Origin of the sequence: Methanofollis tationis (assembly GCF_013377755.1) — an archaeon.
GTDB classification, from domain to species: domain Archaea; phylum Halobacteriota; class Methanomicrobia; order Methanomicrobiales; family Methanofollaceae; genus Methanofollis; species Methanofollis tationis.
Genome location: NZ_JABXWR010000001.1, coordinates 2,002,549 through 2,217,927, shown reverse-complemented (window position 1 = coordinate 2,217,927; position 215,379 = coordinate 2,002,549). Strand labels below are relative to the sequence as shown.

Genomic DNA, 215,379 nt, shown 5'->3' with positions numbered 1-215,379 from the left:
TATCATCATCTCCGCGACCGGATCGCCTCCACCGGATCCTGCCGTGCGGCAATCAGTGCCGGGTAGAGGCCGGAGAGAACAGATAGTCCGACCGCCGCCCCTGCTCCGAAGATGAGGAGAGGCAGGGTCACCAGCGTGATGCCGGTCGTCGAGATCCCGGCAAAGCTCTCACCCAGGGCGGCGACGATGAAGGGTTTGCCGACGGCATCGATCAACCATGCGAAGGCGATCCCGAGGGCATCGCCCAGGATGCCGCCGATGAGCCCGATCACCGCGCACTCCAGGAGGATCAGGGTGAGCACCTCCCGCTGCGAGGCGCCGACCGCCATGGCGATCCCGATCTCGTGCCGCCGCTCAAAGACCGAGGTGACCATCGTGGTCATGATCATCAGGGCCCCGACGACCAGGGAGACCGCCGCAAAAAAGGCGAGCACAACGACGACCATATCCATCAGGCGGTTCACCGACTCGATCTCCTCGAACGAACCGGTCGCCGAGAGGCCGAGGCTCTCGATTCGGTCGACGAGGGGGAATACTGCGGCAGGCGTCGCCGCCCTGACCAGGAGGCCGTCATAGTGCCCCTCACGCTCCCGCACTGCGCCGACAAACGAGATATCGCCGACAACTGCAGTATCAAAGGCGTCGCCGCGCTCCCTCATCACGCCGACCGGCACCAGGACGATCTTCCGGTCCTCCGGAGAACCGGTGTCGGCGTACGCCCGCACCAGCACCGTCATCGGTTCGCCGAGGCGCACCCCCTCGTAGCGCCTGAGGGTGTCCCAGATATCAGCGCCCAGCACGACCTCGTTCGTCCCGGGAGAAAATACCCGCCCCTGTGCATATGAGGGCGAAAGGACGGCGGAGAAGCCATCTGCACCGATGCCGGTCACCGCCAGATAGGTCTGCCGTTCTGAGGCAAAACTGTCCCTCACCAGAGGTGCGGCAGCGTCGACGCCCGGCGATCCTGCGATCGCCTGGACGCGGGCCCCGGTGACGAGGTGCATCGCCTCGCCCCCTCCACCTGCAGAGACCTCGACGAGGGTGAGATCAGACTGCGCCTCGATTGCCCCGATCGCCTGCGCCCTGATCCCCTCGCCGAGGGAGACGGTCCCGATGACGGCGGCGATCCCGACGGCGATGCCGATGATGGTCAGGACAGCCCGCATCCGCTTTCTGGTCACCTGCCTGGCCGCATAGGAGAGGAAGTCGAGGAGTTTCACGCCACCACCTCCCCATCGCGCATCTCGATCGTCCGGTCGGCCTCTGCCCCGACCTCGGGGTCATGGGTGACGATGAGGAAGGTGGTGCCGCGCTCCCTGTTGATCTGGCGGAGGAGTTCGATCACGCCGGCGCTCGTCCTGGTATCCAGGTTCCCTGTCGGTTCGTCTGCCAGGATCACCGGCGGATCGGCGATGAGGGCCCGGGCGATCGCCACCCGCTGCTGCTCCCCGCCGCTCATCTGCCGCGGGTAATGGTCTGCCCGGTCGGCGAGCCCGACGTCCTCGAGGAGGGTAAGGGCCCTCCTGGTCCGCTCGCCCGGATCCTGGTAGTTGAAGAGGAGGGGGAAGGCGACGTTTTCGAGTGCCGTCAGCGAGGGGAGCAGGTTGAAGTCCTGAAAGACAAAACCGAGCGTCTGCCTCCTGAGCGCAACGAGAGCGTTTCCATCGGCATAATCGACCTCGACCCCGGCGATCCTGACCGTGCCCTCGTCCGGGCGGTCCAGACCGCCCAGGATGTTGAGGAGCGTGCTCTTCCCGCTCCCGCTCCTGCCGAAGAGAGCGACGAACTCCCCGCGGTCGACCGTCAGGTTCACGCCGCGCAGCGCCTCCACGGCCGGGGGGTAGCGCCTCCAGACGCCGCGCACCTCGATGGCACCGTTCATGATGCGTACCTCACCTCCAGGACGGCGTTGGAGAGGAGCAGATAGTCGCCGTTGTCGGTGAGTTCGGCGACATTGCCCGATGGGCGGAGCCATACCGTCACATCCCGGCGGTCGGTGCCCACCTGTCTCGCCTCGTCGGCATCCAGCACATCGGTCCAGGTCTTCCCGTTGGCCGTGGGAAAGATGATGTCCAGGATCGCCTGGATAAAGGACGGGAGGCCGGAATCGCCGCCCCTGTTGAAAGAAAGGGCGTTTTTCTCCGGAACCTCCGTGGAGGTATACCCGCCCGAAGGGGCTGCGATGAAGAGTTCTGCCGAGGCGACGCGCCCCCTATCGATCGGTTCGTCAAACGTCATGACGGCGGTCGCCATCGCGGGCGTGATGCCGTAGGCGGCATAGAGCAGGTCGGCGCCCTCCAGCACCTGGATCGTCGCTTCGGTTGCGCCCGCCTCCGTGTAGACGAGGAGGATGGCGGCGCCCTGGAGCACAAAGGTGGCATTGGTGGCGGCGGTGTTCGTTGCGGTGAGCGTGAACGGCTCCAGCCCAGAAACGCCGGTATCGAAGGCGTCTACACCGGAGAAAAAGTCATTTTTCGAGACAAAGCCCTTGGAGTCGAGATAGCGCGCGGTGGACTCGAGGGATGCGCCATCGATCGAGACGGCGATCGAGGGGTACACGGCCGCCTGCCCCTGTTTGCTCCACGACCAGTAGAGATAGAGGCGGCCAAACTCGACGGCGGCGCCGTCGGGGAGGAGGGGATCGAACCTGACGGCATAGGTTTCTCCGGGCTCAAGGGTGCCTGAATAGGTGCTGTTCCCCTGGGAGGAGAGATAGCCCCCGTGCAGGGTGCCCGCATAGACGGGGACGAGAGGCCGGTCCCCCGCATAGGTGGCGGCCGCAGGCGCCGCAAGCAGGAGAAGGAGCACCAGGAGGGCCGGACTACAGGAACGCATATTCTCCCTCCCGGATATTGTCGGCCGGGTTCTGGTCCTTCTCGCCCCGGGGGATCGATGCGACGACGCGGATGGTGTGCGTCCCCTCCGCTGCCTGTATGGGTATGTCAAGGCGCTGCACCCCCCCTGCAGCCAGTCCATCGTCAAAGGGGATCACCGTCGCCTTCTCCCCGTCGATGAACACCGAGACCGAGAACGGGGCGGCGTCGCTGCCGCCGGTGTTGCTGATGGTGACAGGGAGGGTATAGCCGGCAAGGCTGCCTGCAGCGCATGCCGGGGCGATGGTACAGGCGGCAAGGACCAGGGCGACCATGATGAAGGCGGCGATCGAACGTTTCGATCGACCTGCGGCAAGGGCGCCGATGCCCATCGCCGCAAGGGCGGCGGTGAGGGGAAGCGGCGAGGCGGTCGGGGCAGGCGCATCGCCCGAGCGCACCGGGGCCCCGACTGAGACGACGATGTCAGGGAGCGATCCCACGGTGATCGTCCGGCTCAGGGCATTGTCTCCGGCATTCCGGTCGCCGGGCGCATCCACCCGGACGCCGATCTCGTGGACGCCTTCGACCGCGGGCCATTGGGCGGTGGCGGTCTGAACGCCGCTTGCCGCAGGCGTGAGGCGATCCGTCGCCACGGGCGCGCCGTCGACGCTCCAGGTGACGGTCATCGCCGACGGTCTGGTGCCGCGGTTATCGATCCGAACCGAGAGACGGGCGGTCTCGCCGGCATAGGCGCCGCTCACCGTGAGATCGCGGAGGGAGATATCGGGTGCGGCGATGCCGTTCCGGGGGCGGAGGACGAGAGCGGCAAAGACCGGGTGGATATAATCCTCGCCCTCGGGATCAGATCCGGTCGTCGAGATCGATCCGTCGCCGTCGGTGTCCCGCCCGCGCTCGAAGGTGAGCAGGTTGTCGCCGCCGAGATATGCCGTCACGTCGAAGGTCTCGGCATCGGTGTAGCGCGTCGGAATCCCGGCGCCACCTTCGGCGTTGAAAGAGCGTTCGTCCCCGATATCACCGGCGACGCCAGCGTCATGGCCGTTGAAGACGACATAGTCGGGCTGGCCCTGGTTCGTCGCCAGCAGAACAACGGTGAGGCGTGCCTCGTCCACACGGTCGGGGACACCACCGAACGCAACAGAGGCCGAATCTTTTCTGGTCTGGAGGGTGCCGGCCCACCCTTCGCCATGGAGGTTCTCATTTCCTTCGGCGATCACATACCGCGTGAGGGGCCGCGTCCGGTCCTCCACCGCCGCAACAACGCCGGCGGCATAGATCCGGCCATCAAGCCTGTTCCCCTGCACCCCCCGGGACGTCGTGATGGTGATGGTATTCTCGCCCCTGGCAAGGAGAGGGGTGATCTCGCGGGCAATCCAGTGCACACCGTGCCCGGAAACATATACCTCTTCGCCGACATCCCCCTTTCCTCCGAGGGCGATACGTTCTGCAGCATGGCCATTCACCGCGATCTCAGCCCAGCCGGTGTACATCTCATTGCCCCCCCAGACCCCGCAGAAAGTGCGCGCGTACGAAGGGGTGGCGTTCAGGGTGAAGGTGACTGTGAGAGGCGGGTTGGAGAGACCGTACAAGCCATAGGTAACAATATCGCCGTGGATCTCTCCCTGCGCGACCACCTCGAGAGGAATCCCTTCAAAGTCATAGTGGGCCGTGACGGCCGGGATCGACAGAGCACAGACCATTATGCAGAGGAAGAGCATGCGGCACCCGGTGTAATGCATGTGGCATGATGGGCAGCATAAGGTGTTATGCATTTCGCCATTCGTAGAATAAAAAAAGATGAAGGGTTAAGAAGATCATATTTGATATTTGCACAGGATATAAGGATGAGGCGATTGGTGCTCTCATTCAGATCTGATTGGACGTGCGTTCAAAGAGCCGCATACTGCTTTTGAATGAGCCACATCCCCCCTTCTTCCAGATAGTTGTCGAGCAGTACGTTCTGGACCAGTTCCCATCCATCCAGCTCCGTGTCCTCACGTTCAGTCGGGAAATAGAGCCACATATGCTCTTTTCCGACCCTGAAGAGACAGAAACGTCGCCCTTCTTTGTAGAAGGTGATAAGACCTTTCCCGGTTCTTGAAAGCGGCGGGGTCAGGGGATCGTAGCCGATAGCGAACGAAACGTTCTCCCCGAGTGCAAGCGTCCGGTTAAGGAGCGCGGTTGCCACCTGCCGGTAGACCCTGGACTCCGGGAGGATGAGATCATGCTCGAAATCTGCCGGATCCCTGGATTGGATGCCAGCCGAATGTGCCTCATGAAAATCGAGCAGGCGCTCGATCAGATCAGATAAGGATTCGCCGCCCTTTACAAGAGCCATGAGACGCTCATATTCCGTCTCCCTCAGAGTAAGGGCCCTCATTCCCGCATTACTCCCGGGATGGAGTGTTTCAATTGTACCTGTCATGACTTCCCCCTGGCACCATACGATGCCTGATCATCCATCGCCCCGAGGTAATAAAAAAGTTTCTATTAGTATTACTATAGCAGATTATTACAAAAAAAAGATAAAATTAAATTAGTAAATTTATCCTGAATTATGCATACTTGTTTTCAGACTCCACTGATAACCCCTGTTCATACCTGACAATCGCACCTATCCCCCCGGCTGTCAGGTCGGAAATCCGGTAATACCTGCCCCCCGCATGCTCGGCGATCGTGCGGCCAAAACCCAATGAAAGCGGAACAATAGACGGGGAAGAGGTTTCTGTATCGATCACGACCGTCCTGATCCCGCGCTCGCCCAGGAGAGCAGACGCCCGCACCACCTCCTCCCTGATCGATCCGCCAGACCCGGTGTTTGGGCGGCAGTCGCTGATCAGCACGAGCAGGGGGACGAGATCGGGATTTTTCCTCTGTTCGGAAAGGAGTACCTCCAGCCCCTTCAAGAGACCCGCGGCAAGCGGCGTCCTTCCTCCGGTCGGTATCCCGGCAAGACACAGCGCGGCGCGATCGAGGGCGTGGGTCATCGGGAGAACCAGATCGGCGCCGCTCCCCCTGAAGGCCACCAGACCGACGCGGTCGCGATGGATATATGAATCAGATATCAGGGAGAGAACGGCGCCCTTCGCACTCTCCATCCGTCGCTCGGTTCCCATCGATCCGCTTGCATCCACGACAAAGAGCGCACCCACCGGGGCGCTCCCGCGCCTGACCTTCTGCCGCAGGTCCCCGGGCTCGACCGCAAGGGCGAGGGCGCCCCGGTCTCGCCGGCGCTGGTGCGGCGCCGCCGCCCGCACCGTCCCCACAAGGTCCAGATCCTCCCTCCCCTGACGGACCGAGACCGACCGGCCGCCTCTCCGTGTCATCACGGGTTTGCGCCGGCCTGACGCCTTCCTGATCACACGGTCGGGCTCTGCCGGCCTGATCGCGCCGGGGTCTACGGCATCTCCTGGCGAGAAGACCTGCTCCCTCTCCTTCCCTGTGCGACCGGACGTGCCGTCTCCATCACTCCCCCCTGAGGAAGGGCTGTCATCTGGTTCGTTATCGCCGCCCCCGTCTTCACGGATATCGTCGCCACCGATGAGGGAGTCCAGTGTTTCGGGATCGAGTTTCGGCTCCTCGAAGGGACGTTTTCGCATCCGGTGCGGGATGGCGAGGGCCATCGCCCGCTTCACGTCCTCCGCCAGGACTTCGTCCCGTCCTTCGAGGGCCGCGATCGTTCGCGCCGTTCTGATCACCGTCAGTTCGGCCCGGTGCGTCATGACCCCGAGAGAGAGGCACGCCGCAACGACCTGCCTGGTCAGGTCGCGGCCGATGGTCACGCCGGGAAGCAGGGCACGGGCACGGACCACTGCCCTGCGGAGGCGCTCCTGCTCGGGCTCCCACACCTCCAGAAAACGATCAGGATCCGCCTCAAAGGCGCCGACCGTCTCGACGACCCGCATCCTCTCCTCGAGATCGGTGATGCCGCCGACCGTCACCTGGAGGCCAAAGCGGTCGAGGAGTTGCGGGCGGAGTTCTCCTTCTTCAGGATTCATCGTCCCGATCAGGATGAACCGCGCCGGGTGGGCGAGGGAGATCCCCTCGCGCTCGACGATATTGATGCCGGTCACGGCGGCGTCGAGGAGGATGTCCACGACATGATCGTCAAGGAGGTTCACCTCGTCGATGTACAGGATCCCCCGGTTTGCGGCGGCGAGAACACCGGGTTCAAGGGCACAGATCCCCTCCCTGATCGCCCGCTCCACGTCCACCGTCCCGACGACGCGGTCCTCGGTCGAGCCGAGGGGGAGGGTGACGACACGGACGCGCCGCCGATCGCGCTCGAGGATCCCGCCCTGCTCATAGCGTTCCCGGCAGCGGTCGCACTGCAATTCGGGATCGTCAGGGCTGCAGCCGAAAGAGCAGCCTGAAACGACCTCGATCTCCGGGAGCAGGTCAGCAAGCGCCCGCGCTGCCGTCGATTTTGCAGTGCCCTTCTCCCCCCTGATCAGCACGCCGCCGATGGCAGGGTTCACGGCGTTGAGAAGGAGGGCGAGTTTCATCTCGTCCTGCCCGATGATCGCAGAGAAAGGGAGAGTCTTCCGTTTCAGAGGGTTATTTCCAGTCATTTTTTTCTCCATTCGTCAAGGTCGGCGAGGGAGATTGCATGGATCGCGCCGCCCTGCACCTCCCCGCCGCTTCCCATCGAGTCCTCCATCCAGCCTTCCGCCTCAAGGTATGCCTCTTTCAGCCCGTCGATCACGTCGCCGTCAGGCTTCCAGAGGCCGCGCCCGTAGGCCTCAAGAAGCCGCCGCCCGATCTCTTCGAACGCCCAGGGATTTTCCTCCTCAAAGAACCGCTTCATGTCCGGATCGAGTACGAACGTGCGCGTGATCTCGTCAAAGATCCGGTCGTCGACCTCGCCGGTCGTCGCTTCCCAACCATAGACCGTGCCGACGCGGCGGGCGATGTCCCCGGCCCCCTTGTAGCCGTGGCGCCGCATCCCCTCGATCCACTTCGGGTTGAGGAGTTTTGTCCTGGTGACCCGCCTGACCTCGTCGGCCAGGCTCCGGATCGCCACGCGGTCGGCGTCACGGGTATCGCCGTAATATGCCGGCACATCCCTCCCGCCGATGGCGCGGGCTGCCGCGGTCAGGCCGCCATGGGTCCCGAAGTAGCAGCAGCAGCCGAGGAGATCGTACTCGTCCGTTGCGGTCTTGTTGAATGTCATGGCGACGGAAGAAAGCTGGCTGGACAGCCCTTCTTCAGAGGCGGCGCCGTAGCGTCCCCGCCCGTAGGCATAGCCATTCCATCGCAGAAAGACATCCGCAATCTCGGCCTCGTCCTTCCACGCCGAGGCATATACCGCAAGCGAGACCCCGTTGCCATAGGTCCCGGGCCTGCTCCCGAAGATGCGGTCGGTGCTTCCCGATGCACGGGTATGTTTGCGCACGTAGTTCGTATCGAGCGGTTCGTCGAGATCTGCGACGGCCCGGATGGCGTCGTCGATCAGCTCGATGCAGGAGTAGAAGTTGTCCCGGAGAATCCCGCTGGTCCGGATCGTCACGTCGATGCGCGGCCGGCCCAGGTCCTCGACCTGGACGATCCTGAAGGACCGCACTCTCCCCTCCTGCCAGACCGGTTCGCACCCGATCAGGGCGAGCACCTGGGCGCACTGTTCGCCGTCGGCCCACATGATGTCAGAGGCCATCCAGTACATGGCGACGTTCTCGGGATACGCCCCCTCCTCCTCCAGGTACCGGGCAAGGAGGAGGTCGGCAAGCCGTGATCCGACCCGCCATGCCGCCGGCGTCGGGACACGGAAGGGATCGAGCGAGTAGAAGTTCCGGCCGGTGGGCAGGACCTCAGGGCGCCCCCGCGTGACAAGACCAGAGGGGCCGGGACTGACAAAACCGCCGTCCAGCCCGTGGAGGAGGCTCCCGATCTCATCTGAGGCATCGATCCGGGACGAGAGGTCGCGGACCGTTTCCACGACCGCATCAAGGGAAACATCGGTATTTTTCAGCCTATCGCCAAGCGCGATCCGCGCCGCTTCGACCGGGCCATCCCCATCGAGAAGGGCGGCGACGAAGTTCAGGGACGCAACGTCGAGATCACGGCGGACAGGGGTATCGGCGGTTTCGGGATCGACGCCGGCCATCAGAGAGACCGCCGCCAGGAGGTCACCACCGTGGCGCATGATGGCGGCGATGTACGACGCCTTCTCCCTGCCCGCCGGCATCTCGCCGAAGATGTGCATCCCGTCCGGGATCCTGGTGTCGTAGGTGGCCGTCAGGAGGTCTTCGGCTGCGGCGACAATATCCTCAAAGGGGCAATCTCCCATCTTCCCCCCGGAACACCCGATCTCTTCGGCCAGGCCGGAGGAGGTGATCAACTCCCTGATCGTATGGGTGAGGGCATGGGCACGGGCGCCGTCGCTCCCCTCCGCCCTCCGGTAATCGGCGATCTGGATCTCCAGTTCTTTCAGCGGCCCGTAAAGCCCGCTTTCCACCATCGCCGCCTGGGCATGGTCGACGAGGGTGGCGCAGGCCCGCCTCTTTGCGGCCGTTCCTTCGGGCGGGTTGTCGGCGTTGTAGATGTAAAGGTGCGGCACCCGCCCGATGGCGATGTCCGGATAGCACGAGCAGGAGGGTGCGACGCTCTTTCCAGGAAGGAACTCGAGGTTGCCGTGGGTGCCGACGTGGACGATGGCATCGGCGCCGAACTCTTCTTCGAGCCACCGGTAGGTGGCGAGGTACTGGTGCGTGGGCGGGATCTCAGGATCGTGCAGGATGCGGCAGACGGTGCCGTCGCACCGGCTTCCGGCGCAGCCGCGCTTGGGCTGGACGCAGACGACGGCGTTTCCAAAGCGCACGCCAGTGACGACGATCCGCCCCTCGTGGACCATGGCGGGCGGCACGCCCTCTTTTCCGCCCGGGGGTTCGCCCCAGGCGTCGTTGACCGCCTGCCTGACGTCGTCCGGCAGGGTGGAAAACCAGCGCATGTACCGCTCCACCTCGATCAGGTCGAGCGCACCTCCCTTCTCCACGATCTCGCCAACCGCCGTCCACCTGAACTCGGCAATCGCCTTGCGATCGAGGATCGTCCGGATCAGGTCTTCTCCGTCGGCCGGGGGAGTAACTGCATAGCCGGCAGCGGCCATTGCCCTGAGGACTCGCGCCACGCTCTCCAGGGTATCGAGATGGGCGCCGGCCCCGACGCCTCCCTCGACCGAACTGCAGGGCTTGTTATGGAGGATGAACCCTACCTTCCGTTCAGACGGCGGTGTGCTCCTGAGCCGCATCCAGGCCCTGAGGCGGTCGGCAACGCGCTGGATCCGGTCAGGGAGGGGAAAGTGAACACCTGTTTCCCCGGCAACAGCAACCCCCACCGGAAGCATCTCGATCATCCCCTGGAACTCAGGGAGGGCGACGCACCATCCCACTTCGTCGCTCCCCATGCCGTCCCTGGACGAAAGCCACTCCTCTTCGGTGGTGTGATACAGGATCAGGGGATGGACGACCGGGCAGTCGAGGGCAGCGAGGCGCGCCATATAGGCATCTGCATCGGAGGCATGGATGAACGACCTGGCCTCGACAAGTGCGTCGATGCCGCCTCCAAAATACCTCTCAATGACCGCTGCTGATGAGAGGGCGCCGGTCTCCTGGTCGCCGGTCCCAAAGCAGAAGACCGGCACGATGTCGCAGTCCTGTTCGAACTCCCGGATCAGGGCGTCGACCACGGCCGTATCCCCGGTGAGCCAGGCGGTCCTGGAAAAGAGCAGGCCGACCGACCGGAGGTGCCGGCGCGGTCGCCATGCACGGTAGTCGCCGGTCGACGTGAACGGGGTCTGGGCGTCCGGGTGGTAGATCCCCTCCCAGAGGGTCGGCTGCGGTGGTCCGTAGGGACGATCGATTCCGAGCAGTTCATGCACCGCATATGCGAGCATATTCCTGATATTTTCCCGCCCGCCAAAGAGATAGTATACGTTCAGCGTGGCGACGACTCCGAGCGGGGCGGTCGAAGCGTCCCAGAAGGCGTCGTTATAGCCGAAGGTTGCCACAGTAGCCCCCGCGGAGATGCCATCCATCACCTCATCCCACCAGGGTTCGCTCGAGGGATGGACGAGCACAAGATCAGCCTTGCAAAGGGTGCGCCCGCATTCCTCCCTCAGCAAAGGACGCTCTTTGAGATCATGAACGGCCCACACCCTCAGTTCCAGTCCAAGTTCAGCTGCTGCCTCCTGAAAGAGAGGGAGTTCATTCCCCCATGCCATTACCGCAACCGTACCATTCGTCATAATCCGATCTCACGCAGATCCGTTGCACCAGCGACGCCGCCTGTCGGGCACGGATTCACACTAAAAAGGATTCAATATGTTAAATGTATTACCTATTTCAAAAAAGTATTACTCATCGGACTTGAAAATCACACGACGAGAGGAGAGAGAGGCAGCACCGCCCTTACATCAGGTTCGAAAAAATATGAGCGGCCATGACCCAGGCACCTCAGAGATCGAACCGGCACACCGTATCCCGGTCAGGCAGGACGGTGACGTCATCGCGAGTCTGCGACGTACCCCCGAAGAGTACTTTGAGATCATAGGTTCCGATCCGCATGTACCTGAAAGTATGCGGGGTCACCTTGCCGGTATCCTTCCCGTGCAGATAGATCATCGCACCTTCAGATTTGCTGGTGATTGTCAGGGATCCGTACGGGTAACTCTCCAGGACAAAGGAGAGGGCGGCGTCTTCGAGAGGGGTGAGATCGTCTGTGAGGAGAACCCGCTGCTCGGTGGAGATGTAACCAGGAGAGGATACGGAGATCAGATGCGGACCGTCCGAGAGGTGCTCAATCGTGTAGGGCGTCGCATAACCGGTGTCAAAACCGTCGACAAAGATCCCGGCGCCTGCTGGGCTGGATGTCACCCTGACCGAGGCGGTGGCCGGGGCCGGATCGCCGAGCACATATTCCGCCTCACAATCGATAAAGTCAGATATTGTAAAGGAGTAGTATCCAGTATCGTCGTGAACAGAGACGAATGAAGAGACACCCCATACCTCGACCGTCGCCGGAATCTTCTGGTTAAAGCGCTTTCCGTTCACCGACACCTCGGCCTTATCGAATCTTTCGGACTTCAGAGTCACCGAACGAGGATAGCACTGCTCCTGGTTGAAAACAACGCGGGTCACCATGCCCGACTCGACAAGGCATTTTTTCGTCGAAACGGAAAAGTCGACCCAGCCATTCTTCACGCTCACCGTATGGATACCGGGTTTGATGCCGGAGACTACCTGGGGCGTCTTCCACTGGAGCGTCCTGCCGTCGATCACGATCGTCGCACCGTCGGGCTTTGAGTCGACGAAGATGCTCCCGGTGCCGTCATAGGCCTCGATCTCAACAAGACCGTCTGAAAGGGTGTGCGATCCGGTCGAGAGATCGACCGTGAGGGTCTGTTCGCCTGAGAGGGAAAGGGGCTTATCAAAGCGGGCAGACGATCCGTCAGGAGAGAGGGAGACGGTGTGGGTACCTGAAGACAGAGCGGAAAGGGTTGCGGGTGTCGTCCTCCCGGTGTACTTGCCGTCGAGGGAGATCAGGGCGCCGGCGGGTTCGGAGAGAATGGCCAGGTCCGCTGTTGTCGGGGATGAGTCATCTTCACCGGTCTCCGGGACGGTTTCGACCTCGGGCGACCGGGTGTCGTCAGACATCGGGGGCGCCTCCTCCGGTTCTGCCGGGGTTTCCTCGACGCGTGCGCCGAAAATTCCGAAAATGCCCGACCAAAGGGATGCGATCCAGTTGTCCTCCGCAATGGGGGACTGGATTTCTGGGGAGACGTTGCCGCCAATCGTTTCGCCGGATCCGGCAGCGGCGCCAGGGACCAGGAGGAAGATCAGCAGGATACCTATGACCGGAAAAAAGAGTCGATCGCAGAGGCCATGTACATAGTTCATCATATCATCTCCGTGTGATGGAAGGGTCTTTTTTGTATCTCTGAAGAATGTGCCAACAGTATTATTACTGATATATAAATCATTCTGCATACGTTGCCACGAGTGAACAGACAGGGAAACCGGTGCAGGGGAGGGGCCCTGGCTCATAACGGCACCGCTCAGAAAACAGCGATCACGATCAGGATCGTGATCACCTTCGCCGCCATGCTCGCCAGGTAGGTCTTTGCAATAATTCCCGGCGCTTCTCTCCCGAAGAGGGAGAGGTACAATGGGGCCGAGTACTTGATGTAGATCATCGTGATCACCACCATCGATCCGGCGATCAGGGTGATCAGCGCCTGCTCTGTCGAAAGGACTCCTGCCGTCATGAGCGACCCCACCACGGCGTAACCAGCCGAGAAGTGGAGGGCCTGCGCAACGATCGCCGCAATGCTCTCACCGGGAACATCGATAAACCCGAGGAACGGCGCAAATAGAGCGGCGACCACGTCAACCACGCCCATCGCATAGAGAGCGAAGAACAGAAGGGTGGCGACGACGGTGATCGGGACGACGCGTTTGAGAGAGGAAACGGCCTTTACAGCCCCGGCTCTCAGGGTCCTGCGGTCGAAGTTAATCTGGGACGGTTCTCCCTCTTCTCGAAGAGCGCCGGGAGTTTTCCCCCTGAACACTTTGAGCCATATTACCGCTCCGGCAGTCTGGATGAGGGTGGAAAGAAGGTTCAGGCCCGTATAGATCCCGCCGATCACCGGGCCGAGAAGAACGACTGCAGTCGGGAGCTGGACCCGGAAGAGCGATTCGCCAAGGACAGCCGGAAAGGTGCCCATCAGGAGGGTCGGGACCACTTCGTCCCGCCCGACGCGGCCGTCGTGATAGAAGGCGGCGAGCATGGATTTTCCGGCGGTTGCGTCGGCGACCATGGCGACGAGGGCGAGGGACGAGCCTGAGGAGATCCCGGATACCCGGGAGATCGGATAGGAGAGGAACCGAAGCCGCGAGATGACGCCGGTCTCGGTGATGACGTTTGCGAGGACGATCCCGATGGTGATGAGGGCGACCGCCCTTACAAGATAGCCTGCTGCCGCCATTGCCGAGAGGGCGTCGGTCAATCTCACCGTCCCCGCCGGTAGCGCCCCATCGCCGCCACAAAGGCGTCGGCGAAGTCACCGGTCAGATAGGCGTGGCTGTAGCCGCCGAGGGTCGCATGCTCGGAGAGACCGTCTTTTCCGTCCACGATCCCCTTCCCCCGCCCGAGGTTCAGGGCGAAGCGGGCGTCGGCGGCGGTCTCGACCGAGGAGTAGTGGAACTCATGCCCCCTGAAGGAGAGGCCGGTCGGAAGGAGCGGCGATGCCCCCGTGCTCCGGGCGTCCACGTAGCCGAGTGCCTGGAAGCGCCCGTGCATACCGGCCTCGCCGGGCAGGACGCCGGCCATCCGGTAGTCTCCGTCCTCACAGGAGAGGTGCTCGCAGAGGTAGAGAAGGCCGCCGCACTCGGCATAGACCGGCAGTCCGTCCGCGGCGGCCGCCCTGATCTCGCGGGTGCAGGGGGAGTGGGAGAGCGCCCCGGCATGGAGTTCGGGATAGCCCCCGCCGAGATAGAGGCCGTCGACGTCGGGAAGAGCGTCGGTGAGAGGCGAGAAGGGGACGATCTCTGCCCCGGCCCGACCGAGGAGGTCGAGGTTGTCCTGGTAATAGAAGCAGAAGGCGGTGTCGAGGGCGACGCCGAGGCGGACGGAAGGCTGCTGCTCCTGCCGCACCGGCGCGAGGGCAGCGGACGGCGACGACGATGCCGATCCGATCAGGGCATCGAGGTCGCAGTGCTCGGCACAGACCTCCCCGAAGGCGGCCATGCTCGCCTCGCCGGCCATTGCAAGCCCGAGGTGGCGGCTTCCGACGCTCTTATCCCGCTCGGTCGGCACCCACCCGAGGGCAGGAATGGAGAGATATTTTTCGATCATCTGCCGGTGCCGCGGGCTCCCGACGCGGTTGAAGATCACCCCGGCAAAGCGGACGGCCGGGTCGAAGGCAGTGTAGCCCCCGACGAGCGCATGGGCGCTCCTCGACATCCCCTTGATGTCGGCGACAAGGACCACCGGGGCGTCCAGGATCTTTGCCACATGCGCCGTGCTCCCGGTCTCCTCGCCCTCAAGACCATCGTACATCCCCATCACGCCTTCGACGACGGCGATGTCCGCACCTGCCGAGGCCGAGATGAAGGTCCTGACCACGCCGTCTGTACCCATCATATAGGGATCGAGGTTTCTCGACGGGCGGCCGCAGATGGCGGTGTGATGGGAAGGATCGATGAAGTCGGGACCGACCTTGAAGGGCTGGACGACAAGACCCCGCGCCCGCAGCGCCGCCATGACGCCGCTGGCGATGGTGGTCTTGCCGCAGCCCGAGTGGGTGCCTGCGATGACGATTGCCGGGATCATCGGTCGAGTGTTGGTTGGCAGAATGGATGAAGATTGGGCTTGGGTGGGCGAGGAAACTATAGAGACACCATATAAACCATAATGGCATTTTTTAACGGAAAAAATTTCTTAGCATACCGGTATTTAATAAAAACCAACACAAAAAATTCGAAATAACTATATGGCAATATTGTTAATGTGCCTGTGTGTATAGCGGTTTCCCGGACCCCTCCATCCAGGGTGGGGGAGGCCAGCGTCCGCTCTTCTGGGTCGGCGTGGACCTGAACACCGCCGGTCATATCGCCGTTGCAGCCGAACCTGCAACCGGCGAGGTGCGATGCTTCGGCAGAAGTCTGGAGTCCCTCAGGAGGGGCGTCGAGCGGGCTGGATCGAAAAGAGGGCTGCACCGGAAAAAACAGAAGAAGATGATTCTCAGGGTGATCAGGGAGCAGAACCACGCCATCAGCACCGGGATCGTCGAGTTCGCCAGGGATACAGGGGCCGGGATCAGGATGGAGCGCCTCTTTGGAAGACGGCATTGCAACGAGATCTCAGCAGACAACCCCGAGACCTGGCTCTTCTATACCCTCCAGAAAGCGGTCGTGAAAAGGGCGGAGATGAAAGGGATCACGGTCGAGTTCGTGAACCCGACCGGCACCTCGAAGCGGTGCTCCCGGTGCGGCGAGATGGGAATCAGGCAGCGGAAGTACTTTTTCTGCCCCTCGTGCGGCTATGAAGCGCATGCCGACGTGAATGCCGCCCTGAATATCGCCGGCATCGCCCCAGCCGTGCAGAGAAAAGAGCAGGCAGGGAAAAAAGCGGCGAGGAGAGCGATCGCACCGGCAGGGAACGAATGGTTCTATTATGTGCCGGCGGGCCCGTTCCCCGGTGCATGCGACTGAGCCATCGATCAAAATCGACCTGAAACCACAACGAAAAGCCCGCTCCGGGGCACCGGCGGCGCTCCCGCCGTCCCGAGGGCGATCCGTTCCTGTGGGTAGCCAAGGTCCTCGCAGACGGCGATCCGCACCTCAGGGGTCAGGGCCGCCGCAAGGTCGGGGACCGAGAAGGCCGGGTCGGCGATGAGAAAGACGACCTTCCCGCGCGAGACCTCCAGGGCGGCGTCGGCGATCGCCGCCGCGTGGTCCTTCCCATGGGCGGTGACAACCGCACCGCGGATCAGCGAGACCCCCAGGCGGGCGAAGGCGACCTGCATCGAGGAGATGCCCGGGACGACCTCGCCCCCGAGATAGCCGAGCCCCGCGAGCATGGGGTCGCCGGTCGAGAGGACGACGGTGTCGGCAGGGAGTGAGCGGAGGCGTTTGTAATCGGTGATCTCGTGCACCGCCGTTCCCTCGCGGATATAGGGGCGGGCGAGGTCGATGGCGCGATCTGATCCATAGATGACCGCCGCCCCGGCGATCGCCGCTGCCGCCGCCGCCGTGATCATGCCGGGGCCGCAGCCCACGCCGACGATCTTCACCCCGAGTCCCCCATAACGCCGCCGTCCCTGTCCACGATCACGACCCTGACACCAGGGTGATCGGCCCTGAAGCGCGCAAACGCCCGCTCCATGATCCCTGGCCACACAGGTGTCGCCGTCAGTTCCTCGACGGTGCCGCACCCGGTACCTTCGAGGACGCCGGGGTCGATGAACTTCATCACCAGCCCGGGCAGGGCGCAGATCACCGCCTCTCCCCCGACCTCGTCGAGGGCGCGCCCGAGGTTCACCCCGACGAGCACGGCCTCGTGGTCAGGGAAGAGGAGACGGGAGTAACGCAGCCCGATCCTCCCGGTGGTGAGCACCACCCGCTCTGCCCCCCTGATCCGCTCGAAGGCCGATTCTGAGAGGTGATCGTCCCAGGGCTCGACGAGCCCGGTGGAACCCAGGACCGAGATCCCGCCCTCGATCCCGATACGGGGGTTGAGGGTCTTCCCGGCGATCGCCGCCCCCTCAGGAATGGAGAGGCGCACCCGCACGCCCGAAAGCCCGACCGCCGCCATCGCCCCCCTGATCCCCTGCAGGATCGATTGCATCGCCGTCCCGCTGATCGCCGCCTCACCGGCGCGATACCGCGGTGTGTCCCTGGCGAAACGCCCGATCCCCTCGCCAGCCTCAAAGGTGAGACCGGCAGGGGCACGTTCAGCAGTTGCCACGAAGAGCAGGCCGGCCGTGACGTCGGAGGGATAGTCGCCGGCGTCTTTTCTCGCCGACCCGGTGCCGTCCCTCCCCTCTGCCGGGACCGTGAAGACAAGCCCGCAGGGGAGCGTGACGGCGACCGCCGAGACCGGCCCTTTCAGGGAGAGCACCGCCGCCGTTGCCGCCGCGGCGGCCGTTGTTCCCGTGGTAAAGCCGCGGCGGAGCACCGCCCCCGAGGCGGTGAGCACCCCGAGCCCCGAGGCGACGAGGTCAAGCCCATCCGGGCTCGCGCACCGCGCCGTCCACGCTTCAGGATAGACAAAACCGGTGACCGGATCGACGATCGCCTCACGCCGCACGCTGTTGCTCCACGAATATCGTGACGATCTCGTTCATCGCCGCCACCGCGGGCGGCGTCCCCCCCCGCGTCCCCTGCGTGGTGATCGAGGTGATCTCGAGCCCCCTGAGTTCCTCCTTCGACTCGGCGGCGTTCACGAAGCCGACCGCCATCCCGATCACGAGCGCCGGGCGCACCCCTTCCCTGATCATCGTGCAGAGGGAGAGCAGGGAGGAGGGGGCGTTGCCGATCACGACGATCGAGCCCTCCAGGCGGTCGCGCAGGGCGAGAAAACCCGCAGAGGAACGGGTGATCCCGCGCTCGGCCGAGATATCGGCCCCGAAATCGAGGGCGCAGAGCACCTCTGAGGTGTGCTCGTTTTTCCTGATCCCCATCTGCACCATATGGATGTCGGTGACGATCGGCGCCCCCCGCTCGAGGGCCTCAAGCCCGGCGGCGACGGCGTCGCCCCTGAACCTGACCAGATCGGCCATCACGAAGTCGCCGACGGCGATCGCGCACCGCTGCCTGATCCGGTCTTCGACCGTCCTATCGCCGATCACCTGCCTGGCAAGGGCGCGGCTCGTCCGCGAGATCTGATACCCCTCCGGGGTGTCGGCGCCGGGATCAATATACATATTTCCTCCTGTATCCTCTCGGCGTAAGCATTCCGCCGTTTTTCGTCGGGAACGTCTCTTTTCCGCCGACAAAGACCACCGTGTGCATATCGACCGCCGAGGTGTCGGCGGCGAGGGCGCCCAGGGTGGTGACCGACGTCGCCTCTCCCTCCCGGCAGGCGTTCCGCACGAGCCCGACCGGGGTCTCTGGCGCAGCGTGGCGGAGGGCGATCGCGAGGGCGCGGGAGAGGTTCTCAGGTCTGCCGCGGCTCTTCGGGTTGTACAGCGCCACCGGCACGCCCATCGCGAAGGCGCAGTCGAGGCGGTGCTCGATCTCCTCCCAGGGCGTGAGCAGGTCAGAGAGGGAGAGGGTCACGTGGTCGCCGGTGAGCGGCGACCCGAGCAGTGAAGCCCCGGCACAGGCGGCGGTGACGCCGGGGACCACCTCGACCTCCACCGCATCGCCCGAGCGCTCCAGCACTTCAAGGACGATCCCGGCCATCCCGTAGACGCCGGGATCGCCGCCGCTCACCATGGCGACCCGATGCTCACGGGCGAGGTCGATGCACCGGCGTGCACGATCGACCTCCTTTCCCATCGAGCTCCTGATCACCGTTTTTCCCTCGAGGAGCGATCCGAGCTGTTCAAGATAAAAGGCGTTTCCGATGACATACTCGGCCTCCCGGATCGCCTCGGCGGCCCGCCCGGTCATCCAGGCGGCCCCGCCCGGCCCGGTGCCCACAATAAAGAGTTTCCCTGATTTATCGTCCGATTGCAACGGTAACATCCCCATAGACACGTTTTTTCAGCACCAGTTCGCGCCGCTGCGCAAGGGCGAGGACCGCCGGTTCGGCGACCCCGGAAAGCCCGATAAGCCCGGCCCGCGAGGGCGAGGGCGGCGCCTCCTGGTTCAGGACGGCATCGGGCAGGAAGACCAGCACCCCGCCGAGGTCCGCGACCGCCCGGGTCAGACCCTCTTCGTCCCGTTTCTTCTCTGTCGTCGCATAGACGAGCACATCGTCCGCCGCGATCCCGGCTTCTTCGAGCGCCGACCTGACGGCAGAGACGACGGCGTCAGCAGAAACGCCGCGCCGGCAGCCGACACCGACGACGTAGCCCCCGCCGCGGGCGAGCACCGAGACCGCCGGACCGGCCACCACCACGGCCGGGCCGCCCACCGTATAGACCGGCACATCGCCGTCGAGCATGGCGACGTTCACCGGGAGGGTGGAGGTGGGGTTTATGACCTGCGTCCCGGTGGCGGCGGCGATCCCCTCCACACACGGGCGTCCCAGCGCCTCGGTCGCCGTCGAGATCACGGCCACCGCCCCGGTGGCAGAGGCGATCTCGCGGGCGAGATCGTTTGCGCCGTGGTGGCCCCCGACAAGAGGGACGGCAAAACCGAGGCCGGGGCTCACCACGACCACCGGGGGATCGCGCCACTTGGAGGTGAGGAGGGGGGCGATGGCGCGCACGGCGATCCCGGCGGACATCAGGGCGACGACCCGGTCGTAGCCCTCGAACGCCCGTTCAAAGACGCCGGGGGCATAGGGGAGATACTCCCCGCCCACGGCCGCCGCAAGCCGCTCTGCATCCCCGGCAAAACGCCGGAGGGAAATCACCGCCGTCTTCATCCGTAGAGGTCCGAATTGACATAGCCCGATCTGGCGGCGTCCACCACCCCGCCGATGATGATCAGGGCCGAGCGTTCGATCCCGGCGGCCCGCGCCTTTGCGGCGATATCGGCGACCGTGCCGACGACCACCTTCTGGTCAGGCCAGGTGGCGTGGTAGACGACGGCGGCCGGCGTCTCCGGCGGGCACTCGGCCTTCGCCACCACTGCCTCCAGGTGCTCGGTGCCGAGGAAGACGACCATCGTGGCGCCGGAGCGGGAAAACTCGGCAATCATGTCCTTCTCCAGGGTCGCTCCGGCCGGGCGGGTGACGATCACCGATTCAGATACGCCCCTGAGGGTGAACTGCGTCTTCAGCGCCGCGGCGGCGCCGAACATCGAGGAGACACCGGGCACCACCTCGACGGCGATCCCGTCGCGCTCAAGTTCGGCGATCTGCTCGACGATCGCCCCGTACAGCGAGGGATCGCCGGAGTGGAGGCGCACCACGCGCTTTCCCGCCAGTGCGGCCTCGCGCATGAGCGCCACCATCTCGGGGAGCTTCATCCCCCAGGAATCGTACTTCTCCTGGGCCGGGGACCGGGCGACAAGATCGGGGTTCACGAGCGACCCTGCATAGATGAGCAGGTCGGCCCGCATCAGGAGATCATTGCCCTTCACCGTGATCAGATCGGGATCGCCCGGACCTGCACCGACAAAATATATCGTATTCATGCGTTTTTCCTCGCAAACAGCACGCTGAAATAACTGCTCTCTTCAGGAAGGTCGTCACCGCGGCAGATCCGCTCCCCCTCCATGTACATCCGCTCGACGAGGACGAACTCGTCGAAACCCTCCTCCCTGAGACGTTCGGCCGTCTCTTTCGGCCGCTTCACCTTCAGGAGAAGACGCGACGACTCAGGCGAGCCGTCGCTCACCCCGACGCCCCCGGCAAGGGAGACGCCGGCGGCCGAGGCAAAGGCGGTGATCGCCGATATCCCGGGCACCGTGGCGCAGGCGATATCGGGGTGGCGAGCGGTGAGCACGGCCGTCAGGCGGGAGAAGGTGCCGTAGAAGTTCGGGTCGCCAAGGATGCAGAATACAGAGAGGCCGGATCGGGCGTGCGGGGCGATCCTCTCGGCGTTCTCCTCGATGCACCTGGCAATATAATCCTCATCGTCGGTCATCGGAAAAGAGAGCACCTGCACGTCGGTGCGGTACGGGGCGATGATCGCAGCCGCCACCCGCCCGGGGACAAAAACCGCATCGGCCTCCTTGATCAGCCGCACCGCACGCACGGTCAGGAGTTCGGGATCGCCGGGACCGATGCCCACGCCGACGAGCATTCAGGCCACCTCCCCGATGACAAGCCAGACCGGGTTTGCCGGGGTCATCATCAGCCCGCTCCCGAGACGGCGGGAACGGGCGACCTGGAGCGAGACGACCTCCTCAAAGATACCGAGGCGCTGCATCGTCTCCACCGCACGGTGGAGGGTGCCGAGAAGGACGCAGTCGACGACGATCCGCCCCCTCACCTCGTCGGCGAGAACACCGAGCACCGCCTCGAGGTCCCGCGACCCGCCGACGAAGGCGGCATCGATCGGGCCTGCACCCCTGAGGACATCGGCCGCTTCGCCGCAGACGACCTGGATGTTCCGGGCAAGAGCCACTCTCGCGGCCTCTTTCGTGCATGCAGCCGCTTCAGGCCGGCGGTCCACGGCAATCACCCGGCCGGCCGTGCGTGCGGCGGCCACCGCGATCTTCCCGGTCCCGCAGCCGACGTCGGCGACGGTGCACCCGTCTCTCAGGCGGAGGTGCCAGAGCGCCACCGCCGCAACCTCATCCTGTGTCGGGCCGCCAGAAAGTCCCTTCTCCATGTAGGTAAAGGTGACCTGCCACGGCTAATTAACTCTTGTTTTTCTGAACGCGTTTAAGAAGGTATTACTACTCACCTGCATCACCATAGTATATGCGTGACCCTGAGCTGGAGATCCTCGCCGCCCTCGACACCGCGCCCTCCCATGTGTACGGGCTGAAGTTCCGCCTCGAAGAGCGCGATCTCCACAAAAGTCACAGCGATCTCTACAAAATGATCAATTCCCTCGAACGAAAGGGGCTTGTCTCCTATGTCAGGGAACCGAGCGGGATCGGACCGGAAAGAAAAGTATACTCTGTTACGGATGCCGGCCGGGAAGCCCTGCTCGACGCCCGCAAACGCGGGATCGGGCTGATCATCGAAGACTATTACCGTTTCATCGCCGCCGCCTTTCAGGATCTGATGGTGACCGAGTTCGAGAGCGAACGCCCGCTCGAGCGGATCGCACTCCTCACCGACCCCTTCAGAGGCGAGCAGGCGGCCCTCTTCGCTGCGGCGACCGCCGACCTGACCGGCGATATCCCTGAGCGCTTGCTCGTCAGCAGTGAAGGAACAACAAAGGAAGGATTTCTTCCCGTTGCCACCAGGCAGGAGCGCCTCCCCTTCAGGGATCAGACCTTCGATCTGGTCATCGCCCCGGCCCTTGCCGGGGCCGACCTTGGGGTGGTCCTGCCCGAGATCGCGCGGGTCCTCGCCCCGGATGCGCAGCTCGTCACGTTCCTGCCGCTCACCAGGGAGATGGCCGAGGCCTCCCTCATCGGCGGTTTTCTCCTGAGAGAGATCGCCACGCTCTCCCCGGAGATGCAGATCTGGCGGCAGGTCGATTTCCTCAGGGAGCTCGACGCTCACTTCGATGTCATGAGCGTCAACTATCTGGAGTTCTCCCTCATATTCTGCCGGCCGAAAGATGCTGGCCTCTAAAAAAGGGTACGGGCGTTCGCCCCCATCTCACGCCCCGGAATATTTCTCTGAAAAAACGATATCGTCAAGGTCTTTCTTCGCGGCCAGGGTGACCTCCTTCGGGTAGCCTGCCGGCACCAGGGAGACGAGGGTGTAGTCCTCAGGGACGCCGAGGAGCATGCGGACGGCGTCAGCATACTCTTTCTTCTCCCCGGCAACCCAGCAGGAGCCGACGCCGTAGGCCCAGAGGCCAAGGATCAGCTGGGTCGTGGCGGCCGAGCAGTCTTCAAGATAATATTTTGCGTCTCTTTTCCCGAAGACCGCAAAGCAGATCGGTGCGCCGGCGATGAACCGTCCGTGATCGGCGAGAGCGGCGATCCGGGAGAGCGTCTCCTTCTTCGTGACGACACCGAAAAGCCACGGCTGCTCGTTCCTTGCCGACGGGGCGAGGTGGGCGCAGTCGAGTGCGTTCCTGACAATCTTCTCATCGATCGGATCCTCTTTGTAGCTCCTGATCGAGTGGCGCGTCCTGATGATGGTAAGCCCAAGATTCGGACCAATATGCATGCTCCTCTCTGGGAAGGGAAAGAGGATAATAGTTGCGAAGGATGGGAAACGACATCCCCCGGCCCGGGGTTCCGGCGTCCATACGATGAAAAATAAGCCCGAAAAAAGAGATCAGAATGAAAAAAGACCGCCAAGCCATCCGATAAAGTTCGAGAAGCCCATTGGAATGATCACCGTCGGATCGATCCCGAGGATCGGCGAGATGAAGGCGAAGTACGCGATCGTCCCCAGGGTCGAACCCACATTCGCAAGCGCCGCCACCAGCACGACCCGAAAGATCGGCACCTTCCGCATCTGGGAGAAGTCTTCTGCATCCATGATCCGCTGGAAGTCCGAAGCCGAGGGCTTTCTGACCTTCGCCTCCACGGCGGCCGCAAACCATCCGGCCGCCATCAGGGGGTTGAGAGAGGTGAGCCATGCCACCGCAAAGGCCGTCGCCGCCGAGAGAGGGTGGCCGCCCGCCGCAAGGGTGAAGATCCCCGCAAGCACGCCGTTGATCAGCACCCAGTACAGGATCGCCCAGCCGAGCACCTCAAAGCCGACCCCGGAAAACGCCAGGGATATGATGAGGAACGCAAACAGGGCGATAAAGGCGCCGCCGACGATCGTACTCCAGGGATAACTTCTGGGCCGGGCGACGAGGTCGGCCTCGGGCGGGAGGAGTTCAGGGGAACTGAGATAGCGTTCGACGCCCCTGACATGGCCGGCGCCGATCACTGCCATCACCCGGTCGTAGCGGCCGGAGAGGTCGAGGATACGGCGGGCAAGATAGGCATCCCGCTCGTCGATGAGTGCCCGCGCCCCGTTCGGCGAGAACTTCCTGAACTCGTCGAGGGCCGCCGAGACGACGTCCTGCCTGGTGAGGGCGTCGATGTCGATCTCATCGCCCTCGACACCGCCCACCGAGAGGGCAAGTGCATAGACCATCTTCGCCTTCTCCCAGAGGCTCATCCCCTCCCAGAAACGGGCAAGGGTGATCCTGATATCCCGGTCGATCAGGGCCAGGGGCAGGCCGCGCCCCTCGACCTCCTCGATCGCCGCCACCATCTCGGCGCCGGGTTCGACGCCGACGTCCATGCCGATCTTTCGCTGGAGATAGGCAAGGGTCCACTGAAACAGGAGTTGCGAGAAGTTGCCGGTCTTCAGGACGTCTTCGACCTTCGGTGGGGCCTGTTCGTGCCTGAGGGCGTTGTAGCGTCCGGGATCGAGTTCGACGCCGACGATGCCGGGCTGAAACTCCTCGATTGCCGCCCTGACCTCGGCAACGCTCTTTTCTGAGACATGCGCCGTCCCGACAAGTCTGATCTCACCCATGGACCGGCCAGACCCCCTCGGAATCGACGACGGCACAGATCCCGGCCGGCACGGCCGTCGACGCCAGCACCTTCCTGATCCCCTCTTCTTCGGCCTCTTCGGCCTCCTGTCGCCCGATGAGGAGAGCGGCGAGCAGGCGGGCCTCTTCCCGGCTCATCTCGCCGCCGAGCCCGGGGCACTCGAAAACGGCCAGACGGTCGCCGTCGAGCATGAAGGGATAGGTGCGGCAGATCCAGGGGCGCGCTCCGTAAACGGTGCACCGCCCCTCCCGGAGGAAGAGACAGCGGCCTCCCTCCCGCCTGAGAGACCAGTCAAAGGTGTACCTGGCCCCGTCTTCCCCCTCGATAAAATCAGGATAGGGTTCGGCAACGCCGTCGAAGGTACGCCCGGCCGCATCGGCCACAGCCCTCGCCTCGGCCGGGGTAACCATGACGAGATTCGAGCCCGGCGATACCTCGCTGCAGCAGGCGCCGCACCCGGTGCAACGAAAACCGGTCGCCATGATCTCGTCAGCGAGAGCGTCTAGAGTCCGCATATCCTCTCGAAGTTGCGGAAGACGAGGTCGCCGTTCTCGGTATGGCTCACTTCGGGATGCCACTGCACCCCGTACAGCCGCTCTTCCGGGCGCCCCATCGCCTCGACCGGGCAGATCTCGGAGACGGCATAGACCGAGAAACCGGCCGGCACCGCCTTCACCTCGTCGGCATGCGAAGCCCAGACCCGGATCTGTTCCGGGTAACCGGCAAGGATCTCGCTCTCCTGTGCGATCCGAACACAGACTCCGCCGTAACCGCCGTGCGATCCCGGCCCGACCGCGCCGCCCCGCGCCGTGGCGATGATATGGAGGCCAAGGCAGATGCCGAGCACCGGCAGCCCGAGGTCAAGGTATTCGGCGCAGTTGCCGGCGCGCTCAAGGGACGGCCCGCCCCCCAGGATGATCCCGCGGCACCCGTCCGCAACCTCTGACGGGGGGGTGGTGTTCGGGACCATCTTCACCTCGATCTCCATATCCCGGAGTTTGCGGTGGATAAGGTGGTTGAATTGCCCATGGTTGTTCACGACAAAAATGGGAAGCATTAAAAAAAGTATGGTAGTGTCAGGGTAATAGCCTTTGTCAGCGGAACGAGAGTACCGTCGAGAGGATCGCCGACCTGATCTCCTCCTCGCTGCGGCCCATGAGGCGGGCAAGGAACATGGCGCCGCCAGCACCCATCCCTTCCTTCACCTCGCCCTCGCAGTAGCGCGCAAGCCCGGCATCGCCGATGGTGCCGAAGCCCGGGTCCACATAATAGGCCCGCGCCCCGACCGCGGCCGCCACCGCCTCGAAGTTCGCCGAGGGGTCAGCGCGCACGTACGCCGTGGTGACGAGCGGGGCCATCTCTTTCCCCAGCCCCTTTAAGATGGCATCGACGGCGAGCATCTGGGTGCCGCCCGCCAGCACCACCTCACCGGAAAAGGCGCTTACAATCCCGGCGGCGACCGGCATCATCGGATCGCCGCCGATACGCACCACGTCGAGGGGATCGGTGATCCCGGCATCATCCACGCGGCCCTGCACCGCCCGGCAGACCTCCTCCTTCAGCGCAACCGGGTTGTTCACGAAACTGCTCGAGACCCGGGCGTCGTAGCCGAGGGCGCGCAGCACGCAGAGGGCCGTCGTCGTCCCGCCGGGGACGCACTCCGCGAGCACCAGCAGATCAGCGCACCGCGAGAGGTGACGGCCGACCCCTTCGCCGGCGGCAAAGAGCGCCCGCGCCTTCGGCACCGCATCGGTCTCGCGGGGGTCGGCGCCGGGTTCGCCATAGACGTCCAGGCAGGGGACGGTCGGGCGGTTGTACATCCCGGCGTTGATGAAGACCGGATCGATCCCGCAGAGGGTCGTCATCGAGCGGGTGATCACCGCCGGCGTCGGGCAGTTCGTCGGGGTGTTGGGCTTATAGCCCATCGAGTGGATCGCCCCCTTCGTGATCAGTTCGGCGTCCAGGATCGGGGTGAAGACCGTACGTGCGGGGGTAGATCCGGCCCCGGAGATGCCCGGGACCATCGAGAGGGCGGTGTTTCCGAGGACGGCCGCAAAGAGCGGCCGCTTGAAGTCGAACGAGGGATTGTCGGAGAGAAATGCCATATCAATGTATATAGAGGATAGACCCAAAAAATTTCCTTATGTTTGAGATCGAGGAGCGGCTCGAAAAAAAAGGGATCACGACCGACGCCATCGTCGAGGCCGGGATGGCCCTGTATGTGCCCCACGGCATGAGCCCCGAGGCGGCGCGGGAACGGCTGCGGGAGCGGATCGCCGCCTCGTACCTGGACCCGAACATCTCGTCACTCCTCCTCGGCGCCGTTCTCCTCGAAGAAGAACTCTATGACCGCAGGAAGAACTCGGAGATCGCCGACGACCCGGTCTTTCTCCTCTCAGACGAGATCATCGGCATGGCGATCGCCGAGATTATCGGCGGGATCTACGCCCGTTTCGAGTTCACCAGGTACGACCAGAAAAAACCCGGCATCCTGGGCGAACTCGGGCCCTTCCTGGACGACGCCGTCGCCGGACTGATCGCAGGGAATACATCGAGGCTGTACTCGGAATGTTTCTCGAACCTGTAAGAGCGCTGTTGCAGTTCTGCACCGTCCTCCCCCTTGGACGGCCGGCAGATTTCGACGCCTTCGCCAGGCACACCTGGCTCTACCCGCTGGCCGGGTGGGTCACCGGCGGCGTCGCGGCAGCCGTCGCCCTCCTCCTTTCCGGCCACCCCGGCATTGCTGCCGCCGCAGCCGTCGCCGCCGCGATCATCGTCTCCGGAGGAAACCACTTCGACGGCCTCCTCGACCTCGGGGACGGACTGATGGCCCATGGGAGCAGGGAAAAACGGATTGCGGCCCTGACCGACCGCCAGATCGGTGCCGGGGGGGTCGCCGGCGGCATCCTCATAACGATGCTTGCAGTCGTCGGCCTCGGGGAGGTGTGGAGCGTCGCCCTCGCCGTCCTGACCGCAGAGGTCTGCGCAAAACTTGCCATGGCAGGGATCACCGCGCTTGGCGCGCCGTTCCACGACGGGATCCACGCCTATCTCCACGGTTTTTCCCGGCCGCATTTTATCCTGCTCGCACTGCTGCCCGTCCTTCCGCTCCTTCTGCTCATATCGCCGTTCGCTCTGGGAAAAGCGATTGCTGCCACCGGCATCGTCGTCCTCATCCTGCTGGGAACCGCCCGCCATCTCTTTGGCGGGGTGAACGGGGACGTGGCCGGGGCGTCAAACGAGATCGTCAGGGCCGCCGTCATCATCGCTCTCGTCCTCTAGGCGCATACACCTTTTTATCATCCAGCCGTAGTGTATGGTGATGATGCATGGAAGGCCCATTCATACGCGCGGCGGTGTGATCACCGAAATCGATCCGGATTTCTGTGCCATTCGTCTCCGCCTGCCGGCAGGGATTCTTCCGGTCGAAAAGATGACCGGCATTGTGGAGATAGCAAAAAAATACGGCTGCGAGGAGGTGCATCTTACTACCCGCCAGACGATGGAGATTCCGCACGTCGATCCATCCAGGCTTGAGGAGATCGTTCAGGATCTCGAAGCGAACGGCACGCCGCTCGGTTCGGAACACGAGGAGGTGGTCAATATCATCGCCTGCCCCGGAACGGCGCAGTGCAAGTACGCCAATATCGAAACCTTCACACTGGCAAAAAAGATCGATGAGCGGGTCTTCGGCAAAGAGACCCCCATACGGGTGAGGATATCGATATCGGGCTGCCCGAACGCCTGTACAAGCCCGATTCTCAACGAGATCGGGGTCATCGGCCGCATCCGTCCTGTACGGATCCAGGGCATGTGCACCGGCTGCGGCACCTGTGCCGAGTACTGCAGGGAAAAGGCGATCACCATTAAGAACGGGATCTCCGAACTGATCCCTGAGCGGTGCGTCCAGTGCGGCATCTGCGTCCAGTCCTGCCCCTTCAACCTGCTGAAGTCCGAGCACCGCCACTACCTGATCACCGTCGGCGGGAGGCGGGGGCGCCATCCGGCACAGGGACGGGAACTCGTGACTGTCGAGAGAGAAGAAGACGTGGTGGAAGTCATCGACCGGATCGTCTACTGGATCTACAGAACCGCATGGAGCGGGCGGCACCTCGCCGACCAGCTCGACGAGATCGACTTCGAAGCCTTCAGAAAAAAGATCAGGGAAGAGTTCAGCGCCGGTACATAGAGGCAAAACCGATGCCCGCATCGTCCGAGCACTCGATTGAATCCCCGTCCCGCACAAGGGAGTTGAACATCATGGCGGCGTTGAGGAGACTCTCGTCAATCCCGGCCCCGCCGCGTGCGCCTTTCATTGCCTGCTGCTGGGGAGAGGGGAGCACCCTTTTTCCCACCCGCACGCCGGCACAGTGCTTGCAATAGGCGCAGTGGCTGTGCACCGAGACCTCTCCCTGTGCGCAGGCGACGGTGACCCTGTCTTTCTCAGTATTGCGATGAAATTCCAGTGTTTTCATAGGTCACTGAGTGTTTGTACGATCAGACATTTGAGCATGTCGATACTCTTCGATAAACCCTCCATTGCACAGAGAAGAGGCGTATCGAAATGATTTATATAGATCGATGCCCAATATATGATACTCGCTTCAATCCGACTGTGTATGCAGTCTCATATTTGAGTGGAGGACTATCAATGGCAACCGAAAAACCACACCTGAACCTTGCTGTCATCGGGCACATCGACCATGGGAAGTCGACCACCGTCGGCCGCCTGATGTTCGAGACAGGAGCTGTACCGCCCCATATCATTGAGAACTACAGGAAGGAGGCCGAGTCCAAGGGCAAGGGTTCCTTCGAGTTTGCATGGGTCATGGACAGCCTGAAAGAGGAGCGCGAGCGCGGTATCACCATCGATATCGCCCACAAGCGGTTCGACACGGCAAAGTACTACTTTACCGTCGTAGACTGCCCGGGTCACCGTGACTTCGTCAAGAACATGATCACCGGTGCCTCCCAGGCAGATGCAGCACTCCTCGTTGTCGCCGCTCCCGACGGCGTCATGGAACAGACGAAGGAGCACGTCTTCCTCTCCAGGACCCTCGGCATCACGCAGCTGATCGTCGGCATCAACAAGATGGACGCCGCCGACTACTCCGAGAAGCGCTACAACGAGGTCAAGGAGCAGCTCTCGCAGCTTCTGAAGATGGTCGGCTTCAAGCCCTCCGAAGTCCCGTTCATCCCGATGTCCTCGTTCGCGGGCGTCAACATCTCGAAGAAGTCGCCGGAAACCCCATGGTACACCGGCCCGACCGTCCTCGAGGCCCTCGACCTCCTGAAGGAGCCCGAGAAGCCGACGACCCTGCCGTTCCGTCTCCCGATCCAGGACGTCTACTCGATCTCCGGCGTCGGCACCGTGCCCGTCGGCCGTATCGAGACCGGCGTCATGAAGAAGGGTATGAAGGTCGCCTTCATGCCGGCAAACGTCAACGGCGAAGTCAAGTCGATTGAGATGCACCACGAGGAAGTCCCCGAGGCGCTGCCCGGCGACAACGTCGGCTTCAACGTCCGTGGCGTCGGCAAGAACGATATCCGCCGTGGCGATGTCTGCGGTCCGGTTGAGCTTCCGCCGACCGTTGCCGAGGAGTTCACCGCACAGATCGTCGTGCTCCACCACCCGAGCGCGATCACCGTCGGCTACACCCCGGTCTTCCACTGCCACACGTCCCAGATCGCCTGCACCTTCACCGAACTCGTGAAGAAGCTCGATCCGCGCACCGGTCAGGTCAAGGAAGAGAACCCGACCTTCCTCAAGACTGGCGATGCGGCGATCGTCAAGATCCGCCCGACCCGCCCGATGGTCATTGAGAAGATCAAGGAGATCCCGCAGCTCGGTCGCTTCGCGATCCGTGATATGGGCGCAACCATTGCAGCCGGCATGTGCATCGACATCCAGGCAAAGCAGATGAGATAAGTTTGTTGTTGAGGTGAAGGTCTATGCAAAAAGCCAGAATACGCCTTTCGGGGACAGATTACGACAAAGTCGAGATGGTCTGTGACAGGATACGGGAGATTGCAGAGCGGACAGGCGTCAATCTGGCAGGGCCTATCCCCATCCCGACAAAGAGGCTTGTTGTCCCGGTCAGAAAAAGCCCTGACGGCGAGGGGACCGCAACCTGGGATCGCTGGCAGATGCGCGTGCACAAGCGGCTCATCGACATCGACGCTGACGAGCGTGCTCTCAGACAGCTGATGCGTATTCAGGTGCCGAAAGATATCGGCATCGAGATCGTGCTGGAGAGTTGATGCTGTGAGCGGCAGTTTGGCCGCCGGATTTGCCATTCGAATCCAAAGATCTCTCTCAACAGAGAGACTTTTTTTTTGTATCCTTATCCTCGCGGCGGTCCTGCGGTTCGCATTCCTGGATTTAAAACTCTTTCACCACGACGAGGCGATCCACGCCTGGTTCTCGTACAAACTCCTGACCACCGGCGTCTATGTCTATGACCCCTCATTCCACGGCCCGCTGCTCTACTATGTAACGGCCGGAATGTTTGCCCTCCTGGGCGACTCCGACCTTGTCGGCCGGATCGTTCCCGCATTCCTCGGCACCCTCGTCGTCGCGCTCGTCTATCCCCTCTACCGCCTCGGCTACCTCGACAACAGACAGGCCCTGGTCGCCGCATTCTTCCTTGCTATCTCGCCGAACCTGGTCTATTTCTCGCGGTTTCTCAGAAACGACATCTTTATTCTGTTTCTGACCTTTGTCCTCCTCCTCGCCCTGATCCTGTACCTGGAGAGAGGACAGGCCAGATATGCCATGATCGCAGCGGCGGCGGCGGGGCTCGGCCTCTCGTGCAAGGAGAACATGCCGATCGTGCTCGGAATTTTCGGGCTCTATATCATCTATCTCCTCTGGACGGGGAAGGTCCGTCTCCCCCTGTACTGGAAACGCCACCTCGCCCTCGGCATCCTGGTCGCAGCCGGAATCATCGTCATCTTCTACTCGTCCTTCGGCGTCCACCCCGACCGGGTGCTCACCTTCATCCCGGACGCCATCGCCCACTGGTGGGAGATGCACGAGCAGCAACGGCTTGGCGGGCCGTTTTACTTCTACGTTCTCCTCCTCCTCCTCTACGAGCTCCCGATCTTCGTCCTCGCCATCGCCGGAACGGTCCAGTTCCTCATCGCGGGACGAAAGACGGCGAGCGCTGCCGTCCGCAGCATGCACGAGATCGTCGAGATCTCGCTGCAGCAGATCCGGAGCGTTCTGCCGGCCCCGCCATCCTTCGATAAAAAAGAAGAATTTTTCCGTTTCTGCATCGTCTGGATGGCCCTTTCGATGGCGGCATATGCATATATCGGCGAGAAAGTGCCGTGGCTCCTGATCCACCAGCTCCTGCCCATGGTCTTTGTCGCCGTCTACGCGATGACAGAGAAGAAGACCGTCATCGCAATCGTCTCAAGCATCTTTCTGGTCCTTGCCCTCTGGCATGTCGCCTATGTGCCTGCCGATGTGAACGAGCCGATCATGCAGGTCCAGAACTCCGAGGATATGCGGGAGGTGATGGCGCTGATCGACGGTTCGAACGCCGTTGCCATCGCATCCGACCGCTACTGGCCGCTGCCGTGGTACTACCGCGGCGACCGATCGGCGAACCTGAGTTATTTCGGCAAGAAGATCGACGAGGGGAGCATCGCGGCAGGAAAATACGATCTGGTCATCGCCTCAGACGAGGACAGTTATCCCTCCCTCCCGGGCTACGAGAAGCGGACCTACAACCTCAACTACTGGTTCTCGTGGTACGACAACAAGGACCGCATCCTCCAGTATTATTTCCTCAGGGACGGGAAGATGGGCAATATGAAGATCGACGTCTTCGTGCCCGAACGGGCTTCTGCCTGAAGGTCCCTCCTGGATCTTTTTTTCGGTTTTGATTTGCCCCTCTGGAGTGGAGATGCGGGTCTGTGGGGCGGCAGGTGTTGCGGGGGTGTCTGCTCTGGATTTCCGGAGCCCTTACGTTCTCGGCGGGAAGATGTGGAACTATCCCTGTGGGTGGAGTGGACACCGCCCGGGGGCTCTTACCCCCGGGCCCCCGCGCGAGGATTGCCCCGGATGTGCGGGGGCAGGGAGGGCAGAGCATCTGTTGATGGATAAACATGGGGATGGGCATCCTGCGACGGGGAAAGAGAAGGGTCACGCACGTCGGGATCCTGGTGGTGCCTTCCCGGTCCAATCGCATGCGGGGGTCCGGGGGCAGCGCCCACGGCAGGCAGCGAGGGGAAAGCGTGGACCGGTACGCCCGGATGTGGAGAGAACCTGAACATGGCATGCCGGGGACTGACCGCAGGGAGGGGATCATGTCGGAATTACCCACATGAAACAGCGAAGAGCCGAAAAAAAACCTGAAAAAAAGAGATGGCGGAAAAAACCGCCAGAAAAGCCGACTGGACTGGTGAAGATTATCCTAATTCATCCCAGCGTTTCCTGTTTCTCAGATAGATGATGCCGCCGATGATCAGCACGATCACAATGCCCGCACCGATATAGAGCGGGAGCGAGCCGAGATTCAGGGAGAAGCCTTCGCCGATCTCCTCGCGGACCTGGGTGGCAAGGGTCAGGGTGGACTGCGCCTTCTGATTCGCATCGGCCCCCTTGATCCGGGCCGCATCATAGTTCTTCGCGTTCATCTGGTCATTGGCCAGGGAGAGGGACTGGGCGGCAAGGTCACGCTGGGTCTTGAGGTTCATCACCCGCTGGTCGGTTCCCATGCTCCTGTTGACCTCGAAATAGGTGATGATCCCGTCGATCTGGTTGATCGCCGACTGGGCGTCGTTGATCTCTTTCTGCGCCTCTGCCTGTACAAGAGCAGTTTCAGCAGCGTCCATCGCAGTCTGGGCGACCGTCAGGTCGGCCTTCGCCGCCGCAAAGTCTGACGTGGACGAAGCACGGTTGATCGCCGCCTTCGCCTCGTCGTACTTCGTCTGCGCCGCCGTCGTGTCGACGCCTGAAACGAGTTTCTCGTCGATACTCGCCTTCAGGGCGGTGAGACGGGTCTGGGCGGTGGCGATGTTCGCCTGGACGTCCTGCGGGTTCACGACCGTCCGCTTGATCGAGTACGTGCTGCCTTCAACGGCCACACCGTTGCTGTCGAGCTCCTGAATGCTCATAATGGTCTTACTCGAGGTCGCCGTCACCGTTGGGGCATATCCCTTCAGGGTGACCTTCACGACCAGATTGAGGCCTGACTTATAACTGAGTTCAAAACCGGGAATGGTCATGCGCATGTTCTTGACCGTACGGGGACTATCGCTGCCGATCCCGTCAATCTGGATATCACGGGTCCACTGAGGATCATTCAGTTCTGTGTAGAACTCCAGCTGGTTTTTATCCGGAAATGTCTGTTCAGTTCCTGTGAGCGTCAACGTAACGAGAACGGTCACAGGTTCGCCCGGCGATATGTCGCCGCTCGATGGGCTCACCGTGGGGGTGGTCGAAAGTTTGTAGTTCACCGCGGCCGATGCTGCCTGGACCAGACAGAAGACGGCGAGCAGTCCCATAAGTACCTTGATTGCTGATCTCATATGCCCTCACTCAAATAACGGATCGATATCCTGGTCGTCAAACATCGAAGCGCGCTTTTCCTTCGACCTGATGACATCTTCTTTTGTTTCTTTCGCAATTTCAAAGAGTTCGCGCACCCTCGGCGCCTCAGCGATCGTCGCAAGCACGACCACGGCCGCAATATAGTTGCTGTCCACCGGATAATCGCCGCCGCGGACCTCAACTCCTGCGATGTTCTCTTCGACCCAGCTTTTCGCCTTTTCAACGCCTTTCCGGTCCATCTCGTTCGGGTTGCCGGCGACGAGGACGAGCGCACGCTCTGCAGTCGAGTAGTCGCAGGGAAGCGTAAGACGGCCGAGCATGGCGCGGCGGACGAGGGCGATCACCTTTGCAGACTTGTCCTCGCCCATCAGCACTTCTTCCGCCTTCTCTTTCTTTGAAAAAGAGTCTTTCAGACCACCGAAAAAACCGCGTTTTTGCTTCGTCCTCTCGCTCACGACCTCGGTGACGGCATAGCCGACACTCGATATGCCGCCGCCGCGGAGGGTATTGATGATCTCCGAAGAATCGACGACCATCTCGCCGACGCCGGCCTTGCTGACCTCGCCTGCCCTGAAAAGGACGCCGAAACGCCTGACGATCTCGTCGTTTAACCGGGAGTAGGCGGTCTTGACGCTCTCGCCCTCGTTCTTCCAGGCCGAATTGTCGAAGACAAATACGTTGTCGGCCTCATTGACAAGGGTGGACAGGCTGCGGGCGGCATTGTAGGTGTACAGCCGTCCCTCCTCGGGGGCGGGAAGGAGACCGAGCACATAGACCGGCTCGCGGTAGATCCTCTTCAGGTGGCGTGCAAGCACCGGGGAACCGCCGGAGCCCGTCCCGCCACCGAGACCTGCCACAATCACAAAGGCATCCACGTCATGGGTACCGCGGGTATCGATCGAATTGATGATCGAATCGATCTCGTCCGCGGCGATCCGGGCGCCGGTGACGTTGTCGGTTCCCACGCCATGACCTTTGACCACAGTCTGGCCGATAAGTATGCGATCTTTGAGTTCGATGTTTTTGAGCCCCATAAGGTCGGTGCGGGCGGTATTGACAACGATCCCCCTGAAACTGTTCATCCCGGACTTTTTGTCCTGCTCGATGAACATGTCGACAACCTTACCGCCAGCCTGGCCGAATCCTATGAAAAATACTCTCATTCAGTTACACCATCCAGTCGGCTACCATAAATGCAAGAACGCTCGTTGCTGGTATCTAGCTAATAGTAGAGTTCTCATAAGAGTTCAAAAACTTTCTTATGCGCTTTGGATGATACACACTATTGCAGATTATGGATATTTGTATCATAGGGGGTGGCCTCACCGGCCTTGCCGCCGCTCTCCCCCTCACAGAAACCGCCGGGGTCACAATATTCGAGAGCAGACCCCTTCTTGGCGGGTGTCTCGCCTCCTACAAACGGGATGACTACTGGATCGAACGCTACTACCACCACTGTTTCGCCGGTGACGAACGCCTCTTTTCCCTGATCAGGGATCTCGGTCTCTCCGACCGCTTCGAATGGCTCAGCGGCTCGACCGGCTACTATGTAGACGGGACGATCCACCCGCTGACCAGCCCGATCGAGATCCTCCGCTACCCTCACCTCTCCCTCGCCGACAAGGTCCGCCTCGGGCTGCTGACCCTGCGGGCGAAACGGCTGGACCTTGCAGCGCTGGACGCGGTGCCGGCATCGGAGTATATCAGGAAGAACCTGGGCGAGAGCGTGTACGCCTCGTTTTTCGAACCGCTGCTGCGGAGCAAGTTCGGTGACCGGCGCGACGAGGTCTCGGCGGCGTGGCTCATCTCCAGGATCGCCATCCGCTCAGACCGGGGAGTTGAGGGCGAACGCCTCGGCTATATGAGGGGCGGGTGGCACGAACTTGTCGACGGGATGGCAGAGGAGGCGCAGAAGAGAGGCGCCGCCATCGAGACCGGAACATCGGTCACGGCGATCAGGCGCACCGGAGACGGGTGGGAGGTGAACGGTCAGCGTTTTGACGCCGTCCTCGCCACCATACCACCGCAGGAGATCGGCAGACTCAGCGGCATGGGGGGGTTCGCAGAGATCCCGTACCAGGGTGCGGCCTGCATGACGATCGGGCTCGACCGGGACGTCACCAACGGCATATACTGGTTGAACATGAAAGACCCCGCCCCGTACGGCGCCGTCGTCGCCCACACGAATTTTGCGCCGCGTGAGCGCTACGGCGAGGAGGTCGTCTACCTCGCCTCGTATTTCGGGGAGAAACCGGCACCCAACCTGAAAGAGACGATGCTCTCTGACTTCTGCAGGCGCTTCTCCGTCCCGAAGACCGCCGTCCACTGGAGCGAACTCGCCGTGGAGCGTTTCGCCGGACCGGTCTATACCACCGGCTTCGCCGGCATCATCCCGGCCTACGAGGAGCACGGGCTGTACCTTGCCGGGATGTTCTCCCGCCCGAACTACCCGGAGCGGTCGATGGAAGGATCGATTGCCGCCGGACAGGAGGTGGCGGCACGGATCACGGGAGCGGTGCAATGAACGGCGTCTCGGTGATCCTCCCGGTCTACAACGACCGCACCGCCCTTGAAGAGGCGATCCCGGCGTCCATCGCCGCCCTCGCAGCGATCACGGAAACCTTCGAGGTGATCGTCGCCGAGGACGGGAGCACCGACGGGAGCGCCGAATACGTGCAGGAGTGGCACGAGAAAGACCCCCGCGTCGTCCTCCTCCACGCCGACGAGAGGCTCGGCCGGGGTCGGGCCCTCAACAGGGCGATCGCCGCGGCGAGGTACGGGATCGTCTGCTATTACGACGTCGATCTCGCCACCGATCTCGCCCACCTGCCCGAACTCGTCGGGGCGATCCGGGACGGGGCCGATATCGCCACGGGATCGCGGCTGATGCCCGACTCCAACATCGTCAGGAGCGGCGGGCGGGAGATCGCCAGCCGCGGCTACAACTTCCTGGTGCGCACGATCCTCGGGAGCAGGCTCTACGACCACCAGTGCGGGTTCAAAGGGTTCAGGAGAGAGCGTATCCTCGACCTGATACCGGAGATCCGGGCCCCGCACTGGTTCTGGGACACCGAGTCGCTGGTGCGCGGGCAGCGGAAGGGCTACCGGATCGCCGAGTTTCCGGTGGTCTGGCGGCAGGGGCCGGGCACGACCGTCCGGTTCAAGGACATATTCTCTATGGGCTCGCAGATCCTGTGGCTCTGGTGGCAGATCCATGTGGCGAAAAGTTAGCGCCGTCGTCATTCCGACCCTGATCGCCTGCGGGATCCTGGCGTACATGCTCTGGCGGGTCTGGGACGACCTGGTGATCACCCTCGTCCATGCCGATCCCCTGTACCTCGCCGTCGCCGTCCTGGTCTGCGCCATCGCCTGGATCATGCGGGGATGGCGGTACCGGTCTATTCTGGGCGGCCTCGCCGTCAGAATCGCCCTCGTCTTCTCCACAGCCTGCATCCTCCTCTCGCAGACGGCAAACCTGATCGTCCCGGCCCGCCTCGGCGACCTGGTCAGGATCTTCATCCTCAAGCACGAGGACCTGGCGACCTACTCGCAGGGCGTCTCCTCTCTCGTCGTCGAGCGGATCTTCGACGTGGTGACGATCGCCCTCCTCGGCCTTGTGGCGCTCCCGTTCGTTATCGAAACCCCCGAATGGTTTCTGCCCCTCATCGCCGTCCCGATCGTCGGCGGGGCGGTCTTCGCCGCTTTCCTCCTCCTGATGGGCGACCGCCATTCCGAGAACAGGTATCTCGGCATCGTCTACGGCATGCTCGCCGAGATCAGGGCGGCCTCCTTGAACGCGAGGGCCCTGCTCGTGCTCGGGGCCTCCTCGATCGCGATCTGGCTTGCGGACATCCTGGTCTGCGCCGTCGTGGTCCTGATGTTCGGCGAGAGCATCCCCTTCATGGTCGTCGTGCTCGCCATCGTCATCGGCAATCTGGTCAAGGCCGTACCGATCACCCCGGGCGGTGTCGGCACCTACGAATTCGCCCTCGCCATTACCTTCGAGCTCGCCGGCACGGCCCCGGCGACGGCCACCGTGATCGCCGTCGTCGACCACCTGATCAAGAACCTGGTCACTCTCGTCGGCGGGATCGGATCCCTCTACTACTTCGGCGACTGGTCGGTACACCTGATGAAGCGCTCGTTCCACGAGGGGCTCTCCAGGGAGGAACTGCGTGAGCCCTGAGGCGCAGGTCCTCATGGTCGTCTCCTGGATCGTCCTGATCAAGGCGATCCAGTGCGCCCTCTGGCCGCGCCTCACCACGGTGCTCGGGGAGTTCGCCTACCCGGCGGCATACCCGCTCTCCATCCTCCTCTTCGGGGCCGCATCCTGGTACCTCGCCCTCCTCCACCTCCCGGTGCAGGCCGCCCTCCTGCCCTTTGCCGCCCTGGCGGCATACGCACTCTGGCGGCGCGAATACACCGTCGAGGAGTTCAAACGATTCGCACACTGGGACGCCGTCTTCCTCGTCTTTTTCACCTCGATGCTCCTCTTCCGCTTCGTCAACCCGACGATCTCGTTTGCCGAGAAGTTCATGGACCACGCCTTTCTCGCCTCTATCATGCGCGAACCGGTCGTCCCCCCCCTCGACCCCTGGTTTGCCGGGGGAACCCTCGATATCTATTACTATATGGGATACTGGACGCCTGGAGCGCTCGGGATCACGGCCGGGGTGCCGTCCTCCGTCGTCTTCAACCTCGGTCTCCCCACCGTGCTCGGGGCGGCGGCCGTCATGGCCTATGCGACCGGGCGCCTGCTCGTCCCGAAGGCCGCATGGATCCCCCTCCTCATCTTTCCCCTGGTAAACCCGGCCTTCCTGTGGGAGGCGCTCTCCGGTACGCCGATGCAGACCCTCCTCTGGAACAGCACCCGCGTCATCGACGGAACGATCAACGAGTACACCATGTTCTCCTTCCTCTGGGGCGACCTGCACCCGCATGTCCTGGGGATCTTCGGCCAGTTCCTCCTCATCTTCCTCCTCTGCTATGCCCTGACAAGGTGGGAAGGGCTCGGCCGAAACGCCAGGATCGGTCTTGTCGCCTGCACCGCCGTCAGCCTGGGCTCGATACCACCGATCAACTCATGGGACGTCCTCCTCTACGCCCCCCTTGTCGTTGTTGCAGGGCTCCTGATCTGGCGGCGGCACGGCGATCCGCTCTTCCTCGTCGCCGTCCCGCCCCTCTCGATCGCCCTGTACGCCCCCTATTACCTCCAGTTCGCCGGCGCGGGGGTCGAAGGGGCAGGCCTTGTGACCGCACCCACCGATCCCGTCCAGTTCCTCCTCGTCCACGGCTTTTTCCTCGCCGTGCTCTATGCCGCCTCTGCCCGCGACGTCCTCGCCCGCCCCTGGCTCCTCGGTGCGCCGGCGATCCTCGGCCTGGCCGGATACGTCGCCGCAGGGATCGCCGCCCTGCCGCTCGCGGCGATCCTCTCGCGCCGCCGCCTCTCGCCGATCGACCTCCTCTGCGCCGCCGGCCTCGTGATCGTCATCATCTGCGAATTCTTCTACCTGAAGGACAACATGGGAGGCGTGTATTACCGGCTGAACTCTGTCTTCAAGTGCTACTCGGTCGCCTGGATCCTCCTCGGGACCGGCGTGCTGCTGATGCTCGGCGAGCGGATCGCCGGGACCGGTCTGGTCGACCGGGTCGCAGGGAAAAGGAAACACGCCCTTGCAGCCGTCGCCGCTCTTGCCCTCTTAATCGCCCCCCTTGCGATCGACCTCGACTTCGGCTACGCCTCGCGCTCCCTGGACGGCCTTGCCTGGCTCCAGACGCAGCACCCTGGCGACGCCGCCGCCATTGCGTGGCTCCAGGCAGAGGAGGGGAGCCTCATTCTCGTCGAGGCGGTCGGCGGCGACTACACCCATGCCGGCCGCGTCTCGGCCTTCACCGGCATCCCGACAGTCCTCGGCCAGCCATTCCACGAACAGATGTGGCGGAGCGATTGGGACGCGATATCCAAACGTAAAGCGGACGTGCAGGCGATATACGAGAACCCTACAGAGTGTCTTGCCCTCATGGAAAAATACGGCGCCACCATCCTTTACGTCGGCGACCTCGAAGAGGAGACCTACCAGATCAACCTCCCGGCGGACGGGCTCATGCCGGTGTACAATGCCGCCGGGGTTACGGTCTATGAGCGCACCTGAGGAAGGTTTATCAGTTTTCCTGTAGATTTCATATGGCTACTCAATCACAACTGATGATTGATGAAGGAGAGGCTACGCTCCTGAATGAGGTGAATCATGGCAAAGGTATACGTAACATTTGAAGTTCCGGAAGAGATCCAGAACAAAGCGCTTGAATCGCTCGAAATCGCCCGCGACACCGGCAAGATCAAGAAGGGTTCCAACGAGGCCACCAAGTGCATCGAGCGCGGCACCGCCCAGCTCGTCCTGATCGGCGCCGATGTCCAGCCTGAAGAGATTGTGATGCACCTTGCACCCCTGTGCGAGGAGAAGAAAATCCCGTACATCTTCATCAGCAAGCAGAACGAGATCGGCGCGGCAAGCGGCCTGAACGTGGGATCAGCTGCAGCAGCAATCGTCAAGCCCGGCAAGGCAAAGGAACTCGTCGAAGAGGTTGCCAAGCAGGTCGGCGAACTGAGGGCCTGAGGGGGTTTTCCAGATGGCAGACGGAACACCCGCAGAGGTCATTGAGGTCATCGGCAGCACCGGGATGCACGGCGAAGCCATGCAGGTGAAGTGCCGGGTCCTTGAGGGTAACAACAAGGGCCGGATCATCACCCGCAACACCGTCGGCCCCATCCGCGAGGGCGACATCCTGATGCTCCTCGAGACCGAGCGCGAAGCGAAGAAACTTTCGAGGCGGTAAAGAGAATGGTTGAGACCTACAAGTGCAGCTTCTGCGGCGAGATGATCGAGCCCGGTACAGGGAAGCTCTTCGTCCGCAAGGACGGCGCGCTCTTCTACTTCTGCTCGACGAAGTGCCAGAAGAACTACAAGCTCAAGCGTGTCCCCCGCCGGGTCACCTGGACCGAAGCTGGCCGCAAGGCCCTCGGGAAGGAGTGAGCCTGATGGACCGGACCTTTGTGATGATCAAGCCCGACGGTGTCCAGCGCGGCATCATCGGGGCTGTCATCTCCCGCCTTGAGGCAAAAGGCCTCAAGCTCGTGGCGGCAAACCTCACCATGATCTCCGAGGAGAAGGTGATGGAGCACTATGCCGAGCATGTTGCAAAGCCGTTCTTCCCCTCGCTCAAGGAGTATATCATGTCCGGCCCGGTGGTCGCCATGGTCTGGGAGGGCAAGGGCTCGGTCGCCATCGTGCGGAAACTCGTGGGTGCCACGAACCCCGCCGACGCCGCTCCGGGAACGATCAGGGGCGACATGGCAATGGAGACCGGCAAGAACGTGATCCACGCTTCGGACTCAGACGAGAGTGCCGCGCGCGAGATCGCCATCCACTTTGCAGACGCTGAATTCGTCGCCTATGCGCGGCTCGACGAACCGGCCCTGTACGAGTGAATCGTCGGGGATAACCCCGGACTTTTTTTCCTGCCTCGAAAGGCATTAACCAGAAGAAGACCTAAAAAGTCTGCATGAATGGCGAACTGCTGAGTTTCGTCCTGCTGAGCATCACCTCCATCCTCATCATCACCAACCCGCTCGCAGCGACGCTGCTCTTCGTTTCCCTGACCGAGGCGATGGAGCACGCCCAGCGCATGGCAGTCGCCGCAATTGCCTGCAAATACGCCCTGGTCATCCTGCTCACCTTTGCGATCGCCGGGGGCGTGATCCTCCAGCTCTTCGGGATCACCCTCGAGGCCTTCAGGATTGCCGGCGGCCTCCTCCTCTTCGGGATCGGCATGGAGATGGTCTATGCGAAGACCTCCAGGACGAAGATCTCGGCGACCGAGAAGTACGAGAGCCAGGATACCGACGAGGTGGCGGTGATGCCCCTCGCCGTTCCGATGATCGCCGGGCCCGGTGCGATCACGACGGTGATCGTGCTCACCAACGAGGCGACCACCATTCACCCGGCGGCGGTCGCCGTCGTCATCGCCGCCATCGCCCTTGCGATCGGGGTCACGTACCTGATGTTCTCCCGCTCGGAGATGATCGTAGGGCGGATCGGTCACCGCGAGTACCGCGCCGTTAACAGGCTGATGGGTATGATGCTCATCGCCATCGCCGTCCAGTTCATCATCGTCGGGGTCAAGACGGCTTTCCCGATGCTGGCAGGAGCAGGATTGTGAGGGTCTGCTGCTATGGGATGGCGCCGCCCGTCTCGGTCGAGAGTGGGCTGAGAGAGGCAGAAGAGGCCGCGGCTGCTGCGGCGGCGGAGGGCGCCGACCTCATTCTCTTCCCCGAGCAGTTCGCCACCGGCTGGAACCCGGCGACGGCGCGGCCTGACCCTGCCATCCTCCCGGCGATCTGCCGCATCGCCGCCGAGTACGGGATCTGGGTCGTGGGCTCCTGCTGGAGGGGCGCACCGCCTCCTCTGAACCTGACCTGTGCCGCCGGCCCGGACGGGAGAGTGCAGGCGACCTATGCGAAGATCCATCTCTTCTCGCCCGGCGGCGAGGGCCTGACCTGCACCCCGGGCACAGAACCGGCGGTCTTCGACGCCGGCGGGCTTCGGTTCGCCCTGGCCGTCTGCTACGACCTCCGGTTCCCGGAACTCTTCGTCCATTATGCGGCGTGCGGCGCCGATTGCATTCTCGTCCCGGCGGCGTGGCCGGCAGAGCGCCTCGACCAGTGGGAACTGCTGCTCCGCGGGCGCGCCCTGGACACCGAGTGCTATATTGCCGGGGCGAACGCATGGGGGCGCTCATGCATCGCCGGGCCTGACGGCAGCCTCCGGGGAAAAACAGATCATGGCCATCTCATCGGCGAGATCCGCAAAGACGAGGTGCTGAAAATGCGCGCCGTCCTCCCGGTCCTGCATGACCGGCGGCCCGACCTCTATACAAGATGGAGGAACGCCTGTGAACGGTGACGAGCACCTTTCCATCAGCCTTGCGACCGCCGCCGTCGTGCTGGTGCCGTGGGTCTCCGTCCTGCCGCCAGAATGGCTGGTCGCCGCCCTTTTCGGGGTTTTTATCGGGGCGCTCGCCCCTGATGCCGACGCCAACGACTCGGCGATCTTTCATACCCGCATTCCCGGCGGGAAGGGAAAACGGCTCATCTTCCTGCCGTTCTTCGGCTATGCCATCCGCTACCTGGTCTACTACCCGATCTCCCTCCCCTTCATCGCCCTGCTCGGTGAACGCGGGATGCCCCGCCACCGCGGCGTCCTCCACTCGGCGATCGGGATCGTCCTGATGACCCTCGTCCTCGGTGCCTATGCATGGGCGATCGGGACGATCGGCCTTCGTATTCCCTGGGACATAGGCTATACCGTCTTCCTCCTCGGTTTCCTGGGGGGGGCGGTCGGCCACCTCCTCGAGGACTCGTGCACGCGCAGCGGCGTGGCATGGCTCTTCCCCCTCTCAGGACACCGGACGCACGGCGGGATCATCACCGGCAGCGGCGACCCCAGACCGACAATCTACGCCGCCGTGATGGCCGTTGCCGCCGGCGGGCTCTTTGCCGCCGGTAACGTTGAGGCCGTCCCCGCCGCTCTCTTTCCCTATGCCGGTATCGCCGTTGCCGCCGCCCTCTGGGTCATCTTCCTCCTCGCCGCCCGCCCCCGGCGGTAGGTTCACGAATTTTCATCTACCACAAGGACCAATATCACCCTATGTACCATCTCGCGTGCATCCACTGCGGTGCCGAATACGCGCCCGGCGAGATCATCTATACCTGCCCGAAGTGCGGGCACCTGCTCACCGTCGACTATGATCTAGACGCCATCAACGTGTCGAGAGAGGCATGGAACCGCCGCCCGATCTCGGTCTGGCGCTATCGTGAAATCCTGCCGGTCACCATACCTCCGGTCACCCTCCAGGAGGGCGGCACGCCCCTCTACCACCTCGAACGCCTCGGGGCCGAGATGGGGCTGCCGCACCTCTATGCAAAGCATGAGGGAATGAACCCGACCGGTTCGTTCAAGGACCGCGGGATGACCGTCGGCGTCTCAATGGCCGTCCAGCTCGGGATGAAGAGCGTGGCATGCGCCAGCACCGGTAACACCTCGGCAAGCCTTGCCGCCTATGCGGCAAAAGGCGGGATCCCTGCGGTCGTTCTCCTCCCGGCGGGCAAGGTCGCCCTCGGCAAGGTCGCCCAGGCCCTGATGCACGGCGCAAAGGTGATCGCCGTCAGGGGCAACTTCGACCGCTCCCTCGAGATGGTCAGGGACCTCTGCCTGAAGCACGGGATCTATCTCCTGAACTCGGTGAACCCGTACCGGCTCGAAGGCCAGAAGACGATCGGTTTCGAGGCAGTCGACCAGCTCGGCGACGTCCCCGACCGCCTGGTGCTGCCGGTGGGCAACGCGGGCAACATCTCGGCCGTGTACAAGGGACTGCGGGAACTTGAAACCCTGGGGTTCATCGACCGCCTCCCGATGATGACCGGGATCCAGGCGGCAGGATCGCAGCCGCTGGTGCAGGCGATCCAGGGGAGCCTCCCCGCGGTCGTGCCCGAGGCGAACCCGGAGACGGTGGCGACCGCCATCCGGATCGGCGCACCGGTCAACGGCGAGAAAGCGCTGATCGCCATCAGGAAGACCGGCGGCACCGCGGCCTCGGTGACCGACGAGGAGATCCTGGCGATGCAGCGCGACCTTGCACAGAAGGAAGGGATCGGTGTCGAGCCCGCATCGGCCGCATCGGTTGCCGGCATCAGAAAGCTGGTTGAAGAAGGGCGGATCGACCGGGACGAGCGGATCGTCTGCGTGGTGACCGGCCACCTTCTCAAAGACCCGGAAACAGTGATCAGACAATGTCCACCTCCGATCGAGATCGACGCTACCGAGCAGGCATTGCTCTCTGTGCTGCACTTGTCCTCCTGACGGTGCAGGCCGCAGCCTATAACGCAACGGTGACCGTACTGCCGGGAGGGGAGGCCTATATCGGTGAGGTCACCCTCACCGACGCAGAGGAGTACGCCTTCTGGGAGGCCGGGATGCTCGGCGAGCGGTTGCCCCTCACGGTGAAAAACGTCACCGTCTCAGGCGAATGCGGCGATAACTGCAGTTATACCCAGAAAGACCGGAACACCATCGCCTTTGAGAGGGGGAACGTCACGGTCAGTTACGAGGCCGAGATCGTTTTGAAAAATCTCCAGGTCCTCCTTGAAGAGCCGTCGGCGATCGCCGTCACCCTCCCTGAGGGGCTCAACGTGCAAAACCCCCTCCTCGGCCGGGTAAGCGAGGGGGGGACAATCTCACAGGAAGACAACGCCACCGTGATCCGCTGGGACGGGACCAGGTTTGTGGAGGTCCGCTTCTATGATTCTGGCCAGGAGCGCCTCCTCCTGATCTTCGGGGCTGTCTGGTTCACCGTGGCGGCGGTGCTGCTCGTCCCGTTCCTGCTGATGCGGCGAAAATCAGGGCAGTAACCCCTGTCACTCCTCTTTTCCACGCCCGTTGGCAGCAGGTTGCCCCGGCAGGGGTTTGTTTGATTTCCCGTACGTTCCCGCAACGCCCTCCTCGCGCCGGGGGTTGCACCCCCGGACCCCCGCGCAGGATTGCCCCTGGATGCGCGGGGAAAGGTAGGACTGAGAACCTGCCGATGACAAATGATGGATGGGTGTGTCGGGGCGCTTTTGTGGGTTTCTGTCCCTGTCCTGGTTTTATCCCTCATAGAGGCGGATTGCCCTATCAGCAAAAAACACCTGAATGGACGGTCTTTTGTCTGCGAATGTTGTGGGCATTCGCTTCATGCCGTTCTGATCGGTGCTCGGAACATCGAGGCCAGAGCACGCACCTACAGGTGTACCCAGGAGGTGTAGGGGTACAGTCAACCACCTGGACAAGAACTATCGACAGGATAGAGTCTCAAGCCCGGGCCTTCAGGCCGGGGTAGTTGACGGGAGGATCTATTAACAACCTCGCCGGAGAGCGTTCAGGCGTTCTCGACCAGTCTCGGGAGGAGCAGTTCAGCAGAGATGTTCTAACCATTTTTTTCAAGATATTTCCAGATCCACCGCTCGACATCATCAACATCATGCTGATAATCTGCAACTTCGATCAAAAATTTCCCTTTTTCTCTCTGTGGGGCACCGATATGAAATCCCCACTCTTCTCGAAGAAGAGCATCCACAACGACAAAGGCAGTGCGCTTATTTCCATTCTGGAAAGGATGCCGAACCGCTATTGCATAAAGGATCCACGCTGCGCGGTGTACTGAATCGGCCATGGTGTCAAATTTCGCTTCATAGTCTAAGAAAAAATCGATTGAACCAAATACTCCGTAATCCCTCACAACTCCCGCGGCGCCTCGATCCTCTGGTAGATCGCTTTTGTGGATTATCTCTGCCTGTATGAAGATAATGTGCCGCGCAAGAGGGCTGAGTTTTTCCGGGGTGTTCATGGTGCCAGCAAAACATCATTCGATTTTTTAAACGTTCACGCCATTTTTTCGTCGATTTGAACTCTGACGCTTTCTTTGTCTTCAAATATGTTATTTTTTTGGCTTTGTAGAATCGCATATGAGTCCAGGAAGGGGACGCAAGCATATCCCATGAAATGTTTTTCATGGTAATCCTATTCTGGCGTGTTTGAACCGGGGGACTGCTGCCCCCGGACCCCCGCGCAGGATAGGTGGGGATACGGCACGCTCCCTCCCCGGATATGCTGTTTGCTCTTCCCGGGGCCCATCCGCTCCAATGGGGTGAAGCCCCCGGCAAACAAGAGGGGGAAGGTGGGGGGATCCGCACTCTCTCCCTGCGATTACAGGAGATACGTCAAACACGGTAAGAGGGATTCTACAAAGCCATTTTAGATGGAAATTATCGGTTCTGAAATGCACGGCATCAATATATACACGTATAGATACTAATAGTAGGTAATTACCTCTTCGGGGTGTGTGATGGTGATGACTCCCAGCACCAATAGTGATATAATGCCCTACAATCTCCCTGCGTCGCGTCGGTCGAAAGGCGCATTTATGGATGACACTCTTACTCAATCCGAGCGGAAGGCAATCGCCGACTCTATCGAAGAGAACCGCGAGGCCCTTGAGATAATGGCAACACATTAGATCCAACCATTTTTTGGCTCTGTAGGAGTCCTCAATTCTCTTCGCCTTCCACAATCCTCGCGCCGGGGGTTCTGCCCCGGACCCTGCACAGGTTTTAGGGGTTTCTGCCACAATCGCAGGTCTGTGGGGGGCAGCCGGCCCCCGGGGTGGTGTCTGCTCTGGTTTTTCTGGAACCCTCGCGTTCTCAGCGCGAGGATGTGGAAAATAGATCGGTGGGTGAAGCGGACACCACCCGGGGGTTGCACCCCCGGATCCCTGCATGCGATTGCCCCTGGATGTGCGGGTGATCGGCCAAGCGGTCTGGTTCTCGATGAGATATTCTGGATGGTCGTGCAGGAGGGTTTTGTGGGTTCCTGTCCCAATCGCAGGTCTGCAGGGGCAGCCAGCCCCCCGGCAGGTGTCCACTCTGGTTTTCAGGAACCCTCACGTGCTCAGCGCGAGGGTGTGGAATGAGCTCTGATGGGTGGAGCGGACACCGCCCGTACCTTCAGGCGTTCTCGGGGGGGAGCGTCTGGCGAAAAAAAACGTATCCGGGTGGCCGCCCTTATTTCTTCAGGGCGATATCGATCCCGAACTTTTTGGCGTTGCGGTCGGCGATCGCCTGGATCTTGGCGATCTCTTCCTCGTTCCGACCGGGCCTGAAGAGGTGGCGGAAACGCTTCTGGGCCTTGAGGTACTCCTCGACCGGTTTCCTGTTCACGATCTTCTTTGCCTTCTCCAGTTCGCCGTCCACGATCTCGTAGTTCACCCAGAGCCCGGTCTCGACGGCAAGTCTGCCGAGCGCCATCGTATCGGCCCCGTCAAAGCCCCAGCCTGTGCAGCACGGGGTATGGACCTGGATATAGCACGGCCCCTCGGTGTTCACCGCCCGTTCGACCTTCTTCACGAGATCGTTGGGGTAGGCGATCGAAGCGGTGGCGACATAGGGCGAACCGTGGGCCACCAGGATCGCCGGCAGGTCCTTCTTCGGCCGGGCATTCCCGGTCGAGCACTTTCCGGCCGGGCTCGTCGTGGTGTCGGCGTCGTAGGGCGTCGCACCCGAGCGCTGGATGCCGGTGTTCATGTAGGCCTCGTTGTCGTAGCAGATGTAGGTGATATTGTGCCCGCGCTCGAAGGCGCCGGAGATGCAGAGCATCCCGATATCGAAGGTGGCTCCGTCGCCGCAGATGCAGATGACGTGCTCGTCGCGCCCCTGCCTTTTGAGGGATGCCTCGATCCCCGATGCCACCGCGGCGGCGTTCTCGAAGAGGGAATGGATCCAGGGCACCTTCCAGGCGGTCTCCGGGTAGGGCGTGGAGAAGACCTCCATGCACCCGGTCGAGGCCACGACGATCGTGTTCTCGCCAGAGCCCTTCATGATCAGCCGCGCCGCGAGGGCCGGGCCGCATCCTCCGCAGGCGCGGTGGCCCGCATCAAAGAGTTCAGAGGAATTTTCGGCCATTTCAGAGCACCTCCGTTCTCAGCCCGTAAAACATATCGCCAGTCCCCTTTTCAGCGAGATCGACGATCTTCGCGATGTCTCTCTTCCTGATGTCGCGCCCACCGAGCGCAACGATATAGTCGAGCACCGGGATGCCGCTGCCGTAGAGGGCGTCCTTCACCTCAAGGGCCACGGCGCCCTTCTGCCCGAGCGAGATGTTCTTGTCGAGAACCGCGACGGTGCTCGCCCCCTTCAGGGCGGCGGCGACCTCTTCCGCCGGGAAGGGGCGGAAGGAGCGGATCTTCAGGAGGCCGACACGCTTTCCGTCGGCACGCATCTCGTCGATCGCATCCTTCACCGTGCCGCAGATCGAGCCCATGGCAACGAGGGCGGTGTCCGCATCCTCGAGCCGGTAGCCCTCGACGGCGCCGGTGTAGTCCCTGCCGAACTGATCGGCAAATGCACGGGCAGCCTCGACATACACATCGCGCGCCCGCTGCATCGCACGGTCCACCTCGTACCTGAACTCCATGTAATAATCAGGGGTGGCATACATCCCCATGCTGATTGGATTTTTCGCATCCAGGTGCTGGTACGGCTTGAAGGCGGGGAGATAGGCATCCACCTCCGCCTGGGTAGGCATATCGACCGGTTCGTAGGTGTGGGTCAGAATAAAGCCGTCGAAGCAGACGAAGGCGGGCAGAAGCACCCTGTGGTCTTCGGCCACCCGGTAGGTGATGAAATGGAGGTCAGATACCTCCTGAATATCTTCGGCGTAGTACTGCAGCCATCCTGCGTCACGGAGGGATATCGAGTCCTGCTGATCGTTCCAGATACTCAGCGGCGCTCCCATGGCCCGGTTTGCGATCGTCATGACGATGGGAAGGCGCATGCCGGCGGCGTTGAAGCAGACCTCGAACATCAGGGCGAGGCCCTGGGAGGTGGTCGCCGAATAGGTCCTCGAACCGGCGGCGCTCGCGCCGACACATCCGGAAAGGGCGGAGAACTCGCTCTCCACACAGATGTATTCGGCGTCCAGCTCGCAGTCGGCGACCATGCTGGCGAGGGCCTCGACGATATGGGTCTGGGGGGTGATCGGGTATGCGGAGATCACCTGCGGGCGGCAGAGTTTCACCGCTTCAGCGACAGCGTGAGACCCTTCGACAATTTTCATCATAGTTATTTCTCCTCCTGCACCATCTCGATGTCATCGGCCGGGCACTCTTTCGCACAGAGGCCGCAGCCCTTGCAGTAGTCAAGATCAGGGACGAAAAAGCCGTCTTTATCTTCTTTCACGCACCCTTCGGGACATATGGTCTCGCAGAGCCCGCACTTCGTGCAGGTCTCGTGCTTGAAGACCGGCTTGAAGACCCGCCACGATCCGGTCTTGTTGTCCCGCGCCCGTCCGGGGGCAGCAGAGCATCCCACGTTGAGCGCCATTCAGGCCTCACCCCTGACAAGGTTGTAGGCGTGCACAGCCGCTTTTACGTTCTTCTCCCCGAGCGATCCCGGGAAGCGGGCTCTCAGGGCTTTTTCCAGTGCAGGCAGCTCGATCTCACCGGTTGCGGCCGCAAAGGCCCCCATCAGCGTCGTATTCGTGATCGGGACGCCAAGGATCTCGAGGGCGATTTTGGTGGCGTCGAGGGCGATCAGTCTCACGCCTTCAGGAACAGCGGCAGTGATGGACTTTTCGGTGTTGACGATGGCGATGCCGCCCTGCTTCATCCCGCCGAAGACATTGACGTCCCTGATTAAGGTGCTGTCCTGGACGATGATGTAGTCGGGTTCGTACACCTGGCTTCGCAGGCGTATCTTCTCGTCGCTGAACCGGACGAACGCCTGCACGGGGGCACCGCGTCGTTCGACTCCAAATGCAGGAAAAGCCTGCGAATAGACGCCGCCCTCAAACGCAGCAACGGCGATCAGTTCGGCAGCAGTGACAGAGCCCTGTCCGCCCCTGCCATGGATGCGTAACTCTCTCAATCAGAATACCCCACATAATTTATCATGATGAATCGTTAAGAACATTGTGCCAGGAACAATCCTTTGAGATTCCTGAAATAAAACGGATATTACTCGTCATTACGCCAGAATTAGGATTGTCCGGTTTCTAAATTGTCCTGATCTATCTTTAGTCTTGTGGAGATCATAGGTCAAGGGGAAGACCAAGGATCGGTTCACCGATTAAAAAAACGTCCCGTGCGATCCTGGCCAGCCCCTGTGCCGCACACCACTCGTCATAGACGGCAACCTTCCGCCTGAGCAGCCCCTCCACCTCGCCGGCGACGACCGGCGCCTTCGATCCGGCCAGAGCGACCTTCGCCTCCGGGTTTAACAGGAGCATGGCGGCGCACTCCATCGCCGCAAACATCGCGATCGTCCGGTCCTGCTCGGCGGACGGGAGGGTGTGGGCGACCCCGGCATGGAGGAAGGCATCGTTCGCCGTCTGGAGACCGGCGTCGATCCGGCGGATCGCATCTACGTCCAGCGCCCCGTGCTGCGTGCCCGGGGCGAAGATGCAGGCGTCGAAGGCGCCGACAATTCTTCCCCCGGAGACCAGGGTCGTCACGGTGTTCGAGGAGATGTCCGAGACCACCACATCAGGGCCCAGGTCGTGGCAGGCCTCGTAGGCGATCCCGATCTTTTCAGGGCTGGTCTGGTGGGAGTATGCCTTGAACCTGGGATCGGTCGGCGATCCCCGGTGGATCCCCGGGATCACCACGGCCGGCAGGCCGCTCCTCGCGATCTCGTCGTAGACGCGGGTGCCGCCCCCGATATGCTTGCCCGCGCCCTCCCGCGAGACGACGCCGCGGTTCGCCACCTTTCCGATACCGGTGATCGCCGCGATCCCGTCGCCCATCGAGTAGCAGACTGCAATCCCCTCGATCTCCTCGAGGGGGCAGAGGCGTTCGAGGTCGCCGACGGCAAACTCCCGCGCCGCCTCGCGTGATATCTTGAAATGCCCTTCCTCAGACGAAAAGCGCATGGCCGTCGTGCCATGATCGATCCCGATGAACATACCAGTATTCCTATAGCATTGGAAGGCTATTCAATGGTAATGTTCTGCATTGTCACAGGCGGTGCCGGGTTCATCGGCTCGCATACCGTGGACGCCCTCGTCGCACGCGGCGACGAGGTGGCGGTCATCGACAACCTCAGCGCTGGAACCCCCGACAATATCGCCGCGCACCTGAAATCCGGGAAAGCGCGGCTCATTCAGGCCGACCTCCTCGACGACGGCTGGCAGTCGGTCTTTGCCGGGGCCGACCGGGTGTACCACATCGCCGCCGACCCTGACGTGCGGGGGAGCGCACAGGCGCCGGGCGCACAGGTCAGGAACAACATCGTGGCGACCCAGCGGGTGCTCGACGCCATGCGAGAGCACGGCGTTCCCGAGATTGTCTTCACCTCCACCTCCACCGTCTACGGCGAGGCGGCGACCATACCGACCCCGGAGGACTATACCCCCATGCTCCCGATCTCGGTCTACGGGGCGTCGAAACTCGCCTGCGAGGCGCTGATCTCGGCTTACGCCCACTCGTTCGGCATGACCGCCTGGATCTTCAGGTTCGCCAACATCATCGGCGAGCGCAGCGGCCACGGCGTGATCACCGATTTCATCAGGAAACTCCAGGCGAACCCGGCCGAACTCGAGATCCTGGGCGACGGTCGGCAGACCAAGTCCTATCTTGACGTCAGGGCGTGCGTCGCCGGTTTTGAGTACGCCGTGGCGCACTCCCGCGAGACGGTCAACACCTTCAATATCGGCTCTGAGGACTGGATCGACGTCGTCGCCATCGCCGACATCATCGCGGCAGAGATGGGGCTCTCGGGCGTGAAATACCGGTTCACCGGGGGCGCGCGCGGCTGGGTCGGGGACGTCCCGAGAATGCAGCTCTCGGTCGGGCGGATGAAGACGCTGGGCTGGACGCCGGCGATCGGCTCGGAAGAGAGCGTCAGAAAGACCGTCCGCGCCATGCTGCAGGGATGATATGGACCTGATCGCAACAACCCTCCTGGCCGTCCAGAGCGCCCTGCCGTTCTGGGAGTCGCGATATGCGATCCCCCTCGCCATACAGGGGGGCTACCCGCCGCCAGCGGCGTTTGCCGTCGGATTCGTGAGCAACCTCGCCGTCGTCGTCGTGCTCCTCCTCCTGCTGGAGCCGGTTTCGGACTTCCTGAGCGCGCACTCGAAAATTTTTGCGCGCTTCTTCGACTGGCTCTTCACCCGGACGCGCCGGCACACCGAGCGTTTCGAGCGCTGGGGGGCGCTGGCCCTCGTCCCCTTCGTTGCCGTGCCCATCCCGGTGACCGGGTCGTGGACCGCCTGCGCGGCGGCGTTCGTCTTCGGGATCCGCTTCCGCTATGCCCTCCCCGCGATCGCCGCCGGGATGATCGTTGCCATCACCATCACTACCATTACCATGCTCGGGATCACCATTATACAGGGAATACCTGGAGGATACCCATGAAATACATCGTCGTTCTCGGGGACGGGATGGCCGACGAGCCCATTGAGGAACTCGGCGGAAAAACGCCCCTTGAATATGCAGATACCCCCAATATGGACCGGGTGGCGCGGGAAGGAGCCTGCGGTCTTTTGCGCACGGTAAAAGACGTCTACGAGCCTGGCAGCGACGTCGCCAACCTCTCGGTGCTCGGCTACGATCCCGGCACCTGCTATACGGGCCGGGGCCCCCTCGAAGCCGCCAGCATGGGCATCGACCTCGCCCCGACCGACTATGCGTATCGCTTCAACCTGGTCACGGTGCGCGGCGGCGTGATGGAGGACTTCAACGCCGGGCACATCACCAGCGAGGAAGGAGCGGCGCTCATCGCCTCCCTGGAGGGGAAGGTGCCGGGCGTTGAGTTTCACCCGGGCATCTCGTACCGGAACCTGATGGTCGTCCACGGCGCAAAGGGGTCGGTGACCACCCCGCCCCACGATATCGTCGGGCAGGAGACGGTGCCGCACCTTCCCGAAGGTCCGGACGCCCCCCTGCTCTCCCGGTGCATGGAGGCGGCTACGGCGGCCTTCGCCGACCACCCGGTAAACCGGGCGCGCATCGCCGCAGGAAAACTCCCGGCCACGACGATATGGCCGTGGAGCGGAGGGGAGCGCCCGTCCATCCCCGCGTTCCATGAGCGCTGGGGGCTCTCAGGCGGGATGATCTCGGCGGTCGACCTCCTCAACGGCATCGCCCGCTACGCCGGGATGGAGGTGATCCATGTGCCCGGCGCCACCGGTTTCCTGGACACCGACTACGCCGCAAAGGCTCGCTGTGCTCTGGAGGCGATCGAGCGTCTCGACTTCGTCTACATCCACGTCGAGGCGCCGGACGAGGCCGGGCATATGGGGAGCGTGGAGGAGAAGGTGCGGGCGATCGAGGGGGTCGACGGGATCGTCGGCACGATCCTGGACCACTTCGACGGGACGGTGGCCGTCCTCCCCGACCACCCGACCCCGATCAGGCTGAAGACCCATACCCGCGACCCGGTGCCGTTCGCGATCCGCGGCCGGGCGCGGGACGATACCGTCGCCTACTCAGAGCGGGCGGCGGCGAACGGCGCCTTCGGTCTGGTCGAGGGGCCGGATTTCCTCTCCCTCCTCTTCGGGAAGAAACCCTTCGAACAGAAGGAATAACAAAAAACTCTTTTTAAAAGCGGTTGCGGCATCAGCACCCTGCTTCATCACTGATCAGTGGGGGTAACTCTCATCATCTGCCGCAGTGAACCCGGTATGGTTCCAGAGAATAGTATATTGGTGAGCCCCGGTAATTATTGTTCGTAACTGCCACCAGAGAGAAGACCATGGCACCATTCAGCATCGCCAGCACGATCCGGGAGATCGAGAGAGAGGTAGGCACCCTCTCACCGATGCAGAAGATCCTGCTCGGAACAGACGGATCCGTGACCGCCATCCTGGAAAACGTGCTCGGATGCCGGGTAGAAGTCGCCACCCTCCTGCAACGGATCGTCCCGGCAGACGAGAAGGTTGCGGCAGACCTCGACATCCCTGAAGGTGAAGAGGTCAACCACCGCATCGTGACCCTGAACAACGGCGATACCGGGGAAACACTCATGTACGCCGTCTCAGATACGCCGCTCAGCAGGCTCGACCCGGCGTTCAGGCAGGACCTCATGCGGGCCGACATCCCGATCGGCCGGATCATGCAGATGCACCGGATCGAGGCGCGCAGAGAACTCAAGGAGGCCGGCGTCGTCGTCGCCGATACCGAACTCAGCCGGATATTCGGGATATACCGCCACGAACCCCTCCTCTCCCGGAAATACCAGATCATCAACCGGGGAAAACCTCTCATCGCCATCAACGAGACCTTCCCGTACGGGACGTTTGCCGACGATACCCGGGTGATCGTGGAGGCCCCGGCGCGGATCCACATGACCCTGATCGATATGAACGGGAGTTCGGGGCGCGTCGACGGGGGGATCGGGATCTCTCTCGAAGAGCCGACGATCGTGCTTGAGGCGAGGCGGAGCGAGGAGATCGCGGTCCACGGCGATCAAGAGAGTGCGGAGACGGTAAAAAAGACGGCCGGGCAGGTGCTCCCGGCGATGGGCGTGAACGGGGGCGCCGAGATCACCCTGCGACACACATATCCCAGGCATGCCGGCCTCGGGAGCGGCACCCAGCTCGCCCTCGCCACCGCCCGGGCGCTTGCCGAACTCTACCGGCGGCCCGCACCCGGCAGCGCGCCCCCCTGCACAAGAGAGATTGCAGCCCTCGCCGGGCGTGGCGGCACATCGGGGATCGGGACGGCGGCCTTTGAGTCGGGCGGGTTTGTCCTTGACGGCGGGCACAGTTTCGGGGCGTCGGGAGAGAAAAATGACTTCAGGCCATCGGCGGCGTCCCGCGGGATCAGGCCGGCGCCGGTGGTGCTCAGGCACGCCTTCCCGACAGACTGGCAGATCCTCCTTGCCACCCCGACGGTCGGCGCCGGGGTCAGCGGGCAGCAGGAGAAGCACATCTTCAGGGACCACTGCCCGGTCCCCCTCGGGGAGGTGCAGGCGCTCTGTCATACGATCCTGATGCAGATGCTGCCCGGGATCGTCGATCACGACCTCGACCTCTTCGGGTCCGCGGTGAACACGATCCAGGAGATCGGGTTCAAACGCGTCGAGCACAGCCTCCAGCCGCCCCTGACACAGGAACTGATTGCGGCGCTGAGGAGCACAGACGCCGCATGCGTGGGCCTGAGCTCCTTCGGGCCGACGGTCTATGCGATCGGCGACACCGGGATGATCGAGGCCGAGCACGCCGCAAAGGAGGCGATGGGAGGGTGTGGAGGGACGACGGTCCTCACCCGCGCGCGCAACCGCGGGGCAGAGATCCGGACGGCATAAGCGAGATCTGGGTCCGGTCGAAGACCCGGTCTGAAACCCGGACCTGATTTCCCCTGAGAACCATCCCTGCAGCGTTCACCCGGATGTCCGCAATCCGGTTCCCGGAAGAGTATCCAGCGCATATTAGATATCAGACCACCATCTATCTGTGATCATGACGCCGACAAAAAAGACACTCACTCTGGGTATCACCGTCAACCTGGACAACTACGAGAATATCCGCCTTGAGATCACGGGCGAGGTCAGTTCGCCCGAGGAAGCCGACGACCTCGCGGGCTTCCTCGACGCCACCCTTGCCCGCCTCGGGCGCGGCGACGAGGCGACGGCAGAACGTGTGGACACCTATCGAAAACGGGTGTTCTCGATGAAGGCCACAGAAAAACATCCCGAACCCGGGGTGCAGACGGTGCTGACGCCTGTTGCGGTGGAAGCGCCCCAAGAACCCGTGAAGAAGCCCGTACCGGAACCGGCCGTTGCAAAAGAACAGCAAGAGCCGGCCCGGGCAGCGGCAGAACCCAAACCCGTGACGACGCCCGGCCCTGCGGCGGCAATGGCAAAACCTCTCGCCCATGCACCGGAGACACCGGCGAAAAAGGCGCCTGAACCTGCTGCAGCGGCACCGGACCTCTGCGAGGAGTGCAAAGCCGCCGTGACAAAGACCCAGAAGCAGATGAGCCAGCTCTTCCTGAACCGGACGCTCTGCAAGGCCTGCATGGACCGGCTGACCCACCAGAGGTGAGACAGCGGCGCAGGAGAGGCACGGCGTCCAATATAATATATAGGCCCGGCACGAGGGATCAATAATGAAACGGGACCTGCTCATGTGGGACGAAACGCTCTTTCGAGACCCCGAGGTGTTTGAAATCGACTACGTCCCTGAGCAGTTCGACTACCGCGAGACCCAGATGCGGGAGCTCGCCTTCCAGATCAAACCCGGCCTGCGAGGCGGCCGCCCCCTGAACACGATCTGCAGGGGGCTTCCCGGCACCGGCAAGACGACGAGCGTGCGCAAACTCTTCACCCAGATCGAGGAGGCCACCAGAAAACTCATTCCGGTGTACATCAACTGCCAGATCGACAACACCAAGTTCGCCATCTTTGCCCAGATCTATCATAAACTCTCGGGTCATCTCCCGCCGACCTCGGGCACCTCGTTCAAGCAGATCTTCGACGCCATCTGCCGGATCCTCCTGAAGGAGGAGGCAGTCCTCCTCGTCGCCCTCGACGACGCCAACTATCTCCTCTATGAAAACGAGATCAACCGGGTGCTCTACGCACTCCTCAGGGCGCACGAGTCCTATCCGGGCACCAGGATCGGGGTGATCACGATCATCTCCGATCTGAGCGTCGACCTCTCGCGTGAGGTCGACCCGAGGGTCGCCTCGGTCTTTCGGCCGACCGAGATCTATTTCCCACCCTATTCGGCAGACGAGGTCAGGCACATCCTCACCGAGCGGGTGCTCACCGGCCTCTACCCTGGCGTGCTCCCTGATACAATGCTCGACCTCGTCACCGAGCAGACCATGAAGAGCGGCGACCTGCGGGTCGGGCTTGACCTGCTGAAGAGGGCGGCTTTAAACGCCGAAAAGGATGCACGCCGGCGGATCGAGGAGGACGATGTCTGCCGCGCATACCAGATCTCGAAGTACCTCCACCTCACCTTCACCCTGCGGACCCTGAAAACCGAGGAGAAAAATCTGCTCAGGACAATCGCCACAATGAGCGTCGGCGGCGGTGAGATGAACGCCGGCGAGGTCTATAAGCATGCAAAACAGGAAGCAAAACTCGGTTACACCCGTTTCCACGAGATCGTCAAGAAGCTTGACGCAATAAGGCTGATAAATCTCGATTACCGGGAAGGACGGGGCCGGACACGGGTGATCACGCTCAGGTACGAGCCGCAGCGCGTCCTCGAACTGCTGGACTGAGCGATCGATTGGCAAGTCTTATCTATTCTCTTTGCGTTGTTTATGTGAACGGTGATATTTCCATGCTGAGCGTGAACGAACAGGCCCTTGATATATTTAACGACATCTTCGAATATCCTGAAGACTACAATGCCGCCGCCCACGAACTGGACAACGGTGCGCGGATCGTCGATGCGGGTGTAAGCGTAGAAGGTGGATACCGGGCAGGACGCGTCTTCACAGACATCTGCCTCGGCGGTCTCGCCGAGATCAACTTCACCATGGGGCAGATCAAGGGGGTTCCGATGCCTTTCATCGAGGTCTCCACCGATTTCCCGGCGATCGCCTGCCTCGGCGCCCAGAAAGCCGGCTGGACCGTCAAGGTCGGCAACTACTTTGCGATGGGGTCGGGACCGGCACGCGCCCTCTCCCTCAAGCCGAAGCACACCTATGAGGTGATCGGCTACGAGGACGAGTGCGATACGGCCGTGATCTGCCTGGAGAGCGACCACCTCCCGAACGGCGAGGTCATGCAGAAGATCGCCGAGTCCTGCAAGGTGGACGTTGCCAACACCTGCGCCATCGTCGCCCCGACCTCCTCGATCGTCGGGTCCATCCAGGTCGCCGGCCGCTGTGTCGAGACCGCCGTCTACAAACTGAACGAACTCGGGTTCGATACCAGAAAGATCATCTCCGGCTTCGGCACCGCCCCGATTCCGCCGGTCCGCGGCCCCAAGCTCGCCATGGGTGTCACCAACGACGCCACCATCTACCACGGCCAGATCTCCCTGACGATGAAGGCGCCCGAGATCAAGGACTACCTCGATAAGATTCCGTCCTGCACGTCGCAGGGCTACGGCAAGCCCTTCAACGAGATCTTCAAGGAAGCGGGCTACGACTTCTACAAGATCGACACCTCGCTCTTCTCGCCGGCAGAAGTGATCATCAACGAGCTCTCCGAGGGTGTCATCTACCGCGTCGGCGGCGTGAACCCCGAGGTGACCCTGAAGTCCTTCGGGCTTCAGTGAATACGTTTTTTTTGGAGAATTGAGAGGGGGAGGGAATGATCCTCCCCGCGATTATCTGACCCAGTCGATCTCGGGTTCGCGCCGCGGCGGTTTTTCAGGGATCTCCTTCGGGTAGCCCAGGACGATCGGCGCCACGATCATCCACCCCTCAGGCACCTTCAGGGCCTTCATCAGCTCCGGGTTGCCTGAGACCGGGCCCGCAGCCCCGATCCAGCAGCTCCCGACTCCCAGTGCATGGGCGGCGAGCATCATGGTTCCGGCGCAGAGCGTGCAATCATAGGTGCTGAAACGGTTTTTCTCGTCCCCGAGAACGAGGACCAGGACGGCCGCACCATAGAAGATGTTGAAATCCCTGGAAGCGAGCAGTTTTTTCTGCTCTACCGCTTCGGGAGCGGTCATATCCTTCAGGTTGAGGAGCAGGATTGGTTTGCAGTAGTCGGAGATCTGCTTCATGAGGTCGTGGTCGCGGACGACGACAAAACGCCACGGCTGGAGGCCGAGCGTTGTCGGAGCATGGATCCCCGCATGGATGATCGAGAGCACGGTCTCATCGTCAAGGTAGCGGCCCTCATAGGCACGGATGCTCCGCCTCCCCATGATGGCGTCCAGGACTTCTTCGGCATGTGGTGGCATAGGAACGCCTTCTTGTACACCGGCATAATAAAGGTTCGTCAGGGTCAGGGCAGAGGACAGGGGGCGCCCGGCACATGGATTGATGAGGTGCGGCGTCGATTACCGGGTACAGAGGTCGAAGCATCATGTCCGAAGAGATTACCATTGGAAAGGAGTTCAAACCGGCCCCCCGGTTCAGGGCCTATTACTTCCTTTCTCTGATCATCGTCATCGTGTTTCTGGTCGCCTTTGCGATCCTCCCGACCATTTTCGCCGGCGCCCCCCTCCCGGTGATACTCGCGATCGCCCTCGGGATCTCGGCGATCGCCGTCTTTGTCGGCGCATGGATCCCGATGTACTACCAGAGCATCCTCTACCACCTGACGCCGACCGAGATGACCTGGCGGCGGGGGGTCTGGTTCAGGCAGACCGGGATCGTGCCCTACAACCGGATCACAAACGTCGATATCATCCAGGGGCCGGTGATGCGCTATTTCGGCATCTCTGACCTCCGCATCCAGACCGCCGGCTACTCGGCGCAGCCGCAGGCCGAGATCAAACTGATGGGCATCGAGGAGCCCGAGCCCCTCAGGGAACTGATCATGGCCCAGGTGAGGGGACGAGCGCCGGTGGCGGCGGCGACCGGCGGCGCGGAGACGTCCGGGGAGGAAGGCGACGTGATCGCGGAACTGCGGGCGATCAGGCACCTGCTCGAAGGTATGGCCGGGGAAAAACGCTAGCGGCATCGGGTGATCGCCGCCCCCTCCCCTGCTGCGGGGCGGTGCAATCAGAGTGTTCCAGCCCTGCCGGAGAGAGAAGCAGGAGGGCAACAGAGATATATGATCCAAGGTGCAACAATAAACGGTATTTCGGGGCTTGTGGTCTAGTCGGTTATGACGTCGCCCTTACACGGCGAAGATCTCCGGTTCGAACCCGGACAGGCCCATGGGTTTTTGCCCCTGTTTTGAGAAATCGTGAATAAAACAGGATTTATTCCGGTTTTAGCACTCATGATAAGAGATTCGATAAATCGGGAAGCATTCTCGACCGATCCCTGCAAACATCCATCCGCTTCCAGAGAGAGCGTGATGCATCCCGTAACCGATTTGCGCCAGTATATCTTTTCGTTCGCCATTTTATGGGTTCAAATCTCCAATTTCCTCCTGTGGTCACAACTGGCCATTTGCAGCCGCACTTCACGTTCGGAACGGCCGCAGCCTGCACAGAACTACCGGTTAATATACTCCCGATGCCATACGTACATGAGAGACGGTACACACAGATGATGGAAGTCGAGTATCAGCCGACCAGCCTCAAGGATGTCCTCATCGAGATGAAGGACATCTCCGAGCTGATGGTTGACCTTGCCTATTCTGCGATCCTCTTCGAGAGCCGGGAGATCGCCGGCGAAATCGAGAACCTTGAAGAGATCATGAACCGCCACACCTACCAGGCGCGCATCTCCGGGATGCTCGGTGCCAGAAGGGTCGAAGAGGCGGAATCGATGAGCGGGCTCCTGCAGATCGCCGAGTCGGCGGAACGGATCGCCAACTCGGCCACCGAGATCGCACGGATCATCAGGAAAGGTGCAAAGTTCCCGCAAAAACTGCGCGAAGCCCTTCCCGAGGCCGAAGAGGTGACAGTGCGGATCGAGGTCGCCCCTCACGCCCTGCTCGACGGAACAACCCTCGGCGAGGTGAAACTCCAGAGCCGGTCCGGGATGCGGGTGATCGCGATCCGGCGCGGAAACGGCTGGATCTACGATCCCGACAAACGCTCCGTGATCAAAGGCGGGGACATCCTCCTTGCAAAGGGGATCGGTGCCGGCGTGGCTCCGCTCCATACGATGGCCGGAGCCACCCCCGAGCCCCACCGCGAATGGGCGCGGGCCGGGTGCGTCGACGATCTCGACCGGGCCGTCGCCCTGATGATCGAGATGAAGAACCTCTCGGAACTCGCCGTCGGTCTCGCCTACACCGCCCTCCTCTTCACCAACGAAGACCTTGCACGGGAGGTCAGAGCGCTTGAAGGGCGGATGGAGGATATGCGCTACCAGTTCGACCTCTGGGTCCTGGAAGCGGCAAAACGCATCGAGAACGTGGAATACCTCAGGGGCCTCCTCCACCTCTCCTCATTCGCAGAGACGATCGCAGAAGCGGCGTCTGCGATCGCCGACGTCCTCCTCCGCGATATCGAGATCCCCCCGGTGTTCAGGATGATTGTTCGGGAGTCCGACGAGATCATCACCCGTTTCGAGGTGGAAGAAGGATCGGCGCTTGCGAACCGAAGCCTGAAAGAGATGTCCCTCGCCACCGTCACCGGCATGGTCGTGCTTGCGATCAGGCGCGGCGGAGAGCGCTGGACGTACAGGCCGGGCAGAGACGAGCGCCTCTTCGCCGGCGACCTCATCGTCGCGAAGGGGCGTCGGGACGGCGAAGAGCAACTCGCAACCCTCTGCTCGGGTAAAAATACATAAGCATTATCATTCAAGAGAGTACGAAGATGGCGAATCAAGAAGATACGATAATCTATTCCCTCGGCCCTAACTGCGGGATCGGGGAGGTCGAAGAAGGGAAAACCTATGCAGGGACCGTTCAGGGCTTTGCAAACTTCGGAACCTTCGTCCAGTTGAACGCCCGGCTCAAGGGACTGATCCACAAGAGCAACATGGTTCAGGAGCACCAGGAGCGCGAGCAGATCTTTGTAAAGGTCATCAATATCAGGAACAACGGGAACATTGACCTTGCAGAGGTCCTGCCCCGGGTGTACCGGCTCGAGACTGTCACCAGGCGGGTCCATGTGACAAAAATGGGCGATCTCTCATCGCAGGTCGGCAGGAGCGTCACCCTCGAAGCCTCGGTCGCCCAGATCAAGCAGACGAGCGGGCCGACGATCTTCACCCTCGTCGATGAGTCCGGGAGCGGCAACGCCGCCGCCTTTATCGAGGCCGGCGTCCGGGCATATCCCGAGATCGAACTCGGGAGCACCGTGATGGTCAGCGGAGAGGTGATGCGCCGGCAGAACCAGCTCCAGATCGAGGTCAGCTCGATGGAGGCGCTCACCGGCGAGGACGCACAGAGAGTGCACGACCGGATCGAGACAGCCCTCGACGCGCGCGCCGAACCCGAGGATATCCCGCTCCTGATCGAGAGCGACGTCCTCGACCGCCTGCGCCCCGCGATGCGGAAAGTTGCAAAGATGATCAGGCGGGCCGTCTTCGAGGCGCAGCCGATCATCCTCCGCCACCATGCAGACGCCGACGGCATCTCGGCCGCCGTCGCCGTCGAGCAGGCGGTGATCTCCCTGATGCGCCAGGAAGGCGACGACCTGGACACCGCCTACTATCTCTTCAAGCGCTCCCCCTCAAAGGCGCCCTTCTATGAGATCGAGGACATCACCCGCGACCTCGACTTCGCCCTGAAGGACCACGAGCGGTTCGGGCAGAAGATGCCGCTGATCGTCCTGATGGACAACGGCTCCACCGAGGAGGACCTCCCCTCGATGAAGATGGCCCAGATCTATAGCCTCCCGATGATCGTCGTCGACCACCACCACCCGGACGCAATCGTCGACGACTACGTGATCGCCCATGTCAACCCCTACCACGTCGGCGGGGATTTCGGGGTCACGGCCGGCATGCTCGGGACCGAGGTGGCGCGGCTGATCAACCCGAAGGTCAGCGACGCAATCAGGCACCTGCCAGCCGTCGCGGGCGTCGGCGACCGGAGCGAGGCGCCCGAACGGCAGCGCTATCTCGACCTCATCGCAGAGGATTATTCCGAGCAGGAATGCAAGGACATCGCCCTTGCCCTGGACTACGAGCAGTTCTGGCTCAGGTTCAACGACGGCAGGGAACTGATCAAGGACATCCTCAATCTCAAGGGGAACCGCGACCTCCATAAGAACCTCATCGGCCTCCTGGTCGAATCGGCGAACGCGGCAATCGAAGAGCAGATGGCGGCGTCCATGCCCCATGTGGTCGAGGAGCGGCTCCCGAACGGGGCATATCTCTTCAGGATCGACGTGGAGATCTTCGCCCACCGCTTCACCTTCCCCCCGCCGGGCAAGACCTCGGGCGAGATCCACGACCGGCTCTGCCGGCAGCACCCGGGAGAACCGGTGGTCACTCTCGGTTTTGGCCCGGACTTTGCAGTGCTCCGCTCCCGCGGCGTGCTCATGAACATCCCGCGGATGGTCCGCGAACTCCATGACGAGATCACCGGCGGCGGCATCAGCGGCGGCGGTCACCTGGTCGTCGGCTCGATCAAGTTCGTCGAGGGTATGCGCGAAGCCTCCCTCAACGGCCTTATCGAGAAGATCGGGCAGGCCCCGGTCGAATAAGGCACCCGGAATCCATACCATCAATCTCTTTTTCTCTGATTTTGCGAAAGGCATAAGTTTTCCAAACCGCATGGGTAGGATCATTATGGAGCGAAGACTGGATCATACAGGGACAGGCATATGCGTGCTCTGCTGCCTTGCACTGCTGCTCTTTGCGGCACTTGCCGCTCCGGTTTCGGCACGGGGCGCCACCATTTCCGATGTCCTGCCGGGCGACACGATATTCGTCTATGAGGAGGGACTCGATATCACCGCCCTGCAGAATACCGCGACCGGCAACCCGGTCACTGCCCTCAGGCGTTTCACCGACGACGACGTCACAAAAGGGATCGTCAACGAGATCCCGGTGGCGGACGATACGAACCTTGACGTGCTGGACGCCTCGGTCAGGGGGTACACCGGGCTGTATTATGCCTACAGCCAGGCGGACGGCCTGACGACAAAGAGCGTCACCGTGCGTTATCCAGAAGTGAGCATCGAGGCGGTGCTCGCAAACCCGTATCATGCCGAGAGGATCGAAGGGATTACGATACCTGTCGGAACGTCGATCGCGATCAAGGTCGTCTCGCCGTTCGTGGGGAGTGATTATGTCGCTGGAGCGACCCATGCCTCCGTCGATATTGTCGTCACGACGCCGGGCGGCGCCGAGATGACCGCCTTCGGCGGGGCGAACCTTGCAAACCTTCCGGTCACGGCCCAGCAGTTCTACACCGACGACCTCGCCGCCCCGATCGTCCTCGACCGCCTTGAAGAGGGCACATACAGGGTGCAGGCGCGGTGGCGTTCTCCGCAGAGTTTTGCCGACTCCGCAGAGGACTCGAATGTAATCACGTTCTTTGTGGGCGACCGGATAGGAGTGGACGTCACGGTGACGCCGGCGACGACGGAGACCACAGCGCCACCGACGACGGCACCCCCTGCACCGACGGCCACGACACCGCCGGTGACGACCGCAACCACGGCCCTGCCGACCGCCACGGAGACCACAGCGCCGCCGACGACGGCACCGACGACGCAGGCGGCCGGGACAGCGCTCCTGCCCCTGATCGGTGCGGCGGCTGCACTCCTCCTGGTGTTGAGGCGGAAATAACACCTTTTTCAGAGCAAACCTGCCTGACCCCCGACCTGCGTCGCCGATAAACCAGAAATCAGTGTTCCCCTTCAGCGCGACTCAGGCCCGGACGCACGCATCCCCTCCTCGATCCATCTCCATGCCTCCTGGCGGTGTTCGGGCCTGAAGAACCTGACATCGGTGCTGGAGAAGAGGAAGAACGCCGGCTGAACAGAGAGCAGACGAGCCTCCCATTCCTCCCCACCGACGATCGCCTCACGCTCGACCGAGGAAACCTTGATGTCCTGAATGAGGTCGTCGGCCATCGCTCCGAAGTCTTCCCCCTTGAAATCGACGATATCGACCAGCACACGGACGGTGCCGTAGCGTTCGATCGCCAGGTCGATCGCCGGCATGAACACCTGCATGTAGTCCTCATCGGTGACGTCGCCGCTGATCAAAAACCCGATGACGCCTCCCGTGCTTTCCGGCAGTATCTCTATCATCTTCCCCACCCCGTGCCTGTCCTTCCCGACAGATGACTGAGAGTAAGGAGATCGTCCTGATAAATAGGTTGCCGGTTCCTGCCAGGGTCCACCGTCCCGGGCCCGGAGAGCACGACCGCGAAGACGGGGAGCACCGGCATCACCGGCATGATGGTCATGGGCGGAAGATCTCCGGATGGAGCGCCGCAAAGATCCCGGCACCGAAGATGAATCCTGCAGATACGCGTGGCGCCGACCGAAAAGGGCTTGATGCGAACGCCCGCAACGCCCCGCTCCAACCCGCATGCCCCCGCGAGTTAATCCCCAAAGAATGCCTATGGTACCATAAGGGTGCGACAGAGCATGAAAAAAACCATCATCACCGTCGTAGGCAAAGATGCAGTCGGGATCATTGCGAAGGTCTGCACATACCTGGCAGACAATCAGGTCAATGTTGAAGATATTTCCCAGACTATCGTGCAGGGCTATTTTAACATGATGATGATCGTCGATACCAGCGGGTCTTCCAGACCTTTTGGCGAGATGGTACGTGAACTTGAGAACCTCGGCGACGAAATCGGCGTAAAAATCAGATGCCAGCATGAAGACATTTTTACGAAAATGCACCGTATCTGAGGGGAATTCCGATGGTCACCCTATTTGAGGTAAATGAAACAAACAAGATGATCGAGCAGGAAAAACTTGATGTCCGTACGATTACTCTGGGCATCAGCCTTCTTGACTGCTGCGACGCTGATCTGGACATCTTGAACCAGAACATCTATGATAAAATCACCTGTGTAGCAAAGGATCTGGTCTCCACCGGCAGGGACATTGAACGTGAATATGGCATTCCCATCGTCAACAAACGCATCTCCGTCACCCCGATAGCACTGGTGGGTGGAAGGGCCTGCACGTGCCCCGAGGACTTTGTGGCGATTGCCAGGACCCTGGATAAGGCCGCCAGAGCGACGCAGGTGAATTTTCTGGGAGGCTACTCTGCTCTCGTATCCAAAGGCATGACCAGGACCGATGAAAATCTCATCCGCTCCATTCCCATGGCCCTCTCTTCCACGGAACGGGTATGCAGTTCCGTAAATATCGGCTCCACCAGGACCGGGATCAACATGGACGCCGTCAAATTGATGGGTGAGATTGTTAAGGAGACTGCAGAGGCGACAAAAGAACACAACTCCCTGGGCTGTGCAAAACTGGTCGTCTTCTGCAACGCTCCCGACGACAATCCATTCATGGCCGGTGCCTTTCACGGCGTGACCGAAGCAGATGCCGTGATCAACGTGGGGGTCAGCGGCCCCGGGGTTGTCAAGCATGCCCTTGAGGGAGTCAGGGGCGAGAACTTTGAAGTCCTCTGCGAGACCGTGAAGAAAACGGCCTTTAAAGTCACCCGGGTCGGGCAGCTGGTGGCCCAGGAAGCCTCGGAGAGGCTCGGGGTTCCTTTCGGGATCGTCGATCTCTCTCTGGCGCCGACGCCCTCGGTGGGCGACAGTGTGGCAGAAATTTTAGAGGAGATGGGCCTGGAATCTACAGGCGCTCCGGGGACCACCGCTGCCCTTGCCCTGTTGAACGACCAGGTAAAGAAAGGGGGCGTCATGGCAAGTTCCTTCGTCGGCGGACTCAGTGGCGCCTTTATCCCGGTCAGCGAGGACCAGGGCATGATCGATGCGGTAAACCGCGGGGCCCTGACGCTTGAAAAACTTGAGGCGATGACCTGCGTATGCTCGGTCGGCCTGGATATGATCGCCATCCCCGGAAACACGTCCGCCGCCACGATCTCCGGCATCATCGCCGATGAAGCGGCGATCGGCATGGTGAACCAGAAGACAACCGCCGTCCGCCTGATCCCGGTAATAGGAAAAGATGTCGGCGATACGGTGGAGTTCGGAGGGCTGTTAGGGCATGCACCGGTTCAGCGGGTAAACACATTTGGGTGTGAAGATTTCATCAACCGTGGCGGCAGGATACCTGCACCGATTCATAGTTTCAGGAACTGAGAATCAGGGGTTTTGGTCAGATGAAGGTTGAAACCCTCATACCGAGTTTGATATCTCCCCTTTAATCGCAGGGAGGGAGCGCGTATCCCCCGCCTTCCCCCTCCTGCCTGCCGGGGGCAGCAGTTCCCCGGCGCAGGCACGCCAGAATAGGATTTCCATGAAAAACATTTCATGGGGTATGCTTGTGTCCCCTTCCCGGACTCATGTGCGATTCAACAGAACCAAGGCGCGGATATTTTCCGACCGGGCCGGAAGATCGCCCGCCACCGCTTTTCCGTCATCCCCGACGGGATCGAATGCCCCGTAATGACGGAGCAAGGATTTCCACGCCCCAGAGATAATATTTTGGCTTCACGAACGCCTCTCAATCGCCCTTTCGCCATCGAACCGACCGGGCACTGGCATACCCGAACACTCGCGCAGACAAACCGGCAGTCAAAACAAAGACTATATATAATAATCGACTATTACATCTAACACGCCGAGGATTCGAGATGGTCGATAAAAAAAGTATCCGGGATAAGTACAACGATACCCAGAGCCGGATTGTATATTATCTCAAAAACGGCATACAGCGAGGCAAACACTATTTCAAATCGAAATATATTGCCAACGATCTCGGTCTTTCGTCAAAGGAGGTCGGGACGAACCTCGCCATACTCGCTGAAATCTGCGAGGAGCTCGAGATCACCCGCTGGAGTTATTCAAACTCCACCACCTGGCTGGTCAGCCCGCGAGCGGCATAATTATTATATCACCCTTCGATTTTTAAGTATGGAAAAGATCATATCGTTCGATTCTGAGATCGAGTTTGTCGCCAGGATCAATGAGGTCAAGGACTGTCTGATGCAGCAGGGACCGGAAGGTTCGAGCAACGAAGACCCTGGAAAGCTCTGGTTCAATATCGATGTGCCAAAGGGTCACGGCTTCAAGGCCGGCGATCGGGTACGGATCACCGTTGAAAAGATCTGAAAGGTAGGATCCTTTCGCTCCCTCTTTTGCGCACCAACCGATCGGCCCATTCCCATAAAAGACAGCAACAGAATCATATTCACGATTGCGCCACCAAGATCTAAAAAATCATAGAGAAACTATGAAATAGGGCGGCATCACACTATCTGATAATGGGAGAGGGGAAACTCAAACTCTGTGTCTTCGGCACCTTCAACGCCGGCAAATCCAGTTTCGTCCAGGCGCTCGATCCCCACACGCGGCATATCGAAGCGAACTGCCCGGGCGGAACCACGACGGTCGCCCTTGATTTCGGCAGGGTAAAGATCGGAGAGCAGATGGTCTACCTCTTCGGAACCCCCGGCCAGGAACGCTACGAATTCGTCCGCCATATCCTTGCGCGTGGGATGGACGGTGCGATCATCATCGTGGATTCAACGGCCGCGCCCGATGATATGACCAGAAAACTCCTGGCCTGGCTGAAAGACCAGAGCGTGCCGGTGGCCCTCATGCTGAACAAATGCGACCTTCCCGGCTCCTCCCCCTCCCGTTTTGCGCATGAGATCGGGGATGCCGCCGTCCACCTCATTTCAGCGAAAAACGGCGAGAACGTGCATGAAGCGCTCTCATCATTCGTGGGCACCATTGTAGGGTGAAAACCCGGCGAAAACCAAATAGTATATCTTTTCTGAGACGTCACCATTGATTTGATGGCGACCAAAGGGACTGCAGTTTTTCCCACGATTCTCTGCCTCTGTATGCTGACCTGTACCGGGGGCTGCACGGGCATCGGTTTTGGAGAGGTGACCTATAGCAGCGGGCAACTTGAGGTCATGGTGGACAACACCGGCGAACCCGAGGAGGCGACGCTGCAGGTGACCATCTTCAGGACGGACAATTTCACCCAGACCGGGGTGGCGAACTTTGCAGAGGTGGTGACCTTCCAGCGGGGGTCAAACACGTTCACCTTCCCGGTTGACCTCGAACCCGGCACCTATAAGCTCTACCTCTATATCTCGAAGGGGAGTGCCAGAACCGTTTCGGTGATCAGGGACATCACGGTGTAGACAATGCAGAGAATGATAGAGGCGGCGCGGGGGCGCATCCCGGCCGACACCACATACACCGGGGGGGTCCTCTTCAACCCCTTCACCTGTTCGTGGGAGGAGACCGCATTTGCCGTCAGGGACGGGATCGTTGTCGGCCCGGGGGAATACGAAGCAGAAAAAACGGTCGACCTCGGCGGCGCCAGGGTCGTCCCCGGCCTCATCGACGCCCATGTCCATATCGAAAGTTCGCTCCTCACCCCGTGCGAGTATGCACGCTGCGTCGTTCCGCACGGGACGACGACGGTGATCGTCGATCCCCACGAGATCGCCAACGTCTCGGGAAAAGAGGGAATAGAGTTCATCCTCGCCGAAGGGAGCAGATCAGGCATGTCCATCCTCGTCACCCTCCCCTCATGCGTCCCGGCCACGCCGCCTGACAGGGGGGGGCTGTCCTCTCTGCAGACGACCTCCTCTCCTTCGCAGGGAGAAAAGAGATCGTCGGCCTCGGCGAGATGATGAACGTCCCCGGCGTCCTGGGCGGCGACCCTGAGGTCTGGAAGAAACTCGGCATCTTCCCGGTCAGGGACGGGCACGCCCCGCTCCTCACCGGAAAAGACCTCAACGCCTACGTGCTATCAGGGCTGCAGAGCGATCACGAATGCACCTCCTACACCGAAGCCGCGGAGAAACTGCGCCTCGGCATGTACATCATGATGCGGGAGGGCTCGACCGAGCGGAACCTTGCGGCCCTCGCCCCGCTGCTGACGCCGTGCACGGCGTCGCGCTGCTGCCTTGCCACTGACGACCGGCACGCCGATACGCTTGCCCGCGAGGGGCATATCGACGGATGCATCAGGAAACTGGTGGGCTACGGCGTCCCGCTCGAACTCGCCCTGCGTGCGGCGACCCTGACGGCTGCAGAGCGCTTCCGTCTGTCCGACAGGGGAGCGATCGCACCCGGGCGGCGGGCCGATTTCTGCGTGCTTGCAGGAGGCGACGAGTTCAGGGTGAAGGAGACCTATATCCTCGGCCGCCGCTACACGGACCCGGGCTACCGGGAGGCCGCCTGTCCGAAGCCGCAGATCACCTGTCGCCTGCCCGGGCCCGAAGACCTCGCCCTGCACGGGACGGGGACGGCACGGGTGATCGGGCTGGTGGAAGGCCAGATCGTCACCGAGACGCTCTCCATCCAGGCGGACGCGGCCGCGATCCCCGACCTTGAGAGGGATATCCTCAAAGTGACGGTCTGCGACCGCTACCGCGGCGAGGGGGCGGGTGTCGGACTGGCCCACGGGTTCGGCCTGAAAGAAGGAGCCCTTGCCGCAAGCGTCTCCCACGATGCCCACAACATTGTGGCGGTCGGCGTCTCGGACGCGGCGATCATCGCCGCCATCGGCGAGGTGATCAGGAACCGGGGGGCGATGGTGGCAGTATCACAGGCCGGGACGACCGTTCTTCCCCTGCCATGCGGCGGGCTGATGGCGACGGCGCCGTATGGTGAGGTCGTCGCCGCGCTCGACCGCCTTGCAGAGCAGACACGTTCGATGGGGGCAATCGAGAACCCATTCATGTACCTCTCGTTTCTGGCTCTCACCGTGATCCCGCACCTGCGCATCACGCCCCGCGGCGTCTTTGACGGCGACGCCTTTACCGACGTCCCCCTCTTTCAGGAAGAGCCATGAACGACGAGCATATCATCGAGGCGATAGGAAAGACGCGGGTCGTCGTGCGGGACGGGCAGGTCGTCGAGGTCGGCGACCCCCTGATCCGCGCCTGCCCCCTGGCCGAGCGCTTCGGCAGACCGGTGCGGGAGATGACGAAAGAGGCGATCCGGGAGAACATCGAGGAGCGGATCCGCTCGTTCGGGATGTGCACCCCTGACCGCCAGGTGCTTGCCGGCCCGGATTTTGTCCTGTTCGGGGCCTCCGAGTTGCTCTCCTGCGCCATACGCAGGGGTCTGCTCGACTGTGCCGTCATCGCCTGCGACGGCGCCGGCACGCTGGTCGCACAGAACCCGGCGCTCGTCCAGGGCATCGGCGGGAGAATGTCCGGTCTGGTGAAGACCTCGCCGATCCCCTGGGTAATCAGGCGGATCGAGGCGAACGGCGGCCTCGTCCTCGACCCGGCGACGGCGGCGATCGACCAGGTGGGAGGCGTGGCCTTCGCCCGCACCCTGGGGTGCGCCAGGGCGGCGGTCACGGTCGCCAGCCCTGGCGACGCAGAGAGAATCCGCCGCCTCTTCCCGGAGACCCTCATCGTCGGCGTCCACACCACCGGTCTCACGGCAGAGGAGGCGGAACGTCTCGTCGCCGTCGCCGATATCGTCACCGTCTGCGCATCCCGGCACCTCCGCGAGGCGGCCGGAACGGTGGCGCTCCTCCAGGGCGGGGCCGCGATCCCGGTCTTTGCCCTGACGCAACAGGGCAAGGAGATCATTCTTGAAAAGATCCGGGAGACCGACGCCCCGGTGTTTATCAAAGCAGAGCGGCTCCCGGTCGCCGGGAAACGCGAACCCGAACCCCTCATCTGATCTTTTTTTGTGTTGAACACGTCCGATCGCCGTTGAAAGGGCTTTCCCTGGAGACAGAGCAATCATTTCTTCAAAAAAAATTGTTTCTCATCCGGCAGGAGAGTGCCGGTTCAGCACCAGAGGTGCGATTTCTCTTCGACGATCTCCGACCGCGCCTGCCTGTCGCGTCTGCGAAAAACCATTGATACCCTGTCCCTTCCTGATGCCACCCACCAGAGGATAGAACAGAATGGTTCAACCCATTTCCTGTCGTGTTTAATCAATAGAGCAAAGGCATTATGGAAATATATAACCTCAAAGGTCTATTTTTTCTTCGGGTGCTGGAAACGGCATCCACACACGAACCAGAGGGATCACCTGAACAAAACGAGAAAGTGTCCTCAGGAGAGCGCCGCACGATACTCAAAACAGGTGGGCCTGATCTGAAGACAGGTCCCTGAACCGTTATGAGTATAAAATCTGCCTCCTCAACAACGGGAGGAGAAGGGAAGGAAGGATACCGCCTCATTCACCCTCCTCCCATCAAGCGTCGGGGACCTGCGGGCCGGATCGTACGCACCGCCAGAGGTCAGGTGCAAAGGACGTCCTGATAATGCCGTCGCAGGCCTGTTTCAGAGGATATGCTCACCTCTTGAGTTTTAATTCGTATTCCCAACGATTTTAAAAGACAACCTGGAGAAAAGAGGGAAAAACCGTGCAAAAACTGAAAGACGAACTCTCACAATCACGGACTGCCTTTTTCGAGGAGGTGCGCACTCTCCATGAAGCAGATGTGCTGTCGCAACCGGTACCCTCCGCGGGTGAGGAGGCACCGGCCGATGCAATCCTCGCTGCACTGGCGTTGGTGCCGGGGTATGCACACCGCTCCTGCGAAGAGACCTCTGCATCCGGCTAAAAAAAAGAGGAGGACAGGGGTGAGATTGGTCAGGTACGATATCTGCGGCATGACGCATACCGGCCAGAAAGGCCGGAACGAAGATGCGTACACCGTGATAGAGATCGCCGACGCATCTCTTCTCGCCGTCGCCGACGGGGTGGGCGGGGAGGTGCACGGCGACCGGGCGGCGCAGATTGCGATCGAGAGTGTCACCGCCGCCTTCACCGGGACATACCGGCGGGGGATGGAAAGGGGGGAGATCAGGGATCTTCTGGCGTCCGCCTTTGCCGAAGCTGACCTCAGGATCAGGGAGGCGGCGAAGAGCGAGGGAAGAATGGGAACGACCCTTGTCGCCGCCATCGTCACAAACCGCTGCGCCGTGATCGCAAACTGCGGAGACAGCCGGGCGTTTGTCACCGGGAACGGTCTGAGGTTTAAGACGCGGGAACACACGTTGGTACAGATGCTGCTCGAACTGGGATCCATCGACGCCGCAGAGGCGAGGCACCACCCCCTCAGGAACGTGATCGTCCATGCGCTCGGCATCACTATGACGGTCGACCTCTATGAAGAGGATCTCCGGCCAGGAGAGATCCTGGTCCTCTGTAGCGACGGCCTTCCAGACGAAGCGGCCCGGGAGATCCTCTCTTCGGGGGCTGAGAGGAGGAGCGAGGAGATCGCGCGGGAACTCCTGCAGGGGGGCCTCGCCAGATCAGACGACGACGTGACTGTTGTCGTCTTGAAAGAATAGATCTATTTTATCTTGCAGGGGTGAAGGGGGCAGAGCGAGAAGACCCCGCCCTTTAGGCCGGGGTAGTTCACGTGATCAGCGCCAGCCAGGCCAGGAGCAGGGCGACGATCGCCGGCTGGTGGACGAGATAGATCAGGAGCGAGTTTCGTCCCATTATGCAGACGATCTCAGACCCGGCCAGATTGAACGCAGGCAGGAAAAATCGCCGTTTGCCGCCGGGATAGAGGAGGAAACCGGCACCCATCCCGATCAGCGCAACCCCGAGCCAGGGGGCCAGCGGCACATAGTCCACGCTGTAAAAGACAGCCGGATGGATGCCGAGGGGCACGAGCCAGTACGGTCCGGTCACCCTGTCGAGAGGAAGGGCCGCAAGCGCGATCCCTGCCCCCAGGAGAAGGTTCCACCTCCCGAACCTGAGGAAGATGGGGGCGAGGATGATCGCCGTCCCGATGAGGTGGAGGATCCCGAATACGATGAACCCGTCGCCGATGAAGAGCCAGGTGGCGATGGTGGCGAGCAGCCCGAACGCGAAGATCTTCCCCCCCCGCCATCCATAGTCCAGCCAGAGAGAGAGGCCGGTTTCCCGGTCTTTTCGTCTGGCATAGCTGATCGGCAGGGACAGACCGGCAAGGGCGATGAAGAGGGTGGCGGTGGCAAGGGCAAATAATCGCCAGAACCCGCCCAGCACATCGATCGCCGCGACCCCGAAGAAGGCGAGATCGAAGAGGAGATGGTAGACAAGCATCATGATGATGGCGACGCCCCGCAGGAAGTCGATCTCCCGAAAACGCTGCCGGGAAGTATGGGTGGAGAGAAGGCCCCGCAACGGTGTCGAGAGAGAGAAGATATCCCTGTTCATCCGATTTCTACCCCGTGATGTCCCTTCTGCTGCCCTTTCATTGTCTGCCTGCCATTCCTGATACTTCTTAGGAGAGGATGGGCATCAACATATCTGCACACGGACATGGTCAGGTCCGTGGTCCTGAGCGCCAGCCGGACAACACAAATCCCTCATAAACACGGAAGAGAAACAGGGCGGCGCCTGAGGCAGAAGATCAGGCGATCGGAAGCAGGGTGAGGGCGGCGCCTACGACCAGCGGGACGACAAGGTTGTCGTCTATCGGGGAGATCAGTTCGGCGACGGCGGCGACGGCGGAGGCGGTCAGGGCGGCGACCGGCCCGGTGAACGTCAGGAGGACCGCACACAGGACGGCGAAACCGGAGAGTGATCCTTCAAGCGTCCTGCCGTTCACAATCCGGTGCCTGCCGAAGCGGATGCCTGCAGCGGTGGCGACAGCGTCGAGGAGGGCAAGGGAGAGGACGGCGACGAACGCCACGTCTGGCCTGAAGATGATCGAGCAGAAGAGCGCACTCGCCACAAAATAAAACGAACCTTTTCCCGGGAAGGCGCCGTCCCTCTCGAAGGCGCCGTCCCTCTCGAAGGCGCCGACCAGTTCGGCGATGATCGGGACATACCATCCTTTCAGGTGCGCTTCAAGACAGACGAGACCGCCGAGGAGACCGGCGGCGTAGATCATCGGGGCCATCCGGGGATCAGGGATGAGGAGGACGGCTGCAATGGCGGTGCCGAAGATGAGATGGACGGCCTGGCGCCCGTATTCATCCATGCGTGCTGATGGTATGCGATAGGATAATAGCCCTGCGGTTTTCCCTCTTCGAAGGATTAATCCATCTGCTGACGAAAATGAAGGGCATGGACAGTGAGACCTACGAGGAAGTCGTCTGCAGGCATTGCGACGGTGCCGGATGCACGTATTGCGATAAAAAAGGTCGGGTGTCTGCCAGAAAACCGGCCTGCCTCTGCAAGAGGTGCGGCGGCGACGGCTGCATCTATTGCGGATATACCGGATGGGCAGACGTCAAAGGAAAATATGAGCAGTGATCCTCATCTCTTTCTGAGGGCGAAGAGGATCAGGGGAATAAAGGCGGCAGGGAGGGGGGAGGCCGACGCGGGCGTGGTTGCCGGGGTGGAGGGCACCGTTGTCTCCACAGTCGTCAGCGGGATCAGGTCGGCGCTGATCTCCGTCGTACCGCTCCCATTTACCACCGCCGCGCCCGACCAGGGTTCATAACCGCTTGCGTTGACGCCGACCCGATATTCGCCCGGCCCAAGCCCCTTCAGGGTCAGAGGGGCGGCGCCGATCTCTTCTCCGTTCACCGCAACCCGGGCACCGTCCACCGATGCGTCGATCGTCAGCGTTCCCCCGGTGTCAGGGGTGAGACCGGGGCTGCGAAGACTGATCCCGACCGTGCCGTACACGGCATTGCGTGCGCCGAGGGCTCCCCTCGCCGCCGGCGTGTCAGAGGCGTACAGGGTGTACGCGCCAGGGTCAAGGGCGAGTCCGGCGGTCTTCCAGCGGTAGTTCCAGCGGTTGTCGTCGCCGGTGGAGACGACGGTGAAGGATGATTTCGACCCGGTCGCGACCGGAGAGAGGCGGTCAAGGCTGACGCCGCCGGCGGCGAGGTTCGGCCCGGTGAGGAAGAGATATACGTCGCCGCCCCCGGTCGAGGTCCCCGAAAGCGGGATGTCTTCACCGAGTACGGCCTCGATCGTCGCTGCGGAGACCGCCGGAGCCCCGAGGAGAAAGAGGGCGACGATCGCCCATACCGTGCACCTGAACAGAGGACACCATCTCATGTCCGGAAAATATATGCCGATACCATGATAAAGCCCCGGTTTTTGCTCCCGGAGGGATCGCCCGGCCCCGCACACCGGGGGGTGACCTGATCCAGACAGCATTATATAGTACGCGGTGCCCATCCACCCCTGGAGACGTCCTATGCAAAAAGCACGGCGATACATCTGCAAGTACTGTGGGTATATCTACTCGCCCCTGCGGGGTGAGCCGCACCGCGGTATACCGGCCGGAACAGAGTTTGAAGATCTGCCCGACGATTATATCTGCCCGGTCTGCGGCGCTACAGGAAAAGGGCCAATCGGAACCTGGGGGTTCGAGTTATGGGAGCCGACCCGTTTTGTCTGCAAGATCTGCGGCTACGTGTATGACGAAAAACGGGGAGAACCCCACCGCGGCATACCTCCGGGAACGAAATTCGACGACCTTGCCGAGGATTACACCTGCCCGGTCTGCGGCCTGGACCCAACGATCACCGAACATTACGGAAAAGTAGGGAAGAGTCAGTTCGAACCACTGGAGTACTGACTTCTATTCAGGTTTGTGAAGACGACCCTGTCGATGATCTCCACAAACCTCCTCGATTCGGTATCACCCATTCCCACATCGCCATTTTCTTCGATTCTCAGGTCGACATCGCCATCGGCAAACTCCGCAATGACAAGGAGGCGACCGGCGACCGGTTCCCCAAAAATATTTCTCAACTCCTCGTTTTTATTCAGGTCCTCGATGATCTGTGCAAGGGCGTCCATTCTGATGCCCACCCGCTTCACACTTCCCCCCTGTCAACGCACTCACGTGGTGACCTGACGGCATATTGTAATACTGATATATAAAATAGGAGGGGACCCCCAGGTACTTTTTCTCTGCCGACCACCCCGCAGGTCTCCTGCGGGATGAAAAAGAGGGGATGAGAGCATATCCCGGGAAAAGCCGAAAAATTCTCAAAGCCGATCTGAAATGGACGGGATATCTCATAGAACCCATTAAGACGAAAAAAGGGATATTCCTGCAATATCATGAGCATTTTAACAAAAAACATTGAGAATCCACAGAATAAACATCAGTAAGAATATATGCCGCAAGATCCTAGGTAGTGTTTCAGATCTTCTGTAATTCGTCTGAGCCCTGTCTCCTTGTTTGATCATTCCCCCTCCATCGTCAAATATCTTCTGCCGGTCACCCACTCCTCATTGATGTCCATCAGGATGGATCCTGCCAGCCTGAGGAGTGACTCTTCATTGGGAAAGGCCCCTACAACTTTGGTTCTCCGTTTCAGTTCCTTGTTGACTCTTTCCATCATGTTCGTCGTTCGGATCCGCTTTGCGTGCTCTTTCGGGAACGCCGTGTAACTCATAAGTCCCGGGATGAATCTCTCGATCGTATTGGCCGCTTTCCGATATCCTCGTTCGTTCAGATCGTCTGCAAGCTCCTGCAGTCTCTCCTCGTCCCCATATGCCTCCTTCAAGGACTCAGCAACTTCTTTCTGATGTTTCCGTGGAATATTCTTTAAAACCGCCCGGGTGCAATGGACCGAGCACATCTGCCACGATGCGCCGAGGAAGGCGGCTTCCGCCGCCTTCTGGATCCCGGCATGACCATCTGAGACAACCATCTTGACACCCACCAATCCTCGTTCTTTGAGGTCTTCGAACAATCCCGACCAGAACATCTCATTTTCACAATCAGTGATTCTAGCTCCCAGGATTTCCCGGTAGCCATCCATTCGAACACCGGCGATCACCAGAAGAGCTTTGGTGATGTACCGTGGTCCCTCTCTGACTTTGTAGTACGAAGCATCCACAAAGAGATAGGGAATCTCCTGTTCAATCGGCCTCTGAAGGAATGCATGGACCTGTTCATCGAGGTCCTTTGCTATCCTGGATACTGAAGCAGGAGAGAGTTGTTCGATGCCAAAATGAGCAACAATCTCCTGGATCCGGCGGGTTGAGACTCCCTGAAGGTAGGATTCAAAGATAGCATTCTCAAGAGCCTTCTCAACCCGGGAATAGCGTCCAAATACCTGTGTTTCGAAGGGAAATTCTCGGAACTGCGGTTTCTGGAGGATCGTTTCTCCATATCGGGTTTTCAGAGATCGCTTCTTGTAGCCGTTTCGGTGAGCCTTCCGCGCATCGGTTCGTTCATACTGCTCGGCTCCCGCCTGGTGGAGGGCTTCGAGCAGCATCACCTGGTTGAGGAACCAGGTGATGAGGGTCTTCATGCCATTCTCATTATCGGAAAGATAATCTTCGATTAACGCTAAGGGATCCATGGCCCTGTTTCTCCTTTCTGCAAATCTAGGTTGGATTCAGGGCCAAATTATTTTTACAGAAGATTCGTTACACTGTCAGATCCTACCGGTGATCGGCACATGAAAATAAAAATGATGATGTATCAAGATTCGATGGACGACTGGTACAACGGAGAGTTCAGGGAGTGCGTACGCAATGTCAATCTCTACCGGGCCGTCGCACTGAAACTGAACACGGTTCAAGAAACCCATCTGGAAATCAGGGATCTCTGAAGAGCAGATATCCCGCACCGCCGGCATTCTATTTTATCGCTGCCGGCATGACACTGCCTTTTTCTGAAAGTTTTGCCAGAACGATTATAGCGGCGCACCGGAGGCGATCGGCACACCTGTATCCAGAGCCGATCAATCACACTGACCCCCCCTCAAGGTCGCTGATCCCCGACCTGGCTCGTACAGGCGAGTGCCCGGGTGATTATCCGGGCAATCTCGACGGTCCCGATTCGCATCCCGAGCCGATCCAGATCCCCTGCCCTGAGCAGTTGTCCGGGCCCGGGCAGCCGGCCCGCTTTCAGGGCGAGCAGGATGTCGCGTTCAGCCTCCATCTGAGGAAACGCTGCCATGACCTCTGCGGTATAAGCACCGGGATCGTCCATGTGGCTGAGGAGGAGGCGCACGCTCTCGAACGCCGGGACGATCCCGTCGCCGACGATGGGGTAGACGCACCCGATCGCCTCGCCGACCCCCCATATCTTTCTGTCAGGGGAGACAAAGGGCAGGGCGCCCGAAGGCGCTGTAACCCGCAGAAGACTCCGGCACCTGCAGATGGGCAGACCGATTGCATCTTCGAGGAGATGACACCCCTGCAGAAGGGAAGCCGGGTCCGTCAGGTGGCTGATGCAGCCGATGTGGCGAAGATTGCAGCCTATGGGAAAGGACCAGGCATATCCCCCGTTCACATACCTGACCATGGGGACGGACTGAAGGGCCGGCGAGACCTGTACGCGCACCTGCACGCACTGACCGAGGCAGTCTTGAGGTACCGGCGGCAGAAAAGCCCGCGCCGTCCCGGTCGCATCGATGAGGCGGTCGTAGCGCGATGGATCAGGCGACCCCGCAATGACCGTAATGCCGCTCTGCAAATCGCGGATCAGGCGGGGCTTGTCGATCGTCATCAGCGCGGCCTGGACCTCATGGTCCTCGAAGCGCACCGAGGAGAAGCGTTCGAGAATATAGGCCTGATAATCGAGTCCGGCGGCGGCAAGGAGCGGGGCTATCCCGGCCGTCGTCATCCAGGCGCACGGGGCGATCCCGCAGGGGTTTGGATGCGGCAGATCATAGAGATCGATCTCGTAGCCTTCGGCAAGAAGGAGCCGGGCGCAATAACTCCCGGCTACACCTGCACCGGCAATTGCTACCTTCATCAGATTGTGGAATAGATACATCTGGTTATCAACATTGCGCCCGGAAGATGCAACGCCCACGCACGGGTCAGAGGCTGAAAAAGAAACGCAATAAGCAGACTCGGGGCGTGAAATCGGGACAACCCGCGTGAAAGAGCGATGAACCAGAAATATGCTCTCCGCCTTGCGGAAAAACATCACAAAAGTATGCGAGGGAGGCGATTCGAACGCCCGAACACCTGCGTGACAAGGCCCTCAACCTTGCGCCTTTGACCTAGCTCGGCAACCCTCGCCTGTTACCCTATAAACAATGATATACTGGTTAAATAATCTATCGCTCGATCCGGCCTCAGGATGCCCCTCGTCCAGGATCAGAGAGGAAAAAGCCCGGGATAGGGGCAGGTTTCAGACGCCAGAGCGCACACGAGCAGAACCCCAGGATTAATATGCACCACAGATGTACATTCTGGCAGATATGTGGGCAACACTCATGCGGGAATTCTCCGATTCGCCCGCTCAGAGCAGGGTGGTTCGTTTTCTCCTTGAAAACGGTTTCGGGGTCTCACCTGAAGGCAAAATCACCTGCAACGGCATAGAAATACCGGCCACCCATATCGCCCGCGCCATCAAGATTGACCGCAGGGTTGTGGACGCCACGGCACGGCGGATCACGTCCATGGAGGAGACGGGCGACATCTTCGCGCGCATGAGGGCCACCCCCGACCTCTCAGAGGTGGCCGGATACCTCAACCTCACGGTCATCACCATCATCCCGAACGATGCCCAGCAAAAAGGGATCGTCGGAGCGGCGGTCAGGGTGCTCTCCAGGCACGACCTTGCGATCAGGCAGATCTTCGTCACCGACCCCTACTTCGCCGAAGAGCCCAGACTGGTCATCATCCTGGACGAGTCACTGCCTACCGGCGTGCTCGAAGAGTTGCGGGCCCTCCCACAGGTAAAACAGCTGATCATCTGAGGTGGCGGAGGGGTTCGAGGTCGAGGCCGAGCCTGAACGCCCGCACCAGATATTTTCTTCCAAGGGCGATCGAGCGGTCCCACCGCTCTTCGGGAGTGATCTCCCGCGTCCCTTTTACCAGATTGTCGGCATGGGCGACAATCCTCTCCTCGAGGCGTTCTGGCATGGCGTCAACCGGAGGAAGGCCAAGAAGCGCGGATTCCTCAAGGGTCAGGCCGGCGCCGAGGTGCCGGCCGACGATGCGAACAACCCCGTCGGGGCACCCCATCGCCGCCGCCAGATCGGCCCCGACGCCGGCATGGCCAGGGGCATGCGTCTCTGAACGCCCGAGGTCGTGGAGCATCGCCCCTGCTTCGAGCAGACGCCGGTCAACGACCGATGAACGCGCATACGCCCGGGTCGCCCCGGCCACGGTCAGGCAATGGGCGATCACTCCCTGATCGCAGCCTGCTTCTTTGAGAACACGCTCATACATGCCCGGTAGATTTCCGTATCGCCTCGATCCTCCGTTTGAGCGCGCCGAGAAGCATCTCATTATCGAAGTGCTTCAGGGGCTGTCCGCACCGGGGACAGGCGAAATCGGTGGCGAACACGTCATTGAAGGTGAAGATGCCGCACTCATCGCAGATGAAGAAATCGTTCTCCTCTTCGTATTTCTCCCTCTTCACCAGGAGTTCGAGGACGTGCTCAAGTTCCTCTTTCAGCACCGGATATACCTGATCGGTCCTCAGCATCCAGAGATAGGTCAGCCATCCAGTGTCGGGATCTTTGATACGCCGGTATTCGGCAAGCCTCCTCTCGTAAAGCGTATATAACGTATGCCGAACAGAGTTGAGGTTGATGCCGGTTTTTTCCGCAAGTTCCTCATCGGAAAACTCCCCTTCGGGCGGGAACCGTTCCATGAGGTTGATTCCCTCGTTTCCGATCAGACGGAGAAGATAGGCCCGGATCGCCGGGTCTGCCAGCATCTCGTCTTTGCCAACCATCACGAGATATATGTACGGACGCGTGTTATAATTCTATCCAGCATGGCGCAGGCGGCAGCGCGGTCCGGGCCCTGCCCGTAGACGCTGACCACGGCGCCCCCTTCTTCTATCTCGGTGCCGGGCCAGGGAATATCAGCGCAGATATCAGAGAGGCGAGAAAGATCTGCATGCACGGTGAGGTCGCGGTCGGCAAAGAGTATTGTCCGTGCGCACACCTGCCCGGCCCGAGGCCTGGCGGCGGGAAGCACGCCTGTGCAGGCGTCGACATGCAGGCCGAATATGCTCTGCCCGGTTGCCGCCTCCACGGTGTCGAGGGTGCCCTGAAACCGCGGGTTGATCTCGATCGCCCATGCATCGTCGCTGGCGACGAAGTCCACCCCGACCGAACCGACACAGCCGCTGAGGGCCACCGCACGCTCGGCGATATCGGCCATGCGTGCCGAGAGGGGGTGGTCGAACGGGGTGATCGAGCCGGAGAAACCGTATGCCCTATCCCCCTCCCCGCCCCGCAGGATCTGCTCGTTGACGGCGACAGCCACCGCCCGGCGCCCGTCTGCGATGCAGGAGACGCTTGCGGGCGTGCCGGCGACGCATTCCTGCACCAGATAGGGGACGTCGGGCCACTCCTCTTCCCAGGCCCGCAGGTCTTCCTCCGACGACGCCACCCGGTTCCGCCATCCGCCGGCGCCGCGGCGCGGCTTGACCATCGCCGGGTAGGCCCCGGCCCGGCACGCCGGCACCGGGATCGCATTTTCCTCGAAGAACCGCTGGATCTCGTATTTGTCCAGGAACCTGGCCGAGACCTCAGGCGGAGTGCCGGCCCTGCGAACCGGGACGGTCATGCCCTCGGCCCCTGATGTGGCGACAAACCAGTCGATGCTGCGGCCGGCAGAGATCTCCTCGACCAGATCGGGGACCTCGTCGAGTTCGTCAAAACGGCGGTGCTCGCGTGCGTCCCGGCAGAGGTCCTGGTCACAGAAATGGTCGACAGCGTATACCTCGTAGCCGGCTTTTTTTGCAGAACTGACCACATGCCTGGTCGCAAAACCCGCGACAAGCACCCGACCCTTCACAGCTCGATCACCCGCTTCCCGACCTTACAGGGCTCGACACGGATCTTCGCGTCAGGGAAGTCTTGCTCGATCTCCCTGCCCATGAACAGGCGGTCGAGGAATACGGCCAGGCTCGAGATCTCGGAGTGGGGCTGGTTTGTGACCGAGACATTATAGTCGACCATGCCGTAGACGTCGCCGGGGACCTTCTCGGCGCCGACGATGATGAGCAGGTCTTCGGGGCGCTCCCGCACCGCGGCGACGACCTCACCGACCTCAAGCCCGTACATCGTGAGATGGGCGACGATCCCGCCGCGCTCTTTCCACTCCCTGATGCACTTCTTCCATTTCACATCGTTTTCAACAAAGAAGTTCCCGCCCCAGCGTTCCACGACGTCGCCGATGGATGCGACGACGCCGGTGTCGTTTGCGGCCAGGTACATGCCGTTCGCACCCAGTGCCCGCGCCGTGAGCCCGACATGGGTGGTGACCCGCTGATCCCGCTCAGGCCGGTGGCCGAGTCTGAGGATACATACTTTCCTCATCTGTTCTCTCCCTTCCGTGCATAGTCAGGTATTTTTATGACGCCGTTCTCGATCTCCAGGGTGGTGCCGACGCCGTGCCTGATCTGGCACGTGAGAATCGACTCCTCGATCGAGAGGGTGCGGAGATCGTCTCCTCTCTGTTCGATCAGGAGATATGAAGTGAGTCTCCGAACAGAAGATTCGACTGCCGCCGCATCGCCGCCCATATAATCGATCAGGGCGGGAAGGGTCGCAGCCCTGTTCCAGGCGATTGCATGATAGACCGCCCAGTCGAATTCTTCGGTTTTCACACCCAGATCTGTGCCGGGAGCCACAATATACTTTTGTACCCGGAGAGAACATCATGTTTCAATGACCGATTATGAGCGCCTTGCGGCGATAGCGGACGATCTTCTTGAGCGGGCCGATGAAGACGACACGCGCCTCGCCCGCCTCCTTGAGGGCATCGACCCGGAGGTGAGGGCAGAACTCCTCACGTCCGACCTCCTCAACGCCTATCAGGTCTATTACTACTATTTCAGGGAAGATCCCGGGGAACTCCCCGCGGAACGGCTCATGCTCACGCCCGCCTCAGAGACCCTGCGCGGGGTGCTCCTGGACGAGGTCGAACTCTTCAGCCTCGTCTTCCTCTGCGAAAAGGGCAGGGCCGAGATCGTCGTCACCGACGGGGAGCAGGAATACAGGCGGTTCTCCGGGAAAAATGCCAGGACCGCAGCGGAAAACTACGTCCTCGAAAACCTGGCATGATCAGGGTTCGCCGCGCGTGATCAGGGAGGGGTCGACGCTCGCCCCGGCGATCGGCGGGAGGTCGCCCCACGTCATGACCGCTTCCCCGATGATCGCGAGCGCTCCCATAACGCCGGTGCCCTCAAGGGCGGCGAAAGGCTCCTCCGCACCGGGCAGGAGGGAGTTGCAGAGGGCGGTCGCCCATGCGTCGGCGAGCGAGACGTCACGGGAGAAGATGCAGACGGCGTCTGCAACCCCGAAGGAGATGGAAGGGCCGACCGTCGCCGACGAGGTGCAGATGCCCAGGATCTCCTCCTGCGGCCTGACAAGAAAGGCGAGCCTGTCCGAGAACGGCGAGGCCCCGGCATGGATCCCGACCCGCACCTCCCGGTCGGAGAAGAGGGCGATGTCCCCGCCGTTGTCCACGACCCCGAACGATGCCCCGGCATCCTGCATCGCTTCGGCCCCGGCCCACGCAATCGTCCCGGCGACGGCCGCCATCGGCCCGACGCCGGCAGACACGGACGCCGCCCCCATCCTCTGCACCGTCCGGCTCCCGGCCGGCGGGTCGTAGGACTCGAAGGTGACCCCGAAGTAGGGGTCTTTGAAGAGGAAGGCTTCGAGGCCATGGCGGGCGGCGAGCATGCCTGCCTTCGCCGCCTCGATATGGGCCTGATCGTCGGCAAGGATCGTCGTGATCGTCTGTTTGTGCTCGAAGTGCTCGCGGATCATTCCCTGCCCCGGCAAAAAAGAATTATTTCTGGAGGGAGAGCGCCCCATGCGGGCAGGCCTGAATGCACCTGCCGCAGAGAACGCAGCGCGGCTTGTCGAGGCTGAGTTTCCAGTTTTCATCGAAGGAGAAGACGTCCTGCGGGCAGATCGATATACAGGCGCCGCAGTCCACGCACTCGTTCTCGTCATGGATGATCGCATCCTTCAGGACGCTGACCGTCGCCCCGAGGTCCCGCATCTTCATGCAGACAATGCGCGCGCTCTCGTCAGGGACGTCGATGAGGACGTCACCCTCGCTCGGTTCGATCCGCGCCCGTTCGACATTGATCAGCACACCGGTATCCATCACCACCCGGGCGATGATCGGTTCCCTCACCTTTTTGCGCGAGAACGAGACCATCAGTTTCATGCCTTCCACCTCCCGCCAAGGAGTTTGCCGAGGTTGATGGCCGTGAGCATCCCGATGACATGGTTCTGCGGATCAACGACCGGCAGGGCGCTGATGTTGTGACGCTCCAGTTTCTGGGCAGCGATATCTACCGCCTCCTCGGGGGTCGTGCGCACGACCTTCCTGGTCATGATGTCCCGCACGCAGAGCCGTTCGCCAGGCCGCGCCACCGCCTTGGTGACGTCGTAGGTGGTCACGATCCCGACCAGGCGGCGGTCGCCGTCCAGGATCGGGAGATGGTTTGTCTCGCCCCTGAGGAGTTTAAGGGCCGCCTCGGTGATCGGTTCGTCCTCGGTGATGCAGACGACCTTCGCCTCCATCACCTCCCGCACCCGCGGCACGAGTTTGGTCTCGCGCATCGGGCGCGTCCGCCTGGAGGCCTCCACCCGGCGGGTCGGGAGAGAGAGTGCGATCGATCCCATCTCCACCCAGCCCTTCAGGGCCTCGGCGACCTGCCGCGCCTTGCGGTAACTCGAAAGCGAGGATGTCCGCACCTCCTCGCCGTTGAGTTCGATCCGGCCGCTCTTCAGTTCGGCGTAGGTGACGCGCCTGAGCGTCGGGCGGTCGCGGGAAGGCACGCCATAGTCGACGACGCCGGTCGTCAGGTCCTCGTCGCGTACGGCCGTGCTCCGCACGACCGTCAGATCGGTCACCGGCAGGGGAATGCCGAGACCGACGTACATCGTCACGCCGTAGCCCTGGAAGGTTGCGGCCCTGATATAGTCCGGGCTCATATGGGTGAGGTCCCCGGTCGTCATCAGGGTGGCGAACCCGGTGGCCGGGGACGACTGCGTGCCTTCGCCGACGACCATCCCCTGCGCCCCACCGAGAAAGATCGGGACGCCGCTCCCGATCACATGGTAGGTCGGGTCGTTTGCAAGCGGGGATAAGGCCCCGGCGCCCGAGTACGAGACGTTCCCGCAGTTCGGGAGGAGGGTGCCCATATAGGTGTGGAGGACGCGGTCGGTGGAGTTGGCCGCCGCATTGTAGCACTGGTATGCATTTCTGGGATTCAGCATCGTGGCGGTGTTGAGGTCTTCGAGGAGGAGGTTCGTGGTGACGGTCCGCAACGGGTAGCAGTCGGTGCCTCGCGATATTGCCCGCAGCTCGACCGAGCGGCCGGAAATGAGGTCCTCGATCACATGCGCCCCGCCATAGCGGTCGCCCTGTGTCGTCGACTGCTGGGTTGCGCCGAGATAGGCGTCGACCGCCGCAATGCCGGCATAGGCCTCGACGTCATTGAGCCAGACCCTCTCCATCCGTATCGGGGGATCCGCGTGACCGAAGTTAAAAAAGGCGCCTGAAGAGCACATGGCGCCGAAGGTACCGGTGGTGACGACATCCACCTCTCTCAGCGCCGCCTCCTCGCCCAGTTCGGCGACGATGTCAGGCATCTCCTCGGCCGTGACAACGCGCGCATTGCCATCGCGTATTCTTATATTGATCTCGTCTATGGATTTCTCCATAGTGGTGTATTTATCCCGCATATTTATAGGTCTTTCTTATTACTCAAAGTAATACGTGCCTTCATTAGCGGAGAGCGAGACCTGTGAATATGCACATTGCAGACCTGATCGCCCACCTCGAGGGGATCGCCCCTCCGGAACTCGCCGAAGAGTATGACACCGGCAGGATCGGACTCATCATCGAAGGCCGGGAGGAGGTCGAGACCGTCTGCTGCGCCCTCGACGCCACACCAGCCGTTGCTCGCGCCGCCGTCCGCATGGGGGCCGGACTCCTCGTCGTCCACCACACGCCCCTCTGGGAGCCGCTGACCGCGATCACCGGGCGTGCCGCGGCGGTCCTCCGCCCCCTCTTTGCCGGGGAGGTCAATCTCTATGTGATGCACACGAACTTCGACCGCGCCCCGGGCGGGGTGAACGACACCCTTGCCGATATCCTCGGCCTGGTCGATCCGGTGCCGATGACGAACGGGCTTGTCGGCAGGTGCACCGCAGGGCTCGACGAGATGGCGGCACGGATCGGCGGCAACGTGCGGGTCTGGGGAGAGATCGAAGACCCCGACCGTCTCGCCGTCGTCGGCGGGAGCGGGTTCGACCCTGCGCTGATCGCAGAAGCGGTCTCCCTCGGTGCCGACGCCTTCCTCTCGGCAGAACTGAAGCACCATGTGGCCCGGGCATCCCCTCTCCCCTGCATCGAGTCGACGCACTACGCTCTCGAAGCCCCGGCGATGCAGGCGCTCGCCGAACGGTCAGGGTGGGAGTACATCGAAGACCTGCCGGCGGTCCGCACGATCACATGAAGGAACTATTTGACCGGATCGGAAGGGAAGATCTTACTCCTTCCCTCAGGGAAGCGATCCTCAGGGCGTACCGCGACCGGGGGCGAAAAGCCCTGGCCGCCGTGGACGCCGGGGCGGTAAGGCGATACCTCGATTTTTTCGTGGTCCGCGGGCGGACGGCGGAGTACGTCGTCGAGGACGATTTCTGCACCTGCAAGGACTTCACCTACCGCGGGGGGTGCTGCTGGCATATCCTTGCCGTCAGGATCGCTCTCGCATCAGACCGCTTTGAACGGCGGGAGGAGTGGTATATCGATCGCCTGAGGAAAGAGGGTATCACAACAAACAATATAATGAACAATTCCGAATAATAGATTATTAAGACGTGGTTTTGAATGCTCGAAGAAGAGTATCAACTTGAATATTTCAAATCCCAGGGACTGGTTCGGAAGGTCTGCAGCAAGTGCGGGGCGGCGTACTGGACACGCGACCCGTCCAGAGAGACCTGCGGGGACGCACCCTGCGAGCCGTACTCCTTTATTGCAAACCCGGTCTTCGCCCCGCACTCCCTGGATGAGATGAGGGAGGCCTATCTTTCGTTTTTCGAGCGGCACGGCCACACGCGGATCGAACGCTACCCGGTCGTCGCACGCTGGCGCGACGATATTTACCTGACCATCGCCTCGATCGCCGACTTCCAGCCCTTCGTGACGAACGGCCTTGTGCCGCCGCCGGCAAACCCCCTGACCATCTCGCAGCCGTGTATCAGGCTCAACGACCTCGACTCGGTGGGACGGTCAGGCCGGCACCTGACCCTCTTCGAGATGATGGCCCATCACGCCTTCAACTCGCCGGGTGAGGATATCTACTGGAAAGACCGGACCGTCGAACTCTGCGACGAGTTCCTCAGTTCGATCGGGGCCGACTTGAATAAGGTCACCTACAAGGAGCACCCCTGGATGGGCGGCGGCAACGCCGGCCCCTCGGTGGAGGTGCTGATCGGTGGCCTCGAGGTGGCAACCCTCGTCTTCATGAGCCTGACCAGGGTGCCAAACGACCAGGAACCGGTCGAGCTCGAGGGCGTTCTTTATTATCCGATGAAGATGCGGATTGTCGACACCGGTTACGGGCTTGAACGGCTCACCTGGGCCTCGAAAGGCTCTCCGACCATCTACGACGCAGTCTTCCCCGAGATGGTCAGCCGCCTGATGCACGCCGCGGGCCTCGAGCACCTCCTGGACAACAAGGAGTTCACGAAGATCCTCGGGCTCAACGCCAGGTTCGCCGGTCTCATGGACATCAGCGGCCCCAACCTCTTCCAGCTCCGCCGGAAGGTGGCGGCGGCGATCGACGTCCCGCAGGAGAAACTCGACAAACTGATCACCCCGATCGAGAAGATCTACGCCATCGCCGACCACACCCGCTGCCTTGCCTATATGCTCGGCGACTGCGTCGTGCCCTCCAATGTGCGGGAAGGATACCTCGCCCGCCTCGTCCTGCGCCGGACCCTGCGGATGATGGCCGACCTCGACCTCAAGGACAACCTTGCCGACCTGGTCGAGATGCAGATGCGGATCATCGGCACCGACTCCTTCGAGCAGAGCATCGCCGGCGTGCGCGAGATCATCGACCGCGAGGTGGAGAAGTACGCCGCAACCCTCGCCCGCGGGGCGCGGATCGTGCAGCGGATCGCCCGCACCTACAAGAAGAAGAGCGAGCGCATCCCCCTGCAGGAGGTCGTCACCCTGTACGACTCCCACGGCATCCCGCCCGAGATGGTGAAGGATATCGCCGCACAGGAAGGGGCGGTCGTCGAGATCCCGGACAACTTCTACTCGCAGATCGCCGACCTGCACTCCGAGAACCTCCCGGAGAAGGCGGCCGAGGACCCGCTCGCAAAGTACCGCGAGCGGATCGCCGGTCTCCCGGCAACGAAGAAGGCCTACTACGATCAGCCGGCCGAGGTCGAGTTCGAGGCGATGGTCATCGACTACTTCGACGGTTGCGCCGTCCTCGACCAGACGCTCTTCTACCCCGAAGGCGGCGGTCAGCCTGCCGACACCGGCACACTCGTCACCACCGAGACGATGGTCAGGGTCGAGGACACGATCAAGCTCGGCGAGGTGATCCTCCACCGCGTGAAGGGCGGCACCCTCAAGCGGGGCGACCGGGTGAAGGGGATCGTCGACGAGGAGCGGCGCTGGTCCTTAATGCGCCACCACACGGCGACGCACCTGATCCTCCGCGCCTCAAAGGAGGTGCTCGGCGCCCATATCCATCAGGCCGGCGCCCAGAAGGGGAGCGAGAGCGCCCGTATCGATATCAGGCACTTCAAGCACATCACCCCTGAGGAGATGAAACGGATCGAGATCAGGGCGAACCAGATGGTGATGGAGAACACCCCGGTCTATGTCAACTGGGAGAACCGCACGAAGGCCGAACAGAAGTACGGCTTCGGGCTCTACCAGGGCGGCGTACCGCCGGGCCGGCAGATCCGGGTCGTGCAGGTCGCAGGCGACATCGAGGCATGCGCCGGAACCCACTGCCGCTCCACCGGCGAGATAGGCCCGATTGCCCTGCTCAAAGTCGAGCATATCCAGGACGGGATCGAACGCCTGGAGTTCTCGGCCGGGATTGCGGCGATCACCGCGATGCAGCACCTCAAGGAACTCATCGCCGTATCGGCCGAGACCCTCTCGGTCCAGCAGGAGAACCTGCCCGCGAGCGTGAACCGGTTCTTCACCGAGTGGAAAGAGCAGAGGAAAGAGATCGAGCGCCTCCAGCAGAAGGTCGTCGACCTCGAGGTCCAGCAACTGGTCGCCGAGGAGATCGGCGGCTTTGGTGTCGTGATCAGGGAGGTCGACCTCCCGCCGCAGGAACTCGTCGCCCTCGCCTCACGGATCTCTGAAGGCGGCGACATTGCGCTGCTCGCCGGGGGAAGAGAGCGCGTCCACGCCGTGATGGCCTCGCCGGTCGAGAGCCTGAACGCCGTCGAGGTGATCAGGGAGGTCTGTGAAGTTCTTGGCGGAAAAGGCGGCGGAAAACCACAGATTGCACAGGGCGGCGGCCCTGAGGTCGGGCGGATCGGAGAAGCCCTCGCCCGCGGCCGCGCCCTCATCGAGTCGAACCTGAATGGCTGAAGAGATCGTGGTGATGGAGCCCGGCGACGAGCGGGCGCAGCGGATCGCAAAGGCGATGGCGAGCCAGACGGCAAGCGATATCCTGTCTGCCCTCAGGGACGCACCCCTGAGCGCGGCCGAGATCGCCGACCGCCTCGCGATCCCCCTCACCACCCTGAAGTATCATGTCGAGAACCTGGCCGACGCCGGCCTGATCGAGATCGTCAGGACAAAGTGGAGCTCGAAGGGGCGGGAGGTGAAGGTCTACGGCCTCACCTCACGGCTGATCATCGTCACGCCGCCGGTGAAGGATATCAGGGCGATCCTGCTCAAGTATGCATCGCTCTTCGCGGTCGTCATCTTTGCGAGCATCGTTGTCGCGATGATCCTGCCCCTTCTCGGCGGGGTGCCGGCGGAGGAGCCGCGGATGATGGCCTTCGATGCAAAGGGTGCCGGTGCCCCTGAGGCCACGGCCGCCGTCCCGTCGGTCGCCCTCGATGCGGTCACCGCCTTCTTCCTGGGCGGGAGCACCGTGGTGCTGGCGCTGATGGTCTACGAGGTCTATCTCTATTTCACCTATTACCGGCGGAGAAGAGCGAGGGACTGATGCGGGGGAGACGACTCTTTCTCCTGCATTATATACTCCTGAAAAACCAGAATTCTATTTTTTTGCCCTTCGCCCTTTCACGCGGGTGAACCCCGGAGGGATCGTGCAGACCCCACAAAACCGCGACAGGGTGAACCATACAAAACCAAAAATAATCTGCGCGCCATAATAAGATTGCAGGAGTGAAACGCCGGGGCAAAACCAGATCGCAGCGTATGGGGGGGATGCACATGATGGAAAAGAGCAGATGGACCAGAGATCAGCCGTCAGATCATGGCCATAACAGAACCGGCGGCAAAAAAAGCCTGACCTTCAGGCGTCGGGGGATCATTCTGGCATGTGCAGTGCTATGTGCCGGAGTGTTTCTGACCCTGACCGTTCAGGCCGGAACCATCGCAGGCGACCGGGAGGTTTCTCTTCATGATGAGCCCCTCCTCAAAACGCCTGATCTCCCGGGCAACAGACAGCATATGATCAACCCCGTACATCCCGGGGCCGCAGGTGAACCGATCTCCCGGGATCGCCCTGCAGTATCAGACGCCGTCTTTGAGGGAACGGATCAGAAAAGACCCGTTTCGATCGCCTGGCAGAGGTGTCTCGGGGGTTCGGACGATGACCGGGCAAAATCCATCAGGCAGACGACCGACGGCGGTTACATCCTCGTCGGGGAGACCGGGTCCACCGACGGCGATGTGATCGGGCATCACGGCGGCACCGATGTGTGGGTGGTGAAACTGGATGCCACCGGAGCGATAGAGTGGGAGAGATGCCTCGGCGGAAGCGATCAGGACACCGCCTCCAGCATCCAGCAGACCGACGATACGGGTTACATCATTGCGGCGACCACCAGGTCCACTGACGGCGATGTGATCGGGCATCACGGCGGCACCAGCCCGGGCGGTATCACCGAACGTGACGGATGGGTGATAAAACTCAACACCACAGGTGCGATAGAATGGCAGCGGTGCCTCGGCGGGACCGGCGACGACAGAGCCGAATATGTACAGCAGACGGCTGAGGGCGGATATATTATTGCAGGATACGCAGCGTCATCAGATGGGGATCTGACCGGATTGTCGTCTGATACCTGCTGGGTGCTGAAGATTGGCCCTGAAGGGGGGATAGAGTGGCAGAATCTCTTCGGCGCCTTCATGTTCAACACATGCGTACAGCAGACAAAAGACGGGGAGTATGTCATATGCGGGTGGACGGCACTCGGGACACACGGTATGTTCGACGGATACGTGCTGAACCTCACTGCCGCCGGTGCCGCCCGGTGGCAACGCGATATCGGGGGGATCCGCAGGGATTATGCCTACAGCATCAGGCAGACCGGCGATGGCGGATACATCCTTGCAGGGTCCACCACATCTGAAGACCTGGAAGGATATCATGGAGATCCTGAACTCGACTCTCTGCCGGACGGGATGGCGGTCAAACTCAGTGCCACCGGCGCGGTAGATTGGCTGAGATGCCTCGGGGGTTCTGGCGATGACAGGTGTTCCAGCGTGGAGCTGACCGACGAAGGCGGGTATATCCTTGCCGGGAGCACCGCATCAAACGACGGCGACGCAAGCGGCAACCACGGCGGCTATGACATCTGGATGGTAAAGATGGACGCCGGTGGCGGGATCGAATGGCAGCGGTGCCTCGGGGGATCGGCGGATGAGCGTGCCGGCAGCGCAGAGCAGACGGCGGACGGCGGGTATATCATCGCCGGGAGCACCGCATCAAACGACGGCGACGTGAGCGGCAACCACGGCGGCCATGACATCTGGGTGGTGAAACTGGAGAGCAACGGCCCGGTTTCCGGCCCGCTGGCCTTTCCAGGGCAGGGAGATCCGCCCACCGACCCGGACGGCGACGGGCTGTACGAGGACGTCGACGGAAACGGCCTGATCGAATTCAATGACGTCATCGTCTACTACGAAAACATGCCATTCATCAGGGAACACCAGCCCCTTGCGGCCTTCGACTATGACGGCAGCGGGATGATCGGCTACAACGACGTGGTCACGCTGTACCAGATGTTGTGAGGACCATGGGGGACAGGCCGCCCATGCCATAGCGCCAGAAAAGATGAGGTTCAGATCAGGTCGATATAATTTTTCAGCAGGCGCAGCCCCACCGCCCCGCTCTTTTCCGGGTGGAACTGCACCCCATAGACCGACCCGTTCCGCACCGACGAGGCAAAGGGGCAGATGTATTCTGTCGTGGTCATCGTATGCGCCGGCGCCGCCGAGGCATAGTAGGAGTGGACGAAATAGACGTACGAGCCGTCCGCAATCCCCTCGAAGAGCGGTTCGCCCTCCCGGACCTCGAGGGTGTTCCAGCCCATGTGCGGGACTTTCATTCCGGGCACCCGCGGGAACCGACGGACATCGCCCGGGATCAGCCCGAGGCCGGCCTGGAGCCCGCCCTCGTCAGAACTCTCCATGAGCATCTGCATCCCGAGACAGATCCCGAGCACCGGAACCTCCCGCGCCGCCGCCCGCACCGTGCCCTCAAGGGGGCCGAGCATCCCCATGCCGTCGCGAAAGGCCCCCACGCCCGGAAGGACCAGGGCGTCTGCTGCGGCGATCGCGGAGGTGTCGGCCGAGACCACCGCACGGGCGCCGGCCTTCTCCAGGCCGCGCAGCACGCTGCGGAGGTTTCCAAGCCCGTAATCAATTATAACTATCGTCTTCATCTGATCCCGATCCTCTTCTTCTCCAGCCGTCGTCACTGATCCATTCTTCGGGAAGGCCGTGCTCCCCCTGCCATGAGCGCAGCCTCGCCTCCCAATCCTTCCAGAGGTCAGGATATGCCGCCCGGATCCGTTTCAGCACCGCGCGGTCGCTGGACGGACACATAAAGCATCCGATCCGATCGAGCCCTTCGGTGTAGAGACAGTTATAGGGGGCTCCCTCCCTGAAGATGTAGAGCCAGACGTGCAGGGCCGTCCAGTGCTGGATCGGGGCGGCCGAGATCTGGTTGCCGACGACCCGGTTCCGCCATATTCTCGGGCTGTTTTTTCTGGAGAGCGACTCGTACTTCCGCTGGCCGATGAAGGAGAGCGATTCGCCCCACCGCTCGGCAATGATCTTACTGACCGGCAGGAGCTTTGCGACGCTGCAGCACCAGCGCGCGTCCACCGCCGGAGGGCCTTCTTTTCTGAAGTGCTCCCAGAACGTGTCGCCGGTCTCGGCCCGCACCACCTCGAGGCCGTAGCGCGCCGCCACGTCCCTCACATTCGCATCGGTCTCCGGGAACTCAAGGCCGGTATCGGCGTAGAGGATCGGGACCGGCCCCATCTCCCTGAGCACCAGAAGGAGCGTCGCCAGACTGTCCTTGCCCCCGGAGTACGAGACGTTCACCGGGAGATGGGTGTGGCTCGCCCGGACGTTCCTGATGAAATCGAGCGATGCGCCTTCATACGTGTCCAGGATCTGTCTGTTGGCGGCGACAGCGTCGTCCCATGATGCAGTTCCCGGGACTGCATCGGCCGGTGCGGCTTTACGCGTCCTGACGATGGCCCCCCGCGTCATCGTCCTCGCCTCTGCAGCGTCCACTTTCGCCCTGCCGACGCCGATGCACTCTCCGCTCTTCGAGAGGATGAACACCTCGTCGCCAGGCCGGACGGCGTCCTCGATCTCGACGAGGCCGGGGGCGAGGAGGCTTGAACCCTCCCGGATTGAGGGCACGGCGCCGTCGTCGGCGACGACATACCGCTTTGTCGGGACAAGATAGCGGGCGGCGGCCGGCCGCGGGAGAGGCTCCCATTCGCCTTTTTCCGGGAGATACCGGATCGCCGCAACAATGGCGCCGCCAAGAACGATCTCCTCCATCCTGTCGATCTCGGGCACCTTGTTCAGGACGGCGAGATGCCCTTTTGGGATGAGGGGGGCGCCGAAGTGGTCGGTGAAGATCTCGTTGACGAGATCGATGTCCGCCCTGAACGCTGGGCGTGCGTCGCCCGGCGGGGTGACGGCGACCGGACGTGTATCTGATCCGCAGGCGCATGTTGTGCCGAGAACGGGAGTGTGGCAGGTATCGCACCAGTTCAGATGTATTTTTCCCAGATATGACGGACGCATTGGCAGTACTGTTTGACGGAGCAGGTCAAAAAGATCGGGGTATGTACAGACGGCAGGTGTGAAAAGGGGGGGGTACGACGCCGGCAGGATCGGCCTTAGGGCGAGCGATGCAAAATCCGCCCCGCGGGCGGTCATGATGGGCGCCGCTTTCGCATGGTTAATAAACCAATAATTATCATGGATTATCATGAGGGATTTGGGTGAATGAACTAATATTCCTGATAGCGTTTCCAACGATAATCGCATTCATCCTGTTATTGTTGTCTAATAACCGGATTAGATATGCAATCGTTGCACTCGCCGCACTTGTCATCTCTGCGGCGTCCATCTATCTTCTCGCAACCTCATATGCGCGGGGCACGGTCTATTACACCGTTCCCTTCGAGCCCGCGAGTCAGATGATGTTCGCCATCGAGATGGGGATCGCACTCCTGCTTCTCTGGCTCGGGATCAGGTTCAAACAATATATCGCCGTTCTCCTGGTGCTTGCGCAGTCGGCACTGATAGTTTACTACGAGTTTGCGATGAGCCATGGGATGGACCCGGTCAAAAACCTCTTTTTCGACCAGTTCTCCATCATCATGGCGATGATCATCGGGATCATCGGCAGCCTCATCGCCGTCTACGCCGTCAGCTACATGCAGACCTACCACGGCCACCACCCCGAGGTTCGGGACCGGCGGCGGTTCTTCTTCTTCGTGACGTTCATCTTCCTTGCGGCGATGTTCGGCCTCGTCTTCTCGAACAACCTGTTGTGGGTCTTTTTCTTCTGGGAGATCACGACGCTGGCGTCGTTCCTTCTCATCGGCTACGCCGAGAGTGAGGAGGCGACGAACAACGCCTTCCTTGCCCTGAAGATGAACCTGCTCGGAGGGATCGCCTTCGCCGGAGCCATTCTCTACCTCGCCTCGGCCGATCCCGCCGGCGGTCTGCTCGAACTCGACGCCCTCATTGCCTCGGGCCAGGCAATGGCAATCGTCCCTGCCGTGCTGATCAGCTTTGCGGGGCTGACGAAAGCCGCACAGATGCCCTTTTCCGGATGGCTTGTCGGGGCGATGGTCGCCCCGACGCCGGTCTCGGCCCTCCTGCACTCGAGCACGATGGTCAAGGCCGGTGTGTACATCATCGTCCGGTTCGCTCCCGTACTTGCCGGCAGTCTCGCCGGGATCTCGATCGCAATGGTCGGCGCCGTCACGTTCCTCGTGGCGTCCGGGATCGCAATCTCCCAGAGCAATGCAAAGAAAGTGCTGGCATACTCGACGATTGCAAACCTCGGGCTGATCGTCGCCTGCGCGGGCGTCGGCACCTACAAACTCGTCTGGGCCGCGATCCTCCTGATCATCTTCCACGCCATTGCAAAATCCCTCCTCTTCCTCTGCGTCGGGACGGTGGAGCACCGCACCGGGAGCCGGGACATCGAGGACATGGACGGACTCATCGTCCGCATGCCGCGGCTTGCCGCCATGATGTTCGTCGGCATCGCCGGCATGTTCCTCGCCCCGTTCGGCATGCTCATATCGAAGTGGGCGGCGATTGAGGGCTTCATCGATGCACCCTTCGGCCTGATCTTCGTCACCATCCTCGCCTTCGGCGGTGCCTTGACGGTCTTCTTCTGGTCGAAGTGGATGGGCAAGATCATCTCGGTCACCCCGTACGGCGAGAAGATCGAGGGAACGATCTCGCGTCAGAAGTGGGTCGTGCTCACCACCCTCACGGCGCTGACCGTGCTCGCCGCACTCTTCTTCCCGCTCATCTCATCAGGGCTCATCGAGCCCTATCTTCTCGGCACCTTCGGCGAGACGGCGCGGCTTGCGCAGGACAACATCATCATCATGGTCCTGATGATCTCGCTCCTGCTGATACTGCCTTTCTCCCTCCCGTTCTACGCAAAGGGAGGAAAAAAGATGCCCGCATACATGTGTGGACGGCCGGTGACGACCGACCTGAAGTTTGCCGGTTCTGCCGGCATTGAGCGGACGATGACAACGCGGAACTACTACTTCACCGAGTACTTCGGCGAGGGCAGACTCCTGCGCGTGGCAAACCCGCTCTGCATCCTGCTGATCCTGCTTGCAGGGGCGATCCTGGCGGGGGCGATCCTGTGACCTCGGTCGTCATGGCAATCGTCTACCTGATCCTCGCCCCGGTCCTGGGCGGGCTGATCGCCGGGATCGACCGGAAGCTCACCGCACGGATGCAGGGGAGGGTCGGTCCGCCGATCCTCCAGCCCTTCTACGACGTGGCAAAGCTCTTCGAGAAGGAGGACGTCACCGTCACCCCCTCGCAGAACTTCTACATCCTCTCGTACCTGGTCTTCATGGCCGTGACAGGCGCCCTCTTCTTTGCCGGAGAGGACCTGCTGCTCTTGATCTTCGCCTTTACCCTGGCCCACATCTTCATCGTGCTCGGGGCATACGCCGCCTACTCGCCGTACAGCTATGTCGGGGCCGAACGGGAGCTGATCACCCTGATGGCCTATGAGCCGATGATCATCCTCACCGCAATCGGGCTCTATCTGGTGACCGGAAGCTTCTATGTGGAGACGATCGCCACATCGCAGGTGCCGGTGATCCTCTACCTGCCAGGCGTCTTCCTGGGCTTCCTGACGGTGCTGACGATCAAACTGAGAAAATCGCCCTTCGACATCTCGACCTCGCACCACGCCCACCAGGAACTGGTGAAGGGATTGACCACGGAGTTTTCCGGGGCGACCCTGGCGAAGATCGAGATCGCCCACTGGTACGAGACGGTGGTGCTCCTCGGGATTGTGTACCTCTTCTTCGGGTTCAACCCACTGCTGGGGCTCGCCGTCATCGTTGTCGCCTACATTCTGGAGATCTTCATCGACAACACCTTCTCGAGAATGAAGTGGCAGATGACCATGAAGAGCGGATGGGGTTCTGCCGCAATACTCGGGTTCCTTAACCTCGTCGTCCTTTATTACTTCTATCTGGGGGTGTGAAACAATGGCATATCTGAAAAAATCACCATGGCTTCTCCATTATGACGCCTCAAGTTGCAATGGCTGTGATATCGAGGTGCTTGCCTGTCTCACCCCGCTGTACGACGTGGAGCGATTCGGGATCATCAACACCGGCAACCCGAAACACGCCGATGTCTTCGTGATCACCGGCGGGGTCAACGAGATGAACCGTGAGGTGGTGAAAAACATCTACGAGCAGATGCCCGACCCGAAAGTCGTCGTCGCCGTGGGCATCTGCGCTGCCACGGGCGGCGTCTTCAGGGAGTGCTACAACATCGCCGGGGGCGTCGACGAGGTGATCCCGGTGGACGTCTATGTGCCGGGCTGCGCCGCGCGCCCCGAGTCGATCATCGACGGGATCGTGAAGGCACTCGGGATTCTTGAGGAAAAACGAGCGAAAATGAAGGGACAGGAGGGATCGGCATGATAGAAGACGAACCGATAACGACGATCGACCAGGGCGACCTGCTTGCACGGGTCAGGACATACCGCGAGGGGGGTTTCCGCCTGGTCCAGGTCAGCTGCACAAAAATCGAAGATACCTTCGAGATAACCTACTGTTTCGACAAAGACAACCGTTTCGAGAGCCTGCGCATCACCGTCCCGGTCGGGACGACGCTCCCGAGCATCTCAGGGATCTACTGGGGGGCGTTCATCTACGAGAACGAGATGCACGACTTTTTCGGGGTCGAAGTCACCGGGATAAACGTCGATTACAAGGGGAACCTGCTGAAGACGGCGAAAAAGTACCCGTTCAGCAACGTCACCTTCAGGGGGGAGGTCACATGTCAAAAGAAATAGTCATGCCCTTTGGCCCACAGCACCCGGTCCTTCCTGAACCGATCCATCTCGACCTCGTCATCGAGGACGAGAAGGTAAAGGAGGCCCTGCCCTCCATCGGGTATATCCACCGCGGTCTTGAAACCCTGGTCGAGAAGAGAGAGTTTCCCGAATACGTCTATATCGCCGAACGGATCTGCGGGATCTGCAGTTTCATCCACGGCGCCACCTACTGCCAGGGCGTCGAGACGGTGATGAACGTGGAGGTGCCCGAACGCGCCCTCTACCTCCGGACGATCTGGTCTGAGTACTCCAGGATCCATTCCCACCTCCTCTGGCTCGGGCTTTTCGCCGACGGCATGGGGTTCGAGAACCTCTTCATGGACGCCTGGCGGCTGCGCGAGTATATCCTGGACGACCTCGAGGCGACCACCGGCGGCCGGGTGATCCAGGGAAGCTGCAAGGTGGGCGGCGTCCGCCGGGACATCGACGCCGAGAAACTCGACGAGATGTCAAACGGCCTGAACGGGTTCAGGAAAGAGCTCGCCGATATGACGAACGTCTTTTTGAACGATTCCTCGGTGAAGTCCAGGCTGAAGAACGTCGGCATCCTCTCAAAAGAGGACGCCTATGCCGATGGGGCGGTCGGCCCGGTGCTCAGGGCGAGCGGGGTCGCTTCAGACGCCCGGATGCTCGGCTACGCCGCCTATGACCGCCTCCATTTCACGCCGGTGGTCGAAGACGGCTGCGACTGCTATGCACGCTGCGCTGTGCGGGCGAAGGAGATGCACGCCTCGATCGATATCATCAAAGAGGCGATCCAGAAGATCCCGGACGGCCCGATCGAGGTGAAGGTGACCGGAAAGCCCGACGGCGAGTACTTCGCCAGGGCCGAGCAGCCCCGCGGCGAGGTGGTCCACTATGTGAAGGGGAACGGCACGCGCAACCTCGTCCGACACCGGGTGCGCACCCCGACGATCACGAACATCCCGCCGATGGTGAAGATGCTCGCGGGCTGCGAACTCGCCGACGTCCCGATCATCGTGCTCTCGATCGACCCGTGCATCGGCTGCTGCGAGAGGTGATCTGAGAATGGCATACTTTGAGATGGCAAAAACGGTGCTGAAATCGGTCATCCACGGACCGTCCACCATCCGCTACCCGGCACAGCCCGCGAAGATCACCCCGATCTCGCGGGGCCACGTGACGATCGATCCGTCGCAGTGCATCTCCTGCGGGATGTGCATGCGCAAGTGCCCGTCGGACGCAATCTGCGTCTCGCGCGAGGAGAAGACCTGGGAGATCGATCTGCTCCGCTGCCACGTCTGCAACTGCTGCGTGGAGGTCTGCCCGGTGCACTGCCTCACGATGGAGACGCAGTACTCCTCTGCGGTCACGGTCCACGAGGGGCGGGTGCTGGTGAAGATCACCTACGTGAAGCCCGAGCGGCCCGCGAAGCCCGAAGCCGGTCCGAAGGAATCGGCCGGGTCTTCGTGAGCGGTCCCTTCACCTATTTTTCACTGTTTTTCCGGTCAGCCGGTGCCCGCGGCCCTGGATGATCAACCATATATGAACTCACCGCACACCTATATGCCGTGAAAACGGCGATACTGGGCGGCGGGCTGACCGGGGTGACGCTTGCCCGGGGCTTGCACGAGCGGGGGGAGAACGTGGTCGTCCTGGAGGCGGAACCCGAGTACGGCGGGCTCTGCCGCTCGAAACGAAGTGAGGGGTTCACCTTCGACACCGGCGGTTCGCACATCATCTTCTCCCGCGACGCCGCCGTGCTCTCCTTCATGAAGGAGGTGCTCGGCGAGAACCGCACCGAGCGGGACCGTCTGACCAAGATCTTCTACAAGGGGCGCTATGTCAAATACCCGTTTGAAAACGGTCTTTCCGACCTGCCAAAAGAGGATCTCTTCTTCTGCATCAACGAGTTCGTCAAAAACCTGATCGCGGTCGAGAAAGGGGCTGTTGCACCGCCGGAAAACTTCAGGGACTGGATCGTCGCCACCTTTGGAGCGGGGATTGCCGGGTGCTATATGATCCCGTACAACCGGAAGATCTGGAAGTTCCCGCCTGAAGAGATGTCGGCGCACTGGATGGAAGGGCGGGTCCCGATGCCGCCGGTCGAGGACGTGATCAGGTCGGCGATCGGGATCGAAACCGAGGGCTACACCCACCAGTCGGTCTTCTCGTACCCGCAGAGCGGCGGGATCGAGGCGCTCGTGCAGGCGATCGCCGCCCCGGTCGAGGATGCGATCAGGACCGGCTTCGTCGTCCGCTCGGTGCGGCGGCGGGAGGACGGCAAGTGGGTGATCGGCGACGGGAACGAAGAGATCGTCGCCGACCGGTGCGTCGCCACCATTCCCCTGCAGGCCCTTCTCCCCTGCCTCGAAGAGGTGCCGGCGGAGGTGGCCGCGGCGTGTGCGGCGCTGAAATACAACGCGGTCGCCTGTGTCTGCATCGGGATCAGGGGAGCGACAAAGCCGTATTCCTGGGTGTACGTCCCACAGGAGGAGATCGGGCTCTTCAACCGCATCTCGTTTCCCTCGGGCTACAGCGACGGCAACGCCCCTGCCGGGTGCTCCTCGGTCCTCGCCGAGATCACCTACCGGGAGGGCGACGAGGCGGCACAGATGAGCGACGACGCCCTCGTCGAACACACGGTCGAAGGGCTCATGAAGATGGAGGTGATCGCCTCCCCCGACGATGTCGTCTACGCCGCAGTCGAGCGGCAGCGATACGCCTACGTCATCTACGACCTTGCCTACCTGGAGAACATCAGGGTCATCAGAGAGTTTGTCGAGGGGACCGGGATCGACCTCCTGGGCCGTTTCGCCGAGTTCGAGTACCTGAACATGGACGGGTGCATCCGCCACGTCCTCGACTATCTCGGAGAGAGAAGATGAAGGTGAACTTTTTCGTCGAGGATATGCTTTTTTTCAAGTATATCGGGTGCGCCACCCTGGCCCGGATGCTCGCCGGAAAACTCGCCGAGAACGCGGACCTGGACCTCGCCTGGAACGCTCACGGCTACGATTACGATGTGGTCCACTACCACACCTTCGGACCCCTGGCCCTGGCGAACAAGAAGTACAGCCGCGGCGTCAAGGTGCTCACCGCCCACTCCACCCCCCGCCTCAACAACGGCAACCTCGCCTTCTCTGATACGGTGAACCGCCTCTATCCAGGGATCTACCGGGGCTTTGACCACATCATCACGATCTCCGACCCGAACGACCAGGAGGTGCGCGAGATGGCGCCCGATGTGCCGGTGACCCTCATTCCAAACGGCGTAAACCGGGACCGCTTCAGGCCTGACCCGGAAAAACGCGCCGCATTCCGCAGGGAACACGGCATCGGCGACGAGGAGATGGTGGTGCTCACGGTGGCGCAGCAGACGCCGCGGAAAGGGATCTATGATTTCATCGCCCTTTCAAAGGAGCACCCGGACATCACATTCGTCTGGGTGGGAGGGTTCCCGTACGGCTCCTTCTCCAAGGACTACAGACGGATCGAAGAGGAGAAGAAGGGGTGCGGCAGGAACGTCATCTTCACCGGATTTGTCAGGGACATCACGGCGGCCTACTGCAGCGCCGACCTTTTCTTCATGCCGTCGTTTGCCGAGGGCCTGCCGATGGTCATCCTTGAATCGATGGCGACCGGCGTCCCCGTCCTCGCCCGCAGGATACCGGAGTTCGTCGAGAACTTCGAGGGCGCCGCCCTCTTCTTCGACGACCTTGAGGAGGCCGGGGCGGTCGTCGAGGACGAAACCGTCATCAGGCGGCACGCCGCCGTATCGCGCCCCTTCACCGATCGTTTCGACATCGGGAGGGTGGCCGACCTCCATGTGAATCTCTATAAGGAGTTGATACCGTGATCTCGGTGATTGTGCCGACCTACAACGAGGAGGAGAGCATCGCCTCCTGCCTCGAATCCCTCTGCAACCAGACCATCCCCAGGGGCGCCTACGAGATCATCGTCGTGGACGGGAACTCGAAGGACCGGACACGCGAGATCGCCGCGAACTATGCCGATCAGGTCTTTGTCCAGACGAGCAAAAAGGTCGGCGGGGCGAGAAACGACGGTGCCGTCGCGGCGAAGGGTGAGATCATCGCCACCACCGATGCCGACTGTTACCTCCCGCCTGACTGGCTGGAGCGGATCGAGCAGACCTTTGCCGACCACCCCGACGCCGTCCAGGTCTACGGCCTCGTCTTCCCGAAGGAGAAGGGGATCAAGAATAAGGTCTCCCTCTGGCTTGCAAACTTCTTCTCGCGCATCGGCTACCTGACGAACACGATCTACTATACCCTCGGCTGCAACACCGCCTTTCGGCGGGACGCCTTCATGGCGATCGGGATGTACCACACCATCGACGCCGGCGACGACCTGGAGATCGCACGGCGGGCGCGGAAGGCCGGAAAGGTCGTGCTCGTTCCTGCCCTGAAGGTCGGGTTTTCCATGCGCCGCTACGAGCAGTTCGGCACGCTCAAGTCCCTCTGGGAGTGGGTGTATATCGTGGTGAAGGGCGGCGAGTCTGAGAAGTACTCGTATTCAAAGCGCGAATACAAGTGAAGGGTGCCACGCCCGCACCCCTTCACCTTTTTTGGGTGAGAGGTTTTCTCCAGATATCCCGGAGGGATCGCCTTCCCTCACGCGAAGGTGCACATCCCAAAACCCACCCCTATCCCCGCACACCCCATTCAAAACGCAAACAGTGTCGTCTGCACATCCCTCTCCTCGAACACCAGATACCCGGCCGCCCTGTGTGCAACACCGCACCGCCGCAGGTCGGCGCCCGAGTGGAGCGGCCTTCTCCGGCGGGCATCCAGGATCCGCCTGGCGCCCTCCGGCCCGATCCCGGGCACCCGGAGGAGGTCGGCGTACGGGGCGGCGTTGACGTCGACCGGCGGCATCTCCCGTGCAAGGAGAATCTTCGGGTCGGCGTCCGTAAGAAAACCGTCGCCGTCCAGCACGTCGGCCACGCCGTCGGCGCGCCAGCCGTACGCTCGCACCAGGGCGTCGACCTGGTAGAGCCGGTTCTGGCGCCAGAGCGGGGCGGGCGGGCGGCCCTGCAGAGGCGTGCCGGTGAGGGGGGTGAACGCCGAGTAATACACCCTGGCCGTGCCGAGGCGGCGGTACTGCCGCTCCATGCACGTGAGGATCTCGGCGTCGCTTTCCCCGGCCGCCCCGACAACGACCTGGGTGGTATGCCGTCCCGGCATCGCATCGGCGATCCATGCCTGCCGTTTTTCGATGTCCTGCCGGTAGTCCTTGACGCCGGCGACCTCGGAGAGCCGCGAGGCCGAGGGCGCCTCCAGGTTGATCGAGATCCGGTCGGCCAGCCGTGCCGCCTCGGCGATGTCGGCCCGCGCGGCGCCGGGGAGGACCTTTAAGTGGAGGTAGCCGGTAAACCCGCTCGTTCTCAGGATCTCGCCGGTCTCCAGGATCCCGGCCATCGTTTCGTCCACGTCACGGGGGATACCTGAGGAGAGGAATAACCCGTCGGCCCGGCCCTCGCGGTGCATCGTCAGAAAGGCCCGGGCGAGGTCGGCCGGGGCAAGGGCGTATGCCTCCCGTTTTGTCCTGACCGCGCAGTAGGCGCAGTCGAACGAGCACTTCCCGCAGAGGAGGACCTTGAGCAGGCGGCCGCACCGGGCGCGAACCGGGCGTTCAGAGCGCGGGCTCATGTCGAAGCCGGCCGCTTCGGTGAGCACCGCAAGGGTTTCTCCCAGGGACATATCGATCCTCTGTGGCCAGAGAAGGGAGATAAGAGGGCGCCGTGCAGCGTGAAAGTGAGAGGATATATGTGGCCGGGGGCGGTACGTACACCCATGACTGCGGAATACGATGCAGTACAGACCGTCGCCTCCTTAATGGCCCTCTCCGCACGGACGGCGCCGAAGGGGAAGGGCGTCGACACCATCCGCGTGGAGGTGGTCAGCGGCTCCGACCTGGCACGGCTCGCCGATGCGATGCGCACCTACGGGGAAGCGCACACACTCGGCTTTTTCTCAAGGGACGCGAAAGGCGTCGAGCAATCAGATGCCTGCGTCCTGATCGGGTGCCGGGGCCGGGAGGTGGCCGGGATCAACTGCGGCGGATGCGGGTATCAGACCTGCGCCGGGATGACGGCTGCGGTGGCTGGCGCACCCGAAGGCGGCGCCGCCCCCTTCAAAGGCCCCAACTGCGTGATCAGGATGGCAGATCTCGGCATCGCCGTCGGTTCGGCGGCGCGGACCGCCGCCATCCACAACGTCGACAACCGGATCCTCTACTCAGGCGGGGTCGGCGCCCTCTCCCTCGGCATGATGGAGGATTGCAGCGTGGTCTATGCGATTCCACTCAAAGCGTCCGGGAAAAATATCTTCTTTGACCGCACATAGGAACAGACCATGCCAACGATGATGATCAGGGGCGGGGACCTCGACCTCGTCGAGTACGAGTTCGAACCCTTCGCCGCAGGCGAGGGGATCCGTCCCCTGGATATCGGGAGGGAAGTGATCCCGAGGCCGCAGGCCGGCGTCTTCACCGTGCAGGCCCCGGCCAGGATCCACGCCACCGTCCTGGACATGAACAGGTTCGCTCCAGGTCAGCCCGGCGGCGGCGGGTTCGGGTTTGCCGTGAAGGTCTACTGCACGGCGAGCGCAGAATGCACCGACGGAAGCGTCGCAATCGATTATGACCGCGTGCCGATCGTCAGGCATATCGTCGAGGCGTTCAGGGCGACGGTGGGATACGGGGGCGGGTTCCACATCGTCGCCCGGGACCACCAGTACAAGCACGTCGGCCTCGGTTCGACCGGGACGATCCTCCTCTCGGTCTGCCACGCGATGAACGCCGCCCTCGGATCCCCCCTCACCGCCGAGGAACTCCGCATCCTCGTCGGCAGAAATTTCGTGGAGGAGACGGCCGACGACCGGGTCGCCTTCGGGTTCGAGACCGGCGTCGGCCCGGCCGCCAGCACCTACGGCGGGTTTGTCGTGCTGGGCGACGACCTCAGCCTCGCCTACCGTCACCCCTTTGCCGGGGACAAGAACGTCTTTATCATCATCCCGGCAAGCGAGATCTCCTCGTCAGGGACGTCGGAGTTTAACGTCCTGATGAACCGGGCGCGCGACCTCGACTACCGCGACCGCCCGCTCAAGGCCTACATGGTCCTGATGGACCTGATCCCGGCGATAGAGGCGGGCAACCTCAAACGAGCCGGAGAAGTGATGTGGGAGATCGAGTTTAGGGGCTCGAAACGGGCCGAGATCGAGCACCACAGCTTTGCGATCTATACCATGATGAGCGGCCTGCGGGACGCCGGGATCGAATTCGTGGGCATGAGTTCGGTCGGGCCGTCGATTGCAGTGATCACGGAGAAAACCGAGGAAGAGGTCAGAGCGATTGCAAAACGTCTCGGGCTTTCGATCGCCCTCGCCACCGCCGTCGACAACGAGGGGATCAGGATCACGGGCCCGTGAGATCTCACGTCACCGTCACACGTTTTCCAGGTCGAACACCCACCTGCTGACGGCCGGGGCAATGTTTCCGAACCGGCGGCAGCGGCGATGGGAAACGCCCCGTACGCAGGAATTATAGAGACCGCCGCTGCATGGGGGGGATGCGCAGGACTATATACCGCCATCGCCTCTCTCCTGCATGGTCAGGGTGAGATCTGCGGCGCGGGTGCTGGATACGAGAGGGACCTTCGAGCGGGCCGGTTCTATCGCGAGGAACACCCGGGAAGAACAGGAACGGACGTTCGTGAAGCCAGGGCGGTGACCGCGATGAAGTGCATCCACAGAGCCATACTCCTTCTCTGCCTCGCCGCACCGCTCCTTGCGGCGGGATGCGTCTCCGGGGGAGGCGACGGCGTGACGGTCGTCGAGTATCACCGCACCGGCGGGATCGCCGGTTTCGACGAACGCCTGGTGATCTACGAGAACGGGACGGCGACCGTTTCCAGGGACGGAACCTTCACGACCTTCTCTCCGGATCCGCAGGCCCTCGCCAGGGTCCGCGCCATCGTTGCGTCTGAAGCCTTCAGGTCCCTTGAAGAATCGTATCTGCCGCAGCAGCAGGGCTATGACCTCATCTCCTATGAAGTGACGGCAGGGGGAAAGGGCGTGCAGGCGGAGGACGGAGCGGTCCCGGCGGCACTGGAGCCGCTGATCACCGAACTTAACGAGATCATCCGGGAGAGCACGGCGCCCTGACCCTTTTTTCCTTCATCCTGCATACTCGCCGGATAGAAAGGCGATCGGCGGTTTTGGGCAAAAACTCCTCGCCCTGCAGTCCGGGCCGAATGGTTAATGGCTGCCCAAAGACCATAATATATAACCACCCATATGATGCGGTCAGACGAGATCATGAGAACCGAGCAGACGCCGGTCGTCCTGGTGCACGGATGGAAGAGTCATCCGGGCATCTGGAACCTCCTCACCCCGCAGCTTGAGCGTGCATCCATACCGTGCTGGAACTTCGACCATACCTCCATGGGTGATACCCCACCGGCAGCGATCGCTCTGGCCCTGCAGGAGTTCATCCGAACGATGCGGGATGAAAACGCATATTCCGGACCGATCGACGTCGTATGCCACTCCGTAGGGACGTGTATCGCCCGGTACCTCCTCGAAGTCCTCGACGGCCGGAAGCGGGAGGAGCAGGTCAGGCACCTGATCGGGATCGGGCCGCCGAACAACGGTTCAGCTCTGGCCGAACTCTTCAACGATCCGGTCTATGGGCCGCAGATCCTCGATCAGCTCGCCGGCGTCTTTGTGCCGCGGCGATACGATCCGGCAGACGACGTCATCGCCCAGGAGGTCAGGCCGGGAAGCCGGACGATGGCCGCCCTGCGGTCTGCGGGCGTCCGCCAGGACGTGGCGTACCGGTTCATCCTGAGCGCCAACCTCACCGCCACCCCTGATCTCTTCCCCTGTTTTGACGGAAAAACCTGGGAGCGCTCAGTAGATGGAGGATGGCAGATGACCTATGCAGGAGACGGGATCGTGCCGCATACCGATTCGTACCTGCCCGGCGCGGGCATCGAGATCCTGCCGGCCGAACCGGCGGCGCTGAGGTGCAACCCCGATCACTATGGCCATATCAGGCTGCCGCGGAACGCCGAGGTGGTGGACCGGGTGATGGCGCACCTTCTGGGCTCTCCCTGAAATTTTTCGGGAGAGGCTCACGCGAAGCCGCAAAAAACGCGAAGGTGCCGGGGTTAACGCCGTAAAAGGGCAAAAGCCCGGAAAAAAGATCAGGGGGTGGCGGCGAGGGTCCGCGACACCTTCGGGATCTCGGCGACATTCTCAAGCGTCTCGACCGAACCGTCAGGGAAGGTAACGGTGGTTACCGCCGGGGAGAAATCGGCCTGGACAAGGGGAGCAAACCAGTAACTGTTCAATGCCTGCTCTGCATCACGCAGGTCGATGGCAGGTGTCGTATAAGTCGTCTCGTTCCCGGACCGCGATATCTTCGCGAAATGTTCGACCCTGAAGGAGGCCGCGTGATCGTCCAGGGCCACCGACTCGACACTCTGGCCTGAAAAGGTCTCAAGTGCTTTTTTAAACTCGTCAGAGGGATCGGCGATCTTGAAAAAGACTGCAATCCGTTCAATCCACGAGAGGGTGTAGTCGAAGGTGACGATCGCCGCTCCGTTCTCATCGATCACCATATCCAGCCTGTCTGCGGTGAACGCTCCTGCAGGCAGAGCAAGGCCGGCGACGAGGAGCAGCACAACCCCGATGCGAACCCATATGTCCATACTCTCAACTCCAGATATACATCTGGCTTTCCTCATATAAACATACTGAACAGGATGCCTGTCCACCAGAAATATAGAAAATATATTTATATTAGAATTGTCATCGGTGGTGATGATGGGCTATCCGAAGAAACACTTCGCCGCCGCAGGGCTGATGGGGTGGCTTTTTATGATCATTTTTTTTCTGATCTTCATAAGAAGCATCGATCTCACCATCTTCCTCCTGCTCGTTTCCCTGGGGCTGTTCGTACTCATAGAGGTACTCGACACGTCCTTCGCCAAACCCTCCCATATCATGTATCTTAAATACTGGGTCGCTGTCGGGCTGGTGTTTTTCGTCACCGTCATCGTCGATAAAGTGGTGAGGGTCGCTCAGGCATGAAGAGGAGACACATGCAATGGGTTCTGGCAGGGGTATCCCTGGCGATCATCCTCATCTGCGGGAGCATGATCACTTCGCCGATACTGTACTCGGCCGAAAACGCCTCTCTCACGGCGCATCATGCCGATCCGTCCCTCATCTCCAGAACGGCGGAGAACAGGGCAGGATCGGTCGTGCCTGCCATGGACAACCTGATCGAGAGCACGGGAACGATTGTTCTGAACATTAAAAACAAGGATTTTAAAGCGGCCCAGACCGAGCTGGAAGCCTATATGGCCGCCTCAAGGTCCTTCAACAGCCTCATCGTCAACCTGGACCTTTCCGAGAGCGAGATCGGGGAGTTCGTGGATATCAACAGGGAGAACATTGAATCCCTTTCCACCCTCTTTGAGGAGAGCAAACGCTTTGAGGAGATCTCCAGCCTTGAGGTGGTATACCGGGACGAGGAGAACCCTGAAGCGCTCTATTCAGTTGCCTACGAGGGAGAAGCGCTCAGGATGAAGATGAATGAGGCGTATCAGCGCTACGCCGCACAGCAGTCGCCCCTTCAGAGTGTGAGCAGCCGCTACGGCCTCTCCACCGCCTCATACAACCAGAGCGTGACCGATTTTGCCGCGGTCGTCGGCGAAACCGACGCCGCACAGGAGAGCAGGCTGGATGCAATCCCGAAAAACGATGTCTTTCCTCTCACCCTCGGCATAGAGCCGACCACCGCCACCTTCGGCGATCAGATCCTGATCGCGGGGACGCTGTACCGGAGCCCGGGGCAGGAGGTCGGGATCTATATCGACAGCCGCCTGTGGGGAACGACGTTCACCGATATCAACGGCAGATATACGGCCTATTATCCGGTAACGGCGATTGGCACGGGAAAACACCTGATCTATACCTCCCGGGGCAGAAGGTACTCAGATGTGATCGAGTTCACTATCGTGCCGGCGCCGGCCGCCCTGACACTCGAGGCCACACAGGGGGATTACGGGGCCGGGGACAACGTTCTCTTCACCGGCACCCTCTCAAGCCTTGACAGACCGGTTTCAAACGCCCTGGTCTCCATCGTGCCAGACGAAGGGGCGGCGATCCAGGTGCTTACCGATGAGAAGGGCGTTTACTCCTGCACCGGCCTGCTGGATCCGGGAATCAGAGAGGTGAGGGCAGTCGTCTCGGGCGAGTCCCTCCCCTTTGCATATACCGCCAGCGGCCCTGTCACCGTGGACGTACCCCATGCATGGATCGGATTTGCCTCCCTTGTGATGAAGGGTGCGGTCATCCTGATCCTCGGGCTCGGGCTGGAGTTCATGGTCAGGAGCATACGGGAACAGCGTTCAAAGAGAGGTGCCACTCCCATCAGCCGTCACGAAATTCCTGTCCTCAGGCAGCCCGCCCCGCCACCCGCACCAGTGGCCGAGGTGCTGTCGCCCGCCGAGGTGGCGCGGCGGTATGCGCTCCACGTTGGAAACGGCGACTACGGAGAGGCGATAAGGACCCTGTACCTCGCCCTCGCAGACAGGATCGGACGAAAGGCAGAGATCAGGAATTACATCGCATGGACGCCGCGGGAGATTCTTGGCGCTACATCAGGTGCGACAGAGGCCAAAAACCTTGCTGAATTTATCGGGAGGTACGAATATTCCCATTACGGCACCGAAAAAACCTCGTACGGACAGGCCGAGGCACTGTTGCGGTGGTATGGCAGCGTCACCGAGGCGATGGGTGGTGGTCAGGATTAAGTTCATCAGAATGGCAGCGGCCGCCATCGCTCTTCTGGCGGTCTCTGTCCTTTTCCTCCACCTCTCCACGACCGACCACGAGTTCAGCAGATACAATATCGGGTGGAACGGCACCTCAGTCTTTGCCGGGAATCTGGAGGATGCAGGCGGCGTGATCCTGCACGAGACTGCGGACCTGCCGAACTACCGCGACGCCGTCCTTCTTCTGATCGCGCCGGAGGGAGAGATCTCTGATAGCGAGATCGGCGATTATAGAGCGTTTCTTAAGGGTAACAACACGATTTTTATCTTTGACGAGTCAGGGGCGTCAAACAAACTGCTCAAAGAAATCGGTTCAGATATCAGAGTTATTCCAGGCAAAATCGCAGGTTTCGACTCGGGGTATGCAGATACACGCCTCCCGAACGGCTATCCAGAGAGCGATCACCCGCTGCTCGAAGGTGTGGCGTCGATCGCCTTCAATCACCCTGCACAGGTGATGGGAGGGGAGGTCCTCGTCAGTTCGGGTATCTTTAGCTGGTACGACCTGGACGGGAGCGGGCGGATGGAGGCGGGAGAACCTTCGGGAAGGTTCGTCTTCATCTCCAGCCAGCCGATCGGCGGGGGAGAGGTGATCGTCTGTGCAGACCCGAGCATCCTGATCAACACAATGCTGGGGCGGGGCGTGCCCGGAGACGGCGCCATCTTCGCCGAAAATCTGCTCTCGTACCGGAACACCGCAATTCTGGAGAGTGCCCACTCCGCAACCGCCGCAACCGGGGGCATAGGGGAGGCTCTGGCACACCTGAAGGCGTCGCCTCCCCTGCAGGCAGGGATCATGGGGGCCTGCCTTCTTGTGGCCGGAATCGCGTGGAGAAGAAGAGTATGTTCAGGGTGTCAATCATGACAGGCGAAACAATCGAGAATGATCTGAAAGCGATATCGAAGTCTTATACCAGGATTGCAGAGCAGATTGGAAAATTTGTGGTGGGCAATACGCCTCTCATCGAGATGATCTTCGTCAGCATGCTCAGCGAGGGGCATATCCTTCTTGAAGGAGTGCCGGGCACGGCCAAGACCGTCATTGCAAAGACGGTAGCAGCCCTTTCAGGCTGTGATTTCAAACGCATTCAATGCGCTGTGGATATGCAGCCAGCCGACATCGTCGGGGTGCGGATGTATGATGCAGAGAAGAAGGATTTTGTCCTGAAAAAAGGGCCGATCTTCTCCAATTTCATTCTGGTCGACGAGATCAACCGGGTCAGCCCGCGCACGCAGAGCGCCTTCATCGAGGCGATGAGCGAGCGGCAGACCACGATCGACGGGATTACGCACCAGTTTTCCGATCCGTTCTTCGTGATTGCCACCCAGAACCCGTACGAGTTCGAGGGCACCTTCCCCCTCATCGAGGCCCAGAAGGACCGGTTCATGTTCAGCACAAAACTCAGGTACCTTGACGCCGACGAGGAGCTTGAGATCATCAGACGGGAGAGCACAGGCTATCTCGACTGGGACGCCTACCGGTCGGCGATAGACCCGGTGCTTACGCCCGGTATGATCCGGCGTTTCATCGGGACGGCCAGGAGTGTGCGGGCTGAAGAGCCGATCCTCAGGTACATCAGGGACATCGTCCTCGAAACACGGAAACACGATGATATCTGGCTCGGCGCCAGCCCCAGGGCGTCAATCGCCTTTGTGCGCGGCAGCAAGGCCCTTGCTGCACTGAGCGGGAGAGATTATGTTATTCCTGACGACATTAAGCGGATCGCGCGGCTCGCCCTGCCCCACCGCCTGATCCTGAGACGGGAGTCCGATCTCGGCGGTGTGACGACCGGCGAGGTCACCGAAGATATCCTTGCGGCGGTTGAGGTGCTGTAGGTGGAGGTCGGCCGGAGTGTGCAGGCCGCGCTCCTCTTCACCGTCATACTTGCAGGGTTCTCGATCCTCGCCGACAGCGTTGCCGCCGCTCTTGGCGCCTGTACCCTGGGGATGTTTCTGGTCTCGCGCTCTGCCGTAGCGTCGTTTCATTTCAGGACAGTTGCCGGATCGCTCTCCATCGAGCGCACGCTGGAGAAAAAGGTGGTAAAACAGGACGCCTCGATCAAGGTCGGGATAAAAGTCAGGGTCAGGGTGCCGCAGGGAGTCGCCCTGCTGATCGAGGATCTCCCGCCGGTCGGGGCGCGGCTTATAGAGGGGTCCTGCTCCCTTCAGGTCCAGGGGCCGTTTGACGGTGAAGAGACAGCCACCTACCGCATGACGGTGCCGACAGAGGGGCGGGTCAGGTTCGCCGGGGTGAGGGTCGATATGCCCGACCATTTTTTTCCTAAATCGGCAACATTTGCCGGGGAGTCCATGCAGATGCCCGGGTTTATGGTCAAACCGAACAGGCTGTTTCTGACGCACCGCGGAGGGCACGAGACGCGAGGGTCTGAAGAGCGCCGACTCTCCTCAGTGTCGTCGGACCTTGTCAGGTCGTTCAGAAAATTTGTCGACGGCGACGATTACCGGAACATCGACTGGAAAATGACGGCAAGACACGATACCCTCTATATAAAGGAATATTCAGCAGAGGTCACTGCACCCCCCCTGATCCTGGTCGATATCCCGCAGGTGCCGGTGGATCCCGCGGTGCGCTCGGCATTTCTCGATACCGTGCAGGCGGCGGTCGCCACCTGGATGCAGGAGTCGGGGTCGGTCTCCCTCATGATCATAAAAGGGCCGGCAGTCATCTCGTTTCTCCCTAAAGACACCGATTACGCCGGGGTGCTGCGTGCCATTCCGGCGTCATGGGACGCGATTCAGGAGACATGGTTTTACCGTTCACGCCCGGCATCAGGTCTGCAGATGGAGATCGCCGCCCTTTCAAAGATGGTGAAAAAAGAAGGGGAGGAAAGCGACTCTAAAAAATACTTTGCCAACCTCTCGGCATATTACGCAGCGGTTCTGGCCGGCAGGAGCCTCTCGGTCTTTGAAGAGCAGGTCGCCAGAGCGCTCTGGAGGCTCAACCCCGGACGCATCGAGATCTTCTCGTGCAACGCAGGAGATCAGAGCCATATTCGTCTGGTGACCAGCATCGCAGAACACCAGGGGATAGCGGTGGAGGTCTGGGCACAGAAAGGTCAGGAGAAGACGGGGGTGTTCGAACGGATCGGGTTCGATCAGAGAGCGGGGGCGGAGGCGGCATGAACACCGGGGCCGGTGCATGGGCTGTCCTGATCCTTCCGGCAATTGTTGCAGCCGGTATCGCTGCATATGCCAATCTGGGGATCTATTCGGGTATATTTTCAATAGTGTACCTTTTTGCCGCCATTTATTCGATAAAGTGGGAGTCCGAAGGCTGGATACTGGTTTTCGCCGCAGGAGAGCCGCTTGTGCTGGCGACGGCGGCGGCGTCTCCCATCTTCATCGTCCCGGTCCAGGTTACCGTGCTCTGGGCGGCGATGCTGAGCGGATGGGGAGGGGAAAGCCGGGTTTCGGTTCTCAGATGGGCGGTTCTGGGCGGGGTGATCGTCGGGATCGCAGGCATGGGGGCGATCAGCGCCGTTCATGCCCTGCCGCTTCTTTCCGGCGCGGCGTGTGCAGGGATCGTCGCCGTCGCAATCGTGTGGCTTGGCGAACTCCGCCTGAAGAGAAAGGTCGGGATACAATGATGAAAAAACAGGAGTACAATGACTATTTCCTCAGCGGTGCAGTGCTGATCGGGCTCTCTGCCCTGGTGATCGTCGTCGCCCTCGTCACAGGGAGGGGCGACATGACCGGAGCGGTCCTGGTCGTGAGCGGGATCGCGTGTTTCGTCGGCGGGCTCTTTGTCCTGACGCTCTCGAAAGGTGAGCCTGTGGACCCGGCATATGTGGGCATTCTTCCTGCTGCCGGGACGATCAACCTCAGCCGGGTGGCATCGGACCTCGGCCTGATGGGCGACGGGATCTATATCCCGCAGAAAGGCGGTTCACCCTCGGTTCTGCAGCTCGTCCCGGCCGGATCATTTGAGGGCGCGGATCTCAAGGGCGATTTTTCCTTTGCGACGGAAAAAGGTTCGACCGGACTGGTCATGATCCCGCAGGGGCTGCCCCTCCTCGAACAGATCCGGAGAGATGCCGGGCTGGTCGTGCCGTCCAGCGAGCCCAAGGTGCTTGCTTCAATCAAGGAGGTCTGCTCAGACATACTGGAGATCGCCGAGAGCACGACTGCCGTGAGAAGCGGGGAGAGCATCGTCGTGAGGCTGGATCGCTACCGTCTCTTCTCCGGCTGCAACGCCGTGCGCGCCGAGTCGCCGAAGTGCTGCACGATGATCGGGTGTCCGGTCTGCAGCCTGATCGCCTGCATGCTTGCAGAAGGACTCGGAAGGCCCTGCACCCTCTCACGGACCGAGGCCGACGAGAAAAACAAACAACTCACCCTGATCTATACTTTTGCAGACGCATCCTGACAGGCAGATGCGCGGCTCAGGTACGCCCCCTGCACCGCGCCGTTCGGCAGAGCCTGAAAAGGGGGTTCCTCGGCTCTGCAGAAACCCTCCTGTCATGCTGACGTCCATCGGCGATCGGGAAATATCCCGGGGTTTCGCCAGGCATCTCTAAAGGACTGTTTCTTCGTTTTTTCGCACGGGTAATCCCCATCTGATCCGATCCCTGAGGTCAGCGCGGGACATGCCTCCTGATGCTCCGGCACCGGAGCCCTGATTATACTCACGCGAAGGCGCTATAGGCGAGAAGAAACAAAGCGCAGAAACGCTCCCCACACCCCTGCGTCTTTTCGCGCCGAGAGAGGCACGTCTGAAAACCTTTGCAGCCTCTCATGGGAGGGCATTCCCCATCCACCCTGATTCGCCTGAGCAGCGTCAGACGGAGGTGTCAGAACAAGAGCGAAGAGCCAAAAAAAGGTTATTTGTGATATCCTCTTCTCCAGAGGAGCACCACTGCGAGAGAGCCGACCAGCGCCGCCAGCCCCAGGGGCTGCTGCTGTGCCGCTGTCGTCGGCGCCCCGGTTGCAGAGGTGCCGGCCTGAGTGACGGTCGGGGCATCGGTCGCCCCGGCATCGGCAAAACGCATCGGGCAGAAGGTTCCGCCACCGGCGATCACCGTACAGACCATGTTGTTCTCGAGAGTGCTGGGGAGTATCTCCCATTTCTCACCGATGTAGGCGGCGACGAAGACAAGGGCAGAACTGCTCCTCAGGTCCTCGGGCAGGGCGAACCGCAGACGCGCGGCATCGGGAAACACCGCTCCTTCGGGTGTTACTGATACCGGTCTGCCGATAACCTGCCACCCTTCAGGCACATTCCCGGCATCGGTCTCGACAAGGGCGACATTCTCAAGGGCGCACCCCACGATACATGCGCCAAGACTTTCAGACCAGATCTGGACGGCGTCTTCAGGGTCTGTCGTCGTCGAAAGAATGCCGCCGCCGTCCGAGCCGCCGCTCGACACCACGCCCGGACCAGGAGAGGTGGTCGGTGAGGTCGTAGGCGATGATGGGGGTGACGTCGTCGGTGAAGTCGTGGGCGACGTTGTAGGCGACGTTGTAGGCGACGTTGTAGGCGACGTGGTCGGTGAAGTCGTGGGCGGTGTGGTCGGGTCGGTGGTGGGCGCCCCATCTCCGATGGGTATGGTCTTTTCAAAGACGTCCTTTCCATCGATGCTGACAACGATCCTGCTCGATCCCTCCTCCACCCCGTTTACGACAAAGGTGATCTGGCTATCAGAGGGCCCGGTCTTGGTCCCGGTCAGGCGAAACTGGGCGACGACCGCCGAGGCGTCGGGCATGGCCTGCCCCTGGAGCCTGAAATAGTCATAGGTTCCTGCCGGGATATTTTCCTCCCTGGTGAACGTGAAGACACCACCTTTCGAGGGCCCTCCCACATTGATCGTATTCCCGTTGATATACGTGGAGAGTGTCGTATAGACCGTGTTCTGCGTCGAGGCAGAGATCCATCCGCCGCTCAGAGAGAGAGGCATCTGGAAATTGTCCACTTCAAATACGAACCGCTCTCCTGAACCGACATCGAATCGACCTTCAACAAGGATGGCAAATGACACCCGGTCAGGAAGATCCTTCACCTGTATGGTGATCTGATCCCCGGCCTCGACAGCGTCAGGCGATACGGCGATGCTGACCGCACTGCATCCAGCGACGATACCTGCCAGAAGGATAATCTGGGCAATAATAGCAATTCTGAAACGCAATTTTCCGTCCCCCTGATTACGGGAGATAGTAAGCATTATATATTATAAATGTTACTTGGGTTACGGGGGAACGTGATGAAGATAACCTCAGAGTATAGCGTAGCGTCCATACGTATTATGCTCCTTCTGGTCCTGATCTGCGGAATGATAACAGTTGTCTCAGCAGTGGCACCTGTGGTCACAGTATCTGGCAGTCAGTCATTCACCTATAAAGGAGTTGAGGTTCAGGGGATCGACGTGATCGATCTGCTTGATCCATCGGTATCGCATGTCGAACTTGCCGCAACCGGCGAGAACGATCTGAAAAGCATAGCAGGCCCGGAGATCAGGTACATCAAACGTGATTATCCCGCCGCGACCATTAAGATTGAAGGGTTTACTATCTCGGTAAATACGGTCGGCGAGGTTGACCGGTCAGGTCTGAATACCTACCATCTCTACTCCACGCCGGTGATCCCGACGATCAATGCAGATGTGCCCGGCGAGACAGGAAATATTCTTCTGATCAAGGTGCCGGATATTCCTGACGCCGACAACCTCATGGATATCAAAAGCCTGCTGACCTCGACCGATGCGATGTACATGTACACCGATGGCGGGATCATCTACTGCAACCCGCAGACGAACTCCTATATCCTGTGGGGCAGCGTCAATCCCGGCGATTACGACCCGAGCAACTTCGCAAAGACGCTGAAGGCGACCGAGGTGGACCTTGACGCGTACACCGGCGACGCCGCCCTCGCGCAGATGATGGGGGCCGTCTACCCTGAGGCCCTACCCGAGGCAGGCGAGTACGCCTGTTACATCTTCAGGTACGATCCCGATGCAAAGAAGATCATCGTCCTCGGTATGGCGGCGGTGATCGTCATGGACGGAGACCGCAGCCTCACCTGGAACGGGAGCACCACACCCGGCACGTGGGAGGACGGCGGAGATGCCGCACTCTCCTTTGAGGACGGGGACAATGTGGCGGCGTGCGCCTACCTGATCGTGCGGAAGAACGCCGTCTTCGATGCTGAAATGAGTGTGAACTCAGAGAGCCTCAAGGCCCTGAAGAACCACCCGACGATCACGGTCTCCTGTCTCTTTGATTTCCTCAAACAGCAGGTGCCAGGCCACACCTATGCAAACAGCCCGATCCAGGTGGCACTGATCGTCGACGGTGCGGCGCAGGCGCCCGACGACGTCAACTCGGTCATCCCGATCTCGACCGGCTACGGGATCGCAGGGGCCGAAGCCGGAGGGCAGGTGACGGTGCCGGCAGCGGCGCTCCTGGCTCTCGGTGACGGGACCTACAATGTGATCCTTCTCGGCGTCGGCGGCGACGGCTCGGTCGTTGCACTCGACCAGAAGGAGGTCGCCATCGGTTCTGGAAACGGAGGAGCGGCATCGTATTACGAATCCGACAACACCGATTGGGGTGACCTGGACATCTCCAGGACCAGAAAGGTCCTGGCAGGCAAAGATTCCAATGCAGCAAATGCAAACGTCAATCTGAACGTTGCAGAGATCGAGAGCCTGTCTGGAGACGGGAGTGACGCAGAGGGAGAAGGTGCGGAAAGTTCGGCATCGGCAGCTGGCGATGCATCGGTTCGGGAGATGAATGTTGCAAACGCTGCTGCGATCGGAGCGGAACCGGCCAGCACGGCAAACCCCTTCGGCGGGGTAAGTCTCACCCCGACAACCCTCGGTTATACCGTGATCGGGCTTATTGTCCTGGGAGCGGCTGGCATGATGCTCACCCGCAACCGGCTCAGATAGAGCGGCAGAAAACCGCCCCATCCTTTTTTTTGTTTTTGTGATCCTTCGGCGCGGCCGGGCGGTGTCGCAAGCCTTTAACCACACGGAGAGAGAAAAGATTAGCAGATGGCTCAGCTGACCGTGGACCTTGGCGGACGGCCCGGTGTGGACTGCCGGGGGTTCTGCGAATACTGTTATTTCAGGCATGTCAGGGACGTCGCACCCCTTGGGTGCCGGTACTGCCCCCCGTTCAGGGTAGGGTGCGATTACTGCAGCAGGGGCGTTAAAGAGCAGTACAGGGGGTTCAAGCCACTGTCCGCCGTTGCAGACGATATCCTGGCCAGCCTGCAGATGCTCCCGGACGATATCACCAGGGTTACGATCAGCGGGGGCGGGGATCCGAGTTGTTATCCTGAGTTTGTAGACCTGATCGAACTCCTGGGGAGCATGGAGGCTCCGCTCCATATCGGCTATACCAGCGGCAAGGGGTTCGACGACCCGTCCATTGCCGATTTTCTGATCGATAACGGACTGACCGAGGTGTCGTACACGATCTTTTCCGCCAATCCGGCCCTCAGGAAACGGTATATGCATGACCCGACGCCTGAGGCGTCTCTTGCGGTCATGAGGAGGTTGTGCGAGGAGATCGACGTCTATGCCGCCGCCGTGGTCATGCCGGGCGTCAACGACGGCGCCGACCTGGAGCAGACCTGCGCATGGCTCGACGAGGCCGGGGCAAAGGGGCTGATCCTGATGCGGTTTGCAAACACCACCGAGCAGGGCCTGATCCTGGGCAACGCCCCGCTTATCCCGGGCCAGCCGGTCGAGAGCGTCGAGGCGTTCAGGGAGCGGGTGACCGCCCTCAATGAGAGGTACGCCCTGAAGATCAGCGGCACCCCGCTCTGGGATCCCGAGATCGGGTCGCCGTTCGCCATCCTGGGGGAGCCCGACCTCCTCGCGAAACTCCCGGCGGTGCGGGCCTCCGCATCGGTGATCACCGGGAGCGTGGCGGCGCCCTCTATCAGGCGGGTGCTCGATGCCTGCGGCGGGGGGTGCGAGGTCGTCCCGGTGGCGAAGGAGATCGCATGCCTGATCACCCTCGATGACCTCAGGGGCCTCGACCTCTCCGACCTCGAGGAGACCGTGATCCTTCCGGGCCGCTGTTTCGTCCACGACCGGCAGGCGTCAGACCTCCTGAGCGCCGACGGGAGGATCAGGACCGTGCTGCGGGGGCCCGATATGCTCACCGCCGACGCCGAAACCTCCATGGGCATGAACAAAAACGAGGTCCTCCAGATGGAGATGGAAGGGTTTTCCGCCCTGATCCACTGCATCAACCAGAACGGCCGGAGAAGATAGAGGGGCCGACACCTATACGGCCCTCGATTCACGCGATAGACCGGAGAGCCCGCGTGGCGATCCCGAACACATTTTCCCGCTCCTTCGCGGCTTCCCGGCATCCCTGCCCCCGGGGTTCTTACCCCCGTCCGTGCGGATTGGCCCGGGAAGGCAGAGATCCTGAGAGGCTACACGTCTCCCTCTCAATGATGGGGTATTCAGCCCCCCGGCACCGGTCCCCCAGAACGGGATTTCTCCAGAGCCAGAAAAAAGAGATATTTTTTCAGTCTTCCCTGACCGAATTGTAGCGCTCGTTCTCGCGCTCCCGCAGGACGTTCCGCCGGATCTTGCCGGAGATCGTCTTGGGGAGTTCGTCCACGAACTCGATCGCGCGCGGGTACTTGTACGGGGCGGTCGTGTTCTTCACGAACCGCTGGATCTCCTTGACCAGGGTCTCAGAGGGCACAAAGCCCGGGGCGAGGATGACGAACGCCTTGACGATCATGCCGCGGATGACGTCGGGCGACCCGACGACGGCGCACTCCTGCACGGCCGGGTGCTCCATCAGGGCCGACTCCACCTCGAAGGGGCCGATCCGGTAGCCGGAACTCTTGATCACGTCGTCGGCGCGGCCAACAAACCAGAAATAGCCGTCTGCATCCATGTAGGCCTTGTCGCCGGTGTAATACCAGTCCCCGCAGAAGGCGTCGGCGTTCGCCGCATCGTTGTCGATGTACGAGAGGAACATGCCGGGCGGCCGCGGTTCGGCCCAGATGGCGATCCGCCCCTCCTCACCGACCGGCACCGGCTGCCCGTCGTCGTCGTGGAGCTCGATCCGCCAGCCTGGTGCCGGGCGGCCCATCGACCCCTGCTTCACCTCCATGCCCGGGAACGTCCCGATGCAGAGCACCGTCTCAGTCTGGCCGTAGCCCTCGTAGATGGTAAGCCCGGTGCCTTCCTTCCACGCCCTGATCACCTCGGGGTTCATGGGCTCGCCGGCGCTCACGCAGTGACGGAGCTGGGAGAAGTCGAACTTGCCGAGATCGGCCAGGATCAGCATCCGGTAGACCGTCGGCGGGGCGCAGAAGGTGGTCACCTCGTACTTCTCCAGCACCGGCAGGAGTTCGGTCGCTTTGAACTTGCCGCGGATATCGTAGACGAGGGTGCAGGCGCCCTGCATCCACGGCCCGAAGAACTTGCCCCAGGAGGACTTCCCCCAACCGGTGTCGGCGAGGGTGAAGTGGAGATCGTTCTGCTTGAGGTCGAGCCAGAACCGGCCGGTGATGATGTGCCCGATCGGGTATGCATGGTTGTGGAGGACCATCTTCGGCTCGCCCGTCGTGCCCGAGGAGAAGAAGATGAGCATCGGATCGGTCGAGCGGGTCCTCTTCATGCCAGGGAGTTTGATCAGCTGGGACGAGACCGGGGCCGGGTAGGTGAGCTCCTGGTGGTAACTGACCCAGCCGGGAAGCTCCCCGTCCACCACGAAGCGGGAGACGAGGGAGGGGCACTGGTCGCAGATCTCGTTCACCTTTGCGGCGTTCTCCAGGTCGGTGACGACCATCTTGAACTTGCCGGCGTTCACCCGGTACTTCAGGTCCTTGGCCGTCAGCATCGTCGGTGTCGGGCAGAATACAACGCCGAGTTTAATCGCTGCTGTGGCAAAGATCCACCACTCAGGAATGCGGTGGAGCATGATGATGATCCGGTCGCCCTTGTTGATGCCGTACTTGAGGAGCATGTTCGCCGCCTGGTTGGAGAGGTTCATCAGGTGGCGGAAGGTGTAGAACTTTTCATGCCCTTCCTGGTCGGCCCAGATCATCGCCAGGCGGTTGCGGTCTTTCTTTGCCCACATATCGACGACGTCGAAGCCGAAGTTGAAGTACTCCGGCACCTCCGCATGGTAGGAGGCATAGACGTCCTCGTAATTCATTGCAGTATGCTCGGCGTCTTGCATAGCGGTACTAGATTTGGAGGGCAGGTAGATAAGGGGCGCGATTAAAAAAGAGGTGGGGTCAGGCGGCAGGGCGGTCGCCCGTCTGACCGTTTTCAAACTGCTGCATCTCCTTCATCTTCAGTTCTTTGCGTTTTATCTTGCCGGAGATGGTCTTGGGGAGTTCGTCCACGAACTCGACGGTGCGCGGGTACTTGTACGGGGCGGTCGTCCTCTTGACGTGCTTTTGCAGTTCTTTTACAAGCTGCTCCGAGGGTTCGAAACCGGCGTTGAGGACGACGAACGCCTTGACGATCAGGCCGCGGATCAGGTCGGGGGATCCGACGACGGCGCATTCCTGTACGGCCGGGTGCTCCATCAGCGCCGATTCCACCTCGAAGGGGCCGATACGGTAACCGGAACTCTTGATCACATCGTCGTCCCGGCCGACGAACCAGAAATAGCCCTCGTCGTCCATATAGGCGCGGTCGCCGGTGTAGTACCAGCCGTTCTTGAACGATTCCTCGTTCGCTTCTTTGTTCTCAAGGTATTCCACGATGAGGCCGACCGGCCGCGGGTTGAGGGAGATGGCGATCCTTCCTTCCTCGAAGGGTTCGCAGGGATCGCCCTCCTCGGTGTGGAGCTCGATGTGCCAGCCGGGCGAGGGTTTGCCCATCGACCCGAATTTCGGTTTCATGCACGGGAAGGAGGCGATGGCGCAGACCGTCTCGGTCTGGCCGTAGCCTTCCCTGATCGTGAGGCCGGTGCCTTCCTGCCAGATGCGGATTACCTCGGGGTTTAAGGGTTCGCCGGCGCTGGTGCAGTGGCGCAGTTCCCTGAGGTCGTATTTCTTGAGGTCGGCCAGGATCAGCATCCGGTAGACCGTCGGCGGGGCGCAGAAGGTGGTCACCTCGTATTTCTCAAGGATCGGGAGGATCTCGGTCGCCGAGAACTTGCCCCTGATGTCGTAGACGAAGACCGTAGCGCCGGCGATCCATTGCCCGAAGATTTTGCCCCAGCCGCATTTCGCCCATCCGGTGTCTGAGAGGGTGAAATGGAGGTCGTGCTCGGTGAGGTCCTGCCAGAGTTTTGCGGTGATGATGTGGCCGAGCGGATGGGCGTTGTTGTGGAGGACCATCTTGGGTTCCCCGGTGGTGCCGGAGGTGAAGTAGATGAGCATCGGGTCGGTGGCGCGGGTCTTTTTCGCCACCGGCATCGAGACGGTGCGGTGGGAGACCGGCGCCGGGTAGATCAGTTCGTACGGGAAGCTCGCCCATCCCTCGAGTTCGCCGTCGGCCAGGAACCTGACCTGCAGTGACGGGCATTCCCGGCAGATCTCGTCGATCTTCCAGGTATTTTCCAGGTCGGTGATGACCATCTTGAATTTTCCTGCCCGGATCCGGTATTTGAGGTCTTTGGGGGTGAGGAGGGTTGGGCACGGACAGTATACGGCGCCGAGTTTGATGAGAGCGATGACGAAGATCCACCACTCCGGGATTCTGGGGAGGAGGAGGAGTACACGGTCGCCTTTGCCGATGCCGTATTTGAGAAGGATATTTGCCGCCTGGTTCGAGAGGTTCATCATGTCCCTGAAGGTGAACTTCTTCTCGTTGCCTTTCTGGTCAACCCAGATCATGGCCAGGCGGTTCCGGTCTTTTCTGGCCCAGGCGTCGATGACGTCGTAGCCGAAGTTGAACGCTTCGGGGACGTCAATGGAAAAAGACGCACTGGTCTCTTCGTAGTCTTCCATGTTATGATCTGCCATGGGATTGGTCCGTATAGGTATGGCGCGTCAGCGTTTTTTAAGTTCACTAATGTTGTGCGCTCGTGTGTGGCCCTGAAAAAAAAGGAGATGAAGTGTCAGGATCTGCCGGCGGCGGCGATCAGACGCGTGCAGTCGGTGTCGGGGATTGCCCGCATCACTGTTTCCTGGAGATCAGCCTCCCAGTCTGCAGAACCGGCAAAGGTTTCGAGGTCGCCGGCGATGGAGGCGAGCGGGAGGGGGTGGTCGAAGAGGGTTACCGGCCTGAGTTTCAGCCGCAGGGGGTAGACTTCGCCGACGTCTCCGAAGATGGGCGTCTGGTTGACGAAGAGTTCAGATATGACCTCATAGACGCCAAAAAGGGAGGGGGCTCCCATGTCCCGTGCGCAGAGGATGATCCGATCGCCGAGATGCACTTTGCTGATCGTATCGGCATGGCGCTGTGCAACACCCCAGATGCGTTTTTCCCGGACAATTTCCGGCGCTTTCCCCTCAGAAATGCCTATCCAGCAGGTCATGGATGGTGATCGGCGATGCTCTATTAATATGTTTCGGATGTGGTCGGGCGCTGCGAAACAATTAAATAAGGTGCACCTGTAATCGCCCCATACGGGAGGGATAGTATGCCGTACAAATGGGTAAGCAACAAAGATGTGGATGAGGCCGTGGTCGTGATCATGAACGCACTCGAGGAGGGAAAGGAGTTCCCTGACTGGCTGAGAAGAACGATCCAGGGGGCGATCGACGATTCGGATCCGGTGTATGTGCGCTATTTCTACGATCAGGTGAAGAAGTTCGCACCCTCGTCGCTGAAGGTCTTCGGGGAAACCCCTGTCATATGAGAGGTGACAGGGGACGTTTTTTCTTTTTTGACTCATAGCCATTGAAACCCTCGTCTGACCCCGGATCAGGAGGAGCATACGCTCTGGCCTGTAGCTTTGTCGTTTTTCCAGGAGAGCCTCAGGCATGCGGCAGGTCATCCATGCCTGAGGAGCAGTGCGGATCTCACGCGAAGCCGCGAAGGGATGGGGGGTGTTTCTGTCTTCGCGGCCTATCGCGTCTATCGGGGCTGGTTACTCCCGCTGATGATCACCCATGGAGGGAAAAATTGGGTACCCTGTCACCGGGGGGGCCTGCTGCCTCCCGGTCCGGGATCACCTCTTCCCGGCGGCCTCGCCCTCGACGAAATACTCGATGAGCGTCTTCGTCATCTTTGTGCCCAGGGTGGGGCGCGTGCTTTCAAGCCAGAGGAAAAAGCCCGCCATATGGGGTGTGCGCCGGCTTTCGTACTTGAACCCGCCGATTTTTGCCGGGACCATCTTGAAGTACTCTTTTTTCTTGCGCGATCTGAAGTACAGGATCGGGCGGAGGTCGGGGAGGTTTACAGCGAGGATCACCTTGGAGAAGTCCCTCATGATGCTCTCGTAGGTGAGGGCCTCGCCCCTCATGGTGATGGCGCTCTTCTGACAGAGCAGGCGTATTGCCGGCGGGTAGAGCCCGCCGAAGACGATCTTTTTTACGATCGGGGGGATCTCGTCGGGTTTAAGGAGATCGGCGGGGGTGGCGCCCGCATCCATCAGTTCGAGCATCCGGTCCCTCCGCTCGTCGTGGAGTTTGCGGTAGTCGAAGGAGCGCCTGGTATGGATGTCGGCCAGGTGGAGAAGTTTCGGGTGGGCGATGGGCTTTCTCGGCTGGTAGCGGATCTCCCGCTGGCTGAGCACCCGTTTGATCTCCTCGCAGGACGAGGTGGTGATCAGCACCGATTCAGGCTCCTTCATCAGCCGCTGCACGATAGAGTTGCGCGAGATGTCCACCGAGGAGACCAGGATGAACGGGACGATCGGCTGCCCGAAGAGGTAGCCGATCAGCCGTTTTTTGAAGATGATCTCCTGCTCGAACTCTTTTAAGTCCGAGGGGGAGGTGACGATCTCGCCGAAGCCGACGGTGTTCTGGACGTCAAGGAACATCAGGTCGAACTCTGCGAGGTCCTGGCCGTTGCCGCGGACCTTGATATCGCCGTAATTGGAGTAGAAGGTGCCGTTCTGTTCCTGCGTGATCTTCTGCCTGATATAGGGGGCGTCGGCGCCTTTTCTGACGACGCCCTTGACCAGGTTGCAGTCCGCGACCGTCTCAAGCAGGGCCTCATAGATGACCCCTTCATACCACCGCCCTTCGGCGGTTCTCATCAGGGAGATGTCCTCTGAAAATAAGTTCTTCTTCTCGGACTTGCGGAGATGGCGCGTGGCTTTCAGGGCCTGGGTGCGTGTCGGCGTGATCGCATTGAGGTGCGCGCGCAGCCACTCCACCATCTCCATTCCGTTATTCGATACCATTTGATGTTCCTGTCTTTCCGGTGTGTTGGTCGGTCGGCGGGTATATAGTTTTACGGGCAATCCCGACCGGGTTATTCAAGGACGAGAATCCGCCGGGTGAGGCTTTTGTGGACCCGCTGTTCATGGTACTGGACGATGGTGAAGCGGGCGGCCGCAATCTCTCTGATGTCCCGGTGGGTGACGACGACGGCACGCCGCCCCGCTTTCAGCACCCGCCCGATCTCGTCGAGGGCCCCTTCGTAGAGGCGGGTGAAGTTCTCCCCGAGGATGCAGACCGACTGGCCGTACGGCAGGTCGGTGACGACGGCGTCGACTGAACCGGTGCGGAGGGGCAGGGCCGTGGCATCGGCCAGGAGGAGGTCGGCTTCGGGGACGTTGAGGCGTGAGCCGGCGATCATGGTGCGGTCGAAGTCGCTCCCGACGACCCGCACCCCGATCCGCCGTCCCTCTTCGAGCATGCCGCCGGTGCCGCAGAACGGGTCTGCCATCACCTCGCCGGGCATGACGAGAGAGAGGTTGAGGAGGGCCCGCGCCGTCCTCGGCATCATGACGCCCGGGTGGAAATACGGGCGGGTGGACGGGCTCCTGCTTTCGTACGAGGTGCGGAGGTCGCTATAGATGACCCGGCCAAGGTAGCAGCGGTCCTCGGTGAGAACCGCCCGATAGACCGTTTCAGGCGCCTTTAACGAGACCGGGCCGGCGATGCCGTATCCGATCAGCCGTTCGAGGGCGAGCTGGGATGGGTACTCCCGGGAGCCCGGGATGATCTTCACCCGCGCCGCAAAGGGGCGGTCTGAGGTGAGGGCGAGGTCGGCCAGAAGGGCTCTGACGGCGTCCGCTGTCGGTTCGCACTCGCCGAGATATTCCATGACGGTATGGGTGAGGGCGAGGCGGTCGGTCGCCGCGGGGGCGGGACATTCGGCGACGGCCACGCGGTCGCGGCGGTCGCAGATCCGGCCCACACATTCGAGCTCGGCGTAGGGGAGCGTCGGATGCTCGCCCGAGAGCTCAAAGAGCATTTTCATGGCCACTTATTATAAGGGATTCTCAGATATATAGGGGAGCGTGAACGCCCATGGCAGACAGGGATGAGAGCGCAGGGAACGGATACGTGACGCCGCCGTTTTTCCGCCCGGAGTTCGAGGAGGCGTTCCAGTTTATCGTCGGGGCGTATGCCGTCCGGCCCTCTGATCTGGCGGTGTTTCTCCCCTGCTCGGTCCAGAAACCCTACAGCACGAGCCCGAGCCACCGGAAGTTCGACGAGGTGATCGCCACGGCGGTCCCGGCAGTGAGGGCCCATGTGGTGGTCTTTGGCACCTGCGGGGTGGTGCCGCGGGAGCTGGAGCGGATGTACCCCTATGCCACGTACCGCTACAACCTGGGCCGGTGCCCTGACCCGATCGTCCACCGCTCGTTTCTCAGGATCGAGACGGTGCGGATCGCCAGGTATCTTGAGAAGACAGAGACGCTCTACCGCCGGCGGGTGGCATACTGCCTAGGAGACTTCAGGGCGGCGATGACGGCGGCGGTGGAGCAGACCGGCATTCCGGTTACGGTTGCGCCGGCGGAGGAGACGATCGCCGCCTGCCGCGACCCCTCGGCGCGGTTTCCCGACGGGAGCCTGAACTCCCGGGCCTATCTTCTGGATTTCGAGCGGGCGCTGAAGGGTGCGGATTCGCGATGATATAAATCCGCCGGACGCCAACCTCATGCCATGGTTTCTGACAGGGAACAGGCGGTCTTCGAGGCCGGGATCAAACTCGGCGCCCTGTACCACCAGTGGGTCGGCACCCCGATCTCGCGGGCGACGGCGGCCTCGGTGGAGGCGGCGATCGAGGCGGCGGTCGGGCTCCAGCCCTACGTGACCGCGATCACGGTCAGGCTCAACCGCGACCTGATGACGGCGAACCCGTTCGGCTACTCTGAGCTGCGGGGCGAGATGTTCGCGGTGACGATCACGACCGAGTACGGCGGGGCCCGCTGCGTCGCCGACCTGCACTATACCGGCGAATACCCGCTGATGAGCATTCGAAGTGTCGATGAAGCCTCCTGAGATCCCGATCACCGACGATCACATCCACTTCAACCCGCGTGCAGGCCGCGGCGTCGAGGCGGCGAAGGACTTTTTGCGGGCCGGCGGGACGCACCTGTTCATGGTCTCCCTGCCGGCCTACTCCCTGGGCGTTCTGCCGCGGACCGGCGACGACTACCGGGAGGCCTTCGATGAGACGCTCCGCGTGGCCGGGCTGGTGCGGGGCGTCGGGATCACGGTCTTCCCGGTCCTCGGCGTCCACCCGGTCGAACTCCTGAAGTATGCGGAGAAGGTCGGCCTCCAGGCCGCCGAGGAGATTGTCTGCGCAGGGCTCGACGTGGCGGCCGGATACGTGGAGGAAGGACTGGCCGTCGCCCTCAAGAGCGGGCGGCCGCATTTCCCGGTGGCGCCCGAGATCGCCGCGGCGTCGGAACGGGTGCTGGTGCGGGCGCTGGAGCTCAGCGCCGATGCCGGGTGCGCTCTCCAGATCCACGCCGAGAGCGGCCCCTGCGCCGATATCCTCGATCTTGCCGCACGGGCCGGCATGGATGGAAGCCGCGTCGTCAAACACTATGCGACGCCCGAGACCCCCCTGGTCCCGTCGTTTCTTGCAAAGCAGGAGGGGCTGGCCGAAATGGCGCGTTCAGGCCGGCGGTTCATGATGGAGACCGATTACATGGACGAGAACAGCCGGCCCGGAGCGGTGATGGGGCCGAAGTCCGTGCCCAGGATCACCCGTCACCTGCTGGAGAGCGGTGCGATCACGCCCGGGGACGCATGGTGTATCCATGCCGAAACTCCGGGCCGCGTCTACGGTGTGGAGATCGCCCTCTAGGACGATCCACCCTTTTTTTATCGGTGCCGCCGACATACTACTGATGTACCTGAAAGTCCACCATACACCACAGGGTGAGGTGGTGGCGGTCTGCGATGCCGACCTGCTCAACACCACCCTCAGCCACGGCGACGTCCGGATCGCCATCACCGGGGCGTTTTACGGCACCGAGCAGGCGACCGAGGAAGAGATCCGCGCCGCCCTTAAAAATGCCAGCAATGCAAACCTCATGGGGAAGAAGGCGACCGGGGTCGCCATCGCCATGGGACTGATCACACAGAAGGGATGCCTGTCTGTCGGCGGCGTCCCGCATGCCATCATCATCACCGTCTGATCATGGAAATCCTCAGGAGCGTCTGCCCGCGATGCGGCAAACCCTCGGCCGGGCTCTGCAATGAGTGCCGGGCGGCCGAGACAGAATGGTTCACCTGCGACCCGAGAGTGGAGACGATCTACTGCCCGGTCTGCGACTCGCGCAAACAGGGGAAGACCTGGAGCGACACCACCGTCGATAGGGCGGCCCTGCTCCAGGAGCTGGCGTATTCGGCGCTTCACTTCCACCCGGACGTCAGGCGCCCGGAGGTGCAGTTCACCTTCAGGGAGACGAGCCCGAACCGGACGGCCGTCACCGCGGAGGTCCGCGGCCTGCTCTACGGGGTCGAGGTCTCGGGCGAGTGCAGCACGAAGATCGTCTGGATAAAAGAGCAGTGCGACCGGTGCAACCGGATCAGCGGCGGGTATTACGAGGGGATCATCCAGGTGCGGGCGACCGACCGGCGGCCCTCGGTGCGCGAGATCGACCGGGCGGCACGGATCACCGAGGAACTCGAGACCTCCCTCCAGGAGGCGGGCGAACGCCTCGCCTTTGTCTCGAAGGTCGAGGCGACGAAGGACGGGCTGGATATCGTGGTCGGCTCGAACCATATGGGCCAGATCCTCGCGAGCCAGATCACCGGCGCCCTCGGCGGCCGTCTCTCCACCCACCCGAAGCTCGTGGGGGAGAAGGACGGGAAGAAGCTCTACCGGATCACCTTCCTGATCCGCCTGCCGCGCTACCAGCGCGGGGACGTCGTCCTCAGCCGCGGCCGGTACCTTGAGGTGCGCTCGGCGACGCAGGGGCAGGTGCAGGCCTTCGACCTGCAGGACGGTACGAACCGGATCGTCAGGGAGGACGAGATCGAACGGCTTGTCGGGAATGTCGGCGATGCCGAGAGCGCCCTCGTCGCCTATCTCTACGACGACGTCCTGGGCATCCTGGACCCGCGAACGCAGGGCGCGGTGGAGTGCCGGGCGCTGCCCTGGCTCCACCCCGAAGAGGGCGGGACGGTCATGGTGATCAGGGACAGCGAGACCGGACAGTTCGTGCTCGTCGGGTGAGCATGCGGGTGCGGAGGGTCAGGAAAGAGGCGCTTGCGGCAGCGGTGCGCGAGCCGTGGGCCGATCCCTCCCGCAGGCCGTATGTCGAGGGGGAGGTCGCCCTGGTGCCGGTGCGCGAGGGGTATCCCTGCGATGATGACCTCCCTGAGCGGCGGCCGTATTGCGGCCGGCCTTTCCAGATGATCGGCGACACGGCGGTGGTGCGCGGCCGGCGGCCGACCGCGGAGGAGGTGGCGGCGATCCTCGCCTGGCGACGGCCGGCCTGCGTGCTGTACCTCGCGGCGATCGAGGGTGTCCGCCGCCTGCCTGCGGTGGAGACGCTCTACGGCGAGGCTCACCCGGTCTGCCACCACGAGAACGGACTTTGCTACCGGCTTAACCCGGCCGAGGTGATGTATGCGGCCGGAAACCTGGAGGAGCGGGCCTTGATGGGCAGGACGGTGCAGGAAGGCGAGCGGGTGGCCGACATGTTCGCCGGGATCGGCTACTTCACCCTGCCGATGGCGGCGGCCGGGGCGAATGTGCACGCCATGGAGATAAACCCGGTCTCGTTCGGCTACCTCGCGGAGAATATCGAGGCGAACGGGCTTATCGGGAGGGTCACGGCTGAGTGCGGCGACTGCCGCAGCCTGCTCGCCGGCACCTACGACCGGATCGTGATGGGGCATTTCGACGCCGTTGCGTTTCTCTCCGAAGCCCTCGCCCATGCAAGGGGGGGAACCACCATCCACCTCCACGCCCTCGGGGACGTTGCGGACGCGGCCCGGGTTTCGGCTGAATCGACCGGTTTCAAGGTCAGAATCGCCACCCGCAAAGTAAAGAAATATGGGCCGCATATATGGCATATCGTACACGAGATGGTGCTCTCATGACCGGCGGCGGAAAACTCGAAGGGAAAACAATAATTCTGGGCGTTACCGGCAGCATTGCGGCGGTCGAGACGGTGCGGCTCGCCCACGAGCTGCGGCGGCGCGGCGCCGCGGTGCAGGCGGTGATGACGGCGGCGGCCTGCGGGATCGTCCACCCGGACGCCCTCACGTATGCGACGGGCCGGGAGGCGATCGTCCGCTGCACCGGCATGGTGGAGCACGTCCTCTACTGCGGGGAAGGCGGATGCGCCGACCTGCTGCTCGTCGCACCCTGCACGGCGAACACCATCGGGAAGATCGCCTGCGGGATCGACGATACCCCGGTCACCACCTTTGCGACGACGGCGCTCGGCCGCAGGATGCCAGTGGTGGTGGCGCCGGCGATGCACGAGAGCATGTACCGCCACCCGGCCGTCGCCGCAAACCTTGAGCGCCTGCGGGCCTGGGGCATCGAGATCGTCCCGCCGCGGATCGAGGAGGGGCGGGCGAAGATCGCCGGGATCGAGGAGATCGTCCTCCACGCCGAACGTGCCCTCTCGGGTCGGCCCCTTGCCGGAAAACGGGTGCTGATCACGAGCGGCGCCTGCGCCGAGGCGGTGGACGATGTCCGGGTGCTCACCACCCGCTCGACCGGGCAGATGGGCCGCGCCCTGGCCCTCGAGGCATTCAGGCTCGGGGCGGAGGTGACGGTCGTCCATGCGGGCCGGTTCCCGTGCGTGCGGAATGTGCATGCCGAAACGGCCGCGGAGATGATGGAGGCCGTCCTTCGAGAGGCGCCGGCGGCAGACATCTATATCTCGGCGGCGGCGATCTCGGACTTTTTGCCCGAACGGGCAGAGGGGAAGATCCCGAGCGGGACGGGGCGGACGATCCGTCTCGAACCGCTCCCGAAGGTGCTGGACGCCGTGCTCGATGTTTTTACCGGGACGGCGGTCGCCTTCAAACTCGGCTGGGACGAGGAGGCGCGGGCGCGCTCGATGCTGGCCTCAGGCGTCGCCATGGTGGTGACGAATGCGCCGCCGGCGATGGGGGCCGCCGGGGGGGAGTTTGTAATGATGACGGGGGAGAGGAGCGAACAGGTGAGCGGGACGAAGGAGGAGGTGGCGGCGGCGATATGGTCCGCACTGCTGTAGCGTTCTCGCCCGGGCACATCTCCGGCTACTTCATGAAAGTGGCGGGGGAGAGCCCGGCGACGACCGGGAGCCTGGGGGCCGGGATCGTCATCGAGGAGGGGGTCGTGGCCTCGGCCTCGGCGGCCGAGACGATCGAGGTCGTGGTCGGCCGGAGGGACACGGAGGGCGCGGTGCTCTCCGAGGCTTCAGGGTCGCCGCCGGTGGAGTACGCCCTGGAGCGCCTCGATGTGAGCGCACGCGTGGAGACACGGTGCAGCCTCCCGATCGGGGCCGGGTTCGGGCTCTCGGCCGCGGCCCTGCTTGCCTCGATCACGGCGGTCGACGCCCTCTTCGACCTCGGCATGGACCGCCGGGGGATTGCGGCCCTCGCCCATGAGGCCGAGGTGGTGCACAGCACCGGCCTCGGGGACGTCGCCGCCTGCCAGGGCGGCGGGATCGTCTGCCGGACGACGCCCGGGCCCGGGGGAGAGATCAGGCGATTTTACCCCGAGGAGGCGATCTGGGCAGTCTCGTTCGGGCCACTCCCGACGCCCGAGGTGATCGGGTCGCAGGCGCAGATCGAGCGGATCGCCGCCGCCTTTCCCGAGGGGTGCCCCTCCGACCTCCCTGAATTTTTCAGGCTCTCCCGTGCATTTGCCGGCCGAAGCGGGCTTGTCCCCCCGGAGGTCGGGGCGGTGCTCGCCGCCTGCGACGCCGCCGGGGTCCGTGCGAGCATGACGATGCTCGGGCGAGGGGCGTTTGCCACCGGCGACGGTGCTGAGGAGGTATTCTCCCGGTTCGCGCCGCCGATCCCCCTGCACATCGCCCGCGAGGGGTTCAGGCTGCTGGAGGTGCGGGCGTGATCCCTGAGGACCACCCGCGCTATGCCGCCCTGGTGGTGCGGGAGCGCCTGGCCGATGCGATGCGGGCCGGGATCGTGGCGCCCGAGGGGCTGATCGCCCAGGGGCGCGGCGAGGCCTTCGACTACCTGCTCGGCGAGCGGACGACGGCGAGCGCCGCGCGCGCTGAGATCGACGCCGCCGCGATGCTGCTCGCCGCACGGCGCCCGGTGATCTCGGTGAACGGGAACACCGCCGCCCTCTCCGCCCACCAGCTCGCCGACCTGCAGGAGGCGAGCGGGGCCCTGGTGGAGGTGAACCTCTTCCACCGGACCGAGGAGCGGATGCAGCGGATCACGGCCCTGCTGGAAGAGCACGGCGTGGACGTCCTTGCCGGCGCCCCTGAGCGGCTGATCCCCCTCTCCCACGACCGCGCCCTCTGCCTGCCCGAGGGGATCGGCGCCGCCGATCTGGTGCTGGTCCCGCTCGAGGACGGGGATCGGTGCGCCGCCCTGCGGCAGATGGGAAAGGCGGTGATCGCCGTCGACCTAAATCCCCTCTCCAGGACGGCGCAGACGGCGACCCTGCCGGTGATCGACGAGGTGCGGCGGGCGGTGCCGGCGATCGCCGCGGCCTGCCGGACGATGACGCCTGCAGAGGCGCGGGAGCGTGCATGCGGCGTGGACGGGAAGAGATACCTGAGAGAGGCGCTCGCCGCAATCGCCGCACGGCTGGAGGAGATGGGGCATGCTCTGGAGTGAAAAATACCGGCCGTCGACCCTGGAAGGCGTCCTCGGCCAGGAGGAGGCGGTGCGGGTGCTCTCGTCGTTTGCGGAGAGTGGGAACGTCCCGCACCTGCTGGTCGTCGGGCCGACCGGGACCGGGAAGAGCATCGCCGTCGAGGCGCTCGCCCGGACGCTGTACGGTGCGAACTGGCAGGAGAACACCACCGTCTTCCCGACGGCCGACCTCTTCGAGCAGGGGAAGAAATACCTCGAAGCGGACGAGCGTTTCGGGCACATCTATAAGAAAGACGAGAGTTTCCTGACGAACTTCAAGTACCTGGTGAAGTGGTACGCCGCCATCAGGCCCCTCGACGCCGGGTTCAAACTGATGGTCTTCGAGGGGGCGTCGGCGATCAGCCGCGAGGCCCAGCAGGGGCTGCGCCGGATCATGGAGCGCTACTCGGGGACCTGCCGGTTCGTCTTTCTCACCACGAACGGCAGCGCCATCATCCCGGCGATCGCCTCGCGCTGCCTGCCGATCACCTTCGTCCCGGTGGACGACGACCTGATCAGGCGGCGGCTCACCGCGATCCTGGAGGGCGAGGGCGTGGCGGCCGAACGGGTCTCCGCGGACGACCTCGACCTGATCGTGCCGGCGGCCGGGGGCGACCTGCGGCGGGCGACGATCCTGCTCCAGGTCTTTGCCGAGTCGAAGGGGCCGGTCGATCTTGCACAGACCACCTCGTCAGAGACCGAGACCGTCGCCGCCTCGGCTTTTGCGGCGCTGATGAGCGGGAACCCGGCGGCGGCGCGCCAGCGGGCCGAGTCCCTGCTCATCGACTACGGGCTCACCGGGCCTGAGGTGATCAGGGAACTTGCGAAGGCGGCCGAACGGGAGTACAACGATCCCAGGATCGCCGTCGCCCTTGCCGACGCCGACCTGGTGATCAGGCGGGGCTCGAACGAATTCATTCAGATCAACGCCCTGCTGGCGAGGATCAGCCAGGAGGTTTTTTCATGAAACGCGACCTCGAAAAGATACGCCAGCACTACGACCATGTGGCCGGGGTCTATGATTCCCGGTACGGCGGGAGCGTGGGGAGCCGGTACCACGGCCATATCAGGGATCATGTCATGCGGTGCCTGCCGCCCGGGGGCGACCTGCTCGACCTCGGCTGCGGGACCGGGCTGTTTATGGCCCATTACCTCTCCAACGGCGGGACGGCGGTGGGACTGGACCTCTCGTATGCGATGGTGCATGCGGCGCGGTTCCAGAACGGGCTCGATCATGTGATGGCCGGGACGGCGGATCGGCTGCCGTTCAAGGACGCGTCGTTCGACGCCGTCTCCAGCATCCTGGCCTTCAGCTACGTGCCTGATCCGGCGGCGATGCTCGCCGAGGTCAGCCGCGTGCTGAGACCGGGCGGGCGGGTGGCGATCTGCACCCTGGGCCGCAATGTCTTCACCTCGGCGCTGCCGGTGATCTACCGCCTGGGGGAGAAAATGCACTGGCGCCGGATCGGGGTCGGGGATTTCGGCGAGCACTACTATACCGAGGAGGAGCTGGAAGACCTCTTCGCGGCCGCCGGGTTCGTGGATACAAAGGTGAACCGGTGCTCGTTCGCCCACGTGAACCTCTCCAGGCCCTTCTTCGACCTGGCGCAGCGCGCCGAGCCCCTGGTGGAGCGCCGGTGCCCGTACCTCGCCTTCAATATCTGTGCGAGCGGGAAAAAAGAGCGATAAGGCGGCTCTAATCCGGGGTGCGGAGCCGCTCGAGTATCCGTTTTTTCTTTGCCACGGCGGCGTCGGCCGCCTGTTCGACCCGTTTTTTCATCTCGTCGAAGTCGCGGGGTTCGGTGTCGACCACTTTTTTCACCGGGGTGTAGGCCGATTCCCTGAACCGCGGCTGAAAATCGCATTCTTTCCCGCCGGAGAGGAGGACCGATGCCGCCGGACCCGCTTCGACGTAGCCGATTCTCTCTATGGGGACGCCGGCGCCCCTGATCACGGCCGTGACCTCGTCGACGTATTCGGGCGGGACGACGATGAGCAGGGCGTCGAGGGAGACGCCGAGGTAGTCGATCTCCAGAGCGTCGAGCATGGCGAGCACCCGCGGCTCGACGAGGGACCTGAGGTTTGCCTCGTCGATGACGATCCGGCAGTCGGCGGTCTCGGCCATCTCGTAGACGTCGCCGCGGAGCCCGCCGTTGGTGACGTCGGTCATGGTGTGGATGTGGCGGAGGACCGGGCTCTTGAGGAGGGCCTCGGCGGCCCTGAGGAAGTGGAGGTTGATCGTCTCCTCGACGACCGCGGTGTAGCCGAAGTAGAGGGCGGTGGTGGCGATGGTGCCGCCGCCGGCGCCGGCGGTCATGAGGATGACGTCGCCGGGGCAGGTCTCTTTTCTGGCGGTGAGGTAGTCGGCGACGCCGACGGCGCCGACGCACCCGGTCATGCGGTCGCCAAGCACCATGTCGCCGCCGATGCGCAAGGTGGAGCCGGTGACCAGGGGGACGCCCATCGCTTCGGCGACGACGGCGATCCCGGCGGTGTAGTCGAAGATCTTGGCGACGTCGCCGTCGTCGGCGACATGGATGTCTGAGAGGAGGGCGACGGGTGTTGCGCCCATGACGTAGACGTCGCGCAGGGTGGCCCGGGTGACGTGGAAGCCGGCGAGGAAGGGGAAGTCGGAGAGGCGGGAGTGCATGCCGTCGACGGTGGTGATGATGTATTTCCCGTTCGCGGCGACGGCGCCGGCGTCGTCCATCTCGTCGACGCCGACGGCGGCGGCGGCCGTGCCGATGATCCGGGGGAACTGGCGGTGGGCGAAGAAGTCGCCTTTGCCCCGGGAACCGACGCCGAACTCGCCCATCGTGACCCCGGCCGCCTCGAAGGCGAAGAGGTCGCCCTCAAGCCCCGAGGTGTTTTTGACTTCCTGCACGACGGCGCGGGCGAATTCCTGTGCATATTCGTCTGAGACCCGCCTCTTGATGGTGGTGATCTCGTGTGTGAGGGCACGGACGATCTCGTCCTCGCCCCTGCCCGCGGCAAATGCCCGGCGGACAAATCCCTCGATATCCATAGATCAGGATCGACGGGAGGGGTGTTAAAGGCAGTGATGAGAAGAGGAACGAACGACGACGATATGAATAATATTATTATCATCCATGAGTGAGATATAAAATTGGGAGAACTGGCCCGGTGGAGCAGTTGTCTTGATTGTGGATGGATTATTGCCCGGAAGAGAGGAGATTATGAAAACATTTATCCTGACCGCCGTGCTCTGGGAAGAAGACGGCGTTTATGTGTCGAAATGCCCTGAACTGGGTGTCGCAAGCTGCGGCGATACGCCAGATGAAGCGCTGGTGAATTTGAAGGAGGCCGTGGAGTTGTACCTGGAGAACGCAAAAGAACTCGGTCTCGATGACGACGAGATCAGCGCAGCCATGAAGGCGCCCCATAAATTCACCTCGACGTTTGAGGTATCGGCGTGAATAAACTCCCTGTCCTTTCTTCGGACGATGTTATCGGTGCACTGAAGCGAGCAGGGTTTGATTATGCACCAAGGCGGGGCAAAGGGAGCCATGTTGCCCTGTATAAGGCCGAAACGACAGGAAAGAACCTGCTTGTTATTGTTCCGAAAAAGAAGGATATTCCCAGAGGAACGCTGCTGTCGATACTCAAGCAGGCAGATCTCACAAAAGAGGAGTTTTTCACCCTGCTCGGGTAATCTCTATCATTTTATCAGATCTGGATAGAGGTTGCACTGTTTTTTTCTCTGTTCTGCAATAGAAACTTTATTTTTCTTCGGATGTGACCTGCCCCGCGCCTGCTGGCCCGGGCCTTCCCGCTCCGTCCCGAACGCCCCTGCACGATAAGGTGTTCTCACCCGAGGGGACGGTTACGCGGAACGCCAGCGGACCGGCGCAACACGCTTGAATAAGAAGTTGATAGGAGAGTAGTCTCCTCATGTGTCAACAAATCGTTGTGAACCGTGAGGAGGATGGCGGGCGGTGATGCCGGAGAGGCCGACGCCGGTTTCCTCCCCGTAATTCATATACGGATACACATACACAGCCACATGGCGACAAGGACGATCTCCATCACCGATGAAGCCTACGACCTCCTCAAAGGGCTGAAGCGATCGGAGAGGGATAGTTTCTCCGATGTGATCCTCCGCCACTACCCCGGGAAGAGAAGATTGTCCGAGGTGTTAAAAGAGATCGGGGAGTGCGATGAACGGCGAGGGCGTATATGCGACAGCGCCTGCCGCGTCGTATCTCCGGGAGTATGACCAGAACTCCCTGTTTGCGGTCGGGGCAGAGGGTTGTTTTCGCTCCGTGAACATGGTGTTCATGGGGCGTGAACTGCCTGTCCACCGTCCCCAGAGGGCGCGGGGATCGCTCGATCATAACCTAGATATTGGATACCTCTGTATACCATAGTATGCCATGTGCTACCGACACCACGACCATCAAGATCAAGGTCCCCCTTAAGAACCGCCTGGATTCTCTGAAGATCCACCCGCGGGAGTCCTATACCGACGTGATCGGGCGGCTTGTGGAGATGGCCGTCGATGACGAACCTCTCAGCGATGCGACGATCAAGGCCATTGAGGAATCCCTCGAAGATATCAAGAAGGGCCGGGTCTATACCCTTGAGCAGGTCATGTCGGAGCTGAAAGACGAATGAGGTATCGCCTCTTCTTCTCCGCGACGGCCCGTCGTGAGATCACGCGCATCCCGAGGGACGATGCCCTGAAGATCGGTGAAGCGCTGGTCTCCCTGGCCGGGGAGACGGATCCGCGGAGGCAGGTGAAGAGGGTGCAGGGAGGACAGAACCCCCCATTTTATTCTCTCCTGGTCGGGGAATACCGCGCGATCCTCACCATCGTCGATGACGTGATGGTCATCCATGTGATCGAGGTGGGGCATCGGCGTACAGGAATTCGTGATGGGGGGAGATGAACTGTTATCTGCCCGAGACGATCTCCTCCATCCGGTCGATGAACTCTTCGGTCAGTTCGATAACGCTCTCTATTTCATCGGGGAGAGGTGCCGGACTGAACGAATACTGGCTACTCTCGCGTTTCTTTCGCATCCGTCCGAAGAGAGATAGCCACCTGGCGTCGAGTCTTCCTGCTGAAACATAGGTGCCGAGATACTGTTCAAGGCAGTAGTGGCTTTTCTCCCTGATGCCGTCCCTGAAGAGGACGGATCTGCCGGCGTGGAACCATGCGAAGTAGAGGCCGTTCATCGCCAGTCTGGTGGTGCCGATGGCGCCGGACTGTCGCGCCTCGTCGAGATAGGCGCGGGCGAGGGCGATCGACTGGCACGCCTTCTCGTACGAGGGTTCGACAGTCTGGAGTTTGCCGTCGGCAAAGCAGTCGTCAAGTGGTTGCAAAGTCTTCACCATCCAGTGTCAGGTGTCCGGTTTTCAGGCCCGTGTAGAATGGCCGGTCGTGTTCTCCAAGGTGTCGCACTTTGTCGGGGGTGAGGAGGAGGGCGTTGACTTCGCAGTGGATGCGCAGTGCGATGGCCTGTTCGAGTTCTGCCGCCCTGATCTCGGTCCCGGGGTCGAGGGCGTCGACAAGGACCCAGAGGTCGAGGTCGCTCTCTGCCGTGTTGGTGCCGCTGGCCCATGATCCGTAGATACCGATCCCCTGCGCCCATGCGGGGAGAACGATCAGGTCTTTGAGGAGGTCAAGGTTGAGGAGGCGCTTGATGGCCAGCCAGAGGGCGGAGTCGTCCCGTATAAATGCCCGGTTTTCGCGCCTGAGCAGCCCTTCTTCGACGAGCAGATTGAGGTAACCGGATACAAGCCCTTTTGAGACGCCGGTGGCGAGGGCGACCGCTCCGACGGTGGCTGATTTCCCGAGGCTGATGTGACGGAGGATGCGGATACGCTCTTCTGTTTTGAAGATCTCCGGGAGCATGATCAGGGCCCCTGTTTGCGGCGGAGGGAGATGATGTTTTCGATCCGTGAACATATTGTTCACGTTGCGTGAACATCCGGGTCTGCACCCATCCATGGGAGGAAAGAACTATCGGCAGGCACCTTGATACACGGACGAGGAGGAACACACCCATGATTCCAGAGAGATGCACGTTCTGCAGGGGCGGGCTGCACGAGGGAGAGAGGCTTGAGTTCATCGCACGCGTTGGGGACGAGATTATTGTCATCAAAGAGGTCCCCGCCTTCGTCTGCGACCGCTGCGGTGAGGCGTATTACACCGCCGATATCTCCCGGCGGATCGATGCGGTGATGAAGGACGTCCACGAGGGGAGGATCTGCGCCCGCCCGCTCGCGGCCGGCGAGGTCGATCTCGCGGTGTGAGGGCGGTCAGGAATAGTGCATCCTCGCGTTCACTGTGTGAGATTTCCGGCCTACGATTCTCAGGAACTGTCCGGGGGGATATTTCGTCCTCCCATCCTCTTCAGTTTCCTCTTCTCCCGCTCTCCGCCACTGCATGAGCAAGCCGATCACAGAGATCAGCGGCAAACCCCGCCAGGATGCGAAGCGTGGAAGAGGGGAGTCTTATCAGGCGGGTAGGAGGAGGGGCAAACGTCGTGGTCGTCAGGAGAGGGATCACGGAAATATCGAGTAGATCTCTTCCCGGGATTTTACGCGGTAGAGGATCAGGGTTCCGGTTGCGGTGAGTCTGCACCCGATCCGGTATCGCCCTACACGTATTCGGTAGAAGTCTGAATATCCTTTCATTTTTTTGAAGTCGAAATCGGTATAGAGATCGGTGGAGGCAGGGAGGTCGGTAAACGCCAGCTCTTCGATGGTATCTCTGGTGGGGGGCGGGATCTTAGCAAGATCCTTTAAAAACGTCTTTTTATAGAGGCAGGGGACCATTTCAGGCGGATCCCTGTATCTTTTTATAATATTTCAGTGCCTCTGAACGGTCGAGGGGCTCTTCGTCGTCGGCTTCATGGATGAACTGCGCAAGGCCGTAGTCTTCGAGAATGGATTCGATCCGTTCAAAGGTCGCGATGTCGATGATGACGCCGACCGGGGTGTTGTCTTCGGACATCACGTACTGGCGCTTTATTTCAGACATCATTGTTCCCTGTTACCTTCTATCATGCCTTATGATATAACTGTGATCACCATGCATGGCCTTTGAAGGCGATCCGCGTCCCTGCCGGGCGGAGGCAGATGGCGATGAGAGGCCTCGATCCCGGGGCGGCGCACCCCAATCCCCCTTCATGCCCGCCATTACCTCACCCGAAGAGCCGCGAAGGCGGGGGCGAGACGCCCACGATCTGACGGCAAAAAACGCCACCTACTTCTCCTCCCGGCGCACACCTCACGATCATGTATTCCTATCCGTGCGCCCTCACGATCGCGGGCTCGGACTCGGGCGGCGGGGCCGGGATCGAGGCCGACCTGGCGGCCTTCGCCGCCCTCGGCGTCTGGGGGACGGCGGCGGTGACGGCGGTGACCGCCCAGAACCCCGGCGGGGTGGCGGGGGCGTGGCCCCTGCCGCCGGATGCGGTGGCGGCGCAGATGCGGTCGGTCTTCGAGGCGTTCCCGGTGGCGGCGGCGAAGACCGGGATGCTCGCCGAGGCCGGGATCATCAGGGCGGTGGCGGCGGCGGTCCCGGCGGGGATCCCGATCGTCGTCGACCCGGTGATGGTGGCGACCTCGGGCGCCCGCCTGCTCGCGGAGGAGGCGGCGGAGGCGCTGGTGCGCCACCTCATCCCGCGTGCGGCGGTGGTGACCCCGAACATCCCGGAGGCGGAGGCGCTCGCGGGGATGGAGGTCAGGAACCTCGCCGGTATGCGGGCGGCGGCGGAGGCGGTCCTGGCGATGGGCGCCGCCGCGGTGGTCGTGAAGGGGGGCCACCTCGCCGGGGCGCCGGCCGACCTCCTCCTCGATCGCGAAGGGGAGGCCCTCCTCACCGGCACCCGCTCGCCCTACGACGTCCACGGCTCGGGCTGCTGCTTCTCGGCGGCTCTCTCGGCCGGCCTCGCCCGCGGCATGGGCCTGCGGGAGGCGTTCCCGGCGGCGAAGGCGTTCACCGCCGATGCGATCAGCCACGCCGTCCCTGACCGTTCGGGGCGGCGCTCGGTCAGGCCCCTGTGGCGGTGCGGCAGGGGGGAGGAAAAATCGGGGTGAAGGCAGAAGGGATGATCGCAAAAAATCGTTATTCCTCTATAATTTAACAAAATACAATTTTTTCTTCGGCACAATAAATACGCAAGGATTATATTTTGATCGTTGGAATTGACCCCTTCGCCGCGGGGCGATCACCCCCGGATCCTGCGAGGGGACGGGGGCGACCGCCACCCGCCCCGGAGGAGGCCCGCCCCTCCGGGCCGGCCCTCCAGGGCGGGGCGGGCATCGCACCTCCAGAGAAACCACAGTTCTCCGACTTCTCCGGCGGATTCACAGGATCATGGCCGGGAAATATATATCATATTACTATATCGCTGGCGCATTAAAATGAAAATCATTATATACAAGAACGATATAGCACGTAGTAGCCATGCCCCCCCCCGGGGTGTGGAGGTGAAAACCGATGAAACAGTTCGTACAGAATGAAGAAGCGGTGTCGCCGGTCATCGGCGTCATCCTCATGGTCGCCATCACGGTGATCCTGGCCGCGGTTATTGCCGCGTTCGTGTTCGGGATGGCAGGAAATGTGCAGACCTCAAAGACGGTCGTTGTGACGGCAAAACTCAATGCTTCCTCAGAACCTGAGTTTATGGTTCAGGGTGGAGCAGACATGAACAGTCTTACCAACCTCATCATTCAGCTTAACGGAACAAAAGTCGCTGAAGAAGACAATCCAACGGTTGGTCAGATCATTAAAATAAACAACAATTCAACCTTCACTCAGGGTGTCTCTCGTATAGTCGTCCTCGGCGAGTTCAACGACGGCACCTCACAGGTCCTTCTTGACAAGGTCCTCTAATTCTTTTTAACTTTATTTTTCTGTTTTCTGGTGACTTGATGAACACCCCCCCACGCACCCTCGGCCTCCTGGCCGCCTGCCTCCTCGCCCCGCTCACCGTCTTCACGATCGGCGACTGGATGGGCGCAGGCCTCCGCTTCCCCCTCGTCCTGTACCAGGACACCATCCATGGTATATCATGGATCCCCCTCTGGCGCGAGATCACCTACGTCACCTCAGGCCTGATCGGGGGCCGCTCGGCCCTCGCGATCCTCCTCTGGACCCTCGGCACCCTCCTCCTGATCGCCGCCGCCTGCCTCCTGATCGTCAGGTGGTATGAGAAGGGCCAGCGGCCCGTCGCCCTCCTCCTCGCCGGGGCCGGGGCGGCGTTCCTCCTCTCCTGCGTGGCGCACTACGGCCCGCTCTTCCACGGCCCCGCGGGCGTGTGCGTCCCGGTCGGGGTGCCGCTCGTCTTCGCCGCGGCGTGGTTTGTGTGGCGGGGGGAGGACGGAGAGGACGAATCCACCTCTCCGGATAGTTCCTGAGAATCATGGAACGACGATCTCATGCTACAGTCCTTCACCCTTTCATGCGGGCCATCTCAGCCCGCCCCGGACAAAGCCTTAATCTCCCTCCGGAACCAAAGTCATCCCTGACCGCACATGATCATCGAGTACATCACGGCGGCGCTGCATCACGCCCGATACGAGATCATCGAGGACGACGAACCCTACTACGGCGAAGTTCCCGAACTGCCTGGAGTCTGGGCCACCGGCACGACGCTTGAGGCGTGCCGGGAACGCCTGGCCGAGGTCATCGACGACTGGCTCGTGATCAGGCTGAGGAGGGGGATGCCCATCCCGCCGATCGACGGGATCACCATCCGGGAAACCACCAGGATGGATGCCGATGCCGGATCATAAGATCCGGCCGGTATCATGGAGTGATCTCGTTCGAAATCTCCGAAATTTCGGATTCGAAGGACCATATTCCGGGGGCAAACATCCATTCATGATCAGGGACGATCTGGTCCTCACCGTCCCGAACCCGCACACAAAGGAGATCGGTGTGGACCTGTTGATGCGGATCTTGAAGCAGGCCGGGATCTCGCGGGAGGAATGGGTATTGTCGGAGGAGAGATAACAACCCCGAAATACCCTGGAGTGCGACGGTCGGCATGAGAAACCGATTGATCCACGGATATTTCTTCGTAAAATACGATATCTTCCGGGACACCGCAACATCCGACCTCCCACCCATCATAGATGATCTTGAGCATCTGGTGGCCGCCAGGAGGTCCGGGAGCAAAGGGGATCGGGCGTCGTTGATCAAGCATCCGGTTCAAAGAGCAGGCAGTGCCTTCCCAAACGGGTGTTCCCAAACCATTATCCAATACCATCGATAATAATCATCTGATTATGATCTTCAAAGTCGTCGTCACGCCCGACCCCGAAGACGGCGGGTTTACCGTCAGCTGCCCCGCACTCCCCGGTTGCCACTCCGAGGGAGAGACCCTTGAAGAGGCGCTGGAAAACATCGGGGACGCCATCGCCGGGTGTGTGGCCGTGCTCAACGAACGGGCACACCGGCAGGGAGAAAGCAGCGTCATCGACGTCTCCGTGTAACTGGCCAGGGCGAAACTCCCCCTCATCTCCTGCTCAACGGAGGGTCAGGACCTTCCACACATTCGGTCGCACCACACCCAGGCAGACAGGACGTCATAGGATCCTGGAAACGGCCGGGCCGGCTGGAGAGGAGAAGGCCCGAACCCGAAAAACAAGGTTTACTGGCCGCGGCAATTAACGCAGAAATTATTTAGCAGAAGAACTCCACTATCGTTTCTTATCAGAACGTCCAAACGATACCATCAAAAGATCCCGGCCAGACGACCATTCGATCGCCGCACACCATGGAGTTCCCATGCACACACCCGACCATCCCTCCTACCCTCATCCGCCCAGAATAGAATACCTCAAGGTGAAAAATTATCGCGCCCTCCACGACCTTGAACTCAAAGACCTCCAGCCGTTCACCGTATTTCTCGGTCCCAACGGGAGCGGAAAATCAACCATTTTCGATGTATTTGCATTCCTCTCGGAATGTTTTACCATCGGTCTTCGAAGGGCATGGGATAAAAGAGGCAGGTTCAAAGAGCTCAGAACACGGGGATCGGAAGGGGATATCGTCATCGAACTGAAATACAGAGAGCAGCCAGACGATCCCCTCATCACCTATCATATCGCAATCGGCGAAGACACAAAAGGCCCGTACGTCGCCGAGGAGTGGCTTCAATGGCGCCGAAAACGTAGTGGGAAGCCATTTAAATTTCTTGATTTCAGGAGCGGCGCCGGCGAAGTCATCACCGGTGAAAGACCCGATGAAAAGGATGAACGCAGACAGGAAACACTTGACTCCCCGGAATATCTCGCAGTAAACACCCTGGGGCAACTTGCAAAGCACCCTCGCGTCAGCGCTCTTCGCCGCTTCATCACAGACTGGTATCTCTCATATCTCAGCGCGGATGCAATGAGAGGTCTGCCTGAGGCCGGCCCCCAGGAACATCTCTCTTCGATCGGTGACAACTTACCCAACGTGATCCAGTACCTCAAGGAGCAGCACCCGGGCACGCTTAATACCATTCTCGCCACCCTCTCCGAGAGGATCCCTCGCCTTGAAAAGGTCGATGCAGTCCTTCTTGCTGACGGCAGGCTTCTCATCCAGATAAAAGACGCCCCGTTCGAACAACCGGTGCTTGCAAAATTTGCGTCAGACGGAACAATGAAGATGCTCGCCTATCTTACGATGTTGAACGACCCGGAGCCGCCCCGGTTGATCGGCATCGAAGAGCCTGAGAATCAGCTGCACCCCCGTCATCTTACGGTGCTTGCCGAGGAGTTCAGGGCCGCCTCAACCAGGACCCAGGTGCTGGTGACCACCCATTCGCCGATCTTCGTGAACGCTCTCGCTCCAGACGAGGTCTGGGTCCTCTACCGAAATGTTCAGGGATACACACAGGCCCGGCGGGCATCGGACGTGAGAGGGATCAGGGAGTTTGTCGAAGAGGGTGCGAAATTAGGCGATCTCTGGATGGAAGAATATTTTCCGTTTGATGATCCAGAACGGCTCCAGAGCCACTTGAAACATGCTGAGCAGGCCGAACAGGCGTAATATACAACGTGATCCGATGCATTTTGAAATCCTCCTCGAAGAAGAATCGGCACGCGTCGCGCTGGAAAATATCCTCCCGAACATAATACGAAACGAAGATTCGTTCGGCATTCACCCATATAACGGTAAAAAAGACATTCTAAACAAACTACCCCAGAGATTACGCGGCTATAAAAAGTGGATCCCGCCAGACTATACCATCGTTGTTCTGGTTGACAGAGATCGCGATGACTGCATCCTGTTAAAAAGGAAACTGGAAGAGATCGCGGGAGGGGCAGGACTCTCAACAAAGAGTTCGCCCCGTTATGACGGTACATTCCAGGTTTTAAATAGAATCGCAATAGAAGAACTTGAAGCCTGGTTTTTCGGTGACATTGATGCCCTTGCCGCTGCATATCCCGGGATACCCTCAACCCTGGGCACCAGAGAAAAATATCGAGACCCCGACGCGATCGCCGACACATGGGAGGCACTCGAACACGTACTTCAACAGGCCGGGTATCCCGGGCCTCAACAGAAAACGAAAGTTGCATCGAACATATCCAGAATGATGATCCCGGCAAGAAATCGGTCGAAAAGTTTTCAATCGTTTTACACCGGGATACAGGCATGCATCCGGCAATCACCTGCGGGGGATAGTCGTTTCCCCAAACCTGGTTGACCACCGACGTTTCAGGGCGGCAACATGCTTATCCCCGGATTCACGGGGCAGTTCAGGCATAGGTCGGCCCGGAAATGTCGAGCGAGATCGTGACCGTGCGGTCCACCGGCGGCAGATGAACCGAACCGGCCGCCACCCTGAGACGGGACGTGATGCACCCCGGAATCGCCTCGTTGATATGCTGGATCGCCTCCTCGGCGGTGTCGCCCTCGGACATGCACCCCGGCAGGTCGGTACATTCCGCGACATACCGCCCCTCTTCGTCTCGCTCCAGGATAATGGTGAATTTCATACCAGCGCGATATCTGGGACCGACCCGATATAAGCATTGGCAGTACGGCTACAACAGGATTGTCTGCACCCTTCCGGCCTCACCGTCGCCCCGCTGGTCGCCGGGGCCGGCGCAGCGTCCCTCGCCTCCTGCGTGGCCCACTACGGCCCTCTCTTCCACGGCCCCGCCGGGGTGTGCGTCCCGGTCGGGGTGCCGCTCGTCTTTGCGGTGGCGTGGTTTGTGTGGCAGGGGGAAGGACGGGGAGGACGAATCCGCCTCTCCGGATAGTTCCTGAGAATCGTGGAACGACGATCTCATGCTACAGTCCTTCACCCTTTCATGCGGGCCATCTCAGCCCGCCCCGGACAAAGCCTTAATCTCCCTCCGGAACCAAAGTCATCCCTGACCGCACATGATCATCGAGTACATCACGGCGGCGATGCACCATGCCCGCTACGAGATCATCGAGGACGACGAACCCTACTACGGCGAAGTTCCCGAACTGCCTGGAGTCTGGGCCACCGGCACGACACTCGAAGCGTGCCGGGAACGCCTGGCCGAGGTCATCGACGACTGGCTCGTGATCAGGCTGAGGAGGGGGATGCCCATCCCGCCGATCGACGGGATCACCATCCGGGAGACCACCAGGATGGATGCCGATGCCGGATCATACGATCCGGCCGGCATCATGGAGTGATCTCGTTCGAAACCTCCGAAATTTCGGATTCGAAGGACCATATTCCGGGGGCAAACACCCGTTCATGATCAGGGACGATCTGGTCCTCACCATCCCGAACCCGCACACAAAGGAGATCGGTGTGGACCTGTTGATGCGGATCTTGAAGCATGCCGGGATCTCGCGGGAAGAATGGACCTCCCTGGAGAGCAGATAGCAGGCCACTGAACCCTTCGATCTGAAAGATCGAATGTCCCGGGATGATCCCTTTATCCCGCGTGCGAGGGACACGTTCGCACAAAAACGTGCGAACTCGATTTTACCCGGGACAGGCGGGACAGCCGGGACAGGCAAAAATATCCCGGAGCATAGGGGGCATCCGGCGAATCAGGCGATTTTTTGCAGAGAATATCGGTCCCACCATCTGATCATGCATCCCGGGACAGCAGGGACACAACACCCATCTAACGGGACCGCGACCCTGAGCGGTGCACGAAAAGGTGGACCGATCTGCCCTCGCGTGCGATCGAAGGCGGCCAGATGCCCACGTCTCCCGAACAGAACAGGAGGACGATACAGCCGCCATCACGCCGGCGAAGGATTAATCAGGAGATACGACCCGAATAACACAGGTGACCCGTCATGACCGGCACGCCGCACGTCCCCGTCCCCTATGACGATATCGGGCGGATCTGCAGGAAGCACCATATCAGGAAACTCTCCCTCTTCGGGTCCGTGCTCCGGGAGGACTTCCGGCCAGAGAGCGACATAGACAGCCTCGTGGAGTTTGAAGAAGGTTACACCCCCGGATTCTTTCGGCTCTTTGCGATCCGGGAGGAACTCTCCCGCGCCTTCGGCGGAAAGGAGATCGATCTCCTCACCCCACAGGATCTGAGCCGCTATTTCAGGGACGACGTCCTTGCCGCCGCCGAGGTCTGCTATGCAGAAGGATGACGTTGTTCCCCTCAGGCATGCCCTCGATGCCGCGAAATGAGCGGTTTTGTTCCTTGAAGACCGCAGACGCGAAGACCTGGAAGAGGACGAGATGCTCGGTTTTGCCGTCGTCCGCCTCCTCGAAATCATCGGCGAGGCGGCAAAACTCATCTCGCCGGATCTTCGCGAGAGACACCCCGAAATACCCTGGAGTGCAATGATCGGCATGAGAAACCGTTTGATCCACGGATATTTCGACGTGAACTACGATATCGTCTGGGACACCGTAACATCCGACCTCCCACCCTTGATAAATGATCTTGAGCGTATGGTGGCCGCCATGGTACCTGAGAGCGAAGGGGATCGGGCGTTGTGATCAACGACGACAGTCACGGCATCGCCTGCAGATCTCCGGCCTCATCGGCGGCCGCTGAGCGACGCGGCCCTGACCATACTGTTATAAGAGAACATATCGATGAACCTTACGTGAACGATCCATGAAGCTCGGTGTCGTGATCGAAAAAGACGAAGACGGCTATTATGTCGGAAACGTTCCCGCTCTGCCGGGGTGTCACACACAGGCGAAAAGCATCGACGAACTGATGGAACGGATAAAAGAGGCGATTACCCTCTATATCGAGGTGAGCGGCATAGAAAGCGGCGATCACCGGGAATTTATCGGCGTGCAATTTGTCGAAGTTGAGGGCTGCTGACGGTAGAACGATCGTCCTGGCCCTCCAGCACATGGGTTTTGAACCGATCCGACAGCGAGGCAGTCACGTCATCCTCAAGCACCCCGATGGAAGCATGACCGTTGTTCCGGTCCATGAAGGGGAAGAAATAGGCAGAGGACTCCTTCGAACAATCATCAGAGAGACCGGCCTGACAAAAGACCAGTTCCTTCAGATCCTGGATGAAATAGCGTAGACGGGATATACTGGTGTGCGCAACGGGGAGGTGCAGGTGTCTAATATCAAACATCAGTACGTAATCGCCGAAGAAAACACACCGGTCGGCGTCATCATCGACCTCTCGACCTTCGAACAGATCGAATCCATTCTCGAAGACTACGGTTTTGCGCAGTTCATCCATGAAGCCGACGACGAAGAGCCCCTCGAACGTGCAGGGGCACAGAAAATGATACGGGGACCAGACTGAAACGGCCCCTCTATGGACGCAGATCGACACCTATAGATACGCCCGCCCTCCCACCAGAAAACTGCAGATGAACCGGCACCACCCTGAAGAAGCGGTCTCCCAGGTCCTCGGCGTCATCCTGATGGTCGCCCTCGCCGTCATCCTCGCCGCCGTCACCGCCAGCACCGTCCTGAGCATGACCGGCGACCTCCAGACGATGAAGTTCGTGAGCGTCGTCGGCGAGAAAAACGACGACGGGACGGCGACCTTCACCATCCAGGGCGGGGAGGACCTCAAGACCGTCACCGGGATCTCCCTCGTCTACCAGGACGGCACGGCCGAGCACCTATTCAGCGCCTCGCCCTCGGCCGGCGCCGTTGCGACCTCGACGAGCAGCGTCGCCGGGCAGCGGATCGTGCTCGCGGCCTCGTTCACCGACGGGACGCAGATGATGATCCTGGAAAAACAATTCTGATCTCTTTTCACCGCTCACCGCAGCAGGAGGGCTCCTCCTGGCCGCCACCGCAGCACGCCCCATCCCCGCACCCGCAGACACCGCTGTCCATATCCTTCCCCCGCAGGGCCGCCCCGATCATCGCCCAGGCGCACCCGACCCCGCTCTCCACCTCGATCGCCTGCACCGGGCAGTTCCGGGCGCACGCCCCGCACTCCATGCACCTCTCCGGGCTGACGCACGCTACGCGGCGGTCGCCGGCGGCAAAGACGCCATGGGGGCAGACCTCAATGCACCGCCGGCAGTTGAAGCAGCGCTCCGGGTGGTACCTGAGCGTGTTCTCTCCGTACGAGTCGAACGCTCAGATCGCCCCCGTCAGGCGGGCGGCGGCCAGCAGCAGGACCAGGACGACGCCAGAGAGCGTCATCGCCGCCATGACCGGCACGTACCTGAAGATCTCCCGTTTCACGCCGGTCCGCGAGGTGAACGGCGTCGAGCCCGTGAAGTTGAGGGCGAGGTATGCGGTCACGGCCGGCATGAGGAGCAGGGGCGCAAGGGCCAGAAGGGCGTTCGCCCACCCGGGCAGAGCCGGATCGCCGGAGACGGCCCACGCAAAGGGCAGGGCGACGACACCGCCCAGAATGAGCCCTTTCGTGCTGAAGTCCCGGGTCGGGATGAAGGGCAGCAGGGCCGGGAAGAGCACCGTCCCGGCAAGGACGGCGGCGACCGCTCCAAGCGCCGCCGGCATCCCCGCGAGGAGATAGAGGAGGACGGCGCCGGCGAGGGTGGGCAGCGCCGCATGGACCAGTTCCATCGGCGCCAGCACGATGCGGTCGGCGAACGGGAAGCGGACGCGGCGCATCTCAGGAGTGGCGGTCCCTGCAGCCAGGAACGCCGGGAGATCGGCGGCCCGGACCGGCCCAAAGGTCACCCGGAAACCTGAGCGCCGCAGCACCTCGTGGCCCGAGATCCCGGGGGCGCCGAGCTGCGGAAGAATAAGCGTCCGGTGTGCCACCACCGACGAAAGCCCGGTGCGTGCGATCTGCCCGACCACCTCGTCGGTCCCGAACGTCCCCTTGCCCGCGGCACACCAGACATTGATCCCGCGGGTGTCCAGCACCAGGATATACCCGTCATGGCCGGCCAGGGCAGACCTCAGGGCGTCAAAACTCAGGGTGTAGTTCGCCGAGACAAAGACCGGCGACGCCGGCGTGGGGCGGCCGAGGCTGTACAGCCCGGGCTCCACCCGGTGACCCATCCGGTCCACGCCCCAGCGCGCCAGGGCGTGGTCGAGGCGGTGGGCGAGCGTGATCAGGCTGTCCGTCGTCCTGACCTCCGCGACCACCTGCGTGCAGTCACACGGGGCGCTCTCCGGGCAGCAATCGCAATCCGTCTGCGCCACCCCCTCACGCCGTCCCGTCCACCAGCGGCCCGAGAACCTGCTTCACCATGCCGCTCAGGCGCCCGGTCTTCATCAGCGCCAGGCAGCAGACCTCCCCGTCCCGTTCCCAGGAGATCAGGGCGAGTTTATCGCCGGGCCTTATCCCCGCCTTCTCGCGCACGTCTTTGGGGAGCACCATCTGTCCCCGTTCGTCCACGCTGAGCACCGCCTCAACCGTGCAGAGCGATTCGGCGCTGCACCTGCACGGCAGGCCGTCGGGCGAACACAATTCGTCACCAGGAGTATTTCGTGGCATGAGCATTCCCGCAGGAACGTGGCGCGCCAGAGTATTTAGAATTATCAGAAAGATCAGAAAAATCAGAGAATTTCCCATAACTCGCGCACGGCGATCTTATCATCTCCCCGCCCCCCACGCATACGTATGAAGAGCCAGGTGAAATGGGGCCTCGGGCTGATCCTCCTCGGTGCGATCCTCCTGCCCTTCGGCTTCCCGTTTCTCCTCATCTATGCCGTCCCGCTCATCCTGATCGGAATCGCCCTCATCATATTCCGGAACCGGGAAGACCGGATCGAGCAGGTCCAGGAGTGAAAGAGATGATCCTCACCACAACAGAAACCGTACCGGGCTACACGGCCACGGTCGTCGGCATCGTCTACGGCAACACCGTCAGGTCGAAAAACATCGGCAAAGACATCATGTCCGGCCTCAAGAGCATCGTCGGCGGCGAACTCGAGGCCTACACCGAGATGCTCACCGAAGCCAGGCTTGAGGCGATCAACCGGATGGAAAACGCCGCAAAAAAGATGGGCGCCGACGCCGTCGTCAACGTCAGGTTCACCACCTCGCAGACGGCGCCGGGGGCGGCAGAACTCCTCGCCTACGGCACGGCGGTGACGCTGGCGCCGGTCACATAAGATATTCTTCCAGCAGGGCGGCCGCTTCGCGCTCCCGCGGCCCCCCACACTTCCGCACGATCGCCAGGTGGTGGTCGATCAGGGCCTTCAGGGCAGGGTCGCGGCCCATCACGTAGCGCGTGGCATGCACCGTCGCCTCGATGATCCCGGCAAAGCCGCGGTTGTGCGCCTGCACCGCCAGGTCGAGCACCCCCTCCCCCAGGGGTTCGAGGGCGACAAAATACGTCTCCGCGGTCTCGTGCCTGACCGTCGCCGCAAACGCCGCCCAGGCCTCGCAGGCGGCAAGCCGCTGCACCGCACGGCCGCCGGCCTCGATCTCGACGAAGGCGTCGGCCGGCAGGTCCGCAAACGCCGTCCGCACCCAGACCGCCGGGTCATGGGTGACGTTCGCCACCACCCAGCCGTCCCGGCGGATATTCGCCTCGGTGTGCGAGCCCTTGAAGAGCACCATCGAGAGGGCGCCGTTCCGGCAGATGATCCCCATCGGGGCGGCGTTGTCCCTTGTTGTGGCGATCACCTCGTTGATCCCCTCCCTCAGCAGTCCCACTGCCACCCCTCCAGCAGGGCGAGGTAGATCCCGGCGATCATGATATCGGCCAGGGAGCCCGGGTTGATCCCCCGGGCCAGGCACTCCTCGTCAAAGACCGAGAGGGCCAGGCGTCCGGCCTGCACCTCACGCGCCCGCAGCATCGTCTCCTCAGCGACGGCAGGCCCATGCTTCTTTGCGATGAAGGTGTCGGGATAGGCGGCGAGCATATCGAGAAACGTCCGCACGATCGCCTCTCTCCCGGTGCCGCGGGCGATGAGACGGTCGGCCGTCTCGGTGCAGAGGGCAAACCCGTTTGTCCACTCCCGTGCCACCATGTCCCGCTCCGCGGAGTAGGCCATCACATCGTAGAGGGTCATCCCCCGCTCGCGGAGCAGGTCGGCCGCCGCGGGATCGTTCACGTCGATCTCGTCCCGCTCCAGCACCCGCACCTGCGTCGCCGAGAAGGCGCGGTAGAAGGCGACGGCGTCCTCGACCGTGGTCGCACGGGCGGCCCGGAATCCCCGCGCTGCATCCCCACCCATGACGAGCGGGATCAGCAGGATGAACGCCCCGAAATGGGTGTTGCCGCCGGCGTGGCAGTTCGTGTCCTGCACCGCCGCCTCGATCAGGGCCCCGATCCCCTCCTCGCCCTCTTCGGCGTGCTCCAGCGCCGTCCGGGCAAAGACCGCCGAGGCGAGGAAGTGCTCGAGGCGGGTGTCGGGGTAGTCGTGCCCCCGGTCCACGTTGCCGGGCTTGGGGGAGGCGGTCACCTCCAGCACCATCGCCAGCTGCGCCGCTTCAGTCCTCGTGATCGTCCGGCACTGCATCGAAGACCCGCTCCATGATTTTTTCCGAAAGAAGGCGTTTCTCCCGCATGTACGCCGGGGTGTCCAGGCCGGCCTCCTTCATCGCCACCTCCCTGAGCATGCAGGGCGAACTCGACTTGCAGCACCACGCAAGGGAGCCGAAACAGGTCGTCCGGCCGCCTTCGAGGGGCGTGCCCTCCGCCGCCTCGCGCTTGATCCGCACATACTCCTCCTTCGAGAGGTCGATCCGCTCCAGGAAGGGAAGCAGCGGGCAGCGCTTCACCGGCATGCAGCAGAACGTCAGGGACCGCACGTCCCCGCCGCGGCAGAGCTGTTTGGGGGCGTTGTACCACCCGGTCTCGTCGGCCTTCCGGCAGATGGCGGCGTCGATCCCGGCCAGGGTCCGCTCGTCAGAGCGCCGCGCCAGGGAGACCATATCGGCCCCATGGGAGAACATCTCCATCGCACGGTCAAACGAGGTGATCGAGTTGTTCGCAATGAGGGTGAGCGGGCAGGCGTTCCGGATCTGCCGCAGGCGGGCATAGCCCAAGTCCATTAAGTCCACGTGGATGATGTCGGCCCCGGCCTTCCAGAGCAGGCGGGCCAGGCGCCGGTCGTCGGCTGCCACGCCGGCCCGGATCTTCACCGAGACGGTGACGTCGAAACCCTTGAGGGCGCGAACGGTCTCGGCAAGAAGGTGCGGAGTTTTCAGCAGGCTCTCGCCGCACCCGGCCGCCGTCATCAACGGCTGCCGGCAGTGGGCGTCGATCTCGTAGACGACGCCGTCCCCGATCGCGTCGGCAATCGCCGCATAGGAGGCAGGACAACTCCCCCGCAGGTTGAGGCCGGTGACGACCCCGCTCCCCTCCAGGGCGCCGACCTCTGTGCGCAGCGCGGCGATCGGGTCGTCGTACAGGAACTCGGCCCGCCCTTCGGCGGCCATCTGCCGGCTCGCCTCCATCGTGGCCTCGTCAATAGAATATCCGCCGATAAAGGCGGCGCCGATATGGTCAGCCCGGGCGAGCACATAGGCGGCGTCCACCATCCCGGCCATGGATGCAATCGCAACCGGGGTCCTGACCACCTGACCGTTGATGATCAGTCCGCAGCGCTCGTAGCTATCGATCATAATTTCATCCAGATTGGCCCCACCATCACAAAGTCCTTTGGTCACCACGGCACGGGGGTGGGCGCACCCCATCATCCGCTCCCCTCAGGGAGGGAGAGGCGAGGGGCCTGATTCGTAATACTTTTATGATCTGAAAGTTGTACACAGTATTATATGGCAAGAACTGGATTGTTACTCGTCGGCCACGGCAGCAAGCTCCCCTACAACAAGGAACTCATCGAGAGCACGGCAGCGCTGATCGCCAGGCAGCACCCCGAGTACCTCGTCAGGCCGGGCTTTATGTCCATGAACGAACCGAGCGTCGACGAGGCCCTGGACGCATTCAGGAAAGACGAGATCGACCTCCTGGTCGTCGTGCCGCTCTTCCTGGCAAAAGGCGTCCACATCCTCCAGGACATCCCCGAACTCCTCGGCCTGCCCGAGGGTGCGAAGAAGGGCACCTTCGCCCACGCCACCGGAGCGATCCCCCTCGTCTATGCCGACCCGATCGGCGGCGACCCCCTCCTCGCCGACCTGATGGTCAAGAACGCCGAAGCGGCGATCCGGTCGAACTCCTGAGATGAAGATCCTCGTCCTCGACACCATCCACGGCGGCGCCGCCCTCGCAGAGGCCCTGAAGAGGGCAGGCCATGCCGTCGATATGGTGGACGTCTACCGGGGACGCGAAGGAATACCCGCCGGAGAGGTGGCACGGCGCCGCTACGACCTGGTCACCGCGCCGGTCCACCTCGACCCGGCCTATCCTCTCCTCTCTGCGGCGCCCCGGAGGATCACCCACCACGAGGCGGTGCGGATGATCCTCGCCGGGAAACGCCCGGCCCGGATGATCGAGATCACCGGCGCGCGCGGCAAGACGACGACGGCGACCGCCCTCGCCTCGGTGCTGCCCGGCCCGGGCATCCTCCACACCTCGATGGGGACGGTGCGCTATCCTGAGGGCGTCACCCTCTGGAAACGCTCCATCACGCCGGCCTCGGTGCTCCCGGCGGCCGAGGAGGCGGCTCGTATCGGCGGCTGGCTCGTCGCCGAGGAGTCCCTCGGCGTCACCGGGGCTGGCGACCTCGCCATTCTCACCTCGACCGGGGACTACCCCTGTGCCGCAGGGAAAAGGCGCGCCCTTGCCGAAAAGATCAGGTCCATGAGCGGGTGCGCCGACGTGCTCGTCCCTCCCGGGACCGATCTGCCCGGCGCCTGCGCCGCCGACACGATCGCCGCCGTCACCGGGACGCTCTGCCGCTACCATTGGGGGAAGATCAAGGGATCGTTCGAGAACCCTCTTCTTGCGCTCCCGGGCTACAAAACGCCCCTCCAGATGGCGGCGTCGGCGGCCTGCCTGCTCGGCGCCGACCCCGCGGCCCTCGCCGCTTTTGCACCCTTAGAGGGCCGGATGGCCGTCGCCCGGCGGGACGGGAAGGTCATCGTCGACAATGCCAACAGCGGCACCTGCCGGGAGACGGCGGTCGCTGCCGCCGCATATGCCCGCGCCCTCGCCGGCGGCGGCCCCCTCGTTCTCGTCATCGGGACCGAGGGACAGACGATCTGCGAGGGGTTCCCGGCAGACGAGGTGAAATGGGCGATCGACGAGATACGCCCTGACCGCGTGGTGCTCGTCGGCGACTACCCGGAGATCGAGGGCATACCGGCCGGAGACCTTGCAGAAGGTGCCGGCATCGCAGAAGAGATCGCAAACGACGGCGGCGCGGTCGTCCTCGCCGTCAAGACATGGAGATAACCATGGATTACATACAGCCAAGGCCCAGTTCAATCGTCGCAGCCCTGTACACCGCCCGGGACCTCGAGGTGGAGGTGGCGATCCTCCACGGCCCGTCCGGGTGCTCGTTCAAGCACGCCCGCCTCCTCGAAGAGGACGGCATGCGGGTGCTGACCACCTCCCTCGCCGACAACGAGTTCATCTTCGGCGGGCAGGCGGTGCTCGAGCGGGTGCTCAAGGGAGCCGAGAAAGATTTTCACCCGAAGCGGATGGCCGTGGTGGGCACCTGCGTCTCGATGATCATCGGCGAGGACCTGCAGGCGGCGATCGAAGGGTCGGGCGTTGCAACGCCGACGATCGCGATCGATATCCACGCCGGCTTCAGGGAGAACATCCAGGGGGTGCTCGCCGCCCTCGAACCGGCGGCGGCGATCGGCTGGATCAGCGCCGACGAACTCGAACGGCAGCGGCGGCTGCTCGCGGCGGCGAACGAGGTCGAGCGCCTGCGGGGCGCGGCCTCCCGCTCCTACATCGAACCCTCCCGCGGCGACCTCAAGCACGTCGCCGCCCGGCGCCTCATCGACCTGGCGCAAGAGGGAAAACGGGGCGTCGCCATCATGAACGCCAAGAAGGAGACCGCCTATATGTTCGCCGACGAACTGCTCGCCCTCCATGATGCCTGCCCCAACACCGAGATCACGTATATCGCCAACCTCGAGGACCGCGGCCTGCCCAAGGTGCGGGCCGATGCCGCCCGGGTCCTCCAGGGGATGCGGGAGGCCGGGCTCGAGCCCAAACTCCTCGGCGCTCTCGACGAGTACGGGGCGAACGGCGACGCCATCGGCGAGCTGATCCGGGAGATAGAGCCCGACTTCGCCCTCATCGTCGGCGTCCCCCACGCCGTCCCGCCGGAGTACACGGAGGGCGTCGAGGTGATCTCGGTCACCAACGGCCCGCGGCAGGTGGCGCCCCTCCGCGAGATGGGGCACGCTGCCGTCGTCGTCGAGGTCGACCTCCACCCCAAGACCCTGGGCGTCCGCTCGATCGTCGAGAGCGAGTTCGGGGCCGTCGTGCGCAGCATCGCCCGGGGTGAATGAGATGAAGGCCCTCCTTGTCACCGGGGACCGTTCGGGCAGCGGAAAGACGAGCATCACCCTGGCCGTCGCCGCCCTCCTGGCGCAGGAGGCGCCGGTCCAGACCTACAAGGTGGCGATGGACTATATCGACCCCTCGTACCTGACGGCGGTCACCGGGCGCCCGTGCCGGAACCTGGACAGCTACGTGATGGACCCGACCCTGATCAGGGCGGTCTTCGAGCACGGGGCGAAGGGTGCGGAGATCGCCCTGGTCGAAGGGGTACGGGGGCTCTACGAGGGGGCCGAGGCGATCGGCGACGCCGGGAGCACGGCCTCGGTCGCAAAGGCCCTCGACCTGCCGGTGGTGCTGGTCGTGGACGCCCGGAGCATCACCAGGAGCGCCGCCGCCCTGGTGAAAGGTTTTGCCGCCTTCGACCCGAAGGTGCGGATCGTCGGCGTGATCCTCAACAACATCAGCAGCGAGGGCCACCGCAGAAAGACCGTGCAGGCGGTCGAGCATTTCTGCAACATCCCGGTCATCGGAGCGATCCCGAAGAGCGAGGAGATGCGACTTGCGATGCGCCACCTCGGGCTGGTGCCGTACCGCGAGGGCCAGGAGAGCGGCGACTTCCTCGACCGGATCCGGGCGGTGAAAGAGGTGATCGGCTCGTACATCGACCTCGACGCCCTCAAGGCCCTGATGGAGGACTACCGCTCTGTCGGCGCCGCCGGGCCGTTCGCCCGGACCCACGAGGCCGACGTCACGGTGGCGGTCGCCTACGACGAGGCCTTCAACTTCTACTACAACGACCTCTTCGACGTCCTGCACGCCGGCGGGGCCGAGATCCTCACCTACAGCCCGGTCCACGACCCCCTGCCCGCGGCCGACGGCTACATCGTCGGCGGCGGCTATCCCGAGATGCACGCCGCGGCGCTCGAGGCGAACGACCGGTGCCGGGAGGCGCTGAAGGAGGCCTCGAAAAACGGCGTGCCCATCTACGCCGAGTGCGGCGGGCTCATCTATCTCACCGAGCGGCTGGTCCTGCGGGCCGGGTGGCAGGGGCGGGAAGAGGAGGAGACCTGCACCATGTGCGGGGTCTTCTCAGGCGAGACCGGGATGCCGGCCCACCGCACCCTCGGTTACGTGGAGGGGCGGGCCGGGGGTGCGTGCCCCTTCGGCGCGGGGGCGTTCCGGGGCCACGAGTTCCATTACTCAGAGGTGCGGCTCGCGCCCGAGACGAGGTTTGCCTACACCCTCTCCCGCGGCACCGGGATTAAGGGGGCGCTGGACGGGGCGGTGACCGAACAGACCCTGGCAAGCTACACGCACCTCCACCCGGCGGCGAGTGCCGACTTTTTCCGCGGCTTTCTCCAGGCGTGCAGACAGGGGCCGGGTTCCTGAAGCCGAACCATAAAATACTATATCAATCCTGCGCCAATACTCTCTTTATGATTATCTACCTGGACGGGGCGTTCGTCCCTGAGAGCGAGGCGAAGGTCTCGGTCTTCGACCACGGCCTTCTCTACGGCGACGGCGTTTTTGAGGGGATCCGCGCCTATGACGGCCGCGTCTTCAGGCTGGACGAGCACATCGACCGGCTCTACGACTCGGCAAAGACGATCGACATGAAGGTCCCGATCACGAAGGAGGAGTTCAAGGAAGCGCTCCTCGAGGTCCTGCGGCGAAACAACTTAAAGGACGCCTATATCAGGCCGGTCGTCACTCGGGGCAAAGGAGACCTGGGCCTCGACCCGCGGAAGTGCCCGAAGCCGACGATCTTCATCATCGCCACCAGCTGGGGGGCGATGTACGGCGACCTCTACGAGAAGGGGCTCACCGCAGTCAGCGTCTCCGTCCGGAGGAACCCGGCCGAGGCCCTCCCGCCGAACGTGAAGAGCCTCAACTACTTAAACAACATCCTGGCGAAGATCGAGGCGAACTACAAGGGCGGGGACGAGGCGATCTTCTTCGACACCCACGGCTATGTCGCCGAAGGCTCAGGGGACAACATCTTTGTCGTCAAGGACGGCGTCATCGCCACCCCGCATACCCTCAACAACCTCAGGGGCGTGACCAGGAAGGTGGCGCTCGAGGTCGCCGCCTCACTCGGGATCGGTGTCGAGGAGCGGAACCTCGGCTACTTCGACCTCTATACGGCCGACGAGATCTTCGTCACCGGCACCGCCGCCGAGGTGGCGCCGATCACGAAGATCGACGGCAGGATCGTCGGCGACGGCCACCCGGGCCCGGTCACCAGGCAGCTGATGGCCGGGTTCTCTGCGGTGACCGCAAAGGAAGGCACCCCGATCTTCTGAGGTTCTCCCCCCATCCTTTTTTATCCGATTATTGCCATTCGATCACCCATGGACCATCCGATCACCGTTGACAGCGATGCCTGCACGCGCTGCGGCATCTGCATGGAGATCTGCCCGATGGGGATCATCGCGCAGGACGGGCCCGACGATCTGCCGCGCCTCGTCCCCGGCGGCGAGGCGGTGTGCAGCCGTTGCGGCCACTGCGAGGCCGTCTGCCCGGCCGGGGCGGTCTTGGCCCTGTACCCGGCCTGCGGGCCGCAGCATCTTCCCGGCGGGTCGGCGGCGATCGCCCCCGCGGACCTTGCGGCCTACCTGCGGGCCCGCCGGACGGTCCGCCGGTACCGGGAGGAGAGCGTGGATAGGGAGACGGTCGAGGCCCTGCTCGACGTGGTGAGGTTCGCACCCTCCGGGATGAACGGCCAGCCGGTCCACTGGCTCGTCGTCCACGACCCGGCAGAGGTGCGCCGCCTCGCGGGGCTTGCGATCGCGTGGATGCGGGAGGCGAGCCGGGCCGGCCACCCGATGACCGATCTCTTCGGGGTGCTGGTGCGGACCTGGGACGCGGGCGTGGACCAGATCTGCCGGGGCGCCCCGCACCTGGTCGTCGCCCACGCCGATGCGAAGGACCCGATGGCCTACACCGACAGCATCATCGCCCTCGCCTGGCTTGAGGTCGCCGCCCCGTCCTTCGGCCTCGGAACCTGCTGGGCCGGGTTCTTCCAGATGGCGGCATCGGCCTCGCCGGCGCTTCTTGAGGCGCTCGCCCTGCCCGAGGGGCATGCGCCGCAGTATGCGATGGCCCTGGGCTACCCGGCGTACCGGTTCCCCCGCGTGCCCGGCCGGGAGCCGGTGCGGGTCACCTGGCGATGAGGCCGGCGCACCCCGCTTTTTCCGGGAGAGGGAGAGCGGCCGGCATATAAGAGCGGCCAGGCGCCGGCCGAAGGTTTAAGTACCAGGATCCGGATATATAGTATAGCATTTCTGCTGCCATAGTGTAGTGGCCAATCATGTCGGCCTTTCACGCCGACGACTGGGGTTCGAATCCCCATGGCAGCATTTATTCTGAATATCTCTTCTTTTCAACTTCAGATTGCGAGTTTTAACGCAATGATTCCCCGTGAACCTGACGTTCCTTGACTGAGAGCCCAGTACTTCTCTCATTTTGACATCCGATATCTCGCGCGACGACGTCGAACGGCGTTAGCAGCACCCGGACACCGGACTTCGCGTTCTTCGCGTTCTTCGCGTGATTTTTTGTCCTGTTTTTCTGGAAAACTCACGCGAAGTCGCGAAGATACGCGAAGGGAAGTTGATGGTTTGATCTCCTGATGGCGGTCTCAACCATTTTAGCGAAGTACGGGAGCCCCGGCGCAAAAAACTCCGCGCCGGAAAAAAAGAAAAATTAGATCCGCCGGAGCAGCAGGAACCCTGCCGCGGCGATCGCAACGACAACGAGTACGACCGCGGTCACCGGGAGGGGTTCGGCCGCTCCTGCATCCGGTTCACCCTCCACAGGCGCCGCGGCTCCGGTTGTCCCGGTCACGGCCGCCAGAGGCGCTCCGGTCTCAGGGGCGTCAGCCAGGGTGGGGATCGCCTCCACCGGGGTCGTCTCCACCGGGGTGACCGTAGAGGTGGGCGTGACGACCGGGACCGCGCCTCCACTCCCACCGCCGCCGGGCGCCGGTTTCGAGGCCGCGCCATAGAGGCCGAAGGTCGAGAAGTGGTCGGTCTCGCCCCAGGCGACATTTGCGCCGGTGTCGACGCCGCCGGGGAGCTGCTCCCAGGCGCCGGTCGTGCTCCACCAGTAGAGCCGGATGGAGGACTCATCGATCCCGACGACGTCGGCGTCGGTGTAGTGGACCCGCACGATCACCTTCTGGATGTTGTCATTCCCGATCGTGCTCGTGATCTCGGCAAACCGGCCGACGTCACGGGTGCCCGGGGGGACGGGCTGGTCGTCAGGCGCCGCCGTAAAGAGGGTGAAGACGATTGTCTCGCCCTGGAAGTCCCCGGTCGTCGTCAGGACCGCCGAAGCTCCGCCGCCGTCGACGATAACGGACTGGCCGCCGGTGGCGTTGACCGGCCGCGTCGTGCTCTCGCCGGGGCGCTCCTTCGGCAGGGCCGCGCTCGCCGTCAGGGTCAGGTTTGTGACGCCGCCGCTCTCAAAGAGCGCCGACTCCGCCGCACGCACGCCGTCGATATAGAAGGTGATGTTCTCGCCCGACTGCAGGGCAGGCGTCCAGACGACGAGTTTTGCACCGCCGCCGTATGCCGTCCCGTACGCTCCGGCCGGGGCGACCAGGATCGTCCCGGCCTCGTTCCCCGCCACCGATGCGACGATGATCGACCCGGCGGGCGCATTCGAGCCGTCCGGGCCATAGACCTGCCCGTAGAAGGCATGGGGGATCGTCGACGGGGCGCCCTCGCTCGCGAGCGCCGGGGCGACCAGGAGGCTTGCGGCGATGATGAGCGCCGCGATGATTGCGTGTGCTGGTATTCGCGTCATGATTGCCTCACAGGTTCCACGCCCATTCGGGCATGGGGAGAGGGGTGGTGGAGAACCCGGCAAGGGTAGCGGGGTTCTCCATGGAGACCCAGTAGCCGCAGGTGGCGTCCATATCAGGTGCATCGTCCCCGCGGGTGAAGACCCAGGGATTGCGGTGTTAATGTCGCCACCCGAGGAGATGCATCGTCCCCGCGGGTGAAGACCCAGGCCTCGGGGTTGATCGACGGGGAGACGACGACGGCGTATCCGTCGCGGCCGTCAGGCGTGTACTCGACGGTGGTCAGGGCATTCGTGACCGACGTCCCGTAGGGCTCTCCCCACCAGAAGTACGCCTGGCCGATCGGCTCAGGGAGGCCGACCAGGGCATAGGCCGGGCCGACCAGGTTCCACCCTGCCTCGAGGGTGCGGGTCGGCGGGCTCGTGATCTCCGGGCTGATCTGGACCGGCAGGCGGTCGTAGTCGTTCATTCTGATATAGACCGCATCGAGCGGGTTGATCCTGCTCGCATCGGTCACCTGGACCCAGGTCTGGGTGGCCGCGTCCCAGGAGTAGGCGACGGCGTAATCGAGGCCGTCGCCGAGGCCGGCGACCGCCTGCCAGGTGGTGTTCTCGAGCGCCAGCGGGAACGAGAGGGTGTTCCATCCGGGCTCAAGCCCGGCGCGGTAACCGTCGCCGCCGATGAAGGGCGACCCGATCTCAAGCCCGAAATAGGACTTCCCGGTCTCGAGGACGACGTCAGCCGGCCGGGTCAGCCAGGGTTCGTAGAGGGCGGTGCCGTAGACCGGGCTCCCGGTCCCGGGGCCGCTGCCCGACGGGCCGCTCGCGTCGCCCCACCAGTTGTGGGTGGCATAGGGCTCGAAGACCTCCCCTTCATAGGAGTACGGGAAGCCTGCATAGCCGTTGTAGATGGTGTTGAAGGTGGCGTCGCCGCCCACCGAGAGGATGCCGAGGTCCAGGGCGATGCCCAGGATATCGCCGTCCACCCGGTCGCCCTGGAACATGCCCACCAGGGCAGCCCATGCCTCGCCGTCCACGGTGTTCGCGTCGATGTACGAGGGGTTCAGGCTGACGATGCCGACGTCGACCGCCCCGACAACGCCGAGGAAGCGGGCGTCTTCGAGGAGTTCCTCAGTCGCCGCCTCGATAATTTCTTCGGCGTTCGCCGCCGTGAAGACGGTGTTGTTCGTGATGCATGAGCGCAGGGTCACGATACCCCCGGACACGGCGATCCCCAGGTTTGCAGCCCCGGCACCGGGCAGGTCAAAGGCCGCCGCCTGGGTGACAGGATCCGAGAGGTCCGTGACCTCTGCAATGGCCATGCTGTTCTGGCTTGCGATGGTGCTGACGGTGTTGTCCAGCACGCTGGCCTCGGGTGCGACGATACCGAAACTCGCCGCGGCGCCGACCGCCGCAGAGAGGGCATGGGAAGATCCGTCAAGGGGCGGGGCGAGCAGCATCCCGGCGATCGAGGCGACGGCGATCTCGTCGGTGACCGAGACCGTGTTGCCCTGGATGACATCGCCGAACACATCGTCCATCATGGGAGGAACGGGGGCGTAGGTCTCCGCGTTCAGGATCGTGCCGGAGTCAAGGACGATGCCGACGCCCACGCCCGCTGTGGCCGCAACACTGAGGGCCATCCGGCCCTTTACCCGGGCGACCGCCTCGGCCATCGCCTCCGTGGTCTGCAGGACGGTGATGTCGTTGCCCCGGACCAGGCTCTCATCGCCGTCTGCACAGATCCCCGCCGCGAGGAAGAGGTGGGCGGTGCCGGCCGCTGCGTCCGAGGTCTCGATATCGCTGCCAGAGGCGATGTTCAGGTATATGCCGCTGGTGCCCACCTCTATGGTGTTCTCCGCCAGCGTGGCCGCATCGCTCGTCCCGATGATGCCGAAGGAGGTCACGAGACCGGCCGATCCGGCGGCGGCGTCTGGGACATCGGCGCCCTCGCTCTCGGCAACGGCGATCCCGATGCTCGTGGTCAGGACCGAGAAGGTGTTCTCATAGACCTGCGTCTCACCTTCGGCGGTGTAGAGGAGGCCGTAGTTCATCGAGACCGGGACCGCGGCTGCAAGCCGGGTCGCGTTCAGGAACCCGAGCAGTTCATCGCTCTCAAGGGCCTCCCCGTAGCCGGCGATGATCTCGTCCACGCCGGATCCCGCGGGGAAGAGGCCGTCGGTTTCGGCATAGAGTGCAAGGGCGTCGGCGTCGCCGTCGATGACGGCGTCAGTGATCGCCGCCCTCTCCTCTGCCGGGAGGTTCTGCCACGCATCGCCGTTCTCGTCGATGAGGCTGAGGACGGCGGCCTGCTGCATCTGCTCGCCGGCAAAGGCCCGCTCGATGAGCCCGAGCGGCCTGGCGCCCTCAAAGAGTGCCGTCGCCTCTTCTGAGATCGGCCGGCTGGATACAAGGGAGACGGTGTTCAGGAATACCGGGACGGTGTTGCGGCAGACCGTTGGATCCAGGACGCCTTCGAGGACGATGCCGGCCGTCACCGTGCGGACCTGGGCGAGGCACGCCTCGTTGATCTGCGGTTCGAAGGCAAGGGCGCTGCTCTCAGCGACGTCCAGACCTTCAACCTCCTCGAAGGCGGAGAGCGCAGAGGCCCGGTTGTCCTTCGCCGCCACCATGGCGGCGTACCTGGCCTGGAGGTCGCTGTTCTCTGCAAGGGCGGAGCCGAGCACGCCGGGGAGCGACCCGAGAAGCGTCATGCTCTGCGCCGAAACAGAGACCGCATTCCCGTCGACCACCGGGCTCAGGACGGGTTCATCCCCGTCACTCCGGACAGAGATGCCGGCCATCATGAGTTCGCCGGCGATGCCTGCAAAGGGTTCGTCCGGCGTCCCTCTGCCATAGGAGAGCACGCCGCCGAAGGTCTCGACGACATTCTCCAGGATCTCGGGTTCGTCGCTCGCATAGACGTCGATGCCGTTTACGCTGCCGAACACCCGGAGCAGGCAGTCATCACCGTCGCGGGCCAGGTCCCGGATTGTCGTACTCTCCACGACGGCGATGTTCTCGCTCACCCGGCACCCGTCACATTCCTCGATATAAATGCCCTCGACCGCCACGCGGCAGGTTTCGGGTGACCCGCTGGCGAAGAGGGTAGAGGAGATGTCGTTCCCGGTGACCTGGGCCTTGAAGGAGTCAAAGGCCGTGATGCCTGAAGCCCTCATCCTCCCATCGTTCCCGGCGGTGCTGGCGCATTCTGCCTCCACAGAGACGGTATTGTTGAGGACCCGCCCCTTCTCAGCATAGCCGAGGCGGATGCCGACCGGCTGGACAACCCGGGATTCGGTGTAGATCTCGACGGTGTTGCCTTCGATGAGGGTGAGATCGCCGGCGCCGTGGATGCCGACCGTCCGGGTTGCATTGGCTGCAACCCCGACGACGGAGACGTCATTCTCGATGATCGTCACACGCTCAGAATCGCAGGATCTGATACCCCATGCGTTGGCGGAGGCGTATACCCCTTCAACCTCGTCGCAGAGACCCAGGGCCCGGACCCGGTTGCCCTCGACGATAACGGAGGCGCTCTCCAGGACCGTGACACCGGCGGGCACCATTGATACGTACTCCGCCTCCATGGTGGAGAGCGGTTCGTTATCCTCGGGAACGAGGGCGGCAAGGACCGGGTTGACGGCGCCCACGCCGACCGGCCCAACCGCCGGGTCCCGCGAGACGGCCAGGACGCGGTTGTCGCGGACGCGGGCATCGGTTGCCCCTTCGAGGGTGACACCCATCTGATGGCCGTTTCCAATGACAAGCACCTCGTTGTCGCCTATGCAGGCCCCCGCGCCGTCCTCGACGAGAATGCCGCAGGTGAACGGGCTGGTCTCGTTGAGGAGAGAGACGTAGTTGTGCTCGATGGAGACGGCATCGGCGCCATGGGCGAAGATGCCGATCTCGGTGGCGTTGGCGACCTCAAAACCGCTGAAGGTGACGTTTCCTGCGGTGATCTCGACACCGATCGCATCGCCGGGGACGTCGATGACCGGTCTCTTCTGGTCAAGGGCCGTCAGTGCGGAGACGCTCATGACGCTCATGCTCCGGTCGATCACGAGGGCCTCGCGGTATGTGCCGTTATGGACCCACACCTCGCCGCCCGTCGCCACGCCGTCTATGGCGTCCTGGATGCTGGAGAAGTTCAGGTAACCGTAGTCGGGCGTCTGGTCAGTGTACGATTCGTTCACGGCGACCCTGTCAGGAAGGACCACAGCAGCTGCTGGTGCCATCAGCAGAGCGCAGATAAGCACCATCAGCGCAAAAAGGAGTCTTGGATGGAGAATTCTCTCCACCCCGGGGGCTGTAACCATTTCAATAACCTAACTCTGAGATTGTGCGAGATTATTTAATCCATAATATTTAGGAGAATTTCGAACAACCCCACCTCACCCAAAGTACTTTATAGTCCCGGATCGACCTTTTTCCCATGAGCACGTTTACCAATTTCGCGATCCACCACGAATATGCCAGCCTTGCAGCTCTGGGTGATCGGCTGGGTGAGGTCAGCGGTCTGATCGACTGGGATGCCTTCCGCCCTCTCCTTGCTGACCTCTACACCAACGCCGAGGGGCGAGGCGGCCGTCCGAACTATGACGTCGTTCTGATGATCCGGCTGCTGGTGCTTCAGCAGTGGTATGGCCTGTCTGACCCCGAACTGGAGCGTCAGGCGACCGACCGGATCTCGTTCCGTCACTTCCTGGGATATCCGGAAACCATTCCGGATCGGTCGACGGTCTGGCTGTTCCGGGAACGCTTGGCGCAAACCGGGAAGGATACCGCGATCTGGGATGAGTTCCAGCGGCAACTCGAAGTACAAGGGCTCGCCATCAAACGCGGTGTCATGCAGGACGCGACGTTCATCACCGCCGATCCCGGGCATGCTCCTGCCGGCACGCCCCGGGGAGATCAGGCAGAGACGCGGCGCAGCCGCGACGGCACCTGGGCCAAGAAGGGCTCGAAGTCACAGTTCGGGTACAAACTTCACATCCTGCTCGACAAGGACAGTCAGCTGATCCGCCGGATTGAGACCACCACGGCGTCACTCCATGACAGCAGGATCGATCTCTCCCGGGAAGGTGAGACGGTCTATCGCGATAAAGGCTATTTTGGGGTGAAACCGCAGGCATCTATGGACAAGACCATGCACCGGGCCGTTCGCAACCATCCCCTCTCCATCAAGGAGAACCGGCGGAACAAGGCCATCAGCAGAACACGATCGCTGGTGGAACGACCGTTTGCCGTGATCAAGCGGGTGTTCCATGCAGGCCACCTCATGGTCACGACGGTTGCCAGAGTGCACGTCAAGAACATCTTCTCCTGCATGAATTTCAACTTCAGGCAACTTCTTACCCTCAAAGCGCAAGCTGCCGAGCGATAGCTCTCGAGAAAATCCAAAAAACCCTCTAAATGCAGGGGTTCAGGAAGGAAACGGCTGAACAGCGAGGGGAAGAGGGCAGTCGGGAGCGAGTATCTGATGGCAGGGAGGAGTTAATCGCAATTCTCTTAGTTATATTGAAATTTTAAAGGCAATAATACTGAGTTTTTATGAATGTTGTTTTATTTTAGGGGTAGATTCTCGAAATAATTTGACATAGCGCATACTCCAGAGGAGGGGCCGATCGCTCCCCCGGGCCGGGCGGAAAAAAGGGGAGGGGGCACGGGCACCGGCCGGCCTGAACACTCCCGGAGTGCGGCGCCGACCGGCACGGGCTCGAGGGTGAACCGTCGTCGATGCACGATTCAAGGAGCGACACGCGCCGGGATGGAAAAAAAGATGGTTAAGTCTATCCGGGCAGACCTACTCGGTCGTCTTTCCGTCGAAATGCTCTTCCTGCGCCATGGCCTCCGCACGGGTCCGGCGGACGACGCCGTCCTGGTGCTCGGGTGGCGAGTAGATCGTGTAGAGCTTGAGGTTGGCGGTCTTCGAGGTATTTATGACGTTGTGCAGCGCCCCGTTCGGGACGATCACGGCGCTGCCGTCCTTAACGGCGTGGGCGACGCCGTCGATCACGACCGAACCCTCGCCTTCCTCGAACCGGAAGAACTGGTCGACGTCGTCGTGCACCTCCTCGCCGATCTCTTCGCCGGGCTCAAGGCACATCAGCACGAGCTGGCTGAACCGCCCGGTATAGAGGACCCGGCGGAAGTTGGCATTCTTCAACGTCTCGGTCTCGATATCTGCGATAAATCCTTTCTTCATCTTCACACCCTCCCGGGATGATCCTCTCTGCTGCGCCGCGAGTATTTGAGGGTTCAGGTCATCCCCGGCGGGTCACCTCGCCCCCGGCAGCAACCCGCCCGGTGATCAGGATCGTCCGGTCCTCGACCGGGACCGCTTTCCCCGAGCGCTGCAGGGCCCGGTCCACGACATGGCGCACCCCGCCGCAGCAGGGCACCTCCATGTGCAGGACGGTCACCGAGCGGATCGTGTGCCGCGAGAAGATCTCGGCGAGTTTTGCGACGTAACCCTCGATATCGGCGTCCAGCTTCGGGCAGAAGAGGAGCAGGACCCTGTTCCGCAGGAAGTCCCGGTGGAAACCGGCATAGGCAAAGGGGACGCAGTCGCCTGAGACCAGGAGGTCGGCGCCGTCGAAGTACGCGGCCGCGGGGTTGACAAGGGAGAGCTGGATCGGCCATTGCCGCAGCTCAGACGCCATCGCCCCGCGGTCCTGTGGGGCCGTGTCAGGAAGGGTCCGCGCCGCAGAGCCCGGACAGGCTGCCGGGGCGCCGGGAGTCCTGTGCGAGGGGACCGGGACGGCGCGTTCGGTCAGGTAGCCGACCGCCTGGCGGTAGAGTTCTTCCTCCCCGTGGCCGAGGAGGTGCTCGAGGTGCGCCCTGATCACCGCCTCCCCCTGCGGGACGATCTTCGCCATCACGGCCCGCTCGTCGTACGGCCCGGCCTCCCGCTCAACGACCGAGATCGCTCCCTCCGGGCAGGTCCCGATGCAGGCGCCGAGGCCGTCGCAGAAGAGGTCGCTCACCAGCCGCGCTTTTCCATCGATGACCTGGAGCGCCCCCTCGGGGCAGTCGGGGATGCAGAGCCCGCACCCGGTGCACCGTTCCTCGTCGATCTCGATGATCTTTCTCTTCACCATGATACTCCAGATACCTCCCTGTTAGCGCAAAAACATTTGTGATCCGGCCGAAGGATTTCGGGCAAGGTTTAAATTACGCCGGGGATAGTCTCCATCATATACATCTCGCGGCCCCGCCCGCTGAAGATCAAGGAGTGCCCTATGGAGAACAAGAAGAAGCTGACAACCGCCGCCGGCGCACCGGTGGGGGACAACCAGAACGCCATGACGGCGGGGCCGCGGGGCCCGATGCTGATGCAGGACGTCTGGTTCCAGGAGAAACTCGCCCACTTCGACCGGGAAGTGATCCCGGAGCGGCGGATGCACGCCAAGGGGTCGGGCGCCTTCGGCTTCGTTTTCGCCGGCGTCGGCGTAGCAGTGGGCGCATTTGAGGGGGCAGCGGAGGGTGGTGTTCCAGGAGATGAGGGCCGGGGAGGGAGTTGTGACCGGGGAGGAGGCGTCTGTGTCGGAGTGGCCCGTTCTGCGCTGCATCTTTCCTTACCTCTGGGCGCCGCCGATTTCAACCTTTGGATGGGGTGATGACGGGGGCGATCTCTGCATTTTTGCACCCCATGTGTACCGGGATTGCACCGGAAATGTGCAAGGGACGGGGATAGAGGATGGAGCCCGGATTGTATATTCTATAGAGAAGAGAGAGATCTCTCTCTCCTATAATAGTAGATTGCACCAGAATAGAGGCACCCACCTCACCGGGTCGGTAGGGGTCTGTGGGTGGGGGTGTGTGTGCGATCCGTGTACAGGTGCACATGAGGGGGATGATGGGGGTGTTTTGGGCGGAATTTTGGATTGAGGCATTATAATGTGTCTGTTTGGGTGCAAAAAGGGGGTGTAGAGTGGTGCAAAGAGGTGTTGGAGTGTAAATGGTGGTGGGAGCGCGTGAGGCAGAGCATGATGAGTGAGAGGTTTTAGCCTCTGGACAGGCTCTAAGGTTATTCAAAATTTTTTTTATCCTTTTTCAGTCGCTACTTTCGCCCAGCACCCGAAATGTTTATGGGATATAAGCCAAATCCATAATTCAAGAGAGATACCAACGCAAAAATAAACAGCCCGTTATTTTGTCTGATGTCTCCACCCCCGAGATGATAGAATGGATTCCTCACCCCCGCCCTATTTCCGGTACTGGGGCAAGAGCCCGAGAGAGAATGAACCCCGGATCACCCACCTTCTGCCCTATCATGCCCTTGACGTAGCCGCTGTCGGTTCGGTGATCCTGGGCCGCGACGCACTTCTGCGAGAGCGCATGGCAGGCGTTCTGCAGGTCAGCTCTGATCAGCTGACCCCACTCATCTGTTTTCTGCTTGCCACCCACGATATTGGAAAGTTCTCCACGCCAGCCTTCCAGTTGAAGAATTCCCGGGCATCAGCATCTCTCCAGGGTATAGAAGGGGATTGCATACCCGGACACCACAGCGATCTGGGGTTCGCACTCTGGAACGAGATACTCTGGGACAGCGTGGTTGAAAAAAACCTGATCAGACTGGATGGAGATTTCGATAGCGATGAGTGGCAGGATGTCCTCTTCCCCCTCCTCAAGGCCGTCTGTGGGCACCACGGCACCCCACCGGCAGGGGACTTCAGCCATTTCAGACGTTCGTTTCTCCCGGCAGATATCGAGGCGGCAGAGACATTCGTTCAAGACTGCGCCTCTCTCTTCTTCGTGGACGGTACCTGGCCCCTCCTGGCCAAAGACGACCTTGCAAAGAGAGTCCCTCAATTTTCATGGCTCCTTGCCGGGTTCTGCACACTCTGCGACTGGATCGGATCAGACCGCGACTATTTCAGGTTCACCCAGGAGCATACACCCCTCACCGCTTACTGGGAGGTCTCACTGAAACGAGCCGAGAAGGCCGTCAGGGAAAAAGGCATCATACCGGTCAGACCTGCCAGTGAACAGGGTCTGGAGATCCTTTTTCCCTCTATCTTTCCGGAACATGCCCCGACTGATCTCCAGCACTACTGTGCCACCTGCACCCTCGGCACCGGCCCCCACCTCTTCGTCATCGAGGATATCACCGGGAGCGGCAAGACTGAGGCGGCCATCACCCTCGCTCACCGGATGATGGCACAGGGAGACGGAGAAGGGATTTATTTTGCTTTGCCGACGATGGCGACTGCCAATGCCATGTACTCCCGGATCAACAGAACGTCAGATTCCCTCTTCGAGGAGCGTTCGTACTCTCAGGTCCTTGCCCATTCTGCCAGCCGGCTCCAGAGGGTTATGCAGACATTCCTTGATGAGAGAATCGGGTCGAGAAATCCCGGGACAGCATGGCTCTCCGACAACCGGAAAAAAGCGCTGCTCGCACAGGTCGGCGTCGGGACGGTCGACCAGGCACTTCTCTCCATCCTCCCGGTGCATCACCAGTCGCTCAGGTTGATCGGTCTGGCCAGAAATATTCTCATCGTGGACGAGGTGCATGCCTGCGACTCCTATATGCACAAACTTTTGCAGGTCCTCCTTGAGTTCCATGCCGCATCAGGCGGGAGTGCGATCCTGCTCTCGGCAACGATGACACAGAGGCAGAGGGAAGAGCTGGCCAGGCGTTTTGCACGGGGGGCAGGGTGGCCGATCGGGATACTTACATCAGGGGGCTATCCCCTGATCACCCACCTCTCGCTGGCCGGGCCGCCGGACGAACACCCTCTCACCGCCATTGGGGAGAAACGTGTGGGAGTCAGCCTCGTCTCATCAGAGGATGAGGCGGAGGCAGCACTCATCGAAGAGGCACAGAACGGCGGGTGCGCCTGCTGGGTCAGGAATACGGTGGACGACGCCGTAGAAGCATATATCCGGTTAAAGGAGAGGCTTCCGGCGGGTACAGTCCGCCTGTTCCATGCCAGGTTCGCCCTCGCTGACCGTCTGGAGATTGAGGAGACAGTGACCCGGACTTTTGGAAAGGCCAGCACGCCGGAAGTTCGGGCAGGCAGGATCCTTGTGGCAACACAGGTGGTGGAACAATCTCTGGACCTCGACTTCGACCTGATGGTGAGCGATCTCGCCCCAATTGACCTTCTGATACAGCGGGCAGGCAGGGTCCATCGCCATGATCGCGGCCCCCGCGGGGAGGCCCGGCTCATCGTCCTCTCACCGCTGCAGACAGAAGAGCCAGGTGCGACATGGTATTCTGACCTCTTCCCTCGGGGGGCATGGGTGTATCCCGATCCAGCTCGACTCTGGTTGACGGCCGGGATCCTGGGGGAGAGAGGCGAGATTGTTGTGCCGCGCGATGCCCGTATCCTCATCGAGTCTGTCTTCGGACCGGAGAGTGAGGGTGTGATCCCTGACGGCTTACAGAAGGCTGCCGCAGAAAATCGGGGAAAGGATAATGCCGACGCTTCTTTTGCAGCGGAAAGTGCCCTCAAGCTCAAAAAGGGGTATACGATGACCGAAGGCCAGTGGCAGAGCGATGCCCGGACGCCAACCCGCCTTGGAGAACCAACAGTCACCCTGCGGCTTGCCCGGTGGGATGGAAAAGAAGTCTGGCCGTGGGCTGACGCACCTGATCCCCGGGCTGCATGGGAACTGAGCCAGGTGAGCGTGCGGGAGACCTATGCCGCCAGTGAGGTAGCGTTTGCCCAGCCGCTCGCCGGGGCGGTGGAGAGGGCAAAGAGCCGGATGGCGGACATGGGTAAGAATGCCGTGATTGTTCCCCTTCATTCTTCAGAAGAGGGCTGGGAGGGATCCACATTGAACCATTCAGGCAAAGAAGTCATGCTGAGGTATCATCAGGAAGTTGGACTGATGAGGACGGCCCCATGATCGATCAGTATTTATGTGATGGCGTATTAAGAGGAAAATCAATGGTAAAACTATGTATAGAAAAACTCGGAGGGGTACCATTCCTCCACTCAACCTGATCCAGGATCCCTGGATCCCGATCATCCGTAAAGACGGCACAACCGAAACAATCGCCCCCTGGCAGATCACCGACCAGCACGACGGCAACTTCGTTAGATCAATAGCATCTCCTCGACCTGACTTCGATGGAGCGCTGGTCCAGTTCCTTATAGGACTCTGCCAGACTGCAATTCCACCAGAGGACAAAGGAGAATGGAGAAAAAATTTAGTCAACCCACCACTCCCGGATAAACTGCAGGCCGCCTTCTCCCCCCTGACCGGGGCATTTGCCATTGGAGGAGACGGCCCTCTGTTCATGCAGGAGAGAGGGATAGAGAGCGACAGACTCTGGCAGATCGATAGTCTTCTCATCGGGATGCCAGAAAAAGAAAAGATCAAGGATAACACAGATTGGTTCCAGAAGAGAGGGACAATCGACGCCCTCTGTCCCCACTGCGCCTCTCTGGCACTGTTCACCCTCCAGACGAACGCGCCGAGCGGTGGACGCGGGCACATGACCTCGATCAGGGGGGGTGGCCCGATGACCACCCTCGTCCTTGGTGAGACGCTCTGGCAGACGGTATGGGCAAACATCATTGATCTGAACAATTATACTCACCCGGTGGACGAAAACCCCTCAGCTGACGACGACCGGCTTTTCCCCTGGATGGGCAAAGTGAAGACAAGTGAAGGTGGGGATAGTACAGAGCCTGAGGATGCACACCCCTGCCAGGCCTTCTGGGGGATGCCGCGCCGCATCCTGCTCGATCTGGAGGGAGCCAGGCCTGGAGTCTGCGATCTCTGCGGCGCAAAAACAGACCGGTGCATCACGGGCTTCTGGACGAAACCCTACGGAATGAAGTACAACGGGTGGGTCCACCCCCTCAGCCCGTATTATCCAAAAGATAAAAAAGGCACCGAATACCTGCCTGTCCATCCCCAACCCGGTGGGATAACCTACCAGAACTGGCTTGGCCTGGTCATCAACGACCGGAATGAAGGGAGACGGGTTGCAAAAAATGTTGCCCTCTTCCCAGAGCGTGCAGAGAGATCTCAGGTCAGGGAGCACCTCGGCCGGCGGCCGTCGATATGGGCCTTTGGCTATGATATGGAAAACAAAAAGGTCAGGTGCTGGTACGAGGGCACCCTGCCAATGGTCCATGTCGATGATGACTGGAAGGCGGAGTTTGAGGAGACGGCGGCCGGGATGATCCGGGCCGCCTCTGAGATGGCGAAGAACGTCCAGTGGTGCGTGAAGATTGCCCTCTATGACAAACCCGCAGATGTGAAGGGCGACCTCTCGGTCATCAACGCCCGCTTCCTCCAGGCGACCGAGGAGAGGTTCTACGATCTGCTCAACAAGGTCGCCGAATGCCTCGCTGGGAACGGGGATACCCTCGAACTCCGGCAGGCATGGCTCGGCATCCTCCAGGAGGAGGGGCGCACCCTCTTCGAGGAGTATTCTCAGATCAACTCGATCGACGAGATCAATGCTCAGAGGGTGATGAAGGCGTGGGGGTTGATGAAAAGCCCTGCTTCAAAGGCGAACAAAGCGATCAGGAAGGCGCTTAACCTCCCTGAACCGAAAAAATCCGTAAAGGGTGAGAAATGACAATGACAGAGAATACGGTACAGGATTCAGGCCATAAGGACGAACCTATGGACGCGATCCTCAACTGGTGGAGAGAGATCAAGGCCCACCGCGGGGAGCGGGCGGAGTTGCGGCGCTGCCGGACGCCGGCAGAGGTGGCCTTTGTTCCAGCCTACTACCGGTTGAAGGCGGCGTTGCCAACATGGGACCGCGAGAAACTTGCTGTGATTGCAGGAGTCCTTGCAGATGTTGAAACATCCGCCGATGGGGTCAGGCTTGCCGCACAGTTCGCCCACCCGAAAGATGGGGGGGCAACTGCACGGGTGAGTGAGGCGCGGTTCCGCCGGCTTCTCCGCGTGGAGGACTATGACTATGTTGAACTCTTCCCGATGATGAAACGGCTGGTCACAATGATCGATCGGAAGGCGAACATCCGTGATCTGGTGTGGGGGCTGTACCGGTGGGACCCCAAGACAAAAAGAGCGTGGGCAGAGTCGTATTACATGAACATCCCGAAGAAAGAATGAGGTGAAAAAACATGGCAGAATTTATCCAGTTACATATGCTTGCATCGTATCCCCCGTCGAACCTGAACCGTGACGACCTGGGCAGGCCGAAAACCGCAATGATGGGCGGGGCCTGCAGACTACGTGTATCATCGCAGAGCCTGAAGCGGGCGTGGCGCACGTCCGAGATATTTAAGGAAGCGTTTGGCGATCATCTTGGCATCCGCACCAAAGAGATGGGCTGGAACATCTACCTTGCCATGAAAGGCGGAAAGGCACTGTCCGATGTCCTTGAAGAGAGAGATGCGGCGCCGGTGCGGACAGGGGTGGCGGAGAAGAAAGCAGTGGAATGGGGCCAGGCGATCGCCGCTCAGTTTGGAAAGTTGAAATCTGTCAAGGATTCAAACGAGGAGAACACAGAGAAGAAGAAGAAAGAGTCGCTCTGTGTCGAGCAGATGGTTCATTTCAGCCCGGATGAGATTGCGGCGATCGACGCACTGCTCTCGCGCCTCGTCGAGAGCGGGAAAGACCCATCAGATGAGGATCTCGCCCTTCTGCGGGAGGAGAACTCGGCAGTCGATATCGCCATGTTCGGCAGGATGCTGGCTTCATCGCCTTCTTTCAACTGTGAGGCGGCGGTCCAGGTGGCCCATGCGATCACCGTCCACCGTGTGGCGGTGGAGGACGATTACTTCACCGCCGTCGATGACCTCAACCGGGGTATCGAGGATGTCGGTGCTGCGCACGTAGGTCAGGCCGAGTTTGCGGCCGGACTCTATTACGCGTACCTCTGCATCAACCGCGACCTTCTGGTGGAGAATCTGGGCGGGAAATCAGAACTGGCTGACAAGACAATCGCTGCCCTCACCGAGGCGGCGGCAAAGGTTGGGCCAAAAGGGAAACAGAACAGTTTTGCCTCGCGGGCCTATGCATCCTATATCCTTGCCGAGCGGGGGAGCCAGCAGCCGCGATCGCTCGCGGTGGCCTTCCTCAAGCCCGTCGGCGGTGAGGATTACCTGACGACGGCAGTGAATGTCCTGGAGAAGACGCGGGAGAATATGGAGAAGACCTACGGGGCGTGCGCCAGGGATACCATGACGATGAACGCTGCCGCGGGTGTGGGTACGCTCAAAGAGATCCTTACCTTTGTGTCGGGTGACCATGCCTGAGTATCTCCTGTTCCGACTCTTCGGCCCGATGGCCGCGTGGGGCGGTGTGGCGGTTGGAGAGTATCGCCCTTCGGAGAGTCACCCCTCCAGGTCGGCGATCTTCGGGCTGGTGGCGGCAGCGCTGGGCATCCGCCGCGAGGATGCCGCAGATCTGAAAGAACTGCAGGAGAGTTACCGAATGGCTGTACTGGTGAATACCCCGGGCAGTCTGATCCGGGACTACCATACCACCCAGGTGCCATCAGAGATAACAAAGAAACGGGCATGGCCGTTTGCCACCCGCCGGGAGGAGGTGAGCATTCACCGGGATGACCTGAATACGATCCTCTCGACGCGGGAGTACTTCTGCGATGCACTGTACACGGTCTGCATCCGGGCTGCGACCGAAAATCCCCCCTATCTCCTCTCCGAACTTGCGGAGGCGCTGAATAGTCCGGTATTCACCCTTTACCTGGGGCGGAGATCCTGCCCGGTGGCGCTCCCGCTGCAGCCGCAGGTCGTCAGGGGTGATAACCTGCGTGCGGCGATGGAGGCGGCAGTTTTCCAGAATATAGGGATGATGAGCCCCATTGCCGGTAAAGAGCGCGGAATGCTCTTCTGGGAAGATGAGGAGAATACAGGTTTTGCGGTGGAGAGCAGTCAGACCGTCCAGAGGCGCGATGTTGCGCTGAACCGGCGGCGGTGGCAGTTTACGGAGCGCAAGGAACACGGGGCCCTGGTGCAGGTGCCGGAGGGGGTCAGATGAAGCGGTCCATCTACCGCATACGCCTGCGGGACGACGTCCAGCGAACACCAGCCTTCTGGCGGAGCGTGCGGAATCCGTACGATGTCCACGGGATGGTGTGGCGGATCTTTTCGGATGGGTCGAGAAAGGACCGCGATTTCATCTACCGCCTGGAGATGCAGGAGGCGTCACCGGTGATCTATGCAGTGTCAACGGCAGAACCGGTGGATCTTGACGGGATCTGGGCGGTGGAGTCGAAGGAGTACAACCCGGTGCTCAGGACAGGGCAACGTTTCGGGTTTTCCCTGAGAGCGAATCCCATACGGTCTAAGAGGGACGAGGAGAGGAGGCAGCACCGGCACGATGTGGTGATGGATGCAAAAGTGCTGCTGGAGCAGTCCGGGTGCCCATCCGACGCCATGCCCTCACAGGAGATACTTGTCCAGAAGGAAGGGTTTTCCTGGTTGTCTTCGAGGTCTGAGGCGGCGGGGTTTGCCGTTGAAGAGGGTATGGTCCGGGCGGATGGATATCGGCAGCACCGGTTTAAGAAGCCGAAAGGGAAGCACTGGGTTTCGATCAGCACCATCGATTTTACCGGTGTGCTGACGGTGACGGATCCCGAGCGGTTTGAGCAGGCCCTGTATGCCGGGATCGGGCCGGCGAAGAGTTTCGGCTGCGGGCTGCTGCTCATCAGGCCGGTGTGAGGGAGGAGAATTCTGTGCTTCCCCACCTGAGGTCCATTCCCCAGAAGGAACGGATATCCCTTATTTTTCTGGAGAGGGGGGAGCTGGACGTGATCGACGGCGCCTTTGTTCTGGTGGACGTGAACGGCGTCCGCACCCAGATCCCGGTGGGTGGCGTGGCCTGCCTGATGCTGGAACCAGGGACGAGAGTGTCCCATGCTGCGGTTACCCTTGCAGCACGGGTGGGATGCCTGCTCGTCTGGGTAGGAGAGGCGGGAGTACGCCTGTATTCGGCCGGGAGGCCCGGAGGAGCACGTTCGGACCGCCTGCTCTATCAGGCCCGCCTTGCCCTCGACGAACCGGCCCGCCAGAGGGTGGTGGAGCGGATGTACGAGATCCGGTTCGGGGAGGATGTGCCGACCGGGTATTCGGTGAACCAGCTCCGCGGCATGGAAGGGGCGCGGGTGAAACGGCAGTACGAGAATCTGGCCAGGAAATACGGAGTGCGCTGGACAGGACGGCGATATGACGCATCTTCGTGGGGGAGCGGGGATGTGCCGAACCGCTGCCTGAGTTCGGCGACGGCGTGCCTGTACGGGATCTGCGAGGCGGCGGTGCTGGCGGCGGGGTATTCCCCGGCAATCGGGTTCATCCATACTGGAAAGCCGCTCTCTTTTGTGTATGATATTGCCGATCTCTTCAAGTTCGAGACGATCGTGCCAGAGGCGTTCAGAGTTGCCGGACGCCGGCCAGGGGATCCCGAGCGGGAGGTGAGGCTGGCGTGCAGGGATGTGTTCAGGAAAAGCCGCATTCTGGACCGGATTATCCCGCTTATCGAGGACGTGCTGGATGCAGGAGGACTGGATGTGCCGGAACCACCAGAGGGATGCCTGCCCCCGGCGATTCCTGAGGAGGATGAATGGGATCCCTGATGGTTGTTGCAACCGAGAATGTCCCTCCAAGACTCAGGGGCAGACTGGCCCTCTGGCTGATCGAAGTGAGATCAGGAGTCTATGTGGGCAATTATTCAGTGAGGGTGCGGGAGATGATCTGGGATCAGGTGGCGGCCGGGGTCGAGGAGGGGAATGCAGTGATGGTCTGGGCCGATCCCGGGGATGCAGGCTACGATTTCAGGACGATCGGAGAGAACCGTCGTGTCCCAAAGGATATGGACGGCGTAAGATTGATTTCCTTCCTGCCCGATACCTCAGGATGATGGGCGTCTATCTCTTTTTCACCCACGCATCCTCTGTCATCAGGCAGGGGGCTCTCGCACCACGATGGTGTGGGGCTGTTCCTGGCGCAGCATAGAAAGAAATTTCTTTCTCGGGATGATAACTGGAAGAGAGTTCCCCACTCGCGTGGGGATGAACCGGAAGGATCGCCGCAGGTATTCGCATTCTCTCAGAGTTCCCCACTCGCGTGGGGATGAACCGAGATCGGGAAGGTGCAGGGGTATCTGAATCGAGAGTTCCCCACTCGCGTGGGGATGAACCGGGGATCTTCTGATGGCCCTAAATCTTTTTCATGAGTTCCCCACTCGCGTGGGGATGAACCGGTGAGGGTGACGACCTCGGCGGCGGCAGGGGCGAGTTCCCCACTCGCGTGGGGATGAACCGGTATTTCGTCAGTCTCGGCGCAGGCCGAGGAGGAGTTCCCCACTCGCGTGGGGATGAACCGAGCCTACTTTTGAGAAGGCGTAGAGGCACCCGGAGTTCCCCACTCGCGTGGGGATGAACCGAAAAATGGAAAATGCACAGACGGAAAACGAACGAGTTCCCCACTCGCGTGGGGATGAACCGCGCAAAACTCGGGGTGCAGGTGGATATACAGCGAGTTCCCCACTCGCGTGGGGATGAACCGTCCACGACGTAGATTCTACAGTTATTACCGCAGAGTTCCCCACTCGCGTGGGGATGAACCGAATATATATACTATCCACGCTCCATATACATAGAGTTCCCCACTCGCGTGGGGATGAACCGAATCTCTTCGTTTTGCCGGTCGCTGAGTCCCAGAGTTCCCCACTCGCGTGGGGATGAACCGAAAGCGGTATCCTCCGGTGCTATCGCCGCCCGGAGTTCCCCACTCGCGTGGGGATGAACCGATGGGACAGGCTCGATATAGACTCTCTCAGCCGAGTTCCCCACTCGCGTGGGGATGAACCGTTCTATCACCCCCACGCTTCTCCAACCACTATGAGTTCCCCACTCGCGTGGGGATGAACCGAAAGACCCCGCCCTCTCCCGGGTGCTCAACATGAGTTCCCCACTCGCGTGGGGATGAACCGGTCTGCAGCGTCCCGCACACCCGGCACCGGAAAGAGTTCCCCACTCGCGTGGGGATGAACCGTCGATGACGGGAGGCGGCTGTAATGACTCAACGAGTTCCCCACTCGCGTGGGGATGAACCGATACGCCCCGGATGTGGCGGCAGCGGTGACGTGAGTTCCCCACTCGCGTGGGGATGAACCGATCATCGCGCTCGAAGAGGTCAAACGCCAGTAGAGTTCCCCACTCGCGTGGGGATGAACCGATGCAGGTCGCAAAGCGCGTCAAACTCAACGAGAGTTCCCCACTCGCGTGGGGATGAACCGTCGATATCTACGGTCTCAGCGCTATCGGTGCTGAGTTCCCCACTCGCGTGGGGATGAACCGCCCGTCTATATAACCCGGCGCGTAGTCTGCGGGAGTTCCCCACTCGCGTGGGGATGAACCCACTGACGGCGTAGTCAGTGGTAATCACAGAGCGAGTTCCCCACTCGCGTGGGGATGAACCGTGACAATAGACATGGTCAAAGATTCGTCTAGGGAGTTCCCCACTCGCGTGGGGATGAACCGCCGCATATCTGAGATACACCCGAATAGTCTAGGAGTTCCCCACTCGCGTGGGGATGAACCGTCCGGCACACCGTTATCGGAGGCGCTGTCGCTGAGTTCCCCACTCGCGTGGGGATGAACCGATCCCCTTCACCATGTCGATGATACCCGCGAAGAGTTCCCCACTCGCGTGGGGATGAACCGAGGGGGCGCTGATCGTCACCGACGATCGCCACGAGTTCCCCACTCGCGTGGGGATGAACCGAAACATGGGACTGCTGACCTTCGACCCTATAGGAGTTCCCCACTCGCGTGGGGATGAACCGCACCAGAACTTTGCCGACCTCGCCGCCGCCACGAGTTCCCCACTCGCGTGGGGATGAACCGGCCTCCGAGCCGGGCAGCTCCTCCCGATCACGGAGTTCCCCACTCGCGTGGGGATGAACCGAGCCGAAACGTCAACGAAAACACCAGTCTTCCGAGTTCCCCACTCGCGTGGGGATGAACCGCGGCCCGTGCTACCACCCTCATCTGGCGAGGTGAGTTCCCCACTCGCGTGGGGATGAACCGGCAGATAGGTCCCAAGAGCCGCGTTAGCGGCGGAGTTCCCCACTCGCGTGGGGATGAACCGCCGGGGAGCAGGACGAATACCCATTTCAGTGCGAGTTCCCCACTCGCGTGGGGATGAACCGGCCAGCCGCCCGGAGGTTAGACGCCGCCCAGGGAGTTCCCCACTCGCGTGGGGATGAACCGTGCGCACTACAGCACGTACGAGGACAGGGGCAGAGTTCCCCACTCGCGTGGGGATGAACCGTGAGCTCTCGACGTAATAACTCCTGCTATGGCGAGTTCCCCACTCGCGTGGGGATGAACCGATACGCGTGCAGGGCGCTTGTTTGGGTGCTGCGAGTTCCCCACTCGCGTGGGGATGAACCGGGGCTTGAATCCCCCGCCGTCATCCTGCACACGAGTTCCCCACTCGCGTGGGGATGAACCGCACCCGAGGGCCTGTCCTCGGTGTAAACAGTAGAGTTCCCCACTCGCGTGGGGATGAACCGATACGCGTGCAGGGCGCTTGTTTGGGTGCTGCGAGTTCCCCACTCGCGTGGGGATGAACCGCGCCTATTCGACCATATCTACCGTGTTTTCAGGAGTTCCCCACTCGCGTGGGGATGAACCGGTCCCGAGATACTTCTTCAGCGCCCGGGAGAGGAGTTCCCCACTCGCGTGGGGATGAACCGGGCGATCGCGTCCCACTTCCGGCCGCACCGGAGGAGTTCCCCACTCGCGTGGGGATGAACCGTTTTAATTGCCGGACAGCACGACTTCGTGGCTGAGTTCCCCACTCGCGTGGGGATGAACCGGCGGCCCGGTCGGAGGCCTGATCACTATGGCCGAGTTCCCCACTCGCGTGGGGATGAACCGTGGGGATACGACATTTTGGCGCTCAGACTGCTGAGTTCCCCACTCGCGTGGGGATGAACCGCGCAGGTTGCTAACATGCCGACGACGACCATTGAGTTCCCCACTCGCGTGGGGATGAACCGAAACCTTTATTACCCATAACGACCTATACTAGGAGTTCCCCACTCGCGTGGGGATGAACCGACCCCTGTCTCTCCCGGAGGACCTGGCGCACGGAGTTCCCCACTCGCGTGGGGATGAACCGCAGACATATCCATATCAGACATCAGCGCACCAGAGTTCCCCACTCGCGTGGGGATGAACCGGCACACGGCAAAACAACCCGCAGAGAGTTCTTGAGTTCCCCACTCGCGTGGGGATGAACCGGAAACCCACTTCGTCTGACGACATTTTTCGAAAGAGTTCCCCACTCGCGTGGGGATGAACCGCGATATCTAGTGTATTATCGACCTCGCCTATAGAGTTCCCCACTCGCGTGGGGATGAACCGCCGGAGCCGGTCCAGAAGCGGTTTTTGACGCAGAGTTCCCCACTCGCGTGGGGATGAACCGACGCCAGTTTTCCGGCCATCGCTGATGATTTCGAGTTCCCCACTCGCGTGGGGATGAACCGGCTACGAGTGTCTGGTTCCCGTCATCGGTCTGGAGTTCCCCACTCGCGTGGGGATGAACCGGTGGGCTGAATGCCTGGGGAACTCATCATCCTGAGTTCCCCACTCGCGTGGGGATGAACCGGACACCCTATACAACGAAACATACGAATATGGGAGTTCCCCACTCGCGTGGGGATGAACCGGCGATGCTCGGCTACGCTGACGAGATATCTGAGAGTTCCCCACTCGCGTGGGGATGAACCGAGGAATTCCCGGAAGATATCGTCCCCTTTGCAGAGTTCCCCACTCGCGTGGGGATGAACCGCCATGCGCCAGGCGTCAGGATTGGGAGACGAGGAGTTCCCCACTCGCGTGGGGATGAACCGATGAAGGCGTATTCCCTCGGGTTGAAGCCGCGGAGTTCCCCACTCGCGTGGGGATGAACCGGAGCAGAACCACCGAACACGCCACTGCCCCTAGAGTTCCCCACTCGCGTGGGGATGAACCGACGCCTGCACCTGACGGAGAGATCCAGACAGTGAGTTCCCCACTCGCGTGGGGATGAACCGGGCGAGGTGGTTTTTCTCCGTTCGCTACCCATGAGTTCCCCACTCGCGTGGGGATGAACCGGTGAGCTGAATGGCTGGGGAACTCATCATCCTGAGTTCCCCACTCGCGTGGGGATGAACCGACCCCAGCACACCCAGCACAGGGTATCCGAGTGAGTTCCCCACTCGCGTGGGGATGAACCGGATGGCCTTGACTTCTGCAAGGCGCAGATGCTGAGTTCCCCACTCGCGTGGGGATGAACCGAACTGGTGCCACTTTGCGATCGTGCAGTTCAAGAGTTCCCCACTCGCGTGGGGATGAACCGCCGACGCTCGCGCTCAACAAGCTCGCGATCGCGAGTTCCCCACTCGCGTGGGGATGAACCGATCCTGGACTTCATCTATACGCTCTGGGCTGAGAGTTCCCCACTCGCGTGGGGATGAACCGAGATCCGGCGCAACCTCTCCGAACTCGACCTCGAGTTCCCCACTCGCGTGGGGATGAACCGGATGAGGTGCTGATCAAGGTGGCAGTGGAATGGAGTTCCCCACTCGCGTGGGGATGAACCGGCCCTTGCCACCCGTCCTTGGAGGTGGACGAGGAGTTCCCCACTCGCGTGGGGATGAACCGAACGAAGGATGCAGGAGGGCGGGGCATTATGAGAGTTCCCCACTCGCGTGGGGATGAACCGCCCATTGCCGCGTTTCACCGCGACTCTCGTACGAGTTCCCCACTCGCGTGGGGATGAACCGCCGCAAACACCGAAGCGCTCGTTCAAGCGGCGGAGTTCCCCACTCGCGTGGGGATGAACCGAGCTCGAGAGAATGGGGCCCCCTGCGCGCTGAGAGTTCCCCACTCGCGTGGGGATGAACCGGGTAGGCGGTAGTAACGGTGAGGTCGATAATGGAGTTCCCCACTCGCGTGGGGATGAACCGCCGCCCCGGCCAGTGCAACGACGCCAAATGCGGAGTTCCCCACTCGCGTGGGGATGAACCGGAGAACGGGAAAACCACCCGTAGAGAGTTCTTGAGTTCCCCACTCGCGTGGGGATGAACCGATACGTCGTGGACAGTATACCACTCCAACGGTGAGTTCCCCACTCGCGTGGGGATGAACCGTCGAATAACTCGGAGGTCAGACTGGATATAGCGAGTTCCCCACTCGCGTGGGGATGAACCGTGAATTCAGTTCCTTGAGGTAGGTATCCTCAGGAGTTCCCCACTCGCGTGGGGATGAACCGTTTCTCACTTAGGGCGTCAGATACAGTGGCTGGAGTTCCCCACTCGCGTGGGGATGAACCGGTAGGGCATTTCGTCAGTCGAGGCGCCGGCCTGAGTTCCCCACTCGCGTGGGGATGAACCGAGAGAGAAGATTCACGTCTCAGTTCGTAGGTGGAGTTCCCCACTCGCGTGGGGATGAACCGGCGCAGGTGGCTAACATGCCTACGACGACCATGAGTTCCCCACTCGCGTGGGGATGAACCGCCAGACAGGACCGTGGACGACCACTAGTTCAGGAGTTCCCCACTCGCGTGGGGATGAACCGGAGCAGTCATCCTCAGCAGCCTCTAACCACTCGAGTTCCCCACTCGCGTGGGGATGAACCGTTCGAGTTCATTAGTGATGGACGGAAAACCGGGAGTTCCCCACTCGCGTGGGGATGAACCGGTGAGATCCTCTTTGATGGCGAGCAGGTTTCTGAGTTCCCCACTCGCGTGGGGATGAACCGAAGGGAGCGACCCGGAGCATTTTGCCGAATTTGAGTTCCCCACTCGCGTGGGGATGAACCGCCAGAATCACGCGAGGAGTGCCTCCTATTGCCGAGTTCCCCACTCGCGTGGGGATGAACCGCCGGTACGTTTTGCCAGCACCAAGTGGAATATGAGTTCCCCACTCGCGTGGGGATGAACCGGGAACATCTATCTCGGATCTGCGGGGTCTGCTGAGTTCCCCACTCGCGTGGGGATGAACCGGCCCAGGTTGCTAACATGCCAACGACCACCATGAGTTCCCCACTCGCGTGGGGATGAACCGGCGCTGGATCACGCCGACAACGCGATCAGCAAGAGTTCCCCACTCGCGTGGGGATGAACCGGGAGACCTTAGGGAGCGACACAGAAGGAAGGGGAGTTCCCCACTCGCGTGGGGATGAACCGGCGAGGCTCGGCTACGCTGACGAGATCTCTGAGAGTTCCCCACTCGCGTGGGGATGAACCGATAGCGGAGTACCCTTACTTGCTCCTGATTCCGAGTTCCCCACTCGCGTGGGGATGAACCGTTACCACTGACGGTGACGACGTGCTTGTGCCGGAGTTCCCCACTCGCGTGGGGATGAACCGATCGCGCCGCCCCTGTAGCCGCTCCAGAATCCGAGTTCCCCACTCGCGTGGGGATGAACCGAGCCTCCAGATCGTAATCTGACGAGTAATGCAGAGTTCCCCACTCGCGTGGGGATGAACCGAGAGCACCCCCATGTCGTAGGGAGCGTTATACGAGTTCCCCACTCGCGTGGGGATGAACCGGCCTCCTAACCCATCTCTTCGAATACGGCCTCGAGTTCCCCACTCGCGTGGGGATGAACCGTCGTAAACAGCGCGATCTTTGACACCGCGGAGCGAGTTCCCCACTCGCGTGGGGATGAACCGAGGGATACCTGAAGGCACTGCGGGATATCGGGGAGTTCCCCACTCGCGTGGGGATGAACCGGCCGAGAGCCCCGACACCCGCCCCGAGAGCAGGAGTTCCCCACTCGCGTGGGGATGAACCGAAAAACGTGCAGAAGTTACGGACTCTCGGGATGAGTTCCCCACTCGCGTGGGGATGAACCGGCGGCTGCGTTTTAGCACGCCGCCTGAACGCCGAGTTCCCCACTCGCGTGGGGATGAACCGGTTGCCGCCGCTGTCGCAAAACGGAATTCCTCGAGTTCCCCACTCGCGTGGGGATGAACCGTTTACGCTTGTTGGCTGGAGCGAATCGCAGGAGAGTTCCCCACTCGCGTGGGGATGAACCGTGGCCTCTCTCATCCTCGAGCGAGATAATGCAGAGTTCCCCACTCGCGTGGGGATGAACCGTCCCAATACCGGATTAGACCCGAAAAACTCTAGAGTTCCCCACTCGCGTGGGGATGAACCGGGTAGGAGGCAGTAACGGTGAGGTCGATAATGGAGTTCCCCACTCGCGTGGGGATGAACCGCCTAAATCGGATGTTATCGCCTACCTGAAGCAGAGTTCCCCACTCGCGTGGGGATGAACCGATGCGGATCTGCGAGGGTTCCTGAACGAAATGGAGTTCCCCACTCGCGTGGGGATGAACCGAATTACGTGTCGCCGTATGAAAAACAGATTAAGAGTTCCCCACTCGCGTGGGGATGAACCGGTAATTGATGCGGTTACTGGGATGCTGACCTCGAGTTCCCCACTCGCGTGGGGATGAACCGATTAGCCAGTGACCCCGACGTTGTAATCAACGGAGTTCCCCACTCGCGTGGGGATGAACCGGCAGACTGCGGGGACGTCTGCGCCGCAAAACGGAGTTCCCCACTCGCGTGGGGATGAACCGCACACTCTCGGCGGTGGCTGACGCAATATCTAGAGTTCCCCACTCGCGTGGGGATGAACCGGGGGCGTGTCTCGGCCAGGATGGGTATATTTAGAGTTCCCCACTCGCGTGGGGATGAACCGTTTGAGTGAGTTTTTCGGCCACTCAAACCGCCGAGTTCCCCACTCGCGTGGGGATGAACCGAAATCCTTTTGATTCTTCATCCATTTCTGGTTGAGTTCCCCACTCGCGTGGGGATGAACCGTGGACTCTCTCATCCTCGAGCGAGATAATGCAGAGTTCCCCACTCGCGTGGGGATGAACCGTCGCCGCAAACGTTCGCAAAATACGTGTCGGCGAGTTCCCCACTCGCGTGGGGATGAACCGATCGATAACCTTCCACCTGATTTTTTTTCCGGGAGTTCCCCACTCGCGTGGGGATGAACCGGCCATTACCGCCTCATGGATGGCGAGGGTTATGAGTTCCCCACTCGCGTGGGGATGAACCGAGAATTTGCAGATCCATCATTTAAACAAGAACGAGTTCCCCACTCGCGTGGGGATGAACCCATCACCTCCGAAGGACGATCCCCGCCGGATCAGAGTTCCCCACTCGCGTGGGGATGAACCGTTTAATTCGTTTCGCCGTTTCTCGTATCCATTGAGTTCCCCACTCGCGTGGGGATGAACCGAAAACTGCATGATCCTCGATTATGGCGGAAACGAGTTCCCCACTCGCGTGGGGATGAACCGGAACGGAGCCGATAAGTTAAGGCCCATACTCAGAGTTCCCCACTCGCGTGGGGATGAACCGTAGAGATCGCCGGCGCTGGCGGCGGAGAGGGTGAGTTCCCCACTCGCGTGGGGATGAACCGGCCGAACGTATCCAGAACCACCCCTGATAATAGAGTTCCCCACTCGCGTGGGGATGAACCGGGGGGGGGAGAGAAGAGGATCATTTCTCGCAGGAGTTCCCCACTCGCGTGGGGATGAACCGGTCGGGAGGCCGGCGGCGACCGTGGCGATCGTGAGTTCCCCACTCGCGTGGGGATGAACCGTTAGGATTAGATTCTTTGTTAACGTAGTAAACGAGTTCCCCACTCGCGTGGGGATGAACCGCTCCGCCCTCCTGCATCCTCTTGTAGTACGTCGAGTTCCCCACTCGCGTGGGGATGAACCGATAATGCTGCCTCTTCGGTGGAGGCGGAGTAGGAGTTCCCCACTCGCGTGGGGATGAACCGTAGCTTTTACTTCGCCGTGTCCAAACATCCACGAGTTCCCCACTCGCGTGGGGATGAACCGTCTGACGTTTCTGCTTGGGCTGGTCTTGCCGCGAGTTCCCCACTCGCGTGGGGATGAACCGGGATCTTAGCTCATCTACGTCCTCGATATAGCGAGTTCCCCACTCGCGTGGGGATGAACCATGGGTAGCAAACGGGGAAAAACCGCCTCGACCGAGTTCCCCACTCGCGTGGGGATGAACCGGCCAGATTCTCGGTTCTGTCATCGGAGAACGAGAGTTCCCCACTCGCGTGGGGATGAACCCAAGCCGGGCGGCGATAGCACCGGAGGATACCGGAGTTCCCCACTCGCGTGGGGATGAACCGGCTGGAGACTCGTGGGGGTGATACTTTATGAAGAGTTCCCCACTCGCGTGGGGATGAACCGGACCTGCCCACGCCGGAGAAACGGTGATGGTCGAGTTCCCCACTCGCGTGGGGATGAACCGTGGGCACACTCGGTCCTGACGGTCGCTACCGTGAGTTCCCCACTCGCGTGGGGATGAACCGAATAGGGGAGCACCCGCCTCTTTACCCTCGGCGAGTTCCCCACTCGCGTGGGGATGAACCGCGCCGATTCATCGTCGTCGTAGCCAAGGTGCTGAGTTCCCCACTCGCGTGGGGATGAACCGTAATATTCCTCGACGTCTGATGGGAATATCACGAGTTCCCCACTCGCGTGGGGATGAACCGAGCATCACCAGCGTCGGTACCTATCGTGCGCGGAGTTCCCCACTCGCGTGGGGATGAACCGGCCGTCCCCTCGCTGGACCCTGTCTCTGTCGCGAGTTCCCCACTCGCGTGGGGATGAACCGCGCGTATGCGCCGCGAGCCCGACGATATCGTCGAGTTCCCCACTCGCGTGGGGATGAACCGAGGGCAGGACGGGTGTTTAATGCACGCGTAATGAGTTCCCCACTCGCGTGGGGATGAACCGTCGGTATATATACATATCGCACATACCAAAAAGAGTTCCCCACTCGCGTGGGGATGAACCGGGCGATACGGGAGTTGTCCCAACTGGTAGCGAGAGTTCCCCACTCGCGTGGGGATGAACCGCGTGCATGGCCGGGTCGGTGGTGAGGGTGACAGAGTTCCCCACTCGCGTGGGGATGAACCGAATCCTTTCTCGATCCGGTTCTCCCAGTATGAGAGTTCCCCACTCGCGTGGGGATGAACCGTTCACCACATCCGACCGCTCCCGGGGATCCACGAGTTCCCCACTCGCGTGGGGATGAACCGACCCCGTTCGATCAGTGAGGAGGGAAAAAACAGAGTTCCCCACTCGCGTGGGGATGAACCGTTTGTTCCATTGCCAATTAAGTAAGGCGTTAAGAGTTCCCCACTCGCGTGGGGATGAACCGAACGGTCTCTAAACTCTTTCTGCGTATTCCCTGAGTTCCCCACTCGCGTGGGGATGAACCGGGCACAGGCCAGCCGCAAGGCCGCCGCGGTGAGAGTTCCCCACTCGCGTGGGGATGAACCGAAACCGTACCGCCGGCGCTCCGCGTCGTCCCGGAGTTCCCCACTCGCGTGGGGATGAACCGAACACTGTTATACATAAACCTGTCGCTGTCAGGAGTTCCCCACTCGCGTGGGGATGAACCGCTATGGGATGCGAACACATACCCTGAGCCTGAGAGTTCCCCACTCGCGTGGGGATGAACCGAGATGCCGATAGAGGATTCAGTGCCACAACACGAGTTCCCCACTCGCGTGGGGATGAACCGAGGAGTCCTACGCGTTTCTGCGCTCGCTCTGGGAGTTCCCCACTCGCGTGGGGATGAACCGATCCTATCTCGACTATTCGGGTGTATCTCAGAGAGTTCCCCACTCGCGTGGGGATGAACCGGGAGAGGCTCGATATAGACTCTCTCATACTCGGAGTTCCCCACTCGCGTGGGGATGAACCGCGCACGGCGGGCTCCGAGATGCGCGCCGGGATGAGTTCCCCACTCGCGTGGGGATGAACCGATATCCGAGGCTCAAAACGCGGGGTGCAGGTGGAGTTCCCCACTCGCGTGGGGATGAACCGGCGTTTTCCTTCATCTGTCCAGAATGTGGGGAGAGTTCCCCACTCGCGTGGGGATGAACCGGGTTAGGCGCCAATCTCCTCGTCCCATTCTTCGAGTTCCCCACTCGCGTGGGGATGAACCGGCAGCGGCGTACGCAAAAGCGGCGTCCAAGCAGAGTTCCCCACTCGCGTGGGGATGAACCGTCGTGGACACTAGTGCAATCAATCGGCCTTGTGAGTTCCCCACTCGCGTGGGGATGAACCGTTCCCGTTTTTTCCTCCGTTTCGCCCAAATGCGAGTTCCCCACTCGCGTGGGGATGAACCGAAGAATTTTTACGCCGATTAGAGATGATATTAGAGTTCCCCACTCGCGTGGGGATGAACCGTTGTGACTGTAACTCCAACAGAAACTCCTACTGAGTTCCCCACTCGCGTGGGGATGAACCGGAAAAACAAACGATTATTGATTTAATGTCTATGAGTTCCCCACTCGCGTGGGGATGAACCGAAAATCGCTTATGGCGATACTCCTACCCCTAAGAGTTCCCCACTCGCGTGGGGATGAACCGGCGGACCCCATCACCACCTCTCCCTCAACCTCGAGTTCCCCACTCGCGTGGGGATGAACCGAGAGGGCCGCCAGCCGTTCGAGCCTGAGGTGGGAGTTCCCCACTCGCGTGGGGATGAACCGCCGATTCTAAGGCGCGTGATAGGTTGTATTTCGAGTTCCCCACTCGCGTGGGGATGAACCGCAATTATTCGCCTGAACTGAGAAACGGCCACAGAGTTCCCCACTCGCGTGGGGATGAACCGGTAGTCGGTAGGAAACAACCGAATTTCACGATGAGTTCCCCACTCGCGTGGGGATGAACCGCGAGAAGAAGAAAACCGCCCCCCCAACGAGGCGAGTTCCCCACTCGCGTGGGGATGAACCGAGGAGGGCGGAGGCTGCGCTGTCGATCGCTATGAGTTCCCCACTCGCGTGGGGATGAACCGCCCACGGAGGAGAGAACATGAGTTTGAAAGAAGAGTTCCCCACTCGCGTGGGGATGAACCGATATCGTCAAGGGTATCGTGTTTGTTGGCGCTGAGTTCCCCACTCGCGTGGGGATGAACCGGAAAAATACCCTATCAATCACCCCGTCAGGCAGAGTTCCCCACTCGCGTGGGGATGAACCGCGTTAGAGTTTTTGCGTCTGAATAGGTATAGTGAGTTCCCCACTCGCGTGGGGATGAACCGTCGCCAACCTTGGCGACTCTATCACGGTTAATGAGTTCCCCACTCGCGTGGGGATGAACCGCTCCCCTACCCCGCCGTAGCATTGGATTCATAGAGTTCCCCACTCGCGTGGGGATGAACCGCGACTTAACCCATTCTTCATCCTATCTTATCAGAGTTCCCCACTCGCGTGGGGATGAACCGCGACCAGGATCGCCACCGGGGCACAATCCAGGGAGTTCCCCACTCGCGTGGGGATGAACCGATATCGGCAACAACACTCCTCAGTGACGAATGGAGTTCCCCACTCGCGTGGGGATGAACCGAACCACAAATTCTGTAATAACCAACGGAACCAGAGTTCCCCACTCGCGTGGGGATGAACCGCCTCGATTATCTCCCCGCTAAAACCCCCTTTTGAGTTCCCCACTCGCGTGGGGATGAACCGATAAACAGGAGATGAAGAGATGTTATTTTCTAGAGTTCCCCACTCGCGTGGGGATGAACCGAAGCATATCTCTACAAAGAGGGTGGTTTAGATGAGTTCCCCACTCGCGTGGGGATGAACCGCCCCCGAACACTGCGACCGATAGCGGAAACACGAGTTCCCCACTCGCGTGGGGATGAACCGTGGTATAAAAAAGGGCGTATTACTGCGGCAGAGAGTTCCCCACTCGCGTGGGGATGAACCGGCCGAGAAGAACGCTAAACTCCCATCGAAGGCGAGTTCCCCACTCGCGTGGGGATGAACCGCTGGCAACCTGAGCCTTTGCGGCCTCGATTGCGAGTTCCCCACTCGCGTGGGGATGAACCGCTATATATTGTAGGGGATTGGACTGCGTTGCAGAGTTCCCCACTCGCGTGGGGATGAACCTGAGTTCTCCGATGCCACCCACGCTACCACGCCGAGTTCCCCACTCGCGTGGGGATGAACCGAGGCCGAGAATTCGAAATACAGCCTCTCATTCGAGTTCCCCACTCGCGTGGGGATGAACCGACGAACATACCTACTATTAATTCTCTTCCAATGAGTTCCCCACTCGCGTGGGGATGAACCGCGTGAGGTAGGTACCCTCGGTCCTGACGGTCGGAGTTCCCCACTCGCGTGGGGATGAACCGTCATCCACTCCTGGATCGCCGACGAAGACTCCGAGTTCCCCACTCGCGTGGGGATGAACCGGGGGCGGGGATGCTGCGGCCGCCGCCCGGGGAGAGTTCCCCACTCGCGTGGGGATGAACCTGGTATCACGTCACGTTCGTCGACTCCTGTACCGAGTTCCCCACTCGCGTGGGGATGAACCGAATTCTTCGTCTCCCGAATCGTCCAAGATTCCGAGTTCCCCACTCGCGTGGGGATGAACCGGCGAACGGCGGCGATGGGTCCGGAGACGCGCCGAGTTCCCCACTCGCGTGGGGATGAACCAACGGCACCGTCCTCTACGACTCGACCGGCACAGAGTTCCCCACTCGCGTGGGGATGAACCGAGGAATCGGCGCTCGTTCAACCTCATCTAACAGAGTTCCCCACTCGCGTGGGGATGAACCGGCCGCAATCGCCATAAAAACACAGGCCGACCAGAGTTCCCCACTCGCGTGGGGATGAACCGCAATTGTGGCAAAATGTGAGGCAATGCTTGAGGAGTTCCCCACTCGCGTGGGGATGAACCGACGGCGAGGATTGCCTTGTCGGTCTTGGGAACGAGTTCCCCACTCGCGTGGGGATGAACCGTCGAGGTAGACAACCTCGGCAGTATCACCGCTGAGTTCCCCACTCGCGTGGGGATGAACCGAGAGCGGGCATGCAGGCGGCTGAGGACCCACTGAGTTCCCCACTCGCGTGGGGATGAACCTGCGCGCGGGATACGCGGTGCCGGCGTCATATGGAGTTCCCCACTCGCGTGGGGATGAACCGTCGTCACCGCACTGCTCGGAAACGCTCATGAAGAGTTCCCCACTCGCGTGGGGATGAACCGATATGCCGTAAGATTAGCCAGTGACCCCGACGGAGTTCCCCACTCGCGTGGGGATGAACCGGCCAAGGTCAGAAACGCCGAGGTTGAATCCAGACGAGTTCCCCACTCGCGTGGGGATGAACCGCTCATGGGGCCGGACGGCCGGATCTATCTGCCGAGTTCCCCACTCGCGTGGGGATGAACCGGCCCTCATAGAACGCGAGTTACGGATAACGCCGAGTTCCCCACTCGCGTGGGGATGAACCGCAGGGCAATTATCCCGTAATTATAGGAACAGCGAGTTCCCCACTCGCGTGGGGATGAACCGACGGCAACGGGCGGTACCTCATGCTCTCTCTCGAGTTCCCCACTCGCGTGGGGATGAACCGTTCCTCAACCCTCGCCAGCTGGTGGTGTTATCGAGTTCCCCACTCGCGTGGGGATGAACCGAGGTATGAATTGGCTTCTGCCGCAGTAATACGGAGTTCCCCACTCGCGTGGGGATGAACCGAAAGCAGCTGCTGAAAACCGCTGGAAAAACTCGAGTTCCCCACTCGCGTGGGGATGAACCGATCTCGGGGTACTCTCTATCGCCTATCCCGGCGAGTTCCCCACTCGCGTGGGGATGAACCGGCAACCCTCAAGGCGCTTGCATATCTCAGAAAGAGTTCCCCACTCGCGTGGGGATGAACCGCACCCAAACCTGTGGTGGGCGAATCGACACATGAGTTCCCCACTCGCGTGGGGATGAACCGACGAGCGGACCGACAAGATCGTCGGCGGCCGGGAGTTCCCCACTCGCGTGGGGATGAACCGAGCCCGGCGTTCAACCGCTACATGGCCCTCCTGAGTTCCCCACTCGCGTGGGGATGAACCGAGATGCAGGAGGCGTTGGTTGAACAGGCCGAAGAGTTCCCCACTCGCGTGGGGATGAACCGACGACGATCGGGTGCATTCAGAAGATTGGTCGGAGTTCCCCACTCGCGTGGGGATGAACCGAGCCATGAAGTCGTGCTGCCCGCCAATTAGAAGAGTTCCCCACTCGCGTGGGGATGAACCGGTGAAAGACGCATCTAGGGTCCGGCAGAAAATGAGTTCCCCACTCGCGTGGGGATGAACCGAGTTCGAGTGTGATTACGTCTCCCGGCGAGACGAGTTCCCCACTCGCGTGGGGATGAACCGGTGAGGATAAGTTTTGCGTTTTCCGAATCACGGAGTTCCCCACTCGCGTGGGGATGAACCGCTACGCTTGGCGGGTTGTCCGGTCTCCCTCGGGAGTTCCCCACTCGCGTGGGGATGAACCGGGGGATAATGCTCCACAGTGCGACAGTACCAGGAGTTCCCCACTCGCGTGGGGATGAACCTGATAATCGAGGCTCAAAATGCGGGGTGCAGGTGAGTTCCCCACTCGCGTGGGGATGAACCAGTAGATTGTAAGATGGACGTGCTTATGCTTTTGAGTTCCCCACTCGCGTGGGGATGAACCGAAACCCTCTCAGAATGAACCCTGCGGGCGTAGGAGTTCCCCACTCGCGTGGGGATGAACCGCCACTGATCGCCGTTGTAACCGTTCAGCCCGCGAGTTCCCCACTCGCGTGGGGATGAACCTTAATGAGAAGAAGGCTGATGAGATTCTGAAAAGAGTTCCCCACTCGCGTGGGGATGAACCGGACGTTAAGACTATCGTATTTCTTGCGATTGGGAGTTCCCCACTCGCGTGGGGATGAACCGACTGAACTTCCAGTACCCAAAACCGTCCAATTGAGTTCCCCACTCGCGTGGGGATGAACCGAGACTGGAATTATACCGACTAACTCCCCGTCTGAGTTCCCCACTCGCGTGGGGATGAACCGAACAACTGCACTTAGGCTTATTCCTCCATAGGGAGTTCCCCACTCGCGTGGGGATGAACCGCGGATCGAGAGCGAGGCGTACCGGAAAGAGGAGAGTTCCCCACTCGCGTGGGGATGAACCGTCTCTTTTTACATTGGCGGTATTTTTGTAGGAGAGTTCCCCACTCGCGTGGGGATGAACCGGAAAGGCTCGACTAATTTGCGATTCTTTCGGTGAGTTCCCCACTCGCGTGGGGATGAACCGAACTTAAAACTCTTCTTGCAGAGAAGGGTATTGAGTTCCCCACTCGCGTGGGGATGAACCGAGGAATCCTACGCGTTTCTGCGCTCGCTCTGGGAGTTCCCCACTCGCGTGGGGATGAACCGCTGTTATACTCCGACTTATAAACCCCACCCTAGAGTTCCCCACTCGCGTGGGGATGAACCGTCAACGCTCCTTGAAATTGCACCCGTGAATCTGAGTTCCCCACTCGCGTGGGGATGAACCGCGCTGTTTGCGGCGGCGGATGCGGCGGAGGCGGAGTTCCCCACTCGCGTGGGGATGAACCGAGTGTTCGACGAGCAACAACGATCCTGACCGAGAGTTCCCCACTCGCGTGGGGATGAACCGCAAAACTCCGAAATGAGGAGATAGAGGACAAAGAGTTCCCCACTCGCGTGGGGATGAACCGCATGGACGCTGTGCCCTCTCACGCTGGACCAAGAGTTCCCCACTCGCGTGGGGATGAACCGTCGTGGACAGTACTGCAATCAATCGGCCCTGTGAGTTCCCCACTCGCGTGGGGATGAACCGCACCGAGAATCTGAGCACAACCAGGAGCACACCGAGTTCCCCACTCGCGTGGGGATGAACCGACCCGGGAACAGACAACGGAACTCGTTGATTTGAGTTCCCCACTCGCGTGGGGATGAACCGGGCGTCTTCTTGGTAGGGTCTTAGACTAATCAGAGTTCCCCACTCGCGTGGGGATGAACCGCGCAGGATCGCATTCGTTCAGACCGCCGATATGAGTTCCCCACTCGCGTGGGGATGAACCGACTGAATCGCCTTTGCGGCGTCCCCGCTCGGCGAGTTCCCCACTCGCGTGGGGATGAACCGACCTCGAGAGAATGGGGCCCCCTGCGGGTCGAGAGTTCCCCACTCGCGTGGGGATGAACCGCCCACGGAGGAGAGAACATGACCTCGAGAGAAGAGTTCCCCACTCGCGTGGGGATGAACCGCGGATTGTCCGGCCGGAGTTCCGGTTCGTCGAGAGTTCCCCACTCGCGTGGGGATGAACCGGGCAACCTTTCCTGCGCCCTGGAACGAGCAGAGAGTTCCCCACTCGCGTGGGGATGAACCGATGAGGAGGAGGAGCGGCCATGACCACGCAAAGAGTTCCCCACTCGCGTGGGGATGAACCTGAAGAAGAAGAAACATATTATAACGTTCTTCCGAGTTCCCCACTCGCGTGGGGATGAACCGTCGTAGGGCGCATTATACATTACAACGGCGTCGAGTTCCCCACTCGCGTGGGGATGAACCGGCATGTGCGCTGGAATATGACGTCGACGTACGAGTTCCCCACTCGCGTGGGGATGAACCGTTCCTCCGCCCGCGAAACCTGGTGGTGATACCGAGTTCCCCACTCGCGTGGGGATGAACCGCCCATATAGACACTAAAACGACCTACGTTGATGAGTTCCCCACTCGCGTGGGGATGAACCGCCCTATATGACGAAGCACACGAATATGGCCATGAGTTCCCCACTCGCGTGGGGATGAACCGTCGGGTCAGGCAGAAAATGTTGGACCGCATGCGAGTTCCCCACTCGCGTGGGGATGAACCGCGCAGATTCGTCCTCATCGTAGCCAAGGTGCTGAGTTCCCCACTCGCGTGGGGATGAACCGGTCAGATTGGAAGTGTCCGGGAACGTGATCTTGAGTTCCCCACTCGCGTGGGGATGAACCGGAGCCTGCCAAGGATTTGACGCAGGCGCAGGTGAGTTCCCCACTCGCGTGGGGATGAACCGGCAGACACAGAGTCGGCGTCGTCGTCTCTCGGGAGTTCCCCACTCGCGTGGGGATGAACCGTCAACGCTCCTCGAGATTGCACCCATGAATCAGAGTTCCCCACTCGCGTGGGGATGAACCGTCATCGAATACGAAAACACCGACAGATACCTCGAGTTCCCCACTCGCGTGGGGATGAACCGGGCGGTGTTTCGGAGGAGCACCTGAGACTGTTGAGTTCCCCACTCGCGTGGGGATGAACCGCCCGGATGTGCTGTAGCACGCCGGCTGAACGACGAGTTCCCCACTCGCGTGGGGATGAACCGATCCACAATAAGCGCTGATTCGTCGTCATCGTGAGTTCCCCACTCGCGTGGGGATGAACCGGCGAGCGGCAAAACAACCCGCCGAGAGTTCTTGAGTTCCCCACTCGCGTGGGGATGAACCGTGACAATAGACATGGTAAAGGACGCATCTAGGGAGTTCCCCACTCGCGTGGGGATGAACCGTTCTCCGCCGGTATCAACCGATTCGCTCCATCGAGTTCCCCACTCGCGTGGGGATGAACCGAACTATACCACCTCCTACGTGCAGGTTGCCACGAGTTCCCCACTCGCGTGGGGATGAACCGGCTCGCTCCGCACCGTGCTGAGGCACCGTGCTGAGTTCCCCACTCGCGTGGGGATGAACCGGCCGAGAGCCCCGACACCCACCCCGAGAGCAGGAGTTCCCCACTCGCGTGGGGATGAACCGCAGAGTTCAGGAATGCGTATTTCAGCCAGCCCGAGTTCCCCACTCGCGTGGGGATGAACCGGAGATCAGGGGCGATCAGTTGCTCCTTAAGTGGAGTTCCCCACTCGCGTGGGGATGAACCGCAAATTGGGCGATGCAGGCGGCTCAGGAGGCGAGTTCCCCACTCGCGTGGGGATGAACCGATCACCCTGCCGGATGTCTCGCGGGTCTCCCTGAGTTCCCCACTCGCGTGGGGATGAACCGGCGGTATCCGGGCTGGAGGGAGTGAAGGTCGCGAGTTCCCCACTCGCGTGGGGATGAACCGAGACCGCAGCAGCCGTACAGGAGAACGATACGAGTTCCCCACTCGCGTGGGGATGAACCGGCAGCGGTCCAGAACATCGCCGAGTGGCGCGGGAGTTCCCCACTCGCGTGGGGATGAACCGGGAGAGGGGGCGATCAGACCGGGTATGATCGGGAGTTCCCCACTCGCGTGGGGATGAACCGATCTGCTCCGTCAGACTGAACGGGAAGATAACGAGTTCCCCACTCGCGTGGGGATGAACCGGCAATTGACCTGTCTAACATCACCGACCTGCTGAGTTCCCCACTCGCGTGGGGATGAACCGGTCCACCCCCACCAGACGATCAGCCCGTAGGCGAGTTCCCCACTCGCGTGGGGATGAACCGCGGTCCGGCATACTAACAGATGCCCGGGCAGTGAGTTCCCCACTCGCGTGGGGATGAACCGCCGAGGCCCACGGCGACCTTCAGCATGATCTCGAGTTCCCCACTCGCGTGGGGATGAACCGCTCTCATATCCTACTGCATCAGTATCGTATGAGAGTTCCCCACTCGCGTGGGGATGAACCGGCGAGTCTTCGGTGGAGACGCCGACTTCGTAGGAGTTCCCCACTCGCGTGGGGATGAACCGAACTACTATAGACAGTGACACCGTTTCTCTTCGAGTTCCCCACTCGCGTGGGGATGAACCGATTCTTCCAGACCACCGCATTAAAAACGAGTTGAGTTCCCCACTCGCGTGGGGATGAACCGCTGCCCACGTTGGCGCCCCTCATCATCGCGAGGAGTTCCCCACTCGCGTGGGGATGAACCGAACGCACCCATCGACAACCGAACCCTGGGCGAGAGTTCCCCACTCGCGTGGGGATGAACCGTCGGCGAAGGTGCATTCGCAGTCGCACGTCGGGAGTTCCCCACTCGCGTGGGGATGAACCGGTTACCGCTCATCACGCCGTCAATGCCGTAGGGAGTTCCCCACTCGCGTGGGGATGAACCGTTTGTATGGTCCAGCCATAATCGTATTAGATAGAGTTCCCCACTCGCGTGGGGATGAACCGGCGATATTGTCGAAGAGATTTTCATGTATCATGAGTTCCCCACTCGCGTGGGGATGAACCGGAACCATGCCAGCCTTGGCAGATTCCGTGTCAGAGTTCCCCACTCGCGTGGGGATGAACCGCGCGCGTCGGCGCTCGCCGAAGAGTATTCTGAGAGTTCCCCACTCGCGTGGGGATGAACCGATGCGGCAGGCGCGCGGCCGTGAGGAGTTCCCGAGTTCCCCACTCGCGTGGGGATGAACCGGCGCATCCGATCGAACTCGCGCGCCATATCGAAGAGTTCCCCACTCGCGTGGGGATGAACCGGTACGCGGATTGTTTTCGTTCCCCCTGGTGAGGAGTTCCCCACTCGCGTGGGGATGAACCGCGTGATCAGATCGTCATAGGATACCTCACGTTGAGTTCCCCACTCGCGTGGGGATGAACCGGTGAGACAGAGGAGGTATATTACGAGTTTGACGAGTTCCCCACTCGCGTGGGGATGAACCGACGCTTGTATTAATCTCGGCGCTATTAGCGAAGAGTTCCCCACTCGCGTGGGGATGAACCGAGTTTGGTATATCCAACATTTCGATCAACGCTGAGTTCCCCACTCGCGTGGGGATGAACCGGCTGGTCCCGGCTGTCGGATTGTGGATAACGCGAGTTCCCCACTCGCGTGGGGATGAACCGGTAATAATTTGGAACCGAAACGCCAAGTTTTTGAGTTCCCCACTCGCGTGGGGATGAACCGATTCCGCACATTCATATTCTTTATAGTCTCCAGAGTTCCCCACTCGCGTGGGGATGAACCGGCATAACCCCCGCCCGGCCCTTCGGGCCTCCTGAGTTCCCCACTCGCGTGGGGATGAACCGTACGGCGAGCCTGTCACCTCGAAACTGAAGCGGAGTTCCCCACTCGCGTGGGGATGAACCGCAATTTAACGCGCTCTTTGGGAGGAAGGACTGGAGTTCCCCACTCGCGTGGGGATGAACCGGAGCCGGATCTCATCATCCTCGCCGCCGAGCTGAGTTCCCCACTCGCGTGGGGATGAACCGCACAAAGGACGCCATATAGGACGAAACATACGGAGTTCCCCACTCGCGTGGGGATGAACCGATCAATATCGACCTGGTCAACGCCCTCATGCGAGTTCCCCACTCGCGTGGGGATGAACCGCAGACCAAAACCACATTGCGCCCGCAGGTTTCGAGTTCCCCACTCGCGTGGGGATGAACCGAGCGGCGAAATAGTTGCGCCCGGCATCGGTGAGAGTTCCCCACTCGCGTGGGGATGAACCGTAAGCAGAGGCAAGAAAAATAGTTTTTATGCTGAGTTCCCCACTCGCGTGGGGATGAACCGTAACAGTGACGGACGATACCACCGTCTCGCCGGAGTTCCCCACTCGCGTGGGGATGAACCGTACAACCAGATCCGGCACGCCTCAAACGATCTGAGTTCCCCACTCGCGTGGGGATGAACCGCGGCGTATCCGGTCGGCGTCGGGGCTGGCGTCGAGTTCCCCACTCGCGTGGGGATGAACCGGGCGAGACCGGCGGGGAGGATCTTGTAATTCAGAGTTCCCCACTCGCGTGGGGATGAACCGGTGTATTCGTTCGTCTGTCCAGAATGCGGAGAGAGTTCCCCACTCGCGTGGGGATGAACCGCCGGATAGATGATCATCGGGGCTGGAGGGGATGAGTTCCCCACTCGCGTGGGGATGAACCGCGGAGCGGAAAATCGAAAATACCCGTGATTTAGAGTTCCCCACTCGCGTGGGGATGAACCGGTAGCAGGACGGCCTGTTAAAGTCTCATCAGAGAGTTCCCCACTCGCGTGGGGATGAACCGGAGATCAGGATCACGACGACGATCACCGGGAGGAGTTCCCCACTCGCGTGGGGATGAACCGGTAGTATCCTCGGACGGTAGGGTTAATATCCCGAGTTCCCCACTCGCGTGGGGATGAACCGTTCACGCTCGTTGGGTGGTCCGAGTCTCAGGAGAGTTCCCCACTCGCGTGGGGATGAACCGAAGGAATATATGTTGTAATCCAATTATCAAATGAGTTCCCCACTCGCGTGGGGATGAACCGGCAACTATCCCTTAGTTATAGGTACAACACCTGAGTTCCCCACTCGCGTGGGGATGAACCGATGTTGTTAAGGCATCGAAAGGTGCAGAGAAGGAGTTCCCCACTCGCGTGGGGATGAACCGTGAGGCTCGGCGCGTCAGCGCGAGCTTTTATAGAGTTCCCCACTCGCGTGGGGATGAACCGGGGGCGAATTTGTCGGCACGCCGGTTGAAGGGGAGTTCCCCACTCGCGTGGGGATGAGCCGTAAGAGATCCTGATCCCGTACGTGCCGGGTGCGAGTTCCCCACTCGCGTGGGGATGAACCAAACGTGACGAAGATCAGCACGAGAATGACCGGGAGTTCCTCCCCGCATGCAGATGAATCGCGATTGATTCATGTGTTATCAGAAACGTATAGATATGTTCCCCACACGGTGGGGATGAACCAGCAAATCTATGGATACGACAGGTAACCATGATATCGTTCCCCACTCACGTGGGGATGAACAGGCGGGTTCAAAAAACCCGTTGTGTTCAAAAAACCACTCGAACAACACCCCTATTACCAGAACCCTCTCCAATAAGGAGCGCCCTGAACGGTGGCAGATGTATCGTAAAACCCTGCGACTATAATCATACGTCCTAGCGTCTCCCGGAGAGACGCCCGCGAGCGGGCCCCTATCGTCACCAACCTGCATGAAGCGGCTGTGATGAACTGAAAAGAGCAGACAGGGACAAGCGGGCAAAAAGACAGCACAAACCTTCACGGAAAAATCAACCCGATCCTCCCCTCCGAGATCTCAATATACGCAGGGAGCGGGTGTTCATACGTCGAATCCTCAAATTGAATCCGATAGACAACCTCATCCGGGATCTCCACCGAGTACTCCCGGCCCTTTCTCATCACCCGGACGGCAATCTCACCCGGTGCACCGATGACAAGCAGATGGTCCATCTCAATGGCGGCCGTGTACTCCTTATCATCGAGGTCGAACCCCGCCTCGACCAGGTCCTCCTCGTACATCCTAAATATCATACCTCTTCTCTCCTGACCGGGCATCCGCTCAATCTCTCCCATCTGCCGCCAGAGATTATGAGTATTATCATCCCTCACCCCTCTCCACCAGCGCAAAAAAACACCGGGCACACGCCCGGGCATCCTCCAGCGCCCGGTGCGCCCCCTCGTACGGGCACCCGAAAAGCGCCTGATGGAGTTCAGCGAGCGTCGGCCACTTATACCCGCCCCCCCGCCTGATCCCGCAGAACGCAGCCGATCCCTCCATCGTGCACCATCCGGGAAGCGACGCCAGCGGATCGGCACACCCCGCCAGCTCGCACTCCCCGGCAATGACCCGGCGGTCATAGGCAAGATTGTGAGCGACCACCAGGTCAGCACGTGCCGCCGCATGCGCAAGGGCCGCCAGCGCATCCAGAAGCGCCACCCCCTCCCGGCGGGCCTCCATCGTCGTGATCCCGTGCACCTCCACCGCAGACCGCGGGATACAAAACCCCGCCGGCACAACGACCATCGCACACTCAGCAAGAAGTGAACCGCACCCGTCGCAGAGCACCCACGCCACCTCGACAAGGCGGGGAGGGGGCCGGCCGCTCACGAACCGCCCCGTCGTCTCGGTATCGATGACGAGGACCGTGCCGTCCAGGAGCGGGGTGGCAGACATCTCAGGGGGATCTCCACCGCCGACGGGATAGAGCATTCGCCCTCCACCCACCCCGAAGAAGATCAGGATCACGCCAGTGTAGCCCAACGGAACGCAAAAAAACGCCCCCTCGCCCGCACCAAAACAAAAGAACATTCTGCGCCATTTTAAGGATTGCACTGAGAAAATCCCCCATTTCAAGCCATGATCCAGCACCGGATCTCTCCGAACCACGACGTGGATACCCTCCAGGATCTCCCCAATTTCGCCGCCATTTGCCAATCCCACGCCCTCGATCTCGGCGGAAAGAGCCTCATTTTGAAAAGTGCCATTTCCTGGCCCCCCTTCCAGAACCACCCAAAAACAGCCCCACTCCATCAGCCCCAGGACGCCCTCCCGCGAAAGCCAGGGACAAATGCCATCTGGCAGGGCCAGTGAGGGCACAGGGAGGCAGGGAAAAACGGCGTAAATTAGCCAGAATTGTCAGAAAATGCCTCCATAGCCCCCTCCACGGGCCCGGCCAGATGCCCTCCGATCGGGCCGGAACGCAGCACCGTCCCCCACCCACGGCAGCAATTCCGTGATCCCTACCAGCCGGAATCCCCGATTCAATCCAGGACGAAAATGAAATAAAACGCAAGGGGAAAAAACCACAGGCAATTATACAAATACAATTATATATTATAGCAGACATATGCCGGCCAGGACACCCCATGATACCCCCGAAAACCGGGCTCCTCCTCATCGGCCTGCTGCTGCTCTGCACCGCGGCGGCGGCCTCCGAGCCCCCCAGGATCACCATGACCACCGGCACAGACTGGCTGGTGGCAGGCGGTGCAGAGACCTCGGCCATCACGGCAATCATAACCGACAGCGCCGGCTTCCCCGTAAAAAAGATAAACGTCCTCTTCTCCTGCGATCCGGCAATGGGCTCGATGAAAAAAACACAAGTCAAGACCGACGCGGCAGGCAGGGCACAGGCATCGTTTTCGGCCGGAAAAAAGAGCGGGACGGCCGTGATCACCGCCACGGTCATCTATGACGATGACGGCACGCCCGCAGAGGTCGCAGCGTCGTGTTCCGTGGAGATCGACCACGCCACCCCGTACCGGATCGCCTCCCTCGACTATGAGAGCGAGATCACCGTGGGGTCCACCACTCCCATCACGATCAGACTGGAAGACCGGTACGGAAACCCGGTCGACTCCCGCCGGACCGCGGAGACCGCCCGCTTCCTCATCGGGTCACCGACCGGGTCCGCCGGCATCCATGACGGAAGCGCCTACACCAGCGATGCCCGCATCAAGGTGAACGCATCCGGCTACCTGAACGCACCCTTCCAGGCCGACCTGAAGAGCGGCACGAACATCATCTACGCCGACTTCCCGGGCATGGTGGCAAACCGCTACATCCTCATAACAGGGCTCGCAAACGCCGCCCCGGCCTCGATCGACTGTGCGGTCACCCCTGACCTCTGGGTGCCGGCCGACGGCGCGAGCAGGTTCTCCCTCGTCTACACCCTGACAGACCGCTACGGCAACCCGGCCGGAGGGCGGTCCCTGGCGATCACCGCCCTGCCCGGCGAGGACCGGACGGTCACCACGAACTCGAACGGCATGGCCACAATCACCTACGGCCCCAGGGACACCACCGGCACGGTCACCATCACGGCAACCGCGGTCGATGACCAGAACGTCACCTGCTCGACGACCCTCTCCTTCATCAGCACCGATCCGGTGGAGATGGTCCTCACCGCAGGCCCGCAGTCCATGCCGAGCCTGGACGTAAAACCCGACCAGACCGCCGCCGTCAGGGCGAAGGTGATGGACATCAAGGGCAACCCGGTGCCGGGCGAGACGGTCACCTTCACGATCCAGGAGATCAACACCACAGGGTATGCCGCCACCGCCGCCCCCGCGCTCCTCGCCGCAGAGGCCACGACCGACGCTAACGGGTATGCCACGGTCTATTTCAGGCCGGGCGCCTTCACCACCGATAAAAATCATCCGGACTACAGCCCGACGGCCACCGGCGCCTGCACCGTGACCGCCGCCTGGGAGGGCGTCACCCGGACCGTCCCTCTCACCTGGAAGAACTACCCGTACCTCTCCATCTCGACCGCCGTCGATCCCGAGACCCTCGCAGTGAACGGCAGCGTGAACGTGACCGTCACGCTCAAGGGCGACGGCTGGGCGCTCCTGCCCGACCCGGTCGACGTGGTGCTCGTCATCGACCGGTCAGGGAGCATGGATGGCACGGACATCAGCCCGACCCGCCTTGCCGCCGCAAAAACAGCGGCAATCGACTTCATCGAACAGATGAACCTTGAAAACGACAGGGTCGGGCTGGTCTCCTTCTCATGGAGCGCTACGATCGACCAGGACCTGACCGGAAATAAGGCCAGCATCGTCTCGGCGATCAACGCCCTGAAACCTGATGGCGGGACCAACATGAGAAGAGGGTTCTATGAAGCGATCCGGATGCTCAAGACAACAGGCAGAAGCGATGCGGTCAAAGCGGTGGTCCTGATGTCTGATGGGGACTGGAACCTCCACGGCTCTCCCCTCGCCATCGGGCCCGGCTACCCGGACAACGATCCCTATCTCTCATCCCACCACAAGGCATATCCCGAGACATTTGCCGGCTATCCGTGGAGCGGCTATGTCGGAACATACGACTTCAACGCGGAAAAGTACGAGTGGTACCACGACCTCCCCGAGCCCAGGGGGACCGCGGCGGTGAGTGCGACATGGTACCGGGAATACCCCTATAATGCCGAGATCGCAGGTACCATCTCTACAGACGGCCGGTTCACCAACCAGAACATGTCGGTCTATGCAAACAGCGGTTCAGACGACGAAAAGGTCAGGGTGTACACCATCGGTTTTATCTCAAAACTCGATCCGCGTGTCGAAGAAGACCTCACAACGCTCTCGAGATCCACAGGGGCGGCCTATACCTGGGCAAAAAACACCGCGGAACTCCAGACAATCTACCGGCGGATCGCCGGCGAACTCAAGACCGAGGCCGGCGTCGACACCATGATGGACCTGAGTTTCCAGGACATCAGGGTGAACGAGGACTGGAAACCCGGCAGGGAGGTCTTTGCCTACCGGCACATCGACGGTCTCTCGACCTGCATCAGCAGCTGGATCGACAACGAGACCGGGCGCCATGTGATCGTCCATCCCCACACCGAGAACGGGACCGACGACTGGGAGGACGACGGGATCCTCCACTTCGAGATCGGCACGGTCAGGCTGCACCAGACCTGGACGGCGACCTACACCCTCAAAACCCTCATGAGCGGGAACATCAACATCTTCGGACCGGGTTCGGTCATCTCGTTCAACGGCGGTTCCGACAACCTCGAACTCCCCGACACCTTCATCACGGTCGTCCCCGACCTGAACATCACCGGCCTTGACGCCGCCGCCCTCGAGGTCAGGGACCTTCAGCGGGTCGGTTCAGGACCGGTCACCGACTTCCTCGAGGTGGGGTGGACCGTCAATTACACCGGCAGCGATACCGCCGGGCAGCACCTCTATTATGCGGACGACGGCGGCCGGACCTGGAACCACTTCCACACCATGCCACAGGTATCCGCAGGAGAGAGAACGCAGACGGCCGCCCTGGACATAAGGGCGCTGCCCGCCGGTCACTACACGATCCGGGTCCACGCGCAGGCGCCGGACGCCCCCGACGCCATCGCAGAACTTCCGGCCCCGATCCCGGTCGGGATCATGGAGACGGCAAAGATCAGGATAGAGTGAAGATAAAATAGGACCATACAGCGCAGGACTGAGAATGGATTCCCTTTTTATTGACACATGAGAGTCAGGCGCATCCGCCTTTTATGGAGGACAGATAAATCAGGAGAGAAGAAACGAATGTTCAATGCATTTTCATAATAAGAGAGGGGATAGCAGCGTATCACTGTTCCCGAGTGCTCCCGCAACTCAGTACCGAGCGTTACGTGAGTGGGCTTAACTGCTGGGTTCGGAATGAGTCCAGGTGTTTCCCCACTGCTATGGCCGCTATCACCCAAAGCCAAGGCCCGGAATCGAACCGGGATGTAGTTGATCTGCAGTCAACCGCGTAGCCACTCCGCCACCTTGGCGACCGTGTATGCTCTATAATGTTATCGATTATAGATTTTAAAGGTATGCACAGCGGGTTTCGTCTGGGTTCAACGGAAAACTGGATTTGGACGTTAGTACTTGCGGACTGAACACGTCGTTGCCTTCGTGCGTACATCCCAAGCCTATTAAGCGGGTCTTTTACCCATGTCCTGTAACGGAGTCTCTTTTTGGGCCGGGTTTCAAGCTTAGATGCTTTCAGCTTTTACCCCTTATCGCGTAGCTGCTCGGCATTGCCCTGTCGGACAACCGATCGACCAGTGGCGACGAAAGAAAGTTCCTCTCGTACTATTTCTTTCTTACCCTCAGACTCCTGACACCCCAAATAGATAGTAACCGACCTGTCTCACGACGGTCTAAACCCAGCTCACGATCCCCTTTAATAGGCGAACAACCTCACCCTTGGCTGCTGCTGCACAGCCAGGATGGAAAGAACCGACATCGAGGTAGCAAGCCGCCGGGTCGATATGTGCTCTTGCCGGCGACGACTCTGTTATCCCCGGGGTAGCTTTTCTGTCGTCAATAGCCCTCACCAAAAGGGCGTATTGGTTCGTTAGACCCGAGTTTCCTCTCGCGATTATTTGCTATTCATAATCGCGTCAGGCCAACTTTTGCTCTTGACACTCTTCTGTGAGTTTCTGACTCACATGAGTTGACCTTAGGGCACCCTTGATATTTTTTCGAGGGTGTGGCGCCCCACCCAAACTGCCTACCTATCGGTGTCCTCGTAAGAGTGAGTAGTACAACAAACCAAGGATGGTGTCTCATCGACGGCTCCCCGTTCCCCAGAAGGAACGGATATAACGCCTCCCATCTACACTGCGCAAGGAATATCGTACTACAGCGACAGGCTGCAGTAAAGCTCCACGGGGTCTTCACTTCCCATTTGGGGTCCCTGGCCTCTGCACCAGGATAAAAGGTTCAACGGATTCGTGTTAGGGACAGTAGGACTCTCATTAATCCATTCATGCAAGTCGCCAATTAAGCGACAAGGTACTACGCTACCTTAAGAGGGTCATAGTTACCCCCGCCGTTTACGAGTCCTTCGTCCGGTTGGAACCGGTGTTCAGATACTCGCACTGGGCAGGAATCACCGACTATACTAGTCCTTACGGAGTTGCAGTCAGCTATGTTGTTATTAGACAGTTAGAGTCCCCTGGTCACTGCGACCTGCTTGATCACCAAGCAGGCACCCCTTCTTCCAAAGTTACGGGGCCATTTTGCCGAGTTCCCTTAACACGATTGATCCGACACGCCTTAGCCTATTCAGCTAGGGGCACCTGTGTCAGTTCTCGGTACGGACATTCAATCGCCTTTTCATGGGCTCCAGGAATTTACCAAGTTTCCCTATCACACTTTCACCCGGTTCTCACCATGACGGTACTCCCCGGACTTACATGCTTAGACGGGGCGACGACCCCGCCCGGTATATCCCGAAGCGTCAGCGCTTATTGCTAAGCAAAGATTGAATGGTACAGGAATATTAACCTGTTTCCCTGTTGACACACTCGCATTACGGTGTATCTTAGGACCGACTAACCCTCAGCTGACGAACATTGCTGAGGAAACCTAGCCCCTTCGGCGGATGGGATTCTCACCCATCTATGCTTCTACTACTGCCAGAATTCTCATTCCCGCACGGTCCACAGGAACTTACGACCCTGCTTCTACCCATGCGGGACGCCTTCCTACTAGATCACCTTACGGTGCTCCGTGGTCTCTGTAGTAGGCTTTAGCCCCGTCCATTTTCAGTGCCCTAAACCTAGACTGGTAAGCTGTTACGCACTTTTTGAAGGATAGCTGCTTCTGAGCTCACCTTCCAGTTGTTTTTGGCCTAGGACGCCTTTCAGTGTTGACACTGAGCCTACATTGAGGGACATTAACCACGGTCTGGGTTGTCTCCCTTACGCATTACAAGCTTACCCCGTAATGCGGACTTCCAGCCGTCTTAGATGTCGGGGAATTTGGAGTTTGACAGGAGGACGAGGAATTTCTCCCCCGCTACCCCCAATCAGTGCTCTACCTCACCGACGATCTCAGGCCAGGTCATGCTACGGCATGTTTCGGAAGGAACCAGCGGATGCCGGGTTCGATGAATCTTTCACTCCTATACGCAGGTCACGAGAATGATTTGCATATCAAAACCTCAGGCGGTCCTCCACGCAACTTTCGTCACGCTTCAACCTGCCCACGCATAGATCACCCGGCTTCGGGTCTTATCCCACTGACTTCGCGCACTTTTAATACGCCGTCCCATGCCCGAAGGCTACGGACTTGTTGCTTTCGCTCCGGCTCCCCTCTACGGTTAACCTTCGCCAATGAGATAAACTCTCTGGCCCGTTCTTCAAAACGTAAGTTACGACACTGGCAACCACACCCGTACTACCGCCTCGCGACGGGTTCCTTCGCATGGAAGATCCTTTGGCGCCGTAACACACTATAACCTGTCAATTTCAGGCGCTTTTAACCACCTTTTCAGGGTTACTTTTCAGCTTTCGCTCACGCTACTAATACGCTATCGGTTTCGAGGTGTATTTAGTTTTGGAGGTTGATGACCCCCGGATTCCCGCGAGAATTCCAACCCACGGTACTCAGGACTCTGCCAGGTCGCATTGACATACGTGTACGGGACTATCACCCCCTATGGTACCTCGTTCCAGAGGACTTCCACTTCGTCGCAACAACCACACGGCAGGCCTACCACACCACATCTCCCCGAAGGGATTCAGTTTGAACTCTGTCGCTTTCGATCGCCTTTACTTACGACATCTCGATTGATTTCTTTTCCTCCCCCTACTAAGATGTTTCAATTCGGGGGGTTCCCGATCCTTACGGATCAACACCGAAGTGTTAGGATGTCCTATTAGGGTATCTCCGGATCGTAGATTCCATGCCTCTCCCCGGAGCTTATCGCAGCTTGGCACGCCCTTCATCAGCACTCGAACCGAGCCATTCACTGACAGGCTTCTGTCCAGCTTTCCGCTGAACCCATTTGACGCCCGTTGTGCATACCTTTACACGGCCTCCTCAGGTCAGGGTATCTGACCTTCAGCCCTTCCCTGCAGATTCGCATCTCCAGGTGCATTGAAATGGACTCAGGGGGATTTGAACCCCCGGCCTCCGCCTCGCAAAGGCGGCGATCTCCCACTGATCTATGAGCCCGATTTCCCTTGGCTGGCATTGGCAACTTTACGGTCTGTTCAGTAACCGCATCAATCCCCTCGAGTTCATTAGGAGGTGATCCAGCCGCAGATTCCCCTACGGCTACCTTGTTACGACTTAACCCCCCTTGCGAAACCTAGATTCGACTACGGCAACAACCGCAGCCTCATCCAAACCTCACTCGGGTGGTTTGACGGGCGGTGTGTGCAAGGAGCAGGGACAGATTCACCGCGCTATTTTGAAACGCGATTACTACGGATTCCAGCTTCATGCGGGCGAGTTGCAGCCCGCAATCCGAACTAAGGGCAGGTTTAGGAGATTGCCTTCACCTTTCGGTGTCGATACCCATTGTCCTGTCCATTGTAGCCCGCGTGTAGCCCGGGTAATTCGGGGCATGCTGACCTACCGTTGCCCATTCCTTCCTCCTCTTTAGCAGAGGCGGTCCCAACAGTGTCCCCACCAGTCCGGAGACCGTGCTGGCAACTGTTGGCGTGGGTCTCGCTCGTTGCCTGACTTAACAGGATGCTTCACAGTACGAACTGACGACGGCCATGCACCTCCTCTCAGCTGATCAAGTAGAGTCTTCAGCCCGACTATCATATCGCTGTCCTACCCGGTGAGCTGTCCGGCGTTGAGTCCAATTAAACCGCAGGCTCCACCCGTTGTGGTGCTCCCCCGCCAATTCCTTTAAGTTTCAGCCTTGCGACCGTACTTCCCAGGCGGCGCGTTTCACGGTTTCCCTTCGGCACCTCGGTAACTCGTGGTCACCGATACACCTAACGCGCATCGTTTACGGCTGGGACTACCCGGGTATCTAATCCGGTTTGCTCCCCCAGCTTTCGTCCCTCACTGTCGGAGTCGTTCTGGTGAGACGCCTTCGCCACAGGTGGTCCCCTGAGGATTACAGGATTTCACTCCTACCCCCAGAGTACCTCTCACCTCTCCCGATCCCTAGGTCGCCAGTTCCCCTGAGACGCCTTCCGGTTGAGCCGGAAGATTTCCCCAGAGGCTTAACGACCAAGCTACGGACGCTTTAAGCCCAGTAATAGTGGCCACCACTCGAGCCGCCGGTATTACCGCGGCGGCTGGCACCGGTCTTGCCCGGCCCTTTCTCCAGGTGGTTTTTAAGCACCTGAACAGCCCGTCCATACGGGCACTCGGGGTTCCCTTATCACAGTTGCCTGCATTGTAAAGTTTTCGCGCCTGCTGCGCCCCGTAGGGCCTGGATTCGTGTCTCAGAATCCATCTCCGGGCTCTTGCTCCCACAACCCGTACCGATTACAGGCTTGTTGGGCCGTTACCCCAACAACTACCTAATCGGCCGCAGACCCATCCTAAGGCGGCGGACCTTTGGCTTACCAGGCATTCCAGCGATGGTAAACTATGAGGTATTATCTCCAGTTTCCCGGAGTTATCCCTCACCTTAGGGCAGGTTGTCCACGTGTTACTGAGCAGTATGCCGAGGGCTTGACCCCTCTCGACTCGCATGGCTTAATCGAACCCCGATAGCAGTGACCTCTGGCAGGATCAACCAGAATTTTGAAGTAGGCACACTATCGATTGTGTTTTAACTAAAGGAATTAGCGGTTACTAAACAGATTTCCGCATTGCCAATGCCAACGTCAGAATCAACACCGACCTTTTCGGTGATTTTGATTCTCCATCAAAACGCAGAACAAACTCTGCGTCCCTTGTGTGGAAGCGAACGCATTCGTCGCTTCCGAGTGATTTCGTGGGATTACAGTATTGAACGCACGAGGTTATTAACCCTTCGCAGCGCCCTGCATCAGGCGTATGAGGCCCGGTGCAGCCATCCCGTGAGGGAACGATATTTGTGCTCCGAGGATATAAACCCTTGCAGTCCCGGTCGGCTGCCGGGATTTCGCCCCATTACACATCGCCCCCTGCCGATTCCGGTCTCGCCGGAGTGTTCGGCAGTCAGTCACTCGTGTGCCAGCAACATAGGACTCGGCAGGATATATACCTTCGCACCCCGGAAGGGGAGCGAGATAATCCGTCAGGGTCGTTGCTGACAGTGTGAGGTAACCATCTTGGACGGTGCAGGATATATACCTTCGCAGTCGACCCCCGAAGGGGACGTTAAAGAAAGGCATCACCCGCGTGTTCCCTCTGAAATCTCAGGCCCGATTCCGGTCTCGCCGGTGTCGTCGGGCCCGCATAGTGCAAGGCAACAATGTTGTTCTTTTCACGATATATACCTTCGCAGTCGACCCACGGAGGGGACGTTAAAGGAAGAGACAGATCCCGATAAAACATCTCAAGACCGATCGGTTCAGGACCGGTCCTGCCGCCGTTGCGTGCCAATAGAATCTGGCATTGACACATATATACCCTTTCATCATGAGGACCTGAGAACAGGAGACGCACCACCATCCGACCAGCCCATGCGCTCCCTGATGCGGTCTCAAAGCCGGCCTGACAGGGAAAAAACACGAAATACAGCACCGCACAAGAGTCGCCACCCCCCCCCCCATGAGCGCTCCGGAAAAGCGCAGAAAAAAATCAAAACACCGACCCCCCCGCAGGATCACCCGCACCAGAGAGCCAAAGCGCGCATCAACCCCGACAGAGAGCGAGAGCGCCACACCACCAGAGAGGCCCGCCAGACAGCAGACCGACCATGTGAGGAAAGGCCCGGGATAGAACGACAGCAGGAGCGCATAACCCACAAGGGAGATCCCCGGCAGGATGACGGTGACGTTCGCCAGAAAGGCCCTCTTGAGCCGCCGGCGAGCCAGAAGATCCTGAGATGAACGGGGAGACGCCACAACCTCACGCCAAGGAATCTGGCCCCACGATACCGGCCGGTCCCCTGACGATCGCCCCCATCACCACAGGGAGGCCACCCCATCGAGAACGAACCTGCGGATGTTTGAGACCATCGGCAGGGCGAGAGCGACGACGCTGCGACCATGGGCACAGGGACGCAATCAGAAGAGACCATTACAGGGAGGGAGGAGATAGGCCACCATTATTACAGCGACATGCCGGTCGGCCACAGGCATGAGAGGGGCAGTGCAGAAAGCGCCGGCAGAAAAAAAGTATTGAGGTGAAATTATTCTGGTGAAAAGGAGTACAAACCGAACTGCATGAATGGCGCACCCATACAGAAAACCGGACCTGCAAACCGTTCACTGGCTTAGCGCATTTCAGAGAGACGTGCAAAAAAGTAAGGCAGGGTTGCCTTACCGGGCCGGGATGATCAGGGAGCGCTCGCCCGCAGGCATGAACTCTCTGATCGCGCCCTTGGCGAACTCGCGCCTGGGTTCGGCAAAGTCGAACTTCAGCGAGGGGTCCGCGAAGGTGATCTTGATCAGGGGCTCGAGGGAGAACGCATCGCCACGGCCATAGTGGGAGCTGCCAACGATAGCGGCGTACTCGCCCTGGTGACCGACGTTCATTGCGTAGTTCGGGTAGTTCGGACCACGCAGTTCGCCCATCAGACCGCGGTCGGGCTCCATGGAGAGGGAGTTTGCCGAACCGCACTGGTCCTGCAGGTCGTAGCCGAAGAAGCCGAGACGGCTCCATGCGTCCTTGTGGATGATCATGGAGAGGTACCAGCCGTTGAGACCGGCGTTCGAGTTGCCGGTAGCGATACCGACGGAAAGGCCGGACGCGGCGGCGATGACACCGGCACGCTGGGACCCGCCGAAGTGGTCCTCCATCATGGTCGGGAACTGCTCGTACTGCTCCATCGCGTTCACCGTGACTTCGGTGGCGATGTCGTTGACGACGTCCTGGGTCGGCTTGACTCTGTCTGCTGCGGACGGGTTCCGCCAGTCGACGTTGTACTTGTCCTTGATGTAGTCCATACCATAGTAGGTGAACTCATCGAGGATGTTGTCGGTGTACGCGGCGGTCGCATACTGGGTGAAACCGACACCGCCGGACATGTACGATCCGAGCCAGATCTGGTCGAAGAGCATCGTGCCTGCACCGACGATCTCAAGGGACGCCCTTGCGGGGTCGTTGGGGTACTTGCGGTCGGCCTGGATCATGTCGGCAAAGTGGCCGAATTTGATGCCACCGGGCTCGTTCGGGCCGCGTGCACGGCGGGCCGGAAGGATGGAACCCATCTGGATGACGCCGGCGTGCTTTGCAGCGTAGGAGAGGTCGGCGACTGCTGCTTCACCGGCGCACATGCGGTACGCGGCGATGAAGGACATACCGATCTGCATTGCAGACCACCGGGAGGTGGTACCACCGTCGCAGGTGCGGGAAACGATGGACGGGATGTGGATTGCCTGGAACATCGACTTGCCGACCTCGGCCTTGAGCTCCTCGGCCTGCTTCTTCGGGAAGAGCTTCTCGATGTTGATCAGGTACTGGGCGTCGATCTCGTCAGCGAGTTCGTCGTCGCCGGTGAAGACCTTCACGTAGCAGTCGTCGGTGAGCGCCGGGTGGGTCTCGACCATGTGCTCCTGGACAACCGCACCGCCGGGCATGGCGTGGTTGAGGATGTGCAGGTACTCGTTGATCGTCTCGGGGGTGACTTCCTTGCCCAGACGCTTCTGCAGGGTGGCGTGGGCCATGTCCATGCCGACGATGACGGTCCGGCGGATCTCGTCCCACATCTGCTGCATCGCAGAGTTGTTGACGAAGTGCAGGTCGTCGCCCTCGACAAAGACGCCGGTGCCGGAGACCTCGTAGGTCATCAGCTGGCGCTGGCCCATCGGGATACCGCCGAGGTGGCAGCGCTCGGGGTCGTACATGGAGATACCGCGCTGCATC

The 215,379-nt window shown here is 61.4% G+C and carries 204 protein-coding genes, 5 tRNA genes, 3 rRNA genes, 2 pseudogenes and 1 CRISPR repeat array (1 of these 215 only partly in view); of the genes and pseudogenes, 131 read left to right on the top strand and 83 right to left on the bottom strand.

What is annotated here, in order from left to right:
- Positions 1-5 precede the first annotated feature (5 nt).
- The 10 genes from HWN36_RS11565 to HWN36_RS11520 form a co-directional block, all read right to left on the bottom strand.
- Complete coding sequence (locus HWN36_RS11565; protein WP_176789525.1) at positions 6-1,220, bottom strand: ABC transporter permease; 1,215 nt, start codon at positions 1,218-1,220, stop codon at positions 6-8.
- Positions 1,217-1,882, bottom strand: coding sequence for an ABC transporter ATP-binding protein (locus HWN36_RS11560; protein WP_176789524.1), 666 nt, complete (start codon positions 1,880-1,882; stop codon positions 1,217-1,219). Before HWN36_RS11560 ends, HWN36_RS11565 begins: the two co-directional genes overlap by 4 nt.
- The gene (locus HWN36_RS11555) at positions 1,879-2,835 is read right to left on the bottom strand and encodes a DUF3344 domain-containing protein (protein WP_176789523.1); all 957 of its coding nucleotides are present in this window, start codon (positions 2,833-2,835) and stop codon (positions 1,879-1,881) included. The genes HWN36_RS11560 and HWN36_RS11555 overlap by 4 nt, the downstream gene beginning before the upstream one ends.
- Complete coding sequence (locus HWN36_RS11550) at positions 2,822-4,570, bottom strand: DUF3344 domain-containing protein (protein WP_176789522.1); 1,749 nt, start codon at positions 4,568-4,570, stop codon at positions 2,822-2,824. The genes HWN36_RS11555 and HWN36_RS11550 overlap by 14 nt, the downstream gene beginning before the upstream one ends.
- Positions 4,571-4,719: 149 nt before the next feature.
- A complete protein-coding gene (locus tag HWN36_RS11545) occupies positions 4,720-5,256 on the bottom strand; it encodes a hypothetical protein (protein WP_176789521.1) in 537 nt (178 codons plus the stop codon).
- Between the two features lie 130 nt (positions 5,257-5,386).
- Positions 5,387-7,402 (bottom strand): magnesium chelatase subunit D family protein, encoded by a 2,016-nt coding sequence (locus HWN36_RS11540; protein WP_176789520.1) that lies wholly within the window; start codon positions 7,400-7,402, stop codon positions 5,387-5,389.
- A complete protein-coding gene (locus HWN36_RS11535) occupies positions 7,399-11,073 on the bottom strand; it encodes a cobaltochelatase subunit CobN (RefSeq protein WP_246269910.1) in 3,675 nt (1,224 codons plus the stop codon). Before HWN36_RS11535 ends, HWN36_RS11540 begins: the two co-directional genes overlap by 4 nt.
- Positions 11,074-11,281: 208 nt before the next feature.
- A complete protein-coding gene (locus HWN36_RS11530) occupies positions 11,282-12,481 on the bottom strand; it encodes a PEGA domain-containing protein (protein ID WP_176789519.1) in 1,200 nt (399 codons plus the stop codon).
- A gap of 401 nt (positions 12,482-12,882) precedes the next feature.
- Entirely contained in the window at positions 12,883-13,839 is a 957-nt protein-coding gene (locus tag HWN36_RS11525) for a nucleoside recognition domain-containing protein (RefSeq protein ID WP_343044984.1), read from the bottom strand.
- Positions 13,836-15,158 carry a cobyrinate a,c-diamide synthase gene (locus HWN36_RS11520; protein WP_176789518.1) on the bottom strand — a complete coding sequence of 441 codons (1,323 nt, stop codon included), beginning with the start codon at positions 15,156-15,158 and terminating at the stop codon, positions 13,836-13,838. Before HWN36_RS11520 ends, HWN36_RS11525 begins: the two co-directional genes overlap by 4 nt.
- A 185-nt stretch (positions 15,159-15,343) precedes the next feature.
- Between HWN36_RS11520 and HWN36_RS12295 the strand changes: the two genes are divergently transcribed.
- Positions 15,344-16,039, top strand: coding sequence for a zinc ribbon domain-containing protein (locus HWN36_RS12295; protein WP_176789517.1), 696 nt, complete (start codon positions 15,344-15,346; stop codon positions 16,037-16,039).
- Between the two features lie 8 nt (positions 16,040-16,047).
- On the opposite strand, the gene HWN36_RS11510 is transcribed toward HWN36_RS12295, so the two are convergent.
- From HWN36_RS11510 to HWN36_RS11475, 8 genes are read right to left on the bottom strand one after another with little or no spacing between them, the layout of a single operon-like run.
- The gene (locus HWN36_RS11510) at positions 16,048-16,620 is read right to left on the bottom strand and encodes a cobalt-precorrin-7 (C(5))-methyltransferase (protein WP_176789516.1); all 573 of its coding nucleotides are present in this window, start codon (positions 16,618-16,620) and stop codon (positions 16,048-16,050) included.
- Complete coding sequence (locus tag HWN36_RS11505; protein WP_343044983.1) at positions 16,617-17,636, bottom strand: cobalt-precorrin-5B (C(1))-methyltransferase; 1,020 nt, start codon at positions 17,634-17,636, stop codon at positions 16,617-16,619. The genes HWN36_RS11510 and HWN36_RS11505 overlap by 4 nt, the downstream gene beginning before the upstream one ends.
- Positions 17,626-18,252: a precorrin-8X methylmutase gene (locus HWN36_RS11500; RefSeq protein WP_176789515.1), complete on the bottom strand. Its 627-nt coding sequence runs from the start codon at positions 18,250-18,252 to the stop codon at positions 17,626-17,628. Before HWN36_RS11500 ends, HWN36_RS11505 begins: the two co-directional genes overlap by 11 nt.
- Entirely contained in the window at positions 18,242-19,018 is a 777-nt protein-coding gene (gene cobJ, locus HWN36_RS11495; RefSeq protein ID WP_246270008.1) for a precorrin-3B C(17)-methyltransferase, read from the bottom strand. Before cobJ ends, HWN36_RS11500 begins: the two co-directional genes overlap by 11 nt.
- Positions 18,993-19,865: a cobalt-precorrin 5A hydrolase gene (cbiG, locus tag HWN36_RS11490; protein ID WP_176789513.1), complete on the bottom strand. Its 873-nt coding sequence runs from the start codon at positions 19,863-19,865 to the stop codon at positions 18,993-18,995. Before cbiG ends, cobJ begins: the two co-directional genes overlap by 26 nt.
- Positions 19,862-20,578 (bottom strand): cobalt-precorrin-4/precorrin-4 C(11)-methyltransferase, encoded by a 717-nt coding sequence (locus tag HWN36_RS11485; protein ID WP_176789512.1) that lies wholly within the window; start codon positions 20,576-20,578, stop codon positions 19,862-19,864. Before HWN36_RS11485 ends, cbiG begins: the two co-directional genes overlap by 4 nt.
- Entirely contained in the window at positions 20,575-21,189 is a 615-nt protein-coding gene (locus HWN36_RS11480; RefSeq protein ID WP_176789511.1) for a cobalt-factor II C(20)-methyltransferase, read from the bottom strand. Before HWN36_RS11480 ends, HWN36_RS11485 begins: the two co-directional genes overlap by 4 nt.
- Positions 21,190-21,720 (bottom strand): methyltransferase domain-containing protein, encoded by a 531-nt coding sequence (locus HWN36_RS11475; protein WP_176789510.1) that lies wholly within the window; start codon positions 21,718-21,720, stop codon positions 21,190-21,192.
- A gap of 92 nt (positions 21,721-21,812) precedes the next feature.
- On the opposite strand from HWN36_RS11475, the gene HWN36_RS11470 reads away from it, so the two are divergent.
- Positions 21,813-22,640 carry a helix-turn-helix transcriptional regulator gene (locus HWN36_RS11470; protein ID WP_176789509.1) on the top strand — a complete coding sequence of 276 codons (828 nt, stop codon included), beginning with the start codon at positions 21,813-21,815 and terminating at the stop codon, positions 22,638-22,640.
- Between the two features lie 27 nt (positions 22,641-22,667).
- Here HWN36_RS11470 and HWN36_RS11465 read toward each other — a convergent pair whose 3' ends face one another.
- The 5 genes from HWN36_RS11465 to cobT all read right to left on the bottom strand — a co-directional run bounded on the left by HWN36_RS11465 (position 22,668) and on the right by cobT (position 26,625).
- Complete coding sequence (locus HWN36_RS11465; RefSeq protein ID WP_176789508.1) at positions 22,668-23,186, bottom strand: nitroreductase family protein; 519 nt, start codon at positions 23,184-23,186, stop codon at positions 22,668-22,670.
- Positions 23,187-23,297: 111 nt separating this feature from the next.
- Positions 23,298-24,500, bottom strand: coding sequence for a TraB/GumN family protein (locus HWN36_RS11460; RefSeq protein ID WP_176789507.1), 1,203 nt, complete (start codon positions 24,498-24,500; stop codon positions 23,298-23,300).
- The gene (locus HWN36_RS11455) at positions 24,493-25,035 is read right to left on the bottom strand and encodes a YkgJ family cysteine cluster protein (RefSeq protein ID WP_176789506.1); all 543 of its coding nucleotides are present in this window, start codon (positions 25,033-25,035) and stop codon (positions 24,493-24,495) included. The genes HWN36_RS11460 and HWN36_RS11455 overlap by 8 nt, the downstream gene beginning before the upstream one ends.
- Complete coding sequence (locus HWN36_RS11450; RefSeq protein ID WP_176789505.1) at positions 25,023-25,577, bottom strand: GMP synthase subunit A; 555 nt, start codon at positions 25,575-25,577, stop codon at positions 25,023-25,025. Before HWN36_RS11450 ends, HWN36_RS11455 begins: the two co-directional genes overlap by 13 nt.
- 37 nt (positions 25,578-25,614) lie before the next feature.
- Entirely contained in the window at positions 25,615-26,625 is a 1,011-nt protein-coding gene (gene cobT / locus HWN36_RS11445; RefSeq protein WP_176789504.1) for a nicotinate mononucleotide-dependent phosphoribosyltransferase CobT, read from the bottom strand.
- A 38-nt stretch (positions 26,626-26,663) separates the two neighbouring features.
- Between cobT and HWN36_RS11440 the strand changes: the two genes are divergently transcribed.
- Genes HWN36_RS11440 through HWN36_RS11430 form a run of 3 tightly spaced genes read left to right on the top strand, consistent with a single transcriptional unit; the run spans position 26,664 to position 28,709 of the window.
- The gene (locus HWN36_RS11440) at positions 26,664-27,107 is read left to right on the top strand and encodes a phosphatidylglycerophosphatase A (protein ID WP_176789503.1); all 444 of its coding nucleotides are present in this window, start codon (positions 26,664-26,666) and stop codon (positions 27,105-27,107) included.
- Positions 27,089-27,802, top strand: coding sequence for an adenosylcobinamide-GDP ribazoletransferase (gene cobS, locus HWN36_RS11435; RefSeq protein ID WP_176789502.1), 714 nt, complete (start codon positions 27,089-27,091; stop codon positions 27,800-27,802). The genes HWN36_RS11440 and cobS overlap by 19 nt, the downstream gene beginning before the upstream one ends.
- A 34-nt stretch (positions 27,803-27,836) precedes the next feature.
- Positions 27,837-28,709, top strand: a complete 873-nt coding sequence (locus tag HWN36_RS11430; protein ID WP_176789501.1) for a 4Fe-4S binding protein — start codon at positions 27,837-27,839, stop codon at positions 28,707-28,709.
- Here HWN36_RS11430 and HWN36_RS11425 read toward each other — a convergent pair.
- The gene (locus tag HWN36_RS11425; protein WP_176789500.1) at positions 28,693-28,995 is read right to left on the bottom strand and encodes a hypothetical protein; all 303 of its coding nucleotides are present in this window, start codon (positions 28,993-28,995) and stop codon (positions 28,693-28,695) included. The two genes, HWN36_RS11430 and HWN36_RS11425, sit on opposite strands and share 17 nt — an antisense overlap.
- Before the next feature lie 176 nt (positions 28,996-29,171).
- Between HWN36_RS11425 and tuf the strand changes: the two genes are divergently transcribed.
- Genes tuf through HWN36_RS11410 form a run of 3 tightly spaced genes read left to right on the top strand, consistent with a single transcriptional unit; the run spans position 29,172 to position 32,381 of the window.
- Complete coding sequence (tuf, locus tag HWN36_RS11420) at positions 29,172-30,449, top strand: translation elongation factor EF-1 subunit alpha (protein ID WP_176789499.1); 1,278 nt, start codon at positions 29,172-29,174, stop codon at positions 30,447-30,449.
- Between the two features lie 23 nt (positions 30,450-30,472).
- Positions 30,473-30,781 carry a 30S ribosomal protein S10 gene (gene rpsJ / locus HWN36_RS11415; protein ID WP_176789498.1) on the top strand — a complete coding sequence of 103 codons (309 nt, stop codon included), beginning with the start codon at positions 30,473-30,475 and terminating at the stop codon, positions 30,779-30,781.
- A 4-nt stretch (positions 30,782-30,785) separates the two neighbouring features.
- A complete protein-coding gene (locus HWN36_RS11410; RefSeq protein ID WP_176789497.1) occupies positions 30,786-32,381 on the top strand; it encodes a flippase activity-associated protein Agl23 in 1,596 nt (531 codons plus the stop codon).
- A gap of 557 nt (positions 32,382-32,938) precedes the next feature.
- Here HWN36_RS11410 and HWN36_RS11405 read toward each other — a convergent pair.
- A complete protein-coding gene (locus tag HWN36_RS11405; protein ID WP_176789496.1) occupies positions 32,939-34,060 on the bottom strand; it encodes an HlyD family secretion protein in 1,122 nt (373 codons plus the stop codon).
- 6 nt (positions 34,061-34,066) lie between these two features.
- On the bottom strand, positions 34,067-35,245 hold the full coding sequence (locus HWN36_RS11400) for a tubulin/FtsZ family protein (RefSeq protein WP_176789495.1): 1,179 nt from the start codon (positions 35,243-35,245) through the stop codon (positions 34,067-34,069).
- A gap of 131 nt (positions 35,246-35,376) precedes the next feature.
- Between HWN36_RS11400 and HWN36_RS11395 the strand changes: the two genes are divergently transcribed.
- The 13 genes from HWN36_RS11395 (at position 35,377) to HWN36_RS11335 (ending at position 45,549) form a co-directional block, all read left to right on the top strand.
- Positions 35,377-36,606, top strand: a complete 1,230-nt coding sequence (locus HWN36_RS11395) for an NAD(P)/FAD-dependent oxidoreductase (protein WP_176789494.1) — start codon at positions 35,377-35,379, stop codon at positions 36,604-36,606.
- Positions 36,603-37,313 carry a dolichyl-phosphate beta-glucosyltransferase gene (locus HWN36_RS11390; protein WP_176789493.1) on the top strand — a complete coding sequence of 237 codons (711 nt, stop codon included), beginning with the start codon at positions 36,603-36,605 and terminating at the stop codon, positions 37,311-37,313. The genes HWN36_RS11395 and HWN36_RS11390 overlap by 4 nt, the downstream gene beginning before the upstream one ends.
- Entirely contained in the window at positions 37,297-38,268 is a 972-nt protein-coding gene (locus HWN36_RS11385) for a lysylphosphatidylglycerol synthase transmembrane domain-containing protein (RefSeq protein WP_176789492.1), read from the top strand. Before HWN36_RS11390 ends, HWN36_RS11385 begins: the two co-directional genes overlap by 17 nt.
- On the top strand, positions 38,258-40,234 hold the full coding sequence (locus tag HWN36_RS11380) for a DUF2298 domain-containing protein (protein WP_176789491.1): 1,977 nt from the start codon (positions 38,258-38,260) through the stop codon (positions 40,232-40,234). Before HWN36_RS11385 ends, HWN36_RS11380 begins: the two co-directional genes overlap by 11 nt.
- Positions 40,235-40,330: 96 nt before the next feature.
- Positions 40,331-40,699: a 50S ribosomal protein L7Ae gene (rpl7ae, locus tag HWN36_RS11375; RefSeq protein WP_004039245.1), complete on the top strand. Its 369-nt coding sequence runs from the start codon at positions 40,331-40,333 to the stop codon at positions 40,697-40,699.
- Positions 40,700-40,712: 13 nt separating this feature from the next.
- Entirely contained in the window at positions 40,713-40,919 is a 207-nt protein-coding gene (locus tag HWN36_RS11370) for a 30S ribosomal protein S28e (protein WP_004039246.1), read from the top strand.
- A 5-nt stretch (positions 40,920-40,924) separates the two neighbouring features.
- Complete coding sequence (locus HWN36_RS11365; protein ID WP_004039247.1) at positions 40,925-41,116, top strand: 50S ribosomal protein L24e; 192 nt, start codon at positions 40,925-40,927, stop codon at positions 41,114-41,116.
- A 5-nt stretch (positions 41,117-41,121) separates the two neighbouring features.
- Positions 41,122-41,571, top strand: a complete 450-nt coding sequence (gene ndk / locus HWN36_RS11360) for a nucleoside-diphosphate kinase (protein WP_176789490.1) — start codon at positions 41,122-41,124, stop codon at positions 41,569-41,571.
- A gap of 74 nt (positions 41,572-41,645) precedes the next feature.
- Positions 41,646-42,302, top strand: a complete 657-nt coding sequence (locus HWN36_RS11355) for a MarC family protein (protein WP_176789489.1) — start codon at positions 41,646-41,648, stop codon at positions 42,300-42,302.
- A complete protein-coding gene (locus HWN36_RS11350; RefSeq protein WP_343044982.1) occupies positions 42,299-43,045 on the top strand; it encodes a carbon-nitrogen hydrolase family protein in 747 nt (248 codons plus the stop codon). Before HWN36_RS11355 ends, HWN36_RS11350 begins: the two co-directional genes overlap by 4 nt.
- Positions 43,035-43,748 carry a metal-dependent hydrolase gene (locus HWN36_RS11345; protein WP_176789488.1) on the top strand — a complete coding sequence of 238 codons (714 nt, stop codon included), beginning with the start codon at positions 43,035-43,037 and terminating at the stop codon, positions 43,746-43,748. Before HWN36_RS11350 ends, HWN36_RS11345 begins: the two co-directional genes overlap by 11 nt.
- 41 nt (positions 43,749-43,789) lie before the next feature.
- The gene (thrC, locus tag HWN36_RS11340) at positions 43,790-45,001 is read left to right on the top strand and encodes a threonine synthase (RefSeq protein ID WP_176789487.1); all 1,212 of its coding nucleotides are present in this window, start codon (positions 43,790-43,792) and stop codon (positions 44,999-45,001) included.
- Positions 45,002-45,003: 2 nt separating this feature from the next.
- Positions 45,004-45,549 carry a DUF5803 family protein gene (locus HWN36_RS11335; protein ID WP_176789486.1) on the top strand — a complete coding sequence of 182 codons (546 nt, stop codon included), beginning with the start codon at positions 45,004-45,006 and terminating at the stop codon, positions 45,547-45,549.
- 554 nt (positions 45,550-46,103) lie between these two features.
- Here the strand turns inward: HWN36_RS11335 and HWN36_RS11820 are convergent.
- The 6 genes from HWN36_RS11820 to HWN36_RS11305 all read right to left on the bottom strand — a co-directional run bounded on the left by HWN36_RS11820 (position 46,104) and on the right by HWN36_RS11305 (position 51,631).
- Entirely contained in the window at positions 46,104-46,523 is a 420-nt protein-coding gene (locus tag HWN36_RS11820) for a type II toxin-antitoxin system death-on-curing family toxin (RefSeq protein ID WP_218133229.1), read from the bottom strand.
- 1,213 nt (positions 46,524-47,736) lie between these two features.
- Positions 47,737-48,633: a pyruvate synthase subunit PorB gene (gene porB / locus HWN36_RS11325; RefSeq protein WP_176789485.1), complete on the bottom strand. Its 897-nt coding sequence runs from the start codon at positions 48,631-48,633 to the stop codon at positions 47,737-47,739.
- Between the two features lies 1 nt (position 48,634).
- Positions 48,635-49,789: a pyruvate synthase subunit PorA gene (porA, locus tag HWN36_RS11320; protein WP_176789484.1), complete on the bottom strand. Its 1,155-nt coding sequence runs from the start codon at positions 49,787-49,789 to the stop codon at positions 48,635-48,637.
- 2 nt (positions 49,790-49,791) lie between these two features.
- The gene (locus tag HWN36_RS11315) at positions 49,792-50,052 is read right to left on the bottom strand and encodes a 4Fe-4S binding protein (RefSeq protein WP_176789483.1); all 261 of its coding nucleotides are present in this window, start codon (positions 50,050-50,052) and stop codon (positions 49,792-49,794) included.
- Complete coding sequence (locus HWN36_RS11310; protein ID WP_176789482.1) at positions 50,053-50,595, bottom strand: pyruvate ferredoxin oxidoreductase subunit gamma; 543 nt, start codon at positions 50,593-50,595, stop codon at positions 50,053-50,055.
- 163 nt (positions 50,596-50,758) lie between these two features.
- Entirely contained in the window at positions 50,759-51,631 is an 873-nt protein-coding gene (locus HWN36_RS11305) for a methanogenesis marker 12 protein (protein WP_176789481.1), read from the bottom strand.
- 39 nt (positions 51,632-51,670) lie between these two features.
- Here HWN36_RS11305 and HWN36_RS11300 point away from each other — a divergent pair, with 39 nt between their 5' ends.
- The 7 genes from HWN36_RS11300 (at position 51,671) to mch (ending at position 58,912) form a co-directional block, all read left to right on the top strand.
- The gene (locus HWN36_RS11300; protein WP_176789480.1) at positions 51,671-52,603 is read left to right on the top strand and encodes an NAD-dependent epimerase/dehydratase family protein; all 933 of its coding nucleotides are present in this window, start codon (positions 51,671-51,673) and stop codon (positions 52,601-52,603) included.
- Position 52,604: 1 nt separating this feature from the next.
- A complete protein-coding gene (locus HWN36_RS11295) occupies positions 52,605-53,084 on the top strand; it encodes a COG2426 family protein (RefSeq protein WP_176789479.1) in 480 nt (159 codons plus the stop codon).
- Positions 53,081-54,256 carry a cofactor-independent phosphoglycerate mutase gene (locus HWN36_RS11290; RefSeq protein WP_176789478.1) on the top strand — a complete coding sequence of 392 codons (1,176 nt, stop codon included), beginning with the start codon at positions 53,081-53,083 and terminating at the stop codon, positions 54,254-54,256. Before HWN36_RS11295 ends, HWN36_RS11290 begins: the two co-directional genes overlap by 4 nt.
- Positions 54,257-54,423: 167 nt before the next feature.
- On the top strand, positions 54,424-55,977 hold the full coding sequence (locus tag HWN36_RS11285; protein WP_176789477.1) for a beta-ribofuranosylaminobenzene 5'-phosphate synthase: 1,554 nt from the start codon (positions 54,424-54,426) through the stop codon (positions 55,975-55,977).
- Between the two features lie 154 nt (positions 55,978-56,131).
- The gene (locus tag HWN36_RS11280) at positions 56,132-56,716 is read left to right on the top strand and encodes a hypothetical protein (RefSeq protein WP_176789476.1); all 585 of its coding nucleotides are present in this window, start codon (positions 56,132-56,134) and stop codon (positions 56,714-56,716) included.
- A gap of 64 nt (positions 56,717-56,780) precedes the next feature.
- Positions 56,781-57,905 (top strand): ORC1-type DNA replication protein, encoded by a 1,125-nt coding sequence (locus HWN36_RS11275; protein ID WP_176789475.1) that lies wholly within the window; start codon positions 56,781-56,783, stop codon positions 57,903-57,905.
- Positions 57,906-57,967: 62 nt separating this feature from the next.
- A complete protein-coding gene (mch, locus tag HWN36_RS11270) occupies positions 57,968-58,912 on the top strand; it encodes a methenyltetrahydromethanopterin cyclohydrolase (protein ID WP_176789474.1) in 945 nt (314 codons plus the stop codon).
- Between the two features lie 51 nt (positions 58,913-58,963).
- Here the strand turns inward: mch and HWN36_RS11265 are convergent, their stop codons facing one another.
- Positions 58,964-59,545: a nitroreductase family protein gene (locus HWN36_RS11265; protein ID WP_176789473.1), complete on the bottom strand. Its 582-nt coding sequence runs from the start codon at positions 59,543-59,545 to the stop codon at positions 58,964-58,966.
- Positions 59,546-59,670: 125 nt separating this feature from the next.
- On the opposite strand from HWN36_RS11265, the gene HWN36_RS11260 reads away from it, so the two are divergent.
- The 5 genes from HWN36_RS11260 (at position 59,671) to HWN36_RS11240 (ending at position 64,955) form a co-directional block, all read left to right on the top strand.
- Entirely contained in the window at positions 59,671-60,264 is a 594-nt protein-coding gene (locus HWN36_RS11260) for a PH domain-containing protein (RefSeq protein WP_176789472.1), read from the top strand.
- 132 nt (positions 60,265-60,396) lie between these two features.
- Positions 60,397-60,470 (top strand) — tRNA-Val (locus HWN36_RS11255).
- Between the two features lie 336 nt (positions 60,471-60,806).
- Entirely contained in the window at positions 60,807-62,000 is a 1,194-nt protein-coding gene (locus tag HWN36_RS11250) for a potassium channel family protein (protein ID WP_176789622.1), read from the top strand.
- A gap of 26 nt (positions 62,001-62,026) precedes the next feature.
- On the top strand, positions 62,027-63,865 hold the full coding sequence (locus HWN36_RS11245) for a DHH family phosphoesterase (protein WP_176789471.1): 1,839 nt from the start codon (positions 62,027-62,029) through the stop codon (positions 63,863-63,865).
- 85 nt (positions 63,866-63,950) lie between these two features.
- Complete coding sequence (locus HWN36_RS11240; protein ID WP_176789470.1) at positions 63,951-64,955, top strand: DUF3821 domain-containing protein; 1,005 nt, start codon at positions 63,951-63,953, stop codon at positions 64,953-64,955.
- 71 nt (positions 64,956-65,026) lie between these two features.
- Here the strand turns inward: HWN36_RS11240 and HWN36_RS11235 are convergent, their stop codons facing one another.
- Positions 65,027-65,422: a SpoIIAA family protein gene (locus tag HWN36_RS11235; RefSeq protein ID WP_176789469.1), complete on the bottom strand. Its 396-nt coding sequence runs from the start codon at positions 65,420-65,422 to the stop codon at positions 65,027-65,029.
- Positions 65,423-65,764: 342 nt separating this feature from the next.
- On the opposite strand from HWN36_RS11235, the gene HWN36_RS11230 reads away from it, so the two are divergent.
- From HWN36_RS11230 to HWN36_RS11190, 10 genes are all read left to right on the top strand, one after another.
- Positions 65,765-66,037, top strand: a complete 273-nt coding sequence (locus HWN36_RS11230; protein ID WP_004039276.1) for an ACT domain-containing protein — start codon at positions 65,765-65,767, stop codon at positions 66,035-66,037.
- Between the two features lie 11 nt (positions 66,038-66,048).
- Positions 66,049-67,413 (top strand): PFL family protein, encoded by a 1,365-nt coding sequence (locus HWN36_RS11225; protein ID WP_176789468.1) that lies wholly within the window; start codon positions 66,049-66,051, stop codon positions 67,411-67,413.
- 494 nt (positions 67,414-67,907) lie between these two features.
- Positions 67,908-68,159: a DUF7123 family protein gene (locus HWN36_RS11220; protein WP_004039278.1), complete on the top strand. Its 252-nt coding sequence runs from the start codon at positions 67,908-67,910 to the stop codon at positions 68,157-68,159.
- 28 nt (positions 68,160-68,187) lie between these two features.
- Positions 68,188-68,385: a hypothetical protein gene (locus HWN36_RS11215; protein WP_176789467.1), complete on the top strand. Its 198-nt coding sequence runs from the start codon at positions 68,188-68,190 to the stop codon at positions 68,383-68,385.
- A 152-nt stretch (positions 68,386-68,537) separates the two neighbouring features.
- Positions 68,538-69,020: a GTP-binding protein gene (locus HWN36_RS11210; RefSeq protein ID WP_176789466.1), complete on the top strand. Its 483-nt coding sequence runs from the start codon at positions 68,538-68,540 to the stop codon at positions 69,018-69,020.
- A gap of 102 nt (positions 69,021-69,122) precedes the next feature.
- Positions 69,123-69,431, top strand: a complete 309-nt coding sequence (locus tag HWN36_RS11205) for a hypothetical protein (protein ID WP_176789465.1) — start codon at positions 69,123-69,125, stop codon at positions 69,429-69,431.
- A 3-nt stretch (positions 69,432-69,434) separates the two neighbouring features.
- On the top strand, positions 69,435-69,929 hold the full coding sequence (locus HWN36_RS12290) for an amidohydrolase family protein (RefSeq protein WP_343044981.1): 495 nt from the start codon (positions 69,435-69,437) through the stop codon (positions 69,927-69,929).
- Complete coding sequence (locus tag HWN36_RS11200) at positions 69,926-71,095, top strand: adenine deaminase C-terminal domain-containing protein (protein WP_343044980.1); 1,170 nt, start codon at positions 69,926-69,928, stop codon at positions 71,093-71,095. The genes HWN36_RS12290 and HWN36_RS11200 overlap by 4 nt, the downstream gene beginning before the upstream one ends.
- On the top strand, positions 71,092-71,943 hold the full coding sequence (locus HWN36_RS11195) for a methanogenesis marker 8 protein (RefSeq protein WP_176789464.1): 852 nt from the start codon (positions 71,092-71,094) through the stop codon (positions 71,941-71,943). Before HWN36_RS11200 ends, HWN36_RS11195 begins: the two co-directional genes overlap by 4 nt.
- A 914-nt stretch (positions 71,944-72,857) precedes the next feature.
- Complete coding sequence (locus HWN36_RS11190; protein ID WP_176789463.1) at positions 72,858-73,571, top strand: protein phosphatase 2C domain-containing protein; 714 nt, start codon at positions 72,858-72,860, stop codon at positions 73,569-73,571.
- Between the two features lie 67 nt (positions 73,572-73,638).
- On the opposite strand, the gene HWN36_RS11185 is transcribed toward HWN36_RS11190, so the two are convergent.
- Positions 73,639-74,430, bottom strand: coding sequence for a heparan-alpha-glucosaminide N-acetyltransferase (locus HWN36_RS11185; protein WP_176789462.1), 792 nt, complete (start codon positions 74,428-74,430; stop codon positions 73,639-73,641).
- A 196-nt stretch (positions 74,431-74,626) separates the two neighbouring features.
- Positions 74,627-75,199 (bottom strand): diacylglycerol/polyprenol kinase family protein, encoded by a 573-nt coding sequence (locus HWN36_RS11180; protein ID WP_176789461.1) that lies wholly within the window; start codon positions 75,197-75,199, stop codon positions 74,627-74,629.
- Positions 75,200-75,285: 86 nt separating this feature from the next.
- Between HWN36_RS11180 and HWN36_RS11175 the strand changes: the two genes are divergently transcribed.
- The gene (locus tag HWN36_RS11175) at positions 75,286-75,474 is read left to right on the top strand and encodes a hypothetical protein (protein ID WP_176789460.1); all 189 of its coding nucleotides are present in this window, start codon (positions 75,286-75,288) and stop codon (positions 75,472-75,474) included.
- 3 nt (positions 75,475-75,477) lie between these two features.
- Here the strand turns inward: HWN36_RS11175 and HWN36_RS11170 are convergent, their stop codons facing one another.
- Entirely contained in the window at positions 75,478-76,230 is a 753-nt protein-coding gene (locus HWN36_RS11170; RefSeq protein ID WP_176789459.1) for a PEGA domain-containing protein, read from the bottom strand.
- A gap of 142 nt (positions 76,231-76,372) precedes the next feature.
- Here HWN36_RS11170 and HWN36_RS11165 point away from each other — a divergent pair, with 142 nt between their 5' ends.
- Entirely contained in the window at positions 76,373-76,756 is a 384-nt protein-coding gene (locus HWN36_RS11165) for a rubredoxin (RefSeq protein WP_176789458.1), read from the top strand.
- Here HWN36_RS11165 and HWN36_RS11160 read toward each other — a convergent pair.
- The 4 genes from HWN36_RS11160 to HWN36_RS11140 all read right to left on the bottom strand — a co-directional run bounded on the left by HWN36_RS11160 (position 76,732) and on the right by HWN36_RS11140 (position 80,175).
- Entirely contained in the window at positions 76,732-77,001 is a 270-nt protein-coding gene (locus HWN36_RS11160) for a hypothetical protein (RefSeq protein ID WP_176789457.1), read from the bottom strand. The two genes, HWN36_RS11165 and HWN36_RS11160, sit on opposite strands and share 25 nt — an antisense overlap.
- A 371-nt stretch (positions 77,002-77,372) precedes the next feature.
- Entirely contained in the window at positions 77,373-78,500 is a 1,128-nt protein-coding gene (locus HWN36_RS11155; RefSeq protein ID WP_176789456.1) for an IS256 family transposase, read from the bottom strand.
- A gap of 404 nt (positions 78,501-78,904) precedes the next feature.
- Positions 78,905-79,903 (bottom strand): NAD(P)/FAD-dependent oxidoreductase, encoded by a 999-nt coding sequence (locus tag HWN36_RS11145; RefSeq protein ID WP_176789454.1) that lies wholly within the window; start codon positions 79,901-79,903, stop codon positions 78,905-78,907.
- Positions 79,904-80,090: 187 nt separating this feature from the next.
- Positions 80,091-80,175, bottom strand: a tRNA-Leu gene (locus tag HWN36_RS11140).
- Positions 80,176-80,357: 182 nt separating this feature from the next.
- Between HWN36_RS11140 and HWN36_RS11135 the strand changes: the two genes are divergently transcribed.
- A complete protein-coding gene (locus tag HWN36_RS11135) occupies positions 80,358-80,858 on the top strand; it encodes a regulator of amino acid metabolism, contains ACT domain protein (protein WP_176789453.1) in 501 nt (166 codons plus the stop codon).
- On the opposite strand, the gene HWN36_RS11130 is transcribed toward HWN36_RS11135, so the two are convergent.
- The 5 genes from HWN36_RS11130 to HWN36_RS11110 are packed head-to-tail and all read right to left on the bottom strand — an operon-like array spanning position 80,851 to position 83,731.
- Positions 80,851-81,333: an HDIG domain-containing metalloprotein gene (locus HWN36_RS11130; protein ID WP_176789452.1), complete on the bottom strand. Its 483-nt coding sequence runs from the start codon at positions 81,331-81,333 to the stop codon at positions 80,851-80,853. The two genes, HWN36_RS11135 and HWN36_RS11130, sit on opposite strands and share 8 nt — an antisense overlap.
- On the bottom strand, positions 81,326-81,844 hold the full coding sequence (locus HWN36_RS11125) for a transcription factor (protein ID WP_176789451.1): 519 nt from the start codon (positions 81,842-81,844) through the stop codon (positions 81,326-81,328). Before HWN36_RS11125 ends, HWN36_RS11130 begins: the two co-directional genes overlap by 8 nt.
- Entirely contained in the window at positions 81,844-82,917 is a 1,074-nt protein-coding gene (locus tag HWN36_RS11120) for an ATP-grasp domain-containing protein (protein ID WP_176789450.1), read from the bottom strand. Before HWN36_RS11120 ends, HWN36_RS11125 begins: the two co-directional genes overlap by 1 nt.
- A complete protein-coding gene (locus HWN36_RS11115; protein ID WP_176789449.1) occupies positions 82,914-83,441 on the bottom strand; it encodes a tRNA (cytidine(56)-2'-O)-methyltransferase in 528 nt (175 codons plus the stop codon). The genes HWN36_RS11120 and HWN36_RS11115 overlap by 4 nt, the downstream gene beginning before the upstream one ends.
- Positions 83,438-83,731 carry a MarR family transcriptional regulator gene (locus HWN36_RS11110; RefSeq protein ID WP_176789448.1) on the bottom strand — a complete coding sequence of 98 codons (294 nt, stop codon included), beginning with the start codon at positions 83,729-83,731 and terminating at the stop codon, positions 83,438-83,440. The genes HWN36_RS11115 and HWN36_RS11110 overlap by 4 nt, the downstream gene beginning before the upstream one ends.
- A gap of 61 nt (positions 83,732-83,792) precedes the next feature.
- On the opposite strand from HWN36_RS11110, the gene HWN36_RS11105 reads away from it, so the two are divergent.
- Positions 83,793-84,188: a hypothetical protein gene (locus HWN36_RS11105; RefSeq protein WP_176789447.1), complete on the top strand. Its 396-nt coding sequence runs from the start codon at positions 83,793-83,795 to the stop codon at positions 84,186-84,188.
- On the opposite strand, the gene HWN36_RS11100 is transcribed toward HWN36_RS11105, so the two are convergent.
- Genes HWN36_RS11100 through HWN36_RS11090 form a run of 3 tightly spaced genes read right to left on the bottom strand, consistent with a single transcriptional unit; the run spans position 84,189 to position 86,813 of the window.
- Positions 84,189-84,899 carry a UPF0280 family protein gene (locus tag HWN36_RS11100; protein ID WP_176789446.1) on the bottom strand — a complete coding sequence of 237 codons (711 nt, stop codon included), beginning with the start codon at positions 84,897-84,899 and terminating at the stop codon, positions 84,189-84,191. It lies immediately after the preceding gene.
- 22 nt (positions 84,900-84,921) lie between these two features.
- Positions 84,922-85,308, bottom strand: a complete 387-nt coding sequence (locus tag HWN36_RS11095) for a 4Fe-4S binding protein (RefSeq protein WP_176789445.1) — start codon at positions 85,306-85,308, stop codon at positions 84,922-84,924.
- Positions 85,305-86,813 (bottom strand): homocysteine biosynthesis protein, encoded by a 1,509-nt coding sequence (locus HWN36_RS11090; RefSeq protein ID WP_176789444.1) that lies wholly within the window; start codon positions 86,811-86,813, stop codon positions 85,305-85,307. Before HWN36_RS11090 ends, HWN36_RS11095 begins: the two co-directional genes overlap by 4 nt.
- Positions 86,814-86,902: 89 nt before the next feature.
- Between HWN36_RS11090 and HWN36_RS11085 the strand changes: the two genes are divergently transcribed.
- The 5 genes from HWN36_RS11085 to HWN36_RS11065 all read left to right on the top strand — a co-directional run bounded on the left by HWN36_RS11085 (position 86,903) and on the right by HWN36_RS11065 (position 93,351).
- The gene (locus tag HWN36_RS11085) at positions 86,903-87,610 is read left to right on the top strand and encodes a Nif3-like dinuclear metal center hexameric protein (RefSeq protein ID WP_176789443.1); all 708 of its coding nucleotides are present in this window, start codon (positions 86,903-86,905) and stop codon (positions 87,608-87,610) included.
- On the top strand, positions 87,607-87,960 hold the full coding sequence (locus HWN36_RS11080) for an SWIM zinc finger family protein (RefSeq protein WP_176789442.1): 354 nt from the start codon (positions 87,607-87,609) through the stop codon (positions 87,958-87,960). Before HWN36_RS11085 ends, HWN36_RS11080 begins: the two co-directional genes overlap by 4 nt.
- Positions 87,961-87,984: 24 nt before the next feature.
- Positions 87,985-90,729, top strand: coding sequence for an alanine--tRNA ligase (gene alaS, locus HWN36_RS11075; protein ID WP_176789441.1), 2,745 nt, complete (start codon positions 87,985-87,987; stop codon positions 90,727-90,729).
- Positions 90,722-91,315 (top strand): ArsR/SmtB family transcription factor, encoded by a 594-nt coding sequence (locus HWN36_RS11070; RefSeq protein WP_176789440.1) that lies wholly within the window; start codon positions 90,722-90,724, stop codon positions 91,313-91,315. Before alaS ends, HWN36_RS11070 begins: the two co-directional genes overlap by 8 nt.
- Positions 91,316-91,545: 230 nt before the next feature.
- Positions 91,546-93,351 carry a hypothetical protein gene (locus HWN36_RS11065; RefSeq protein WP_218133228.1) on the top strand — a complete coding sequence of 602 codons (1,806 nt, stop codon included), beginning with the start codon at positions 91,546-91,548 and terminating at the stop codon, positions 93,349-93,351.
- A 50-nt stretch (positions 93,352-93,401) separates the two neighbouring features.
- Here HWN36_RS11065 and hisH read toward each other — a convergent pair whose 3' ends face one another.
- A complete protein-coding gene (hisH, locus tag HWN36_RS11060; protein WP_176789438.1) occupies positions 93,402-94,004 on the bottom strand; it encodes an imidazole glycerol phosphate synthase subunit HisH in 603 nt (200 codons plus the stop codon).
- Positions 93,982-95,391, bottom strand: coding sequence for a phosphoadenosine phosphosulfate reductase domain-containing protein (locus HWN36_RS11055; RefSeq protein ID WP_176789437.1), 1,410 nt, complete (start codon positions 95,389-95,391; stop codon positions 93,982-93,984). The genes hisH and HWN36_RS11055 overlap by 23 nt, the downstream gene beginning before the upstream one ends.
- Before the next feature lie 200 nt (positions 95,392-95,591).
- Here HWN36_RS11055 and HWN36_RS11050 point away from each other — a divergent pair, with 200 nt between their 5' ends.
- From HWN36_RS11050 to HWN36_RS11010, 9 genes are all read left to right on the top strand, one after another.
- Positions 95,592-97,496, top strand: coding sequence for a proton-conducting transporter transmembrane domain-containing protein (locus HWN36_RS11050; RefSeq protein WP_176789436.1), 1,905 nt, complete (start codon positions 95,592-95,594; stop codon positions 97,494-97,496).
- An 11-nt stretch (positions 97,497-97,507) separates the two neighbouring features.
- A complete protein-coding gene (locus HWN36_RS11045) occupies positions 97,508-98,353 on the top strand; it encodes a respiratory chain complex I subunit 1 family protein (protein WP_176789621.1) in 846 nt (281 codons plus the stop codon).
- 4 nt (positions 98,354-98,357) lie between these two features.
- Positions 98,358-98,801, top strand: coding sequence for an NADH-quinone oxidoreductase subunit B family protein (locus tag HWN36_RS11040; protein WP_176789435.1), 444 nt, complete (start codon positions 98,358-98,360; stop codon positions 98,799-98,801).
- On the top strand, positions 98,798-99,175 hold the full coding sequence (locus HWN36_RS11035) for an NADH-quinone oxidoreductase subunit C (RefSeq protein ID WP_176789434.1): 378 nt from the start codon (positions 98,798-98,800) through the stop codon (positions 99,173-99,175). The genes HWN36_RS11040 and HWN36_RS11035 overlap by 4 nt, the downstream gene beginning before the upstream one ends.
- Complete coding sequence (locus HWN36_RS11030; protein ID WP_176789433.1) at positions 99,160-100,239, top strand: hydrogenase large subunit; 1,080 nt, start codon at positions 99,160-99,162, stop codon at positions 100,237-100,239. The genes HWN36_RS11035 and HWN36_RS11030 overlap by 16 nt, the downstream gene beginning before the upstream one ends.
- Positions 100,240-100,246: 7 nt before the next feature.
- Positions 100,247-100,651 (top strand): 4Fe-4S dicluster domain-containing protein, encoded by a 405-nt coding sequence (locus tag HWN36_RS11025; RefSeq protein ID WP_176789432.1) that lies wholly within the window; start codon positions 100,247-100,249, stop codon positions 100,649-100,651.
- Positions 100,652-100,749: 98 nt separating this feature from the next.
- The gene (locus tag HWN36_RS11020; RefSeq protein WP_176789431.1) at positions 100,750-102,066 is read left to right on the top strand and encodes an FAD-dependent oxidoreductase; all 1,317 of its coding nucleotides are present in this window, start codon (positions 100,750-100,752) and stop codon (positions 102,064-102,066) included.
- Positions 102,063-103,037, top strand: coding sequence for a glycosyltransferase family 4 protein (locus HWN36_RS11015; protein ID WP_176789430.1), 975 nt, complete (start codon positions 102,063-102,065; stop codon positions 103,035-103,037). Before HWN36_RS11020 ends, HWN36_RS11015 begins: the two co-directional genes overlap by 4 nt.
- Entirely contained in the window at positions 103,034-103,735 is a 702-nt protein-coding gene (locus HWN36_RS11010; RefSeq protein ID WP_176789429.1) for a glycosyltransferase, read from the top strand. The genes HWN36_RS11015 and HWN36_RS11010 overlap by 4 nt, the downstream gene beginning before the upstream one ends.
- 128 nt (positions 103,736-103,863) lie before the next feature.
- On the opposite strand, the gene HWN36_RS11005 is transcribed toward HWN36_RS11010, so the two are convergent.
- Positions 103,864-104,901 carry a radical SAM protein gene (locus HWN36_RS11005; RefSeq protein ID WP_176789428.1) on the bottom strand — a complete coding sequence of 346 codons (1,038 nt, stop codon included), beginning with the start codon at positions 104,899-104,901 and terminating at the stop codon, positions 103,864-103,866.
- Positions 104,902-104,994: 93 nt separating this feature from the next.
- On the opposite strand from HWN36_RS11005, the gene HWN36_RS11000 reads away from it, so the two are divergent.
- From HWN36_RS11000 to HWN36_RS10985, 5 genes are all read left to right on the top strand, one after another.
- The gene (locus tag HWN36_RS11000) at positions 104,995-105,546 is read left to right on the top strand and encodes a ferredoxin domain-containing protein (protein ID WP_176789427.1); all 552 of its coding nucleotides are present in this window, start codon (positions 104,995-104,997) and stop codon (positions 105,544-105,546) included.
- A gap of 9 nt (positions 105,547-105,555) precedes the next feature.
- Positions 105,556-106,629 carry a GHMP family kinase ATP-binding protein gene (locus tag HWN36_RS10995; RefSeq protein WP_176789426.1) on the top strand — a complete coding sequence of 358 codons (1,074 nt, stop codon included), beginning with the start codon at positions 105,556-105,558 and terminating at the stop codon, positions 106,627-106,629.
- Between the two features lie 178 nt (positions 106,630-106,807).
- The gene (locus HWN36_RS12185) at positions 106,808-106,930 is read left to right on the top strand and encodes a hypothetical protein (protein WP_281361660.1); all 123 of its coding nucleotides are present in this window, start codon (positions 106,808-106,810) and stop codon (positions 106,928-106,930) included.
- A gap of 5 nt (positions 106,931-106,935) precedes the next feature.
- Positions 106,936-107,364, top strand: a complete 429-nt coding sequence (locus HWN36_RS10990; RefSeq protein WP_176789425.1) for a hypothetical protein — start codon at positions 106,936-106,938, stop codon at positions 107,362-107,364.
- A 153-nt stretch (positions 107,365-107,517) separates the two neighbouring features.
- Complete coding sequence (locus HWN36_RS10985) at positions 107,518-108,318, top strand: lipase family alpha/beta hydrolase (RefSeq protein ID WP_246269908.1); 801 nt, start codon at positions 107,518-107,520, stop codon at positions 108,316-108,318.
- Positions 108,319-108,407: 89 nt separating this feature from the next.
- Here HWN36_RS10985 and HWN36_RS10980 read toward each other — a convergent pair whose 3' ends face one another.
- Entirely contained in the window at positions 108,408-108,914 is a 507-nt protein-coding gene (locus HWN36_RS10980; RefSeq protein WP_176789423.1) for a hypothetical protein, read from the bottom strand.
- Between the two features lie 115 nt (positions 108,915-109,029).
- Between HWN36_RS10980 and HWN36_RS10975 the strand changes: the two genes are divergently transcribed.
- From HWN36_RS10975 to HWN36_RS10945, 7 genes are read left to right on the top strand one after another with little or no spacing between them, the layout of a single operon-like run.
- Positions 109,030-109,296, top strand: coding sequence for a hypothetical protein (locus tag HWN36_RS10975; RefSeq protein ID WP_176789422.1), 267 nt, complete (start codon positions 109,030-109,032; stop codon positions 109,294-109,296).
- 11 nt (positions 109,297-109,307) lie between these two features.
- A complete protein-coding gene (locus HWN36_RS10970) occupies positions 109,308-111,026 on the top strand; it encodes a carboxypeptidase-like regulatory domain-containing protein (RefSeq protein ID WP_176789421.1) in 1,719 nt (572 codons plus the stop codon).
- Positions 111,013-111,912 (top strand): DUF4350 domain-containing protein, encoded by a 900-nt coding sequence (locus tag HWN36_RS10965; protein WP_176789420.1) that lies wholly within the window; start codon positions 111,013-111,015, stop codon positions 111,910-111,912. The genes HWN36_RS10970 and HWN36_RS10965 overlap by 14 nt, the downstream gene beginning before the upstream one ends.
- Positions 111,909-112,883 carry an AAA family ATPase gene (locus tag HWN36_RS10960; protein WP_176789419.1) on the top strand — a complete coding sequence of 325 codons (975 nt, stop codon included), beginning with the start codon at positions 111,909-111,911 and terminating at the stop codon, positions 112,881-112,883. Before HWN36_RS10965 ends, HWN36_RS10960 begins: the two co-directional genes overlap by 4 nt.
- A complete protein-coding gene (locus HWN36_RS12285) occupies positions 112,884-114,191 on the top strand; it encodes a DUF58 domain-containing protein (protein WP_176789418.1) in 1,308 nt (435 codons plus the stop codon).
- The gene (locus HWN36_RS10950; RefSeq protein ID WP_176789417.1) at positions 114,188-114,655 is read left to right on the top strand and encodes a hypothetical protein; all 468 of its coding nucleotides are present in this window, start codon (positions 114,188-114,190) and stop codon (positions 114,653-114,655) included. The genes HWN36_RS12285 and HWN36_RS10950 overlap by 4 nt, the downstream gene beginning before the upstream one ends.
- Positions 114,652-115,434, top strand: coding sequence for a hypothetical protein (locus HWN36_RS10945; RefSeq protein ID WP_218133227.1), 783 nt, complete (start codon positions 114,652-114,654; stop codon positions 115,432-115,434). The genes HWN36_RS10950 and HWN36_RS10945 overlap by 4 nt, the downstream gene beginning before the upstream one ends.
- A gap of 454 nt (positions 115,435-115,888) precedes the next feature.
- On the opposite strand, the gene HWN36_RS10940 is transcribed toward HWN36_RS10945, so the two are convergent.
- On the bottom strand, positions 115,889-117,190 hold the full coding sequence (locus HWN36_RS10940; RefSeq protein ID WP_176789415.1) for a hypothetical protein: 1,302 nt from the start codon (positions 117,188-117,190) through the stop codon (positions 115,889-115,891).
- A 174-nt stretch (positions 117,191-117,364) separates the two neighbouring features.
- On the opposite strand from HWN36_RS10940, the gene HWN36_RS10935 reads away from it, so the two are divergent.
- Together HWN36_RS10935 and mmp10 are read left to right on the top strand one after the other, a co-directional pair.
- Positions 117,365-118,951: a hypothetical protein gene (locus HWN36_RS10935; RefSeq protein ID WP_176789414.1), complete on the top strand. Its 1,587-nt coding sequence runs from the start codon at positions 117,365-117,367 to the stop codon at positions 118,949-118,951.
- Positions 118,952-119,056: 105 nt separating this feature from the next.
- The gene (mmp10, locus tag HWN36_RS10930; protein WP_176789413.1) at positions 119,057-120,289 is read left to right on the top strand and encodes a methyl coenzyme M reductase-arginine methyltransferase Mmp10; all 1,233 of its coding nucleotides are present in this window, start codon (positions 119,057-119,059) and stop codon (positions 120,287-120,289) included.
- Positions 120,290-120,551: 262 nt separating this feature from the next.
- Here the strand turns inward: mmp10 and HWN36_RS10925 are convergent, their stop codons facing one another.
- From HWN36_RS10925 to HWN36_RS10915, 3 genes are all read right to left on the bottom strand, one after another.
- On the bottom strand, positions 120,552-122,201 hold the full coding sequence (locus HWN36_RS10925; RefSeq protein WP_394354416.1) for an acyl-CoA synthetase: 1,650 nt from the start codon (positions 122,199-122,201) through the stop codon (positions 120,552-120,554).
- Positions 122,202-122,283: 82 nt separating this feature from the next.
- Complete coding sequence (locus tag HWN36_RS10920; RefSeq protein ID WP_176789411.1) at positions 122,284-123,966, bottom strand: AMP-binding protein; 1,683 nt, start codon at positions 123,964-123,966, stop codon at positions 122,284-122,286.
- A 95-nt stretch (positions 123,967-124,061) separates the two neighbouring features.
- Positions 124,062-124,481: an EVE domain-containing protein gene (locus HWN36_RS10915; RefSeq protein WP_176789410.1), complete on the bottom strand. Its 420-nt coding sequence runs from the start codon at positions 124,479-124,481 to the stop codon at positions 124,062-124,064.
- Between the two features lie 105 nt (positions 124,482-124,586).
- Between HWN36_RS10915 and HWN36_RS10910 the strand changes: the two genes are divergently transcribed.
- Positions 124,587-124,805: a hypothetical protein gene (locus HWN36_RS10910; RefSeq protein ID WP_176789409.1), complete on the top strand. Its 219-nt coding sequence runs from the start codon at positions 124,587-124,589 to the stop codon at positions 124,803-124,805.
- A gap of 312 nt (positions 124,806-125,117) precedes the next feature.
- Here the strand turns inward: HWN36_RS10910 and HWN36_RS10905 are convergent, their stop codons facing one another.
- Both HWN36_RS10905 and HWN36_RS10900 read right to left on the bottom strand, forming a co-directional pair.
- Entirely contained in the window at positions 125,118-126,278 is a 1,161-nt protein-coding gene (locus tag HWN36_RS10905) for a hypothetical protein (RefSeq protein WP_246269906.1), read from the bottom strand.
- A gap of 89 nt (positions 126,279-126,367) precedes the next feature.
- On the bottom strand, positions 126,368-127,321 hold the full coding sequence (locus tag HWN36_RS10900; RefSeq protein ID WP_176789407.1) for a methyltransferase domain-containing protein: 954 nt from the start codon (positions 127,319-127,321) through the stop codon (positions 126,368-126,370).
- Between the two features lie 50 nt (positions 127,322-127,371).
- On the opposite strand from HWN36_RS10900, the gene HWN36_RS10895 reads away from it, so the two are divergent.
- The 11 genes from HWN36_RS10895 to HWN36_RS10845 are packed head-to-tail and all read left to right on the top strand — an operon-like array spanning position 127,372 to position 135,828.
- A complete protein-coding gene (locus HWN36_RS10895) occupies positions 127,372-127,980 on the top strand; it encodes a DUF5591 domain-containing protein (RefSeq protein WP_176789406.1) in 609 nt (202 codons plus the stop codon).
- Positions 127,981-128,010: 30 nt separating this feature from the next.
- Positions 128,011-128,349: a dihydroneopterin aldolase family protein gene (locus HWN36_RS10890; RefSeq protein ID WP_176789405.1), complete on the top strand. Its 339-nt coding sequence runs from the start codon at positions 128,011-128,013 to the stop codon at positions 128,347-128,349.
- On the top strand, positions 128,336-129,163 hold the full coding sequence (locus tag HWN36_RS10885; RefSeq protein ID WP_176789404.1) for a TatD family hydrolase: 828 nt from the start codon (positions 128,336-128,338) through the stop codon (positions 129,161-129,163). The genes HWN36_RS10890 and HWN36_RS10885 overlap by 14 nt, the downstream gene beginning before the upstream one ends.
- A 43-nt stretch (positions 129,164-129,206) precedes the next feature.
- Positions 129,207-129,497: a DUF424 domain-containing protein gene (locus tag HWN36_RS10880; protein WP_176789403.1), complete on the top strand. Its 291-nt coding sequence runs from the start codon at positions 129,207-129,209 to the stop codon at positions 129,495-129,497.
- 2 nt (positions 129,498-129,499) lie between these two features.
- Complete coding sequence (locus tag HWN36_RS10875) at positions 129,500-130,540, top strand: 60S ribosomal export protein NMD3 (RefSeq protein WP_176789402.1); 1,041 nt, start codon at positions 129,500-129,502, stop codon at positions 130,538-130,540.
- Between the two features lie 2 nt (positions 130,541-130,542).
- Complete coding sequence (locus tag HWN36_RS10870) at positions 130,543-131,412, top strand: class I SAM-dependent methyltransferase (protein WP_176789401.1); 870 nt, start codon at positions 130,543-130,545, stop codon at positions 131,410-131,412.
- A complete protein-coding gene (gene coaBC / locus HWN36_RS10865; RefSeq protein ID WP_176789400.1) occupies positions 131,409-132,542 on the top strand; it encodes a bifunctional phosphopantothenoylcysteine decarboxylase/phosphopantothenate--cysteine ligase CoaBC in 1,134 nt (377 codons plus the stop codon). The genes HWN36_RS10870 and coaBC overlap by 4 nt, the downstream gene beginning before the upstream one ends.
- The gene (locus HWN36_RS10860) at positions 132,524-133,384 is read left to right on the top strand and encodes a pantoate kinase (RefSeq protein WP_176789399.1); all 861 of its coding nucleotides are present in this window, start codon (positions 132,524-132,526) and stop codon (positions 133,382-133,384) included. Before coaBC ends, HWN36_RS10860 begins: the two co-directional genes overlap by 19 nt.
- Positions 133,381-134,121 (top strand): 4-phosphopantoate--beta-alanine ligase, encoded by a 741-nt coding sequence (locus HWN36_RS10855; protein ID WP_176789398.1) that lies wholly within the window; start codon positions 133,381-133,383, stop codon positions 134,119-134,121. Before HWN36_RS10860 ends, HWN36_RS10855 begins: the two co-directional genes overlap by 4 nt.
- Positions 134,108-135,106, top strand: coding sequence for a replication factor C small subunit (locus tag HWN36_RS10850; RefSeq protein WP_176789397.1), 999 nt, complete (start codon positions 134,108-134,110; stop codon positions 135,104-135,106). Before HWN36_RS10855 ends, HWN36_RS10850 begins: the two co-directional genes overlap by 14 nt.
- Positions 135,103-135,828 (top strand): class I SAM-dependent methyltransferase, encoded by a 726-nt coding sequence (locus tag HWN36_RS10845; protein WP_176789396.1) that lies wholly within the window; start codon positions 135,103-135,105, stop codon positions 135,826-135,828. The genes HWN36_RS10850 and HWN36_RS10845 overlap by 4 nt, the downstream gene beginning before the upstream one ends.
- Before the next feature lie 7 nt (positions 135,829-135,835).
- Here HWN36_RS10845 and HWN36_RS10840 read toward each other — a convergent pair whose 3' ends face one another.
- Entirely contained in the window at positions 135,836-137,164 is a 1,329-nt protein-coding gene (locus HWN36_RS10840) for an AIR synthase-related protein (RefSeq protein ID WP_176789395.1), read from the bottom strand.
- Between the two features lie 172 nt (positions 137,165-137,336).
- Here HWN36_RS10840 and HWN36_RS10835 point away from each other — a divergent pair, with 172 nt between their 5' ends.
- The 5 genes from HWN36_RS10835 (at position 137,337) to HWN36_RS10815 (ending at position 139,049) form a co-directional block, all read left to right on the top strand.
- The gene (locus tag HWN36_RS10835) at positions 137,337-137,576 is read left to right on the top strand and encodes a type II toxin-antitoxin system HicB family antitoxin (RefSeq protein ID WP_176789394.1); all 240 of its coding nucleotides are present in this window, start codon (positions 137,337-137,339) and stop codon (positions 137,574-137,576) included.
- The gene (locus HWN36_RS10830; RefSeq protein ID WP_176789393.1) at positions 137,573-137,812 is read left to right on the top strand and encodes a type II toxin-antitoxin system HicA family toxin; all 240 of its coding nucleotides are present in this window, start codon (positions 137,573-137,575) and stop codon (positions 137,810-137,812) included. Before HWN36_RS10835 ends, HWN36_RS10830 begins: the two co-directional genes overlap by 4 nt.
- Before the next feature lie 351 nt (positions 137,813-138,163).
- A complete protein-coding gene (locus tag HWN36_RS10825) occupies positions 138,164-138,376 on the top strand; it encodes an antitoxin VapB family protein (protein ID WP_176789392.1) in 213 nt (70 codons plus the stop codon).
- Between the two features lie 152 nt (positions 138,377-138,528).
- Positions 138,529-138,774 carry a DUF7557 family protein gene (locus tag HWN36_RS10820; protein WP_176789391.1) on the top strand — a complete coding sequence of 82 codons (246 nt, stop codon included), beginning with the start codon at positions 138,529-138,531 and terminating at the stop codon, positions 138,772-138,774.
- A complete protein-coding gene (locus tag HWN36_RS10815; RefSeq protein ID WP_176789390.1) occupies positions 138,771-139,049 on the top strand; it encodes a type II toxin-antitoxin system RelE family toxin in 279 nt (92 codons plus the stop codon). The genes HWN36_RS10820 and HWN36_RS10815 overlap by 4 nt, the downstream gene beginning before the upstream one ends.
- A 4-nt stretch (positions 139,050-139,053) precedes the next feature.
- Here HWN36_RS10815 and HWN36_RS10810 read toward each other — a convergent pair whose 3' ends face one another.
- Together HWN36_RS10810 and HWN36_RS10805 are read right to left on the bottom strand one after the other, a co-directional pair.
- Positions 139,054-139,485 (bottom strand): HEPN domain-containing protein, encoded by a 432-nt coding sequence (locus HWN36_RS10810; protein ID WP_176789389.1) that lies wholly within the window; start codon positions 139,483-139,485, stop codon positions 139,054-139,056.
- The gene (locus HWN36_RS10805; protein WP_176789388.1) at positions 139,472-140,017 is read right to left on the bottom strand and encodes a MarR family transcriptional regulator; all 546 of its coding nucleotides are present in this window, start codon (positions 140,015-140,017) and stop codon (positions 139,472-139,474) included. Before HWN36_RS10805 ends, HWN36_RS10810 begins: the two co-directional genes overlap by 14 nt.
- A gap of 152 nt (positions 140,018-140,169) precedes the next feature.
- Here HWN36_RS10805 and HWN36_RS10800 point away from each other — a divergent pair, with 152 nt between their 5' ends.
- Positions 140,170-140,418, top strand: coding sequence for a type II toxin-antitoxin system MqsA family antitoxin (locus HWN36_RS10800; RefSeq protein WP_176789387.1), 249 nt, complete (start codon positions 140,170-140,172; stop codon positions 140,416-140,418).
- Positions 140,419-140,670: 252 nt separating this feature from the next.
- Here the strand turns inward: HWN36_RS10800 and HWN36_RS10795 are convergent, their stop codons facing one another.
- Both HWN36_RS10795 and HWN36_RS10790 read right to left on the bottom strand, forming a co-directional pair.
- Positions 140,671-140,943, bottom strand: coding sequence for a type II toxin-antitoxin system RelE family toxin (locus HWN36_RS10795; protein ID WP_176789385.1), 273 nt, complete (start codon positions 140,941-140,943; stop codon positions 140,671-140,673).
- Position 140,944: 1 nt separating this feature from the next.
- Positions 140,945-141,151: a hypothetical protein gene (locus tag HWN36_RS10790; protein ID WP_246269905.1), complete on the bottom strand. Its 207-nt coding sequence runs from the start codon at positions 141,149-141,151 to the stop codon at positions 140,945-140,947.
- A gap of 254 nt (positions 141,152-141,405) precedes the next feature.
- Here HWN36_RS10790 and thiD point away from each other — a divergent pair, with 254 nt between their 5' ends.
- The 9 genes from thiD to HWN36_RS10745 all read left to right on the top strand — a co-directional run bounded on the left by thiD (position 141,406) and on the right by HWN36_RS10745 (position 146,816).
- On the top strand, positions 141,406-142,209 hold the full coding sequence (gene thiD, locus HWN36_RS10785; protein WP_176789380.1) for a bifunctional hydroxymethylpyrimidine kinase/phosphomethylpyrimidine kinase: 804 nt from the start codon (positions 141,406-141,408) through the stop codon (positions 142,207-142,209).
- 403 nt (positions 142,210-142,612) lie between these two features.
- Positions 142,613-143,008 carry a type IV pilin gene (locus HWN36_RS10780; RefSeq protein ID WP_176789378.1) on the top strand — a complete coding sequence of 132 codons (396 nt, stop codon included), beginning with the start codon at positions 142,613-142,615 and terminating at the stop codon, positions 143,006-143,008.
- A gap of 38 nt (positions 143,009-143,046) precedes the next feature.
- Complete coding sequence (locus tag HWN36_RS10775; protein ID WP_176789376.1) at positions 143,047-143,532, top strand: hypothetical protein; 486 nt, start codon at positions 143,047-143,049, stop codon at positions 143,530-143,532.
- A 117-nt stretch (positions 143,533-143,649) separates the two neighbouring features.
- Entirely contained in the window at positions 143,650-143,910 is a 261-nt protein-coding gene (locus HWN36_RS10770; protein ID WP_176789374.1) for a type II toxin-antitoxin system HicB family antitoxin, read from the top strand.
- Entirely contained in the window at positions 143,891-144,130 is a 240-nt protein-coding gene (locus HWN36_RS10765) for a type II toxin-antitoxin system HicA family toxin (protein ID WP_343044976.1), read from the top strand. The genes HWN36_RS10770 and HWN36_RS10765 overlap by 20 nt, the downstream gene beginning before the upstream one ends.
- Before the next feature lie 34 nt (positions 144,131-144,164).
- Positions 144,165-144,392, top strand: a complete 228-nt coding sequence (locus tag HWN36_RS10760) for a HepT-like ribonuclease domain-containing protein (RefSeq protein ID WP_176789369.1) — start codon at positions 144,165-144,167, stop codon at positions 144,390-144,392.
- A gap of 13 nt (positions 144,393-144,405) precedes the next feature.
- Positions 144,406-144,612, top strand: a complete 207-nt coding sequence (locus HWN36_RS10755; RefSeq protein WP_176789367.1) for a type II toxin-antitoxin system HicB family antitoxin — start codon at positions 144,406-144,408, stop codon at positions 144,610-144,612.
- Between the two features lie 295 nt (positions 144,613-144,907).
- On the top strand, positions 144,908-146,155 hold the full coding sequence (locus HWN36_RS10750; protein ID WP_176789365.1) for an AAA family ATPase: 1,248 nt from the start codon (positions 144,908-144,910) through the stop codon (positions 146,153-146,155).
- A gap of 16 nt (positions 146,156-146,171) precedes the next feature.
- Entirely contained in the window at positions 146,172-146,816 is a 645-nt protein-coding gene (locus HWN36_RS10745; RefSeq protein WP_176789362.1) for a DUF4276 family protein, read from the top strand.
- A 52-nt stretch (positions 146,817-146,868) separates the two neighbouring features.
- Here HWN36_RS10745 and HWN36_RS10740 read toward each other — a convergent pair whose 3' ends face one another.
- Positions 146,869-147,108, bottom strand: coding sequence for a type II toxin-antitoxin system HicB family antitoxin (locus HWN36_RS10740; protein ID WP_176789360.1), 240 nt, complete (start codon positions 147,106-147,108; stop codon positions 146,869-146,871).
- A gap of 36 nt (positions 147,109-147,144) precedes the next feature.
- Between HWN36_RS10740 and HWN36_RS10735 the strand changes: the two genes are divergently transcribed.
- The 9 genes from HWN36_RS10735 to HWN36_RS10695 all read left to right on the top strand — a co-directional run bounded on the left by HWN36_RS10735 (position 147,145) and on the right by HWN36_RS10695 (position 150,308).
- Positions 147,145-147,375, top strand: coding sequence for a hypothetical protein (locus tag HWN36_RS10735; protein ID WP_176789358.1), 231 nt, complete (start codon positions 147,145-147,147; stop codon positions 147,373-147,375).
- Positions 147,376-147,499: 124 nt separating this feature from the next.
- Positions 147,500-147,784, top strand: a complete 285-nt coding sequence (locus HWN36_RS10730; RefSeq protein ID WP_176789356.1) for a type II toxin-antitoxin system HicB family antitoxin — start codon at positions 147,500-147,502, stop codon at positions 147,782-147,784.
- Positions 147,741-147,980, top strand: coding sequence for a type II toxin-antitoxin system HicA family toxin (locus HWN36_RS10725; RefSeq protein WP_343044975.1), 240 nt, complete (start codon positions 147,741-147,743; stop codon positions 147,978-147,980). Before HWN36_RS10730 ends, HWN36_RS10725 begins: the two co-directional genes overlap by 44 nt.
- A 425-nt stretch (positions 147,981-148,405) precedes the next feature.
- Positions 148,406-148,717, top strand: coding sequence for a nucleotidyltransferase family protein (locus HWN36_RS10720; protein WP_176789351.1), 312 nt, complete (start codon positions 148,406-148,408; stop codon positions 148,715-148,717).
- A gap of 46 nt (positions 148,718-148,763) precedes the next feature.
- Positions 148,764-149,072, top strand: coding sequence for a HepT-like ribonuclease domain-containing protein (locus HWN36_RS10715; protein WP_246269904.1), 309 nt, complete (start codon positions 148,764-148,766; stop codon positions 149,070-149,072).
- 121 nt (positions 149,073-149,193) lie between these two features.
- Positions 149,194-149,409: a type II toxin-antitoxin system HicB family antitoxin gene (locus HWN36_RS10710; RefSeq protein ID WP_176789349.1), complete on the top strand. Its 216-nt coding sequence runs from the start codon at positions 149,194-149,196 to the stop codon at positions 149,407-149,409.
- Positions 149,387-149,623 carry a type II toxin-antitoxin system HicA family toxin gene (locus HWN36_RS10705; RefSeq protein ID WP_176789346.1) on the top strand — a complete coding sequence of 79 codons (237 nt, stop codon included), beginning with the start codon at positions 149,387-149,389 and terminating at the stop codon, positions 149,621-149,623. The genes HWN36_RS10710 and HWN36_RS10705 overlap by 23 nt, the downstream gene beginning before the upstream one ends.
- Before the next feature lie 36 nt (positions 149,624-149,659).
- Positions 149,660-149,854 carry a hypothetical protein gene (locus HWN36_RS12180; RefSeq protein WP_176789344.1) on the top strand — a complete coding sequence of 65 codons (195 nt, stop codon included), beginning with the start codon at positions 149,660-149,662 and terminating at the stop codon, positions 149,852-149,854.
- A gap of 67 nt (positions 149,855-149,921) precedes the next feature.
- On the top strand, positions 149,922-150,308 hold the full coding sequence (locus HWN36_RS10695) for a type IV pilin N-terminal domain-containing protein (protein WP_176789342.1): 387 nt from the start codon (positions 149,922-149,924) through the stop codon (positions 150,306-150,308).
- A gap of 7 nt (positions 150,309-150,315) precedes the next feature.
- On the opposite strand, the pseudogene hgcB reads toward HWN36_RS10695, so the two are convergent.
- From hgcB to hgcC, 3 genes and pseudogenes are all read right to left on the bottom strand, one after another.
- Positions 150,316-150,624 (bottom strand): annotated as a pseudogene (gene hgcB, locus HWN36_RS12175) (mercury methylation ferredoxin HgcB); the annotation flags it as partial.
- A gap of 24 nt (positions 150,625-150,648) precedes the next feature.
- Complete coding sequence (hgcA, locus tag HWN36_RS10685; RefSeq protein ID WP_176789341.1) at positions 150,649-151,689, bottom strand: mercury methylation corrinoid protein HgcA; 1,041 nt, start codon at positions 151,687-151,689, stop codon at positions 150,649-150,651.
- Positions 151,690-151,693: 4 nt separating this feature from the next.
- On the bottom strand, positions 151,694-151,984 hold the full coding sequence (gene hgcC, locus HWN36_RS10680; protein ID WP_176789339.1) for an HgcAB-associated protein HgcC: 291 nt from the start codon (positions 151,982-151,984) through the stop codon (positions 151,694-151,696).
- A gap of 126 nt (positions 151,985-152,110) precedes the next feature.
- Between hgcC and HWN36_RS10675 the strand changes: the two genes are divergently transcribed.
- Positions 152,111-152,278 (top strand): hypothetical protein, encoded by a 168-nt coding sequence (locus HWN36_RS10675; RefSeq protein WP_176789337.1) that lies wholly within the window; start codon positions 152,111-152,113, stop codon positions 152,276-152,278.
- Between the two features lie 5 nt (positions 152,279-152,283).
- Positions 152,284-152,604 (top strand): YbjQ family protein, encoded by a 321-nt coding sequence (locus HWN36_RS10670; RefSeq protein ID WP_176789620.1) that lies wholly within the window; start codon positions 152,284-152,286, stop codon positions 152,602-152,604.
- On the opposite strand, the gene HWN36_RS10665 is transcribed toward HWN36_RS10670, so the two are convergent.
- Genes HWN36_RS10665 through HWN36_RS10655 form a run of 3 tightly spaced genes read right to left on the bottom strand, consistent with a single transcriptional unit; the run spans position 152,597 to position 155,068 of the window.
- Positions 152,597-153,151: a DUF447 domain-containing protein gene (locus HWN36_RS10665; protein ID WP_176789335.1), complete on the bottom strand. Its 555-nt coding sequence runs from the start codon at positions 153,149-153,151 to the stop codon at positions 152,597-152,599. The two genes, HWN36_RS10670 and HWN36_RS10665, sit on opposite strands and share 8 nt — an antisense overlap.
- On the bottom strand, positions 153,139-153,960 hold the full coding sequence (locus HWN36_RS10660) for a triphosphoribosyl-dephospho-CoA synthase (protein WP_176789332.1): 822 nt from the start codon (positions 153,958-153,960) through the stop codon (positions 153,139-153,141). The genes HWN36_RS10665 and HWN36_RS10660 overlap by 13 nt, the downstream gene beginning before the upstream one ends.
- Entirely contained in the window at positions 153,932-155,068 is a 1,137-nt protein-coding gene (locus HWN36_RS10655) for a methanogenesis marker 9 domain-containing protein (RefSeq protein ID WP_176789330.1), read from the bottom strand. Before HWN36_RS10655 ends, HWN36_RS10660 begins: the two co-directional genes overlap by 29 nt.
- A 153-nt stretch (positions 155,069-155,221) precedes the next feature.
- Here HWN36_RS10655 and cfbA point away from each other — a divergent pair, with 153 nt between their 5' ends.
- From cfbA to HWN36_RS10620, 7 genes are all read left to right on the top strand, one after another.
- The gene (gene cfbA, locus HWN36_RS10650; RefSeq protein ID WP_176789328.1) at positions 155,222-155,626 is read left to right on the top strand and encodes a sirohydrochlorin nickelochelatase; all 405 of its coding nucleotides are present in this window, start codon (positions 155,222-155,224) and stop codon (positions 155,624-155,626) included.
- A gap of 1 nt (position 155,627) precedes the next feature.
- Positions 155,628-156,800 carry a coenzyme F430 synthase gene (gene cfbE / locus HWN36_RS10645; protein WP_176789326.1) on the top strand — a complete coding sequence of 391 codons (1,173 nt, stop codon included), beginning with the start codon at positions 155,628-155,630 and terminating at the stop codon, positions 156,798-156,800.
- A gap of 2 nt (positions 156,801-156,802) precedes the next feature.
- Positions 156,803-157,876 (top strand): Ni-sirohydrochlorin a,c-diamide reductive cyclase catalytic subunit, encoded by a 1,074-nt coding sequence (cfbD, locus tag HWN36_RS10640; protein WP_176789324.1) that lies wholly within the window; start codon positions 156,803-156,805, stop codon positions 157,874-157,876.
- Between the two features lies 1 nt (position 157,877).
- Positions 157,878-159,257, top strand: a complete 1,380-nt coding sequence (cfbB, locus tag HWN36_RS10635; RefSeq protein ID WP_176789322.1) for a Ni-sirohydrochlorin a,c-diamide synthase — start codon at positions 157,878-157,880, stop codon at positions 159,255-159,257.
- A gap of 47 nt (positions 159,258-159,304) precedes the next feature.
- Entirely contained in the window at positions 159,305-160,171 is an 867-nt protein-coding gene (gene ilvE / locus HWN36_RS10630) for a branched-chain-amino-acid transaminase (protein ID WP_176789319.1), read from the top strand.
- A 48-nt stretch (positions 160,172-160,219) separates the two neighbouring features.
- Positions 160,220-161,041, top strand: coding sequence for a nitroreductase family protein (locus tag HWN36_RS10625; protein ID WP_176789318.1), 822 nt, complete (start codon positions 160,220-160,222; stop codon positions 161,039-161,041).
- 113 nt (positions 161,042-161,154) lie between these two features.
- Positions 161,155-161,227 (top strand) — tRNA-Glu (locus tag HWN36_RS10620).
- A gap of 346 nt (positions 161,228-161,573) precedes the next feature.
- Here HWN36_RS10620 and HWN36_RS10615 read toward each other — a convergent pair.
- Both HWN36_RS10615 and HWN36_RS10610 read right to left on the bottom strand, forming a co-directional pair.
- The gene (locus HWN36_RS10615) at positions 161,574-162,677 is read right to left on the bottom strand and encodes a hypothetical protein (protein WP_176789315.1); all 1,104 of its coding nucleotides are present in this window, start codon (positions 162,675-162,677) and stop codon (positions 161,574-161,576) included.
- Between the two features lie 113 nt (positions 162,678-162,790).
- The gene (locus HWN36_RS10610) at positions 162,791-166,912 is read right to left on the bottom strand and encodes a right-handed parallel beta-helix repeat-containing protein (RefSeq protein WP_176789313.1); all 4,122 of its coding nucleotides are present in this window, start codon (positions 166,910-166,912) and stop codon (positions 162,791-162,793) included.
- A gap of 197 nt (positions 166,913-167,109) precedes the next feature.
- Here HWN36_RS10610 and HWN36_RS10605 point away from each other — a divergent pair, with 197 nt between their 5' ends.
- On the top strand, positions 167,110-168,060 hold the full coding sequence (locus HWN36_RS10605) for an IS5 family transposase (RefSeq protein WP_176787388.1): 951 nt from the start codon (positions 167,110-167,112) through the stop codon (positions 168,058-168,060).
- Between the two features lie 420 nt (positions 168,061-168,480).
- Here HWN36_RS10605 and HWN36_RS10600 read toward each other — a convergent pair whose 3' ends face one another.
- Entirely contained in the window at positions 168,481-168,882 is a 402-nt protein-coding gene (locus HWN36_RS10600) for a cupin domain-containing protein (RefSeq protein WP_176789311.1), read from the bottom strand.
- A 58-nt stretch (positions 168,883-168,940) separates the two neighbouring features.
- A complete protein-coding gene (locus HWN36_RS10595; RefSeq protein ID WP_176789619.1) occupies positions 168,941-169,774 on the bottom strand; it encodes a 4Fe-4S binding protein in 834 nt (277 codons plus the stop codon).
- A 144-nt stretch (positions 169,775-169,918) separates the two neighbouring features.
- Here HWN36_RS10595 and HWN36_RS10590 point away from each other — a divergent pair.
- From HWN36_RS10590 to cas2e, 9 genes and pseudogenes are all read left to right on the top strand, one after another.
- Positions 169,919-170,107: pseudogene (locus tag HWN36_RS10590) on the top strand (catalase); the annotation flags it as partial.
- A 757-nt stretch (positions 170,108-170,864) separates the two neighbouring features.
- The gene (gene cas3 / locus HWN36_RS10585) at positions 170,865-173,537 is read left to right on the top strand and encodes a CRISPR-associated helicase Cas3' (RefSeq protein WP_176789309.1); all 2,673 of its coding nucleotides are present in this window, start codon (positions 170,865-170,867) and stop codon (positions 173,535-173,537) included.
- A gap of 52 nt (positions 173,538-173,589) precedes the next feature.
- Positions 173,590-175,227, top strand: coding sequence for a type I-E CRISPR-associated protein Cse1/CasA (gene casA, locus HWN36_RS10580; RefSeq protein ID WP_176789307.1), 1,638 nt, complete (start codon positions 173,590-173,592; stop codon positions 175,225-175,227).
- A 2-nt stretch (positions 175,228-175,229) separates the two neighbouring features.
- Complete coding sequence (gene casB, locus HWN36_RS10575; RefSeq protein WP_176789305.1) at positions 175,230-175,733, top strand: type I-E CRISPR-associated protein Cse2/CasB; 504 nt, start codon at positions 175,230-175,232, stop codon at positions 175,731-175,733.
- An 11-nt stretch (positions 175,734-175,744) separates the two neighbouring features.
- Positions 175,745-176,881 (top strand): type I-E CRISPR-associated protein Cas7/Cse4/CasC, encoded by a 1,137-nt coding sequence (cas7e, locus tag HWN36_RS10570; protein WP_176789304.1) that lies wholly within the window; start codon positions 175,745-175,747, stop codon positions 176,879-176,881.
- On the top strand, positions 176,874-177,626 hold the full coding sequence (gene cas5e / locus HWN36_RS10565; RefSeq protein WP_176789302.1) for a type I-E CRISPR-associated protein Cas5/CasD: 753 nt from the start codon (positions 176,874-176,876) through the stop codon (positions 177,624-177,626). Before cas7e ends, cas5e begins: the two co-directional genes overlap by 8 nt.
- Complete coding sequence (gene cas6e, locus HWN36_RS10560) at positions 177,623-178,309, top strand: type I-E CRISPR-associated protein Cas6/Cse3/CasE (protein WP_176789300.1); 687 nt, start codon at positions 177,623-177,625, stop codon at positions 178,307-178,309. Before cas5e ends, cas6e begins: the two co-directional genes overlap by 4 nt.
- Before the next feature lie 14 nt (positions 178,310-178,323).
- On the top strand, positions 178,324-179,220 hold the full coding sequence (gene cas1e / locus HWN36_RS10555) for a type I-E CRISPR-associated endonuclease Cas1e (protein WP_176789297.1): 897 nt from the start codon (positions 178,324-178,326) through the stop codon (positions 179,218-179,220).
- On the top strand, positions 179,208-179,504 hold the full coding sequence (cas2e, locus tag HWN36_RS10550; protein WP_218133225.1) for a type I-E CRISPR-associated endoribonuclease Cas2e: 297 nt from the start codon (positions 179,208-179,210) through the stop codon (positions 179,502-179,504). Before cas1e ends, cas2e begins: the two co-directional genes overlap by 13 nt.
- 130 nt (positions 179,505-179,634) lie before the next feature.
- Positions 179,635-201,994: direct repeats of the CRISPR family, unit length 29 nt; unit sequence GAGTTCCCCACTCGCGTGGGGATGAACCG.
- 437 nt (positions 201,995-202,431) lie between these two features.
- Here the strand turns inward: cas2e and HWN36_RS10545 are convergent.
- The gene (locus HWN36_RS10545) at positions 202,432-202,746 is read right to left on the bottom strand and encodes a hypothetical protein (RefSeq protein ID WP_176789295.1); all 315 of its coding nucleotides are present in this window, start codon (positions 202,744-202,746) and stop codon (positions 202,432-202,434) included.
- A 25-nt stretch (positions 202,747-202,771) separates the two neighbouring features.
- The gene (locus HWN36_RS10540; protein WP_176789293.1) at positions 202,772-203,383 is read right to left on the bottom strand and encodes a 3'-5' exonuclease; all 612 of its coding nucleotides are present in this window, start codon (positions 203,381-203,383) and stop codon (positions 202,772-202,774) included.
- Positions 203,384-204,039: 656 nt separating this feature from the next.
- Here HWN36_RS10540 and HWN36_RS10535 point away from each other — a divergent pair.
- On the top strand, positions 204,040-207,099 hold the full coding sequence (locus HWN36_RS10535) for an Ig-like domain-containing protein (protein ID WP_176789291.1): 3,060 nt from the start codon (positions 204,040-204,042) through the stop codon (positions 207,097-207,099).
- Between the two features lie 147 nt (positions 207,100-207,246).
- On the opposite strand, the gene rrf is transcribed toward HWN36_RS10535, so the two are convergent.
- The 6 genes from rrf to mcrA form a co-directional block, all read right to left on the bottom strand.
- Positions 207,247-207,368, bottom strand: a 5S ribosomal RNA gene (rrf, locus tag HWN36_RS10530).
- A 6-nt stretch (positions 207,369-207,374) separates the two neighbouring features.
- Positions 207,375-207,446 (bottom strand) — tRNA-Cys (locus tag HWN36_RS10525).
- Positions 207,447-207,520: 74 nt separating this feature from the next.
- Positions 207,521-210,446 (bottom strand): 23S ribosomal RNA (locus tag HWN36_RS10520).
- Positions 210,447-210,555: 109 nt separating this feature from the next.
- A tRNA-Ala gene (locus tag HWN36_RS10515) sits at positions 210,556-210,627 on the bottom strand.
- A 70-nt stretch (positions 210,628-210,697) separates the two neighbouring features.
- Positions 210,698-212,165 (bottom strand): 16S ribosomal RNA (locus HWN36_RS10510).
- The 16S, 23S and 5S rRNA genes sit together here with 2 tRNA genes alongside, the layout of an rRNA operon.
- Before the next feature lie 1,668 nt (positions 212,166-213,833).
- Positions 213,834-215,379, bottom strand: partial view of a coenzyme-B sulfoethylthiotransferase subunit alpha gene (mcrA, locus tag HWN36_RS10505; protein ID WP_176789290.1) — the 3' portion only. The gene runs 161 nt beyond the window's last position; the window shows 1,546 of its 1,707 coding nt (coding positions 162-1,707); the start codon falls outside the window, past its right edge; the stop codon is at positions 213,834-213,836.

What these genes read in the sequence shown, in the direction of transcription:
- HWN36_RS10915 (WP_176789410.1), bottom strand. Translation starts at nt 124,481, where the DNA reads ATGACCTGCTGGATAGGCATTTCTGAGGGGAAAGCGCCGGAAATTGTC.
- HWN36_RS11260 (WP_176789472.1), top strand. Translation starts at nt 59,671, where the DNA reads ATGTCCGAAGAGATTACCATTGGAAAGGAGTTCAAACCGGCCCCCCGG.
- cobJ (WP_246270008.1), bottom strand. Translation starts at nt 19,018, where the DNA reads ATGTTACCGTTGCAATCGGACGATAAATCAGGGAAACTCTTTATTGTG.
- HWN36_RS11195 (WP_176789464.1), top strand. Translation starts at nt 71,092, where the DNA reads ATGAACGACGAGCATATCATCGAGGCGATAGGAAAGACGCGGGTCGTC.
- HWN36_RS11055 (WP_176789437.1), bottom strand. Translation starts at nt 95,391, where the DNA reads ATGCGTCCGTCATATCTGGGAAAAATACATCTGAACTGGTGCGATACC.
- HWN36_RS10765 (WP_343044976.1), top strand. Translation starts at nt 143,891, where the DNA reads ATGCCGATGCCGGATCATAAGATCCGGCCGGTATCATGGAGTGATCTC.
- HWN36_RS11130 (WP_176789452.1), bottom strand. Translation starts at nt 81,333, where the DNA reads ATGTATGAGCGTGTTCTCAAAGAAGCAGGCTGCGATCAGGGAGTGATC.
- HWN36_RS11555 (WP_176789523.1), bottom strand. Translation starts at nt 2,835, where the DNA reads ATGCGTTCCTGTAGTCCGGCCCTCCTGGTGCTCCTTCTCCTGCTTGCG.
- HWN36_RS11370 (WP_004039246.1), top strand. Translation starts at nt 40,713, where the DNA reads ATGGCAGACGGAACACCCGCAGAGGTCATTGAGGTCATCGGCAGCACC.
- HWN36_RS11135 (WP_176789453.1), top strand. Translation starts at nt 80,358, where the DNA reads ATGTGGGCAACACTCATGCGGGAATTCTCCGATTCGCCCGCTCAGAGC.
- HWN36_RS10790 (WP_246269905.1), bottom strand. Translation starts at nt 141,151, where the DNA reads ATGATGTCTGAAATAAAGCGCCAGTACGTGATGTCCGAAGACAACACC.
- HWN36_RS10995 (WP_176789426.1), top strand. Translation starts at nt 105,556, where the DNA reads ATGCCAACGATGATGATCAGGGGCGGGGACCTCGACCTCGTCGAGTAC.
- HWN36_RS11440 (WP_176789503.1), top strand. Translation starts at nt 26,664, where the DNA reads ATGTTTGAGATCGAGGAGCGGCTCGAAAAAAAAGGGATCACGACCGAC.
- HWN36_RS10795 (WP_176789385.1), bottom strand. Translation starts at nt 140,943, where the DNA reads ATGGTCCCCTGCCTCTATAAAAAGACGTTTTTAAAGGATCTTGCTAAG.
- HWN36_RS11045 (WP_176789621.1), top strand. Translation starts at nt 97,508, where the DNA reads ATGGCAATCGTCTACCTGATCCTCGCCCCGGTCCTGGGCGGGCTGATC.
- HWN36_RS10895 (WP_176789406.1), top strand. Translation starts at nt 127,372, where the DNA reads ATGGCAGACAGGGATGAGAGCGCAGGGAACGGATACGTGACGCCGCCG.
- HWN36_RS11005 (WP_176789428.1), bottom strand. Translation starts at nt 104,901, where the DNA reads ATGTCCCTGGGAGAAACCCTTGCGGTGCTCACCGAAGCGGCCGGCTTC.
- HWN36_RS11530 (WP_176789519.1), bottom strand. Translation starts at nt 12,481, where the DNA reads ATGTCTGACGACACCCGGTCGCCCGAGGTCGAAACCGTCCCGGAGACC.
- HWN36_RS10615 (WP_176789315.1), bottom strand. Translation starts at nt 162,677, where the DNA reads ATGACGCGAATACCAGCACACGCAATCATCGCGGCGCTCATCATCGCC.
- HWN36_RS10625 (WP_176789318.1), top strand. Translation starts at nt 160,220, where the DNA reads ATGGACCATCCGATCACCGTTGACAGCGATGCCTGCACGCGCTGCGGC.
- tuf (WP_176789499.1), top strand. Translation starts at nt 29,172, where the DNA reads ATGGCAACCGAAAAACCACACCTGAACCTTGCTGTCATCGGGCACATC.
- cfbB (WP_176789322.1), top strand. Translation starts at nt 157,878, where the DNA reads ATGAAGGCCCTCCTTGTCACCGGGGACCGTTCGGGCAGCGGAAAGACG.
- HWN36_RS10840 (WP_176789395.1), bottom strand. Translation starts at nt 137,164, where the DNA reads ATGGATATCGAGGGATTTGTCCGCCGGGCATTTGCCGCGGGCAGGGGC.
- HWN36_RS10825 (WP_176789392.1), top strand. Translation starts at nt 138,164, where the DNA reads ATGGCGACAAGGACGATCTCCATCACCGATGAAGCCTACGACCTCCTC.
- HWN36_RS10890 (WP_176789405.1), top strand. Translation starts at nt 128,011, where the DNA reads ATGGTTTCTGACAGGGAACAGGCGGTCTTCGAGGCCGGGATCAAACTC.
- cas3 (WP_176789309.1), top strand. Translation starts at nt 170,865, where the DNA reads ATGGATTCCTCACCCCCGCCCTATTTCCGGTACTGGGGCAAGAGCCCG.
- HWN36_RS11285 (WP_176789477.1), top strand. Translation starts at nt 54,424, where the DNA reads ATGGCACCATTCAGCATCGCCAGCACGATCCGGGAGATCGAGAGAGAG.
- HWN36_RS11300 (WP_176789480.1), top strand. Translation starts at nt 51,671, where the DNA reads ATGTTCTGCATTGTCACAGGCGGTGCCGGGTTCATCGGCTCGCATACC.
- HWN36_RS11065 (WP_218133228.1), top strand. Translation starts at nt 91,546, where the DNA reads ATGATGGAAAAGAGCAGATGGACCAGAGATCAGCCGTCAGATCATGGC.
- HWN36_RS10970 (WP_176789421.1), top strand. Translation starts at nt 109,308, where the DNA reads ATGCAATGGGTTCTGGCAGGGGTATCCCTGGCGATCATCCTCATCTGC.
- HWN36_RS11500 (WP_176789515.1), bottom strand. Translation starts at nt 18,252, where the DNA reads ATGTATATTGATCCCGGCGCCGACACCCCGGAGGGGTATCAGATCTCG.
- HWN36_RS11210 (WP_176789466.1), top strand. Translation starts at nt 68,538, where the DNA reads ATGGGAGAGGGGAAACTCAAACTCTGTGTCTTCGGCACCTTCAACGCC.
- HWN36_RS10960 (WP_176789419.1), top strand. Translation starts at nt 111,909, where the DNA reads ATGACAGGCGAAACAATCGAGAATGATCTGAAAGCGATATCGAAGTCT.
- HWN36_RS11205 (WP_176789465.1), top strand. Translation starts at nt 69,123, where the DNA reads ATGCTGACCTGTACCGGGGGCTGCACGGGCATCGGTTTTGGAGAGGTG.
- cfbA (WP_176789328.1), top strand. Translation starts at nt 155,222, where the DNA reads ATGGCAAGAACTGGATTGTTACTCGTCGGCCACGGCAGCAAGCTCCCC.
- HWN36_RS10750 (WP_176789365.1), top strand. Translation starts at nt 144,908, where the DNA reads ATGCACACACCCGACCATCCCTCCTACCCTCATCCGCCCAGAATAGAA.
- HWN36_RS11545 (WP_176789521.1), bottom strand. Translation starts at nt 5,256, where the DNA reads ATGACAGGTACAATTGAAACACTCCATCCCGGGAGTAATGCGGGAATG.
- HWN36_RS11455 (WP_176789506.1), bottom strand. Translation starts at nt 25,035, where the DNA reads ATGCGGACTCTAGACGCTCTCGCTGACGAGATCATGGCGACCGGTTTT.
- HWN36_RS10805 (WP_176789388.1), bottom strand. Translation starts at nt 140,017, where the DNA reads ATGCTCCCGGAGATCTTCAAAACAGAAGAGCGTATCCGCATCCTCCGT.
- HWN36_RS10985 (WP_246269908.1), top strand. Translation starts at nt 107,518, where the DNA reads ATGAGAACCGAGCAGACGCCGGTCGTCCTGGTGCACGGATGGAAGAGT.
- HWN36_RS12290 (WP_343044981.1), top strand. Translation starts at nt 69,435, where the DNA reads ATGCAGAGAATGATAGAGGCGGCGCGGGGGCGCATCCCGGCCGACACC.
- HWN36_RS11125 (WP_176789451.1), bottom strand. Translation starts at nt 81,844, where the DNA reads ATGGTTGGCAAAGACGAGATGCTGGCAGACCCGGCGATCCGGGCCTAT.
- HWN36_RS11465 (WP_176789508.1), bottom strand. Translation starts at nt 23,186, where the DNA reads ATGCATATTGGTCCGAATCTTGGGCTTACCATCATCAGGACGCGCCAC.
- HWN36_RS11220 (WP_004039278.1), top strand. Translation starts at nt 67,908, where the DNA reads ATGGTCGATAAAAAAAGTATCCGGGATAAGTACAACGATACCCAGAGC.
- HWN36_RS11170 (WP_176789459.1), bottom strand. Translation starts at nt 76,230, where the DNA reads ATGAGATGGTGTCCTCTGTTCAGGTGCACGGTATGGGCGATCGTCGCC.
- HWN36_RS11030 (WP_176789433.1), top strand. Translation starts at nt 99,160, where the DNA reads ATGTCAAAAGAAATAGTCATGCCCTTTGGCCCACAGCACCCGGTCCTT.
- HWN36_RS10820 (WP_176789391.1), top strand. Translation starts at nt 138,529, where the DNA reads ATGCCATGTGCTACCGACACCACGACCATCAAGATCAAGGTCCCCCTT.
- HWN36_RS10540 (WP_176789293.1), bottom strand. Translation starts at nt 203,383, where the DNA reads ATGCTCTATCCCGTCGGCGGTGGAGATCCCCCTGAGATGTCTGCCACC.
- HWN36_RS11105 (WP_176789447.1), top strand. Translation starts at nt 83,793, where the DNA reads ATGACCGATTATGAGCGCCTTGCGGCGATAGCGGACGATCTTCTTGAG.
- hgcC (WP_176789339.1), bottom strand. Translation starts at nt 151,984, where the DNA reads ATGCCACGAAATACTCCTGGTGACGAATTGTGTTCGCCCGACGGCCTG.
- HWN36_RS10870 (WP_176789401.1), top strand. Translation starts at nt 130,543, where the DNA reads ATGCGGGTGCGGAGGGTCAGGAAAGAGGCGCTTGCGGCAGCGGTGCGC.
- HWN36_RS10610 (WP_176789313.1), bottom strand. Translation starts at nt 166,912, where the DNA reads ATGGCACCAGCAGCTGCTGTGGTCCTTCCTGACAGGGTCGCCGTGAAC.
- rpl7ae (WP_004039245.1), top strand. Translation starts at nt 40,331, where the DNA reads ATGGCAAAGGTATACGTAACATTTGAAGTTCCGGAAGAGATCCAGAAC.
- porA (WP_176789484.1), bottom strand. Translation starts at nt 49,789, where the DNA reads ATGATGAAAATTGTCGAAGGGTCTCACGCTGTCGCTGAAGCGGTGAAA.
- HWN36_RS10945 (WP_218133227.1), top strand. Translation starts at nt 114,652, where the DNA reads ATGATGAAAAAACAGGAGTACAATGACTATTTCCTCAGCGGTGCAGTG.
- HWN36_RS10770 (WP_176789374.1), top strand. Translation starts at nt 143,650, where the DNA reads ATGATCATCGAGTACATCACGGCGGCGCTGCATCACGCCCGATACGAG.
- HWN36_RS11400 (WP_176789495.1), bottom strand. Translation starts at nt 35,245, where the DNA reads ATGAGAGTATTTTTCATAGGATTCGGCCAGGCTGGCGGTAAGGTTGTC.
- HWN36_RS11450 (WP_176789505.1), bottom strand. Translation starts at nt 25,577, where the DNA reads ATGCTTCCCATTTTTGTCGTGAACAACCATGGGCAATTCAACCACCTT.
- cas5e (WP_176789302.1), top strand. Translation starts at nt 176,874, where the DNA reads ATGCCTGAGTATCTCCTGTTCCGACTCTTCGGCCCGATGGCCGCGTGG.
- HWN36_RS10845 (WP_176789396.1), top strand. Translation starts at nt 135,103, where the DNA reads ATGAAACGCGACCTCGAAAAGATACGCCAGCACTACGACCATGTGGCC.
- HWN36_RS10905 (WP_246269906.1), bottom strand. Translation starts at nt 126,278, where the DNA reads ATGGAGATGGTGGAGTGGCTGCGCGCGCACCTCAATGCGATCACGCCG.
- HWN36_RS11290 (WP_176789478.1), top strand. Translation starts at nt 53,081, where the DNA reads ATGAAATACATCGTCGTTCTCGGGGACGGGATGGCCGACGAGCCCATT.
- HWN36_RS10605 (WP_176787388.1), top strand. Translation starts at nt 167,110, where the DNA reads ATGAGCACGTTTACCAATTTCGCGATCCACCACGAATATGCCAGCCTT.
- cas2e (WP_218133225.1), top strand. Translation starts at nt 179,208, where the DNA reads ATGGGATCCCTGATGGTTGTTGCAACCGAGAATGTCCCTCCAAGACTC.
- HWN36_RS11000 (WP_176789427.1), top strand. Translation starts at nt 104,995, where the DNA reads ATGACTGCGGAATACGATGCAGTACAGACCGTCGCCTCCTTAATGGCC.
- HWN36_RS11015 (WP_176789430.1), top strand. Translation starts at nt 102,063, where the DNA reads ATGAAGGTGAACTTTTTCGTCGAGGATATGCTTTTTTTCAAGTATATC.
- rpsJ (WP_176789498.1), top strand. Translation starts at nt 30,473, where the DNA reads ATGCAAAAAGCCAGAATACGCCTTTCGGGGACAGATTACGACAAAGTC.
- HWN36_RS11230 (WP_004039276.1), top strand. Translation starts at nt 65,765, where the DNA reads ATGAAAAAAACCATCATCACCGTCGTAGGCAAAGATGCAGTCGGGATC.
- HWN36_RS11480 (WP_176789511.1), bottom strand. Translation starts at nt 21,189, where the DNA reads ATGCTCGTCGGCGTGGGCATCGGTCCCGGCGATCCCGAACTCCTGACC.
- HWN36_RS10880 (WP_176789403.1), top strand. Translation starts at nt 129,207, where the DNA reads ATGTACCTGAAAGTCCACCATACACCACAGGGTGAGGTGGTGGCGGTC.
- HWN36_RS11265 (WP_176789473.1), bottom strand. Translation starts at nt 59,545, where the DNA reads ATGCCACCACATGCCGAAGAAGTCCTGGACGCCATCATGGGGAGGCGG.
- HWN36_RS11430 (WP_176789501.1), top strand. Translation starts at nt 27,837, where the DNA reads ATGGTGATGATGCATGGAAGGCCCATTCATACGCGCGGCGGTGTGATC.
- HWN36_RS11275 (WP_176789475.1), top strand. Translation starts at nt 56,781, where the DNA reads ATGAAACGGGACCTGCTCATGTGGGACGAAACGCTCTTTCGAGACCCC.
- HWN36_RS11355 (WP_176789489.1), top strand. Translation starts at nt 41,646, where the DNA reads ATGAATGGCGAACTGCTGAGTTTCGTCCTGCTGAGCATCACCTCCATC.
- HWN36_RS11475 (WP_176789510.1), bottom strand. Translation starts at nt 21,720, where the DNA reads ATGGAGAAGGGACTTTCTGGCGGCCCGACACAGGATGAGGTTGCGGCG.
- HWN36_RS11395 (WP_176789494.1), top strand. Translation starts at nt 35,377, where the DNA reads ATGGATATTTGTATCATAGGGGGTGGCCTCACCGGCCTTGCCGCCGCT.
- HWN36_RS10910 (WP_176789409.1), top strand. Translation starts at nt 124,587, where the DNA reads ATGCCGTACAAATGGGTAAGCAACAAAGATGTGGATGAGGCCGTGGTC.
- hisH (WP_176789438.1), bottom strand. Translation starts at nt 94,004, where the DNA reads ATGAAGACGATAGTTATAATTGATTACGGGCTTGGAAACCTCCGCAGC.
- cfbE (WP_176789326.1), top strand. Translation starts at nt 155,628, where the DNA reads ATGAAGATCCTCGTCCTCGACACCATCCACGGCGGCGCCGCCCTCGCA.
- HWN36_RS11085 (WP_176789443.1), top strand. Translation starts at nt 86,903, where the DNA reads ATGCACATTGCAGACCTGATCGCCCACCTCGAGGGGATCGCCCCTCCG.
- HWN36_RS10730 (WP_176789356.1), top strand. Translation starts at nt 147,500, where the DNA reads ATGATCATCGAGTACATCACGGCGGCGATGCACCATGCCCGCTACGAG.
- HWN36_RS10725 (WP_343044975.1), top strand. Translation starts at nt 147,741, where the DNA reads ATGCCGATGCCGGATCATACGATCCGGCCGGCATCATGGAGTGATCTC.
- HWN36_RS11820 (WP_218133229.1), bottom strand. Translation starts at nt 46,523, where the DNA reads ATGAACACCCCGGAAAAACTCAGCCCTCTTGCGCGGCACATTATCTTC.
- HWN36_RS11250 (WP_176789622.1), top strand. Translation starts at nt 60,807, where the DNA reads ATGATGGAAGTCGAGTATCAGCCGACCAGCCTCAAGGATGTCCTCATC.
- HWN36_RS10670 (WP_176789620.1), top strand. Translation starts at nt 152,284, where the DNA reads ATGATCCTCACCACAACAGAAACCGTACCGGGCTACACGGCCACGGTC.
- HWN36_RS10920 (WP_176789411.1), bottom strand. Translation starts at nt 123,966, where the DNA reads ATGGCAGATCATAACATGGAAGACTACGAAGAGACCAGTGCGTCTTTT.
- HWN36_RS11025 (WP_176789432.1), top strand. Translation starts at nt 100,247, where the DNA reads ATGGCATACTTTGAGATGGCAAAAACGGTGCTGAAATCGGTCATCCAC.
- ndk (WP_176789490.1), top strand. Translation starts at nt 41,122, where the DNA reads ATGGACCGGACCTTTGTGATGATCAAGCCCGACGGTGTCCAGCGCGGC.
- HWN36_RS11470 (WP_176789509.1), top strand. Translation starts at nt 21,813, where the DNA reads ATGCGTGACCCTGAGCTGGAGATCCTCGCCGCCCTCGACACCGCGCCC.
- porB (WP_176789485.1), bottom strand. Translation starts at nt 48,633, where the DNA reads ATGGCCGAAAATTCCTCTGAACTCTTTGATGCGGGCCACCGCGCCTGC.
- HWN36_RS10885 (WP_176789404.1), top strand. Translation starts at nt 128,336, where the DNA reads ATGAAGCCTCCTGAGATCCCGATCACCGACGATCACATCCACTTCAAC.
- HWN36_RS10720 (WP_176789351.1), top strand. Translation starts at nt 148,406, where the DNA reads ATGACCGGCACGCCGCACGTCCCCGTCCCCTATGACGATATCGGGCGG.
- mmp10 (WP_176789413.1), top strand. Translation starts at nt 119,057, where the DNA reads ATGGCTCAGCTGACCGTGGACCTTGGCGGACGGCCCGGTGTGGACTGC.
- cobT (WP_176789504.1), bottom strand. Translation starts at nt 26,625, where the DNA reads ATGGCATTTCTCTCCGACAATCCCTCGTTCGACTTCAAGCGGCCGCTC.
- ilvE (WP_176789319.1), top strand. Translation starts at nt 159,305, where the DNA reads ATGATTATCTACCTGGACGGGGCGTTCGTCCCTGAGAGCGAGGCGAAG.
- HWN36_RS10800 (WP_176789387.1), top strand. Translation starts at nt 140,170, where the DNA reads ATGATTCCAGAGAGATGCACGTTCTGCAGGGGCGGGCTGCACGAGGGA.
- HWN36_RS11295 (WP_176789479.1), top strand. Translation starts at nt 52,605, where the DNA reads ATGGACCTGATCGCAACAACCCTCCTGGCCGTCCAGAGCGCCCTGCCG.
- HWN36_RS10860 (WP_176789399.1), top strand. Translation starts at nt 132,524, where the DNA reads ATGGTCCGCACTGCTGTAGCGTTCTCGCCCGGGCACATCTCCGGCTAC.
- HWN36_RS11425 (WP_176789500.1), bottom strand. Translation starts at nt 28,995, where the DNA reads ATGAAAACACTGGAATTTCATCGCAATACTGAGAAAGACAGGGTCACC.
- HWN36_RS11550 (WP_176789522.1), bottom strand. Translation starts at nt 4,570, where the DNA reads ATGCATTACACCGGGTGCCGCATGCTCTTCCTCTGCATAATGGTCTGT.
- HWN36_RS11235 (WP_176789469.1), bottom strand. Translation starts at nt 65,422, where the DNA reads ATGATAGAGATACTGCCGGAAAGCACGGGAGGCGTCATCGGGTTTTTG.
- HWN36_RS11040 (WP_176789435.1), top strand. Translation starts at nt 98,358, where the DNA reads ATGGCATATCTGAAAAAATCACCATGGCTTCTCCATTATGACGCCTCA.
- HWN36_RS11200 (WP_343044980.1), top strand. Translation starts at nt 69,926, where the DNA reads ATGATGAACGTCCCCGGCGTCCTGGGCGGCGACCCTGAGGTCTGGAAG.
- HWN36_RS10990 (WP_176789425.1), top strand. Translation starts at nt 106,936, where the DNA reads ATGAAGTGCATCCACAGAGCCATACTCCTTCTCTGCCTCGCCGCACCG.
- HWN36_RS11305 (WP_176789481.1), bottom strand. Translation starts at nt 51,631, where the DNA reads ATGTTCATCGGGATCGATCATGGCACGACGGCCATGCGCTTTTCGTCT.
- HWN36_RS11365 (WP_004039247.1), top strand. Translation starts at nt 40,925, where the DNA reads ATGGTTGAGACCTACAAGTGCAGCTTCTGCGGCGAGATGATCGAGCCC.
- casA (WP_176789307.1), top strand. Translation starts at nt 173,590, where the DNA reads ATGTATAGAAAAACTCGGAGGGGTACCATTCCTCCACTCAACCTGATC.
- thiD (WP_176789380.1), top strand. Translation starts at nt 141,406, where the DNA reads ATGTATTCCTATCCGTGCGCCCTCACGATCGCGGGCTCGGACTCGGGC.
- HWN36_RS10815 (WP_176789390.1), top strand. Translation starts at nt 138,771, where the DNA reads ATGAGGTATCGCCTCTTCTTCTCCGCGACGGCCCGTCGTGAGATCACG.
- HWN36_RS11155 (WP_176789456.1), bottom strand. Translation starts at nt 78,500, where the DNA reads ATGGATCCCTTAGCGTTAATCGAAGATTATCTTTCCGATAATGAGAAT.
- HWN36_RS10950 (WP_176789417.1), top strand. Translation starts at nt 114,188, where the DNA reads ATGAACACCGGGGCCGGTGCATGGGCTGTCCTGATCCTTCCGGCAATT.
- HWN36_RS11215 (WP_176789467.1), top strand. Translation starts at nt 68,188, where the DNA reads ATGGAAAAGATCATATCGTTCGATTCTGAGATCGAGTTTGTCGCCAGG.
- HWN36_RS10535 (WP_176789291.1), top strand. Translation starts at nt 204,040, where the DNA reads ATGATACCCCCGAAAACCGGGCTCCTCCTCATCGGCCTGCTGCTGCTC.
- mch (WP_176789474.1), top strand. Translation starts at nt 57,968, where the DNA reads ATGCTGAGCGTGAACGAACAGGCCCTTGATATATTTAACGACATCTTC.
- HWN36_RS10660 (WP_176789332.1), bottom strand. Translation starts at nt 153,960, where the DNA reads ATGCAGTGCCGGACGATCACGAGGACTGAAGCGGCGCAGCTGGCGATG.
- cbiG (WP_176789513.1), bottom strand. Translation starts at nt 19,865, where the DNA reads ATGAAGACGGCGGTGATTTCCCTCCGGCGTTTTGCCGGGGATGCAGAG.
- HWN36_RS11035 (WP_176789434.1), top strand. Translation starts at nt 98,798, where the DNA reads ATGATAGAAGACGAACCGATAACGACGATCGACCAGGGCGACCTGCTT.
- HWN36_RS11180 (WP_176789461.1), bottom strand. Translation starts at nt 75,199, where the DNA reads ATGGATGAATACGGGCGCCAGGCCGTCCATCTCATCTTCGGCACCGCC.
- HWN36_RS11095 (WP_176789445.1), bottom strand. Translation starts at nt 85,308, where the DNA reads ATGAAACTGATGGTCTCGTTCTCGCGCAAAAAGGTGAGGGAACCGATC.
- HWN36_RS10980 (WP_176789423.1), bottom strand. Translation starts at nt 108,914, where the DNA reads ATGGACATATGGGTTCGCATCGGGGTTGTGCTGCTCCTCGTCGCCGGC.
- HWN36_RS11460 (WP_176789507.1), bottom strand. Translation starts at nt 24,500, where the DNA reads ATGGGTGAGATCAGACTTGTCGGGACGGCGCATGTCTCAGAAAAGAGC.
- HWN36_RS11390 (WP_176789493.1), top strand. Translation starts at nt 36,603, where the DNA reads ATGAACGGCGTCTCGGTGATCCTCCCGGTCTACAACGACCGCACCGCC.
- alaS (WP_176789441.1), top strand. Translation starts at nt 87,985, where the DNA reads ATGCTCGAAGAAGAGTATCAACTTGAATATTTCAAATCCCAGGGACTG.
- cfbD (WP_176789324.1), top strand. Translation starts at nt 156,803, where the DNA reads ATGGATTACATACAGCCAAGGCCCAGTTCAATCGTCGCAGCCCTGTAC.
- HWN36_RS11560 (WP_176789524.1), bottom strand. Translation starts at nt 1,882, where the DNA reads ATGAACGGTGCCATCGAGGTGCGCGGCGTCTGGAGGCGCTACCCCCCG.
- casB (WP_176789305.1), top strand. Translation starts at nt 175,230, where the DNA reads ATGACAGAGAATACGGTACAGGATTCAGGCCATAAGGACGAACCTATG.
- HWN36_RS10740 (WP_176789360.1), bottom strand. Translation starts at nt 147,108, where the DNA reads ATGAAATTCACCATTATCCTGGAGCGAGACGAAGAGGGGCGGTATGTC.
- HWN36_RS11240 (WP_176789470.1), top strand. Translation starts at nt 63,951, where the DNA reads ATGGAGCGAAGACTGGATCATACAGGGACAGGCATATGCGTGCTCTGC.
- HWN36_RS11405 (WP_176789496.1), bottom strand. Translation starts at nt 34,060, where the DNA reads ATGAGATCAGCAATCAAGGTACTTATGGGACTGCTCGCCGTCTTCTGT.
- HWN36_RS11080 (WP_176789442.1), top strand. Translation starts at nt 87,607, where the DNA reads ATGAAGGAACTATTTGACCGGATCGGAAGGGAAGATCTTACTCCTTCC.
- HWN36_RS11070 (WP_176789440.1), top strand. Translation starts at nt 90,722, where the DNA reads ATGGCTGAAGAGATCGTGGTGATGGAGCCCGGCGACGAGCGGGCGCAG.
- HWN36_RS10925 (WP_394354416.1), bottom strand. Translation starts at nt 122,201, where the DNA reads ATGAATTACGAGGACGTCTATGCCTCCTACCATGCGGAGGTGCCGGAG.
- HWN36_RS10900 (WP_176789407.1), bottom strand. Translation starts at nt 127,321, where the DNA reads ATGAAAATGCTCTTTGAGCTCTCGGGCGAGCATCCGACGCTCCCCTAC.
- HWN36_RS11175 (WP_176789460.1), top strand. Translation starts at nt 75,286, where the DNA reads ATGGACAGTGAGACCTACGAGGAAGTCGTCTGCAGGCATTGCGACGGT.
- HWN36_RS11225 (WP_176789468.1), top strand. Translation starts at nt 66,049, where the DNA reads ATGGTCACCCTATTTGAGGTAAATGAAACAAACAAGATGATCGAGCAG.
- HWN36_RS11485 (WP_176789512.1), bottom strand. Translation starts at nt 20,578, where the DNA reads ATGAATACGATATATTTTGTCGGTGCAGGTCCGGGCGATCCCGATCTG.
- HWN36_RS10695 (WP_176789342.1), top strand. Translation starts at nt 149,922, where the DNA reads ATGAACCGGCACCACCCTGAAGAAGCGGTCTCCCAGGTCCTCGGCGTC.
- HWN36_RS11245 (WP_176789471.1), top strand. Translation starts at nt 62,027, where the DNA reads ATGGCGAATCAAGAAGATACGATAATCTATTCCCTCGGCCCTAACTGC.
- HWN36_RS10745 (WP_176789362.1), top strand. Translation starts at nt 146,172, where the DNA reads ATGCATTTTGAAATCCTCCTCGAAGAAGAATCGGCACGCGTCGCGCTG.
- HWN36_RS12185 (WP_281361660.1), top strand. Translation starts at nt 106,808, where the DNA reads ATGGTCAGGGTGAGATCTGCGGCGCGGGTGCTGGATACGAGAGGGACC.
- HWN36_RS10755 (WP_176789367.1), top strand. Translation starts at nt 144,406, where the DNA reads ATGATCTTCAAAGTCGTCGTCACGCCCGACCCCGAAGACGGCGGGTTT.
- HWN36_RS11520 (WP_176789518.1), bottom strand. Translation starts at nt 15,158, where the DNA reads ATGATCCCGGCAATCGTCATCGCAGGCACCCACTCGGGCTGCGGCAAG.
- HWN36_RS11185 (WP_176789462.1), bottom strand. Translation starts at nt 74,430, where the DNA reads ATGAACAGGGATATCTTCTCTCTCTCGACACCGTTGCGGGGCCTTCTC.
- HWN36_RS10655 (WP_176789330.1), bottom strand. Translation starts at nt 155,068, where the DNA reads ATGATCGATAGCTACGAGCGCTGCGGACTGATCATCAACGGTCAGGTG.
- HWN36_RS11090 (WP_176789444.1), bottom strand. Translation starts at nt 86,813, where the DNA reads ATGGAGAAATCCATAGACGAGATCAATATAAGAATACGCGATGGCAAT.
- HWN36_RS10975 (WP_176789422.1), top strand. Translation starts at nt 109,030, where the DNA reads ATGGGCTATCCGAAGAAACACTTCGCCGCCGCAGGGCTGATGGGGTGG.
- coaBC (WP_176789400.1), top strand. Translation starts at nt 131,409, where the DNA reads ATGACCGGCGGCGGAAAACTCGAAGGGAAAACAATAATTCTGGGCGTT.
- HWN36_RS10710 (WP_176789349.1), top strand. Translation starts at nt 149,194, where the DNA reads ATGAAGCTCGGTGTCGTGATCGAAAAAGACGAAGACGGCTATTATGTC.
- HWN36_RS10545 (WP_176789295.1), bottom strand. Translation starts at nt 202,746, where the DNA reads ATGGGAGAGATTGAGCGGATGCCCGGTCAGGAGAGAAGAGGTATGATA.
- HWN36_RS11535 (WP_246269910.1), bottom strand. Translation starts at nt 11,073, where the DNA reads ATGACGAATGGTACGGTTGCGGTAATGGCATGGGGGAATGAACTCCCT.
- HWN36_RS10850 (WP_176789397.1), top strand. Translation starts at nt 134,108, where the DNA reads ATGCTCTGGAGTGAAAAATACCGGCCGTCGACCCTGGAAGGCGTCCTC.
- HWN36_RS10780 (WP_176789378.1), top strand. Translation starts at nt 142,613, where the DNA reads ATGAAACAGTTCGTACAGAATGAAGAAGCGGTGTCGCCGGTCATCGGC.
- HWN36_RS10875 (WP_176789402.1), top strand. Translation starts at nt 129,500, where the DNA reads ATGGAAATCCTCAGGAGCGTCTGCCCGCGATGCGGCAAACCCTCGGCC.
- HWN36_RS10675 (WP_176789337.1), top strand. Translation starts at nt 152,111, where the DNA reads ATGAAGAGCCAGGTGAAATGGGGCCTCGGGCTGATCCTCCTCGGTGCG.
- HWN36_RS10775 (WP_176789376.1), top strand. Translation starts at nt 143,047, where the DNA reads ATGAACACCCCCCCACGCACCCTCGGCCTCCTGGCCGCCTGCCTCCTC.
- cas6e (WP_176789300.1), top strand. Translation starts at nt 177,623, where the DNA reads ATGAAGCGGTCCATCTACCGCATACGCCTGCGGGACGACGTCCAGCGA.
- HWN36_RS11540 (WP_176789520.1), bottom strand. Translation starts at nt 7,402, where the DNA reads ATGACTGGAAATAACCCTCTGAAACGGAAGACTCTCCCTTTCTCTGCG.
- HWN36_RS11115 (WP_176789449.1), bottom strand. Translation starts at nt 83,441, where the DNA reads ATGAGGAAAGTATGTATCCTCAGACTCGGCCACCGGCCTGAGCGGGAT.
- HWN36_RS11100 (WP_176789446.1), bottom strand. Translation starts at nt 84,899, where the DNA reads ATGATCCGCGAGCACTTCGAGCACAAACAGACGATCACGACGATCCTT.
- HWN36_RS11385 (WP_176789492.1), top strand. Translation starts at nt 37,297, where the DNA reads ATGTGGCGAAAAGTTAGCGCCGTCGTCATTCCGACCCTGATCGCCTGC.
- HWN36_RS11280 (WP_176789476.1), top strand. Translation starts at nt 56,132, where the DNA reads ATGACGCCGACAAAAAAGACACTCACTCTGGGTATCACCGTCAACCTG.
- cobS (WP_176789502.1), top strand. Translation starts at nt 27,089, where the DNA reads ATGTTTCTCGAACCTGTAAGAGCGCTGTTGCAGTTCTGCACCGTCCTC.
- HWN36_RS10600 (WP_176789311.1), bottom strand. Translation starts at nt 168,882, where the DNA reads ATGAAGAAAGGATTTATCGCAGATATCGAGACCGAGACGTTGAAGAAT.
- HWN36_RS11145 (WP_176789454.1), bottom strand. Translation starts at nt 79,903, where the DNA reads ATGAAGGTAGCAATTGCCGGTGCAGGTGTAGCCGGGAGTTATTGCGCC.
- cas7e (WP_176789304.1), top strand. Translation starts at nt 175,745, where the DNA reads ATGGCAGAATTTATCCAGTTACATATGCTTGCATCGTATCCCCCGTCG.
- thrC (WP_176789487.1), top strand. Translation starts at nt 43,790, where the DNA reads ATGTACCATCTCGCGTGCATCCACTGCGGTGCCGAATACGCGCCCGGC.
- HWN36_RS11165 (WP_176789458.1), top strand. Translation starts at nt 76,373, where the DNA reads ATGCAAAAAGCACGGCGATACATCTGCAAGTACTGTGGGTATATCTAC.
- HWN36_RS10760 (WP_176789369.1), top strand. Translation starts at nt 144,165, where the DNA reads ATGAGAAACCGATTGATCCACGGATATTTCTTCGTAAAATACGATATC.
- HWN36_RS11315 (WP_176789483.1), bottom strand. Translation starts at nt 50,052, where the DNA reads ATGGCGCTCAACGTGGGATGCTCTGCTGCCCCCGGACGGGCGCGGGAC.
- HWN36_RS10835 (WP_176789394.1), top strand. Translation starts at nt 137,337, where the DNA reads ATGAAAACATTTATCCTGACCGCCGTGCTCTGGGAAGAAGACGGCGTT.